Origin of the sequence: Pseudomonas sp. RIT-PI-q, from assembly GCF_001297125.1 — a bacterium.
GTDB lineage: Bacteria > Pseudomonadota > Gammaproteobacteria > Pseudomonadales > Pseudomonadaceae > Aquipseudomonas.
The window spans coordinates 1-230,121 of record NZ_LHPC01000025.1; the positions used below are offsets into that span (position 1 = coordinate 1).

Here is a 230,121-nt window from a genome sequence, read left to right on the forward strand (position 1 = left end):
TCGCGCGGCCGAGATGGCGGCCAATGAAGCCAACCTGAAACAGGTTGGCGAGCATTTGAGGAAGTTGCACAAGGCGTCGGGTGGATTGGAGCTGCCCTGATTGAAACACCGCAAAACCTTTAGCAGCTGGCGCAGCCTGCGTTCGGCTGCTGTAGGAGCGAGCTTGCTCGCGATGGTCGTCAACGATAACGATGCACACCTGACACACGGCGGCGTCATCGGGTTCATCGCGAGCAAGCTCGCTCCTACAGCAGCCGGACGCAGGCTTCGCCAGCTGCTACATGGGCCGGGTCAACCTGCAAAAATCAGCGAATCAATAAAGCACCCCTTCAAGCACTTCATACACGATCCCGGTTCCTACGGCGATCAGCACAATATCGCCTCCCGCGCGGCGCCATTCGTACCCTGGGTAATACGGCAGCCGACCCAAGGCGCGATTATCCAGGCGTTCGCCATAATAGCCGTGGGGCAGCGGCCGACCACGGACCAGATGAATCCCTGGAGGTGGCGGTGCACCGCGTACGAAATAGCCGTGATTATCGTGGATAGTCTGGCGCACCGGGCCGAAGTCACGTGGTGGAGGGCCGCCGCGGTGGTTGTCCGGCCCACGGTGATCCTCACCATGATCCTCACCATGATTGTCACCGTGATTATCGTAATGGCCGTGATCGTCACGCTGATCGGCACTCGCATTCAGCAACGGCGTGGCACTGAGTATCAGCACACCCAGGCTGGCAATCAGACGTTTCGGCATTTTCATCGCGTATTTCCTCACTTCTGTAGCAGCTGTCGAGCCCCAGCGAGGCTGCGTTCGGCTGCGAAGCAGTCGTCAGTCCAGACATCTCGGTTTACCTGAAACACCGCATTGGCTGATTTCACGACTGCTTCGCAATCGAACGCAGCCTCGCTGGGGCTCGACAGCTGCTACAAGGTCAGCAAAAAGGGCTTCAGAACGTAGTCCTGAAGCCCTCGGTCTTGCTGTTTAGTCTGTGCCGCGAGGCTCTAATTCCTCTGTATCAGGAACTTTACCTTTAACTGACGCGCGCCTTACGCACACCATCAGCCAGCGCCGAGCAAAGGCTCAACACGCCATCGATCGCCTGCTCTGGCGTCGAGGCATTGGCGATGTGATCGATCAGCGCCGACCCCACCACCACACCGTCGGCCAGACGAGCAATGGCAGCAGCTTGCTCCGGGGTGCGAATGCCGAAACCGATGCTGATCGGCAAGTCGGTGTGGCGACGCAGACGTGCGACCGCTTCCTCGACATGTTCCAGCGTAGCCGCGCCGGCACCGGTCACACCGGCAACAGACACGTAGTAAACGAAACCGGAGCTGCCGTTCAGCACGGTCGGCAGGCGCACATCATCGGTGGTCGGCGTGGTCAGACGGATAAAGTCCAGACCTGCTGCCTGCGCCGGATCGCACAGCTCACCATTATGCTCGGGCGGCAGATCAACCACGATCAGGCCATCCACACCGGCCTCTTTGGCGTCGGCAATGAAACGCGGCACGCCGTACATGTGAATCGGGTTGAAGTAGCCCATCAGCACCAGCGGTGTATCAGTGTTGCCTTCACGGAACTCGCGAACCATTTGCAGGGTTTTCGCCAGGTTCTGCTTGGCCCCCAAGGCGCGGATGTTCGCCAACTGGATTGCTGGGCCATCGGCCATCGGATCGGTGAAGGGCATGCCCAGCTCGATCACGTCGGCGCCAGCACCGGGCAAACCTTTGAGGATTGCCAGGGAAGTGTCATAGCTCGGGTCGCCGGCGGTGACGAAAGTCACCAGGGCGGCGCGGTTCTGTTCCTTGAGTTCGGCAAAACGCGTTTGCAGGCGGCTCATCAGTGTTTCTCCTGCTTGGATTGCTCTTGTTGAGACTGTTCCATGTGGTGCATCACGGTTTGCATGTCTTTGTCGCCACGGCCGGACAGGTTGACCACCATCAGGTGATCTTTCGGCAGGTTCGGTGCGCGTTTGAACACTTCCGCCAGGGCGTGGGCGCTTTCCAGTGCAGGAATAATCCCTTCCAGACGGCAGCATTTGTGGAACGCATCGAGGGCTTCGTCGTCAGTCACGGAGGTGTACTGGACGCGGCCGATGTCGTGCAACCAGGCGTGTTCCGGACCAATGCCTGGATAGTCGAGGCCGGCAGAGATCGAGTGGGCGTCGATGATCTGGCCATCGTCGTCCTGCAACAGGAAGGTGCGGTTGCCGTGCAATACGCCTGGAACGCCGCCGTTCAGGCTGGCCGCGTGTTTACCGGTTTCAATGCCGTAACCGGCCGCTTCAACACCGATGATCTCGACACTCTTGTCGTCAAGGAACGGATGGAACAGGCCCATGGCGTTGGAACCACCACCGATGCACGCCACCAGGCTGTCCGGCAGACGGCCTTCCTGGTCTTGCAGTTGAGTACGGGTTTCCTTGCCGATAACGGCCTGGAAGTCGCGAACCATCGCAGGATAAGGGTGCGGACCGGCGACAGTGCCGATCAGGTAGAAGGTGCTGTCGACGTTGGTCACCCAGTCGCGCAGGGCTTCGTTCATCGCATCTTTCAGGGTGCCGGTGCCGGCCACGACCGGGATCACTTCGGCGCCCAACAGCTTCATGCGGAACACGTTGGCTTGCTGGCGTTCAATGTCGGTGGTGCCCATGTAAATCACACAGTCGAGGCCAAAACGCGCAGCCACGGTGGCAGTCGCCACGCCGTGCATGCCGGCACCGGTCTCGGCGATGATGCGTTTCTTGCCCATGCGCCGCGCCAGCAGGATCTGGCCGATGCAGTTGTTGATCTTGTGCGCGCCGGTGTGGTTCAGCTCTTCACGCTTGAGGTAAATCTTCGCGCCGCCGCAGAATTCAGTCAGACGCTCTGCGTAATAAAGCGGGCTTGGACGACCGACGTAGTCGCGCTGGAAGTAGGCCAATTCTTCTTTGAATGCAGGATCTTCCTTGGCCGCTTCATATTCGCGGGCCAGATCGAGGATCAACGGCATCAGGGTTTCGGCGACGTAGCGGCCGCCGAACGCGCCAAACAGGCCGTTGGCGTCGGGGCCGTTGCGCAGATTAGTCTGGGTCATGGGTCGCTCCAGTTGAATGTGTGAAATGAAGCTGTTGAAAAGAGAGTGGGCTTAACTCTACCCCTGACGCTCCCGGCTGAAAACCGATAAGATCGCCACAACCTGTCAGGAAAACTCACAGATCCTATGAGCCACGACCTTCCGCCGCTGAACGCACTTCGCGCATTCGAAGCCACGGCTCGCCTGAACAGCGTCAGCCAGGCCGCCGAGCAACTGCACGTCACTCATGGCGCGGTTAGCCGACAGTTGAAAGTGCTCGAAGAACACCTCGGTGTCAGCCTGTTCGTCAAGGATGGTCGCGGCCTGAAACTCACAGATGCCGGTGTTCGTTTGCGTGATGCCAGTGGCGAGGCGTTCGAACGTCTGCGTACAGTCTGCGCCGAACTGACCCAAAGCACCGCCGACGCGCCGTTCGTGCTCGGCTGCTCGGGAAGCCTGCTGGCGCGCTGGTTTATCCCGCGCCTGGGACGCTTGAATGCTGATTTGCCTGATCTGCGCCTGCATCTGTCGGCGGGAGAAGGCGATCTCGATCCGCGTCGGCCAGGCTTGGATGCCTTGCTGGTATTTGCTGAGCCACCATGGCCGGCGGACATGCAGGTGTACGAATTGGCCAGCGAACGCATCGGCCCGGTCATGAGCCCACGCTATGCCGGTTACGAAAGGTTGCGAGACGCACCGGCGAACGCGCTGCTGAGCGAACCTTTACTGCACACCACATCGCGCCCTCAAGCCTGGCCGAGTTGGGCGCAGCAAAGCGGCCTCGATGCCAAGGCATTGAAGTTAGGTCAGGGTTTTGAGCATTTGTATTACTTGCTGGAGGCAGCCGTCGCCGGACTGGGGGTGGCAATTGCACCTGAGCCGCTGGTAGCCGAAGACTTGAAGGCCGGTCGCCTGGTTGCGCCATGGGGCTTCAGTGAAACCCCGGCGCAACTGGCATTATGGCTGCCCAAGCGCGCCGCGGACGGGCGCGCTCGGCAATTGGCGCAATGGCTTAAAAACGAGCTGCGCCAAACAGATTAATCACCGCGTTTGCACAGCAGATAAGCCGCGAGCAGACCCAACGCACCCACCGCAACACCGGCTGTAGTCCAAGGGTGCTCCTGGGCGTAGTCCCGAGTCGCGATCCCGGTTTCGCGGGTTTTGACTTTGACTTCTTCGTACGCATCGCTGAGCAAATGACGCGAGTGTTTCAGCGCACTCTCTGCGTTGGCTTTCAAGGCCTTGAGCGTTTTACGCGACTCGTCCGAGGCGTCGTCTTTCAGGTTTTCCAAAGACTTCAGCAGACTCTCGATCTCGGCTTCCATGCTTTGCAATGAGGCTTTACGTAAAGAGGTGTTGGCCATGGTGGCTCTCCTGCATTGATTGAGTTGCGTGTGTTGGTTGGGACTTCAGGGGTTCGAGAAAGTGCAGTAAATCTGAACTTCACTCGTGGATTGGCCGACAGAAGAAATACGAAAAATCACTGCTAGGCTGTATTTCACACCCTGAGGAGAACGCCATGACTGACCATCACACCTATAAAAAAGTCGAGCTGGTCGGCTCGTCCACCAGCAGCATTGAAGACGCGATCAATAACGCGCTGACCGAAGCCAGTAAAAGTCTGAAGTACATGGAATGGTTTGAAGTGACCGAAACCCGCGGCCACATCAAGGATGGCAAGGCTGCACATTTCCAGGTCACGCTCAAAGTCGGGTTCCGGATTGCCAGCAGCTGAGTTTGAGCTAGTCTTCTGAACTTGCGCGCCGGCCGAGTGCCACAGGGAATGGCACAGCGCTATACGAGTGCCTCCGGCTGATGGCTGGAAGCTCCCTTTGATACGACCAGGTAATGCGACCGATGAAGAAGTTTATTTTGGCGGTAGGTTTGTTGAGCCTTGCGGGTACAGCGTTGGCTGACGGCAAGTCGTGCGAAGAGTTGAAGGCCGAAATCGCCGCGAAACTGGACGCCAAGGGCGTTTCTGGTTATTCACTGGAAATCGTCGACAAAGGCGCTGCTGCCGGCGGGAAAATCGTCGGTAAATGTGAAAAAGGCACCAAAGAAATCGTCTACAAAAGGTAGTTGATTCCCTCTTGTTCATGAAAAAGCCGACGCGATTGCGTCGGCTTTTTTCTGCTCGCCGCTTGCGCGTCAGCCCTTCATCACCTGCGCCAACAGCTCGTAGGAATGTACGCGATCGGCATGTTCGTACAGGTCGCAGGTAAAAATCAGCTCATCCGCCTGGGTTTGCTCGATCAGCACGTCCAGTTTGGCGCGAATTTTCTGCGGGCTGCCAACCATCGCTAGCCCCAGGAAATCACCGACTGCTTCTTTCTCATGAGGCAACCACAAGCCATCCATGGTTTTCACCGGTGGACGTTGCACCAGGCTCTGGCCGCGCATCAGGGCGAGAATCCGTTGGTAGACCGACGTTGCCAGGTAGTCGGCCTGTTCGTCGGTGTCGGCGGCCACCAGCGGCACGCCGAGCATTACGTAGGGCTTATCCAGGACCGCTGAAGGCTTGAAGTGATTGCGGTAGACGCGAATCGCCTCATGCATGAGGCGCGGTGCGAAATGCGAGGCGAAGGCGTAGGGCAAACCGCGTTCGCCGGCCAGTTGTGCACTGAACAGGCTCGAGCCCAGCAGCCAGACCGGGACATTAGTGCCGGTGCCCGGCATTGCGATGATCCGCTGATCAGGCGTGCGTGGGCCGAGGTAGCGCATCAGTTCCGCCACGTCTTCGGGGAAGTCATCGGCGCTGCCCGAGCGTTCACGGCGTAGCGCGCGGGCTGTCATCTGATCAGAACCGGGTGCGCGCCCCAGACCCAGGTCAATCCGGCCCGGGTACAGACTTTCGAGCGTGCCGAACTGCTCGGCGATCACCAGCGGTGCGTGGTTGGGCAACATCACGCCACCCGAACCGACACGAATCGTCGAGGTGCCGCCGGCCAGGTAGCCGAGCAGTACCGAGGTTGCTGAACTGGCGATGCCATCCATATTGTGGTGTTCGGCCACCCAGAAGCGGTTGTAGCCGAATTTTTCGACGTGCTGCGCCAGGTCCAGGGAATTGCGCAGCGACTGGGCCGCGCTGCCATTTTCCCGCACGGGCACCAGATCGAGGGTAGAGAACTTGATATCGGACAGTCGTTTCATAAACCTGCTTCTCCCATTGAGTGCGCAGGTTTTTTCTTGCGAACGAAAACCTGCCGAATCCATAAGCGTGTTTCATGCAATGAGGGCATATACCCGAGTTTCAATAGCAGAGACAAAATTCCTACAGAATTTGCGGACCGATCAGATGAGGTGAACTTTGCGTCACCGTCTATCCTCAGAACCCTAGCAACCGAAAACCACGAGGCGCGACGTTTCGCGCCGGATCTTGAGGAGGCAGGCATGGCTATTACGAAAAAAGCATCGGCTCATTGGGAAGGTGATCTGAAAACCGGCATCGGCTCGATTTCCACGGAAACCGGTGTCCTCAGGGACGCGCCCTACGGCTTCAAGGCGCGTTTCGAAGGCGGCAAGGGCACCAACCCCGAAGAGCTGATCGGCGCGGCCCACGCGGGCTGCTTCTCCATGGCATTTTCGATGATTCTCGGCGATGCCGGCCTTAAGGCAGACAGCATCGATACCAATGCCGAAGTCACTCTGGACCAGGTGGACGGAGGTTTTTCGATCACAGCGGTGAAATTGATCCTCAAGGCGAAAATTCCCGGGGCGACCCAGGCGCAATTTGAGGAACTGAGCAACAAGGCCAAAGAAGGGTGCCCTGTATCCAAAGTGCTGAATGCGAAGATCAGTCTGGATGCGACGTTGGTTAGCTAAAATCGAAGTCGGAGCGAGAAGATCGCAGCCTTTGGCAGCTCCTACAGGTTCTCTCGACCCATGTAGGAGCTGGCGTAGCCTGCGATCTTTTTTGTGCTGAAACAAAACCCGACTGGCGAAACTGTGGTCGAATAAATGACAGCAGCAAAAACGCATTACGGTGCGCGCTGCCTCAAAGGAGCTTCAACCATGAAACGTTTTGCCTTGGCGGTTATCTGTTGTGCGCTGGCCACATCGGCCCTGGCGGCACCGAAATCCTGTGAAGAACTCAAGGCCGAGATCGAGGCCAAGATCCAGGCCAACAACGTCTCTTCCTACACCCTGGAGATCGTCACCAATGACGAAGTGCACGATCAGAACATGGTCGTTGGCTCGTGCGAAAACGGCACCAAGAAAATCATCTATCAGAAGAACGATCGCTGATTTGCCTCACATGAGGCAATAGGTGTCCCGATCTTCAGCGACAACTTCACGCTTGGCGTTATACAACCGGGCGCCGGGCGTAAACGCTATCGACTGGCCAACCAGCACATAACGCTGGCCAGCTTCGAAATTATCGTAATTGATGGTCAGGTAACACAGCCGTTCCGAGGGGCCGCTCATCAAGCCTGACCCCCCACTGGGTACTTCAAAGTCGAATCGAACGATCAGCTCATGGCTGCCGGGCGTGACCTGGAAAAAACGTCCGTCGCGCAATCGCTGCTTGTCCAGTCGCTCGGCCATCAGCAATTTATCGTTGGGGAATGGCGTGGAGAAGTCGACCCAGGCCATCTGCGGATTAACCGCCGGCAATGGGCTCTGGCAGCCGGCAACAACACTTGCAGCGAGCAACAGCATCAACCTGCTCATGATGAATGTCCCAAACAATTGGTCCATTGAGCATAACGCCGATCAGCTACGTTGACAGCCTGCCGGTGTGCCTTGGCCAATCACTTTTCGCTGCTGATCATAGAGCTTCACCCACGGCCGAAAGCCGATATTCCCCGCTTGCAGCTGATAGCGTTCGCCGGCGTTGAAGTCCTTGAATTTGACATTCATCTGACAGTCCCGCCACAGCGGCTCGGCGTCGGGGCCGATATTCGTCGGCTGGACCGGGAATTGATAACGAACCGTCAGCTCATGGCTGCCAGGCTGAACCTCGAAATAGCGCTTGTCGCTGGCGGCTTTGTTATCAACCTCCAACGCCAGCAAGGCCGTGTCTTCCTGCTTCGAATCCAGGTCGATCCATGCTTGAGCCGGATCGTGATGGGGTAGTCCGAATCCAGCACAGCCGGCCAGCGTCAGCAGGCCTCCTGTCAGCATCAACATGCGCATAGCGGAGCTCCAGTCAGGCGGGATAGTCTTGCGGGCAGACTTTCCAGGGAAGATTTTATTTTGATCAGGCCGCTTCCAAGCCTTGGGTTACTTGATCGCGTTTTTCGCGTTTTGTTTCCGGGTGTGATGTTTTTGTTGCTCAACGGTTGCGCCAGCGTCAGCTACTACGGCCAATTGGCCAGTGGTCAGCTGCAATTGCTGCGGGCACGAGAGCCTGTTTCCGACGTGATTGCCGATCCCGGCCGCGACCAACAACTGCGTGCGCACCTGGCTCAATCGCAAAAGGCCCGAACGTTCGCCAGCCAACAGTTGCATCTGCCGGACAACCAGAGCTATCGCCTGTATGCCGATATTAGCCGGCCGTTCGTGGTCTGGAATGTCTTCGCCACACCGGAATTTTCCCTGACGCCACAGAACCACTGTTTCCCCATCGCCGGATGCGTTGCCTATCGCGGTTATTACAGCCAGAGCGCAGCCCGCGGCGAGGCAGCACTGCAACGCCAGCAAGGTATGGACGTATCGATTGGCGGGGTCGAGGCTTATTCGACGCTCGGTTGGTTCAACGATCCGATCATCAGTTCGATGATGGGTTGGGGCGACGAGCGCTTGGCCACACTGATCTTCCATGAACTGGCCCATCAGCGGTTCTATGTGAAGGACGACACCGAATTCAACGAGTCTTTCGCCACCTTCGTCGAGCAGGAAGGTACTCGCCAATGGCGCGCCGTCCGTGGCCTGGCGCCGGAAAATGGTGCGCAGGAGCAGCACCGCGACCAGTTCATTCAGCTGGTTCTGGATACCCGCAAACGACTTGAACGGCTCTACGCCCTGCCGCTGCCGGCAGACCAGATGCGTCAACGTAAAGCCGCCGAGTTCGAGCGATTGCGAGGTGAGTACCGCCAGTTGCGCGATAGCCAATGGGCCGGGGACAAACGTTATGACGCCTGGATCAATGCACCGATGAACAATGCCCGGCTGCTGCCGTTTGGCCTCTATGATCAATGGGTGCCGGCGTTTGCCACGTTGTTCCGGCAAAAGAGTGGGGATTGGGTGAAGTTTTATGCGGCGGTCGAGAAACTGGGTGCGTTACCGGTTGGCGAGCGCAAGGCGGCTTTGAAGGCTTTGGCGGGGTCATAAAATTCAGTGGTTGGGCGGGCGTCTTCGCGGGCAAGCCTCGCTCCTACAGTAATGCCGGTTTCAGCCATGATCTGTAGGAGCGAGGCTTGCCCGCGAAGGCGTCATTGAACGTCACAACCAAATGGCGTCCCACAGCGGATAATCCCCTACCTTCTTCACCAATCCCGCTCGCAGTGGATTGGCGACGATGTATCGAGCAACGGCCTGCAGATCTTCTTCCTTGCGAATAGCGCGATCGTGATAACCATGTTGCCAAACTGGACCTTGGCGACCCATCGAACGATTAAGCGTCACCGCGATGCGGGATTTGGTTCGTGCCATCAATTTGGGCAGCTGACAACTCTGTAGCTCAATCAGCCAATGGAAATGGTCCGGCATCACGACCCAAGCCAGGGACGCCACAAACCCTTCTCGCTCAGCCGTTCTAAAAGCATCAACCACCAAACGCCCATTATCGAATTCGCGGAATAACGGCGCTCGGTTCAACAGCACCGCCGTCAGTAAGTAAATTTGTCCGGACTCCGAATATCGTCCTTTGCGCAACTGGTGAGCGTGTTTCAACTCCGCCAATGGGGATCCTCCTTGATCGTGGCCTAAGTCTTAAGGCTAGGACGATTAGAAGGGTTTTGAGTGAGAACAGTTGTTCAGGATGTGTTCGGGAGGCCGCCTTCGCGGGCAAGCCTCGCTCCTACAGTATTTGTGTGGAGGCATAAAATTTCACGATACACATCCTGTAGGAGCGAGGCTTGCCCGCGAATGAGTGTGATCAGCGCTGCAAAAACGCCTGATGCATCTCGTCCAGCGTCTCGAAGTGATAGGCCGGTGCTTCTGCGCTCAATTCTTCCCTGCTGCCAAAACCATAACCCACCGCCGCTGCATCCAGCCCATTGCTGCGTGCACCGATCAAGTCGTGTTTGCGGTCGCCGATCATTAGGGTGTTGGCCGGGTCCAGGCCTTCTTCGGCCATCAGGTGGGCAATCAGCTCGACTTTATTGGTTCGGGTTCCGTCCAGTTCGCTGCCGTAAATCACTTTGAAGTGTTTGGCGAAGTCGAAGTGTCGGGCGATTTCCCGGGCAAAAATCCATGGCTTGGAGGTCGCGATGTACAGCTGTCGCCCTTGTCCGCCAAGGGTTTCCAACAGCGGCGTGACGCCGTCGAAGACGCGGTTTTCGTACAGGCCGGTGACCTTGAAGCGTTCGCGGTAAAAGTTGACCGCCTCCCAGGCCTTGGCTTCGTCGAAGTCATAGAACTGCATGAACGCCTGCAACAACGGCGGGCCGATGAAGTGCTCAAGCTTGGTCAGGTCGGGCTCGTCGATACCCAACTTGCTCAAGGCGAACTGGATCGAACGGGTGATCCCTTCGCGCGGGTCGGTCAGGGTGCCATCGAGGTCGAACAAAACGGTTGGGTAATGCATGAAAATTCCTGAGCAATAGCGGGACGCTTTATTAGAGGCTTAGAGCTTGTCGTAGCCTTCGGCCAGATGCAGGTCCTTGAGTTTCACGTAGTTCGCCGCGCTGTAGGTGAAAAAGGCTTTTTCCTTGTCAGTCAGCGGCCGAATCTGTTTCACCGGGCTGCCCACATAAAGAAAACCGCTTTCCAGGCACTTGCCGGGGGGGACCAGGCTGCCGGCGCCAATGATCACTTCGTCCTCGACCACCGCGCCGTCCATGACGATGCTGCTCATGCCGATCAGAATCCGATTGCCCACCGAGCAGCCATGCAGCATGACTTTATGAGCGATGGTCACATCGTCTCCGATCAGCAACGGGAAGCCATCGGGATTGAACGGCCCGGCGTGGGTAATGTGCAACACGCAGCCGTCCTGCACGCTGGTGCGCGCACCGATACGGATGTGGTGCATGTCGCCGCGGATCACCGTCAGCGGCCAAACGGAGCTGTCTTCGCCGATTTCGACGTCGCCGATCACCACCGCCGAGCCGTCGACAAAAGCGCCTTTGCCGAGCAACGGCATGTGGTTCTGATACTTGCGAAGGGTCACGATAGGGTTTCTCTCTGTTGCTGATAGCTGCGGTGAGCGTCGATTGTAATTAAGATGGCTCCATGTTTCTTCCAGCCAAGGTGCCAACCGTGAGCGTGAACAACCCTCTTTTGCAGTCCTACGACCTGCCGCCGTTCTCGGCGATCCGTGCCGAACACGTGCAACCGGCCATTGACCAGATCCTGGCTGACAACCGCGCCGCCATTATCGAGATCCTCAAAACCCAAGGCAAACAACCAACCTGGGCCGGCCTGGTGCTGGCGATGGACGAACTCAATGACCGTCTGGGCGCGGCCTGGAGCCCGGTCAGCCACCTGAACGCCGTGTGCAACAGCGCCGAGCTGCGTGAAGCTTACGAGTCGTGCCTTCCAGCATTGAGCGCCTACTCCACCGAGCTGGGCCAGAACCGCGAGTTGTTCGAGGCCTTCGAAGCCCTGGCCAACAGCCCGCAAGCTGCCGGTTTCGACGTGGCGCAGAAAACTATCCTGGAACACTCCCTGCGTGACTTCCGTCTGTCGGGTATCGACCTGCCGGAAGCCGAACAAAAGCGTTACGCCGAAGTGCAGAGCAAATTGTCGGAGCTGGGCAGTCGCTTCTCCAACCAGCTGCTCGACGCGACTCAGGCCTGGACCAAGCATGTCACCGATGAAGCTACCCTGGCAGGCCTGACCGATTCGGCCAAGGCGCAAATGGCTGCCGCCGCGCAGGCCAAGGACCTCGACGGCTGGCTGATCACCCTCGAATTCCCGAGCTACTACGCGGTGATGACCTACGCCCAGGACCGCAGCCTGCGCGAAGAAGTTTACGCGGCCTACTGCACCCGTGCGTCGGATCAAGGCCCGAATGCCGGGCAGAACGATAACGGCCCGGTCATGGAAGAAATCCTCGACCTGCGTCAGGAGCTGGCCAAGCTGTTGGGTTTCGCCAGCTTCTCGGAGCTGAGTCTGGCGACCAAAATGGCCGAATCCAGCGATCAGGTCCTCAGTTTCCTACGCGATCTGGCCAAGCGCAGCAAACCGTTTGCCGCTCAGGATCTGCAACAGCTCAAAGCCTACGCCGCCGAACAAGGCTGCCCGGACCTGCAAAGCTGGGACAGCGGTTTCTACGGTGAAAAACTTCGCGAGCAGCGCTACAGCGTTGCCCAGGAAGCCCTTCGCGCCTACTTCCCGATCGACAAGGTATTGGGTGGCTTGTTTGCCATCGTTCAACGTCTGTACGGCATCGAGATCGCCGAGCTGAAAGGCTTCGACACCTGGCACCCGGACGTTCGCCTGTTCGAAATCAAGGAAAACGGCCAACACGTCGGGCGTTTCTTCTTCGACCTTTATGCTCGCGCCAACAAGCGTGGCGGTGCCTGGATGGACGGCGCACGTGATCGTCGTCGCACGGCAGAAGGCGTACTGCAAAGCCCGGTGGCCAATCTGGTGTGCAACTTCACCCCGGCCGACAGCGGCAAGCCTGCGCTGCTGACCCACGATGAAGTGACCACCCTGTTCCACGAATTCGGCCATGGCCTGCACCACCTGCTGACCCGTGTCGAACACGCTGGCGTGTCCGGTATCAACGGCGTGGCCTGGGACGCGGTCGAACTGCCAAGCCAGTTCATGGAAAACTGGTGCTGGGAGCCGGAAGGTCTGGCGCTGATCTCCGGTCACTACGAAAGCGGCGAACCGTTGCCCCAGGATCTGCTGGAAAAAATGCTCGCGGCGAAGAACTTCCAGTCCGGCCTGATGATGGTTCGCCAACTGGAATTCTCGCTGTTCGACTTCGAACTGCATGCCACCCACGGCGACGGCCGCAGCGTGCTGCAAGTGCTCGAAGGCGTGCGCGACGAGGTCTCGGTCATGCGTCCGCCGGCCTACAACCGCTTCCCGAACAGTTTCGCTCACATCTTCGCCGGTGGTTACGCGGCGGGTTACTACAGCTATAAGTGGGCTGAAGTGCTGTCGGCCGATGCGTTCTCGAAGTTCGAAGAAGAGGGCGTACTCAACGCCGACACCGGTCGCGCGTTCCGCGAAGCGATCCTGGCGCGCGGTGGTTCTCAGGAACCAATGGTGCTGTTCGTCGACTTCCGCGGACGTCCGCCGTCGATTGACGCACTCTTGCGCCACAGCGGCCTGAGTGAGGTCGCGGCAGCATGAGTGAGGGTCCTGTGATTACCAAAAGACGCTTTATCGCCGGTGCGGTGTGCCCGGCATGCAGCGAGCCGGACAAGTTGATGATGTGGAACGAAGACGAAGTCCCGCATCGCGAATGCGTGGCCTGCGGTTATTCCGACACGTTGAATGAACAAGGCCTGTCCGTGCCCAAGGAATTGGGCACGCGGGTTAACACGTCGGCGCTGAAGGTGCCGGATGCCAAGGTTCAGGCCGTGCAGTTTTTCCCGAACCCCAAGCTGAAGAAAAAGCCTGACGAGCAGCACTGATAGCTGCCCCCTCACTGTGCAATGCAGTGAGGGGCAACTTATTCAACGTGGGCCGACTTGAACCAGCTTTTCATCGAGCACGCGGCAAACGGGCTGGTACTGCAATCGCCGTTGGCCAGCGCCGTGCGAAGCTTGTCGACATCGGCCTGCATCATGTAACGAACACCGTCCTTGAAATGGGTACTGTCGCCAAAACCGCCCTGGGTCATTTCGCTCAGCGCATCCTCCTTGCTCCAACCCTGCACCACCACACGGTACATCGCCGCCATCAGGCCGGTGCGGTCCGAACCATGTTTGCAGTGCATCAGTACCGGGCCTTTGGCTTCGGCGGCTTGAATGGTGCGCAAGGCCTTGATTACATCCGCGTCATCCACGTGATTGGTGCGATAAGGCAGTTGAACCTGTGCGATATCTGGCGTGGATAACCAGCTTGAATCCGATTCGGGCAGGAAATTGATAACGGTGGCGACCTTGAGCTTTTGCAGTAATGACACGGCGCCCTGGTCTGGTAGTGCGCTTCGATAGAGCGTCGGCGACATTTGATAGAGGTTGTATTGCACCTCAACGGATTGAGCCCACTCCGCAGGACGGTGCAAAGTGGTGTCGTCAGCGTGGGCCAGGGTCAGGTTGAAACAGGCGACCAGCGATAGGCATATCGCAGGGATACAGCGCGGTAGTGACATGCTTGGGTGACCGTTCAGGGAGAGGCTGGATATTGGCACCCAGAATCACCCCTGAACGGTCAAAGCCCTGTGAGGGGGGTGTCAATGAAACGTGAAACGGTGCTGCCTGGCCTTCAGAAGGCTCGGACTTACAATTTTAGCTTGATGAACGATTTGAGCAGGTCGTCCAGCCCCTGGATGCGAACGATGCCGGTGTAGGGATCGATCCTTCGGACTATAAAACTTGCGCCATCGTCCACGGATAAAGCAGTCAAGGCATAGTCGAACTCCGACTCATCACCATCCTCCATATCCAGCACTTCAATTTGCACCCCGATTCTCTGAGGAGGAACGGGTCCAACAGGTTTATCTGGATCAAAGGTATCAACAAGGTCTTCTGGTTCAAGAGAAAGAAATGCTCCGTAGCCAACATCAACTACCGATTGACGATAAAAGGCGAGAGCGAGTTGAGTAATAGCGTCTACGTCCTTCTCATCAATGTTATTGTCTGGAATGACGTCTATATCAGACCAGGGGTCGTAGTCGAGTTTGTGTTCTTCAGTCCCGGCCGTTATATGCAACGCCATGGTGGTTATGTTGGTATAAAGCCCTGCACCTTGCTCTCGCACTAACCTTATAATTATTTTATTACTTTCAGGTGTTTCTACTCGCTGTAGAAAGACGCCTGTATCGCCTGGTGTCCACATAATACTTTCCCTGTATACCCAAGCTGCTGCGCATGAACCCCATGCGCAGCAGACCATTGGACCTATGACAGTCAGTCAGCCTGTTGAGGCCGACCGGCATTCATCAATTACGGATTGACAATATTTGCGTAAGCTTTGGCCAGTACCAGCAGCTTTGCCTTGTCGCTGTCGTCGATGTCGCCGTCACCGTCCACGTCTCGGGCATCGCCAATACTGAAAGATTGACCACCATCGTAAGACGAAGCAACGTAAATGGTGGAACTCAGCAGGCTCTCAGTGGGAGTGCCATTACCATCCAGACTTGATTCTTTCAAGGCAAACTGCATGGAGACCAAAACTTCATCCGGGTCGACTATGGTAGGCCCAAGTTTTTGTAAAAAGATGCCACGACGATTGAAATACGACATTAGTAAGTCCTTTTAAGTGTTATCCATATTTATGTTTACAGCGATTCGGACAATACAGACAAACATAACTTTTAGGCCATTATTCATATGTAACCCTCAATTGCAAAAACTTGGGAGACGCCCATCTTTACTTACCTGATTAATCTGTTAATTAGTCGTTGATATAAAAAGCGCCGAACGGCAGTAGCTCGCTGACGACCCTTGCGATACTGTATGCACATACAGCATCAAGGGTTCACCCCATGAACACGCCATTGCCCCCACGCGGTCGCGGCACCGCGACCAACCCGCACAACCGCTTCGCCCCCAGTCGCTCGGTGGCCGAGGACGACGGCTGGTATCAGGAAGCGCCGATGACCCAGGGCACCGAGGTGCGCATCGAGACCGCGAAAACCATCATCACCCGCAATAACTCGCCGGACCTGCCCTTCGATCGCTCGATCAATCCTTATCGCGGCTGCGAGCACGGCTGACTGTATTCAATGATACGTACCGATATGAGCTGTACGTGAAATCTAGCCCTCTGGTGAGCGTCTTAGGCGACAGAATGAAAGACGATTTGATTGACGACTCTGGGTTTGAGCTGGGCATGCCCTCTCACCTTGAGCTGCTGAAACACCAATGTGATTTGCTGGGTGCTGAGCTGGAAACGACACGCCGGGATTTACGCAGGGCTCACAAGACCATCGCCGGAATGATCGTCATGTACCGCGACAGCTCAACGGAGCTTGCAGCCTTGAAGGTTGAACACGAACGGCTGAAGTGGACGCTGACAGACCTGTACCGGCGAGAGAGTGGGAGGGAAACGGCACTGTTGGGCTATGCCTACGGCGACTACTCGAAACAGGAGAAACCTTGAGCCCCAGGTCGAACATGTGACGTGATGGCAGCCAGCTACTGCACCCGGTAAGCTCGCAACTCAAATCCACTATGGACGGACGATTATGAGCACAGACGGTTTAGACAACCCCACAACAGAGCTAAAGGCATTCATTACAGCGAACCTTGCTGACCACTGTGGGCTGGACATCCATGGCGTCTACGAAATAGACACGCTTGAAGGCTTCGACATCCGTGAAGCGTGTCGTAGCCATGGCCTAGAAATTGAAGAGGTCAAAGGGTTTGAGTCTGAGGATGAGGCGGATGCTGTTCGCTATCAGCAATCAGAAATACTGCATGCGGGGGTAACAATCCTCGTGAAAATCGGTGGACTTCTCAAGCCCGTGATTTTCATCAAGCGGGAGATGTCGAACTACGCCAGCTTGAACGAATATGTCCGGTACGGAATTACTCTGCACGAGCTGGGGCATGCTGACGACATGATCCGAGGCATCAACTACCAAGACGGCAAGTCGATTTCATTGGACAAGGCAGAGGCATACGCGGAAGTTTTCTGCTTACGTCGATTGAACGGGAACAAAGACCCAGTCTCGGAAATGACCCGAAATCTATTCGCTAAACGCCTGTGCAACATGAATGGCAAAGACCCACTCAAGAGGCGCGTCTACGAAGAGGCAATGACGATGATGTCTAGAGGGAAGGTTGCTACGTGGGCAAGCAAATCGATACCGGGCGTCGAACTGACATAGAAACTCATCGCCCGCTTTTTTTTCTGGCCTTGGCACAAATGGGCCGGGAGCCTCTTCCCACAGAATCCCACGCCCCGCCGCGAGAAGGAGTGCGACTCTTGAGGCGATTCGGTTTTCAGGCTGGAAAATAATGATGGGGCTCACCCGGCGTGACGTACTGCATCCAGCGAAGACGGGCACTGTCCACACCGGGTGAGCGAGGCGATTGTACGAGATTCTGTCGGTTCTACCGAATGCGATGAGCGAGCCTACCACTACTCAAATAGGAATCATTCTTGATCCTAAAATAAGTTGATCGCCCTTCAAGATCAGTCTGTGAGGCTCTACAACGCCACTTCAGACGACCTATAACCATGTTCTCTCTGGGTCAAAGGTGTGACGACTGGTCACTAGAATGCCCCTGTAGGACGTTACAGAACCTCTTCTTTCGAAGGGAACGTGAGGGCCAGGTTCTGCATGACTCGCTTCACCTGCATAGACGACCACGAACCGCCCCGGCTTGTGGTGATGCCCTTACCGTTCAGACAGTCAGCCACCTGTTGCAGTGTGCGACCGCCCTTGCGGATACACAGGTCTATCGGATCACGCACCGATTCTTGCCACGAATTCACACGCTGTTGAATAGCCTCACTGGCCTTAGCCCGGTTGGCATCAGTACGGCCTTTCTCCAGTGCATCAGTACGACGGGCGATCTTCTCCAGCGACTGCACATCACCTTCATTAGCACGCTTCTGGAGAGCTGCCAGAGCCTCCTTGGTACGGCTGGCAATGAACGACCGTTCCTGTTCTGCCAGTGCTGCAAACAAGTGGAGTTGGAACTTGTCGGCCTGTGGCATCGTTGCCACTTTGAAATCCATTGCCTCATCCAGCAGACGGGCGATGTGGTGAACGGAACGGGACAGGCGATCCAGCTTGGCGACTACCAACTTTGCACCAAGCTTCTTGCACAGGGCTAATGCCTTGGCACCTTCTGGACGATCCTCGATTGCCAGTTTGCCCGACACTACATCAACGAACTCACCAACGATGTTCCAGCCGTTCTGCTTGGCTGCACGGTCGATGTACTCACGCTGAGCTTCAAGACCCAAACCAGACTCGCCCTGCCCTTGGCTGGATACTCGGCAGTAGCTCACTACGTCGATGATGGTCATGTTCTCGCCCTCTGGAATCCGTCTGAGGGCCAGCATAACACTCTGTGAACGGTCGTTCTAGGTTTGTTATATGTGATTCCGTTGCCTTTTATTGCCTCAGTTTCAGGATGCCAGCGGTGATGGCGGATGCGTTCTTATCGAGGGTGGCCAGTGCTGTGATGGCGTTGTCATGAACTTCAGGTGAACCATTAGCCCTCACCCACGAGGCTACTTCCTCTATAGCGGCAGCTAGGGCGTGTTGGTTATGCAGTAACAAGGTCAGCACGTCGGCTGTGGCGATGTTGGCGTCTGTGTTGTTTGGCATGAGCATTCGTCCGTGATGTGGAAACCAGCAGCCTAGCCCACGGGGGCATTTGCCGACATCTGGCAGTTGACATGAACCCGAGGGCGTGGGCTGCTCGTGTCTTGCACGAATTCTACGATTACGGGGGAAATATGGCGTTTCGGTGCATAAACTCAGGGTTAAACACTCTCACAGGGTCCGACTACGCAACTTGTAACCACTGCCTATACGGAATGCGGGCTGTAGCCATGGGCACCAGTTAGCCCCAGGTCAATCGAGTGATGGGCCTAGAGGTTTTGGGAGGTTAAACGAGGTTATTCCGAGGTTTCCGTAAACACTGTCGGCGCCGGGTGCCATCATGGATAATGGCCGCACAACATGGACACGGGGCGACAAAATGCGTTGGATACTAGCAGTCACTGGAACACTACTCTCACTCACCGCAATTGCCGCCGACAAAGACCCTATCGCCACTCAAGTCATGAAAGATCAGTTCTTCTCATCGGCTGAATGCGGCAAGTATTTGGATGGTTTCGCAGCACAAGAACAAGACACCCTTAGCGAACTCGCCGATGTTTACGAGAAGTCTCAAGCTCTGGGCTTCGTTGCTGGTAGGGATACCCTGCTTGGTGATTTCCAAACACGGTTCATAGCCAGCAATCTGAGATTCAACTCCAGCCTTGTCGAGTTCAAAGAAAAATTGAAAGACAAACCCAACCTGTTGAGCAACTATGAATACAATGGGTTCTCTCGGCAAACCATTGACGACACGTCAAAAAAGTGGAAAGCAATACTCAATTCGAAGAAATCCAAACCGATACAAGCCAACATCAAAAAGTTTACATGGTGTCGTATTGCCGCAGTGGGAGCAGGAATGGGCGTGAATGCTCAGTTCCCCTCAGACTATGTCCAACGAGCCTCAGCCATTACGAATACCGCTGACATTGGATACTTCCGAGTTAAAGCCGAAAGTGGTGAATACGGAAAATCTGTAGGCACAGGCAACAAATACTCCGAGCCAAAAACATGGGCAGGCTCTCGATTTTTTATCGTCCACGCATCATTCAAGAACTTAGATACCGAATCCCGTCAACCATTTGAAGGCAGCCTGTTTATTAACTACAACGGCAAAGATTACGAGTTTGACTCGACAGAACCAATTATGCTGGAAGGCTATAACATGTGGTTCCGGAAGATTAATCCGTTGATTACGATGAAGACGAAACTCGTGTACCGAATCCCAGATGAAATATACGGGGATGTGTATTGGAGGCCAGGACGCAATCCAACCGATACTAAACTCTGGGTTGGGAACGTTGAAGCAGCTAAGTGATATGAGCTTCGCTCGCCTTTGTATGTCCACTTATAATGGCTACAAGCCACGCAATACAAGGGCTGCGGCAATAACGGTTAGAACAACCGTATCTTACCCGGCAAGTGAGTTTCCTTTATCACAGGCAACAGAAAGCCCCACCATTGCTGGTAGGGCTCATTGACTCAGTACGGTGCTGCGGTTGAGTAAGTGTGCCCGACGTTATCCGTTCGGATAGCCCACAGTGGAATGTTGATCGGCATGTAGTCGCCAATACGCTCAAATCCATCTGGAGTGTCATGTACGTTCACATCAACTTCTGGAAGGCGAGTGTTCCGTAGGATCAGAACATCTAGAACGTCTTGCACATCCGCTACATTACGACCGTGCAGCAGATCGAACAATGCCTGTTCTTCATCTTCTTGCACATCCCATGCTTCTCTGTGGCCTTTAGATTCATGAACGGCCAGGAGTTGGTCAGAGAGTTGTTTTAACTCTGGTCGATACGCTGCATGGCGGTCCAACTCAAGACGTAACACGCCAAAAGTTGAGTGAGCCGTTCTCTTGACTCCGAACTCACGCACCAACCTATGCTCCATCTCAGCACGGAGTTCTTTCAACTGTTTGCCCTTCATCGTTTCGATAGCACCGATGTGAACAGCGTGCTCTGGATTGGTCGCATCCAAGTTGTCACGAAGCCATGCAAGGTTCTTCTGACGGTCCGTAGGCTTGATACCTGCAAGTTTGACAGTGGCCGCCACAACACTCTCTCCCAAGTAAGCAATCAGCCGGTCAAGCACTGCACCCTCTGGTTCATCTTTATCAACAGCATGACGAGGATTAATGCTTGTTCGGCTGATGTACTTGCCTGAGCCGTAGTGCTTCACTCCGTGAGCCTTGTTCAACTCCGTAGGACTGATAACCAGATTCTCGGCATGTAACAGGCCCAGCGTGTTCTTTCCTTTAACAGCAGCAATATGGGAAAGTTGGAAGTGATCAACATCACCGTACTGATTCACGCGAAAGGCTTGTTTGTAGACTGCATGAAGTTCAGTCAGTGACTCGGGAGTGTGGCCGTGCAGAATCAAAAGTGTTCCCGCACGCTTACATTCTTTTGCAAGGTAGTAGAAGAACGCTGACCGACTGGCATCATTGACATTCTTAGACTTACGTTTAATTGCCTTGGCGGCCTTCTGACATTCAGGAGTGCAGAATGATTTTGTTGCACTGGTGGTCCTGAATCGTTCTTTACAGTGTCCACATGTAGGACGACGTTGTGACTTAACAGGTTTGGTTGGTGTTACTGGCTTCATGATTTGCTCCATCGCGGTTAGCAGGGGTTTTAGGATTTGTTAGTGTGTATGTGTGTCGGCAGCGACCAGAGCAGAAGACTTCAACTTTGATGGCGGCGAATACGTGATTGCAGTTACGGCATGTGCAAGTTTTCATCTGTTGTTATCCGTGAGTTGTAATGGCGACATCGCCATTAGGGTGAAAGACGCAGTACCGGTGATTGCCGTATGAATTGACTACCTGTTCAACGACAAGGCGTTTACGTGTACTGCCGATTAGTTCCATTGCTGCTGTAAGGGCTTCGCCCCGTGTGTGATATTCCATCGGTTTCAATGCAGGATTCTCCTGAGTGGGTTATATGTCCATGTAAAAACCTCTCTAGCCCTTACGGGCCGTGGCTTAGACGTGAATGCGGTTAGCACAATGCTATCCTACGGTGGTGTTACTTCTCTTCAAGTGCTTGACGTAGTTTCAAGTCAATTCGTTTATCGATGTATTCGTGTAAGGCCGCACGTTCATCACTACGCTCCACTTGCAGTTCGTTGTAGTACCGTAGAGCGACATCATCTGTGTACGCTGCTGCGTTGCGTTCTGCCATTGCGGCGTAATAGGCCGCTTGCTGGTTGTTCCGTGTGTAGATGTAACTGCCAAGACTTACGAAAGCGATGACTTGAATCACACATGCGACGATAACGCTTCTGATAATTGCGTTCATAAAACTCCTTGTTATTAGTGGAAAGCCTGTTTGCACAGGCTATTTGTTATTCTGTTTCTGTTCCAAAGTTAGCGTTAGCACGACTCCAAGTTTTGGTAATCTCATCCTCAAACACTGCTTTAGCTCCTTTGGCGATTTCTTCAGGAGTGGCGTCTGTCTTCGCAGTAATGTTTACAGTGACCGGGGCAGTAATGTTGTTCGTTGTAACATCCCTCTTAGAATCAAGAGAGCGTTGTGGTGGAACTGGATAACTAACCTCTGACTGAGCCTTGGCGTTTCGAAAGGCACTAGATGCGTCGAAGGTTTCAAATGCGTCGGGACGGAAACGTCTTAGTTGACCATCTGCCATATCACTCATATCAAGACTCTTGAACAAGTTATCCAACTTGAGCGAGATACTATTAAGACCGGACAAATCTTTCTCTGGCACTTTCAAATCCTTCGCCGGACCATCAACATCGAGCCCGAAGACTTTACGCCAGAAGTTGTCCACCGGATCTTCAACCTTTTTACCAGTGTTCGGCAGAGCATCAGTTAACGCTCTCGGATCAATCGCTGGCATGTCTGGTGTTAGTAGGTCAACCTTCTTACCTGCATCCGCTGATGTTTCATCTTTGCCCATCGTGAACCGCAAGAAGCTTGCAGCCATATTCATGAATGCTGTATCAAGTTGAGCCGTTGCCTCTTTCAAAGGTTTTAGGGCTTCTGTCAACTCTGTCTCTGCTTGAATCCGATTGTTAACACTAGCGATCAACTCAGGGTTAGAGTCGATGTCCTGTTGTTGTAGGAACTGTTTGTTAGTCAACCGTGTAGCGTTAGCGTCGATACTTGCAGACTGCTTGGCAATCGCTGGGGCGTTGTCTCTATTAAAGATTTCCAATCCTCTGTCGAAGTCTACAGCGAGCAAGTTGCCTTTCTTGGTACTTGCACGGAAGTCTTTCTCTAACTTGTCGTCCAGCTTGTGCTTGTTACGCTCAGCCCATGCACGACGGATTGGATCAACCAACAACGGCGCCGCTTCACTCAATGTGTTCAAGTCCTCACCATCAGACTTGCCCTTGCTGCGTACTTGTTGCAACTGCAACGCAGCTCTACGCTGTTCTTCTTGGTTCATGCCCGTCCCACGGAAGGCACTCTGTTGTGTCTCAAACATCTTTGTAGCGTCACTGATGCTCTTGCCACGGGACATCTGAGCTAACAGGAATGTACGGTAGCCCTTGGCTGCCTCGTTGCTCACTTCAGTTCCGTACCTCTCAGAGATACGAAGGAATTCGGATTTTGCAAACTTCTGGTTAGCCGGATTTTTGCCCGCTGACTGTTCAATGATGTTGGAGAACTGTTGATTATCGCTGACACGAGTTTGAACTTGGCCGAGGTGTTCACCCACTTTCTGGATAGCCGCTGTAGCTGCCCACAGTCCCGCCCCTACAGCCCCAAACCCTGCCAACATACCAACACCGCTCATACCTGATTCAACAGGCTTAGGACGATTCTGATTGGCTTGCCATACTTGTTGGCGAGCTTGTTGCCATTGGAATCGTTCCTGTTGTTGTTGGTGCTTCTCTGTTTGACGTTGACCACGTTCCTTGGCGGCTGTGCTAACTGATGTATGTCGCTCAATTGCACGCTGACCACGTTCCCTCAATTGTTGCAAAGCCACTTCGGCACGTTGCATAGAGGTCATTGATTGAAGCTGTTTATTCTGAAGAATGACTGTTCGCTGCTGGGCTTGGCCTAGGATTGTTTCAAGCTTGGCTTGTCTCAACTTCGCTGTTGTGAGTGCGTTCTCGTTCTTTGCAGCAATCCCGCTGGCTTTAAGTTGATCAGCTCTCGCCTTCTGCCGTTTACTCTCCAATATAGCTTGCTGCTGCTGGTCCCTGAGGCTCTGTGAGACGATATAGGCTTGTTCCTTGGTGTTTGCCATGGTCAACTTCTGAGAGGCCAGGTCCGCTGTCATAGTGGCCCTACGGGCACGCTGCAACAACACTTCCGCCTTCGACTCTCTATCTAGTGATGCCCGAACTTGTTTATCAAGTTTGTCTCTGTCGGCACTGTTAGTCTTGATGCCCAGCTTGAGATTCAGCCGCTTCTCTAGCTGCGTAGCCTCTTTAGATAGTTGCATCATCTTGCGGCGTGCTGCTTCCATGCCGCTGGTGAATCGAGCAAGCCCGCTCAGATCAACTTGGAAGTTGAGTAACCCCGTGAGTTTGGCGATGTTTTCACTGATCATCGGCTTGCACCGTAACTACGCCCTGACTGCACGTATCCGGCTAACTGAGTCTGCACAACCTCATGAAACAACTTACGGGCTGTTCCTCGGTACAACTGAGACTCCGTATAGCCACCTGTCTCTCTGTAGTCTGACAAAAAGCTATACGCAATCTCAGTTACAACAAGCGGGCCACTCACTAGGAATAGTAACCCGTCGTCAACTTTCACCCAAACGGATGTGTATCGAGAGACACTAGACATCAAACGCATACGCTCTCTGAGAGCCTTGTTGAGCTTGCGTGGACTGAAGTTGTCTGTAACTGATAGCAGGTATGCGCTTCGGTGCGAGTGTTCGTCTAAGCGGCTCAGGTGTTGCTGTAGAGTGTGTGTCATTGTGTCTCTCCATTTGGTAGTACCAGAACCCAGCTATTAGCGGGAATCCCGTTCATGGTTACTGGAAGTTGGAAGCTATGCGACATATGTTCGGGATGTTCCCGGTTGTATGCAGTGACAGCAGCCGTGATTTGTTTGTCCGTGTAATCTGCCGAAGACATAACTAATGAAATCCTCTTTTCGCCGCTAGCACTATCCACACACTTATTGAGTAGTGCACGAGCGTCTTCAATAACAGCGGCAACGACAAACTTGTCTAAAGGCTCGTGACGATTCGCTGTATCCAACCCCCAACTCTTGAACAGTTCCTCTCGTTTCTTCAGGATATCGTCTTGAGTGATGTTGTAAGATTGCAAGAGGGCTAGGTCTTCCTCACTCGGGCCATCGGCTTGTTTCTCTACCTCTACCGCTTTTGGCTGATTCGCCCATTCAAGCAACGCGTTTGTAGGGTCATATCTACGCATAAGAATCTCTGTGCATTTATCCAACATTACTTAGCTCCTTTCAATGCAGCACGCACTTCAACTTCCAACTCAGCTTCAAGTGCGACATCAGCGGCCTTAGCAGCCTCTTCACGCTCTCTCAAAACAGCAGCCTTACGCTTGGCGATAGTGTCAGCAATGATTGCCTCATTGGCTTTGTCTACTCTTGCACGCAACTCAGCCTCCGCTTCTTTCAGCACCTCTGGCAATTCAAGTTGAATCTCTGCGTCTGGCTTCTTCAAATATACAAAATGTTCAATCCCGTAACTTGTGGCCTCTGTTGCACATCGCTTGTATCCCTGTGCAACTTTCTCAAACACAAGATCAAGAAGTGCATTAACTCCTTTAGCGGTGAACTCTACTTGTGCACCACGGAACATGCGGCGTGGAAGGTTTCCGTGTCTATCCGGCTGGCCTTGAAAGTCTTCGGCAAATCCGCCTACTCGGTTCATATAGGCCAGTTCCGCTTCAGCTTTGCATTCAGCGACCATCTGTTTTGTCACTGTGGTCAATACGTTGTTGTTACTCATTTTAATTCTCCATAGATGTAGTGTTGCCCGATTCCCAGGCATAGTGATTCGCTGATTGAACTTGATCAGTCGATGCGATTAGTTATTGGTGTTGCGGTGTGTGATCTATCTAGCGGGGTTAGGCCAGTGCAGCTTCACTGCAAACAGCGGAACCTGTAACTCTTCACTGATAGCCTCGGGGCTCATGTGGTGCATGTGTCTGGCAATGTATGCCCTCAAATACTCCGCTGTGTCCCTCCGCTTTTGTTCATCCTTGAGCATGATCCAACCCCTCTAGTGATTCAAGAAAACCCAAAGACTTCAATAAAGCCTCGGCAGTCGTCAGGTCAGACATATCAATTGTCATCGCTGGATGTTTGATACGGCATTCAGCATATGCAGCGTCGGCCAATTGTTGGCGTTGACGCAGAGACTGATTATGCACTTCTACACTTCCCTCTCCGTCTTCTGGCACATACGCACCGACTAGACGGCATAGTTCTTCACGCACTAACTTAGCTACGACAGAACTGTGCACTGTGTTTTCGAGAACACGTACTGTCCTACCATCGTTAGACTCTTCAAGATAGCAAGTGACAAGGGCACGGACGATGCTTGCAAACTCTGCTCGCTCTTGAGCCGCTACGCCGTCCATATGTTTGTTGAAAACTGCTAATACATCGTAGTACATGCCCTGAAGGTCGATAACCGAGTGTTCACGGTTGGGGTCTTTGCGGTAGTTCAGGGTTACAGGCTGGCGTGTTTGGTAGCGTGCCATTCGTTGTTTGTGTGTGACGATAGCGTTCATGATTTCTGTTCCTCCGGTTGCGGTGGGTTAATTGTGTCGAGATTGATTAACTTGCGTCTCTTCTGCATATGGAATGCGGCGTTGCACGCTGGCGAGCAATACACAGCTCGCTGGGTCTTACTTGAGAATGACCTGTTGCAGTGTTTGCACAGGCGAATTACTACGGCCATAAGTCTCCTATGGGTGTCGGATATGTGAATTGGGAAGTTGTTAGTGGAACCGAACTCGACGCAAAAAGAATGGGTAAGAAGTGGTGGCCTCTTACCCATCTCAAGTACATCTATGTCTTCGGTTTCATGGTGATACGAATTTGTTGCCGCTGGGAAGCAATGAACCCTGACGTTTGCGGCTGTAACGGCGATGGTGAATCAGACCACCTACCGAGTTGTAGCCAACGTTACCCGGTGAAACGTGAGAACCCTGTAGGGCGGCTGTTCGGTCTGCTTGGAAACGCTGATAGCGAACTTCTTGACAGAGCGTTTTATTCCTCTGTCCTTATATGAGAAGTATAGCATGAAAGTGCGATTTGTCAACCCCTAGCACGTACTTTATTAGCAAGTCAACCAGCTTTCGCCATTATTTACGCGGGTTGCGTTAGTTTCGACTCTCGAATGTAGCCGCCCTTTATCCCGAGCCCGCTACATCGTTGGCTTCTTCTTCGGAATAACCTCTACCACGGACTCCCAGCCCACGCCCTTCAACTCGGCAAGTTCTTCAGCAGTGAACATCGGGGGTGACTTATGAGGCTTCTTAGGACCTGTACGCCCGGATATGCGGATGGTGCCTGTAACTGGCGCCTTCTTGAATCGTTTGTCCGCTGGGGCACTAATGCCCGCATGTAACGGCCTCACCTTCCCTTGGAACTGCTCGCGTACAAACGTATCGAGTGTCTTCGCTTGGAAGTCGATGAGCATTTTTTCGAAGATGGTGATCAGGTAACGATTAATCCTCGCCCGCTCCAATGCGGCTTCCTCGCTCCTGTCGTACAACATCCAATCCACACGATCACTGATATCGAATCCGACAATGCTGAATGCGTCCTCCATCTCGGCAAGCTTGGCCTCTGCGTCTACCAACTTCGCTCGCGCTACACGATCATCGCCCTTGGCCTTTGCTAGTATGCCGATATACGCCTCCTGCCGGTCTTGATCATCCTCGTCCATCACCCGCTGTTCAGTCTGTTTCGTGCGAACCGCGATCTTGTCGATCAGGGCTAGCAGTTCGTCACGCTCACGGGCCAGGGTTTTAAGGTCGTCGGAATGTTCCATGAAGTAGCTCTTCAGGTTGGTCCAGTGTTCGAATCGGAACAACAACCTACGCAGATGCTCGCCCCTAACGCTCTGGACACCCGGAACGATGCACGTGTGGCTCATCGAGTTGGTGCAGATGAAGTATTCCTTACCACCCTTCGCCATGAAGCGGACGCTGCCACCACACGCGGCACAGAACACCAGCCCTCTATAGATGTTGAGGTTTGACGCTGCCTGTCTCCCAGCGAACGGGCGACGTTTGCTAATCACTGCCTGCACTTCGGCAAACAGGTTACGGTCGATGATTACCGGATAGTAATCAGACAGCACCCTGTCGGATGGGAGATTCTTCCCGGCCTTCTCATCGAAGTTGGTGATTGTGTGTTCACCGATTAGGCGACGATTCTTCAACAAATACTGAAGCTGGTAGACCTTCCATTCGGAGCCGTATTGCTCGTTCACCCTACGGCATGTCTCAGACAGACCGTATTGCAGCGCCAGCTTGAACATTGCCCGTATTTGTTTAACGACTTCATCGACCTCTACGAACTTGCGTTCCTCGCCCACACGTTCAACCGTCAGCCACTGGGCCACCTTGTCAGTGACCACCTCCCCAGATTCCATACGCTTGTGGTTGTCCTTCCAACCCTTGCGAGAAAAATCGCTCTTACGCTGGGACTCGGCATTAGCACGGGACATATCCACGAGGATGGCCATCAATCCGCCAAGGTCGAGCGTACCCGGCGTGTAAATCTGTAGCCTGTCGGCAATACCGATCTTCAATCCGGCGCCAAGGATTTCAAAGAACAACGGGACGGCATCAGATAGACCCATTCGCGTCATCCGGTCGGCGTTCTCAAACAGCAGCAGACTTCCCGGTGGAATGTCGCCACCCTTGGCACGTTCGATCACCTCCCGAAGCTTGCCTTCGTGGGCGTTCTTTCCGCGAAAACTGCTCATGCCGGGGTCTGTCAGCTCTTCCGCCAGCGTATACCCGTAGTGCCGACAGAATGCCTCCTGCGCCTGACGCTGACGATCCTCTGTCGATTTCTCGCCTTGGACGACCGTCGACCACCTCATGTAGCTGTAAACCCGTGACATTTCACTCACCGCTGGCATTGGTACTTATTGCACAGTATAGCTGCATCTACTGTTACGCGCGGCCCAGCCACGCCTATTGGGATATGTCGCCGGGGCTGGATTTCGAAACCAAGCTGATCGCCAAAACCAACGCTGCCGATGTGCTGGAAGAACAGCTCTCCAAACGCGGCTACCAATGTGCACCGATCAACCTGGGTTCCAACACCGATCCTTATCAACCGATCGAACGCGAACACAAGATCACCCGGCAAACCCTCGAAGTGCTGCTGCGTTACCGCCATCCGGTGACCATCATTACCAAAGGCTCGCTGATTCTTCGCGATCTGGACCTGCTGGCCGAACTTGCCCGACAAAGGCTGGTGGCCGTAATGATCAGCCTGACCACCCTCGACGATGAACTCAAACGCATCCTCGAACCCCGCGCCGCTGCACCCAAGGCTCGTCTGCGGGCCATCCGGGTGATGCGCGAAGCGGGAATCCCGGTGGGGGTGCTCTGTTCACCGATGATTCCAATGATCAATGACAGCGAACTCGAAAGCCTGCTCACCGAGGCCCATGCAGCGGGTGCGCAGAGTGCCGCTTACATGATGCTGCGCCTGCCTCTGGAAGTGGCGCCGCTGTTCGAAGAATGGCTGGCTGCCCACTATCCTCAACGTGCCGCGCATGTGTTGAGCCTGATTCGCCAAAGCCGTGGCGGTGAGCTCTACGACAGTCGATTTGGCGCCCGGATGCGCGGCGAAGGGCCGTTCGCCGATCTGTTGGCACAACGTTTTGCCAAAACCATCAGGCGTCTGGGGCTCAACCGTCGGGAAGGCTTCAATCTGGATTGCGAAGCCTTCTGTCCGCCGGGTCGCCAAATGTCGTTGATTTGAGGACAATTGGCCTATGGTTGAGTAGTTGGAAAGGCGCTTGGCCATTAGGCTGGTCACGTTTTTTGTGACCTGGAACGCACGTTCTAGAGCGTTTCATTCAGTTTGAGTTAAGTTTCGACGGCTACCTTGTTCATCGAGTGACTGACGGGTCGAGATCTTCGACCTGGATGTTTTTTAAAACAGCCACTGGCTTCACACCGGACAAAACGGGAAAATTCCCTGACTCCGCCAAAGAGGATGAATCATGAGTGACAAGGATAAACAGCCGCTGGCTGCGTCGGCTTCAGCCCAACCGGAGGCGGAAACCGCCGATGCAGCGTTGCAGCATATCGTTGACGGCTTTTTGCATTTTCATCACGAGGTTTTTCCACAGCAGGAAGAACTCTTCAAAAAACTCGCCACGGCCCAGAGCCCCAGGGCGATGTTCATCGCCTGCGCCGATTCGCGCATCGTTCCTGAGCTGATCACCCAAAGCGCCCCCGGCGACCTGTTCGTAACCCGCAATGTCGGCAACGTCGTCCCGCCTTATGGGCAGATGAACGGCGGTGTTTCCACGGCCATCGAATACGCAGTCCTGGCCCTCGGCGTGCAGCACATCATCATTTGTGGGCACTCCGACTGCGGCGCGATGCGCGCGGTACTCAACCCGCAAAGCCTGGAAAAAATGCCCACGGTCAAAGCCTGGTTGCGTCATGCCGAAGTGGCGAAAACCATGGTCCAGGAAAACTGCCATTGCGCTGACGAAAACGAGAGCATGCACGTCCTCACCGAGGAAAATGTGATCGCTCAGTTGCAGCATTTGCGCACGCATCCGTCGGTAGCCTCGCGCATGGCCAATGGTCATCTGTTTATCCATGGTTGGATCTACAACATCGAAACCAGCGAAATCAGAGCTTACGACGCGGATCAGGGTTGTTTCCTGCCGCTCGATGGCAGCCATCCGATTCCGGTGGCGACGCCCAAAGCGCGCTTCTAAAACCTCCTAAATCCTTGTGTGGTTTAGCCGTGGCTGCTGATCAAGCAGCCTGGCTTTGCCATGCCTGAAGAAAACTTCGGGAGAATCCCTATGCGTGCTGCGCAACTCAAAGCTGTTCTGCCACGGGAGCTGTTGGCTTCGGTGGTTGTGTTTCTGGTCGCCCTGCCCTTGTGCATGGGCATTGCCATCGCCTCGGGGTTACCGCCGGCCAAAGGTTTGATCACCGGGATCATTGGTGGACTGGTCGTGGGCTGGCTTGCCGGTTCTCCACTGCAAGTCAGCGGCCCGGCGGCGGGCTTGGCAGTATTGGTGTTCGAACTGGTGCGCCAACACGGTATCGCCATGCTCGGACCAATCCTGTTGCTGGCGGGTTTTCTGCAATTGGTGGCCGGGCGCTTGAAGCTCGGTTGCTGGTTTCGGGTGACGGCGCCAGCGGTGGTCTATGGGATGCTTGCCGGGATTGGCGTGCTGATTGTGCTATCACAAGTGCATGTGATGCTCGACGCAGTGCCCAAGCCTTCCGGGCTGGATAACCTGTCAGCCTTCCCGGCCGCCGTTGCTCAGGCATTGCCGTCGTTTGGCTGGCAGGCCGGTCTGCTGGGCCTATCGACCATTGCCGTGATGTACCTGTGGGAAAAATTCCGTCCGCACTCCCTGCGTTTTGTTCCGGGCGCCTTGCTCGGTGTCGGTCTGGCAACGGCCGCCAGCCTGATACTCGCACTGCAAGTCAAACGCGTGGAGGTGCCGGCCAATCTGGCAGAAGCCATCGACTGGCTGAAACCGGCGGACTTGCTCAACCTGGCAGATCCCACGCTGCTGATTGCCGCGTTTGCCGTGGCCTTCATCGCCAGCGCCGAAACGCTGCTCTCGGCCGCAGCGGTGGACCGCATGCACAGTGGCCAGCGTTCGGACTTTGACCGGGAATTATCGGCACAAGGTGTTGGCAACATGCTTTGCGGTCTGCTCGGTGCGCTGCCCATGACTGGCGTGATCGTGCGCAGTTCGGCCAACGTCCAGGCTGGCGCCACCACGCGACTGTCGGCAATCTTCCATGGTTTGTGGCTGCTGGCGTTTGTGTTGTTGCTGTCCAGCGTGTTGCAAAGTATTCCGGTGGCGAGCCTGGCGGGCGTTCTGGTTTACACCGGCTTCAAACTGGTCGACCTGAAAGCTTTCCGTGGCCTGGGTCGTTATGGCCGGATGCCGATGTTCACGTACGCGGCGACCGCGTTGGCAATCATCTTCACCGACTTGTTGACTGGCGTGCTGATCGGTTTCGGGCTGACCCTGGCCAAACTTGCCTGGAAAGCCTCGCGACTGAAGATCAGCCTGATCGATCTGCCCAAGGACGGTGAAATGGAATTGCGGCTGATGGGTGCGGCAACCTTTCTCAAGGTGCCAGCGCTGACACAGGTGCTGGGCACGATTCCGGCAGGCTCGACGGTGCATGTGCCGCTCAATAACCTGAGCTACATCGATCATTCGTGCCTGGAGTTGCTGGAGGAATGGGGGCGGGCGAATGCGGCGAAGGGTTCGAAGCTGCTGATTGAGGCGCGGGGGTTGAAGCGTAGGCTGGAAGGACGTTTGCGTACGACTACCGGAGTAGGCGCAACCGGCTAAATCACCTGTAGGAGCGAGGCTTGCCCGCGAAGCTTTTGGCGTACTTGAAGACGCCTTCGCGGGCAAGCCTCGCTCCTACAGGTGGGTTGCAGCTTTATGCGGCGGGCTGATCCAGCTCCAGGCCAACACCCAAGCGGCGCGACATACATGGCCAGCGCTTCCACGCAGCGCCTGTATCCGGGCTGCTGAGTTTTTCGCGGTAGGCTTCCACCGACTCCAGCGCAAAGCTTTCGTCGTCGAGCATGCTGTCCACCGCGTGGTGCACCACTTCATCCAGTTGGTTGGCAAACTCCTCACCGATCAATTGGTGGGCAATGAGGTTGGCGACTGTCATGTCCAATGGGATCAGTGGCTGGCCAAAATGCTTGATGTACAGGTCATTGACCTCTTCGACAAACCGATGCGCCAGATAGGCTTCGTCCAGCAGGCTATCGAGCCCGATGTGCCCGGTCATGATGTCCGGCGGCTGGAGGAAGTACTGTTCGGCGATTTTCAGCACCGGTTTGATCGACTCGATACCCGCTTCCCTGGCAACTTCATTGGCTGCATCCAGCAGATCAGGCACTTCATCGATGTAGGCGGCGACAAAACGCGTCAACACGCCGTTGGCGTCTGCCTCCGGTAATTGGATCGACGGGTGCAGGTGAGGCAGTTTGCTTTCCAGATGACGAGTCAACAGGCCGGTCTCGGCCTCGTGTTGTTGGGCTTTTTGGATCTGCTCGCGCAATGCGGCGGTGTTCATGAAAACTCCAGGAAACAAAGGCAATGAAATAGGGAAGACATAACTTAGCTGGCTTATGAAAAAGGCTAAGACGCATTTGTCATAAATATTTCATCCTTGAGACATCGCCGTTATATCGGTTTGCCACCACGCGTCTGCATCCTTCTCCATTCGTGACCTTGAACGCAAGTCCCAGCTGTTTCAGATCATTTACGCCATCACATTGCGAGGTGGCAGTCGCTGTCTATACTCGGGTGGGAATGGAGTTAGCTGATGACGCCCGACTGCACACGCAGCAAGGCTCGGCAATTCAAGTTCGTAGTCTGAAAAAGCCGCTCCCTTGCCGCAGGTGAAAGCCGGCGGGATAACAAGAACGATAAGGGGAACCCGCAATGATGCGACATCCACACGTCTGGATGGGCCTCCTGTTGTGGTCAATTTTCAGCCCGGCACACGCTGCCTGGACTGTGAATATGGCGCCTGGAGCGACTGAAATCAGTCACGCAGTATTTGACCTGCACATGACCATTTTCTGGATCTGTGTAGTGATCGGCATCATCGTCTTCGGCGCCATGTTCTGGTCGATGATTCTCCACCGCCGCTCGACCGGGCAGGTGGCCGCAAAATTTCATGAAAGCACCACCGTCGAAATCCTCTGGACCATCGTGCCCTTCCTGATCCTGGTGGCCATGGCGGTTCCCGCTACCGCAACCCTGATCAAGATGTACGACGCCAGTGAGCCGGATATCGATATCCAGGTCACGGGCTATCAGTGGAAGTGGCACTACAAATACCTGGGCCAGGACGTCGAGTTCTTCAGCAACCTGACCACACCCGCCGATCAGATCCACAACAAGGAAACCAAGGGCGAACATTACTTGCTCGAGGTCGACAAGCCGCTGGTGCTGCCGATTGGCGCCAAGGTGCGCTTCCTCGTGACGTCCGCCGACGTTATCCACTCGTGGTGGGTGCCGGCCTTTGCGGTCAAGCGCGATGCGATTCCGGGGTTCGTCAACGAAGCCTGGACCCGTATCGATAAGCCGGGCATCTATCGTGGTCAGTGCGCCGAATTGTGCGGCAAGGACCACGGCTTCATGCCGATCGTGGTCGAGGTCAAGGAAAAGGCCGACTACGAAAAGTGGCTGGGCGAGCGCAAGGCTGAAGCCCTGCAACTCAAAGAGCTGACCAGCAAGGAATGGACCCTCGACGAGCTCAAGGAGCGCGGCGACAAGATTTATCACACCACGTGTGTGGCCTGTCACCAGGCCGAAGGTCAGGGCCTGCCGCCAATGTTCCCGGCACTCAAGGGCTCGAAAATCGCCACTGGGCCTAAAGAAGGTCACCTGAGCCTGGTCTTCCATGGCAAGCCCGGCACCGCGATGGCGGCGTTCGGCAAGCAGCTTTCGGAAGTCGATATCGCGGCGGTCGTGACCTACGAACGTAACGCCTGGGGCAACAACAAAGGCGACATGGTCACTCCAAAAGAAGTGCTGGAGCTGAAACAGGCGGAAAGCAAATGACCCGGTCTATTGCGCATCTAAGGAATCGGTCGGGGCAACGCGCCCCGGCCTGCCCAGCCCATCTGTTTGCAGGAGACAAGCCATGAGCGCCGTCATCGATGACCATGGTCATGCTACCGATCACGCCCACGGCCCCGCCAAAGGCCTGATGCGTTGGGTGCTGACCACCAACCACAAGGACATCGGCACGCTGTACCTGTGGTTCGCGTTTTCCATGTTCCTGCTGGGCGGCTCGTTCGCGATGGTGATTCGCGCCGAGCTGTTCCAGCCCGGTTTGCAAATCGTCGAACCGGCGTTCTTCAACCAGATGACCACCATGCACGGTCTGGTCATGGTGTTCGGTGCGGTGATGCCGGCCTTCGTCGGCCTCGCCAACTGGATGATCCCGTTGATGATCGGCGCGCCGGACATGGCCCTGCCGCGGATGAACAACTTCAGCTTCTGGCTGTTGCCAGCGGCGTTCATCCTGCTGGTGTCGACCCTGTTCACCCCCGGCGGCGGACCGAACTTCGGCTGGACGTTCTACGCCCCGCTGTCGACGACCTACGCACCGGAAAGCGTGACGTTCTTCATCTTCGCCATCCACTTGATGGGGATCAGTTCGATCATGGGGGCGATCAACGTGATCGCGACCATCCTCAACCTGCGCGCCCCCGGCATGACGCTGATGAAAATGCCGCTGTTCGTCTGGACCTGGCTGATCACCGCGTTCCTGCTGATTGCGGTGATGCCGGTACTGGCGGGCTGCGTGACGATGATGCTGATGGATATTCACTTCGGCACCAGTTTCTTCAGTGCCGCCGGTGGTGGTGACCCGGTCTTGTTCCAGCACGTGTTCTGGTTCTTCGGGCACCCCGAGGTGTACATCATGATCCTGCCGGCCTTCGGTGCCGTCAGCTCGATCATTCCAACCTTCTCGCGCAAGCCATTGTTCGGCTACACCTCGATGGTCTACGCCACGGCGAGCATCGCGTTCCTCTCGTTCATCGTCTGGGCGCACCACATGTTCGTGGTCGGCATTCCGCTGGTGGGCGAGTTGTTCTTCATGTACGCCACGCTGCTGATCGCGGTGCCGACCGGGGTGAAGGTGTTCAACTGGGCGAGCACCATGTGGCAGGGCTCGTTGACCTTCGAGACGCCGATGCTGTTTGCGGTAGCGTTCGTGATCCTGTTCTCCATCGGCGGTTTCTCCGGGCTGATGCTGGCCATCGCCCCGGCGGACTTCCAATACCAGGACACCTACTTCGTGGTCGCGCACTTCCACTACGTGCTGGTGCCGGGGGCGATCTTCGGGATCTTCGCCTCGGCCTACTACTGGATGCCGAAGTGGACCGGCCACATGTACGACGAAACCCTTGGCAAGCTGCACTTCTGGCTCTCGTTCATTGGCATGAACATGGCGTTCTTCCCGATGCACTTCGTGGGGCTGGCGGGTATGCCGCGACGGATTCCGGACTACAACCTGCAATTTGCCGACTTCAACATGGTCTCGTCGATCGGCGCGTTCATGTTCGGCACCACGCAAATCTTCTTCCTGTTCATCGTGATCAAGACCATCCGCGGCGGCCCGCCAGCACCGGCCAAACCGTGGGATGGGGCTGAAGGGCTGGAGTGGAGTATTCCGTCACCGGCGCCGTACCACACGTTCACCACGCCGCCGGAAGTGAAATGAACGCCGCCCTTGTAGGAGCCGGCTTGCTGGCGAAGAACGATAACGCGGTTTATCTGATAGACCGCGGCGCCTGCTTCGCCAGCAAGCCGGCTCCTACAAGGTTTGGCGTCGAGGTTGAAAATCATGGCTGATTCAATTTCGTTGAAAAAGCTGGTCACGCGTCTACTGATGGTGGTGGTGGCGATGTTTGTCTTCGGGTTTGCCCTGGTGCCGATCTACGACGTGATGTGCAAGGCGTTCGGCATCAACGGCAAGACCGCCGGGCAGTACGAGGGCGAGCAAACGGTCGACACGTCGCGGCAGGTGCGCGTGCAGTTTCTGTCGACCAATTCCGCCGACATGTCCTGGGATTTCTACCCAAAAGGCGATGAGCTGATCGCGAATCCGGGGGCGGTGAACGAGATGATTTTCATCGCCCACAACCCCACCGATCGGCCGATGAGCGCCCAGGCGGTTCCGAGCATCGCGCCGAGCAACGCGGCGGCGTATTTCCACAAGACCGAATGTTTCTGCTTTACCCAGCAAGTGCTGCAGCCCGGTGAGCGGATCGAGATGCCGGTACGTTTCATTGTTGACCGTGACATGCCCAAGGATGTGAAGCACCTGACGCTGTCCTACACGCTGTTCGATATCACCGCCCGACATCCACCGGTAGCCGTAAACACTGGCGGCTGAGCGTGCCCGATAAGGAGAACAATAAATGGCAACTCATGAACACTATTACGTACCGGCCCAGAGCAAATGGCCGATCATCGCCACGGTCGGCATGCTCACGACAGTGTTCGGCCTGGCCACCTGGTTCAATGACCTGAAAGCGGCGCGGCCGGAATCCCACGGCCCGCTGATCTTTTTCGTCGGTGGCCTGCTGCTGGCTTACATGCTGTTCGGCTGGTTCGGCACGGTGATCAAGGAAAGCCGCGGCGGGTTGTACAGCGCACAGATGGATCGCTCGTTCCGCTGGGGCATGAGCTGGTTCATCTTCTCGGAGGTGATGTTCTTCATCGCCTTCTTCGGCGCGCTGTTTTATGTGCGTCACATCTCCGGCCCGGCACTCGGCGGCGAAGGCCCCAAAGGCATCGCCCACATGCTCTGGCCGAACTTCCAGTTCGCCTGGCCACTGCTGCATACCCCTGACCCTAAACTCTTCCCGCCACCCAAGGAAGTCATCAGCCCCTGGGGCCTGCCGCTGCTCAATACCGTGCTTCTGGTGAGTTCCAGCGTCACCGTGACCATTGCCCACCACGCCTTGAAAAAAGGCCATCGCGGCGCATTGAAAATCTGGCTGGCGATCACCGTGCTGCTGGGTTGCGCGTTCCTCGGCTTCCAGGCCGAAGAGTACATGCACGCCTATCACGAACTGGGCCTGACCCTGGGTTCCGGCATCTACGGCGCGACCTTCTTCATGCTCACCGGTTTCCACGGCGCCCACGTGACCATCGGCACCATCATCCTGTTTGTGATGCTGATGCGGATCATGCGCGGGCACTTCGATAACGAGCACCAGTTCGGCTTTGAAGCGGCGAGTTGGTACTGGCACTTCGTGGACGTGGTGTGGATCGGGCTGTTCGTTTTCGTCTACGTGTTGTAGGAGCGAGCTTGCTCGCGAAGGTGTGTCAGACACGTCGGTTTCGGCTGATAGACCTTCGCCAGCAAGCTGGCTCCTACAGTTACCAAGGCGCACTCGACACCAACTGGCCGCTGAAAAAACCCCAGGCAATCAAGCCGACGGTGATGGCGGCCAGCGCAACACGAACACTCAAGGCAATGACGAGGCGGTTCGAGCTGCTGTCGTCCTTGACCAGAAAAAACAGGCCGCTGAACAGGCTGACAACCGTGGCAATCAGCATCAGGACGATGGCTGCTTTGAGCATGGTGAGACTCCGGGGGAAAGGCGATGCACTTGAGTATAGCTATCGCGACTAGCGACTTTCTGGCAATGCCATGAAGCGCTTTCGGCCGGGCCTCGTGCCGACACTGATGGTCGCGCTCTTGCTGCCGCTGCTGGTGTCACTCGGGTTCTGGCAATTGAGCCGGGGCGCGGAGAAAAGCGCGCTGCTGCAAAGCTACACCGAACGCCGTGCGGCCGAACCGATGGCCAGCACCGAGTTGCAACACACCGAGGATCCGGCCTTTCGCCGCGTTCGCCTGCATGGTCAATTCGATGCTGCGCACAGCCTGCTGCTGGATAACCGTCAACGCGACGGCAAGGTCGGCGTCGAGTTGCTGCAACCGTTTCAGGATCAGGCGACCGGGCTATGGCTGCTGGTCAATCGCGGCTGGCTGCCGTGGCCGGATCGGCGCACTCCTCCGCAATTCAGCACACCGACTCAGGCATTGAGTCTTGATGCCTGGGTCTACGTCTCCCCCGGCGCGACCTTCCAGTTGCATGCAGACCCAAGCACCACAACCTGGCCGCAGCTGGTGACCGCCGTCGAGCCGGCGAAGCTCTGGACGGCGCTTGATCGTGAAGGGTTTGCCTACGAATTACGCGCAGAAACCGGCCCCGCGTCCTACCAGGCCGATTGGCCAGTAGTCGCCATGGGGCCGGAAAAACACATCGCTTACGCCGTGCAGTGGTTCGCCATGTCGATCGCCCTGTTCGGCCTTTATCTCTATCTCGGCTGGCACAACGCAAAGGAGAAACACCATGGGAGCGGCCATGAATCCACCCAGCATGTCTGAGGCGAAAACACCGGCGAGTCGGCGCAAGGGACGCTTGCAGTTGCTGCTGATCCTGCTGGGGGTGATCGGTCCGATGATCCTCGCCACCGGCATGTACAAATTGCAGTTCTGGGTGCCGGACGGTCGCAGTTATCACGGCGAACTGATCGGCAACGGGCAGACGCGCGCCGACCTCGGCGTGCAGGCGCAAGAGGACCGTTGGCAGATGCTGGTGACGGCGCCCAAAGAGTGCTCGGTGGACTGCCAGCAATTGGTGTATCTGGCGCGACAAATCCAGATCGGCCTTGGTCGCGATGCTTCCCGCGCCAGCCACGCGTTAGCCGCCGCGCAACCGCTGAGCAGCGACTACGAAGCCAAGCTGACACGTGAGTACCCGCAGCTGCAACGCTACCCCATGGACCTGACCACCTTCAGCAAGACGACTGGCGACAATGCCGTGCCGCAGCTGTGGATCATCGACCCGCACGGCAATCTGGTGCTGCGCTACGACCCGACGGTCAAGGGCAAGGACCTGCTGAACGACCTGCGTCATCTGCTGAAACTGTCGAACATCGGATAAGGGCATCGTCATGGCCAAACCTGGATTTCGCCTCGCGCTGTTTGCCACCTTGCTGGCACTGATTGTGGTGTTGCTCGGCGCCTACACCCGCCTGACCCACGCCGGCCTCGGGTGCCCGGACTGGCCGGGTTGCTACGGCTTTATCAGCGTGCCGAAAAGCGAAGCCCAACTGGCCCATGCCGAACTGCACTTTCCCGATGCACCGGTGGAAGCCCACAAGGGCTGGAACGAGATGGTCCACCGTTACTTCGCCGGCACGCTGGGGATGTTGATCTCGGTGCTGGCCGGTCGCGCGTGGGTTCATCGCCGTCATCCGGGGCAACCGGTGAAGTTGCCGCTGTTTCTGCTGGCGGTGGTGTTCGCCCAAGCGGCATTTGGCATGTGGACAGTGACGCTCAAGCTCTGGCCGCAGGTCGTTACCGGGCATTTGCTCGGTGGGTTTGCGACGTTGAGTTTGTTGTTTTTACTGACACTGCGCCTGTCCGGCGTGCTGCCAGCGCTGACCGTGCCGAGACGCTTGCAGCACTGGGCGACGGCCGGGTTGCTGCTGGTGATCCTGCAAATCGCCCTCGGCGGCTGGGTCAGTTCCAATTACGCGGCGGTGGCGTGTATCGACTTCCCGACCTGTCATGGGCAATGGCTGCCGCAGGCTGATTTCGCCAACGGCTTTCACCTGACCCAACACATCGGCCCGAACTACCTCGGCGGGCAACTGGACAGCGATGCACGCACCGCGATTCACCTGACGCACCGTATCGGCGCCCTGCTGGTGACGCTTGTACTGCTGGGGCTGGCCTGGCAACTGAAAGTCGTCGGTATGACGCGTCTGGCCGGGTTGGTGCTGATCGCCCTTCCCGCACAAATCCCCCTGGGGACCAGCAACGTCCTTTTCCACCTGCCATTGCCCGTCGCGGTCGCCCATAACGCGGGCGGCGCAGCGCTGCTGCTGACGATGGTATTGGTCAATTACCACGCGCGAACCAGTCTGGTTCGGGTCAAGCAACAAACCCCTGCGCGCTGGCGGTTCAGCCCGCGCAAACATTCAGCCGGGCCCCTAACAATAAAAGGAGAGATGCCATGGCGACTCTGATCGGCGAACGTCACAGTCAGGCAATCTGGCGCGACTACCTGGAGCTGACCAAGCCAAAAGTGGTGGTGCTGATGCTGATCACCTCACTGGTGGGCATGTTCCTCGCGACCCGCGCCGGGGTGCCATGGACGGTGCTGGTGTTCGGCAACCTGGGGATAGCCCTGTGTGCCGGTGGTGCGGCGGCGGTCAACCATGTGGTGGACCGGCGGATCGATGCGGTGATGGCGCGCACGCACAAACGGCCCTTGGCCGAAGGCCGGGTGTCACCGGCCGCTGCGCTGACGTTTGCGCTGGTGCTGGCGGTACTCGGCCAAGCCTTTCTGCTGGCGTTCACCAATCCGCTGACCGCTTGGTTGACCCTCGCATCCTTGCTTGGTTACGCCGTGGTCTATACCGGTTTCCTCAAACGCGCGACGCCACAGAACATCGTCATCGGTGGCCTGGCCGGTGCCGCCCCGCCGCTGCTCGGCTGGACCGCGGCCACCGGTCACGTCAGCGCCGAACCGCTGTTGCTGGTGCTGATCATCTTCGCCTGGACCCCGCCACACTTCTGGGCTCTGGCGATTCACCGTAAAGAGGAATACGCCAAGGCCGACATTCCGATGCTGCCGGTGACCCATGGCGAGCACTACACCAAAGTCCATATCCTGCTTTATACCTTCGCGCTGCTGGCCGTCAGCCTGATGCCGTACGTGATCCACATGAGCGGCGTGCTCTACCTGGTTTGCGCACTGGGACTGGGCGCGAGGTTTCTGCAATGGGCCGTGGTGCTGTACCGTGGCACTCGGCCGCACGCGGCGATCAACACCTTCAAGTACTCTATCTACTACTTGTTCCTGCTGTTTATCGCGCTGCTCGTAGACCACTACCTACTGTTGAACCTATGACTCGAACTCAGAAAACCGTCTTCATCCTCGTCGCCCTGATCGCGCTGGTTCTGGGCCTGACCATCAACAAAGTGCTGTCCGGCAAGGGCCAGGGCGACCCGACCGCGTTGATCGACGCCGGCATCATCCTGTTGCCGCAAAGCCGTAATTTGCCGAACGTGACGATGACCGACCAGGACGGCAAACCGGTGGCGGTCAACGAGCTGAAAGATAAATGGTCGCTGCTGTTCTTCGGCTACACCTTCTGCCCGGACATCTGCCCGACCACCCTCGCCCAACTGCGCCAGATCAAGAGCGAATTGCCGCCCGAGGCTGTGGCCAAGTTGCAGATCATTCTGGTCAGCGTCGACCCTAATCGCGACACGCCGAAGCAGCTCAAGCAGTACCTGGGCTACTTTGACCCGCAGTTCCAGGGGCTGACGGCGTCCTCGGTGGAAGACATTCAGAAACTCGCCAACGCAGTGAGCATTCCGTTCATTCCGGCAGATACCAGCAAGCCGAACTACACCGTCGATCACAGCGGCAACCTGGCGGTAATCGGGCCGGATGGGACGCAGCGTGGGTTCATTCGGGCGCCGTTGAACAACGTGAAGTTGGTGGCGCAGTTGCCGGTAATGCTCAAACGCAAGTAAACGACACGTCCACTGTAGGAGCCAGGCTTGCCGGCGAAGGCGCCCGTGAGATCGCCTTCGCCGGCGAGCCTGGCGCCTACAGGGTCGGTATTTCGGAATAAAAAAGGGGACGCTCATGGCGTCCCCTTCTTCGTTACATCCGCAGATCAGAACGCCGGCACTACCGCGCCTTTGTACTTCTCGAGGATGAACGCTTTCACTTCCGGGCTGTGCAGGGCAGCAACCAGTTTCTGCATTGCAGCACTGTCTTTGTCGTCCGGACGGGCCACGAGGATGTTCACGTACGGCGAGTCGCTGCCTTCGATGACCAGCGCATCCTTGGCCGGATCGAGCTTGGCTTCCAGCGCGTAGTTGGTGTTGATCAGCGCCAGGTCGACCTGGGTCAGCACGCGCGGGATGGTCGCGGCTTCCAGTTCACGGAATTTCAGGTCCTTGGTGTTCTCGGTGATGTCCTTCACGGTCGACAGGATATTGTTCGAATCCTTCAACTTGATCAGGCCTGCCTTGGCCAGCAGCAACAGCGCACGGCCGCCGTTGGTGGCGTCGTTCGGGATCACCACGTTGGCGCCGCCTGGCAGTTCGGTCAGTGCTTTGTATTTGCTGGAGTAAGCGCCCAGCGGTTCCAGGTGTACGCCGGCAACGGCCACCAGGTTGGTGCCCTTGGCCTTGTTGAACTCATCGAGGTACGGCTGGTGCTGGAAGAAGTTCGCATCCAGGCGTTTTTCCGCAACCTGCACGTTCGGCTGGATGTAATCGGTGAAGACTTTGACCTTCAGGTCCACGCCCTCTTTGGCCAGTGCCGGTTTCACGAACTCCAGGATCTCCGCGTGCGGGACGGGGGTGGCGGCAACGGTCAGGGTTTCATCGGCTTGAGCGGAAAAGGCTGCAACAGCAGCCAATGCGACGAGTAATTTTTTCATTCAGCTAACTCCTTGTGCGGCGCCCGTTTGGCGCCTGCCAGCGAATGGCCGGCTCATGCATTTATTTACAAAAGCTTATTTACGCGAGAAGTGGACAACCAGCTTGTCGCCAACGGTTTGCAGCACTTGAACCAGCACCAGCAGCAACACCACGGTCACGACCATCACATCGGTCTGGAAACGCTGGTAACCGAAACGGATCGCCAGGTCGCCCAGACCGCCAGCGCCCACCACACCGGCCATTGCCGTGTAGGACACCAGCGTAATGGCTGTCACCGTAATCGCCGCGAAGATGCCCGGGCGGGCTTCCGGCAGCAAGGCGTTGGTGATGATCTGCCGCGTCGTCGCACCCATGGCCTGGGTCGCCTCGATGATGCCGCGATCGACTTCACGCAGAGCGGTTTCCACCAGTCGCGCGAAGAACGGCGTGGCGCCCACCACCAGCGGCGGGATCGCACCGGCGACACCGAGGGACGTGCCGGTGATCAACACAGTGAACGGGATCATCACGATCAGCAGGATGATGAATGGCAGCGAACGCAGAATGTTCACCACCAGCGACAGCATCGCGTAGACGCCTTTGGCTTCCAGCAACTGACGCGGGCTGCACAGGAACAACAGCACGCCCAGGGGCAAGCCGAGCAAAACCGTGAACAGCAACGAACCGCCGAGCATCAGCAAGGTGTCGCCAGTGGCCAGCCAGATTTCGAACCAGTCGATGTTGGCGAAGAAACTTGTCAGGGCTTCCATCAGCGCAGCACCTCCATGTGGACGTCAGCCGCGGTGAAGCGGGCGAACGCCGCGTCCATATCGCCGCCGGTAACGGCAAGGGTGAGTTGCCCGTAGGGAACGTCTTTAATGCGGTCGATACGCCCGGCCAGAATGCTGTAGTCCACACCCGTTTCGCGAGCGACGGTTCCCAGCAATGGCGCGTAGGTCGCTTCGCCCTGGAAGGTCAGACGCACGATGCGACCCGGCACGTGAGCGAAGTCATCGCGCTGTTCGCTTTCGTCAATCTGCTCGTCTTCTTGCACGAAGCGCTTGGTGGTCGGGTGCTTGGGATGCAGGAACACATCGGCCACCGAACCTTGCTCGACGATCACGCCAGCGTCCATCACCGCCACCTGGTCGCAGACCCGGCGAATCACATCCATTTCGTGGGTGATCAACACGATGGTCAACTTCAGCTCGCGATTGATCTCGGCCAGCAATTGCAGGACCGACGCAGTGGTCTGCGGGTCCAGGGCACTGGTGGCTTCGTCGCACAGCAGGATTTTCGGTTTGGTCGCCAGGGCGCGGGCGATGCCCACACGTTGTTTCTGACCGCCAGACAGTTGTGCCGGGTACTTCTTGGCGTGGTCGGACAAGCCAACCCTCGCCAGCAACTCGGCGACTCGCAGGTCGATGTCACTGCGAGACAATTCGCCAGCCAGGGTCAGCGGCAGCGCGACGTTGTCGGCCACGGTCTTGGACGCCAGCAGGTTGAAGTGCTGGAAAATCATCCCGACCTGCTGGCGGAAGCGCCGCAGGCTATTGGCGTCGAGCGCGGTGACTTCTTCGCCGTCGACGAAGATCTTGCCGCCACTGGAGTTTTCCAGGCGATTGATCAGACGCAACAGGGTACTTTTTCCCGCACCGGAATGACCGATCAGGCCGAAGACCTGACCATTCTCAATCGTCAGACTGGTCGGATGCAGGGCGGGGATATCCTTACCGGCGACGCGGTAGGTTTTGTGGACGTTTTGAAACTCGATCACGTAGCGAACCTTGTGGGGCGCGTTAGAAAAGGATCAGCGGTTAGCCGGGCGCGCATTTTAGCCTGTCCGTATAGAGGTTCTTAGCATTTATTTCGCATTCAACCTGCCATTTGGCAATAACGCGATCAAAGGTCAGAAAAAAGGAACGGCGCAAAACGTCACCAGTCACTAATTAGGCAACTCGAAAACGCCTCCGGTGCCGTGCCGGGGGATTGCTCAAGAGTCCTGGCTAAGGCAGGAATCGCAACGAGGAGTTAACGCCTGATGAGTACCAAAAAGCCTGCCGCACCCAAAAGCGCACTGGCCGGGACCGATACCCCGGACCGCGGCAACACCAATACCAAGCTCGACAGCCTGGAAAAATTTCGCTCCGACGCCACCGAACAGGCCCTGCGCACCAATCAGGGCGTGAAGGTGTCCGACAATCAGAACACCTTGAAGGTCGGTGCTCGTGGGCCGTCGTTGCTGGAAGATTTCATCATGCGTGAAAAGATCACGCATTTTGACCATGAGCGCATTCCCGAGCGCATCGTGCATGCCCGCGGCACCGGTGCTCATGGTTACTTTCAGACCTATGAAAACCATTCCGTACTGACCAAGGCAGGCTTCCTGCAAGACCCGGGAAAGAAAACTCCAGTATTCGTGCGCTTCTCCACGGTGCAGGGCCCTCGTGGGTCAGGCGATACCGTGCGGGACGTACGAGGTTTCGCCGTGAAGTTTTTCACCGACGAAGGCAACTTCGACCTGGTGGGCAACAACATGCCGGTGTTTTTCATTCAGGACGCGATCAAGTTTCCTGATTTCGTGCACGCGGTAAAACCGGAGCCACACAACGAGATTCCTACTGGCGGTTCAGCCCATGACACGTTCTGGGATTTTGTTTCGCTGGTTCCGGAGTCGGCGCACATGGTGATCTGGGCCATGTCCGACCGGGCGATCCCGAAAAGCCTGCGCAGCATGCAGGGCTTCGGTGTACACACCTTTCGCCTGATCAATGCCGAAGGAAAATCACGCTTTGTCAAATTCCACTGGCGCCCCACGGCCGGCACTTGCTCGCTGGTGTGGGATGAAGCGCAGAAGCTCGCCGGCAAGGACACCGACTACCACCGCCGCGATCTCTGGGAATCGATCGAGATGGGCGACTACCCGGAATGGGAATTGGGCGTCCAGGTCATCGAGGAGGAAAACGAACATAGCTTCGACTTCGACATCCTCGACCCGACCAAGCTGATCCCGGAAGAGCTCGTCCCCATCACCCCGCTGGGCAAAATGACCCTCAACCGCAATCCGGACAATTTCTTCGCCGAAACCGAGCAAGTCGCTTTCTGCCCTGGGCATATCGTGCCAGGAATCGATTTCTCCAACGATCCGCTGCTGCAAGGTCGGCTGTTTTCCTACACCGATACGCAAATCAGCCGACTCGGTGGACCGAACTTTCACGAGATTCCGATCAACCGTCCGGTGTCACCGTTCCACAACGGCCAACGGGATGCGCTGCACCGCACCACTATCGACAAGGGCCGCGCGTCCTACGAGCCAAATTCGATCGATGGCGGTTGGCCCAAAGAAACCCCGCCGGCTGCACAAGATGGCGGCTTCGAGACGTATCCGGAGCGTATCGACGCCAACAAGATCCGCCAGCGCAGTGAGTCGTTCAGCGACCACTTCTCCCAGGCGCGGCTGTTTTTCCACAGCATGAGCAAGCATGAGCAGGAACACATCATCTCCGCCTACAGCTTTGAGCTCGGCAAGGTTGAGCGCGAGTTTATTCGGGCGCGGCAGGTGAATGAGATTCTGGCGAATATTGATCTGGAACTGGCCAAGCGCGTGGCGCTGAACCTGGGGCTGCCAGCGCCGAAAGCCGGGACGGTCGAGGTGCCCAAAACCTCACTGGATCGTTCGCCAGCCCTGAGTCAGGCCACCCGGCTGCCGGGCAATATCAAACCCGGGAAGGTGGCGATACGGGCGGCCAACGGAGTCGATGGCGCAGCGATTGATGCAAGGAAGAAAGCGCGGGGGGGTGAAGGTGCGCACGCCAAGCTGCTAGGCCCGACTTCCGCCCCCGTGACGACCGCCGATGGCAAGGCGCTGCCGGTGGATGCGTCAATGGAAGGCTTGCCTTCGGTGGCGTTCGACGCGGTTTTCGTGCCCGGTGGCGCGGCTTCGATCAAGGCGTTGAGCACAGACGGTGTGGCGCTGCACTACTTGCTGGAGGCGTACAAACACTTGAAGGCGATCGCGCTGCATGGCGAGGCCAAGCAGTTGCTGGATGTGTTGAAGCTGGAGGCTGATGCGGGGTTGATCGTCGGGGCGGACGCCAAGTTGTTCAAGGCGTTTTTTGCCGCGATCGGGCAGCATCGGGTGTGGGACAGGGAGCCTAAGGCCAAGGCGATTCCGGCTTAAGGCAGTACGTCGTTAGTGAGGACGCCTTCGCGGGCAAGCCCGCTCCCACATTGAATGGGGGATACCACAAAATTGTGGTCAACCTCAAAACCCTGTGGGAGCGGGCTTGCCCGCGAAGCTTTTAAGGTTTGCGAGGACTCAAAACCATCTGCGCCGGAACATTGCGCAAAATCTGCTTTTCCAGATTCAACTCAAAATCCGAGTCGAGCTTCTTGACTCGCTTGGTCAGCAACGTGGCCAGCCAAGGGTAGTCCTCGGTCCGCGGTGCCTGAATGCTGACGTCACACTGGTAGTTCACCACATCGGCGGCGATGGCATCCATCTGGCGCCGAAGCTTGGCGATATCGGTGACGTTCAGTGCAACCGTGGTGCTTGGTGCCGACGGATCGATCACTTTCGCCTGCGCCTTGGCTTCGGCAGCCATGAGCGCGGCTTCAGCCTTGTCCAGCTCAGCCTTGCGCGCATTGACGATGGCGTTGTTAACCCCACCGGTCAGCGCCGGAGCCTTGGGCATCAACGCCCGGGCACGGCTCAGAGCGGTAGCCGCAGCGTTTACATCACCTTTTTGCAACACGATCTGACTGCGTTGCAGATAGGCTTCGGCCAATTGCCGCTGGTACTGCACCAACGTTGGATCGTTGGGCGATTGGGCCTGCAAGGCAGCCAGTTGATCCTCGGCGGTGGCCAGTTCACTGCTGGCGAGATTTTGCTCAAGCTGTGCAACGGCCGCGGCCCGCGCATCGGGGGTCTCGGTGGCCGCCGGTGGCGTGCTTTGGCAAGCGCCCAGCAGCAGGGAAAATGCGGCAAGGAGCAGATAACGGGAGGCGAACAGCTTCATTCCTGCGACTCTCTATTTGCGCAAAAAACGAGCAAGTCTACACCCCTCTACGGGGCAGGACAAAACTCAGCAGAAACAACGCGGCGGCCGCCACCACAATCGACGGGCCCGCCGGGGTGTCCTTGAACCACGACAGCGCCAGTCCGCCACACACCGCGAGCATACCCAGCAGGCTCGCGCCCAGTGCCATCTGCTCCGGTGACCGGGCGTGACGTTGTGCCGCAGCCGCCGGGATGATCAGCAGTGAAGTAATCAGCAATACACCGACGATTTTCATCGCAACGGCGATCACTACGGCGATCAGCAACATCAGGGTCAGGCGCAACGCCGCCACCGGCAGACCTTCTACCCTGGCCAACTCTTCATGCACGGTGATCGCCAGCAACGGCCGCCACAACGTCACCAGCAAGGCCAGTACGGCTGCGCTGCCACCGAGGATCCACGACAGATCGGTCGGGCTGATCGCCAACAAGTCACCGAACAGATACGCCATCAGATCGATCCGTACTTCGTGCATGAAGCTTAGTACCACCAGGCCCAAAGAGAGCGTGCTCGGTGCGAGAATTCCCAAAAGCGTATCGGACGCCAGCGGTTGACGCTGCTGCAAGGTCACCAGCAACACCGCCAGCAACAAGCAGCCGACGGTGACCGCCACCGTCGGGCTGACATCCAGCAGAAAGCCCAGCGCCACACCGAGCAACGCCGCGTGAGAGAGGGTGTCGCCGAAATAGGCCATGCGCCGCCAGACCACGAACGAACCCAACGGGCCCGCGACCAATGCCAGGGCCAGGCCTGCAAGCAGGGCATAAAGAAGAAAATCAGCCATGCTTGCAGCTATCTCCATGAACGTGAGGTTGAGCCGCCGAGGCCGCAGTGACCACGGAGCCATGCAAGTCGTGGGCGTGGTCGTGATGGTGGTGATAAATCGCCAGGCTTTGTGCGTTCTTTCCGAACAACTCGACGAAAGCCGGATCGCCGCTGACCTGCTCGGGATGCCCGGAGCAACAAACGTGACGGTTGAGGCAGACCACCTGGTCGGTGGTGCTCATCACCAGGTGCAGATCGTGAGAGACCATCAACACGCCGCAGCCGTGACGGTCGCGCAGACGCGTGATCAAGCTATAGAGCTCGGCTTGACCGGCCACGTCGACGCCTTGTACCGGCTCGTCGAGCACCAGCAATTCCGGCTCACGCAGCAGCGCCCGGGCCAGCAGTACACGCTGCATTTCGCCACCGGAAACGCTTTGCACCGGGCTGTCGATCACCTGTTCGGCGCCGACTTCCTTGAGTGCCGACAAGGCCATCGCACGGTCCACACCCGGCACCAGACGCAAGAAGCGCAGCACCGAAAGCGGCAGCGTCGGATCGACGTGAAGTTTTTGCGGCATGTAACCGACGCGCAGTTTCGGTTTGCGCCAAACGCTGCCGCTGTCCGGCTTCAACAGACCGAGCACCGCCCGCACGAGGGGGGTTTTGCCAGCGCCATTGGGGCCGATCAGGGTCACGATCTGCCCCGGTTCGACGCTCAGCTCGATGTTATCCAGCACGTTTTGCCCGGCAAATGTGACGGCAACCTGCTCGAGGCGGATCAGCGCGTTGCTCATCAAGCCCCCTGGCAACCGGAGCAGAGACCGACCACTTCAACGGTCTGCCCTTCGACGACAAAACCCACATCCTTGGCGCTGCCAATGATCGCGTCGCTGATGGATTTCTGTTCCAGCTCAATGGCGGCGTGGCATTCGCGGCAGATCAGGAACTGACCCTGGTGGGCGTGTTCCGGGTGATTACAACCGACAAAGGCGTTCAGCGAAGAGATGCGGTGCACCAGGCCGTTTTCCAGCAGGAAATCCAGCGCGCGGTACACGGTCGGCGGCGCAGCCCGGCGGCCGTCCTGTTCGCTGAGCACTGCCAGGATGTCGTAGGCACCCAGTGGCTTGTGGCTTTGCCACACCAGTTCCAGCACCCGCCGACGCAAGGCGGTCAGGCGCAAACCTTGACGCGCGCACAGGGTATCGGCCTCAGACAATGCGGTGTGTACGCAATGAGAGTGGTCGTGGGGACGGCTGGCAATCGGTGTTTTAGGCATGAGCGGCGACGAGTTTTGTGAGAGACGTTATTATGTTACCCGTTCTCGCCTCTTCGAGTGGTCATCGTGTCCCGACTTTTTTCTATCTTTGTCGCTTTTTTCGCAAGTTTTCTGTTGATCGGTCCAGCGCATGCCGACGTCAAAGTCCTTACCAGCATCAAGCCTCTACAGCTGATCGCGGCTGCGGTACAGGATGGCGTGGCGATCCCGGAAGTCCTGTTGCCGCCCGGTGCTTCGCCGCATAACTACGCCTTGCGCCCTTCCGACGTACGGAAGGTGCAGTCGGTCGATCTGCTGTACTGGATCGGCCCGGACATGGAAGGTTTCCTGCCTCGCGTGCTGAACGGTCGTACGCTGCCCAGCGTCGCCGTGCAGGATTTGCCTGGCCTGAAATTGCGTCGTTTTGCCGAAGATAGCCACTCGTATGCCGAAGAAGCCGACGAACATGATCACGATCATCGCCCTGGCAGCCTGGATGCACATTTGTGGTTGTCGCCGGTCAATGCTCGGGTGATCGCCACGAAAATGGCCGCTGATTTGAGCGCTGCCGATCCGGCCAATGCGGCCCGCTATCAAAGCAATCTCAAGGCGTTCGATGAACGTCTGGATGCGCTGGACCTGCGTTTGAAGAAACGCCTGGCCAGTGTTGAAGGCAAACCCTACTTCGTGTTCCACGAAGCCTTCGACTACTTCGAAGACGCCTACGGCCTCAAGCACACCGGCGTGTTCAGCGTTGCCGCCGAAGTGCAGCCCGGCGCCCAGCATGTCGCGGCGATGCGCGCGCGGTTGCAGGAAGTCGGCAAGACCTGCGTGTTCAGTGAGCCGCCGCTGCGTCCGCGCCTGGCAGAAACCCTGGTGGCCGGCCTGCCGGTGAAACTGGCGGAACTGGATGCGCTGGGCGGGTACACGCCAGCGACCGCTCAGGGCTATGAGCAGGTGCTGGAGAAATTGGGGAATGATTTGGCGGGGTGCCTGGAGTCGTTGTAACCGACACAAAACCTGTGGGAGCGAGCTTGCTCGCGAAGAGGCCAGCACATTCAACATCCAAGTTGACTGTTACGCCGCCTTCGCGAGCAAGCTCGCTCCTACAGGAATGCGCCATGCCTGTAGGAGCGAGGCTTGCCCGCGAAGCTTTTAGAGGGCGAACGGCAACGGCGTACCGACCTTCTGCCGCTGCGCCAAGCGCTGCTGAAACTCCATCGGATCGTGAATCAACACGTCCTGGCCGGCGAAAGACTCCGCCGCAATCAACCGTGACAACCAGAACCGCACGCACGCCACCCGAAGCATCGTCGGCCAGAGTTCGGCTTCGGCTGCGGTAAACGGGCGCAACGCCGCGTAGGCCCCGAGCAATGCCCGCGCACGCGGCCCATCGATCAAGCCTGCTTCGTCCGAACACCAGTCGTTCAAGGCAATCGCCACGTCGTAGAGCATCGGCCCCGAACACGCGTTGTAGAAGTCAATCAGCCCCGTCAGGTGCGTGCCTTCGAACATTGCATTATCGCGAAACAGATCGGCGTGGATGTTGGCTCGCGGCAGCGCCAGAATTTTCGTCTTCTGCTGTGTGATTTCGTCCAGCGCCCGTTGCAGCAGATCTTTCTGCTCGGCATTCAGGTGCGACAGCAACTGCGTACCCTCTTCCAGCATCCAGTCCAGGCCGCGATCGGTTTTGCGCTTGATCATGTTGGCCTGGGTCGCCAGGTGCAGATGACCGAGCAATTCGCCCACCTGGGCGCAATGCTGCGCGTTGGCCTCCTTGATGTGCTTGCCGGCCAGGCGCGGCTGCAACAGCGCAGGCTTGCCGGCCAGTTCCCGCAAGGCGACGCCGTCGGTGGTGCGCAGCGCATACGGCACCGGCAGATCGGCCTCGTGCAGGACGTCGAGCAGTTCGATGAAGAACGGCATTTCCTGAACCGGACCACGCTCGACCAGCGTCAGGACGAACTCGCCCTGCTCCAGGCTGATAAAGAAATTGGTGTTTTCGCTACCGGCGGCAATCCCCTGGAAATCAAGCAGGCGGCCGAGGCCATAAGGGGCGAGAAAAGCTTCCAGCTCGGGCCGAGCCAGGGGGGTGAACACAGACATGTTTAAACTGCCAGTACGGGCGCCGCTCTTGAGCCAGCGCCGATTGAATTTAAGAAACTACTTCCACTCGAAAATCTTCCACGACGGAATCAGCATATCCGGCTGATCCGAGCGGATGAAGTTTGCATCTGTCCCGTCCGCGCGCACCAGAAAGTACGGTGGTGCGCCTTTCGGCGTGACCTTGATCGCATACAGGAAACCGTTTTGGCGGTATTCCTGAATGACTTTGTCCCCTTCCGTGCGGATCGTGACTTCAGGCTCCGGAGTCGGCGCATCATCCGCCGCCATGACGGCGAACGGAACGGTTGCAAACATGCCAGCCAGCAGCAAGCGATTTAGTGTGCGCATGATAACCTTGTCCCTTTGTCGTCAACGGTCCCGCTATTCTAGCGCCGGGCCCGCCGAAAAGGTTGATCCTGCTCATGAGCCAAGCCCCCCTCGTCCTGGTGGACGGTTCTTCTTACCTGTACCGCGCATTTCACGCCCTGCCGCCGCTGACCACCTCCAAAGGCCTGCCGACCGGTGCGGTCAAAGGCGTGTTGAACATGCTCAAGAGTCTGCGCAAGCAGTACCCGGACAGTCCTTTCGCCGTGGTGTTCGACGCCAAGGGTGGGACTTTTCGCGATGACATGTACGCCGAATACAAGGCCAACCGTCCGAGCATGCCCGACGATATGCGCGTACAGATCGAGCCACTGCACCAGAGCGTGATCGCCCTGGGCTTTCCGCTCCTGTGCGTCGAAGGCGTCGAGGCCGATGACGTGATCGGCACCCTGGCCCGCAGCAGCGCGGCAGCCGACCGTCCGGTGGTGATCTCCACCGGCGATAAAGACATGGCGCAGTTGGTCGACGGCCACATTACCTTGGTCAATACCATGACCGGTAGTGCGCTGGACGTTGAGGGCGTGAAGGAGAAATTCGGCGTCGCTCCCGAGCAGATCATCGATTACCTGGCACTCATGGGCGATTCTTCCGACAACATTCCGGGCGTTCCGGGCATTGGTCCGAAAACCGCTTCTGGCCTGCTAGTGGGCGTGAACGGCGGCCTGACCGAGCTCTATGCACAACTCGACATCGTCCCGACCCTGCCGATCCGCGGCGCCAAGACCCTGCCCGCCAAGCTCGAAGAGCATAAGGAGATGGCGTTCCTCTCCTATCAGCTGGCAACCATCAAGATCGACGTGCCACTGGACATCGGCCTCGATGACTTGCAAATGGGCAAGCCCGATCACGACAAGCTTGCCGAGCTCTATACCCTGCTCGAATTCAAGAGCTGGTTTGAAGAGAACCAGCGCGACGCCAAGCGTTCCGGTCAGGAAGTCGTCGCACCCGTAGTTGAAGAAGCGGCCGTCGAGACTGAGCTCAAGTACACCACGATCCTCACCCAAGCCGATTTCGACCTGTGGCTGAAGAAGCTCAACGACGCCAAGCTGATCGCCTTCGATACCGAAACCACCGGCATCGATGCGCAGCAGGCGCAATTGGTGGGCCTGTCGTTCGCTGTACAAGCCAACGAAGCGGCCTACATCCCGCTGACCCATTCCTACATGGGCGTGCCGGACCAACTCGACCGCGACACCGTGCTGCGCGCGCTGAAACCGATTCTCGAAGACCCTAGCAAACTCAAGGTCGGCCAACACGCCAAGTTCGACATGAACATCCTGGCCAACTGCGCCATCGGTGGCGATCAAAGCTGCGGCATCACGGTGCAGGGCGTCGCCTTCGACACCATGCTCGAATCCTACGTGCTGGACTCCCCCGCGACCCGCCACGACATGGACAGCCTGGCGCTCAAATACCTGAATCACACCACCACCAGCTTCCAGGACATCGCCGGCAAAGGCGCCAAGCAGCTGACCTTTGACCAGATCTCTCTGGAACTGGCAGGGCCGTACGCCGCCGAAGACGCCGATGTCACCCTGCGTCTGCATCAGACGCTGCAAGAAAAACTCAACGCTATCCCGAGCCTGAGCAAGGTCCTGAGCGAAATCGAAATGCCGCTGGTGCCCGTGCTGGCGCGGATCGAACGTCAGGGCGCGCTGGTCGATGCCAACCTGCTGGGTATTCAGAGCGTTGAGCTGGGCGAGAAAATGGTCGCGCTTGAGCGTGAGGCATTTGCCATCGCGGGCGAGGAATTCAACCTGGGCTCGCCGAAGCAACGGGGCGTGATCCTGTACGAAAACCTCGGCCTGCCGATCCTCAGCAAACCGGCCAAGGGCCGGGCGTCCACCGCCGAAGCCGTGCTGGCGGAACTGGCCGAACAGGACTTCCCGCTGCCCAAAGTGCTGATGCAATACCGTTCGATGAGCAAGCTGAAAAGCACCTACACCGATCGTCTGCCCGAGCAGATCAACCCGCGCACCGGACGGATTCACACCTCTTATCACCAAGCCGTCGCGGCGACCGGGCGTTTGTCGTCTAGCGATCCTAACTTGCAGAACATTCCGATCCGTACTGCCGAAGGACGTCGGATTCGGCAGGCGTTCGTCGCGCCAAAAGGCTACAAACTGCTGGCGGCGGACTACTCGCAGATCGAATTGCGGATCATGGCTCGCCTGGCCAAGGACGAAGGTTTGTTGCACGCGTTCCGCAATGACCTGGACGTGCACAAAGCCACCGCCGCAGAAGTCTTCGGCGTTGAACTGGCGGATGTCACTACCGACCAACGGCGCAGCGCGAAGGCGATCAACTTCGGTTTGATCTACGGCATGAGCGCGTTTGGCCTGGCCAAGCAGATCGGCGTCGATCGCAAGCAATCCCAGGCATACATCGACCGTTATTTCGCGCGTTATCCAGGCGTGCTGGAATACATGGAGCGCACCCGCGCCCAGGCCGCCGAGCAAGGTTTCGTCGAAACCATCTTCGGTCGTCGCCTGTACCTGCCGGAAATCAACGCGAAAAACCCGGCCCTGCGTAAAGGTGCCGAGCGCACCGCGATCAACGCCCCGATGCAGGGCACCGCGGCGGACATCATCAAGAAAGCCATGGTGGCCGTGGATAACTGGCTGACAGCCTCAGGCCTGGACGCCAAAGTCATCCTGCAGGTGCACGATGAATTGGTTCTGGAGGTGCGCGAAGACCTGGTCGATCAGGTTCGCGATGAAATCCGCGTGCACATGAGCGACGCCGCGAAGCTGGATGTGCCGCTGCTGGTCGAGGTTGGCGTAGGCAATAACTGGGATGAGGCTCACTAAAGCCATCGGAAAAATGACGACCCCCTGTAGGAGCGAGCTTGCTCGTGAAGGACGAAAGGGCGCCACGTTGACACAGGCACCCCCGCGTTATCGTTAACGTCCATCGCGAGCAAGCTCGCTCCTACAGGGGTTTCGTGGCATCGCAGGGCCGTTATTTCGAAAAGTGCTTGGGCTTATTTCCAATGGATTTTGACCCACCCCGGAACTAAACCCGTGAACCGCCACTCAGAGTTACTGAATGGCTGGTGAAGCCCTTCGATGCTCCTATGTTGTGTTAAGTGTTGGCAGATAATCTGGACCCCGCCCTAGCGGTCCGGAACTTGAACCCCGGAACTTCCCCCTCCCCATAGAAGTCCGGGGTTTTTTTTGCCCGCGATTTATTGCTCGGCAACCTCGGCGCCCTTGTCCGCCAGTTGCATCCAGCCCGCCAGTACAGTGTAGGCGTCTTCCAGGCCCATGCGTTTTGGCGCCGAAAACAGCTGGATACTGATCGCATCACCCCAACCTTTGCGGATATCTGTCTGAACCTTGAGCAGGACGTTTTTCGCCGCGCCATAAGTCAGCTTGTCGGCTTTGGTCAGCAAAATATGCATCGGCATGCCGCTGGCTACGGCCCAGTCGAGCATCAGCAAGTCGAAGTCGGTCATTGGATGACGGATGTCCATCATCAAAATCAGACCTTTCAAACTCTCGCGACCGCCCAGATAGGCTTCCAGGTGACGCTGCCAGTGCAGCTTCAACGGGATAGGTACTTTCGCGTAACCGTAACCCGGCAGGTCGACCAGACGACGATCATCGTCTAGCTTGAAGAAGTTCAACAACTGCGTGCGACCCGGCGTTTTCGAGGTCCGCGCGAGGCTTGCGTGCGTCAGGGTGTTCAAAGCGCTGGATTTGCCGGCGTTGGAACGCCCGGCGAAAGCCACTTCAAAGCCTTCGTCGTCGGGACATTGATCGACTTTGGCAGCGCTGAGCATGAAGGTGGACTGTTGGCACAGACCGAGGATGGGATTCTTGAGTTGCATGGGATTTCCGATGTGGGCGGCGCCGGGAATGGACGCGGCGAGCAGTGTCGTTTCCGTTTCAGTGACGCCAGTATATAATGCCGCAGATTTTGTGTGCGCTTTGTCCCAGCGTAGGATGAAGTTCACGAGAGCGATTGACCTTGATTGCGCACTAGAACGCAGAACGCTCTCAACCCTGAAAAGGTCGTTTTATGACGAAATGGCTGCTAGCTGCCGGTGTCTTGATACCGCTTTACAGCGCTCAGGCTACACAGGATCCGGAAGCTGTGTACAACCGTGTTTGTGGTGCCTGTCATTCCGGCCAACTACCAATGGCCCCTCAAAAGGGCGATCAGGAAGCTTGGACGCCGAGGTTGGCGAAAGGTATGGGGACGCTGGTGCAACACGTGACCCAGGGTTTCAAGGCGATGCCGCCGCGTGGTTTGTGCATGGACTGCAGTGCCGAGGATTACCAAGCAATCATCCAGTGGATGAGCGAGTGATCCCGGTCCATAACTCTTTAACCCTTAGCCGTAGTTGGATTAGCTGATGAACAAATTGATCGTGAGTCTGCTGTTGACCGTGGGGATCTCCGGCATTGCCCATGCTGCAGGTGATGCGACTGCTGGTCAGGCGAAAGCCGCAGTATGTGGCGCCTGTCATGGCCCGGATGGCAACAGCATGGCGCCAAACTTTCCGAAACTGGCAGGTCAGGGCGAGCGTTATCTGAACAAGCAGTTGCACGACATCAAGTCCGGCAAACGTACGGTACTGGAAATGACCGGCCTGCTGACCAACCTGAGCGATCAGGACCTGGCCGATATCGCCGCTTACTTTGCCAGCCAAAAAGGCAGCGTTGGTGCCGCCGACCCGAAAGTCGTGGCTCGCGGTGAAGCACTGTTCCGTGGCGGCGACCTGGCCAAGGGCTTGCCATCCTGCACCGGCTGCCACTCGCCAAATGGCGCGGGCAACGCAGCCGCCGGCTTCCCGCACCTGGGTGGCCAACACGCTCAATACATCGCCAAGCAGCTGACCGACTTCCGCAAGGAAGAAGCCGGTCGCACCAACGATGGCGACACCAAGCCAATGCAGACCATCTCCAAAAAGCTCAGCGACGAAGATATCGCCGCAGTGTCCAGTTACATTCAGGGCCTGCACTAAGACCTGCGGATCGAGCGTTACGTTGGATGGACATCTCCAGCAACGTTAACGCTCTATTAATCCGTCGCAGCAAGTATAAAAAGGGTGGCTTAGGCCGCCCTTTTTTGTGGCCGCTGCCGTTACACTACAGAACTCAAGCCCGCCATGACCTGTCTGAAAACAGGTCGCGCGAGGCGACCCAAATTGTCCAGGAGTAAAGCATGCGTAATCTGATCATCAGCGCCGCACTCGTCGCTGCCAGCCTGTTCGGCATGACTGCACAAGCCGCTGAAGCACCCGCCGCACCTTATGTTGAACTGACCAACCCGGTTCCGGTTGCCGTGCCTGGCAAGATCGAAGTGGTTGAGCTGTTCTGGTACGGCTGCCCGCATTGCTATGCCTTTGAACCCGTGATCAACCCATGGGTTGAGAAACTCCCTTCCGACGTGAACTTCGTGCGTATTCCGGCCATGTTCGGCGGTCCATGGGACGCCCACGGCCAAATGTTCCTGACCCTTGAAGCCATGGGCGTCGAGAACAAGGTTCATGCTGCGGTGTTCAACGCCATTCAGAAAGAACACAAGAAGCTGGTCACGCCTGACGAAATGGCAGAGTTCCTGGCCACTCAGGGCGTAGACAAGGACAAGTTCCTGGCCACCTTCAACTCCTTCGCCATCAAGGGCAAAATCGTCCAGGCCAAAGAGCTGGCGAAGAAATACGAAATCTCCGGCGTGCCGACCATGATCGTCAACGGCAAGTATCGCTTCGACGTGGGCTCTGCCGGCGGTGCCGAGCAAGCCTTGCAACTGGCCGATAAACTGGTCGACAAAGAGCGAGCGGCGAACAAGGCTGCTGCCAACTAAGCGCGGGGCCTGCCATGCGCCGCTGGGGAACTGAACGCGTCGTTGGCCTGCATGATCCGCGGGTCAACGAACATCATCTGGAATCCACGGGCCTGCCCGCAGACAGCCGTCTGCGCTTGCTCAGTTTCAATATCCAGGTCGGCATCAGTACCGAGCGGTATCGGCACTACCTGACCCGGGGCTGGCAACATCTGTTGCCGCACACCGGGCGGGCCGACAATCTGCAAAAGATCGGCAATCTGCTGGGCGACTTCGATCTGGTTGCCTTGCAGGAGGCCGATGGCGGCAGCCTGCGATCAGGCTACGTCAATCAGGTGGAACACCTGGCCCAGCTCGGTGCGTTCCCTTACTGGTATCAACAACTCAATCGCAACCTCGGTCGCCTCGGTCAGCATAGCAATGGCGTGCTCAGCCGCCTGCGCCCGTGGGCGATTGAAGATCATCCACTGCCGGGGCCCAAGGGTCGCGGGGCGATTCTGGTGCGCTTCGGCGAAGGTCCGGAAGCGCTGGTGGTGGTCATGATGCACCTGGCACTCGGCGCACGTGTGCGCAGCATGCAGCTGGCTTACATCCGCGAGCTGATCGGCGGCTATAAACACCAGGTGCTGATGGGCGACATGAATACCCACGCCAGTGATTTGCTGCAAAACTCGCCGTTGCGTGACCTCGGCCTGCTCGCGCCGCAACTGGAAGCGACCTTCCCCAGCTGGCGCCCACAGCGTTGCCTGGACCATATTCTGCTGAGCCCGACCCTGACCCTTGAAAAGGTCCAGGTGCTGGCACAACCCATTTCCGATCACTTGCCGGTCGCGGTAGAGATTCGTCTGCCGGGTTCGCTCACGGCTGATGCATTCCCCGCGTTGAGTCCTGCCCCTCGCGGATCCCATGAATGAGCGACGAAGCACAGCGCTGGAAAGAGAAATACCTCAAAAGCATCGAACAACAGGAAAAGCTTGAGCGGCGATGGGATGCCCGGCTCGACCTGCTGCGCCGCGGCCTGGTACGCAGTTCCCTGGCGGCCGAGGGCACTGATCGCGCTGTTGACCAATGCATGAAGGAAATGCGCGAAGTCGTGCGCTCCGATGATATGGACGCGGGCTTGGCGAACCTGCTTCCGCGGCTGGAAAAAGCCGTGCTCGACTCCGAACAGCGCCGGGAAACCCGGGTCAATCAGATCAGCGCCGCACTGACCGCGCTGGTCTCACAGCTGCAAACATTACCGCTGCCACGAGAAGTCAGCCGGCCACTGAAAAACTTCGCCAAGCAACTCGATGGACGCGTCGGCCAGGCACGCGAGATTCCGCTGCTGCTCAGCGAACTGAGCGGTCTGCAAGGCAAAGCCCTGAGTCAGCTCGACAGCCCGACAGAACCCGGTCGCCCTGGTTTGCTGCAGCGGCTGTTCGGCAGTCGTGAAGCCGATGAAACGTCGTCACTGATTCCCGCCCCGGCTATGCAAGCGCTCGGTTTACAACCCGTCGAAACGGCTTCCGCACTGCGTGCCGAGACACCGCAGGTAACAATCGATCCTGTAACAGTGGCCGAGAAGCCTCAGGTGGTGTCGCCCGTCACGCAGGTGACGGCCACCCCCGAGCCACTGGCGATCGAAGCGCCGCTTGCTCCGGTAGTCGTTGCGTTTGTCCCGCCGGTACTCGAACCACAGCCAACCAGCACCCCGGCCGAAGAGGCTCAAGCAGCGTCGCCCTCTTTCGTTGAGCAAGCCATTCAGGCTGCAAGCAATCCCGACGAGCTGACCCCGGTGGTGCCGCTCGACAGCCTGCCGCCACCCCAGGCATTGGCAGCCGATATCGCGGAACAACCCGAGCACGATATTCTCTACGCCCTGCCGGATTCACCCGAGCCGTCCTACAGCTCGGTGGCCAAGCACATCGAAGACACGTTGTTGGGCCTGCTCGACGACCTGACGTTACCCGAGCGGCATCGTCCGCAAGCCGAAGCGATGCGCGATCGCCTGCAAAATGGTTTGAACTGGTACGAACTGCTGCCAATCCTCGACGATCTGGCAACCTTGATGCTGGCAATCACCGACAGCGGCCAGCACGAATTCGAAGCTTATCTGAAGCAACTCAACGAACGCCTCGAGTCGTTCCAGAGCAACCTGCAGGCCGCCAGCACAGGCCATGCTGACAACCGTTCTGCTGCGCGCGAGATGGACACGCAGATCCGCGAGCAGGTCGACGGTTTGCAAAGCAGCATGCAGGAAGCGGCGGACCTGGACGATCTCAAGCACGTACTGGAAAACCATCTTGAAGGCCTGCTCGGCACACTGGACCAACACCAGAAGCAGCGCGACGAGCGCGAACACGAAGTCGCTGCCCGCCTGCATGGCCTGGCGGAACGCGTCGCCCACATGGAGCAGGAAGCCCAGGGCTATCGCGAGCATCTCGAAGAGCAGCGCCAGAAAGCCTTGATCGACCCGCTGACAGGCCTGCCGAACCGGGCGGCCTGGAGCGAACGGCTGGATCACGAAGTCGGCCAATGGCAACAACACGGCAACACCCTGTTGCTGGCCATGCTCGATCTCGATCATTTCAAGCGCATCAACGATAACTACGGTCATCTGGCGGGTGACAAAGTGCTGAAAATCATCGCCAGCGTATTGCGCAAACGCCTGCGCGGGACGGATTTCATTGCCCGGTTTGGCGGTGAAGAATTTGTCCTGTTGATGCCCGCCACGGTGCCGGCGGCGGGTGCGAAGCTGCTGGAAAACCTGCGCGCGTCGATCCAGGCCTGTCCTTTTCACTTTAAGGGCGAACCGGTGACCATCACCCTTTCCATGGGGATGACGGCATTCAGGCCCGGCGAACATAGCGATGCAGTGCTGAAAAGAGCCGATCTGGCGCTATATCGCGCGAAACACGCTGGCCGCAACCGGGTGGAACTGGGCTAACGGACAATTGTTCCATTTTGTTTAAAAATGCGCGTTAGCCCTCCACGCGCAAGTCTGTACGTTACACTGTTGCATTACTGACTTGCGCGTATTGCCTCTGCCATGAAATACCTTGCTCTCATCGTGTCGCTGATTCTGTTGGCCGGTTGCGCCAGCGGCCCCCGGTTCGACACCAGCCATCCTTCTGCCAATCACGACAGCCGTGTTCAGTTTGTCGTGGTGCATTACACCTCCGCGTCGCTGGAGCGTTCGCTGCAATTGCTAACCCATGGCGAGGTCAGCGCCCACTACCTGATTGGCGACGACCAGCGCGCCACGATTTATAAACTGGTGGACGAGAACCTGCGGGCTTGGCACGCAGGGGAAAGCGAATGGCAAGGCCGGACGTGGTTGAATTCCAGTTCCATCGGGATCGAGATCGTCAATCCGGGCTTCAAAGAACTCCCGACCGGTGAGCGTTCGTGGTATCCCTACAGCGAAGCCCAGGTCCAGTCTTTGATTGTCCTGCTCAAGGACATCAGCAAGCGATACGCAATCAGCCCTCTCAACATCATCGGCCATAGCGACATCGCTCCGCTGCGCAAGCTCGATCCAGGACCGCTGTTTCCCTGGAAACGCCTGGCTGCCGAAGGTCTCGGGATCTGGCCCAACGAGCAGCTCGTGGCACGTCAGCAAGCACAGTTTGAAGCTCAACTGCCGAGCATCGGCTGGTTTCAGACACAGCTCGCCCGCCTGGGTTATCCCACGCCGCAAACCGGTGAACTGGATGTAGCGACACGCCATGTGCTGGGAGCCTTTCAGATGCATTTCCGCCCTTCCCGCTTCGATGGCATGCCGGATGCGCAAACTGCAGCGCTGCTTCAGGTGTTGAACCAGACAAAATAATGACGCCCGCCCGACGGTCAGCGCTTTTTCCCAATCAGCAGCTATAACTCATTGGTAATTATTCGGATATTGCATGATGGCTGCTGCTCGAGAGACATTACGTAGCTGGTTCTATCGCCCTTGGTTTTTGGCGATGCTGGCTGCTGCTCTGAGCGCTACATTGTTGATGGCCGGCAGTCTGTTCGTGGCCATACATCAAGTCGAGCAGAACGAAAGTCAGGAAATGAATGCCCAGGGTGAGCGTTTCCTCGCGCGCCTCGAGCAACTGTTCGGGCAGCTGCGTGAAAGCCTCGACGACCTGGAAGCCCAGCCGCTAAGAGGCTGCGATGACGACATGATCGCGACCTTGCAGCAGGTCAGTTTCAATTATCGCTTCGTGTACGAAGCGGCTTATATGGACGCCTCGAGAACCTGTTCCAATCGGCCCCGCCAGGAACTGTCACTGATACGACCGCCAGACATCAGGGGCCCCACCTACAGTTACTGGCTGAACACCACCACTGAACCCGATGAGAACCGCGCCGCATTAATGCTCGGGCGTGGCAATTTTCGCGTCGCGACTTCGCGCGGGCATTTGACCGACATGGTCGATTTGTCTCCGGGCAGTAGCTTGCTGGTTGTTGTCGACCGCGGTGCGCGGGCCATACCGGTACTGGGCGCCGAACAGACTTGGCCACCGACGGAAGCCTGGCCGCCAACCAGCCGCGATTCGCTGCAAATCACTCAGACCCGTTTGATTTACCGCATGCCGACCAACAATCCCGCCTATCAATTGGTGCTCATCTCCCCGCGCACCGGCATGCACATACCTGCCGTGTGGTGGTGGCTGTTGCCGGCGAGCCTGTTGCTGGGCGTCTGCGTGGGCTTTCTGGTGTTTCTGTTGGTGCGTCAACGACAGTCGCTGGACGCCGAACTGACTGGCGCCATTCGGCGAGGCGAGTTGCAGGTGTTGTATCAACCGATCTTCGATCTCGACAGCCGCAACTGCGTCGGTGCCGAAGCCCTGCTGCGCTGGCGAAGACCGGATGGCACGCTGACCAGCCCCGATCTGTTCATTCCAATGGCAGAGAACACCGGCCAGATCCGCCAGATGACCGACTTCGTACTCCAGCGCTTGCTTGAGCAACTGGGGCAGCTGCTGCGGGCGAACCCGCAGCTATATATTTCAGTGAACCTGGCAGCCTGCGACGTCATGGTGCCGCGAATCGGCCAGGTCATGGCGCGCCTGCTGACCTTGCACCGGGTCGCCGCCAAACAGATTGCCTTTGAGGTCACTGAACGGGGATTGATCGATGTCGAGGTCGCCCGGGAAAACCTGCAAGCCTTGCGGGATGTCGGGCATCAGGTGCTGATCGATGATTTTGGCACCGGTTATTGCAGCCTCGCCTACCTGCAAACCCTGCCGGTGGACTGCCTGAAAATCGACAAGGCCTTTATCGACGCACTGGGCCATGACGCGGCGAGCAGCGGTGTCGCCCCGCACATCATTCATATGGCCCAGGCTCTGCAACTCAAGGTGATTGCCGAGGGCATCGAATATGAAGCCCAAGCGGCGTTTCTGAGCAGTGAAGGCGTGAAATTCGGTCAGGGCTGGCTGTTCGCCCATGCGTTGAGCGCGGTGCAGTTCATCGAACTGATTACCCGCGGCCGCCGACTCTCCGCACGACGCCTGGATGACGAAGCCTGAAGTCGCAGCGTGTTAAACCGACAACGCCATATAGAACTGAGTCCCCTGCCCCGGCCGCGAATAGACGCCCATCCGCCCGCCGTGTAACTGCACGATTTCCTTGCACAGCGCCAGACCGAGACCCGCCCCACCCTTTTTGCGACCGACCTGGACAAAGGGCTCGAAGATCCGTCCCTGTTGGCCGTAGGCAATGCCTTCGCCGTTGTCTTCGACGCTGATGATCACCCGCTCACCATGGCGACGGGCTTGCAGACGTATCTGTCCATCGGTAGCGGTATGGCGCAACGCATTGTCGATCAGGTTATCGAGCACTCGGTCCAGTTGCGGCTGATCGGCCTGCAACCATGGCAATGGCCCCTGCACTTCCACCAGCAAGTCGATACCCTTCTCCACCGCAGAACCGGCAAAACGTGCCCGGGCCTGCTCCAGCAGCGCCTCAATGGAGCACGGTGCCAACGTGAGCTTCTGCAATCCGTTCTGGTAGCGGGAGAAATTCAGCAGGTCGTTGATCAACTGCATCAAACGCTGCATCTCTTCATTCACGGTGTCCAGCAAATCGGCTTCCCGCGAGTCCTCTGCAAAGTGCGCGCGCTCACGGAACAGGCCGAACGCCATGTGCATCCCGGTCACCGGCGTGCGCAACTCATGGGAGGCGCGCAACACAAACTCGCTGCGCACCCGTTCGAATGCACGTTGTTCAGTCACGTCATGCAGCACCATCACGGCGCCGAGAATATGACCCTGGGTATGGCTGACCGGCGTCAGGCTATACGTCAGCAACCGCGACTCGCCATCGACCTCAATGCTCAAGTCTTCCGGCGCCCGCTCCAGGGTGCCGCCGCGCAGCACCAATTGCAGTTGTTCATCGAGTTCAGGGCGCTCGAGGGCTGAGCCCAACCCCTGACCGAGGCGATCGTCGTCCCAGCCCAACTGACGCTGCGCCACCGGGTTGAGGTGTTCCAGATGGCCATCGTGGTCGATCATCAGCAAACCGTCGTCGATACTGTCGAGCACCGCCTGCAAACGCTGCTGGCCGGCGAGCAACTCATCGACGTTGGTGGCCTGATGCTGGCGCAGGGCCTCGGCCATGATGCCGAAACGCTTGGTCAGCTGGTTCATTTCCACTGCCGAAGAAATCGGCAAGGTCACTTCGAAATTGCCTTGGCCGATGTTGTCAGCCGCCTGAGCCAGGGCCTCGATCGGTGCGCCGAACCGACGGGCAATCGCATGGGCAGTCACGAAACCGATGATCAGCACCGCCAGCCCGACTAATCCGAGCAGGCCGGCAATCAACAGCGCCCGGTCCCGCGCCTGGCGCTGCGTTTCATTGATGTTATCCAACGCCCGTTTGTGTTCGGTGATCAACCCGTTGCGCAGCGCGTTGAATCGTTCGGTCAGTGCTTCGTTACCGCTGAGTACATGGGTCGGGTCGTGTGACAAATCCAGGGCCTGCAGAAAACTCAGGTAATCATCCTTGGCCTGTATGAACCCATACTGATTGCCCTCACCACCCCGTTCGTGCGCGATACCTTCATCAAGCAGTTGAAAGTAATGCTGCTTGGACGCTTCAAACGCCGCCGGATCGGGTTTTTCATTGAGCATGAGGATCAGTTGATCACCCAAGGTCTGGCGTAGCTTGAGCCCCAGGTCCAGCGTGACGAAGTTGTCGCGAATCAGCGCCTCCTGGTTGCCGGCCATCTGCATCACGCTGACGAGCCCGAGCAGCAGGCCCAGCAACGCAACGGTGATCAGTGCGGAAATACTCAGAAACAGCCGAGTACGCAACTTCATCGCCAATTTCATTGGATACGGCTCACAGGTTGTACTGCTTGCGTTTGCGGTACAACGTCGAGGCGTCGATGCCCAGGGTCTTGGCGGCCTGGTCCAGCGTATCGGCCGTCGCGAGGACCGCACCGATGTGGGCTTTTTCCAACTCATCCAGACTTAGTGCAGCGCCGATGCGCGGCGCGTTGTTGACCGGCGTCTCGGCCATGCCCAAGTGGCTGATCTCGACCCGTTCCTGTGGGCAAATAATGCTCGCCCGCTCCACCACGTTGCGCAGTTCGCGGATGTTCCCCGGCCATCGGTAACCCAGCAGCGCCTCTCGGGCCTCGTCGCTGAAACCCCGGGCCGGACGCGCGTATTCCTTGACGAAACGGGCCAAAAAGCGATCGGCCAGGTTCAGGATGTCCTCCCGGCGTTCGCGCAACGGCGGCAGGTGCAAGGTGATGACGTTCAAGCGATAGAGCAAGTCTTCACGGAATCGGCCGTCGCGGACCATGTCCTCGAGGTTCTGGTTAGTGGCTGCAAGGATGCGTACATCGGCGCGGCGAGTGACCGGGTCGCCCACCCGTTCGTATTCTTTATCCTGGATGAAACGCAGCAACTTAGGTTGCAAAACCAAGGGAAAATCGCCGATTTCGTCGAGAAACAGCGTGCCACCGTCGGCCTGGTTGACTCGGCCCAGCGTGCTTTCGCTAGCCCCGGTGAACGCGCCACGGCTATGGCCGAACAGCTCGCTTTCCATGAGTTCGGCCGTCAGGGACGGGCAGTTGATGGTGATGCAGGACTTCTTCGACCGCTTGCTCCAGCCGTGAATGGCCTGGGACAACTCGCCCTTACCCGTACCGGATTCGCCGAGAATCAAAATATTGGCATCGGTGTTGGCGACCTGGCGGGCGGTTTCGAGCACCACTTTCATCGCCGGGCTGTGGGAATCCAGGCCGTCCTTGGGCTTGCGCACCTCACCTTCCAACGCCTCCAGACGTGCCGACAATTGCCGCACTTCGAGTTGCTTGGCGGTGGCCAGGCGCAATTGATCGGGGCTGCAAGGCTTGACCAGATAATCGGCGGCACCCGCCTGGATCGCATCGACAGCGGTGTCGACGGCCGAGTGAGCCGTGACGATCACCACGCGCATCCACGGCGCCTGAATACGCATCTGCGCCAACACATCCAGGCCGTTGTCTTCGCCCAGACGCAAATCAAGGAAGCACAGGTCGAAGACCTGACGTTGCAGCAATGCATCGGCTTGCGCAGCGCTGTTGGCGGTAGCGACGCTATAGCCTTCGTCTTCTAGGCAATAACGGAAGGTTCGCAGGATGGCGGACTCATCGTCCACCAGCAGAATGCGGCCTTGATTCTCAGTGGCTGATTCCATTTTCCTACGCTCCTTAATGAATGATCTTCGGTTAGTCCCGGAAAAATCGGGCAAGTTGCATGGTTGATTCTGGTCGATTCCGACCACGTCAGGGTAGATATCTCTTCACCCTACGACTAATGACCTGATTTTGTTGGTTTTTTAACAATTAACCGTATTTCAGGCGGTTGCCCGCGTCCAGTTGAGACATCTGCGCCCTCTTCTCAATTCAAAAATATTGAAACTTCCTACGGATCCATCGTGCATTACGCACGACTTCAGAAGGGGCATCGTGCAGGATGCGTCCGGAACGATTTTCACTGCATTCATAACCTATTGATTTAAAACGTTTTTATGTCTGTAAAAAAGCTGGCATGCAGACTGCAATGATCTGGTTAATCCAGGGCAAAAGATCGACGCCCTAAACAGATCACCACAGTGTGGGAGGAGCTTCAGGATGAGTCGCCAACGTGCCGCCCAATTGCGTATCTCGCCACTGCATATCCAGCAAGGCCTGTTTGCTGTTCTGGCGCTATTGATCACCTTGATCGGCGGCCAGCAGTTTCAGAGCTGGAAGCAGAGCCAGCAGCAAGACGCGATCCGTGTGTCGATTCAGCACCCGACCCAAACCCACTTCAGCGCCGCCAGCAGCAACCAGGCTGACCTCGCCCCGATGCGCATGATGGACGTCGACCAGGCCCAGCCTGCGGATGAGATGCCCCGTCAGGAACGTTGGGTGTTCTAAGTAAACGAACTTGGCGCGTCTGCTGCGCCGGGAAAGGCACCACGAGCAACACCTCTAAATAGAAGCGTAAGGAGAATCACCATGTTGAGCTGGGCAATCACATTCTTGATCATTGCCATCATCGCCGCCGTACTGGGCTTCGGTGGTATCGCGGGCACCGCCACGGGTATCGCCAAGATTCTCTTTGTCGTGTTCCTGGTGATGTTCATTGCTTCGTTCTTCTTTGGCCGTCGCGGTCGAGGCTGAACATGAGCGTTTTAAAGACAGTGGCAGCCGCCCTGCTCCTGGGCGGTAGTGCCATGGCGATGGCGGCCAATGATGGCCAGACGCGGGTCAATGAGTTGTTGAACGCCGACCCGCAATACCGTGAAACGTGGCAAAGCGTGGTGAAGAAGGAAGAACGCCTGCCGGAATGGGTGATGAACCTCTCCGGCGACGCCGAGCAAATGAATGCCGTTGAAGAGGATGGCGACAAGTATCTGGTCGGGCCCCTGTGCGAAACACAGCAGACGTGCCTGAACAAACGCTTGATCGTAGCCTTCAGCTTCGACAAAGAGGATGCCTACGCCATGCTGGTCGAAGTGCCTGCGGGGCTGCCGGCCGACAAGTCGCCAACGCGACATGCCGACTACCGCTTCCTCGGAAAGCCGGACCAGGGCATGCAGGACATGTTGATGGAGCAACTGAAGAAAGATCCAAAGTGGTACTGAGCTCTTCCTTTGTAGGAGCGAGGTTGCTCGCGATGGACGTTAACGATGACGCGTGTGTTCTGAATAGCCGCGCCGCTCTTGAACCAATCGCGAGCAAGCTCGCTCCTACACCACATTGCGCTACCTGAGGAAGGTAGACGCATGACCAAGGGGTCGGGACGTTCTGCCTGTTTCAGGGGCGGAGTGACCTACGGGTACAGGGAGTGCCTGCGCAAGGGCCGGGTCAGGCTAAGCTGCGACGCAAGTTCGCCGGCCAATCATGGCTCGACGGACTTGCGAAGAGCTTCTTCCATGTAAAGCATCGTCCTTGAGCGTTCAGCTCACCTTCCCCGCATAACGTCGAATTATTCCCTGGAATGCATTTGCCAGTGATTTTTGGCGACCATCTATCGAGAAAGCTGCGGCAAAATGTAAGCGATAATTCGCGCTTAAACGTAGGATTTTTCTGTAGTTTTGGCCCTCATCCCTCCGCTCAAAAAACAACCAATCTCCTCTGAAATGGCCGGTTCACGGTACTTATAGCTGCCGAAATGTCGTATTCGAACCGGTTGGGACGCCAGTTTCATTTAAAAAAGCTCATGCCGATTCGGCATAGGGTAGGCGTTTACGGCATTAGACGTCGCTTCCTTGCATCGGAATAGTTGCGCCTTTTTTCGCCTGCCAGAGAGCCATAAATACCAGCTCCGGGGCTCCTTATACGGGGGCAGATGCATAGGCTTTTACGCCACGAGCGTTCCAGTTCTTGCATCTGCCTGAGTCAAACGCAAGTAAGGGTAAAGATATGAAGAAGGCAAAGCTTAGCCTCGCCTGGCAGATCCTCATCGGTCTGGTATTGGGGATTGCAATCGGTGCGCTGCTCAACCATTTCAGTGCCGAAAAAGCCTGGTGGATCAGTAACGTCCTGCAACCAGCAGGCGATATCTTTATCCGTCTGATCAAGATGATCGTGATCCCGATCGTGATCTCCTCCCTGATCGTCGGTATCGCGGGTGTCGGCGACGCGAAGAAGCTCGGACGCATCGGTCTGAAGACCATCATTTACTTCGAGATCGTCACCACCATCGCCATCGTGGTCGGTCTGGTGCTGGCCAACGTGTTCCATCCGGGCACCGGCATCGACATGAGCACCCTGGGTACTGTGGATATTTCCAAGTATCAGGCGACTGCCGCCGAGGTTCAGCATGAACACGCGTTCATCGAAACCATCCTCAACCTGATCCCGTCGAACATCTTCGCGGCGATGGCTCGCGGCGAAATGCTGCCGATCATCTTCTTCTCCGTGTTGTTCGGTCTCGGCTTGTCGAGCCTGCAAGCGGACCTGCGCGAGCCGCTGGTGAAGATGTTCCAGGGCGTGTCGGAAAGCATGTTCAAGGTCACCCACATGATCATGAACTACGCCCCGATCGGCGTTTTCGCACTGATCGCGGTAACCGTGGCCAACTTCGGTTTTGCCTCCCTCATCCCGCTGGCCAAACTGGTGATCCTGGTTTACGTCGCCATCGCCTTCTTCGCCTTCGTGGTGCTGGGCCTGATCGCTCGCCTGTTCGGCTTCTCGGTGATCAAGCTGATGCGCATCTTCAAGGATGAGCTGGTACTGGCCTACTCCACCGCCAGCTCCGAAACCGTGTTGCCACGCGTCATCGAGAAAATGGAAGCCTACGGCGCGCCAAAAGCGATTTGCAGTTTCGTGGTGCCGACCGGCTATTCGTTCAACCTCGACGGTTCGACGCTGTACCAAAGCATCGCAGCAATCTTCATTGCCCAGCTGTATGGCATCGACCTGTCCATCAGCCAGCAATTGCTGCTGGTACTGACCCTGATGGTCACCTCCAAAGGCATCGCCGGCGTACCGGGCGTGTCCTTCGTGGTGCTGCTGGCCACCCTGGGCAGCGTGGGTATTCCATTGGAAGGCCTGGCGTTCATCGCCGGTGTCGACCGCATCATGGACATGGCCCGTACCGCACTGAACGTGATTGGCAACGCCTTGGCCGTGTTGGTCATCTCCCGTTGGGAAGGCATGTACGACGACGCCAAGGGCCAGCGCTACTGGAACTCCCTGCCGCACTGGCGCAGCAAGGAAAAGCTGCCGGCTGGCGAGGTTTCCAGCAACTAACCCTGTAGGAGCCGGCTTGCTGGCGAACGTGACACCGCGGTTTATCAGGTGCACCGTGTAATCGTTCTTCGCTGGCAAGCCAGCTCCTACGGGCGAACGGGATGCCGCGGTTTATCAGACGCACCGTGTAATCGTTCTTCGCTGGCAAGCCAGCTCCTACAGTACGGAGTTAGTCGCAGCGACCCAAAACAAACCCCGGAGAAATCCGGGGTTTGTCGTTTCTGGCTACCCCGCTATCATTCGCCACATTCTTCGGGGGATTCAACTGATGCTCAATGGCCTGTGGCTAAGCTTCTTCATCGTGGCAGCCGTATCGGCGCTGGCGCAGTGGCTGATCGGTGGCAACGCCGGGATCTTCGCGGCGATGGTGGAAAGCATTTTCGCCATGGCCAAATTGTCGGTCGAGGTCATGGTCCTGCTGTTCGGCACCCTGACGCTTTGGCTGGGTTTTCTGCGAATTGCCGAGAAGGCCGGGATCGTCGAGTGGCTGGCCAAGGCGTTGGGGCCATTGTTTTTGCGTCTGATGCCCGGCGTTCCGGCGGGTCACCCGGCCATCGGCCTGATCACGCTCAACTTCGCCGCCAACGGCCTGGGCCTCGACAACGCCGCCACGCCGATCGGCCTCAAAGCCATGAAGGCGCTGCAAGAGCTCAACCCCAGCGACACCATCGCCAGCAACGCGCAGATCCTCTTCCTGGTGCTCAACGCCTCCTCCCTGACCCTGCTGCCGGTGACGATCTTCATGTACCGTGCCCAGCAAGGCGCGCCTGATCCAACCTTGGTGTTCCTGCCGATCCTGCTGGCCACCAGTTGCTCGACACTGGTGGGCTTGTTGTCGGTGGCGGTCATGCAGCGTCTGCGCCTGTGGGACCCGGTGGTGCTCGCTTACCTGATTCCCGGTGCCCTCGCCCTCGGTGGCTTCATGGCGCTGCTGGGAACGCTCTCGGCGACCGCTCTGGCCGGCCTGTCTTCGATCCTCGGTAACGTGACGCTGTTCGGGCTGATCATGCTGTTCCTGGTGGTCGGCGCGCTGCGCAAAGTGAAGGTGTACGAGGCATTCGTCGAAGGCGCCAAAGAAGGTTTCGACGTGGCCAAGAACCTGCTGCCGTATCTGGTGGCGATGCTCTGCGCGGTGGGCGTGCTGCGTGCATCCGGGGCGCTGGACTTGGGCCTGGACGGGATTCGGCAGCTGGTGGAGTGGGCCGGCTGGGACACCCGCTTCGTCGATGCGCTGCCGACGGCGATGGTCAAACCGTTCTCCGGCAGCGCCGCCCGGGCGATGCTGATCGAAACCATGAAAACCTCGGGCGTGGACAGCTTCCCGGCGCTGGTGGCGGCAACGATTCAGGGCAGTACCGAAACGACTTTCTATGTGTTGGCGGTTTATTTCGGCGCGGTAGGGATCCAGCGAGCACGGCATGCGGTGGGGTGTGCGTTGCTGGCGGAACTGGCCGGCGTACTGGGCGCGATCGGCGTCTGCTACTGGTTCTTCGGCTGAGTCTGTATTCCTGTGGGAGCGGGCTTGCCCGCGATAGCGATTTCTCATTCAACATAAATGTCGTCTGACACTACGCAATCGCGGGCAAGCCCGCTCCCACAGGAATCAACGTTGGGTTCAGGGTCTTGGGGGCGGGGCGACTTTCTGGCCTTGCTCGACCGCCCAGCTCACCACCTGCGCCGTTAACTGGTCACTTGCCTGGCCAAACCCGGCCACCACCGCCGGCACCTTCACATCACTCAGTGGCTGACGCACTTCAAAGCGGCGGCTGGCGAGGATTCGCTGGTCATAACCGCGCACCAGCAACGCATCCAGCCGCACCACCACGCCAGCGTTCGTGCCTTGGTACTCGGTCTGGAACGCTTGCAGGCTCCCGCCCAGTTCCAGGTCCGCCTGGAAATTACTGTCGTCGGTGCTCAGCAGCGTCACCCGACCATCACGCTGGAAACCATCCAGCAGGCGATTGCGCAGCAGCACCGGCGCCGGGTCGCTCCAGCGCGAGCCCTTGTAGCTGCTGATCACATCGCCCTGAGGAATGACGGCAATGTTCGAATTGTTCAACGCTTCGCTGGCCTGGGGTTTGTTCAGGCGCAACGACCAGCGCTGCGGTGTAGCGTGACTGGCCGACGGGCTGCTTTGCGCCGAGGGCAATCGATAGACATCGAACGGCTCGGACTTGGGCAAGATCGAGCACGCGCCGATCAGCGTGAAGCTGGCGAGGAGGGCGAGGCGGGTCAGCTTCATGGAGTGAATTCCTTGTTCTTGTCACTGCCCAGCAAATAACCGCTGGGGTTGGCCTCCAGACGCTGAGAAATGGCGCGCAGCGAGGTCAGGGTTTCACGCAGCTCACGCACCGCCGGCGCCAGGCCATTGAGGCCCTGCATGCCGCTGTTGAGCGAATCCTGATTGGTCGTGAGCAGTTTGTTGATGGTCGCGCTGCTTTGTTCCAGCGACTTCATCGCCTGCTCGGCACTGCCGAACACCTGCTTGCCCTGATCGCTGATCAGGCCGTTGGCATTGCGCATCAGCGCAGCGGTCTGTTCAAGGGTGGCCGTGGCCTGCTTGCCGACGGCACCCAGTTGCTGCATGGCCTGACGGATGTCGCCGCGCTGGTCGGCGATGGTGCCGGTGGTTTGCTCCAGGTGTTCAAGGGTCTTGCTGATGCGTTCGACGTTCTCCGAGGAAAACATCTGATTGGCGTTATGCATCAGCATGTTCACGCCCGCCACCAAGTCGCCACTGTCGTTCAGCAGACGGGCGATGGGCGAGGGCGATGCCACAATCATTGGCAGATTGCCGTCCTTGCCCTTGAGCTTCGGACTCTGCGGAGTGCCGCCGCTGAGCTGAATGATCGAGGTGCCGGTGATCCCGGTCAGCGCCAGTATCGCGTGGGTGTCTTCCTTGATCGGGGTATCACCACCCAGACGAATTCGCGCCAACACCCGGCGCGGGTCTTTCGGGTCCAGGCGCAGGGTCACCACGTCGCCGACCTTGATCCCGCTGTACTGCACGGCGCTGCCCTTGGACAGGCCGCTGACCGCCTCGTTGAAGACGATTTCGTAATCCTTGAACTCGGTGTCGACACTGGACTTGGCCAGCCACAGACCGAAGAGCAGGGCGCCCGCCACCACAATCACGGTGAACAGGCCGATCAATACATGATGGGCTCGGGTTTCCATGTCAGACCTCGTTGAGCTGTTGAGCGGCCGTCAGCGCCGCGCGGCCTCGTGGGCCATGGAAGTATTCGTGAATCCACGCGTCGTCGGTTTCCGACACCTTGTCGATGGCATCCGCTACCAATACTTTTTTCTGCGCCAGCACCGCCACCCGATCGGTGATGGTGTAGAGCGTGTCGAGGTCGTGGGTCACCAGAAACACGCTCAGGCCCAAGGCGTCACGCAGGGTCAGGATCAGTTGATCGAACGCTGCGGCGCCAATCGGATCGAGGCCGGCGGTGGGTTCGTCGAGAAACAGGATGTCCGGGTCCAGCGCCAGCGCCCGGGCCAGAGCGGCACGCTTGATCATGCCGCCGGACAGCGAAGCGGGGTACTTGTCCGCCGCCGACAGCGGCAACCCGGCCAGGGCCAGTTTCACCGCCGCCAGATGCTCGGCATCGTTGCGGCTCAGGCCGGCGTGCTCGATCAGGGGCAGTGCGACGTTCTCGGTGACCGTCAGCGAAGAGAACAGCGCGCCTTTCTGGAACAGCACGCCGAAACGCCGTTCGACCATCGAGCGCTCGTGTTCCGACAGCGTCGGCAGGTTTTTACCGAAGACCTTCACCAGCCCTTCGCTGGGCTGACGCAAGCCGACGATGCTACGCAGCAACACCGACTTGCCGCTGCCGGAACCGCCGACCACGGCGAGGATTTCGCCTTTGTACAAATCCAGGTCAAGGTTCTCGTGCACGCTCTGGCGACCAAAGCGATTGCACAGCCCTCGGACTTCGATCACCGCCTCGGAAGGCGCTCGGGGTAGACGACTCACCAGCCCATCTCCATGAAAAACAGCGCGGCTACGGCGTCGAGCACGATCACCACGAAAATCGACTGGACCACGCTCGACGTGGTGTGCGCGCCCACGGACTCGGCGCTGCCACTGACCTTGAAGCCTTCAAGGCAACCGATCGCGGCGATCAGGAACGCAAAGATCGGCGCTTTGACGATCCCCACCAGAAAGTGCTGAACGCCGATGTCCGATTGCAGCAGCGAGAGAAACATCGCCGGCGAGATATCCAGCGCCACGGCGCAGACCACGCCACCGCCGACAATCCCCGAGAGCATCGCCAGAAAGGTCAGCATCGGCAGCGCCACCAGCAGCGCCAGCACGCGCGGCACCACCAGCAGTTCCATCGGGTCGAGGCCCAAGGTGCGGATCGCGTCGATTTCCTCGTTGGCCTTCATCGAACCGATCTGCGCGGTGAACGCACTGGCGGTGCGGCCGGCCATCAGGATCGCGGTCAGCAATACGCCGAATTCGCGCAGGAAGGAGAACGCGACGAGGTCCACAGTGAAGATGCTCGCACCGAAACTCGCGAGCACTGTCGCGCCGAGGAACGCCACCACCGCGCCCACCAGGAAGGTCAGCAGGGCGACGATGGGCGCCGCGTCGAGGCCAGTCTGTTCGATGTGCGCCACCATCGGCGTGATGCGCCAGCGCTTGGGGCGAAACAGCCCACGGGCGATGGTTTCGAGGATCAGGCCGACGAAACCCAGCAGCTGCAGGGTGTCCTGCCAGACCGCATCGACTGCGCGGCCGATGCGGGTCAGCAGTTGAATGCCGACACTGATTTCCGGTTCCTTGATCGGTACGCAGAAATCGCTGAGCGAGCAGTAGACGGTCTGCAACAAGGCGCGGTCGGCAGAGGACAGGGTGCAATCGGGGTGTTCGGCGGAGCGCCCCAAACGCTCGGAACCGAGCAACTCCACCAGCAACGAGGCGCCGGCGGTGTCGAGTGCGCCGAGGCCGTTGAGATCAATGTGGGTGCTGTCGTTGTATTGACCGTGGAGCTTTTCGCTCAGGTGCTTGAGGTCGGCGTAGTGGGCAAGCGTCCAGTCACCCGTGACCCGCAGTTGAGCAGGGGAGTGAGAGGTGTCTAGCTGGGCATTGCCGGCCATTGTGCTGCTGGTCATAAGCTCCGTGCTTGTTCGGCTATTACGCAGCTCTACGTAATAGCACGAACCGGATTACTTTTCTTTGATCGGCGTGCTGTCCTTGACCTTGAAGCGCAACACACCGATGACCTGACCGTCTTCGGTGAGCACGCGAACCTGCCATTTGCCGGCGGGGTTGCCGGGGAAATTGGTTTTGTGGGTCCAGGCCCGGTAGCCTTCCTTGCGCCCGCCGTGGATGTCCAGCGGGATGCGGTCGACCTCTTTGCCGTTGAACTGCCACACGTGATAGATCCGCTCGTCCAGGCCGCGCGGGGCGTTGATCGCGGTGTAGGCGTACAGCCCGTCACCGCGAATCTGCTCGACGCTGACTTCATCCAGACTCTTGCCCGGCGTGCGGTCCTGCAGTTGAGTGCTGATCGCCACGTCGGTCATCCACAGCGTCGCCGGCGGCACCCACGAGCGCAGCACCCAGCCGAGGGCGCCGATGCCCAGGGTGATACTCAGGATCGCCAACGCGTTGCGCACGGTGCGGATCGGGAAAATCGACGCCAGGCTCGGGAACGACAGCAGCACGGCGATGCCCAGGGCCAGTTTGAAGCTCTGCGAGGTGGTCAGGTGCAGAATGACGGGCAGGGCGGTCAGCAGCGCGGCGAACAGCGTCAGCGTGTGCAGCGCCAGGAACGCCCAGCGCCGTGGCGCCAGCCATTTGTAGTAGAGCGGGTCGATGATGGAAATCAGTGCGGCAATGCCCAGCAGCCCGGTGAAGAACAGTTGGCCGCTGTTCCAGGTGGTGGTGATGAAAAAGAACGGCAGGACGAAGAACAGGCTTTCCTGGTGAATCATCTGCGTGGCGTAACGCAGCAGCGGCTGGGGAATTTCGCGCTTGAAGATTCTGGTGAACAGCTTGGTCAGGCTGTTTTCCAGCATCAGCCAGATCCAGCTGAGCACCATGATGATGGTGATCCAGGTCGCCAGGCCTTGCTGGCGATCCACCAGAATGAAACTGCCGACCCCTGAAATGAAACCACCGAGCGCAATGACCCCCGGATAGCGCTTCATCAATTCCAGGATGCGCTGGACGTACAGGGTCAGGGTAGGCATTCGGCGGTTCGCACTAGTCGTAGGAAAAATCCTCGACAGAGTACCGCTGGCAAAGCGGTGTGGCGAGGGATCCGTTTGCTGGTATACGAGGAACTGTAGGAGCTGGCTTGCCAGCGATGGTCGTTAACGATAACGCGTGTTTTATCGGATAAACGCGGCGTCCTTAAGACCTTCGCTGGCAAGCCAGCTCCTACGGGGATTGGTTAGCGTCTGCGATGCATGCGCCAGGCCAATAGCCCGAGCACAATCAGAGCGAACACCCCGGCAATCGCCCACAACAACTGGTCATCACTCATCAACGGCTTCTCGATCCGCAAATACCCCGGTTGCAGCAGCAGCTCGCGCATCGCTTTGTTGGCTTCCTCCAGCGTCACCCCTTGCAGTTCCTTGGCCGGGTCGGCGAAACGGCCGTCCTCGTAGTCGCCGATGGCACTCCAGTAATAATCGGCCAGCGCGCTGTTGCCTTGCACGGCCCAGGCCTGACGGGCGATAGCGGCCTGCTTGAGGCGGTTGAAGGTGTCGACATTGAGACCGTCCTTGAGCAACCCGGCCTTCAAGTCCTCCAGCACATTTTCGGCCTCGGCCACGTCATCGCGCTCAAGGTCCGCGTTCAGGCTCATGAAGCCGACCCCTCCAAATACCTCGCGCTCGGCCCAAGGACCGTAGGACAAACTATGAGCCAGCCGCAACTGGCGATAGAGCGCCCAGTCCAGATAATCCTTGAGCAGGTCGAAGGTTTCGTCGTGCTGGTCTTCCAGCACCGGCTCCGGCACCAGCCAGTGCAACTTGGCACCGCCGCCGACAAAACCATGGATCAGGCTTCGCTCATGGGCTGCACTGGCCTTGATTTCCGGCAGGGGCAGGTGCTCAGTGGGATCGATCGCCTGGAGCGCGCCATAGGCCTTCTCCAGATACGCCGGCAATACACGTTCCAGATCACCCACCACGATCAGCGTCATGTTGTTCGGCGCGTACCAGTCCTTGCGCACCTTCTCCAGTTGCTCCCGGGTCAGATGGTCGACTTGCGCACGTTCGGGGCATTTGAGGCCCAGTTCCACCGCCAGTTGATTACTGGCCGTATGGCCCAGGTCCTGGCGGTCCAGCCAGCGTTGCAGGTGCGAGTAATGACCACCGTCCTCGCGTTCGACCACTTGCTTGGCGGCGTTGATCGCGTTGTCGTCGAATCGGGTCTGGGTCAGCAGCGCCAGCAGCAGATCGAGAACCTTGCGCTGGTTTTTCGCCGGGGCTTCGATGACGAACGTGGTGTCGGCGTTGCTGGTGTAGGCGTTCCACTCACCGCCCAGGGCCTGCATGCGCTCTTCGAGGCCACCTTCGCCGCTGGCGTCGATGCCGCTGAACAGCAAGTGTTCGAGCAGGTGCGGCAGCTCCTTGTCGGCGCAGCTGAAATCATCCAGGCCGACGCCGACCACCAGACGAATCGCCACATGCCCGCGCTCGGTGCCGGGCTTGAGCAGCAATTGCAGACCGTTGGGCAGCGTGTAGCCCTCGACCTGAAAGCGATCCAGGGCAAACGAAGGCAAGGAACCCAGCAATAGACAGGCGAACAACAGACAACGCATAGCAAGCTTCCATACGACTGATTGAAGATCCGTGTCGTCCTTTAGGCCGCCATCGCGGGCAAGCCCGCTCCCACATGGATAGGGGCCGATCAATAATTTGTGGCAACCACGAAACCTGTGGGAGCGGGCTTGCCCGCGATGGCGGCTTTAAAACTGAATCATTGTTACTGACTGACCACTTTGCCAGACGTTCAAGGCGAATGTGTGATGTCAGCCAAATCGTCGACGGCCAGCGCGCCGGTGTCGGACGTTTCCAGCACCACATAAGCACTGCTGCAGAACAGCGAGTTCAGACGCTTCATATCGGCGATCAACTCCAGGTGCAACGAACTGGTCTCGATACTCTGCACGATCTTACGTTGCAATCGACTGACGTGAGCATGGGCCAGGCGGCGTTCCTGTGCGCGAAAGCGACGTTTCTCACGCAGCAACTGGCGGGCACTTTCCTTGTCGGCACTGAGGAACACCGACAACCCAAGGCGCAGGTTGGAGATCAACTGGCCTTGCAGCCCCGCCAATTCTTCCAGGCCGACCTGGGAAAACGACCGGCGTTGCGAGGTTTTCTGCTGCTGGACCTTGCGCAGCATGCGTTCGATCAAGTCGCTGGCCAGTTTGAGGTTGATCGCCAATTCGATGATTTCCGCCCAACGGCGGCTGTCCTGGTCACTGAGGTCTTCCCGGGGCATTTGTGCCAGATAGAGTTTGATCGCGCTGTAGAGCGCTTCGACATCATCGGTCAGGCGGCGTATTTCCTGGGTGACGGCAGTCTGTTTGCCGTGCAGCACGTCGAGCATGGCTTCGAGCATGTTGTCGATCAGGTCGCCCATGCGCAGGGTTTCCCGGGCCGCGTTAGCTAACGCCAGGCTGGGTGTGACCAGTGCCGTCGGATCAAGGTGACGGGGTTTGGCCATGCCGTTGATTTGCGGGCGCTCCGGCAACACCCATGCACAAAACCTGGCCATCGGCCCGACGCTCGGCAGCAATATCAGGCAGCGTGCGGTGTTGTAGAGCAGGTGGAAGCCGATGACCATTTCCTGAGGGCTGAAGTCCAGGCTGTCGATCCAGTGCACCAACGGATCGAGCACTGGAATGATCAGCAACAGACCGATCAACTTGTACAGCAGGCTGCCCAACGCCACCTGGCGGCCGGCGGCGTTCTGCATGCTGGTGCTGAGAAAGGCGAGAACTCCACTGCCAATGTTGGCGCCGATCACCAGGCCGATGGCCACGGGCAGACTGATCACGGCGGCGCCGGCCAGGGTCGCCGTCAGCAGGACGGCAGCCAGGCTGGAGTAGGAAACCATCGCGAACAGTGCACCGACCAGGGCATCGAGCAGGATATCGCCGGTCAGCGAAGCGAAAATCACCTTCACACCCTGAGCGTGAGTGATCGGTGCCGCGGATTCGACGATCAATTGCAGCGCCAGAATAATCAACCCCAGGCCGATACCGACGCGGCCCATCTGGCCCACTCGGGTCTGCTTGCGCGACAGGAAGAAAATCACCCCGAGAAAGATCAATAGCGGCGACAGCCACGACAGGTCAAAGGTCAGCACCCGCGCCATCAGCGCCGTACCGACATCCGCGCCGAGCATGGTTGCCAGGGCCGGAGTCAGCGCCATCAGGCCTTGACCGACAAAGGAAGTGACGAGCATGGCGGTGGCGGTGCTGCTCTGGACCATCGCCGTCACGACGATCCCGGAGATGAACGCCAGCCAGCGCCTGGACATGTTCCGGGCGATCACGTGGCGCAGGTTGGAACCGTAGACCCGCAAGATGCCGGTTCGGACGATGTGCGTGCCCCAAATCAGCAAGGCCACGGCAGATAGTAAATTGAGCAGGGTGAGCATGCAGGCCCCCTGTGGTGGTAGCGCCCCAAAGGGGCAAGTTGACGGTGCCGCGCGACGTTCTACGTTCTGTACTTTAGCTGTAGTTGGCTAACGGTCTGGACGCCAGCATCGCATAGCTAAAGAAGTGATTGAAACAAAACTGTCATGAAAACAGATTGATGCAGACAAAGAAAAAGGGCCAGGGCAAATAAACCTGTAGGAGCCGGCTTGCTGGCGAAGGCGGAAAAACAGTCGACACAGATGTCGCCTGATTTATCGCCTTCGCCAGCAAGCCGGCTCCTACAGGAATTGCCACCAGCCCTTTGGGTCAGCTTACTGGCCAGGAATATCCTTGCGCAGTTTCACCGGATCTTGCTGCTTCTTCTTTTTCGCAATCGCGGTGCGCATCTTGATGTTGATCGCTTCCACTGCCAACGAGAACGCCATGGCGAAGTAGACGTAGCCTTTTGGCACGTGGACGTCGAAGGACTCGGCAATCAGCACAGTACCGACGATCAACAGGAACGACAGCGCCAGCATCTTCAGCGACGGGTGCTTGTCGATGAACTCGCTGATGGTGCCCGAAGCCCACATCATCACCAGTACGGCAACGATGATCGCCGCGACCATGACCGGTACGTGGGACACCATGCCTACTGCGGTAATGACCGAGTCCAGCGAGAACACGATGTCGATGATCGCGATCTGAATGATGGTATAGAGGAAGTTGCCGCCCTTGCCGCTCGGCTCTTCGCTGGTTTCATCCTCGCCTTCCAGCGCGTGGTACATCTCTTGCGAGCTCTTCCACAGCAGAAACAGACCACCGAAGAACAGGATCAGGTCACGCCCGGAAATACCCTGGCCGAACACTTCGAACAGGTCCGCGGTGAGGCGCATGACCCAAGTGATCGACAGCAACAACAGAATCCGCGTGATCATCGCCAGCGCAAGGCCGAAAATCCGGGTGCGCGCCTGCATATGCTTGGGCATGCGGCTGACCAGGATCGAGATCATGATGATGTTGTCGATGCCCAGGACAATCTCCAGGGCGGTCAGGGTGAAGAAGGCAACCCAGATTTCAGGGTTGGTCAGCCATTCCATGTGTATTCCTTTGAGCAAGTGTTAAACCACGAAGGGCCCGGGCTTCAAACAGCAAAGCCTGGACCCGTCATGGTGAGTCTTTGGATTATAGAGTGCTGAACATCGGAAAAATCCCCATCAGCAACGCGGCGACCAGTATGCACATGCACACCAGCACTGCCCATTTCAGCGTGAAGCGCTGGTGATCACCGAAATCGATACCGGCCAGGGCCACCAACAAGTAGGTCGATGGTACAAGCGGGCTCAACAAGTGGACGGGCTGACCGACGATCGAGGCACGTGCCATTTCAACCGCGGTTATACCGTAGTGACTGGCCGCTTCGGCAAGTACCGGTAACACGCCGTAATAAAATGCATCGTTAGACATGAAGAAAGTGAACGGCATGCTCACCAGCGCCGTGATCACAGCCAGGTACGGGCCGAGGAAATCCGGGATGACCGCCAGCAGGCTTTTCGACATCGCGTCGACCATGCCGGTGCCCGACAGGATGCCGGTGAAGATACCTGCGGCAAAGATCAGCCCGACCACTGCCAGCACGCTGCCGGCGTGGGCCGCGACGCGATCCTTCTGCTGTTGCAGGCAAGGATAGTTGACGATCATCGCGATGCTGAATGCCACCATGAACAGCACCGGCAGCGGCAACAGACCGGCGATCAGGGTGCACATCAGCGCCAGGGTCAGCGCGCCGTTGAACCAGATCAGTTTCGGACGACGGGCATCCGGGAACTGCGAAACACTGATTTCGCTGTGATCGACTTCATCGCCCACCAGGTGCAGTTCACCCAGACGTGCACGCTCACGTTTACCGTAGAAGTAGGCAATCGCCAGGATCGCCACCACGCCGGCCAGCATCGCCGGAATCATCGGCACGAAAATATCGGACGGGTCCACATGCAGCGCACTGGCCGCCCGGGCAGTCGGACCACCCCACGGGGTCATGTTCATCACACCACCGGCGAGGATGATCAGGCCAGCCATGATCCGCGGGCTCATGCCGATGCGGCTGTAGAGCGGCAGCATGGCGGCCACGCAGATCATGTAAGTGGTCGCGCCGTCACCATCCAGGGAAACGACGAGCGCCAGTACGGCGGTGCCGACCGACACCTTCAACGGGTCGCCCTTGACCAGTTTGAGGATCTTGCGCACGGCCGGGTCGAACAGGCCGGAGTCGATCATCAGGGCAAAATACAGAATGGCGAACATCAGCATCACACCGGTCGGTGCGAGCTTGGTGATGCCTTCGAGCATCATCGGGCCGATTTTCGGGGCAAAACCGCCGAACAGGGCGAAAATGATCGGGATGATGATCAGTGCGATCAGCGCGGACAGGCGCTTGGTCATGATCAGGAACATGAACGTGATGACCATGGCAAAGCCAAGGAAAGTCAGCATGGGAATACTCCAGGCATAGCGCGGCTAGGGAATGGGCGAACCGGTTGGGTCAGCGCAGAACGGGAAGCGCGAGGCGTATGGGCGGAGTGGCGGCGAAGCGGCGGGGTGCAAAGGACATCAGGATCACCATTGTTGTTGTTAAATGGACCGGGCGAGCAATCGAACACTCGCTTTGGCCAACCGGTCTGTTGCCGGCAGTGAGGGCGATCCTAATCGGGGAAGCTTTCATTCAGCTTTCGTTGGTGAAAGCATTGACCGGATGTGCAACCGGTCGTCGGACCGGGGCAGGGAGGTAGACCGAGTTGACGCCTTCGCGAGCAAGCTCGCTCCCACAGTGGTTTTGCGTACGCCACAGATCCAGTGTGGGAGCGGCGGTGCGGCGATTCGACTTGCCCGCGAAGGCGCCGGAACATACGCATCAGGAGGAAACACAATGAGCGAAGTTCATACCGGCGGCTGTCATTGCGAACAGCTGCGCTATCAATTCAACAGCCCGTTGCACGACATCGCCCACTGTCATTGCTCGATTTGCCGGCGAGGCAGCGGCGGGATCGTCACGACCTGGATCACCATGCCGTTGTCGACCTGTCAATGGCTGAAAGGAACACCCGCGCAATACGAATCTTCAGCACCCTGCGTGCGCTATTTCTGCCCGAACTGTGGCGCACAGCTGGCGCTGATCACACGCCTCAGCCCCGAGACCATCGATGTGACCATCGCCACCCTCGATCACCCAGAACTGGCGCCGGCCGAACGCCACATCTGGATGGACAGCCGTTTACCCTGGCTGCACCTCGACGAGCACTTGCCGGGCGAAGCCGAAGAAAGCATCTGATCAGAAAATAGACAGATCCAGCGGCCGGATCGCGCCCATCCAGATCGCATGCTCGGTGTGATCGAGCAGATCGTCACCGGTGTCCGGGTGCAGGAACACCACCAGCCCCTTGCGATTGAGCGCCAGCCACGGTAGTACGTCGCCGATATGTTCGGGCCCAAAGGCCAGCTGGCAGCTCCAGTCAGGGTGCGGACCCACCGGGCGTTCGTGCACGCGGCCCATCTTCAGCGGGAACAATTGCGCCGCCTGCTCACACAAGGCTCGCGCCTGATCGATGGTGCTGGCGTTAAAATAAACGTGGGCGTGGTAGCCCTTGATCGCTTGCATCTGAAACCCTCTAAAACCCGGTCGAACCGTCACCGTTTCCCATTGGTCACACGCCATATACGCAGGAAAGAACGGAGCCAGCCATGAAAAATGCCGAAACCCCGGTGGTGAAAGTGGTGCTTTATGGTGCCATGAGTAGCCTGGGCAGTGCGCTGATGGCTGAATTGCTGCGGCGCCAACATGAAGTGATCGCGATTCTCGATGACCTGACAGCGCTGGCGCCGCGCCCGGGTTTGCGGGCCAAGACCGGTGACTTGTTCGATGCCGAACGCGTGAAGCAAAGCGTGGCGGGCAGTTCGGCGGTTATTTGCCTGCTGGACGCGCCCGGGTTGCCGTTCAACAGCGAGCATGTGGAAAAAACCATCGTGCCAGGCCCGGTCGAACAGGTGCTGGCCGTGGATGCGCTGATCGAGGGCATGCAGGCTGCGGGCATTGCCCGACTGTTTCTGGTGGGGGATTTCGAGTTGCTGGACGATCCGGAAATAGAGGACCAATTGCAGCGCCACGCCGCCGAGGAAATCCGCGAAGCCCTGCAAAGCAGCGCCTTGCATTGGACCTTGGTGAACGCGCCGCGCGGGGTGCCAGGGCTGACGATCGAACATTTCAGCCATGTCAGCAGCAGCCTGGAGTCGGGGCTGGCGGAACCGCTTGAGCGGCTGAATCGCGTTGCGGTGGGGATTGCCGATGAGCTGCGGTTGAACCTGCATGTGGGTGAGCATGTGAATTTTGTCGCGACCTCAGAACCGTAAAAGATCGCAGCCTCGTTGCACTCGACAGCTCCTACAGGTGGGTGCAATCCTCTGTAGGAGCTGTCGAGTGAAACGAGGCTGCGATCTCTTGATCTTGTGAATGTTCAAATCGCAATCGAAGGCAACGGCAACCCATTCAAAGACTGCGCACTGCTCGCCTGCTCGGCCATCAACCAATCGACAAACTGTTGAATCAACGCCCCACGCCGTTTGCGCTGGGGCAAGACCACGTAATAGCCCAATCTCGACATCACCGTTTCAGCAATCGGTCGATATAACAAACCTTGCGCCAACAAGTTATCCACAAGGTGCCGCCAACCGATTGCCACGCCTTGGCCGCCAATCGCCGCTTGAATCAACAAGGTGTAATTGTCGAAGCGCAATTGTCCCGGCGCGGGTGCAGAAGTTATCCCCAGTTCGCGAAACACGCCACTCCAGTCGAACCAGTTGCTGCTGTTTTCCCCGCGCAGGTGCAGCAACGGGAATTCCAGCAATGACTGGGCCGACAGGGGCAGCGGACGGTCCTTCAATAGCAGCGGGCTGCACACCGGAAACACTTCTTCGCTGAACAACCAATGGCTTTCGCCCTGCTTGAATCGGCCATCGCCGAACAGCACCGCCACATCGATATCGGTGCGCAGCATGTTGAGGCTGCGCTCGCTGGTGACCAGGCTGACATCGACTTGAGGATTGGCTGCGTGAAAACGATGCAGACGCGGCATCAGCCAATACGCGGCGAAGGCGAAATCAGTGGCGACCTGCAGCACTTCATGTTGATGCTGTGCACTGATCGCGCTTAACCCTGCGTCGATATTCTGCAAACCGAGCTGAACCTGCTCGAAAAGAATCGTCCCGGCCTCGGTCAATTCAATGCCGCGATAGATACGGTCAAACAGCCGTGTGCCCAGTTGTTCTTCCAACCGCTTGATTTGCTGGCTAATCGCCGGCTGTGTTGTGCCGAGTTCCACCGCAGCCGCCGTGAAGCTGCGCTGGCGGGCCGCCGCTTCGAAAGCACGAAGCAAATCCAGAGACAAATCGCCAAGGGCGTCATACATAAGCTGTGCTTATCCTAGTCATTGCCGCGCATGGGCTTTACCACAATCTGCATGGGCTACATGCTCGATCGCAGCACTCTCGCATAAATATTCACTATGGAATGCCGCGATCACATGAAGCGCAAGAATATTCTTTTCATCATGGCCGATCAGATGGCCGCGCCAATGTTGCCGTTCTACGGCCCTTCGCCCATCAAATTGCCTAATCTGAGCCGCCTCGCCGCCGAAGGCGTGGTGTTCGACGCCGCTTATTGCAACAGCCCACTGTGCGCGCCGTCGCGTTTCACCCTGGTCAGCGGTCAATTGCCGAGCAAGATCGGCGCCTACGACAACGCCGCCGATTTCCCCGCCGATGTTCCGACCTATGCCCACTACCTGCGTCGACTCGGCTACCGCACCGCGCTGTCGGGCAAGATGCACTTCTGTGGCCCCGATCAGTTGCACGGCTATGAAGAGCGCCTGACCAGCGACATTTACCCGGCCGATTACGGTTGGTCGGTGAACTGGGACGAGCCCGATGTGCGTCCGACCTGGTATCACAACATGTCGTCGGTGCTGCAAGCGGGGCCATGCGTGCGCACCAATCAGCTGGATTTCGATGAAGAGGTGGTGTTCAAGGCTCAGCAGTACCTGTTCGATCATATCCGCGAGGATGGCGATCAGCCGTTCTGCCTGACCGTTTCGATGACCCACCCACACGACCCGTACACGATTCCCAAGGCTTTTTGGGATATGTACGACGACGCTGACATCCCGCTGCCCGAAACGCCGGCCCAGGCCGATCTCGATCCGCATTCCCAGCGTTTACTGAAGGTTTACGACCTGTGGAATAAGCCGCTGCCTGTGGATAAGATCCGCGATGCGCGCCGCGCGTATTTCGGAGCGTGCAGCTATATCGACAGTAACGTCGGCAAACTCCTGCAAACACTCGAAGATACCGGGCTGATTGACGACACCATCATTGTCTTTTCCGGCGACCACGGCGACATGCTTGGCGAGCGCGGTCTCTGGTACAAAATGCACTGGTATGAGATGGCCGCCCGTGTGCCCCTGTTGATAAGTGCGCCAGGGCAATTCGGGGCTGGACGGGTCAGTGCCGCAGTCTCCACTGCCGACTTGCTGCCAACCTTCGTCGAATTGGCCGGCGGTTCACTGGAGCCGGGCTTGCCGCTGGACGGCCGGTCGCTGGTTTCGCACCTGCAAGGGCAGGGCGGTCACGATGAAGTGTTCGGTGAATACATGGCCGAAGGCACCATCAGTCCGCTGATGATGATCCGTCGCGGCGCCTACAAATTCATCTACAGCGAAGACGACCCTTGCCTACTCTTCGATGTACACAACGACCCGCGCGAACAGGAAGAACTCAGCCATTCGCCGCAACATCGCCAGCTTTTCGAGGACTTTCTCGCCGAATCGCGGGCCAAATGGGATATTCCGGCGATTCATCAACAGGTGCTCGCCAGCCAGCGGCGCCGACGTTTTGTCGCCGATGCACTGACCATCGGCAAGCTGAAGAGCTGGGATCACCAGCCTCTGGTGGACGCCAGTCAGCAGTACATGCGCAACCACATCGACCTCGACGATCTGGAGCGAAAAGCACGTTATCCACAACCCTGCCAAAACCAATAATGTTAAGGGGAAGTCCATGCAAAGGTTATCCACAGTACTGACGGTCGGGCTGCTCGCTCTGGGCAGTGCATCGGCGTATGCCGATCAGAGCTGCGAAACGGTGAAAATGGCCGACCCTGGCTGGAGCGACATCGCCGCGACCAATGCGATCACCGGGTTTCTGCTGGACGGCATGGGCTACAAGGCCAAAGTCGACACCCTGGCGGTGCCGATCACCTTTGGCGGGCTCAAGGATGGCCAGGTTGATGTGTTCCTGGGTAACTGGATGCCGGCGCAACAAGGCTTCTACGACAAGTTCGTGGCCACGGGCGATGTCACGCAACTGGCGAAAAACCTCGACGGCACCGAATTCACCCTGGCGGTCCCGGACTATGTCTGGGACGCGGGTGTACATGACTTTGCCGACCTGAACAAATACGCCGACAAGTTCGACAGGAAAATCTACGGCATCGGCTCCGGCGCCCCGGCGAACATTTCGCTGCAAGAGATCATCAAGAAGAACGATTTCGACATGGGCCAGTGGAAACTGGTCGAGTCCAGTGAGCAGGCAATGCTGGCCGAAGTGTCTCGTGCGGTGAAAAAACAGAAGTTCGTGACCTTCCTCGGCTGGACTCCGCACCCGATGAACGTGCAGCTGAAAATGCATTACCTGAAGGGCGGCGAGAAATACTTCGGTGATACCGGCAGCGTTCATACCCTGACCCGCAAAGGTTATGCACAGGCCTGCCCGAACGTTGGCAAGCTACTCACCAACCTGAGTTTCACCCAGGAAATGGAGAACAGCATCATGGCCGAGGTGGTGAACAAAAAGGTCAGCAATGCCGAGGCGGCCAAGGCGGGGATCAAAGCCAATCCGGCGGTCCTGGATAAATGGCTGGACGGCGTGAAGACCGTGGACGGCAAGGATGCGTTGGGGGCAGTCAAAGCCAAACTGTAACGTCCGAGGACGCCATCGCGGGCAAGCCCGCCCCCACAGGTTCAGGTGATCCATGTGGGAGCGGGCTTGCCCGCGATTCGATAGTCGCCCTTGCACAACCGTACCTGACCCACCACCCTGACGCTTTTGACGTCACTCACCGAGAGGACTCATGGCCTTCCCCAGCCGCCATTCACTCTTCCCGTTCCTCGCCTGGCTACCCCGGCAGACCCGCGCCAGCGTCGGTCGTGACCTGATCGTCGGCCTGAGTGGCGCGATTCTCGCGTTGCCGCAGTCCATTGCCTACGCCTTGATCGCCGGTCTCCCACCGGAATATGGCCTGTACGCTGCGATCATCCCGGTACTGATCGCCTGTCTCTGGGGTTCGTCGTGGCACCTGATCTGTGGTCCGACGGCGGCGATTTCCATCGTCCTGTACGCCAGTGTCAGTCCTCTGGCCGTTCCCGCGTCCGAGGACTATGTCACCCTGATCCTGTTGCTGACGCTGCTCGCCGGCATTTTCCAGTGGCTGCTGGGTTTGCTGCGTTTCGGCGCCCTGGTGAGTTTTGTCTCGCACTCAGTGGTGCTGGGATTCACCCTCGGCGCGGCGGTGGTGATTGCCATCGGCCAGTTGCCCAACCTGCTGGGCCTGGACCTGCCCAGCCAGGCCACCGCGCTGGACAGTTTTTTGATGGTGTTCAGGCATCTCGGCGCAGTGGATAAACCTTCGTTGTTACTGGGGCTGGCAACCGTCGTCGTGGGCGTAATCCTGAAATTCCTGCTGCCGCGCTGGCCGACGCTGTTGATGACCCTGGTCTTGAGCGGGCTGCTGGTCTGGTTCTGGCCCTCGATGTTCGGCCACGTGAAGCTGGTCAGCGCGTTTGTCGGGCGCTTGCCACCGTTCAGTCCATTGCCGCTGGATCTGGACCTGATCCTGCGTCTGCTGCCCAGCGCGGTAGCGGTCGGGATGCTCGGACTGGTGACGAGTCTATCGATTGCCCGCTCCTTATCGGCCCGTTCGCAGCAACTGCTCGACGCCAATCAGGAAGTCCGTGCCCAGGGATTATCGAACATGGTCGGTGCGTTTTTTTCCGGCTCCTTGTCAGCCGGTTCCTTCACCCGCTCGGGCCTGAGCTATGAAGCGGGTGCCTGCTCACCGATGGCCGGGGTTTTTTCGGCGTTGTGGGTAGGGCTGTTCGCCATTTTCGGTGCGAATTTGATCGCACACATTCCGATCCCGGCCATGGCCGGGAGCATTCTGTTGATTGCCTGGGGATTGGTCGACCATCGCGGTATTCGCGCGTTGTTGCGGGTCAGCCGCGCCGAATTCCTGGTCATGGCACTGACCTGTGTCGCCACGCTGTTGCTGGAATTGCAGACGGCGATCTATGCCGGTGTGCTGGCGTCGCTGTTCTTCTACCTCAAGCGTACCTCGCAACCACGGGTACAACATTGGCGCGATGGCGATGAAGACATTCTGCGGGTCGGCGGATCGATTTTTTTCGGTGCCAGCCATTACCTGCAAGTGCGCCTGCAACGGATGCACGGCGCCCGAGTGGTGATCGAGGCACAGCAGATCAACTTCATCGACTATTCGGGTGTGGAGATGCTGCACCAGGAAGCGCGACGGCTGCTGCGGCAGGACCGCAGCCTGACCCTGCGCGGGGCGAGGCCGCCGGTGGTGGAAGAGTTGCGGAAGCTGGAAGGGGCGGAGAAATGCCCGATCCGGTTTGAGGATTGATCCGACATCGATGTCGTTCGCCATCGCGGGCAAGCCCGCTCCCACAAGGATCACCGAAACCTGTGGGAGCAGGCTTGCCCGCGATGCTTTTAAAGGGCCAGTTGGCGGCGGAGTTCGGCCAGCACCGGCGCGGTATCCGGGCGCACACCACGCCACAGATAAAACGCCTCAGCCGCTTGCTCGGCCAACATCCCCAACCCGTCCATCGACACCGCCGCGCCATGCTCGCTGGCCCAGCGGCAGAACGAGGTCGGTTCCTTGCCGTACATCATGTCGTAGCACACCGTCTTGCCCGGCTCGATCAAGCTGCTGGCAATCGGCGGTACTTCGCCTGTCAGGCTCGCGGAGGTCGCGTTGATGATCAGGTCCACCGACTCCTGCAACCAGTCGAAACCACTGGCCGATACCGGGCCCAGGTCAGAAAACAATTCCGCCAGCAACTCGGCTTTTTCCACCGTGCGGTTGGCGATGATCACCGACGCCGGCTGTTCCGCCAGCAACGGCTCCAGCGCACCACGCACCGCGCCGCCGGCACCCAGCAACAGGATGCGTTTACCCTTGAGGCTGAAACCGGCGTTGACCGTCAGGTCCCGCACCAACCCGGCGCCATCGGTGTTGTCACCCAGCAGACTGCCATCGGCCTGTTTGCTCAGGGTGTTGACCGCACCGGCCCGCTGCGCCCGCGCCGTCAGGCTGTGCGCCAGGCGATAAGCCTCTTCCTTGAACGGCACGGTCACATTCGCCCCACGACCCTCAAGGAAAAAAGCCCGTGCAAAGTCGGAAAAGTCGTCAAGCGGCGCCAGCGAAGTGCTGTAGTCCAATGCCTGAGCGGTTTGCTCGGCGAACAGACGATGGATCAGCGGCGACTTGCTGTGGCCAATCGGGTTACCAAAAACAACATAACGATCCATCAACACCTCACCTGTAGGAGCTGCTGCAGGCTGCGATCTGAGCGCCAGCTCCATCAATGCAGAATTCAGACTTCAGCCAACCAATCGCGATCTTGCAGGAAGAACTCGGTCAGCCGTGCTTCTTCGCTGCCCGGCTCGGCTTTCCAGTCATAGCTCCAGCGTACTTGCGGCGGTAGCGACATGAGGATCGACTCGGTACGCCCGCCCGATTGCAGGCCGAACAGCGTGCCGCGGTCGTAGACCAGGATGAATTCGACGTAGCGGCCACGGCGGAATTCCTGGAATTCGCGCTGTTTGGCGGTGAACGCATCGTTTTTGCGGCGCTGCACGATCGGCAGGTAGGCATCAATGTAGGCGTCACCGATTGCACGCATAAACGCGAAACTGGTGTCGAAGTCCCACTCGTTCAAGTCATCGAAGAACAGGCCGCCGATGCCGCGCGGCTCGTGGCGATGCTTGATGTGGAAGTAGCTGTCGCACCAGGCCTTGTAACGCGAGTAGACGTCCGGGCCGAACGGCGCGCAGGCCTGTTCGGCGACGCGGTGCCAATGCACGCAGTCCTCGACGTTGCCGTAATAAGGGGTCAGGTCGAAGCCGCCGCCGAACCACCAGACCGGCTCTTCACCTTCTTTTTCAGCGATGAAAAAGCGCACGTTGGCGTGGGAAGTCGGTACATGCGGGTTGTGCGGGTGAATCACCAAGGACACGCCCAAGGCTTCGAAGCCACGCCCGGCCAGTTCTGGCCGATGGGCGCTGGCGGACGGTGGGAGACCGCTGCCGAACACGTGGGAAAAGTTGACGCCGCCCTTTTCGATGACCGTGCCGTTTTCAATCACGCGCGTGCGACCGCCACCGCCGGCAGGCCGGGTCCAGGCGTCTTCGACGAAGCGTGTGCCGCCGTCCTCGGCTTCCAGGGCAGCGCAAATGCGGTCTTGCAGGTCGAGCAGGGAGGCTTTTACGGCCTCGGTGCGGGTAGTCATGGCATCACCTTGAATCGGGCAAAGCTACGCGGGCTCCATTGAAGCGGGGGCCGGCGCAAATGGGCGCGTAGCATAACATCGCAGGTCGACCCTTCGCAGTTGACGAAGGTCAAGGTTAGGAGTTCGATAGGGCGCTTCGTCTTATGTCCCAAGAAACATGAACCAAGGAGTAGGCAGATGGCTAAGCGTATCCAGTTCCGCGCCCATGGCGGCCCCGAAGTGCTCGAGTATGTTGATTACCAACCCGCAGAGCCCGGCCCGCAGCAGGTACGTGTGACCAACAAGGCCATCGGCCTGAACTTCATCGACACCTATTTCCGTAGCGGCCTCTATCCGCTCCCGGCCCTGCCATCGGGCCTGGGTTCGGAAGGCGCGGGCGTGGTCGAGGCGGTGGGCAGTGAAGGCACCCGCTTCAAGGTCGGTGATCGCGGGGCGTATGGCAGCGGACCGCTGGGCGCCTACAGCGATGTTCACGTCTTGCCGGAGGCCAATCTGGTGCTTCTGCCGGACGCCATCAGCTTCGAACAAGCGGCCGGCGTGATGCTCAAGGGCCTGACCGTGCAGTACCTGCTGCGTCAGACTTATGAACTCAAGGGTGGCGAAACCATCCTGTTCCACGCCGCTGCGGGGGGTGTCGGTTCCCTGGCCTGCCAATGGGCCAAGGCCTTGGGCGTGAAGCTGATCGGCACCGTCAGCTCGCCGGAGAAAGCCGCGCTGGCCAAAGCCAACGGCGCGTGGGCGACCATCGACTACAGCCATGAAAACGTCGCACAACGCGTACTGGAATTGACTGACGGCAAAAAAGTCCCGGTGGTGTACGACGGCGTCGGCAAGGACACCTGGCTGACGTCGCTCGACAGCGTTTCGCCGCGTGGCTTGGTGGTGAGCTTTGGTAATGCATCAGGTGCGGTGGATGGAGTGAATCTGGGGATTCTTTCGGCGAAGGGTTCGCTGTACGTGACCCGGCCGACCCTGGCGACCTATGCCAACAACGCCGAGAACCTGCAGCGCATGGCGGATGAGCTGTTTGAGATGATCATCAGCGGCAAGGTGAAAGTGGATATCAGCCAGAAGTATCCATTGGCTGAAGCGGCGAAGGCGCAGACCGAGTTGTCGGCGCGGCGCACGACGGGTTCGACTGTTTTGTTGCCTTGAGGACGCCTTCGCGGGCAAGCCTCGCTCCTACAGGATCTCGGTTGTGTCGACTGACCTGTAGGAGCGAGGCTTGCCCGCGAAGAACGATGACGCGGTCTCAATCCTGGCGCAAAACCTTGCCAGTCGCCACGTCGCGAATCACGCTCGGATTCTTGCGCCCACCCAGACTCCCGCCCATCACCAAATCAAGCTGCCCTCGGAAATACTGCTCGATGCGAATCCGCGTACGCGCTGCCGGCCGGCCCTGCGGGTTGGCGGAAGTCGATACCAGAGGCCCGACCACCGCGCACAAATCCCGCACCTGCGGGTGATCGCTGACTCGCAATGCCACCGTCTCATGCACGCCAGTAATCCATTGCGGCAACATATTCTGGTGCGGCACCAGCCAGGTATTCGGCCCCGGCCAAGTGCTGGCCATACGGTCCATCCACAATTCGGGGAAGTCTTCGAAAAGGAAGTCGAACTGTCGAATGTTGTCGGCGACCAAAATCAGGCCCTTTTCCACAGACCGACCCTTGATCATCAGCAATCGATCCACCGCCTCTTCATCCCACGGGTCGCATCCCAGGCCCCAGACAGCTTCGGTTGGGTAGGCAATCACCGCGCCTGCGCGAATGGCTCGTGCGGCTTGTTGCACACGCCAACTGTTAACCATGAAAAACTCTCCGGAATAAGGCTCTGCGCAGTTTACCGATCTTCATTATAAAACCTAGCTCACCCGCGCAAACCAGCGCCCGTTTTCGCAGACCGCCCGGCCATCCATTTCCAGTTCGGTCAACGCTGCCAGTACCTTCGGCAAGGTCCAGCCGCTGCTGTCGGCCAGCGCTTCACTGGTGTGGGGTGCCGCGTGGAGCAGCAAAAGCAGCGGATGGCTCGGCATGGCCGACGTCGCCGCTGTGGATAACGGCAGCCGTTGCCACCCGCGCAAGGCCTCCAGGATGTGCTCGATGGTTTCCACCAATACCGCACCGTCGCGAATCAACTGATGACAACCACGGGCACCGGGATGATGAATCGACCCCGGAATCGCATACACCTCGCGCCCTTGCTCCGCCGCCAGCCTTGCCGTGATCAACGAACCGCTGGCGACACTGGCCTCGACCACCAGCACGCCGAGGGATAAACCGCTGATGATTCGATTGCGCCGTGGGAAGTTGCTGGCGCTAGGACCGGCATCCAACGGGAACTCCGAAAGCACCGCGCTACCCGAGGCAATCATCGCGTCAGCCAGGCGTCGATTGCGCTGTGGATAAAACTTTTCAAGTCCCGTGCCAAGTACACCCACCGTTCGCCCGCCACCGTCCAAAGCTGCCTGATGCGCGGCGGCATCGATGCCCAGGGCCAGGCCGCTGGTAATCACGAAACCGGCGCTGGCCAAACTGCGGGAAACCGCGGCTGCGGTGTCCATGCCTGGCCGGGAAGCGCGACGGCTCCCGACCATCGCCAATTGCGGTTTTTCCAGAATGTCTGGATCTCCCGCCACGAATAATAGCGGCGGTGCATCATTGATTTCTGCCAGCAGCGCCGGGTACTCGGGTTGGTCCCACATCAGTAAATGCTGGCCCGGACGCTCTAGCCAGGCCAATGCATGGCTCGCGCCATCGCGGATTTCACTGGATCGCCGAGCCTCTGAGCAAGCGAGCGGCAGGCCGAGCGAACGCCAGGCACTGGCCGGCGCACTGATGGCTTTGGACGCCGAGCCGAAGGCCTCGAGCAATTTCTTGAAACGCACCGGGCCGAGTTCCGGCAAGCGATGCAAACGTAAACGAGCTTCCAGTTCCGCTGGGGAAACCGGTGCAAATGCAGGCAGCGACATGGATCATCCTTGATCGTTATGAGCCCCGTTCAAACGGGAATAAGCTGTGGATAACTCTGTTGGTAACTTGTGGAGCAGGCTAAGGATTTCGCACCTTGTCCATCACCGCCAGGGACCGCGATGCGTTCAGCACCAAGCCGTAACTGAGTTTGTCGTAAGTACGGAACACCATCAGCAAACCCGCACGCTCATCGGGAATTTTCAGCGGTTGACCGGTGATTCGATCGCGCACGGTTTCACCCGTTTTCATCACCACCAACACGTTGCCCTCGGCCAGGCCATCGCGCTGGCCCTTGTTCAGCGTCACCACATCCATGGCGCCGATCTGGGTCACGCCGCGCGGCACGTCGATGATCAACCCATTGATCTGGCTTTTGGGTGCACTGGGCATGAAGGTCGAGTTGATCGAGCGCTCTTCACCGCTGAACAAACGGTCGCCGAGGCGCACTTCCTGGGTCGTGCGTTGCAATGCCAGGGTGGCAACGTCGCCTTCGGTGGCGACAATTTCACCGCCGCCGATGTCGTCGGCGTTGATCCCCAAGAACTCTTTGCTGTCGGGATCGGTGTAGACCTTGCCTTGGCGGAAGATGCCGTAGACCGGTTGATTCGGGTCGAAATGGCCGCGGGCGAAGATGCGGTCACCGGTGCCGCTGAGCACCCGTTCGGCATCGCCGGCGACGATGTAGGGCGCCTTGTCGAAATCCTCGACCTTATCGACGATGCGGTTACTCAGCAGAAAGCTGTTGATCGATTGCAGCGGAATGCTCGGGATCGCATCGGCCACCGGGCTGCTGCGAATACGCGGCGACAGCTTGATGGTGCCCCGGGAAGCCCCGCGATTGAGGGTCAGTCGCGGCTGGCCGTTGACGTAGACCAGCGACAGCAAATCGCCGGGGTAGATGAGGTTGGGGTTTTCGACCTGTGGATTGGCCTGCCAAAGCTCGGGCCATTTCCACGGCTCACGAAGGAATTTTCCGGAGATGTCCCAGAGTGTGTCACCCGTTACCACTGTGTATTGCTGTGGAAAACCTTCCTTGAGTTGCACTTGCCCATGCGCAAAACCGGCCGAGGCCAGAAGGAGCAAGGCGAGTAGTGATTTCCTCATGCGGTGAATCCCTTTATTATGTGCATTCGCGTAGAACGCCAGAGCCCTCGTGGCTCGCTCCCCGTTCATGACTGAAAAGGGAGCTACGTTTTACAACGGTAGCCGGCATCTTCTGACCCGCCAGGCCATCGACCCGACTTTACCTCACACGTGCAGCAATTAAGCTTATGGCCATTTTAGACATCCTCGAATTCCCCGACTCACGCCTGCGCACTATCGCCAAACCTGTGGCCGTAGTGGACGACGAAGTGCGTCAGTTGGTCGATGACATGTTTGAAACAATGTATGAAGCGCCAGGCATCGGCCTCGCCGCGACCCAGGTCAACGTGCACAAACGGATTGTCGTGATGGACCTCTCCGAAGACCGCAGCGAGCCCCGGGTGTTCATCAACCCCGAGTTCGAAACCCTGACCGACGAAATGGAGCAATACCAGGAAGGCTGCCTCTCGGTGCCAGGCTTCTACGAAAACGTCGACCGCCCGCAGAAGGTCAAGATCAAGGCCCTGGACCGCGACGGCCAGCCTTACGAACTGATCGCCGAAGGCCTGCTCGCGGTGTGCATCCAGCATGAATGCGACCACCTCAACGGCAAATTGTTCGTCGACTACCTGTCCAGTCTCAAACGCGACCGAATCAAAAAGAAACTGGAAAAGCTCCATCGCCAGAACGCTTGATGCCCCTCTTTCAAAGGCTTGCTGCGGCAAGCCTTTTTCTTTTGCGACTGCTTTGTAATAGAGAGCTTCCATGACTGAGCCACTGCGCATCGTCTTTGCCGGCACCCCGGAATTCGCCGCCGAACACCTCAAGGCCCTGCTCGACAGCCCTTTCGAGATCATCGCGGTCTACACCCAACCGGACCGTCCGGCAGGTCGCGGGCAAAAACTGATGCCGAGCCCGGTCAAGCAGTTGGCGTTGGAAAACAGTATCCCGGTGTTGCAGCCGCCGACCCTGCGCAACGAAGACGCTCAGGCTGAACTGGCTGCGTTGAAGCCCGATTTGCTGGTGGTGGTCGCCTACGGCCTGATCCTGCCGCAAGTGGTGCTGGATATTCCGCGCCTGGGCTGCATCAACAGCCACGCGTCCTTGTTGCCACGCTGGCGCGGTGCGGCGCCGATCCAGCGCGCCGTTGAAGCGGGCGATGCCGAAAGCGGCGTGACCGTGATGCGCATGGAGCTGGGCCTCGACACCGGGCCGATGCTGCTGAAAGTCACCACGCCGATCACCGCTGAAGACACCGGCGGCAGCCTCCACGACCGTCTGGCGGAAATGGGTCCACCGGCCGTTGTTCAAGCGATCGCCGGCCTCGCTGCCGGAACGCTGGAAGGCGAAGTGCAGGACGACAGCCTCGCCACGTATGCTCACAAATTGAACAAAGATGAAGCGCGCATCGACTGGAGCCGTCCGGCGGTTGAGCTGGAACGCCTGGTCCGCGCCTTCAATCCGTGGCCAATCACCCACAGCACGCTGAACGGCGAAACCCTGAAAGTGCTGGCCGCGAGCCTTGCCGAAGGGCAGGGCGCACCGGGGCAAATCCTCAGCGCCAGCAAGGACGGTTTGATCGTTGCCTGCGGCGAACAAGCCCTGTGCCTGACCCGTCTGCAATTGCCCGGTGGCAAGGCGCTGAACTTCAGCGACTTGTTCAACAGCCGTCGTGAGAAATTTGCCGTCGGCACCGTGCTCGGCCAAACGGCGGACGCTCAATGAATCCACGTCTGGCCGCCGCCAAGGCACTTGCTGCAGTTCTTAACGGAAAAGCCTCACTCAACAGTTCCCTGCCGACACAAATGGACAAGGTCGAAGACCGCGATCGCGGCTTCACCCAAGACTTGGCGTTCGGCACCGCTCGCTGGCAGCCGCGTTTGTCGGCGCTGGCGGCCAAGTTGCTGCAAAAGCCGTTCAAAGCGGCGGACGCCGATGTCGAAGCGCTGTTGCTGGTCGGTCTCTATCAACTGCTCTATACCCGCGTTCCCGCCCACGCTGCCATCGGCGAAACCGTGGGTTGCGCCGACAAGCTGAAAAAGCCTTGGGCCAAGGCCTTGCTCAACGCCGTGCTGCGCCGCGCCCAGCGCGAAAGCGAGGCGCTGTTGGCCGAACTGGAACACGACCCGGTGGTGCGCACCGCTCATCCGCGCTGGCTGCAAAAATCGCTGAAGGCGTTCTGGCCTGAGCAATGGGAAGCCATTTGCGCGGCGAACAACGCACATCCGCCGATGATTTTGCGGGTCAACCGTCGCCATCACACCCGCGATGCTTACCTCGGGTTGCTGAGCGACGCCGGTATCGCCGCCACACCGTGTGTTTACAGTCCGGACGGCATCATCCTCGACGCCGCCGCCGACGTGCACTGCCTGCCGGGTTTCGCCGAAGGCTGGATCAGCGTGCAGGACGAAGCGGCGCAATTGGCCGCTGACCTGCTCGATCTGGCACCCGGTCAACGCGTGCGGGATGCCTGCTGCGCCCCGGGCGGCAAGACCTGCCACATCCTTGAGGCCGAGCCGGCACTCGCCGGCGTGGTCGCGGTGGACCTGGAAGCCAAGCGCTTGGTGCGGGTGCGGGAAAACCTCGCACGCTTGGGCTTGAGCGCTGAACTGATCGCCGCCGATGGCCGCGACACCGCGACCTGGTGGGACGGCAAACCGTTCCAGCGCATTCTGCTCGACGCGCCGTGCTCGGCCACCGGCGTGATCCGCCGTCACCCGGACATCAAGCTGACCCGCCAACCCGACGACATCACCGCGCTGGCGGTGTTGCAGGGCGAACTGCTCGACGCGATGTGGATAACTTTGGACGTCGGCGGGATTCTGCTTTACGCCACCTGTTCCACACTGCCGACCGAGAACACCGAGGTCATCGAAGCCTTCCTCGCCCGCACACCGGGTGCCCGCGAACTGGACCTCGCCACGACGGCTGGCATCAAGCAGCCTCACGGCCGCCAATTGCTGGCCCAGGAAGGCGGCCACGACGGGTTCTACTACGCCAAGCTGATCAAGATCGCCGCCGCGCGCGGTTAAACGGATTCAATGGAGTGACTGGATGAAAATCATCATCCTCGGTGCGGGGCAGGTCGGCGGTTCGCTGGCAGAACACTTGGCCAGCGAGGCCAACGACATCACTGTGGTCGACACCGATGGCGAACGCCTGCGCGACCTCGGCGATCGGCTGGACATTCGCACCGTGCAGGGCCGCGCGTCGTTTCCGACCGTGCTGCGTCAGGCCGGGGCGGACGATGCCGACATGCTGGTGGCCGTGACCAACAGCGACGAGACCAACATGGTCGCCTGCCAGGTCGCCCACACGCTGTTCCATACCCCGACCAAGATCGCCCGGGTCCGCGAAGCCGCGTACCTGACACGCGGCGGGCTGTTCAACAACGAAGCGATCCCGGTAGATGTGCTGATCAGCCCCGAACAGGTGGTCACCAACTACATCAAGCGCCTGATCGAGCATCCGGGTGCCTTGCAGGTGATCGACTTCGCCGAAGGCAAAGCCCAATTGGTCGCGGTAAAAGCCTATTACGGCGGTCCATTGGTGGGCCAGCAGTTGCGTCAGTTGCGCGAACACATGCCGAATGTCGAAACCCGCGTCGCGGCGATTTTCCGACGTGACCGGCCGATCCTGCCCCAGGGCGACACGGTGATCGAGGCCGACGACGAAGTCTTTTTCATCGCCGCCAAGGCGAATATTCGTGCGGTCATGAGTGAAATGCGCCGTCTCGACGAAACCTACAAACGCATCGTCATCGCTGGCGGCGGGCAGATTGGCGAGCGACTGGCCGAGGCCATCGAAAGCCGTTACCAAGTGAAGATCATCGAGATGAACCCGGCGCGCTGCCGTCATCTCTCGGACAATCTCGACAGCACCGTGGTCCTGCAGGGCAGCGCATCGGACCGGGATCTGCTGCTGGAAGAGAACATCGCCGACGCCGACCTGTTCCTGGCCCTGACCAACGACGACGAAGCCAACATCATGTCCTCGCTACTGGCCAAGCGCCTGGGCGCGAAGAAGGTGATGACGATCATCAACAACCCGGCCTACGTCGATCTGATTCAGGGCGGCGATATCGACATCGCCATCAGCCCGCAATTGGCGACCATCGGCACCTTGTTGGCCCACGTGCGCCGTGGCGATATCGTCAGCGTGCACTCACTGCGCCGTGGCGCGGCGGAGGCCATCGAGGCGATTGCGCATGGTGATGCGAAGTCGAGCAAAGTTATCGGCAAGGCCATTGAGAACATCGGCCTGCCGCCGGGCACGACCATTGGCGCGATTATTCGCGACGAGGAAGTGATCATCGCGCATGACGACACGGTGATCGCGGCGGGCGACCATGTGATTCTGTTCCTTGTGGATAAAAAGCATATTCGCGATGTGGAGAAGCTGTTCCATGTGGGGTTGAGCTTTTTCTGATCTGAATTTTGCGTTGGCTGATCTGGCCTCTTCGCGGGCAAGCCTCGCTCCTACAGATTTTGGCCGTTCACATTTATGCGTACGGCACAGACCTGTAGGAGCGAGGCTTGCCCGCGAAGGCGATCGCAAAATTCTCACATAAATCAAAGGTGCCTACGATGATCGAATCCCTGGAAAAAATGCTCGCCAAGGGTGTGGATAACTCACTGCTGCGCTTCGGCCTCGGCAAGGGATATCTGGATCTGGGGGAAAACGCCAAGGCGGCCGAACATTTCCAGCGCTGTGTCGAGTTCGATCCGAAGTATTCGGCGGCCTGGAAGCTGTTGGGCAAGGCCTATCTGGCGCTGGCTGACTTTGCGGCTGCGCGTCAGGCGTGGGAGCAGGGACTGGAAGCCGCCCGTGCCCATGGTGACAAGCAGGCGGAGAAGGAGATGACGGTGTTTCTGAAGAAGCTCGAGCGTCAGGCGCACTGATCAGAGATAACGCAGGCCAATCCCCTCGGCATCCACCAACACCACTTCCATGCGCACGCGCGGCGCGCCTGTGGGTAAGTCCTGAACCTGACCATAAACCACCGCGCCCTTGGGCAACGCCGACAAGCGCGGATGCTTGACGTAGACGCCTGTGGTCGACAGGTTCCGCGTCTGGCCCAGGCACTCGCCGAAGCTTTCGTGGCTGATCTTGATGCGGAATGATTTGCGCTGTTCGGACATCTTCGTGCGCCCTTATATGAACCTGTTGTGGATAACGTCGTTCTGTAGGAGCGAGGCTTGCCCGCGAAGGCAATTTCCAATCCAACATCAATGTTGAATTTAATGGCCTCTTCGCGGGCAAGCCTCGCTCCTACAGGAGGTTCAGGTTATCCACAGATCGTGCCATTTATGTCAGTACCAGCGCTCTTCGCCGGGTGGACGCTTCTTGAAGCGCTTCATGCTCCACATGTACTGGCTCGGATACGCCCGCACATAGCGCTCGACCACCTGGCTCATGGCCGCGCAGGAGGTCTCGGTATCGGTGCTGTACATGGCCTCTGGCGCGGCTTCGAGGATCACTTTGTAGCCTGAACCGTCCGGCAGACGCAGGGCATGCAGGAACACACCGACCGCTTTGCCACCGGCCAACATGTTCGGCACAAACTTGCTGGTCAACGCCTGAGTGGCGAAGAACGGCACGAAAATCCCGGCGGATTCGGCCGGTTCCGGGTCAGCGGGAATGCCCACTGCACCACCTTTGCGCACTTCCTTGATGACACTGAGGATGCCTTCCTTGGTGGACGCGGCGACCTTGTTACCCAGTTGTACGCGCTGCTTGCGCAGCAAATCATCCACCGCCTTCAATTTCGGCGGACGATAGAAAATGATCGGTTTGCACTGGCTGCAATAGAAGTGGTTCAACACTTCCCAGTTGCCCAGGTGGCTGGTGATGCCAACGACACCTTTGCCGGAGGCGAGGGCGTCCTTCAGCACGTCGAGCCCTTCAACTTCGCGCACCAGGTCGATGGAACGCTGGGCCGGCCAGATCCAGGCGCAGGCGCTTTCGGTCAGGGACTTGCCGATGTCTTTCAGGCTCTGGCCCACCAGACGCTCACGTTCGGCCGGGTCCATGTCCGGGAAACACTTGGCAAGATTGATCCGCACCACGTCGCGTGAACGGTTGGGGGTTTTCCACATGAACCAGCCAATGGCCGTGCCCACCGCTTGCACTGCCCGCCACGGGAGCAGGGCAAACAACCGCAGAGCGCCTACCAGCAAGGCGCCTTTCAACTTATCCACAGGTCACTCCTGATCTTGTGCTGTGTGCGAGGCGGCCATTCTAACCGCCGTTCGCCAGCACCGCGTAGCGATCGCAATCCCGGGTGTGGTCCATGACCATGCCCGAGGCCTGCATCAGCGCGTAGCAAATGGTCGGACCGACGAAGGTAAAACCGGCCTTTTTCAAACCTTTGCTCATCTCCACGGCGACCGGCGTCACGGCCGGCACTTCAGTGCGATCCTTGAAGTGATTGATCACCGGCTTGCCGCCGACGAAGGACCAGAGAAACTCCACCGGGTCCTCCAGCGCCAGCCAGGCCTGGGCATTGCGCCGGGCGGCGTTGAGTTTGAGGCGATTGCGAATAATGCCCGGATCGAGCATCAATTCATCGATTTCCGCGTCGCTCATCTGCGCCACACGCTGCACGTCGAAGCCGAACATCACCTCGCGATAGCGCTCGCGTTTACGCAGCACGGTGATCCAGGAAAGGCCGGCCTGGAACCCTTCGAGCAAAAGCAACTCGAACAATCCCTGCGCATCGCGTAGCGGCGTGCCCCACTCCTGATCGTGATAAGCCATGTATAGCGGATCTTCGGAACACCAAAAGCAGCGTGGCATAAGGCTCCAGGGGGCGTGCGCAGGACCGAATCGGGTATACTCCCGCTCTTTAAATCGCAGCCCAAGAAACAGGTGAATTTCGTGAGCCAGCCTACGCCAGCCGTGCGTACCTTCCAAGACTTGATCCTCGCCCTCCAGCAATACTGGGCCGAGCAAGGTTGTGTGGTACTTCAGCCCTACGATATGGAAGTAGGCGCCGGCACTTTCCACACTGCTACATTCCTGCGTGCCATTGGCCCGGAAACCTGGAACGCCGCTTATGTGCAGCCCAGTCGTCGCCCGACTGACGGCCGCTACGGCGAAAACCCGAACCGTCTGCAGCACTATTACCAATTCCAGGTAGTTCTGAAGCCGAACCCGGACAACTTCCAGGAACTGTACCTGGGCTCCCTGAAGCATGTCGGCCTGGACCCGTTGGTTCACGACATTCGCTTCGTCGAAGACAACTGGGAGTCGCCAACCCTGGGCGCCTGGGGCCTGGGCTGGGAAGTCTGGCTCAACGGCATGGAAGTGACGCAGTTCACGTACTTCCAGCAAGCGGGCGGCATCGAGTGCTACCCGGTGACCGGCGAGATCACCTACGGTCTTGAGCGTCTGGCCATGTACCTGCAAGGCGTGGACTCGGTCTACGACCTGGTCTGGGCTGACGGCCCGATGGGCAAAGTCACCTACGGCGACGTGTTCCACCAGAACGAAGTGGAGCAGTCGACCTACAACTTCGAACACGCCAACGTCGAAAAGCTGTTCGAACTGTTCGATTTCTACGAAAGCGAAGCCAAGCGCCTGATCGAACTCGACCAGCCGCTGCCGTTGCCGAGCTATGAAATGGTGTTGAAGGCTTCCCATACCTTCAACCTGCTGGATGCGCGCCGGGCGATCTCGGTGACCGCGCGTCAGCAATACATTCTGCGCGTGCGCACCCTGGCGCGTTCCGTTGCGCAAGCCTACCTGCTGGCTCGCGCCAAGCTGGGCTTCCCGATGGCGACCCCGGACCTGCGTGATGAAGTGTTGGCTAAGCTGGAGGCTGCACAATGAGTGCTCTGGATTTTCTGGTTGAACTGGGCACTGAAGAACTGCCACCCAAAGCCCTGAACACCCTGGCCGAGGCGTTTCTTGCCGGTATCGACAAGGGCCTGCAAGCGGCTGGCCTGAACTACGAGACCAAAACCGTCTACGCCGCGCCGCGTCGTCTGGCCGTGCTGATCACCGATCTGGCCACTCAGCAGCCGGATCGCAGCATCAACCTCGACGGCCCGCCACGTCAGGCCGCATTCGATGCCGAAGGCAACCCGACTCAGGCGGCACTGGGCTTCGCCAAGAAGTGCGGCGTCGACCTGAGCGAAATCGATCAGAGCGGCCCGAAACTGCGCTACAGCCAGAGCATCGCCGGTAAACCGACCGCGAGCCTGCTGCCGACCATCGTCGAAGATTCCCTGAACGACTTGCCGATTCCAAAGCGCATGCGCTGGGGCGCTCGCAAGGAAGAATTCGTTCGCCCGACCCAGTGGCTGGTGATGCTGCTCGGTGACCAGGTCATCGATTGCACGATCCTCGCCCAGAAGGCCGGTCGCGATTCCCGTGGTCACCGCTTCCATCACCCGGAAAGCGTGCGCATCACTTCGCCGGCCAACTACCTGAGCGACCTGCGTGCCGCTTACGTTCTGGCCGACTCCAACGAGCGTCGCGAGCTGATCAGCAAGCGCACCGAAGAGTTGGCAACGATGCAGGAAGGTACGGCCATCGTGCCGCCAGCCTTGCTCGACGAAGTCACCGCGCTGGTTGAATGGCCGGTGCCGCTGGTGTGCTCGTTCGAAGAACGTTTCCTCGACGTGCCGCAAGAAGCCCTGATCACCACCATGCAGGACAACCAGAAGTACTTCTGCCTGCTGGATGCCGACGGCAAGTTGCTGCCACGTTTCATCACCGTGGCCAACATCGAAAGCAAAGACCCGCAGCAGATCATCGCCGGTAACGAGAAAGTGGTTCGCCCACGCCTTACCGACGCCGAGTTCTTCTTCAAGCAAGACAAGAAGCAGAAACTCGAAGACTTCAACCTGCGCCTGCAAAACGTGGTGTTCCAGGAAAAACTCGGCAGCGTCTGCGACAAGGCCGAACGCGTTTCCAAACTCGCTGCGTTCATCGCTCAGCGCATTGGCGGCAACGCAGCATGGGCTTCCCGTGCCGGCCTGTTGTCCAAGTGCGACCTGGCGACCGAGATGGTCGGTGAGTTCCCGGAGATGCAAGGTGTCGCCGGTTACTACTACGCCCTCAATGACGGCGAGCCGGAAGATGTCGCACTGGCGCTGAACGAGCAGTACATGCCGCGCGGTGCCGGCGCTGAACTGCCGACCACCCTGACCGGTGCGGCCGTGGCCATCGCCGACAAGCTCGACACCCTGGTCGGCATCTTCGGTATCGGCATGCTGCCCACCGGTAGCAAAGACCCGTATGCCCTGCGCCGTGCTGCACTCGGCGTGTTGCGCATCCTGATCGACAAGAAGCTCGACCTCGACCTGAACGACGCCGTGGCTTTCGCCGTGAATGCGTTCGGTAGCAAGGTCAAGGCTGCCGGCCTCAACGATTCGGTGCTGGAATTCATCTTCGACCGTCTGCGTGCCCGTTACGAAGACGAAGGTGTCGACGTCGGCACCTACCTGTCGGTTCGTGCCCTGAAACCGGGTTCGGCGCTGGACTTCGACCAGCGCGTGCAAGCGGTAGAGGCCTTCCGCAAATTGCCGGAAGCCGCTGCCCTGGCCGCCGTGAACAAGCGCGTTTCGAACTTGCTGAGCAAGGTCGAAGGCACTGTTCCTACGCTCGTTGAAGCGAAGTACTTCGACAACGCCAACGAATTCTCCCTGTACTCGGCGATCCAGCAGGCAGACCAGGCTGTACAGCCGATGGCTGCCGCGCGTCAGTACAGCGAATCGCTGGCACGTCTGGCTGCCTTGCGCGAGCCAGTAGATGCGTTCTTCGAGGCGGTGATGGTCAACGCGGAAGATGCCAAAGTCCGCGGCAACCGTTATGCCTTGCTGGCGCGTCTGCGTGGGCTGTTCCTCGGCGTCGCCGACATTTCGCTGCTGGGGTAAGACTGTTTGAAACTGCTGATTCTCGATCGGGACGGGGTGATCAATTACGACTCCGACGCTTATATCAAGTCGGTGGAGGAGTGGATTCCACTCCCCGGTTCGATCGCAGCCATCGCGCAGTTGAGCAAGGCCGGCTGGACGGTAGCGGTGGCTACCAACCAGTCGGGCATTGCTCGCGGCTATTACGACATCGCCACCCTGGACGCCATGCACGAGCGCTTGCGCTCGCTCGTGGCGGAGCAGGGCGGTGAGGTCGGGCTGATCGTCTATTGCCCGCACGGGCCGGACGATGGCTGCGATTGCCGCAAGCCAAAACCCGGGATGTTGAAAACCATCGCCGCGCATTACAACGTGTCGCTGACTAATCTATGGTTCGTCGGCGATACCCTTGGTGACCTGGAAGCCGCCAAAGCCGTCGATTCTCAGCCAGTTTTAGTAAAGACCGGGAAAGGCGAAAAGACTTTGGGCAAGACCCTACCGGTGGGCACCTTGATTTTTGACGATCTGGCGGCGATTGCCGCAGAACTTATCCACAATTAGAGTGCTTCGATTGTTCCTGGCCAAGGATTGATCGGGAGTGCGCTTTATATAGACGGGCAGAGCCCGCACGGTAAACGTCGCCATGTCGATACTGCAGGCCATCCGAACTTTCCTCTTTTATCTGTTGCTGGGCACCACTTCATTGCTCTGGTGCAGCCTGAGCTTTTTTATCGCGCCTTTTCTGCCGTTCAAGGCGCGTTATCGCTTCATCAACGTGTACTGGTGCCGTTGCGCCTTGTGGCTGAGCAAAGTCTTTCTGGGCATCAGCTATGAAGTGAAGGGCGCCGAGAACGTGCCGGACCAGCCCTGCGTGATTCAGTCGAACCACCAGAGCACCTGGGAAACATTCTTCCTTTCGGCATACTTCCAGCCGCTAAGCCAGGTGCTCAAGCGTGAACTGCTCTACGTACCGTTCTTCGGCTGGGCCATGGCCATGCTGCGACCGATCGCCATCGACCGCGACAACCCGAAGGCTGCGCTCAAGCATGTCGCCAAGAAGGGCGATGAACTGCTCAAGGATGGCGTTTGGGTGCTGATCTTCCCTGAAGGTACGCGCGTTCCCTACGGCACCATCGGCAAGTTCTCACGCGGTGGCACCGCGTTGGCGGTTAACGCCGCGCTTCCCGTGCTGCCGATTGCGCACAATGCTGGCAAGTTCTGGCCGAAAACCGGTTGGGCAAAGAAGCAGGGCGTCATCACCGTGATCATCGGCGCGCCGATGTATGCCGAAGGCAGCGGGCCGCGAGCCATTGCCGATCTGAACGACCGGGTTCAAGCCTGGAACGAGCAGATGCAGCGGGAAATGGGATCATTGCCGGCAGCCCCTGCGGCCCCCTCGGCCAGTGATCAGGTGGCTGTCTGAGATTCTGTGGATAACCTGTGTACCGTTTTGTCGAAAAGTAGCGATTTTTGTTTTTAAGTTTATGATTTATATACATATTTCCTAAACACATAAAACGCGGAAAATGGTGCATAAGTTTTTTTCGGGCGCAAAAAAACCGGCTGATATAGCCGGTTTTTTTATGCCTGTAATGCGGCTGTTTCAATCGCTGTACAAAGTGAATCGAGGTTGAAACACGACCAGCAAAATCAAAAGATCGCAGCCTTCGGCAGCTCCTACATCTTTTTCTTTCGACAATTAAAAAGGCCAACGCATGTGCGTTGGCCTTTTTTTGTTTGGTGGGTGACCGACCTGGAATCAGAAGTCCAGGTTGGAAACCGCCAAGGCGTTGCTTTCGATGAAGTCACGGCGAGGTTCGACCGCATCACCCATCAAGGTGTTGAAGATCTGGTCTGCGCCAATGGCGTCTTCGATGGTCACTTTGAGCATCCGGCGCTGAGCGGGGTCCATGGTGGTTTCCCACAGCTGATCCGGGTTCATTTCGCCCAGACCTTTGTATCGCTGGATGGTGTGACGCTTGGTGCTTTCAGCCATCAGCCATTCAAGGGCTTCCTTGAACTCGGTGACCGGCTTCTTGCGCTCGCCACGCTGGATGTACGCGCCGTCGTCGAGCAAGGTGCTCAGCTGAGCGCCCAGGGAGACAACGGTCTTGTAATCGTTGCTGCCGAAGAAGTCGCGGTTGAAGGTGACGTAGTTCGACAGGCCGTGAGAGATCAGTTCGACCTCTGGCAGCCAGACGTTACGTTCACGGTCTTCACGCAGGCTGGCTTTGTAGACCAGGCCAGACTTCTCGACAGTGCGCAGGCGAACTTCGTACTGAGCCATCCAATCCTGCATCGCTGCGTGATCGGACAGTTGCTCCAGGCTTACCGCCGGCAGGTAGATGAAGTGCTCGGTCAGCTCCTGTGGATACAGGCGCGACAGACGCTTGAGGGTCTTCATCACGAGACGGAAGTCATTCACCAGGCGCTCAAGGGCCGGTCCGGAAATACCCGGAGCGTCCTCGTTCAGGTGCAGGCTCGCGTCTTCCAGGGCCGACTGCGTCATGTACTCTTCCATGGCGTCGTCGTCTTTGATGTATTGCTCTTGCTTGCCTTTCTTGACCTTGTACAACGGCGGCTGGGCGATGTAGATGTAGCCGCGCTCGATCAGCTCCGGCAACTGACGGAAGAAGAACGTCAACAGCAGGGTGCGGATGTGCGAACCGTCGACGTCAGCATCGGTCATGATGATGATGTTGTGATAACGCAGCTTGGCGATGTTGTACTCGTCACGGCCAATGCCGCAGCCCAGCGCGGTGATCAAGGTGCCCACTTCTTGCGAAGAGATCATCTTGTCGAAGCGTGCTTTCTCGACGTTGAGGATCTTGCCCTTCAACGGCAGGATCGCCTGGGTCCGACGATTGCGTCCCTGCTTGGCGGAGCCGCCAGCAGAGTCACCTTCCACGAGGTACAGTTCGGACAGGGCAGGGTCTTTTTCCTGGCAGTCAGCCAGTTTGCCCGGCAGGCCGGCGATGTCCAGCGCGCCTTTGCGGCGAGTCATCTCACGGGCCTTACGCGCCGCTTCACGAGCACGCGCCGCGTCGATCATCTTGCCGACGACCAGTTTGGCTTCGTTAGGGTTTTCCAGCAAGAAGTCGGAGAAGTACTTGCCCATTTCCTGTTCGACGGCGGTCTTCACTTCGGAAGAAACCAGCTTGTCTTTGGTCTGGGAGCTGAACTTCGGATCCGGCACTTTCACCGAAATGATCGCAGTCAGGCCTTCACGGGCGTCATCACCGGTGGTGGCGACTTTGTGCTTCTTCGCCAGGCCTTCGGCTTCGATGTAGGTGTTCAGGTTACGCGTCAGTGCGGAACGGAAACCCACCAGGTGAGTACCGCCATCGCGCTGTGGAATGTTGTTGGTGAAGCACAACAGGTTCTCGTTGAAGCTGTCGTTCCACTGCAGGGCGATTTCCACGCCGATGCCGTCTTCACGCTGGATGTTAAAGTGGAACACCTGGTTGACCGGGGTCTTGTTGGTGTTCAGGTATTCAACGAACGCACGCAGGCCGCCTTCGTACTTGAACAGCTCTTCCTTGCCGCTGCGTTCGTCCTTGAGGACGATGCCGACACCAGAGTTGAGGAAAGACAGTTCACGAATCCGCTTGGCCAGGATGTCCCAGCTGAAGTGGATGTTCTTGAAGGTCAGGTCGGACGGTTTGAAGTGGATCTGAGTACCGGTGGATTCGCTTTCACCAACGATTTTCATCGGCTCTTTCGGAACACCGTGGATGTAGGTCTGTTCCCAGATCTTGCCGCTGCGGCGAACGGTCAGGACCAGCTCTTCCGACAGGGCGTTCACTACCGACACACCTACGCCGTGCAAGCCGCCGGATACTTTGTAGGAGTTGTCGTCGAACTTACCGCCGGCGTGCAGCACGGTCATGATGACCTCGGCTGCCGAAACGCCTTCTTCTTTGTGCACGTCTACCGGGATGCCACGACCGTTGTCGCGAACGGTGATGGATTCGTCCGGGTGGATGATGATGCTGATGTCGTCGCAGTGGCCGGCGAGAGCTTCGTCGATCGAGTTATCGACCACTTCGAACACCATGTGGTGGAGACCGCTGCCATCGTCGGTGTCACCAATGTACATACCGGGACGTTTGCGTACGGCATCCAGGCCTTTCAGCACTTTAATGCTCGTTGAGTCGTACGTATTTTCTTCGCTCAATGCCTTCACTCCCGATGGTCGTGGGTCTGGGTGATACGGCCCTGTTCCACGTGGAACAGAGCGACTGGCGTTTCCGTCTGCCAGCCTTCCCTCAATAATTCGTGATCTACACAGGTGATAAACACCTGGCAGCGTAAGTCTTCCAGCAAGCGGCAAAGCGCACGGCGGTGTTGCTCGTCCAGTTCGGACGGCAAGTCATCCACCAGATAAATACACTGACCGCGTCGGGCCTGGCTGACCAAGTGCCCTTGGGCAATCCGCAATGCACAAACCACCAACTTCTGCTGACCCCGGGACAAGATGTCCGCGGCGTTATGAGCGCCCAATCTAAGACGCAAATCAGCACGTTGTGGTCCGGCCTGGGTATGACCCATTTGCTGATCCCGCTGCAGGGACCCGGCGAGTACAGCACTCAGTTCGCGGTCCTTGTCCCAGCCTCGGTAATAGCTGAGCGTCAAGCCCTCGAGCTCAACCAGTTCGCTCAAGGTCTGTTCAAAGACTGGTTTCAAGGCTTTGATGTAAGCGCGGCGGTATTCATCAATTTCAGCGCTGGCCTGGCACAGTTCCCTGTCCCAAACCGCTTGCGAAACGGCGTCAAGTGTACCATGCCGCAGCCAAGAGTTTCTCTGGCGCAGGGCCTTCTGCAAGCGCTGCCAGGTCGACATGAATCGCGGTTCCACGTGGAACACGCCCCAGTCGAGAAACTGCCTGCGAATCTTGGGCGCCCCCTCCAACAGCCGGAAGCTGTCGGGGTTGATCAGCTGCAAAGGCAGAATTTCCGCTAGTTGCGCCGCGCTGCGGGCGTTCTGCCCGTCGATGCGGATCTGGAACTCGCCTTGGCGGTCTCTGGATATCCCCAGCGCGCTGTGCCCGCCCTCGGCCAATTCCACCTGACCAAACACCGTGCACGCTAACTGCTCGTACTGAATCACGGGTAATAGACGGGTGCTACGAAACGAACGGGCAAGCCCCAGCAGGTGAATGGCTTCCAGAACACTGGTTTTGCCGCTGCCGTTGGCGCCGTAAAGAATGTTGATTCGGGGGGAGGGGGAGAAGGTCACCGGGTGCAGATTGCGCACCGCGGTGACCGAGACGCGACTTAAGGACATCTAGGTTCTGCTGAGCATGATTACAGACGCATCGGCATAACGACGTAGGCCGAGTCGTCGTTGTCGGACTCTTGCACCAGCGCGCTGCTGTTGGAGTCGGACAGGATCAGGCGAACCTGCTCAGTGGTCATCACGCCCAGCACGTCGAGCAGATAGCTCACGTTGAAGCCGATTTCCAGAGAGCCACCGTTGTACTCAACGCCCACTTCTTCTTCCGCTTCTTCCTGCTCCGGGTTGTTCGCCTGGATCTTCAGTTGACCATTGGCCAATTGCAGACGAATACCACGGTACTTCTCGTTGGAGAGAATCGCGGTACGGCTGAAGGCTTCACGCAGTGCCTGACGATCGCCGAGTACCAGCTTGTCGCCGCCCTTCGGCAGAACGCGCTCGTAGTCAGGGAATTTACCGTCGACCAGTTTCGAGGTGAAGGTGAACTCGCCGGTGGTGGCGCGGATGTGGTGTTGACCCAGCACGATGCTGACGAGGCCGTCCGGCTCGGTCAGCAGACGTGCCAGTTCAAGGATACCCTTGCGCGGCACGATCACCTGGTGGCGGTCCGGCTGACCGATATCGGCTTGCATCGAGCACATGGCCAGACGGTGACCGTCGGTGGCCACGGCGCGGATGATGCCGGCAGAGACTTCCAGCAACATACCGTTCAGGTAGTAACGCACGTCCTGCTGGGCCATGGCGAAGCTGGTGCGTTCGATCAGACGACGCAGTTTGCTTTGCTCCAGGCTGCAAGTCAGCGAGCCTGGGCCTTCTTCCACCGTCGGGAAATCATTGGCCGGCAGGGTCGACAGGGTGAAGCGGCTACGGCCGGCCTTCACCACGAGCTTCTGCTCATCGACCTTGATGTCGATCAACGCGTCGTTCGGCAGGCTCTTGCAGATATCCATCAGCTTGCGCGCAGGCACGGTGATAGAACCTGGATCAGCGGGTTCTTCGAGTTGTACACGACCGACCAGTTCGACTTCCAGGTCAGTACCGGTCAGCGACAATTGCTGGCCTTCGACAACCAGCAGCACGTTGGAGAGCACCGGCAAGGTCTGTCGGCGTTCGACGACGCCTGCGACCAGTTGCAGGGGTTTCAACAGGGCTTCGCGTTGAATGGTGAAATGCATGGTCTAGTCCCTTGCCTTAATAAGCTGCGCTGGTGTTCATCAAGTGGTCAGTGTACGCAGCAGGTTCTTGTAGTCCTCGCGGATGTCCGCGTCGGATTCCTTAAGTTCGTTGATCTTGCGGCAGGCGTGCAGCACCGTCGTGTGATCGCGGCCGCCAAACACATCGCCGATTTCCGGCAGGCTGTGGTTAGTCAACTCTTTGGAGAGGGCCATTGCAACCTGACGCGGACGTGCGACCGAGCGTGAACGACGCTTGGACAGCAGGTCGGAGATCTTGATCTTGTAGTATTCGGCGACGGTGCGCTGAATGTTATCCACAGAGACCAGTTTGTCTTGCAGCGCCAACAAGTCTTTCAGGGATTCGCGAATCAACTCGATGGTGATGTCACGGCCCATGAAGTGCGAGTGAGCGATCACGCGTTTAAGCGCGCCTTCCAGCTCACGGACGTTGGAGCGAATACGCTGGGCAATGAAGAACGCCGCATCGTGGGGCAGATCGACTTTGGCCTGGTCGGCCTTTTTCATCAGGATCGCCACGCGGGTTTCCAGCTCAGGCGGCTCGACGGCAACCGTCAGACCCCAGCCGAAGCGGGATTTGAGGCGCTCTTCGAGGCCTTCAATTTCTTTCGGGTAGCGGTCACTCGTGAGAATGACCTGCTGGCCACCTTCAAGCAGGGCGTTGAAGGTATGGAAAAATTCTTCCTGGGAACGTTCCTTGCGGGCGAAGAACTGAATGTCATCGATGAGCAAAGCATCCACCGAACGGTAGAAGCGCTTGAACTCGTTGATGGCGTTCAGTTGCAGGGCCTTGACCATGTCGGCCACGAAACGCTCGGAATGCAGGTACACGACCTTGGCATTCGGGTTCTTCTTTAATAGGTGGTTACCCACAGCGTGCATCAAGTGGGTTTTACCCAAGCCGACGCCACCATAAAGGAAGAGCGGGTTGTAACCGTGCTTGGGGTTATCCGCCACCTGCCAGGCCGCAGCCCGGGCCAGTTGGTTGGACTTACCCTCAACGAAATTCTCGAACGTGAACGTTCGGTTCAGGTAGCTGGTGTGCTTGAGCGCACCCTCAACCTGCACGGTGCGCTGTTCGGCGCGAACCGGGGCCTGTTGCGAACTGGCGCCGGCCATGGGGTCGAAGCTGTCGCGGGACGGCTCTTCACTGACCTCGGCGACTTTTTGCGTTGCACGCTTGGTCGGCGCGGCTGTCGGGGCAGGCGCCGGAGCGCTGACAGGTGCTTGAGCAGCCTGAGCCTGGGACGCAGCGGCGGCCAACGGAGCATTCGGTGCCGCACGCGGTGCCGAACTGCGTTTGCTGCCTATTAATAAGGAAAGCGCCGGCGCCATGCCATTGCCATGCTCATCCAGCAGTTCGAGGACGCGGCCCAGGTACTTTTCGTTGACCCAGTCGAGAACAAAACGATTCGGTGCGTAGACACGCAACTCGTCGCCTTCGGCTTCGACCTGTAGTGGACGGATCCAAGTGTTGAATTGTTGGGCAGGCAGCTCATCGCGCAAAAGCTCCACGCACTGCTGCCAAAGTTCCACTGACACGGATATCCCCTAAGTTGAAAGCCGGTGAGGCAAAAACAAGCGGCCATTGTAACGGCCAGACGCCGACTTATCCACACGTAGGTTGTTCACCACCCAAGAAGAATCAACGCTTTATACGCAAAAAAGACGACCAATGGTCTGTGCATAAGCTCTGTGGATAACCGGGTCTAAGGTCGTTGTACAAGTGGGGGCGAAACTCGGTGGATAACTGGACTGTGGATAAGTAGCCCTTTCACACACAGGTTATCCGACAGCGCAGCACAGGCTGCCCCCTGTTTTCCACCGTAGTTGTCATTCTCTGTACATCACGACGTACAAGGGCTTAAGGCAGTTATCCACAGAAGACCGTGGCCCTAGCTTTTATAAGCTTTACAGAAAAGCTTTAAATACTTTCCTTCTTTATTTCTATATCTAGCGAAGGCTTGCGGACGAGAAAACCCCTGGAGATCTATTTATAAGGAAACGCTGGTTGGAAATTGACCTAGAGGCTTGCTTTCTCTAGAATCCCCGGTCTCTTAAAACGGGGGCCATTCCGGCCCGTTGTGGACGAACCAGGTAACACGACAATGAAACGTACTTTCCAACCAAGCACTATCAAACGCGCTCGTACCCACGGTTTCCGTGCTCGCATGGCTACCAAAAACGGTCGTGCCGTCCTGTCGCGTCGTCGCGCCAAAGGTCGTGCGCGTCTGGCAGTTTGATAATCCGGCACTGGAGGTGAGTCAGGACTTCAGTCGGGAAAAGCGTCTGCTTACCCCCCGGCATTTCAAGGCAGTCTTTGACTCCCCTACCGGCAAGGTTCCGGGGAAAAATCTCCTGCTCCTTGCGCGCAACAACGATCTTGATCACCCCCGTCTCGGGCTGGTTATCGGGAAAAAGAGCGTAAAGCTCTCCGTCGAGCGCAATCGCCTCAAACGTCTGATGCGCGAATCGTTTCGGCTGCACCAGGATTCACTGGTCGGTTGGGACATCGTTATCGTCGCGCGCAAAGGTTTGGGTGACGTAGAAAACCCCGAATTGATTCAGCATTTCGGCAAACTCTGGAAGCGTCTGGCACGTAGCACGCCAGTACCAGCAGTCAAAACCGAAACTGTAGGGGTAGACAGTCCCGATGCGTAAACTGGCACTCGTTCCGATCCAGTTTTATCGCTATGCCATTAGTCCCCTGATGGCCAGTCACTGTCGTTTCTACCCCAGTTGTTCCTGCTACGCGTATGAAGCCATAGAAAATCATGGCCTTCTGCGCGGTGGCTGGCTGGCCTTTCGTCGTTTAGGTCGCTGTCATCCGTGGAATCCCGGTGGTTATGACCCGGTTCCATCTATCCCTACCTCCCGTTCTTCTTCGATGGCCGAGTAATCATGGATATCAAACGCACGATCCTGATCGTCGCCCTGGCAATCGTGTCCTACGTTATGGTTCTTAAATGGAACCAGGACTATGGCCAGGCTGCCCTGCCGACTCAGAATGTTGCTTCCAGTACTTCCGCACCGGGCCTACCGGATACGGCGACTGGCAATAATGCTTCTGTCAGTGACGACATTCCACGCGCCGCAAGCGATACCAGTGCAACTGCACCTGCTGAAACACCAGTAGCTGCAAGCAAAGACCTCATCCAGATCAAAACGGATGTGCTCAACCTGGCCGTCGATCCACAAGGTGGCGATGTTGCCCAGTTGACACTGCCGCTGTATCCACGTCGCCAGGACCATCCGGACATTCCATTCCAGTTGTTCGATAACGGCAACGAGCGGACTTATCTGGCTCAAAGCGGTTTGATCGGCACCAACGGTCCGGACGCAAGTCCTGCCGGTCGTCCGGTTTACTCCTCGGAGAAGAAGATTTACCAACTGGCTGACGGTCAGGACCAATTGGTCGTAGACCTGAAGTTCAGCAAGGACGGCGTCAACTACATCAAGCGTTTCACCCTGAAACGTGGCCTGTATGACGTAACTGTTTCCTACTTGATCGACAACCAGAGCGCTCAGCCCTGGTCCGGTGCAATGTTCGCGCAGTTGAAGCGTGACGCCAGCTCCGATCCTTCTTCCAGCACTGCCACCGGCACCGCGACTTACCTGGGCGCCGCCCTGTGGACAAGTAACGAGCCGTACAAGAAAGTGTCGATGAAGGACATGGACAAGGCTCAGCTGAAAGAAACCGTCAACGGTGGTTGGGTTGCCTGGTTGCAACACTACTTCGTGACCGCGTGGATTCCGGCGAAGGGCGAAAACAACGTCGTCCAGACCCGTAAAGACAGCAAAGGCAACTACATCATCGGCTACACCGCACCGGCTATGACCGTTGCACCAGGTGCAAAAGCCGAAACCAGTGCCGTTCTGTACGCAGGGCCGAAAAGCCAGGCTGTGCTGAAAGAGTTGTCCCCAGGTCTGGAACTGACCGTCGACTACGGCATTCTGTGGTTCATTGCCCAGCCAATCTTCTGGCTGCTGCAACATATCCACGCGCTGGTCGGTAACTGGGGCTGGTCGATTATCTTCCTGACCATGCTGATCAAAGGGATCTTCTTCCCGCTGTCGGCTGCCAGCTACAAATCGATGGCCCGCATGCGTGCCGTGGCACCGAAACTGGCTGCGCTGAAAGAGCAACATGGCGACGACCGGCAGAAAATGTCGCAGTCCATGATGGAGCTGTACAAGAAGGAGAAGATCAATCCGCTGGGTGGTTGCTTGCCAATCCTCGTGCAGATGCCGGTTTTCCTTTCGCTGTATTGGGTTCTGCTGGAAAGCGTTGAAATGCGCCAAGCGCCGTTCATGCTGTGGATTACTGACCTGTCGATCAAGGATCCGTTCTTCATTCTGCCGATCATCATGGGTGCAACCATGTTCATCCAGCAGCAGTTGAACCCGACTCCACCGGATCCGATGCAGGCCAAGGTGATGAAGCTGATGCCAATCATCTTCACCTTCTTCTTCCTGTGGTTCCCGGCTGGTCTGGTGCTGTATTGGGTAGTGAACAACTGCCTGTCCATCGCCCAACAGTGGTACATCACGCGTAAAATCGAAGCGGCTACTAAAGCAGCTGCCTGATTTACACTGTGGATAACCACTCAAAACGCCCCCTAGTGGGGCGTTTTGCTATCTGTCACTTTTGTCTGGATACCGGTTTATGAGCGTTCCTCGTGAAACCATCGCCGCCGTCGCCACCGCTCAAGGTCGCGGCGGTGTGGGCATCGTCCGTATTTCCGGGCCGCTGGCGAGTGTTGCGGCCAAGGCCTTCAGCGGTCGTGAACTCAAACCACGGTTTGCCCACTACGGCCCGTTCCTCAGCGAAAACGACGAGGTGCTGGATCAGGGCATTGCCCTGTATTTCCCGGGCCCGAACTCGTTCACCGGTGAAGATGTGCTGGAACTCCAGGGTCACGGCGGCCCGATTGTCCTGGATATGCTGCTCAAGCGTTGCCTGGAACTGGGCTGTCGTCTGGCCCGGCCGGGTGAATTCAGTGAGCGTGCCTTCCTCAACGACAAACTCGACCTGGCCCAGGCCGAGGCCATCGCTGACTTGATCGAGGCAAGTTCTGCACAGGCTGCACGAAATGCCCTGCGTTCCTTGCAAGGCGCGTTTTCCGATCGTGTGCATAACCTCACCGAGCAATTGATTGGCTTGCGGATCTATGTCGAAGCAGCAATCGACTTTCCGGAAGAAGAAATCGACTTCCTTGCCGATGGCCATGTGCTGAGCATGCTCGACAAAGTCCGTGACGAGTTATCCACCGTATTGCGAGAAGCCGGGCAGGGTGCCTTGTTGCGTGACGGCATGACGGTGGTGATTGCCGGTCGCCCGAACGCTGGCAAGTCCAGCTTGCTCAACGCCCTGGCGGGTCGAGAAGCGGCGATCGTGACCGAAATTGCCGGCACGACCCGGGACATTCTCCGAGAACATATCCACATCGATGGCATGCCGTTGCATGTGGTCGACACGGCAGGTTTGCGCGATACCGATGATCACGTCGAGAAAATCGGCGTGGAACGGGCATTGAAAGCCATCGGCGAGGCAGATCGTGTGCTGCTGGTCGTCGACGCCACCGCCCCTGAAGCACTTGATCCGTTCGCCTTATGGCCGGAATTCCTCGAGATCCGCCCGGATCCGGCCAAAGTCACGCTGATCCGTAACAAGGCTGACCTCACCGGTGAAGCGATTGCCCTGGAAGTCAGCGAGGATGGCCACGTGACTATCAGCCTCAGCGCCAAGTCTGCAGGCGAGGGCCTGGAATTGCTGCGCGACCATCTCAAGGCCTGCATGGGCTATGAACAAACCTCGGAAAGCAGCTTCAGTGCTCGCAGGCGTCACCTTGAGGCATTGCGTTATGCCAGTGCTTCCCTCGAGCATGGCCGCGCGCAGCTGACGCTGGCAGGTGCCGGTGAGCTGTTGGCCGAAGATTTGCGCCAGGCTCAGCATGCTTTGGGTGAAATTACCGGTGCATTCAGCTCCGATGACCTGCTTGGACGGATTTTTTCCAGCTTCTGCATCGGTAAGTAGAATAGAAAAACGAGCCTTGTAGGAGCTGGCTTGCCAGCGAAGACGAGCTGTCTGACGAATCAATGTCGAATGTGACTGCCCCTTCGCTGGCGAGCCAGCTCCTACAGAAACAGATCGGCGTACAACCGCTGTCCCGAAGACAGGCCATTCGTGCCTGTCTGTTTTTTTCCTTTCCCCTGAATTTTCTTCCAGTGCCGAGCGGATTCTTTCTGCTTGAGCGAATTTTCCGTGCCCGGGATTTGTCCATTTAACGGATTTCTGTGGATTAAGCCCTGTGAATAACTGCCACTAAGGGCAGTTGATAACAGGGCCTCAAAACTGAAGATAACTGCCTCTGTGGATAACCACCCCTTTCATCCACAGGCTTAAAGCGGTTATCCAAGGGCCTCCTTGGCACATGATCACAGGGTTTTGAATCTCTGTACATATTGAATATAAAGGCTTGTAGAGATCTATCCACAGAAATGTGCCTCAGTAGAAATAAACATAAAAACAAAGATTTAATAAATTTCTCTCTTTTTAATTTCTATAACTGCGACTTCTCCACAGCTGGTTAAATTTTGTGCAAAGGGTTCTTTAGGAAGGGCGAAGTCCCTATACTTGCCGACCAGGTCCAAAAACCTGAGACCAACCTATTCCGAATTACCTAACTGAAGCAGGCACGAGGTGCGTGGTGGATTTCCCTTCCCGTTTTGAAGTGATCGTCATCGGCGGCGGTCATGCCGGTACCGAGGCAGCACTGGCGTCAGCACGTATGGGGGCAAAAACCCTGTTGCTGACGCATAACGTGGAAACCCTCGGCGCCATGAGCTGCAACCCCGCTATCGGCGGGATCGGCAAAAGCCATCTGGTCAAGGAAATCGACGCCCTCGGCGGCGCGATGGCCATGGCTACCGATAAGGGTGGTATTCAATTTCGCGTATTGAACAGCCGCAAAGGCCCGGCCGTGCGTGCTACCCGCGCTCAGGCAGATCGGGTTCTGTACAAGGCCGCTGTCCGCGAAATTCTCGAAAACCAGCCGAACCTGTGGATATTTCAACAGGCTGCCGACGACCTGATCGTCGAACAGGAACAAGTGCGCGGTGTTGTCACCCAAATGGGTCTGCGTTTCCTCGCCGATTCGGTGGTGTTGACCACTGGCACTTTCCTCGGTGGACTTATCCACATCGGGATGCAGAATTTTTCCGGTGGCCGTGCCGGTGATCCACCATCGATTGCCCTGGCGCACCGTTTGCGTGAATTGCCACTGCGTGTCGGTCGCCTGAAAACCGGTACGCCGCCGCGTATCGACGGCCGTTCTGTGGATTTCTCGGTGATGACCGAGCAAGCCGGCGATACGCCGATCCCGGTGATGTCGTTCATGGGTTCCAAAGAGCAGCATCCGAAGCAGGTCAGCTGCTGGATTACCCACACCAACGCCCGCACCCACGAAATCATTGCCGCTAACCTCGACCGTTCGCCGATGTATTCCGATGCCGGTGTGATCGAAGGGATCGGCCCGCGTTACTGCCCGTCGATCGAAGACAAGATCCATCGCTTTGCCGACAAGGAAAGCCATCAGGTCTTCATCGAACCGGAAGGCCTGACCACCAACGAGCTGTACCCGAACGGGATATCCACATCCCTGCCGTTCGACGTGCAATTGCAGATCGTGCAATCGATCCGCGGCATGGAAAACGCGCACATCGTTCGTCCGGGCTACGCGATCGAGTACGATTACTTCGACCCCCGTGACCTGAAGTACAGCCTGGAAACCAAAGTCATTGGCGGTCTGTTCTTCGCCGGGCAAATCAACGGCACCACCGGTTACGAAGAAGCCGGCGCCCAGGGTTTGCTGGCCGGAGCCAACGCCGCACTACGTGCACAGGGCAAAGACGCCTGGTGCCCGCGTCGCGATGAGGCGTACATCGGAGTGCTGGTCGACGACCTGATTACCCTGGGTACTCAGGAACCGTATCGGATGTTCACCTCCCGCGCCGAATACCGCCTGATCCTGCGCGAAGACAACGCCGACCTGCGCTTGACCGAAAAAGGTCGCGAACTGGGTCTGGTCGATGACGCGCGCTGGGCTGCGTTCTGCACCAAACGCGAAAGCATCACGCTCGAAGAGCAACGCCTGAAAAGTACCTGGGTTCGCCCGGGCACCGAGCAGGGCGATGCGATTTCCGAAAAGTTCGGTACGCCGCTGACCCACGAATACAACTTGCTCAACCTGCTGAGCCGTCCGGAAATCGACTACGCTGGTCTGATCGCCGTGACTGGTGGGGGAGCAGAAGATCCACAAGTCGCCGAGCAGGTCGAAATCAAGACCAAATACGCCGGTTACATCGATCGCCAGCAGGATGAAATCGCACGTCTGCGGGCCAGCGAAGACACCAAACTGCCTGTGGATATCGATTACACCAACATTTCCGGTCTCTCCAAAGAGATCCAGAGCAAGCTCGGCGCGACCCGTCCAGAGACCTTGGGTCAGGCGTCACGTATCCCGGGCGTTACTCCGGCAGCGATTTCGCTGTTGATGATTCATTTGAAAAAACGCGGCGCGGGCCGTCAGTTGGAGCAAAGCGCTTGAGTTCGTTGGTCACCTCGCAACATGCAGAAGAGTTATCCACAGGTGCTCGCCAGCTCGGTGTGACACTGACAGAAACCCAGCACGCGCAGCTGCTGGGTTATCTGGCCCTGTTGATAAAATGGAACAAGGCTTACAACCTGACCGCCGTGCGCGATCCGGACGAAATGGTCTCTCGCCACTTGCTCGATAGTCTGAGCGTAATGTCGTTCGTCGAAAACGGCCGCTGGCTGGACGTTGGAAGCGGCGGCGGCATGCCGGGTATTCCGTTGGCCATCCTGTTTCCAGAGTCGCAAGTGACCTGCCTGGACAGCAACGGCAAGAAAACCCGCTTCCTGACTCAGGTCAAACTCGAACTCAAACTGGATAACCTGCAAGTTATCCACAGTCGCGTCGAAGCCTTTCAGCCTGCACAGCCATTCCACGGGATCATTTCCCGGGCGTTCAGCAGCATGGAGAACTTCAGCAACTGGACTCGCCACCTCGGCGACACCGAAACACGCTGGCTGGCAATGAAGGGCGTTCATCCCGCCGATGAGCTGGTAGCATTGCCGGCAGACTTCCACCTCGATAGCGAACACGCCCTGGCCGTACCTGGTTGCCAAGGCCAACGCCATCTGCTGATACTGCGCCGCACGGCATGATTGGGAACACAAGCAAGAATGGCTAAGGTATTCGCGATAGCGAACCAAAAAGGTGGTGTGGGCAAAACCACCACCTGCATCAACCTCGCAGCTTCCCTGGTCGCTACCAAGCGTCGGGTGCTGTTGATCGATCTCGATCCACAGGGCAACGCCACCATGGGTAGTGGTGTGGATAAACACGGCCTGGAAAACTCGGTCTACGACCTGTTGATCGGTGAGTGCGATCTGGCCCAGGCCATGCACTACTCCGAGCACGGTGGTTACCAGCTGTTGCCGGCCAACCGCGACCTCACGGCGGCTGAAGTGGTTCTGCTGGAAATGCAGATGAAGGAAAGCCGTCTGCGCAGTGCCTTGGCGCCGATCCGTGAAAACTACGATTACATTTTGATCGACTGCCCGCCGTCGCTGTCGATGCTGACGCTGAATGCCCTGGTGGCTGCCGATGGGGTGATTATCCCCATGCAGTGCGAGTATTTCGCACTCGAAGGCTTGAGCGACCTTGTGGATAACATCAAGCGCATCGCCGAACTGCTCAACCCGAACCTCAAAGTCGAAGGTTTGTTGCGGACCATGTATGACCCGCGCCTGAGCCTGATGAACGACGTTTCGGCGCAGCTCAAGGAACACTTCGGCGAACAGCTGTACGACACGGTGATTCCGCGCAACATCCGCCTGGCCGAAGCGCCAAGCTATGGCATGCCGGCGTTGGCCTACGACAAGACATCGCGGGGCGCCATTGCCTATCTGGCATTGGCGGGCGAGATGGTTCGCCGTCAACGCAAAAACTCACGCACCGCCGCCGCTCAGGCAACTTAAGGAATCCCCATGGCCGTCAAGAAACGAGGTCTCGGACGTGGACTGGATGCACTGCTGAGTGGTCCGACTGTCAGCTCGCTGGAAGAACAAGCGGTGCAAGCCGATCAGCGTGAGCTGCAGCACCTGCCCCTGGACCTGATCCAGCGCGGCAAGTACCAGCCACGTCGGGACATGGATCCCCAGGCGCTGGAGGAGCTGGCGCAGTCGATCAAGGCCCAGGGCGTGATGCAGCCGATCGTGGTGCGTCCGATCGGCAGCGGTCGCTTCGAAATCATCGCTGGCGAACGTCGCTGGCGTGCCAGCCAGCAGGCTGGCCAGGAAACCATCCCGGCGATGGTGCGCGATGTCCCGGATGAAACCGCGATCGCCATGGCGCTGATCGAAAACATCCAGCGTGAAGACCTCAACCCGATCGAAGAAGCGGTGGCCTTGCAGCGTTTGCAGCAGGAATTCCAGCTGACTCAGCAACAAGTTGCCGAAGCGGTGGGGAAATCCCGGGTAACCGTGGCGAACCTGCTACGCTTGATCGCGTTGCCGGAAGTAATCAAGACCATGCTGTCCCACGGCGACCTGGAAATGGGTCATGCCCGGGCTTTGCTCGGTTTGCCGGAGAATCAACAGGTTGAAGGGGCGCGACACGTTGTCGCACGGGGGCTGACTGTACGCCAGACTGAAGCACTGGTTCGCCAGTGGTTGAGTGGTAAACAGGAACCTGCTGAACCGGTAAAGCCGGACCCGGATATCGCAAGGCTCGAACAGCGTCTGGCCGAGCGCCTAGGCTCTGCGGTGCAGATTCGCCACGGTAAAAAGGGGAAGGGGCAGTTGGTGATCGGCTATAACTCGCTCGATGAGCTTCAAGGTGTGCTCGCACACATCCGCTGAAACATTTCCTCATGTAGCGTGCAGTCGGAAATCACTACCTGACAGTTGAATAGGGGCAGAACCGCCCCTATACTCTGCGCGCATTTTGTCGGCACAAATTATGCCAAGTTATTGAATTCTGGCAGCCGATCATTGGGGAGCAAAAACGATGGAGAGCCGCACGCCAAACCGCTTGCCGTTCCATCGCCTGGCAGTTTTTCCGGTCCTACTGGCTCAATTTGTCGTTTTGGTACTGGCCGCTTTGGCGCTCTGGTACTGGCATGGAGTCGTTGCCGGATACTCAGGACTTTGCGGAGGCCTGATAGCCTTGCTGCCCAATGTTTATTTCGCTCACAGGGCATTTCGGTTTTCCGGCGCCCGAGCAGCTCAAGCCATCGTCCGGTCTTTTTATGCCGGCGAGGCGGGCAAACTGATTTTGACGGCAGTGCTCTTTGCATTGACGTTTGCAGGTGTGAAGCCATTGGCGCCGCTAGCTGTATTCGGCGTCTTCGTGTTGACCCAACTGGTCAGCTGGTTCGCGCCCCTGCTGATGAGAACAAGACTTTCGAGACCTTAGGGCGTTTGAGGCAACCATGGCAGAAACAACCGCTTCGGGCTATATCCAGCACCACTTACAGAACCTGACCTTCGGTCAGCATCCAACTGGCGGATGGGGTTTTGCCCACACCGCAGCAGAAGCCAAAGAAATGGGCTTCTGGGCTTTCCACGTCGATACCCTCGGCTGGTCGGTCGCGTTGGGTCTGATCTTCGTTCTTCTTTTCCGCATGGCGGCGAAGAAGGCGACTTCCGGTCAGCCTGGTGCTTTGCAGAACTTCGTTGAAGTATTGGTCGAATTCGTCGATGGCAGCGTGAAAGACAGCTTCCATGGCCGTAGCCCGGTGATTGCACCGCTGGCACTGACCATCTTCGTCTGGGTCTTCCTGATGAACGCCGTCGACCTGATTCCGGTTGACTGGATTCCTCAAGTGGCCATGTGGATCTCCGGCGACGCGCACATTCCGTTCCGCGCCGTATCGACCACTGACCCGAACGCTACCTTGGGCATGGCCCTGTCGGTATTTGCGTTGATCATTTTCTACAGCATCAAGGTCAAGGGCATCGGCGGCTTCATCGGCGAACTGACCCTGCACCCGTTCGGCAGCAAGAACATCTTCGTTCAAGCCCTGCTGATTCCGGTGAACTTCCTGCTGGAGTTCGTGACACTGATTGCCAAGCCAATCTCGTTGGCACTGCGTCTGTTCGGCAACATGTATGCCGGCGAACTGGTCTTCATTCTGATTGCTGTGATGTTCGGCAGCGGTCTGCTCTGGCTTAGCGGCCTGGGCATAGTTCTGCAGTGGGCGTGGGCTGTGTTCCACATCCTGATCATCACCCTGCAGGCGTTTATCTTCATGATGTTGACCATCGTTTACCTGTCGATGGCGCACGAAGAGAACCATTAAGACCAGTCTCGACTGGTCTGATGTCCCACTCGGTCAAACGGGTGGGTGCCCGAACAGGGCTATGAAACGATTTGTTTTACCGCTTTAAAATCTAAAAAACCTAAACCATACGACGTAAAAGTCGGGAGGAAAGATGGAAACTGTAGTTGGTCTAACCGCTATCGCTGTTGCACTGTTGATCGGCCTGGGCGCACTGGGTACCGCAATTGGTTTCGGCCTGTTGGGCGGCAAGTTCCTGGAAGGCGCCGCGCGTCAACCAGAAATGGTTCCAATGCTGCAAGTTAAAATGTTCATCGTTGCCGGTCTGCTCGACGCCGTAACCATGATCGGTGTTGGTATCGCTCTGTTCTTCACCTTCGCGAACCCATTCGTTGGTCAACTCGCTGGCTAATCACTCGAATCGTCGAGTGATTAGTGTGTTGTGCAACGAACGAGCGAGGTGTTGGCGTGAACATTAATGCAACCCTGATTGGCCAGTCCGTTGCGTTCTTAATTTTTGTACTTTTTTGCATGAAGTTCGTATGGCCTCCGGTCATCGCGGCTTTGCACGAACGTCAGAAGAAGATCGCGGATGGACTGGACGCTGCCGCCCGAGCAGCTCGCGACCTGGAGTTGGCCCAAGATAAAGCGGGTCAGCAACTGCGCGAAGCGAAAGCTCAGGCAGCCGAAATCATTGAGCAAGCCAAGAAACGCGGTAACCAGATCGTTGAAGAGGCTGTTGAAAAAGCCCGTATCGACGCTGACCGTGTGAAGGTTCAGGCTCAGGCCGAGATCGAGCAGGAACTGAACAGTGTCAAAGACGCGCTGCGTGCCCAACTGGGTGCACTGGCTGTCGGCGGCGCCGAGAAGATCCTGGGTGCCACAATCGATCAAAACGCGCACGCGGAGCTGGTAAACAAACTGGCTGCTGAAATTTAAGCGAGGGCGATCATGGCAGAATTGACCACGTTGGCCCGACCTTACGCTAAGGCAGCCTTCGAGCACGCCCAGGCCCACCAGCAACTGGCCTCTTGGTCAGCCATGCTCGGCCTGGCTGCAGCAGTGTCGCAAGACGACACTATGCAGCGCGTGCTCAAGGCCCCGCGACTGACGAGCGCAGACAAGGCCGCCACGTTTATTGACGTGTGCGGCGACAAGTTTGATGCCAAGGCACAGAACTTCATTCACGTCGTTGCCGAAAACGACCGTCTCCCGCTGTTGCCGGAGATATCCGCTCTGTTTGACCTGTACAAGGCCGAACAAGAGAAGTCGGTAGACGTTGAAGTGACCAGTGCTTTTGCATTGAACCAAGAACAGCAAGACAAACTCGCCAAGGTTCTCAGTGCACGACTCAACCGGGAAGTGCGCCTGCAAGTCGAGGAAGACAAATCCCTTATTGGGGGCATTGTCATCCGCGCCGGCGACCTGGTAATCGATGGCTCGGTTCGCGGCAAACTCGCGAGCCTTGCCGAAGCATTGAAATCTTGAGTTTGAAGGGGCAGCAGAGCAATGCAGCAACTCAATCCTTCCGAAATAAGTGAAATTATCAAGGGCCGCATCGACAAGCTCGATGTGACCTCCCAAGCCCGTAACGAAGGCACAGTCGTCAGCGTATCTGACGGTATCGTGCGGATTCACGGTCTGGCCGACGTAATGTACGGCGAGATGATCGAGTTTCCGGGCGGCGTCTTCGGTATGGCCCTCAACCTTGAGCAAGACTCTGTAGGCGCCGTTGTATTGGGCTCCTACCAGTCTCTGGCTGAAGGCATGAGCGCCAAGTGCACTGGCCGCATCCTCGAAGTTCCGGTTGGTAAGGAACTGCTGGGTCGCGTAGTCGACGCACTGGGTAACCCGGTTGACGGCAAAGGTCCGCTGAACAACACCGAGACCGATGCGGTCGAGAAAGTTGCTCCAGGCGTGATCTGGCGTAAGTCGGTAGACCAGCCTGTACAGACTGGCTACAAGGCTGTCGATGCCATGATCCCTGTCGGCCGTGGCCAGCGTGAGCTGATCATCGGTGACCGTCAGATCGGTAAAACCGCTCTGGCGATCGACGCGATCATCAACCAGAAAAACAGCGGTATTTTCTGCGTCTACGTAGCCATCGGTCAGAAACAATCGACCATCGCTAACGTGGTTCGCAAGCTGGAAGAGAACGGCGCGCTGGCTAACACCATCGTCGTCGCAGCGAGCGCTTCGGAATCTGCAGCACTGCAATTCCTGGCACCGTACTCCGGTTGCACCATGGGTGAATTCTTCCGCGACCGCGGTGAAGACGCGCTGATCGTTTATGACGATCTGTCCAAGCAAGCAGTGGCTTACCGCCAGATTTCCCTGCTGCTGCGCCGTCCACCAGGCCGTGAAGCTTACCCAGGCGACGTGTTCTATCTCCACTCCCGTCTGCTGGAGCGCGCATCCCGCGTTTCCGAAGAGTACGTAGAGAAGTTCACCAACGGCGCAGTGACCGGCAAAACCGGTTCCCTGACCGCACTGCCGATCATCGAAACCCAGGCTGGCGACGTTTCCGCGTTCGTTCCGACCAACGTGATTTCCATCACCGACGGTCAGATCTTCCTGGAATCGGCCATGTTCAACTCCGGGATCCGTCCTGCTGTGAACGCCGGTGTTTCGGTATCCCGTGTGGGTGGTGCCGCTCAGACCAAGATCATCAAGAAGCTCTCCGGTGGTATCCGTACCGCTCTGGCTCAGTACCGTGAACTGGCGGCATTCGCCCAGTTCGCTTCTGACCTGGACGAAGCGACCCGTAAGCAACTTGAGCATGGTCAGCGCGTTACCGAGCTGATGAAGCAGAAGCAATACGCACCAATGTCGATCGCTGACATGGCGCTGTCGCTGTATGCCGCTGAGCGTGGGTTCCTGACTGACGTTGAAATCGCCAAGATCGGCAGCTTCGAACAAGCGCTGATTGCTTTCTTCAACCGCGATCACGCCGATTTGATGGCGAAGATCAACGTGAAGGGTGACTTCAATGACGAAATCGATGCTGGCATGAAAGCCGGTATCGAGAAGTTCAAGGCCACCCAAACCTGGTAAGCCGCAGCGGGAGCCGCAAGGCTCCCGCTTGCTAACCTGATAGGTGTTACATGGCAGGCGCAAAAGAGATTCGCAGTAAGATTGCGAGCATCAAAAGCACGCAAAAGATTACCAGCGCCATGGAAAAAGTGGCGGTCAGCAAAAAGCGCAAGGCACAAAAGCGCATGTCGGCTAGCCGCCCTTATGCGGAGCGCATCCGCCAGGGTATTGGCCATCTGGCCAACGCCAACCCGGAATATCGCCACCCGTTCATGATCGACCGCGAAGTAAAGCGCGTCGGTTATGTCGTGGTGAGCAGTGACCGTGGTCTGTGTGGTGGCTTGAACACCAACCTGTTCAAGGCCCTGGTCAAGGACATGGCGGTAAACCGCGAAAACGGCGTCGAGATCGATCTGTGTGTTGTTGGTAGCAAGGGTGCGGCTTTCTTCCGCAACTTCGGCGGTAACGTCGTAGCAGCTATCAGCCACCTGGGTGAAGAGCCGTCGATCAATGACCTGATCGGCAGCGTCAAGGTGATGCTGGATGCCTACCTGGACGGCCGTATTGACCGCCTGTCCGTGGTGTCCAACAAGTTCATCAACACCATGACGCAACAGCCTACGGTGGAGCAGTTGATTCCACTGGTGGCAACCCCGGATCAAGAACTCAAGCACCACTGGGATTATCTGTACGAACCGGACGCCAAAGAGCTGCTTGACGGCTTGATGGTCCGTTACGTGGAGTCGCAGGTCTACCAGGCGGTGGTCGAGAACAACGCGGCTGAACAAGCTGCGCGGATGATCGCGATGAAGAACGCTACCGACAACGCCGGTGATTTGATCAGCGATTTGCAGCTGGTCTACAACAAGGCGCGTCAGGCTGCGATCACCCAAGAGATCTCGGAAATCGTCGGCGGCGCTGCCGCGGTTTAACGGTTCAAATATTCAGAGGATCCAGCTATGAGTAGCGGACGTATCGTTCAAATCATCGGCGCCGTTATCGACGTGGAATTTCCACGCGACAGCGTACCGAGCATCTACAACGCGCTGTTGGTACAAAGCGCGGCAGGGACCACCCTGGAAGTTCAGCAGCAGCTGGGCGACGGCGTGGTTCGTACCATTGCGATGGGTTCCACCGAAGGCTTGAAGCGCGGTCTGGAAGTCAAGGACTCTGGCGCAGCCATCTCCGTACCGGTCGGTAAAGCGACGCTGGGCCGGATCATGGACGTACTGGGCAACCCGATCGACGAAGCTGGCCCGATCGACACCGAAGAGCGCTGGGGCATTCACCGTCCTGCGCCAACCTTCGCTGAACAAGCGGGCGGCAACGACCTGCTGGAAACCGGCATCAAGGTTATCGACCTGGTTTGCCCGTTCGCCAAGGGTGGTAAAGTCGGTCTGTTCGGTGGTGCCGGTGTAGGCAAAACCGTAAACATGATGGAACTGATCCGTAACATCGCCATCGAGCACAGCGGTTATTCCGTGTTCGCCGGTGTGGGTGAGCGTACTCGTGAGGGTAACGACTTCTACCACGAGATGAAGGATTCCAACGTTCTGGACAAAGTGGCACTGGTTTACGGTCAGATGAACGAGCCGCCGGGTAACCGTCTGCGCGTAGCACTGACCGGCCTGACCATGGCCGAGAAGTTCCGTGACGAAGGTAACGACGTTCTGCTGTTCGTCGACAACATCTATCGTTACACCCTGGCCGGTACTGAAGTATCCGCACTGCTGGGCCGTATGCCTTCCGCAGTAGGTTACCAGCCGACCCTGGCCGAAGAGATGGGTACTCTGCAAGAGCGTATCACTTCGACCAAAAACGGTTCGATCACCTCGATCCAAGCGGTATACGTACCTGCGGATGACTTGACTGACCCGTCGCCAGCGACCACTTTCGCCCACTTGGACGCCACCGTCGTTCTGTCTCGTGACATCGCTTCCCTGGGTATCTACCCAGCGGTCGATCCACTCGACTCGACTTCGCGCCAGCTGGACCCGAACGTGATCGGCCAGGACCACTACGACACCGCTCGCGGCGTACAGTATGTTCTGCAACGTTACAAAGAACTGAAGGACATCATTGCGATCCTGGGTATGGACGAGCTGTCGGAAGCCGATAAGCAGTTGGTAAACCGTGCTCGTAAGATCCAGCGTTTCTTGTCGCAGCCGTTCTTCGTGGCTGAAGTCTTCACCGGTGCTTCGGGTAAATACGTTTCCCTGAAAGACACCATTGCTGGCTTCAAAGGCATCCTCAACGGTGACTACGACCACCTGCCAGAACAAGCGTTCTACATGGTCGGCGGCATCGAAGAAGCGATCGAGAAAGCCAAGAAACTGTAATCCCGGCGCCCGGCAACGGGCGCTAATTTAGGTTGAGGCAATCAGATGGCTATGACAGTCCATTGCGATATCGTCAGCGCGGAAGGGGAAATCTTTTCCGGCCTGGTCGAGATGGTGATTGCGCACGGTGCACTGGGTGATCTTGGTATCGCCCTGGGTCACGCGCCGCTGATCACAAATCTCAAGCCGGGTCCGATCCGCCTGGTCAAGCAGGGCGGGGAAGAGGAGGTGTTTTACATCTCCGGTGGTTTCCTCGAGGTTCAGCCGAACATGGTCAAGGTTCTTGCCGACACCGTGCAACGTGCTGCCGACCTGGATGAAGCCTCCGCTCAGGAAGCCGTTAAGGCTGCCGAGAAGGCCTTGCATGAACGTGGCGCCGAATTCGATTACGGTTCCGCTGCCGCACGTCTGGCCGAGGCTGCAGCTCAGCTGCGCACCGTCCAGCAGATCCGCAAGAAGTTTGGCCACTAATAGGCTACTACTTGTTGCGCGATTGATTAGAAAGGGTAGCCTCGGCTACCCTTTTTTCTTTTCCGACTTTCATAACATTGGTCGCAGTCGCTGACCATCCAGGATTGGTAGCCAGTCATGTCTCTTGAAATCGTTATTCTCGCTGCTGGCCAAGGCACACGTATGCGTTCGGCGTTGCCGAAAGTCCTGCACCCGATTGCCGGCAACTCGATGCTTGGCCATGTTATCCACAGCGCCCGGCAACTTGATCCACAGCGCATCCACGTGGTGATCGGCCACGGTGCCGATGCTGTGCGTGAGCGCCTGGCGGCGGATGATCTGAATTTCGTCCTGCAGGACAAACAACTGGGGACTGGCCACGCGGTTGCTCAAGCTGTGCCCTTCATCGAGTCTGACACCGTGCTGATTCTCTACGGTGATGTGCCGTTGATCGAAGTCGAGACCCTGCAGCGTCTACTCAAGCAGGTAGCGCCACAGCAACTTGGCCTGCTGACCGTCGAACTGGACGACCCGACCGGCTATGGCCGCATCGTCCGTGACGCCGACGGCAAGGTTACGTCCATCGTCGAACAGAAGGACGCCAACGAAGCCGAGCGTGCGATTACCGAAGGCAACACTGGAATCCTGGCGCTGCCGTTCGCGCAACTTGGCAGCTGGATGAGCCGTCTCTCCAACAACAATGCCCAGGGCGAGTATTACCTGACCGACGTGATCGCCATGGCGGTCAGCGATGGTTTGGTGGTGGCGACCGAGCAACCTCACGATGCCATGGAAGTGCAGGGTGCCAATGATCGCAAGCAGCTTGCCGAACTTGAGCGTCACTATCAGCTGCGCGCCGGTCGTCGTTTGATGGCTCAAGGCGTGACCCTGCGCGACCCGGCACGTTTCGATGTGCGCGGTGACGTCACCGTCGGCCGCGACGTGCTGATTGATATCAACGTCATCCTCGAAGGCAAGGTGGTCATCGAAGACGACGTGGTGATCGGTCCAAATTGCGTGATCAAGGACAGCACCTTGCGCAAGGGCGTGGTGATCAAGGCCAACAGTCATATTGAAGGCGCCATTCTCGGTGAAGGCAGCGATGCGGGTCCGTTCGCTCGTTTGCGTCCGGGGACGGTACTGGAGGCTCGTGCCCATGTGGGTAACTTTGTCGAATTGAAAAACGCGCACCTAGGCGAAGGTGCCAAGGCCGGTCATCTGACCTACCTGGGCGACGCCGAGGTCGGCGCCCGGACCAATATCGGCGCAGGCACCATCACCTGTAACTACGACGGCGCCAACAAGTGGAAAACCGTGTTGGGTGAAGATGTGTTCATCGGTTCCAACAACTCGTTGGTGGCGCCTGTGGATATCTCGGACGGTGCGACCACCGCGGCCGGTTCCACCATTACGCAAAATGTGGATAAAGCACAATTGGCTGTGGGCCGCGGGCGCCAGAAAAACATCGACGGCTGGAAACGCCCGGAAAAAATCAAGAAGCCCTAACTTATCCACAACCCCCTGTAGGAGCTGGCTTGCCAGCGAAGGCGTCCTGAAGAACGATGCACATTGAAGGACCCCTTCGCCGGCAAGCCGGCTCCTACACGGTTATCCACAGATCTTTTTTATCGCCCCACGCTTGACGAAGTTTCACTTATAGGTTTTGATTGCTTCCGTTATCTTTCGAATCGAAACTTACCAAGTCATGTCGAAGCGCAATACACCACAACGCCGTCACAATATCCTCACCTTGCTCACTGAGCAGGGTGAAGTCAGTGTGGATGAGCTGGCCAAGCGCTTCGAAACTTCGGAAGTTACGATCCGCAAGGATCTTGCTGCGCTTGAAAGCAATGGTCTGCTGCTGCGTCGTTATGGCGGAGCAATTACCATGCCTCAGGAACTGGTGGCCGATATCGGTCAGCCGGTTTCCAAATACAAACAGGCCATCGCCCGCGCCGCTGTGACGCGGATTCGCGAGCATGCGCGGATCATCATCGACAGCGGCAGTACCACGGCGTCGATGATTCCGGAACTGGGTCAACAACCGGGGCTGGTGGTGATGACCAACTCCCTGCATGTCGCCAACGCCTTGAGCGAACTCGAACATGAGCCGGTGCTGTTGATGACCGGCGGCACCTGGGACCCGCATTCCGAGTCCTTCCAGGGTCAGGTTGCCGAGCAGGTACTACGCTCTTACGACTTCGACCAGTTGTTCATCGGTGCCGATGGCATTGACCTGATTCGTGGCACGACCACCTTTAACGAATTGCTGGGACTGAGCCGGGTCATGGCTGAAGTCGCCCGCGAAGTGGTCGTGATGGTCGAGGCGGACAAGATTGGCCGCAAGATTCCCAACCTGGAACTGCCATGGAGCAGCGTCCATACCCTTATTACCGATGATCGCCTGCCGCTTGAGGCACGGGATCAGATTCAGGCCCGCGGTATCACTTTGATTTGCGCGGCTGTCAGTCAGGAGAAATAGCATGTGTGGAATTGTTGGCGCAGTTGCAGAACGTAATATCACTGCCATCCTGCTCGAAGGCCTGAAGCGCCTGGAATACCGTGGCTATGACAGCGCCGGTGTGGCGGTTTATACCAACGACGAAAAACTCGAGCGTATGCGCCGCCCGGGCAAGGTCAGTGAATTGGAACTGGCGTTGGCCGAAGAGCCGCTGGTCGGTCGTCTCGGCATCGCCCACACCCGCTGGGCAACGCACGGTGCGCCGTGCGAGCGCAACGCTCACCCGCATTTTTCCGGTGATCTGGCGGTGGTCCACAACGGCATCATCGAGAACCATGAAGCCCTGCGCGAACAGCTGAAAGCCTTGGGTTACGTATTCACTTCGGACACCGATACCGAAGTCATCGCGCATTTGCTGAACCACAAACTCAAGGATCTACGCGATCTGACCGTGGCCCTGAAGGCTACCGTTAAAGAGCTGCACGGTGCTTACGGTCTGGCGGTGATTAGCGCAGAGCAACCGGATCGTCTGGTTGCCGCCCGCAGTGGCAGCCCGCTGGTCATTGGCCTGGGTCTGGGTGAAAACTTCCTGGCTTCCGACCAATTGGCGCTGCGTCAGGTGACTGACCGCTTCGTGTACCTGGAAGAAGGCGATATCGCCGAAATTCGCCGCGACAGCGTGCAAATCTGGGACGTTAATGGCCAAACAGTCGAGCGCGAAGCGGTGCAATATCGCGACGGCGCCGAGGCTGCCGACAAAGGCGAATTCCGCCACTTCATGCTCAAGGAAATCCACGAGCAACCAGCCGTTGTTCAACGCACCCTTGAAGGTCGTCTGAGCCCGAACGGAGTGCTGGTGCAGGCCTTTGGCCCCCAGGCTGCCGAGCTGTTCGCTAAAGTGCGCAATGTGCAGATCGTCGCGTGCGGCACCAGCTACCACGCCGGTATGGTTGCCCGATACTGGCTCGAAGAACTGGCCGGCATCCCGTGCCAGGTCGAAGTCGCCAGCGAATTCCGCTACCGCAAGGTGGTGGTGCAGCCCGACACGCTGTTCGTGACCATCTCGCAGTCCGGCGAGACCGCCGACACCCTGGCCGCCCTGCGTAACGCCAAGGAACTGGGTTTCCTCGCCAGTCTTGCGATCTGCAACGTCGGTATCAGCTCGCTGGTGCGTGAATCCGACCTGACGCTGCTGACCCAGGCCGGTCGCGAAATCGGTGTCGCCTCGACCAAAGCATTTACCACTCAATTGGTTGGCCTGCTGTTGCTCACCCTGTCCTTGGGCCAGGTTCGCGGTTCGCTGGCCAAAGGTGTTGAAGCGACATTGGTTGAAGAGTTGCGCCGACTGCCCACTCGTCTGGGCGAAGCCTTGGCCATGGACAGCACTGTGGAGAAAATCGCCGAGCTGTTCGCCGAGAAAAACCACACGCTGTTCCTCGGTCGTGGCGCGCAATTCCCGGTCGCAATGGAAGGGGCGCTCAAGCTCAAGGAAATCTCCTACATCCACGCCGAAGCCTATCCGGCCGGCGAGCTGAAACACGGCCCGTTGGCGCTTGTGGATAACGACATGCCAGTGGTGACCGTGGCGCCGAACAACGAACTGCTGGAGAAGTTGAAATCCAACCTCCAGGAAGTCCGCGCCCGTGGCGGCGAGCTGATCGTCTTCGCAGACGAGCAGGCTGGCATGACCAATGGCGAAGGCACACACGTTGTGCACATGCCGCACATCCACGACATTCTGTCGCCGATCCTCTACACCATCCCGCTGCAGTTGCTCTCGTACTACGTTGCCGTGCTGAAAGGCACCGACGTTGACCAGCCGCGTAACCTGGCGAAGTCGGTGACTGTGGAATAAGTTATCCACAGGTGATCGAGCCATTAAAAATCGCAGCCTACGGTTGCGATTTTTTTTATCTGAATTGAGGACACGCCCATGGACCGCTTCCAGGAAATGCAGGTCTTCGTCGCCGTCGCCCAGGACCAGGGCTTTTCGGCGGCGGCGCGGCGTTTGGGCATGTCGGCGGCCAGTGTCACGCGTGCGGTGGCGGCCCTCGAGAAGCGTATCGGCACGCTGCTGCTGACGCGTACCACGCGCAGTGTGCATTTGAGCGAGGCGGGTCAGCGGTATCTCGAAGACTGTCGGCGGATTCTCTCTGAGGTGCAGGAAGCCGAGGATTCGGCGGCAGGCAGTCATGCCCATCCGCGTGGGCAACTGACCATCACCGCGCCGGTATTGTTCGGTGAACTGTTTGTCACGCCGGTGATGGTGAGTTATCTGACTCAATTTCCTGAAGTCTGCATCAATGGCCTGCTGGTCGATCGAGTGGTGAGCATGGTCGAGGAGGGCATTGATGTCGCTGTGCGCATCGGTGAGTTGCCCGACAGCAATCAGCATGCGATTCGGGTCGGTGAAGTGCGGCGAGTCATTTGCGGTTCGCCGGAGTTTCTGGCCAGGCAGGGTCGGCCTCGACATCCGCAAGATCTGGCGCAGGCTCCGATTATTGCGACGTCCGCCATCGGTCAGCTGAGGAGCTGGCCATTCCTTGAAGCGGGAGAGCCATTGAGCATCCGATCTGAACCACGGCTGGTGGTGACGGCGAATCAGGCGGCCATTACTGCGGCGTGTCTGGGTCTGGGGTACACCCGGGTCTTGTCTTATCAGGTAGCGAGCAAGGTCGTGACCGGCGAGCTGGAAATCGTCCTGGCTGACTTTGAATTGCCGCCCTTGCCCATCCATGTGGTGTATCAGGGCGGACGCAAGGCGCCGGCACGGATTCGCAGTTTTGTGGACTTTGCAGTAAAGGCACTGCGCGGACATCCGGACTTGCACGGCTGAAGGGCTATTGCGCGGGATGAAATAATAGATTGCGTTTGCTGGTTATTCTGTTGTTTCAGTCGTTAGTGGAAGATGGCTGCTATCGGTGCTGATCACTCCTGAACGGCGCCACCACCCAGCGGAGTCGATCATGCACGCCATCAAACTCTACAACTTCCCACGTTCCGGCCACGCTCACCGTGTGGAGTTGATGCTGTCCCTGCTGCAACTGCCGACCGAGCTGGTTTTTGTCGATCTGGCCAAGGGCGCGCACAAACAGCCTGACTACCTGGCGCTCAACCCGTTTGGTCAGGTGCCGGCCATCGATGATCAGGGCGTGGTGCTGGCCGATTCCAACGCGATTCTGGTCTATCTGGCGCAGAAATATGGCAATGGTCGCTGGCTGCCAGCCGATCCGGTCGGTGCGGCGAAAGTTCAGCGCTGGTTGTCGATCGCCGCCGGGCCGATTGCCTTTGGCCCTGCCAGAGCAAGACTGATTACCGTATTTGGCGCGTCGTACAACGCTGAAGAAGTGATCGCTTATTCCCACGGCTTGCTCAAGGTGATTGATCAGGAACTGGCGAAGTCGGCTTACCTGGCTGGCAGCGAACCGACCATTGCCGACGTCGCGGCGTACAGCTACATCGCCCATGCACCCGAGGGCAACGTGTCTCTGGACGACTACGCGAACATTCGTGCCTGGCTGGCGCGCATCGAAGCCCTGCCTGGTTTTGTCGGCATGCCGCGCACTGTCGCCGGCCTGCAAAAAACTGCCTGATGCTTACGGTCCGACACTGTCGGGCCGTTCACACTGCGCCGATGGTGCAGGGGAGAAGCCGTTATGGACCGTTCGCCTTGGCATGCTGGCGAGATACAGTTGCAGACTCACGTGGGTGTGGCTGAGCGAATGGAAGCGTTGGGGCGGCGGGTGGTTCGCAGCGAAATGCCGGACCAACACCGCACGTTCTATCAGCAATTGCCATTCATGCTGTACGGCGCGGTCGATGTCGACGGTAATCCCTGGGCCAGTATTCTTGAAGGGCCACCGGGTTTTGCTCACTCGCCCGAGCCGGGTCTATTGCAATTCCACAGCTTGCCGGGCGCCGACGATCCCGCGCAATTGACCGATGGCGCGGCAATCGGCCTGCTGGGAATCGAACTGCACACGCGACGGCGCAATCGCCTCAATGGGCGGGTCGGCTCAATGTCGGCGAACGGCTTCGGGGTGACGGTTGAACAGTCATACGGCAATTGCCCGCAGTACATTCAATTGCGGCAGTTTCGCTCGGTGCCGCTGGCGGATCCGTCGACCCGGATCGCGCAACACCTCAACGAGCTGGATGACGCGGCAAAAACCATGATCACGGGGGCCGATACCTTTTTCGTCGCCAGTTACGTGGACGTTGAAGGCCAACGTTCGGTGGACGTTTCTCACCGTGGCGGCCAGGCCGGTTTCGTACAAGTGGAAGGCAATCGCCTGACCATTCCGGATTTCGCCGGCAACCTGTTTTTCAACACCTTGGGCAATCTGCTGGTTAATCCACGGGCCGGTTTGCTGTTTATCGATTTTAATTCGGGCGAGCTGCTGCACCTCAGCGGTCGTACCGAAGTCATCCTTGAAGGCCCGCAGATCGAGGCGTTTCAAGGCGCCGAGCGTCTGTGGACGTTCCACGTGGAACACATGGTGCGTCGGCCCGCGGCCCTGGCTTTGCGTTGGCGCTTCGACGGCGTGTCCCCCACCAGTTTACTGACCGGCACTTGGGCTCAGGCCAATGCCCGCCTGCAGGCCCAGGCGTTGGGCGATAGTTGGCGGCCGCTGCGGGTGGTGCGAATCGAAGCGCAAAGCCACAACATCCGCTCGATCTACCTGGAGCCTGCTGACGGTGCCGGGATGCCGGTGTTCCAGGCCGGGCAGCATTTGCCTTTACGGTTCAACATCGATGGCGATGTACATATCCGCACGTACAGCCTGTCGAGTGCACCGTCCGATGATTTTTTCCGGATCAGTGTGAAGCGTGACGGGCGGGTGTCTTCGCACCTGCATGAACAGGTTCGGGTTGGCGATCTATTGGAGGCTCGCGCGCCTCAAGGACATTTCACTGTGGCGCCGCATGAACGGCGGCCGCTGGTGTTGCTGGCGGCCGGGGTGGGTATTACGCCGCTGCTGTCGATGCTGCGGGAGGTGGTTTATCAAGGCCTGCGTACTCGCCATATACGGCCGACCTGGTTTTTCCAGAGTTCGCGGACGTTGGCCGATCAGGTGTTTCGTCCTGAGCTGGATCGCTTGCTCGAAGGTGCCGGTGATTCGGTCAAGGTGCTGCGCCTGCTCAGTCAGCCGGAAGCCGAGGCGCGCGAGGGTGAAGATTTCGACCTGACCGGACGGATCGACACGGAATTGCTCCAGAGCATTCTTGAAGTGGAGGACTACGATCAGCTGGATTTTGTCCTCTGCGGCCCGGGGAGTTTTACCCAAGGTCTGTACGACGGCCTGCGGGACCTGGATACCCGCGAGGCCAGAATTCACGCCGCGGCCTTTGGCCCGTCAACGTGGCGTCGGCGGGCGGACCCCGACGCCATTGTCATCGAACAACCGCCGGCCGCTACGACGTCTGTGCCGGTGGTGTGCCAGCGCTCGGCCAAAGAGGCCCGTTGGCGACCCGATGGTGGCAGTTTGCTGGAGTTGGCGGAGAGCCGTGGTCTGCACCCGGAGTTCAGTTGCCGCGGCGGTTCCTGCGGAACCTGTAAAACCCGCTTGATCAGCGGCCAGGTGAATTATCCACAGCCCCCCGCGGAAGTGCCGGATGAGGGGCAAGTCCTGATATGTTGTGCGATTCCGGCACAAGGGTCGCAGCCCTTGGTGCTCGACCTGTAGGAGCGAGGCTCGCCCGCGAACCAGGCACCGCGGTTTCCAAGGTAGACCGCGTTATCGTTCTTCGCGGGCAAGCCTCGCTCCTACAAGGGATTTGGTTCGGCTTAAGGGGCTTTATGCGTTTTTTGGTTTGTCTGGCGGCAGTGGTGCTGCTTATTGGTTGCGAACGACAGGACGCGGCGCCGCTTGATCAGCAACTCTACATCTGGCAACGGCAATGGACGCCGGCCCATGAAGCCGCGCTCAAGGACAGTCGTGCGGACTTTTCGACCCTGAGGATACTGGCCTTGCAGGCGTTTCCGCAGGCGGGATGGAGCCGTGCGCGAATTGACCCTGCGCTGCTCAAGCAGGATGGCCGGCCGCTGATTGCGGTGATTCGTCTTGATGGTCAGCTCCAGTCGCTCGATCAGGACGAAGTCACCGTGCAGATCCAACAGGTGCTCAGCAATTGGCAGGGGCAGGGACTGGTTCTTTCCGGTGTGGAAATCGACCACGATGCGGGCAACGCTCGGCTACCGGCCTATCGGACATTTCTCACGCATCTGCGCACGGTTCTGCCAGCCTCAATGCCATTGAGCATCACCGCGTTACCTTCCTGGCTCGACAGCCCCGAGCTGTCAGCACTTTTGTCCACAGTCGACAGCAGCGTGTTGCAAGTGCACGCGGTAAGCGATCCGCGTCGTGGCTTGTTTGACCCGGATCAGGCCAAAAGATGGGCCAAGGCCTGGAGCCGTATTACTTCGAAACCTTTTTATCTGGCGCTACCAGCCTATGGCGTGGCGCTGTTGCCGGGGGACAGTGGCGCGCCGATCGTGGAAAGCGAAGTGCCTATCGAACGTGCCGGCCAGCGTCGCGAGTTGCTGGCCGATCCGCAGCAATTGAGCCACCTCGGCATCGAGCTGCGCAACGATCCACCGGCGCATCTGGCCGGCCTGATCTGGTTTCGCTTACCGCTGGCCAACGATCGCAGGGCCTGGAGCCTGACGACCTTGCGCGCCGTGGCTCGCGGCGATGCCCTCGACAGTAGCCTGGCGCTGAACGTCTCGGTGCAGGATGGCCTCGCTGACATCAGCCTGAGCAATCAAGGCAATCTCGACAGCGCCTGGCCCGAGCGTCTGACGTTGGCGGTGCAAGGCTGTGATGGCGCCGATGCGTTGGCCGGTTATGCGTTGCAACAGCGCCCGGATCTGCTTACCTTCACCCGCCTGCGCGACGGCCGCCTTCCGGCCGGCGGGCGCGCGCCATCGGTTGGGCACGCTGCGTACATATTGATCAAGGAGCTTCAAATGTTCACCCGTAACTGGCCCCGCCATTTGCTCTGCCTGAGCCTCAGCTTGCCGCTGGGGTCGGCGCTGGCCTGCGGGCCGGATTTCCCCACGCGCTTGCTGGACAACCGTGGACAATCGCTGGCGGAACTGCCGGAAGGTAACTTCAACTTCGAGATCAACCGCCTCGGGCACGCGATCGCCGGGCTGAAGAACGTCACAGACGCGACGAATAGTCCAAACCAGGGCTACGGCGATGAACCCAATTATGCCGATCAACGGGACCAGGCCGAACAGGCCGGTTTGACAGCTGAGCAGCAAGCGTTGGTGAAGCAGCTTCGCAGCCTGACCGATGCCCGTCAGGTCGAAGTGCAGGGTGCGAGCCTGCCCGCTGAACTCAAATTTTATCTGGCCGGCGCCGTGGCATTCGCTGCCGGTGATCATGGGTTGGCGGCCGAGTATTTCCAGAAGGTGCTGGCGTTGCCGGCCGATCAACGCGCATTACGTAGCACTTGGGCGGCTTACTCGTTGGGTCGAGCGTTGTTTGCCATGAGTGCAGAAGCGGATGCGGGCCCCGACCTTCTGGTTCAATCTCAAAAAGCTTTCGAGCAGACCCGTCAGCTGAGCATCGAAGGCTTCAGCGATCCATTGGAACTGGGTGTCGCCAGCCTCGGTGAAGAAGCGCGCGTGGTCCGCACGGCCGGGGACTGGAACAGCGCCATCGAACTCTACGTCACGCAAAACCTGCACGGCTCGGCGGTGGGCTACACCTCGCTCAAACTGTTGATGGCTGATCTGGTGGCGATGCCCGACGATCAGCTGGCTGCGCTGCTCAAGGGCAAACCAGTGCAGCAACTGGTAACCGCTTCTTTGATCAGCCGACTGGGATTGTCATTCGGTGATCAACCGCCGAACGAGCTGAAACTGATCAAACTGTTGCAAAGCAGCACGCGCGGTAGCCTCGACAACGCGGATCGTCTGGCGGCGATGAACTATCAACAGGGCGACTACGCGAGCGCCAAGGCCTTCCTCGAACACGCCGGTGATGGAGGGCTGGCGTGGTGGCTGCGGGCCAAACTGGCCGTGCGCGATGGCGATAAAAACGCCGCTGCCGCCGCCTATGCCAAAGCGGCCCAGGCCTTCCCGCAGAATGAATCCTGGGGCGAACGACGAACCCCGGACTTCGATTACGAAACCCTTCAGCCCAAGTGCCGGATTGAAGGCGAAAGTGCAATCCTCGCACTGCAACGCGGGGATTACCTGCAAGCGTTTGATCAGCTGTATCGCAGCAAAGGCATCTACTGGTTCGATGCGGCGACCGTCGCCGAACGGGTGCTGACCCTCGATGAACTCAAAGCTTACGTCGACACTCAGGTGCCGGCACCGCCGCCGCTAACCCAGCAGGATCGCGATAACTACGTGCCGTTGCCGGTGGCGGCGAGCCTGCGCAATCTGCTCGGCCGGCGCTTGCTGCGTGAAGAGCGATACGACGAAGCGCCAGCCTATTTCGATAACGCCGACTTGCAGGCCAGGGCCAGGTGGTACGGGCAAATGCGTCAGGAAGCCGAGTCCAAATGGTGGCCGACCACCCGCGCGTCCGCTTACTACCAAGCCGCCCTCACGGCCCGCTATGACGGGATGCAATTGTTGGGTTACGAGATGTCCCCGGATTACGCCACCCTCGGTGGCAATTACAGCCTGGAGGCACCGGAGCTCAAGGTCGGACCGCTGATGTCCGAGGGGGAAGTGCAGCGCCAGCAAGCCACGGTGGCGAAACCGGATGAGCGTTTCCATTACCGTTTTGTCGCCACGGCCCTGGCGAGCAAGGCCGCTGATCATCTGCCCCACAGCAGTCAGGCGTTTGCTGCGGTACTGTGCAAGGCTTCGTCGTGGGGGAGCAGCTTGCAGGAGCAAAGCGCGCTTTACCGTCGGTACGTCGAGGAAGGTCCGTATGTGGTGTGGGCTGGCGATTTTGGTCATCAATGCCAGGAGCCGGACTTCCGGAATGCCGACAAGCGCTACGTCACCCAGGTCACCGACGCCGCGCGCTCAACGCTACGGCCCTACAAAAAACCATTGCAGATCGGCGGTGTGGTAGCGGTGACGGCAGCGGCGCTGTTGCTGATCAATCGTCGTCGGCGCAAGACGCAGTAAGGCTCAAGTCTGTTGCACGAAGGTCAGCCGCACCGCGAAGCCGATCAACAGACTGCCGAACAGCCATTGCTGCAGGCGCTGGGCCGAAGGACTGCGTTGCAGCCAACGGCCTAGCGCGGCGCCGGCCAGTGCGTAAGCACTGTCGAACAACAAACCGACGCCGACCAGCACCACGCCCAGGGTCGCGAATTGCGCAAGCACCGGCCCGGCGTGAGGATCGATGAACTGCGGCAACAGCACTGAACAGAACAGCAGCGCCTTGGGGTTGAGCAGGTTAGTCAGCAAACCGCGCTGGATCGCTTCGCGCCACCGCGCTTTCCCGGTGGTTTGATTGGCGCCGTTCAGGTTCGGCAGCAGGGTCGTGCGCAGGCACTGGATGCCGATCCACAGCAGGTACGCGGCCCCGGCCAGGCGCACCACGTCGAAAGTCCAGGGAGCTGCCTTGAACAGTGCCGCCAACCCCAACGCCGCGAGCGCCACATGGCAACCACGGGCAATGCCCAAGCCCAATGCCGTCGCCAGTGCCGCGCCTTTGCCCTGACGGGCTCCGGTCTGCAACAGCAGGATCATGTCCGGTCCAGGTAACAGGTAAACCACCGCGAGCGCCATGAAAAACAGCCAGAGTCCTGCCACGTTGCACCCCATTCGTTGTCGATTCGGTACGGCCAGTCTAGGGCGATAGGGCAGGGCAGGTGGTTGCGTAGTTTGCTTCTAAAACGTTGTGGGTTGGCATAATCTGCCACTCAATAACGTGTAAGCCATCAGGATCTGCCAAACCATGAAACTGGACGCCTACGACCGCAAGATACTCGCCGCCCTGCAGCGCGACGGTCGCCTGAGCAATGTGCAACTGGCTGATGAGATTGGACTGTCCGCTTCTCCGTGTTTGCGTCGGGTACGGATGCTTGAAGAAGCCGGAGTGATTCGCGGCTACCAGGCCAATCTGGATCGCGACGAAGTGGGGCTTGGGCTGACGGTGTTTGTCGGGGTCAAAGTGGAACGCCATAACGACGAGCAGGCGGAATCCTTTCGCCTGGCCGTGACGGCGTTGCCCGAGGTGATTTCGGCATTCCTGGTGTCAGGGGATTCGGATTTTTTGCTGCAAGTGGTGGTGCCGGATTTGCGTGCGTATGAGCGATTTCTCACAGGGCGATTGTTGAAACTGCCAGGAGTGAGTGACATACGCAGCAACTTTGCGATTCACACGGTGAAGACGCCGGGGGCGTTGCCTTTAGAGCATTTGCCGGACTGACGAGCGAAAAGATCGCAGCCTTCGGCAGCTCCTACAAGGGTAATGTGAACACCTGTAGGAGCTGCCGAAGGCTGCGATCTTTTGATCTTTTCCGGACACGGAGCTACATCTGCGTCGCCATCCCCTCCACATTCATCGCCGCCTGGCGCAGGGCCTCGGAGCGGGTCGGGTGCGGGTGGCAGGTGAGGGCAATGTCCTCAGCGGAAGCGCTGAACTCCATGGCCACGCAATACTCGCCGATCATCTCACTGACACTCGGGCCCACCAGGTGCACGCCAAGAATTTCGTCGGTGCGTTCATCGGCCAGCACTTTGGCAAAGCCTTCAGTCTCGTGATTGATCTTCGCCCGGCTGTTGGCGGTGAAGGGAAATTTCCCGACCTTGTAGGCACGACCTTCCGCCTTCAACTGCTCTTCGGTCCTGCCGACGCTGGCCAGCTCGGGTCTGGTGTAGATGACATTGGGGATCAGGTCGTAATTGACCTCGCCAGCCTTGCCGACAATCTGTTCGACGCAGGCCATGGCTTCGTCTTCGGCCTTGTGCGCGAGCATCGGTCCCGAGGTCACGTCACCGATCACCCAGACCCCGGCAGCTTCGGTGCGATGACCCTTGTTGGCGAGCATGCCGCGTTTGTCCGTGGTGAGGCCGACGTTTTCCTGGCCAAGGCCTTCGGTGTAAGGCCGGCGTCCGATAGCGACCAACACGTAATCGGCTTCAATCAGCTCGGCGCTGCCACCGGCGGCGGGCTCAACATTGAGCTGAACGCCCGACGCAGACGTGGTGGCGCTGGTGACTTTTGAACTCAATTTGAAACTGATGCCTTGTTTGGCGAGAGCGCGTTGCAGGGTTTTGCCCGCCTCCGCATCCACGCCCGGGCAGATCCGGTCGAGGAATTCGACCACCGTGACCTGAGCGCCCAGTCGCCGCCACACCGAACCCAGCTCCAGGCCGATCACCCCGGCGCCGATGACCACCAGGTGCTTCGGCACTTCAGTCAGCGACAGTGCACCCGTGGAATCGAGGATACGTTTGTTATCGATATCCACGCCCGGCAGGGGAGTGGGTTCGGAGCCGGTGGCGATGATGATGTCCTTGGCGCTCAGTTCAGTTTTGCCGCCCTGGCTGTCGGTCACCGTGACTTTGCCGGGCCCGTCGATGTGGCCCCAGCCCTTGATCCAGTCGACTTTGTTTTTCCGAAACAGAAACTCGATGCCCTTGGTCAGCCCGGTAACGCTTTCATCCTTCTGCTTCATCATCTGGGCAAGGTTGAGGGTGGGTTTGACTTCAATCCCCAGGTTGACGAATTCCGCACCCATGGCCGCGTCGTAGAGTTCGGAGGCGTGCAACAGCGCTTTTGACGGCATGCACCCGACGTTCAAGCAGGTGCCGCCAAGGGTGGCGCGACCTTCGACACAAGCTGCTTTCAGGCCCAACTGGCCAGCGCGGATCGCTGCGTTATAGCCGCCAGGGCCTCCGCCCAGAATCACGACGTCATAGGTGCTCATGCTTGTACTCCTGGAGTGAACGGGGGATCGGGATGGGTAAAAGTAGCCCGTGATTAAAATTACGAACGTAATATGTGCGTTCCCGAGCATTTCGGTCAAGGCTTCAGGCAAGCGACAGGTTGAGCGTCTTTAGATAGAGCATTTAAGAACGGAAATTTCACGGCTTTCGTTATATCGTAACGATTCGCGCGATGAGCAACGATGAACACTGAGGTGGTATGCAAGTCGATCTCGATGTCGATGGGACGCAAGTGGCCGGGCTGCCGCGTTTTCAGCAGGCGGTTTTTCAAGGGCGACGATTACGTCAGTTCGCAATCGGCCTGGGCGCTCTCGCTGCGACCGGTTGGGTGCTGGCGTTTTTTGTCGGGCTGTTTGCACCGCAGTCGCTGTGGCCGGCGTTGCTGGTCAATCAGAGCGCCGGTTTGCTGGTACTGGTTGCCGGTCTGCAATCGGCCTGGTGGATAACCCGGTGGCGTGCACGCACCATGAGCCCAGTGGCGCAGGTGATTGTTGCTGAGGAAGTCGTTGCCCCAACGGGATGGTATGAACGGCTGCTGGATCGGCTGGGTCAGCGATGGCTGCGAATGCTGGTGCAGATCGGTGCGCCAACCCTGTGGCTTGGCGGCTTGTCGCTGTTGACGTTGTTCAGCATTGAACAAGTCTGGAATCTCGCTCTGCCGCCCGTTGCTCCAGGATTGTCCGCCAGTGTTGGCGCGGCTTTATCGCTGTTTTTGGCCTTCGGTTTACTGGTGCTGGAGCGTCAACTGGCCCAGGAAAACGTCGCCCAATGGCCCGAAGCGGGGCCGCTGGCGCAGCTGACACGGGTGGCGATCATTTGCCTGGTGTTGAGTGCTTTGTGCCTATTGTTCGGCAGCGAAACCTCGGTCTGGCCGGTGCGTCTGGCGGTACTGATCGGCTTGCTGCCGGGGCTGGTCGCCGTCGAGTTGCTGCTGCGCGCCGTGTTGTCATTGTTCAGTCCGCGGCGTGAACAACTTGAACCGTCGTTGCTGGCGCGAAGTTTTGTCGCCGACATGCTGCGCTGGCCGCCGCAACCTTTGTTGGCGTTGCAGCACGAACTGCACAACCGATTCGGTATCGACCTGCGGCAAATCTGGGCCTTCACTTACATGCGTCGGGCGTTGGTGCCAGTGCTCGCCGTGGTGGCGATCGTGGGCTGGTCGCTCACCGGCATCCATGAAATACCACTACAAGGGCGAGGCATCTACGAACGTTTCGGCAAACCGGTGGAAGTGTTCGGTCCCGGTTTGCATGCGGGTTTGCCGTGGCCGTTGGGCCGAGTGCTGAATGTCGAGAACGGTGTGGTTCACGAGTTGGCCACCAGTGTCGGCGAAACGGCGGCACCGTCCGTGGCTGAACCTGCCGACGGTCCGGCGCCTGCGATTGCCAATCGCTTGTGGGATGCTAGCCATGTGAACGATAAATCCCAGGTCATCGCCAGCAGCCGTGGCGACAAACAGAGCTTCCAGATCGTCAACATGGACGTGCGCTTCGTTTACCGCATCGGCCTGAACGATCAGGCGGCGTTGGCCGCGACGTACAACAGCGCCGACGTGCCGACGTTGATTCGCAGCACCGCCAGCCGGATTCTGGTCCACGACTTTGCTTCGCGAACCCTCGACGGTTTGCTCGGCGAGGACAGGGTAGGGCTGGCTGAAGAAATCGGTCAGGCGGTTCAGGCTGACTTGCAGAAACTCGACAGCGGCGTGGAAATTCTCGCCACGGTGGTCGAGGCGATTCACCCACCAGCCGGTGCGGCCAACGCCTATCACGGGGTGCAGGCTGCACAGATTGGTGCCCAGGCATTGATTTCCCGTGAGCGTGGGGCAGCGGCGGAAGCAACCAATCAGGCGCAATTACAGGCCAGCATCGCGCGCGATCAAGCAACGGCCAGTGCGCGAGAAATCAATGCCACCGCGCAAGCGGCGGACCTGAGATTCAGCGCCGAGCAAAAAGCCTACGCCAGTGCCGGCCAGGCCTTTGTGCTGGAGCAGTATTTCAGCCAACTTTCCCAGGGCCTGGCGAACGCCAAGCTATTGGTTCTCGATCATCGTCTGGGCGGCAGCAGCAACGCGCCGACCATCGACCTCCGTACGTTCACGCTGCCGGCTGACCCTGCGCCGTCGCGTAAAACCGCTCAGCCAGGAGCTGCCAATTGAGCCAGTCGCACACTCACGATCACGACGACCACACTGGCCACGATCATGGCCATGCCGGGCATCACCACGGACATCACCATCATGGTGATCCCCAGGAAGCGGGCCCATTCCCTTGGCGGCGCATGGGCTGGGCGGCGTTGCTAGTCGCGTTCGCCATCGCGGCAGCCAGCCTGGTGCAGGTGCGATCGGGGGAGGCCACGGTGATCACGCGCTTCGGTAATCCGTCGCGCGTGCTGCTCGAACCGGGGCTGGGTTGGCGCTGGCCGGCGCCGTTCGAGGCGGCTATCCCAGTGGATTTACGGTTGCGCACCACGTCCAGCGGTTTGCAGGATGTCGGCACGCGGGACGGGTTGCGCATCATCGTTCAGGCGTATGTGGCGTGGCAGGTACAGGGCGATCCGGACAACGTGCAACGTTTCATGCGTGCCGTGCAGAATCAGCCGGACGAAGCGGCGCGACAGATTCGCACCTTCGTCGGCTCGGCGCTGGAAACCACCGCCAGCAGTTTTGACCTGGTCAACCTGGTGAACACCGATGCCAATCAAGTGCACATCGCCGATTTCGAGGCGCAGCTGCGTCAGCAAATCGATCAGCAGTTGCTGACCACTTACGGTGTGCGAGTGCTGCAAGTGGGTATCGAACGTCTGACTTTGCCGTCGGTTACGCTCACCGCGACGGTCGATCGTATGCGCGCCGAGCGTGAAACAATTGCCACGGAACGTACCGCCATTGGCAAGCGCGAAGCGGCGCAAATCCGTTCCGCCGCCGAGCGTGATGCACGCATCGTGCAAGCTGACGCGACGGTAAAAGCGGCTGACATCGAAGCGCAATCCCGCGTCGAAGCCGCACAGATTTACGGCCGTGCGTACGCCGGTTCACCGCAGCTCTACAATTTACTGCGTTCACTCGACACTTTGGGCACCATCGTCACGCCTGGGACAAAACTGATTTTGCGCACCGATGCCGCACCGTTCCGCGTGTTGGTTGATGGTCCGCCGACGCTTGAAAACAAGTCCGGGTCGCAGCCATGAATTTGGTTCCACGTGGAACAAATGAGTTGAGCAGCCCCTGGATTCAGGCCGGGCGCTTGGCGTTTCTCGCGCTTTACGCGGTGACGGTATTGGCTGCGTTCGCCTGGGCGTTTTCCAATGTGCGGCAAATCGATCCGCAGAATCGCGCGGTGGTTTTGCACTTCGGCGCGCTGGATCGTATCCAGAATGCCGGACTGCTGTTGGCTTGGCCGCGTCCTTTTGAGCAAGTGGTTTTGTTGCCGGCAGCGGACCGGGTGATCGAGCGTCGGGTGGACAATCTGCTGCGCACGGACGCCGCGTTACAGGCCGATCGAGTAGCGAGTTTTGCCACGCCGATCAGCGACGCACTCGCGGGCTCGGGGTATCTGTTGACCGGTGACGCGGGCGTGGTGCAACTCGATGTGCGGGTTTTCTACAAGGTCACCGAACCGTATGCCTTCGTCCTTCAAGGCGAACATGTGCTGCCGGCCTTGGATCGGTTGGTCACCCGCAGCGCCGTCGCACTGACTGCCGCGCGCGATCTGGACACCATCCTGGTCGCACGCCCGGAGCTGATCGGCGCCGATAATAAAGCTGCCGAAAGACGTGAACGCCTGCGGGGTGATTTGGTGCAAGGCATCAATCAACGCTTGGCCGAACTGACGTCGACAGGGCAGGGGCTGGGGATCGAAGTGGCGCGCGTGGACGTGCAATCGAGTTTGCCCGGCCCGGCGGTCAATGCTTTTAATGCCGTTCTGACGGCCAGCCAACAAGCCGACAAAGCCGTGGCCAACGCTCGCACCGAAGCCGAGAAACTCACTCAGACCGCCAACGAGCAAGCCGACCGCGCACTGCAAGTGGCCCACGCCCAAGCGAGCGAACGCTTGGCCAAAGCCTCGGCCGACACCGCCACAGTGTTGAGCCTGGCCAAGGCGCAACAGCAGGGCACTGATCCGCAAATGCTGCTGCGCATTTACCGTGAACGGATGCCGAAGATTCTCGGTCAGGCCGGCTCGGTGACTACGGTCAACCCGAAAGACGATTCCCGCCTGATCATTCAGGGAGCTGCACAATGACCGCCCAAACTGCCGCCGCACCGAGCATGTTGTCCTCTGCTGAACAACGTAGCGCCGCACGCCAATTGACCTTGGCGATGCTCGCCCTTGGTCTTCTGGTGCTCGGCCTGATCTGGCGCTGGTTGTCGCCGGAGCAAAGCGGTGTCAGCCAATTGCTGCTCGGCTTTGCTTCTTTACTGGTGGCCGTGCCGGTGATGCGTTCGGCCTGGTATAGCCTGCGTTATCCGAGCTTGCACGGGATCACCGATCAATTGATCGCCCTGGCCATGCTCGGTGCCTGGGCGACAGGTGACCTGCTGACGGCGGCGTTACTGCCGATCATCATGATCTTCGGCCACGTGCTGGAAGAGCGCAGCGTCATCGGTTCTCAGGAAGCGATTCATGCACTCGGCAAACTGACTCGCAGCCATGCGCGCAAGGTTCAGGCGGACGGCTCCATCGTCGAAGTCGACAACGGCACACTCAAGGCCGGCGACCTCGTCGAAGTGCGCGCCGGTGATCGAGTGCCGGCGGACGGGCGGGTTTTGTCCGGTCAAGCCAGCCTGGACCCCGCTTCGCTTACCGGTGAATCCGTGCCGATGGAGGCGGGGGTCGGCATGCCTGTGTTCGGCGGGGCGATCAACCTTGACGGTCTGTTGCGCATCGAAGTGACCCGCACTGGCCATGAGTCAACCCTGGGTAAAGTCATCGCGCTGATGCAGAACGCCGAGCGTTCCAAGCCACCGATCACACGTTTGCTGGAACGCTACGCGGGTAGTTACATGGTGTTGGTTTTGTTGCTGGCCGCGGTGACCTGGTTTGTCACTAACGATGCGCAGGCGATGCTCGCGGTGTTGGTGGCGGCCTGTCCTTGTGCGTTGGTGCTGTCGGCACCGGCCACGGCAATTGCCGGTGTGGCGGTGGCGGCGCGTCACGGGATTTTGATTCGCAGCTCGGCGTTTCTTGAAGAGTTGGCGGACCTGACTTCGCTGGTGGTCGACAAGACCGGAACCCTGACCTTCGGCACCTTGCGCCTGCAATCCATCGACAGCCCGCTCGAAGATCGCAGCCACGTCCTCAAACTGGCCGCCAGCCTCGGCTCCGCCAGCAGTCATCCGGTCAGCCGTGCGCTCGCCGGTTTGGTCACCCAGGAGCATTTTCTGCTGCTCTCGGACATTCACGAGCGTCAGGGCTTGGGCGTGGTGGCGATGACCGAGCAAGGCGAGGCGGCGCTCGGTCGGCCGGAGCTGTTCGCCCAATTGGGTATCGCCACCTCCAGTGTTCCCGAACACGATGGCCCGATTGCCGGACTGGCACTCAACGGTGAATTCCTTGCGTGGTTATTGCTGGCCGACAGCGTCAAACCTGAAGCGCGTTTTGCCTTGAGCGAGTTGCGTGAACTCGGATTGGGACGTCAGTTGTTGCTCACCGGTGATCGGCAAAGCGTCGCTCACACATTGGCGCGTGATGTCGGGATCAGCGACGTTGAAGCGCAAGCGTTGCCCGAGGACAAACTCAATCGCGTGTTGAAAGAAATCGGTAATGGCTTCCGGCCTATGGTGGTAGGCGACGGGATCAACGATTCCCTGGCGCTCAAAGCAGGTGTGGTGGGCGTCGCCATGGGCGCGGGCGGGGCGGACATCGCACTGGCCTCGGCCGACATCGTGTTGATCGGCAGTGATCTGCGACGACTCGGTACGTGTGTGCGGTTGAGTCGTCAGTGCCGGCATACGTTGCAGGTCAATGTGATCATCGGCCTGGGCTGGACGCTGGCAATTGTCGCGTTCGCGGCCTTCGGCTGGCTCGGTGCGGCAGGGGCGATGATTGCGGCGTTGCTGCATAACCTGAGCACATTGCTGGTGTTGGGTAACGCCGGACGCCTGCTGCGTTTTCAGGAGCCGCTACTCAAGCTCAAGGACGACGTTGAGTAATCCAGACGAACGCTCTAAATCGCCTGATCGGGGTTATTTCAATTTTTTAGAACTGTGCGCCGAATTTGTAGTCATCTAGGGTGAGGACCATCACTTATGGGCTCACGACGGCTGGTTGGAGCGCCGCGAGTTATAGAAATCGGCTATTAAATCGATAGCCAGCTATATTTCTAAAGATGGTCTACCCTCACATCAGACGTCTGAAACAAGGGGGACTATCCATGCTCGCGCAACTTCCACCGGCCTTACAGAATCTGCAATTACCGCTTCGCTTGCGACTCTGGGATGGCCATGAATTCAATCTGGGGCCGACGCCCAGCGTCACGATTGTGGTCAAGGACCCACAAATGGTTACCCAGTTCACTCATCCAAGCCTGGACGCGCTAGGGGCAGCGTTTGTCGAAGGCAAACTGGAGCTCGAAGGTTCCATCAGCGACGTAATCCGCGTGTGCGATGAGTGGAGCCAGGCGTTGTTGAGCGAGGATGACGACAGTCAGCCTGTGCGCACTGTTCACGACAAGGAAACCGACGCCAAGGCGATTTCCTACCACTACGACCTTTCCAATGCGTTTTATCAACTGTGGCTCGACAGCGATATGGCGTATTCCTGCGCGTATTTCGAGACCGGTAGCGAAACGCTGGAGCAAGCCCAACAAGCCAAATTCCGCCACCTGTGCCGCAAGCTGCGGCTGCAACCCGGCGATTATCTGTTGGATGTCGGTTGCGGTTGGGGTGGGCTGGCGCGATACGCAGCCCGGGAGTTCGGCGCGAAAGTGTTCGGGATAACCCTGAGTAAAGAACAACTGGCCCTGGCCCGTGAGCGAGTGACTGAGGAAGGCCTCGACGATCTGGTTGAACTGCAACTGCTCGACTACCGCGATCTGCCGCAGGACGGGCGCTTCGATAAGGTGGTGAGCGTCGGCATGTTCGAACACGTCGGCCACGCCAATCTGGCCGAATACTGCAAAACCCTGTTCGGCGCGGTGAAGGAGGGCGGCTTGGTGATGAACCACGGAATCACCGCCAAACACACTGATGGCCGGCCGGTGGGACGTGGTGCCGGGGACTTTATCGAGAAGTACGTGTTCCCCAATGGCGAGCTGCCGCACCTGTCGATGATTTCTGCCGAGATCAGCGAAGCAGGGCTGGAGATCGTCGATGTCGAGAGTCTGCGCCTGCACTACGCGCGCACGCTGGATCACTGGAGCGAACGCCTCGAGGATAATCTGGAGGCCGCCTCCAGGCAGGTGCCGGAGCAGGCGTTGCGGATCTGGCGGCTGTACCTGGCGGGATGCGCTTATGCATTTGCCAAGGGCTGGATCAACCTGCACCAGATCCTTGCGGTGAAAACCCATCCCGATGGCAGCCACGAACTGCCATGGACCCGCGACGACATCTACAACCCTTAGAGTATCGGTGAAATAAGCCGGGCGATCCGCATGCCGACCTGTTGCAGGCGGTGGGTCTCCCGGCTTTCTTCTTTGGCGATTTCGTGGGCCTGGGCAAAGTCATCGTTGAGCATCTGTTCCACTTCGCCGGCAAACGCGCTGTCGACTGTCAGCAACATCACTTCGAAATTAAGCCGGAACGAACGGTTGTCCAGATTGGCGCTGCCGATGGCGCTGATTTCGCTGTCGATCAACACCACTTTCTGATGCAAAAAACCTGGCTCATAGCGGAACACCCGCACACCGGCGCGTACCGCTTCGAAGGCGTACAGGCTGGAGGCTGCGTAGACGATGCGGTGATCGGGCCGTGAAGGCAGCAGCAAACGCACATCGACACCGCGCAGTACCGCCAGCCGCAACGCCGCAAACACCGCTTCGTCGGGGATGAAATAGGGGCTGGTGATCCACACCCGTTCTGTCGCCGCATGGATGGCTTCAACGAAGAATAACGAACAGGTTTCGTAGGAGTCTGCCGGGCCGCTCGCCAGTAATTGGCAGAGCACACCGTCGTCCGGGTAGACGTCCGGCAAGATCAACGGTGGAAGCGAACGGGCGGCCCAGAACCAGTCTTCGGCGAAGGACTCCTGCATGCAGGCCACTACCGGTCCGCGTACTTGCACATGGGTATCGCGCCATGGCGCCAGTGGAGGTTTTTCGCCCATGTATTCGTCGCCGACGTTGTGCCCGCCAACGAAACCCAGCACACCGTCCACCACCACAATCTTGCGGTGGTTGCGGAAGTTGACTTGGAAGCGGTTGAGCCAGCCACTGCGAGTCGCGAAGGCTTTGACCTCTACGCCGGCATCGCGCAACGGTTGTACGTAACTGTGGGGCAGGGAGTGGCTGCCAATGCGGTCGTACAGCAAGTAGACCGCCACGCCTTCGGCGGCTTTCTTCAGCAATAGAGCTTGCAGGCGTTGGCCGAGGCGGTCGTCGTGAATGATGAAGAATTGAATCAGTACGGCTTCTTTGGCGTTGCTGATGGCTTCAAAAATCGCCTCGAAAGTGGCTTGGCCATTGATCAGCAAACGCACTTCGTTGTTCGCCAGGCACGGCATGCGCCCGAGTTTCGGCATGGCCCTCAAGGAGGCGTAAGCGTTGGAGGCGCGGGCGGTCAGTGCCTCTTCTACCCACGGGCGCCAGTTCAGCTCGGAGATGGCCTTGCGCATTTCTTCGTTGGCTGTTCGCCGGGCCTTGATGTAGCCATCGAAGGTGCTGCGGCCGAAGACCAGGTAGGGGATGAGCGTGAGGTAGGGAATGAACAACAACGACAGGGCCCAGGCGATCGAGCCCTGAGCGGTCCGAACGGTCAACACGGCATGAATGGCGGCAATCATGCCCAACGAGTGCAGCAGTGCGATCAGATAACCGAAAATGTGCGGTCCAAAATAATCCATGGGGCAGCCTTGCTCCTGAAGATTCAATGCTTAACAGACCATGTTCAGTGCAAAATGTCGCTATTTAATTGGCCCATGAACCGAAGCCCGTGGCTGACGTCTAACGGCCACTACTGATCAGGAGTTACTCGATGAACGTTCGTCTGCTGGGTTTGGCCGTGGCTTTTGGTTTAGCGCTTCCTGTGGCCGCTCAGGCACAGATGCTGCAGCCAGGCTTGTGGGAATTGACCTCAAGCAACATGAAAGTAGATGACCAGAACATGCCGGATCTGCAATTGATCCTCGGCCAGATACAGAGCCAGATTACCCCTGAACAGCGTGCGCAACTGGAGAAGCAGGGCATCACTATGGGCGGCAAAGGGATTCGGGCGTGCCTGACGCCAGAGCAGGTGAAGTCTGACAATATCCCGCTGACCGACCCGCAATCGGGTTGCAAACAGGAAATCACCGAGCGCACCGGCAATCAGTGGAAATTCCGTTTCAGCTGTCCGAAAGCGCAAGGTGCAGGCGTCGCCACCTTCCTTAGTGATCGTGAGTTCACCACCAAGGTCAACGGCACCTTCAACGCCACCGGCATCCAGCAGAAGGGTAGCCTCGATACGCGCGCTGTGTGGTTGGGGCAAGATTGCGGGACTGTGAAGCCAAGAGCCTAAAAGCATCGCAAGCAAGCCAACTCCCACATTGAATCGTCGTCGTACACAAAACCTGTGTCCACTAAAGATCTAATGTGGGAGCGAGCTTGCTAGCGAAGGCGTCCGCACAGACACATCATGCCAAGCTGACTCCATTCTTACGATCAAGGCTTGCTCAACGCCTCGTAAAGGGTGTTGAGGTTGTACTCAAACAACCCGGCGAAGGTGCTGGCAGGACCGCTGGCGGCGAGGGCATCGGAGTACAACGTACCGCCAATGTGCGCGCCGCTTTCGTCGGCAATCTGCTTGAGCAAACGGGCGTCCTTGATGTTCTCCATGAACACTGCTTTGACCTTGGCCTGGCGAATCTGAGTGATCAGCGCCGCAACTTCAGCAGCCGAAGGTTCGCGTTCGGTGGACAGACCCTGGGGTGCCATGAAGTCGATGCCGTAGGCCTGACCGAGGTAGCCGAAGGCGTCATGGGAGGTCACGATCTTGCGGTTGCCTGGTGGCAGCGAACCGAGCTTGACCTTGGCTTCGGCGAGGAGGGCGTAGATCTGCTTCAGGTAGGTCTGGCTGTTGCGTTGGTAGTCGGCTTTGTTCGCCGGGTCGGCGGCGATCAACGCCTTGGTGATGTTGCCGATGTACAACTCGGCGTTTGCCAGATTGTGCCAGGCGTGCGGGTCTGGAACGGTTTCGCCGTCCTCATCCAGCGAGCGTGGAATGACGCCGTGGCTCGCGCTGATCACCGGTGATTTGGTCTCGGTGCTGGTCACCAGTCGATCCAGCCACGGCTCGAAACCCAAACCGTTCTTGATGATGAGCTTGGCCTTCAGCAGGGCTTTAGCATCGTCCGGAGTCGGTTCGTAAGTGTGGGCATCGGCGTCCGGCCCGACCATGTTGGTGATCTGGATATGGTCGCCGCCGACCTGGTGGGTCATGTCGGCGAGGATGCTGAAGCTGGTGACCACCTGCAGTTTTTCTGCGGCAGACAGCGACATCGACAACATCAAACTGAACAGCACGAGTAAAACGCGCAACGGGTAACACCTCATTGGGATGTGAGCAAAGGCGGGCGGCGCAGCAAACCGTGGACTGGCCCGCACACCACAGACAGCAAATACAAACCGCCAGCCACCAGCACGATGGCCGGGCCGCTGGGCAGCGAGTAGTAGAACGACAGCAACAAGCCGAACCACACCGAGAGGCAGCCGAGCGCGGCGGCAATGGCCATCAATGCAGGCAAGCGGCGACTCCAGAAGCGTGAGGCGGCGGCCGGCAACATCATCAAACCGACCACCATCAACGCGCCGATGGCCTGGAAGCCGATCACCAGATTCAGTACCACAAGGGTCAGGAATACGCCGTGCGCCATGGGGCCGAGACGGCTGACGGTTTGCAGGAAGAGTGGGTCGAGGGTGTCCAGCAACAGCGGTTTGTAGATGAGTGCCATGGCGATCAGGCTGAACCCCGAAACCCAGAGCATGCCCGTCAGCGTCGGACCGTCGACGGCCAGCGCCGAGCCGAACAGCAGGTGAAGCAGGTCAAGGCGTTTGCCGGCGATGCCCAGGATCAGCACGCCACTGGCGAGGGATATCGGGTAGATCGCGGCGAGGCTGGCGTCTTCTCTAAGACCGGTTCGACGAGTGATCCATGCGGCGAGCCCGGCCATGCTGAGACCTGCACCGAGACCACCGACAGTCAGCGCGGGCAGGCTCAATCCAGCGAACCAGAAACCCAAAGCGGCGCCGGGCAGGATGCCGTGAGCCACTGCATCTCCGATCAGACTCATGCGCCGCAGGATCAGAAACACACCCAGTGGTGCCGTGCTGCACGCCAACAACAATCCACCAAGTAGCGCTCGGCGCATGAATACGAACTCATGGAACGGTTGCCAAAGTTGAGCGGCGGCGATCATCAGGCCACCTGCGTTTGCGGTTGTTGATGAATCAGATCAATGCTCGGCCCGAGGGTACAACCACTGCTTTTGATCAGCAGGGTGTGTGGAATGTATTGGCGAACGGCAGCCAGGTCATGGCACACGACAAGCAGGGTTCGGCCTTCGGCATGCCAGGTGTGGATGTGTTTCCACAGCAGGGCCTGACCGAGTTCGTCAAGGGCGGCGTGGGGTTCGTCGAGTAACAGCAAGGGTGCTTGGGCAAGACTCAAGCGGGCGAGCAGGGCGCGTTGCAGTTCGCCGCCGGAGAGCGCCATCAGTGGGCGCTGTTCCAGGCCACTCAGGCACCAGTCTTCCAGAACTGCAGTGAGGCGTTCGCGGCGTATCTCTGGCGATTGCTTGCTGCCCCAGAAACCGGCGGCCACCAATTCTTGGAGGCTGATGGGGAATTGCCGGTCGAGGTGTTGCTGCTGCGGTAGAAACGAGAGACCGCCCTTGCGTGGAACATCCAGTACGACGTTTCCCGACAATGGCTTTTGCAAGCCGGCGATGACTTTCAACAGGCTGCTTTTACCGGAGCCGTTAGCGCCGACGACAGCAGTCAGGCTTCCTTTGGGTAGATCGAACTCCACGGCAGGTGTCAGCGGTTGGCCCGGCGCACCCCAGCGCAATGCTTGGCAACGGATCATACGGCCTCCCAGTTCCAGCGACTTTCGGCGACGGCGTCATGGGCGTGGAGGCTCTCGGCGTGGATGACTTCTATGTGGAAGGCGCCGATGCCAGGGGAGCGTTTCAGGGCGAGGTTCAAGCGTCGCGCGGCGTCTTCGCAGAACATCAGATTCTGCCCGTTGGCCAGGGCGAAGGCTTGTTCGTCGGCGCGTTTTACAGCGGTTTGAACGGCGGTGCCGAGGGCTGCTTCGGCGTCGTTGATGATCGTGATTAGGGGCAGGTCATCCAGATAGTCTTCCAGGCGAAGACTCAATTTCGCGGTGCTGCGTTGGCTGTGGGGCGTTGCGACGATGCCTTTTGTCGAACCGAGCCAAGCCAAAACATCGGCGTGTTGCAGTGGTTGGTTGGCGAAGTCATCGATGAATTGCTGCTGAATCAGCTGCCGGGAAAGTGCGGCTGAGCACGGGCAAGTCGAGGAATAAGGAATGTCTATTTTTAGTTCCACGTGGAACATCGCGTTTTTCAGACGTGCTTCGATGCTCACTGGATAAGTCTTCCAGCCGGCCAACGGACTAATCAGCGCCGGTCTTTTAAGCAGTAAATCGGCGTGAATTTTTAAGTAAGCACTGTTGGAAAGCCCGTCATGTGAGTCGAGGAAATTCTGCAAGACTCGCCGCAACAAAGCTGGTGTCAGGCTTTCCAGTTCAAGCATTTCCAGCGCCAGGTAGAGCCGCGACATATGAATGCCGCGCGCCTCTCCATCATCGAGGCTAACGCCCGCATCGGCCTTCGCACTCAGTCGTTGGCCATCGAATAAAACAGGAAGAGCAATGCCGCACATGCCCACCCACTCCAGTGGCAGGGCTTGGCGTGAGGCCTGCGCGGCGATATCCGGCAGAGTCAGCGCATTCATGAGCAGGTCCATCGTGGGAGTTGATTTTGCATGTTATGTTATTACATTAAAATCAACCATGCCTTTTTCATGAACGAGCTTTCATCATGCTTTGCAGCAGAGGAAAAAGTCCCAGGCCTAGCAGCCGCTGATTCGGCTACAGGTGAACTTGCCGCTACTGCCGCCGGAGCTGGAAAACCGGTTGATCGTGGTCCAGCCAACGCGACGGTTGTAACCGACCCACGCTTCGCCATCGGAAGCGAGGCCGGTGAAGAACGTGAGTTGTCCGTAGCGACTATTGGTCTGCGCCCAGTAGCGTTTTCCGGCCGCTTCGAAGCCCCGCAGATAAATGGTATTGCCAGCGGTGTTGACGCTGTAGGCATTGCCATCTGCATCCACGCAGGCCAACAGATTGGCGCTACGGGTGCATCTGGCCAGGCTCGGGATTTGCGCCCACGCGCCCAAAGCGACCAGCAGTGGAAAGCTCATCAGCGCTAATTTCAGGGCAATACGCATTGGATTTCTCACGGTAGGAACGGCTCCAGCATCCTGCCCTTTATCATCGTGAGCAAGAGGAGAGTGGCTTGTTTGCATTGTTATACTATAACATTAAAACAAGCCCGGCCCTTTGATCGGGCATCCTTATGAGGAACACCTGATGCCCAATCGTCTCCCCGTGACCGTCCTGTCGGGATTTCTCGGCGCCGGTAAAAGCACGCTGCTCAACTATGTGCTGCGCAACCGCGACAACCTGCGAGTCGCTGTGATCGTCAATGATATGAGTGAAATCAACATCGATGGCAGCGAAGTCCAGCGGGATGTCAGCTTGAATCGTGCCGAAGAAAAACTCGTGGAAATGAGCAACGGCTGTATTTGCTGCACCTTGCGCGAAGATTTACTGGAAGAGGTCAGCAAACTCGCCAGGGACGGTCGTTTTGATTACTTATTGATCGAATCCACCGGCATTTCCGAACCGCTGCCCGTCGCGGAAACCTTTACCTTCCGCGACGAAGACGGGCAGAGCCTGGCGGACATAGCCCGGCTCGACACCATGGTCACTGTCGTCGACGGCATGAACTTCCTGCTCGACTACCAGGCCGCCGAGAGTCTCGCCTCCCGCGGTGAAACATTGGGTGAGGAGGACGAACGCTCGATCACTGACCTGCTGATCGAGCAAGTCGAATTCGCCGACGTGATCCTGGTCAGCAAGATCGACTTGATCAGCAGCAGCGAACGCCAGGAGCTGATTGCAATCCTCAAGCGGCTCAACGCTCAGGCGGAAATCATCCCGATGGTCATGGGCGAAATCACACTGGAAAAGATCCTCAATACCGGCCGCTTCGACTTCGACAAAGCTGCTCAGGCACCGGGATGGTTGCAGGAGTTACGTGGCGAGCATGTAGCGGAAACCGAAGCGTATGGCATCGCTTCCAGCGCTTACCGAGCACGCCGCCCGTTTCATCCGCAGCGCTTTTTCAGCTTCATCGAACGCCCGTGGGTGAACGGCAAACTGCTGCGCTCCAAAGGGTTCTTCTGGCTGGCGAGCAAGCCCATGGACGCCGGTAGCTGGTCCCAGGCCGGCGGCTTGATGCGCCACGGATTCGCCGGGCGCTGGTGGCGTTTCGTGCCGAAAACACAGTGGCCGCAAGACGAAGAAAGCACCAGTGGGATCATGGAAAACTGGACGGCCACGACCGGCGATTGCCGCCAGGAGCTGGTGTTCATCGGCCAAAACATCGACTTCGCTCAACTCACTGCTGAGCTCGACGATTGCCTGCTGACCGATGCTGAAATGGCGCTGGGTGTCGAGAGCTGGCGACTGCTGCCAGACCCGTTCGGCCCTTGGCATGAAGAGGCCGCCTGATGCTCACACCAAACCCTGTGAGAGCGGGCTTGCCCGCGAAGGCATCCTCGCGACCCCGACATCAACACCATGGCTCAACCCCCGAGGCGCTGGCCAAGATCCTCGAAGACGACACAAACCTGGCCGTCTGGAACCGCCAACTCCCGGTACACATCGCTGATTTCGGCAGCCTGCTGCTGTCCCTGAATGAACCGTTAGCCGAAGCGCTGTCGCTGGACATGCAAAGCGACGAAGCCGAACCCAATCTCCACGGATTGGCCTCTGGATTCAGCGACCTTGAAGGCTACGAAGGCTTCATCGCCGACGTCTCCTGGCTGGTCAGCGCCTTCGCCTGCCTGCTGGGCGCCCAGCGTATCGGCCTACGCCTGCGGGTACTGGACAAGGCCATGTGCCCGCGCTTCCACGTCGATCATGTACCGGTGCGCTTGATCACCACATACGCCGGAATCGGCAGCGAGTGGCTGAAGGAGGGAACGATGGAGCGTCGGCAATTGGGCAAAGCAGACGCCGAACCCCGGGACGACTCGCTGATCCAGCAGATTGCCAGCGGCGACGTAGCGCTGCTCAAAGGTGAGAAATGGCACGGCAACGAAGGGTTTGGCCTGATCCACCGCTCACCACACCTCGGGCCGCGTGAGCGCCGTTTAATCCTCACCCTCGATTGGCTCAGCTAGGCTCAAGGCTTGAGCCAGGTGCCCTGGCTCTGGGCTTCACAAAACGGCTGCAGATACGCCGCATCGGTGGCCACGCCGTAATAGTGAATATCCTGACGGTAAGGCATATTGGCGACTTGGGCGTTGCTGCACACGCCGAACGCGCCGCTTGGGCATTGGTCGACGTACTGCACCTCGACTGTCTGGCCCGGAAGGTTTGGCTGACAGAAGCCTTCGGCGAAGAGTTTTTCAGGGATGTTGCGGTTCTGCTGGCACACTTTTACGTCAATTCGCGCACCCGTACTATGTACTACACACGCTTGAGCCAATGCTTCGCCGGAGCAGAGCGCCAGGAGCAACGAAAATCCCATCAACCGCATTCTTTACCTCCTCAGAAATCATCGACCATGTTGCAGAACATCCCCACTCACGTTATTGCGGGTCCATTGGGCGCCGGCAAGACCAGCCTGATCAAGAACCTGCTGATGCAGCGTCCGGTCGGCGAGCGCTGGGCGGTGCTGATCAACGAATTCGGGCAGATCGGCCTCGACGCTGCGCTGCTGACCCAGGACGCCGATGGTATCGCACTGGGTGAAGTGGCCGGGGGCTGCTTGTGTTGCGTCAACGGTGCGCCGTTTCAGATCGGCCTCGGACGGTTGCTGCGCAAGGCGCGGCCGGATCGACTGTTCATCGAGCCCTCGGGGTTGGGACATCCGGCGCAGTTGCTGAGGCAGTTGGGTGAAGCGCCGTGGGTCGGCGTACTGGCGGTACAGCCCTGCGTGTTGGTGCTGGGTGCCCAAGCCCTGGCTGTCGGCAAAGCGCTGCCCGAGTCGCAACAGGACGCGTTGAATAGTGCGGGGTTGTTACTGCTGAACAAGGCGGAAGGTCTCGACGACAATGATCGCCAGCGAATCGCCGCGCAGTTGCCTGCTCGTCCTCTGTATTGGACGCAGCAAGCTCGTATGCCATTGAGCGAATTACCGGGGCTTGGGGTTCAGGCGGTGGCGGGTGTGGATAACTTCATTGCGCCTAAAGGGTTGGCGCAGATGTCGGCCATCTGGACTGATCCTGCACTACCGATTTGCTTGAGCCAGGAGCAGGAGGGTGGTTGGAGCATTGGCTGGCGTTGGCATCCGAGCCAGGCATTCGATACCGCACTGATCGGGCGATGGCTTGAAAGTCTTGCATGGCGGCGGGCGAAGCTGGTTATCCACAGCGTCGAGGGTTGGGTTTCGGCCAATGCGGTGGATAACTCGGTGTTGAATTGGCAGGCGAGTGAGTGGCGGCGGGATTCGCGGATCGAGCTGATCTTTAGTGAGCCGCAGAATGTTGAATTGCTGCAGAAAAGCTTGGCGGGTTGCCGGAATCAAGAGAATTAGTGAGTTATTGGGTGGTTTTTGAGGGCCTCTTCGCGGGCAAGCCCGCTCCCACACTGGATCTCCTGTGAACACAAAGTTTGTGTACGACGAAGATCGAATGTGGGAGCGGGCTTGCCCGCGAAGGGTTTTAACTGGCTGACATCAAACTTACGGGCGCCACTTGGTGTGCTCCTGTCGCCACTGGCTCAGCTCAATCACCTCGGCGCGGGGCCTGGCCACGTCGACCACTGGCGGAGTGTCGTCGAATGGCATCGGGTAGGGCGCCAGTTCGATCTGTGCGCTGTGGGCGCCGAATTGGGTGATGGTGCCGGTGTGGCGGGTTTCGCCGGTTACGGTAAATTCAAAGTTATACACGCGTGCCAGGCGTCGCCGGCCGCTGGCGTCCTTGATGAACGCGATTTTTTTCAACGCCACGTTGCCATCCAGCAACTCGATGCCAAGCTTGCTGCAATGCTGCTTGACCCGCTCCAGCGCGCGCTCACGCAAGCCGTGGTTGTGCCATAGCCACGCGCCGCCCGTGGCGAACAGCATCAGCACGAAGATATTTCCGAGGGTCAGCATCAACAGGTTGCTCCAACAAGATAGTGTCAGCTTAACTGCGTCGCCGGTCTGTCGTACAGGCTGCGTTTAGTCGCATACTGCGCGGCTCGAATTTCATTCGTTTTACGGAAAACTCACCGCATGAAACGTACGCCCCATCTGCTCGCCATCCAGTCCCACGTGGTGTTCGGTCACGCTGGCAACAGCGCCGCGGTTTTCCCGATGCAGCGGGTCGGGGTGAATGTCTGGCCGCTCAACACCGTGCAGTTCTCCAACCACACCCAATACGGGCAGTGGGCTGGTGAGGTGCTGGCGCCGCACCAGATTCCCGAGTTGGTCGAAGGCATCGCTGCAATTGGCGAGCTGGGCAACTGCGATGCGATATTGTCCGGCTACCTCGGCAGCGCAGCGCAGGGGCGGGCGATTCTGACGGGCGTGGCGCGGATCAAGTCGATGAATCCCAAGGCGCTCTATCTGTGCGACCCGGTGATGGGCCATCCGGAGAAAGGTTGCAGCGTACCTGCGGAAGTCAGCGATTTCCTGTTGCAGGAAGCGGCTGCCGTGGCGGACTTCATGTGTCCGAACCAGTTGGAACTGGACAGCTTTTCCGGGCGCAAGCCGCAATCGCTGTTCGACTGCCTGGCCATGGCGCGAGCGCTGCTGACGCGCGGTCCGAAGGCGGTGCTGGTCAAGCATCTGGACTATCCCGGCAAACCGTCGGACGTATTCGAGATGTTGCTGGTGACGGCCGAAGAAAGCTGGCATCTGCGCCGTCCGCTGTTGGCGTTTCCGCGCCAGCCGGTCGGTGTCGGTGACCTGACCTCCGGGCTGTTTCTGGCACGTGTACTGTTGGGCGACAGCTGGGTGGCGGCCTTCGAATTCGCCGCGTCGGCGGTGCATGAAGTGCTGCTGGAAACCCAAGCGTGTTCCAGCTATGAGCTGGAACTGGTGCGGGCCCAGGACCGGATTGCCCATCCACGGGTGCGGTTCGAGGCGACGGCGATCAGTTTGTAATCAGGTCGCAGCGAAAAGATCGCAGCCTGCGGCAGCTCCTACAAGGGTACGCATTCCCCTGTAGGAGCTGCCGCAGGCTGCGATCTTTTGCTTTAAGCGTCGCCCTTGATTTCCTGATAGCGCTTTTCCAGTTCCTGGCGAATCTGCCGACGCTGCTGGGCCTGCATGAAACGACGCTTGTCTTCGCTGTTCTGCGGTTGCAGCGGGGGCACTGCGGCGGGTTTGCGGTCGTCATCCACCGCGACCATGGTGAAGAAGCAACTGTTGGTGTGGCGCACCGAGCGCTCGCGAATGTTCTCGGTCACCACCTTGATGCCCACCTCCATGGAGGTGTTGCCGGTGTAGTTGACCGAGGCCAGGAAGGTCACCAGTTCGCCGACATGAATCGGCTCGCGAAAAATCACCTGATCCACCGACAGGGTCACCACGTAGCGGCCGGCATAACGGCTGGCGCAGGCGTAGGCCACTTCGTCGAGGTACTTGAGCAACGTGCCGCCGTGGACATTGCCAGAGAAATTGGCCATGTCGGGGGTCATCAATACCGTCATCGACAGCTGGGCGTTTCCGGGTTCCATAGCGTTCTCACGGTTCAAGGCAGGATGTGGGGGACGCACCTCTGCGGGTGCCTGGTCGGTTTTTTCAAACCTCAGTTATCGGGACGCCGGGCGGATGATCGCCGTCACGCCGGATCGATCTGTTTCCATATATTGCACCGCCTTTCTGCCGGAAGTCGCGGTGTTACCCTTCAAAAGCCCACCTCAAGGGCAATTCCTACGCGGAAAGCGGATTTTTTACTCTCCTCGATCAGACCTTTCCCGCGTCTGGCGAATGAGCATTGTCACCCCAAGGAGCCCACACCATGCATGCCATCAGTTTTATTCAGGACCTGGCAGTAATCATGTTGGTCGCTGGTGTGGTGACCGTGCTGTTTCATCGCTTCAAACAGCCGGTGGTTCTGGGGTACATCGTCGCCGGCTTCATCATCGGCCCGCACACGCCGCCGTTCGGCCTGATCCACGACGAAGAAACGATCAAGACCCTCGCCGAGCTCGGGGTGATTTTCCTGATGTTCTGCCTGGGCCTGGAATTCAGCTTGCGCAAGCTGTTCAAGGTCGGTGCTACAGCGTTCATCGCGGCGTTCCTGGAAATCGTGCTGATGATCTGGATCGGCTACGAAATCGGCCGCTGGTTCGACTGGAACACCATGGACTCGCTGTTCCTCGGCGCGATCCTGGCGATTTCCTCGACCACCATCATCGTCAAGGCACTCAACGACCTGAAGATGAAGAACGAGCGCTTTGCCCAGCTGATCTTCGGCGTGCTGATCGTCGAGGACATCCTCGGTATCGGCATCATCGCCTTGCTGTCGAGTATTGCGGTCAGCGGCACCGTGAGTTCCGGCGAAGTGTTTTCGACGGTCGGCAAGCTCTCGCTGTTCATGATCGTCGCACTGGTCATCGGCATTCTGCTGGTGCCTCGGCTGTTGGCCTATGTGGCCAAATTCGAAAGCAACGAGATGCTTTTGATCACCGTGCTGGGCCTGTGTTTCGGCTTCTGCCTGCTGGTGGTGAAACTCGAATACAGCATGGTCCTCGGCGCGTTCCTGATTGGCGCGATCATGGCTGAGTCCCGGCAATTGCTGAAGATAGAGCGATTGATCGAACCGGTTCGCGACCTATTCAGTGCGATCTTCTTCGTCGCTATCGGGCTGATGCTTGATCCGCTGATCCTGCTGCAATACGCCTGGCCGATCGCGGTGATTACCGTGGCCGTAGTGCTCGGCAAGATGTTGTCCTGCGGGCTCGGTGCCTTTATCGCCGGTAATGACGGACGCACCTCACTGCGGGTCGGGATGGGCCTTTCACAGATTGGCGAGTTTTCTTTCATCATCGCGGCGCTAGGCATGACGCTCCAGGTCACCAGCAACTTCCTCTATCCGGTGGCCGTGGCCGTCTCCGTGATCACCACGCTGCTGACGCCCTATCTGATCCGCGCCGCTGACCCGCTATCGATCAAGCTTGCAGCAGTGATGCCGCAACGGTTGGGGCGTGTGTTCGGGATGTATGGCGAATGGCTGCGCAGCATTCAGCCTCAAGGCGAGGGTGCACTGCTGGCGTCGATGATTCGGCGGATTCTGTTGCAGGTAGGGGTCAATCTGGCGCTGGTGATTGCGATCTTTTTTTCGGGCGCGTACTTCGCCGAGCGCATGTCCACTTACTTGCAGGGCTGGATCAGCGACCCGAGCTGGCAGAAAGCGTTGATCTGGGGTGGGGCGCTGCTGTTGTCGCTGCCGTTCCTGATCGCCGCCTATCGCAAGCTCAAGGCGCTTTCGATGCTGCTGGCGGAGATGGGCGTGAGGCCGGAGATGGCCGGCCGCCACACGCAGCGAGTGCGCCGGGTGATCGCTGAAGTGATCCCGATTCTTTCGCTGTTGGTGATCTTCCTGCTATTGGCTGCCTTGTCGGCCAGTATTCTACCGACCAACAAGTTGCTGGTGCTGATCGTCGTGGTCGCGGCCGCCGTGGCGGCGCTGCTTTGGCGCTGGTTCATCCGCGTGCACACGCGGATGCAGGTGGCCCTGCTGGAAACCCTGGACAACCACAAGGATTCGGCAGGCCACTGATATCGCACCTGTAGCAGCTGCCGAAGGCTGCGATCGGCTGCGCAGCAGTCGCAAAATCAGCCACTGAGGTGTTTCAGGTCAATCGAGTCCGCAGTGTTTACGACTGCTGCGCAGCCGAACGCAGGCTGCGCCAGCTGCTACAAAGTCGGGGGATACGATAAATCAGCTTTCCAGCCAGACGTCCCGCGCCCAGTGCCATACCGATTCCCAGGTTTCTTCAGCAATCAGTTCTTCTTCGGCCAGCCACAGCACCACGGTGCCATCCTCTTCGACCAGGTAGTAGTTATCACCGTCCTGGCAGATCGGAATCATGCTGCGATCAACGCCAGCATCCCAAGCGTTGGCGGCAACATCTGGCAGGTAAGTGTGGGATTGCGGGTCGGTGACAGTCACCGGCTCCAGGCTGCCGTAGACCACATCGCTGACGGTCAGCAAAAATTCCCTGAAGACAAACGGGATGTCGATGAACAGTTGTTCCTCGATTTCCACCAGTTGGTCTTCGTCAGGCAGCTCCAAGGGGACCGGTACCGGTTCGTTGGCTTCACGCAGTTGTTCGATGATTTCTTCCACGTCCGGGATCCTCTTGCTTGATGGCGCGGTTTAGATGGGGCGGTTTATACAGTAGCTCGCTATAGATGCAACCGCGAAATAGAAAACCCCGGCCGAGGCCGGGGTTTTTATTACAACGTACTTAACGCAGAGGTGATCAGCCGTTCTGGCGGATACCGGCGACCAGCCAAGGCTGGTTCTCGCCTTGTGGGCGTTCCATGTTCCAGCTTTCGCTGAACACTTCGCCCTGGTCGAAACGCGAGGTTTTCGACACGCCGGTGAAGGTCAGGGTGGCGATGGTCTTGTCGGCGCGATCATCCACACCGTCCAGTTGAACATTGAGGTTATCAATGTAGGTGGACTGGAAACCTTCGCCCAGATCGGCACGTTCGCGCTTGAGGAACTCCAGCATTTGCGGGGTCACGAACTCGGCGATCTTGTCCATTTCGTTGGCGTCCCAGTGTTGCTGCAGGGACTGGAAGTGGTTGCGGGCCGCTTCAATGAAGTTCTTTTCATTGAACCAGGCCGGAGCATTGATCACCGGACGAGCGGCAGCCGGGGCTGCAGAACCGCCGAAGATCGAACCCATGGCTGCTGGCTTCTGCTCAAACACTTCACGCTGCATTGGCGCGCCGGCTGGAGCCAGGTGCTCCTGCTGCTTGCGACGACGAGCGGCGATGAAACGGAAGACCAGGAAGGCGATGACCGCCATGATCAGGATGTCGAAGATCTGCATGCCCTGGAAGCCGCCGCCCATGAACATGGAGGCCAGCAGGCCACCGGCAGCGATACCGGCCAGAGGACCGAGCCAGCGCGAAGCACCGCCGGCCTTGGCCGCAGCGCCAGCGGCACCGGCAGCACCAGCGGTCGCAGCAGCGCCGCCCATGCCTGGAGAAGAAGGAGCCATTTGGCTGGTCTGGTGGGTCGGCGCGGCGCCGACACTTTTGCCGCCACCAAAGCGCTTGGCGTTGGCGTCGAGGCTCATCGTCAGGCCGATGCACAACGCCATGGCGATGCTAAGAAAACGTTTCATAAAGGGAATTCCCATTTGTGGATGGCACGCGCGCCATGTTGCACAGATGAAGTGATACTGGCTAGCGGCAGAGTGTTTCGGGCTTTTGCCTGACAGGTTGCGTTCAGCTTCAGTCAGCGCAATAAGGCCTGTTAACTTTGGTCTGTAGGATGAATGGATAAGTTCTGCAGGAGGGTTGCCTAGCGGCGCAGCGTCAGCATGACCACGCCGGCTGTAATCAGGCCGATCCCGCCCCATTGGCGCAGGTCGAGCCTCTCTCCCAGCAGGATCACGCCCAGCACCGCCACAAGCACCACGCTGAGCTTGTCGACTGGGGCGACGAGCGAGGCCGGGCCGAGTTTCAGCGCCCGGAAATAGCAAATCCACGATGCGCCAGTGGCAAGACCAGACAACAGCAGGAACCAATAGCTCTTGGCGGAGATAGATCCTAATGACTGATATTGGCCCGTGGCGTACAAAATCAAGGCCAGGCTGACCAAAACCACCACGGTGCGCAGCAGGGTGGCGAAGTCGGAATTGACGTTTTCGACGCCAACTTTCGCAAAGATCGCGGTCATCGCGGCGAACACTGCCGACATCAAGGCCCAGAATGTCCAGGAAGAAAAGAAGCCTGAGCCCATGATTTGTTTCCTTTCAGACCAGTCAACGCCTAACCCTGTAGGAGCGAGCTTGCTCGCGAAGAGGCCATATCAGTCGAAATCAGCGTTGACTGACACACCGCTTTCGCGAGCAAGCTCGCTCCTACAGTAGAACTCTGGCGGTGTTAAATCGCTTCCAGCTTGGCGTAGCCCAACATCAGCCACTTACTGCCTTCGCTGAAGTTCACCTGCACCCGTGCCTGAGCCCCGGCGCCTTCGAAGTTCAGGATCACGCCGTCGCCAAACACCGAATGCCGCACGGCCTGGCCGAGGCTGAACCCGGTGTCAGGAATCTCGCTGCCACCAAACAGGCTGCTGGAGCTCTGCTGCTGGCCGCCGCCAAACGGACGGCTGACGCTGTTGGACAAACGCACTTCCTGGATCAGGCCTTTCGGCACTTCACGTACGAAACGCGACACCTTGTTGTAGGTTTCGCTGCCGTACAAGCGTCGGGTTTCAGCATAGGTCATCACCAGGTTTTGCATGGCGCGGGTGATGCCGACGTAGGCCAGACGACGCTCTTCCTCCAGACGGCCGGGCTCTTCCAGGCTCATCTTGTGCGGGAACAGGCCTTCTTCCATGCCCACCAGGAACACGTACGGGAACTCCAGGCCCTTGGCGCTGTGCAGTGTCATCAGCTGAATGCTGTCTTCGTGCTCGTCGGCCTGAGTGTCCCCGGCCTCCAGCGACGCATGACCGAGGAACGCTGCCAGCGGCGTCAGGTCCTCGTCTTCTTCAGCGTTTTCGAAGTTGCGCGCGGCGCTGACCAATTCCTCAAGGTTTTCTACCCGTGCCTGGCCTTTCTCGCCTTTTTCCGCTTCGTGATAGGCAATCAGCCCGGACTGCTCGATGACGGTCTGGGTCATCAGGTGCAGCGGCATGTCCATGCACTTGGCGGCGAGGTTCTCGATCAACTCGATAAACGCCCCGAGCGCCCCGGCGGCACGGCCGGTCAGGCCTTTATTGGCGACCAGCAGACGCATCGCTTCCCACATCGACACATCGCTATGGCGCGCGTGATCGCGAATCGCTTCGACGGTTTTTTCACCGATGCCCCGGGCCGGAACGTTGATCACCCGCTCCAGCGCCGCATCATTGCCACGACCTTCCAGCAAACGCAGGTAGGCCATCGCATTCTTGATTTCCGCTCGCTCGAAGAAGCGCTGACCACCATAGATGCGGTACGGAATACGCTCGCGCAGCAATGCTTCTTCCAAAACGCGCGATTGGGCGTTGGAACGGTACAGAATCGCGATATCGCTGCGTGCCAAGCCGGTTTTCAGCGCGCTTTCGATGGTTTCGACAACGTAGCGAGCTTCGTCGTGCTCGTTGAACGCGGCGTACAGGTTGATCGCTTCGCCTTCGCCACCCTCGGTCCACAACTCTTTGCCCATGCGCCCGGTGTTGTTGGCGATCAAGGCGTTGGCAGCCTTGAGGATCCCGGCGGTGGAGCGATAGTTTTGCTCCAGACGAATGGTCTCGGCGTCCGGGAAGTCGTCGGAATACTGATAGATGTTTTCGATTTTCGCGCCACGCCAGCCGTAGATCGACTGATCGTCGTCGCCGACCACCATCAGGCTGTCGCCGCCCTTGGCCAGCAAACGCAACCAGGCGTACTGCACGGCGTTGGTGTCCTGGAACTCGTCCACCAGAATGTGCCGGAAGCGCTTTTGATAATGCGCCAGCAAGCCCGGGTGATCGCGCCACAGGTCGAGCGCGCGCAGCAGCAGCTCGGAGAAGTCGATGACGCCAGCGCGCAGGCACGCGGCCTCATAGGCTTCATAGATGTTGCGCATGGTCGCCAGGAACAGGTCGCCGCTGGCTTGAATGTGTTTTGGACGCAGACCTTCGTCTTTCTGCCCGTTGATGAACCACTGGGCCTGACGGGCCGGCCAGCGTTGCTCGTCCAGGCCCAGCTCGCGGATCACCCGCTTGACCAGCCGTTGCTGGTCGTCGCTGTCGAGGATCTGGAAAGTCTGGCTCAGGCCGGCTTCCTGCCAGTGCGCCCGCAGCAAGCGGTGCGCCAGGCCGTGGAAGGTGCCGACCCACATGCCGGCCGGGTTGATACCCATCAGCTGCTCGATGCGATGACGCATCTCGGCAGCGGCCTTGTTGGTGAAGGTTACCGACAGGATCGAGTGGGGCGAGGCGTTCTCGACCTGGATCAACCAGGCGATACGGTGCACCAGCACTCGGGTTTTACCGGAACCAGCACCGGCCAGGACCAACTGACGACCCACGGAGGCAGCTACGGCCTGGCGTTGGGCATCGTTGAGGGAGTTCAGCAGAAGGGAGAGATCATCGCGCATCGGGGCATTCTAGGGGGCGGCGCCACACCGGGCAAACCCCGTATCGCTTTAGCCGATGAAAGATCGGTGGAGGACGACCGGTCGGTCACTGGCTGCAAGCATTGACGGGGCTCGCTTGGCAGCTTTTACACAGGCGCGGGCAGTCGAGACTTTCGTCTATTTTATGATCTGGAGCAGTTTGGTCCGGGCACTTGCTTGTGTATGCTCCGTCGACGTTTCGGGCTCATGCTCATCATTATAAGAACAAGAACATTGCCTATGACCCTCAGCTCCGACCTGTCGGGCCCCACTGTGGAGCCCCGGGTTATCCGTAAACAGTACGCCATGGAAATGGCGGTCGAACGCACGCGCCTGCTTTACCAGGGCTCGCTATTGCCCACGCTGTTCATGTTGATCAATGGTCTGGTCTGCGCCGGGTTGCTCTGGAGTCCGCAGCGCTACTTCCTGGTCAGCGTCTGGCTGGTGTGGTTGTTGTCGCTGGTGGCGCTGCGGGTGATTCAGGTAGCGGCCTTCGACTCGGCGATTCCCAACCGGCAGGCCCATCCGATCTGGCGTCGTATGTTTTTGCTCGGCTCAGGCCTCACCGGCTTGACCCTGGCCGGTGCCGGCATTGCGCTGGTCCCTGCGGATAACTTCATGCAGCAAGCCTGGGTGTTCGGCCTGATTGGTGCCGCGGCCCTCTCGGCCAGCGTTGCCTACGCCGTCAGCCTGCCAGCCTTCCTGTCCTTTACCTTGCCCTGTCTGTTGCCGGCCATCGGCTATCTATTTTGGGGCGGCGATGAGCAGGGGCAGGGTTGGGGCTGGTTCGGCCTGATTCTGCTGGGTGCGTTGAGCGTCGTCGCCTGGCAGGTCAACCGGTTGATCGATAGCGGGCTGTTGCGGCGCTTTCAGAATCAGGCGCTGATCGAGCATTTACAGCAGGCGCAAAGCTGCAGCGACCAGCTCAATCAAAAGCTGGCCAAGGAAATCGACCAACGCCGTCGTGCCGAAGACGAACTGCGGGAGATTCAGATCGACCTGGAAAGCCGTGTCGCCCAGCGCAGCCTGGAACTGGACGCCGCCAACCAGGCCCTGAGCAAGAGCGAGGCGCGTCTGGCGCTGGCGTTGAAGGCCAGTGAACTGGGCTTGTGGGACTGGAACCTGCAAACCGATGAAGTCCATCACACCCAGCTTCAAGAGCTGTTCGGCCTGGAGCCTGACTACGTGACGGCGATGCTGCGTCACCTCAAACCGCGTCTGCACCCGGACGACTTGCCGGCACTGAAGCGTGCGCTGGTCGAGCATTTGAAGGGCCGCACCGAGGATTACCAGATCGAATACCGCGTGCGCCATGGCGACGGTCATTGGGTCTGGATCGAGGACCGGGGGCGGGCGGTTGAGCGCAGCGAAAATGGCCGGGTGATCCGCATGGTCGGCACCCGCCGCGACATCAGTATCAGCAAAGGCCTGGAAGAGCAGCGGCAACTGGCGGCAACCGTTTTCGAGGCGGCCAGCGAAGGTATCGTGATTTTTGACCCCCATTACGCGCTGATCGCGGTCAATCAAGCTTTCAGCCGGGTCACCGGCTATGACATCGAAGACATGCTCGGGCGTAACGTGGTCGAATTACCGTGCAGTCGCGATGCTCGCCGGCATTACGGGGCGATTCATCAGGCGCTGGAACAGCACGGCAGCTGGCAGGGCGAACTGGTGGAAACCCGCAAGAATGGCGAGTTGTATCCTCAATTCTTGCAACTGAATACGGTGCGCGATGCTCGGGGAAACGTCAGCCATATCGTGGGTTTCTTCGCCGATCTATCGGCTCGTCGTGAATCCGAAGAGCGCATGCGTTACCTGACCCATTACGACGAACTGACCGGCCTGGCCAACCGTTCGCTGTTCCGCGAACGGTTAAACGAGGCTCATCAGCGCGTGCGCCAGGGCGTCCACCGCAGCCTCGCGTTGCTGCATATCAATCTGGATCGCTTCAAGCTGCTCAACGACAGCCTTGGCCATGAAATCGCCGATCAGTTATTGCAGAAAATGGCCCGGCGGCTGGTCAACGCACTGCCTGAGGCGGACACCATTGCACGTTTGTCCGGCGATGAGTTCGCGGTGTTGTTCAATGCTTACGGCAACCTTTCAAGCCTGGCGCGGGTGGCAACACGCTTGTCGACCAAGCTGCGCTTGCCAGTGACCGTCGATGGCCATGAACTGGTGGTCAGCGCGTCCATGGGCATCAGCCTGTTGCCGGACAACGCGCGGGAGATTTCTGCATTGGTCAGCCAGTCGAACATGGCCATGCAGCATGCCAAACATCTGGGCGGCAATAATTTCCAGTTCTACACCGACAGCCTGCAGGCCAGCACGCTGGAGCGCTTGCAACTGGAAAACCAGCTGCGCAAAGCCATCGAAGAAAAGCAGCTGAAGGTGTTTTACCAGCCGAAACTCTGCCTTGCCACGGGCCGGCTGAATGCCGCCGAAGCGCTGGTGCGCTGGGATCACCCAACCATGGGCCAGGTCCCGCCGGGGGATTTCATCGGGCTGGCCGAGGAAACCGGGCTGATTGGTCCCATTGGTGAGTTCGTATTGCGCCAGGCCTGCTGGCAAGCCTGCGAATGGCAGCGCCAGGGGCTTGCGCCGATTCGGGTGTCGGTCAATCTGTCGGTGCATCAACTGCGTCAGGGCAAATTGGTCAGTCTGGTTCGTCAGGTGCTGGAAGAAACCGGTCTGGCGCCGCACTACCTCGAGCTGGAACTCACTGAAAGCCAGTTGCTGGACAGCGTCGAGCACATCATCGCGACCTTCCAGCAGTTGCGCGATCTGGGGGTAAAACTGGCGATCGATGATTTTGGCACCGGCTATTCGTCCCTGAGCTACCTCAAGCGCATTCCGGTGGATTACGTGAAGATTGATCAGGCGTTTATTCGCGGTCTGGGCGAGGGTAGTGTGGATACGGCGATCACCCGGGCGATCATTGCCATGGCTCACGGCCTGTCGTTGAAAGTGGTAGCTGAAGGGGTGGAGCGGCCGGAGCAGCTTGAGTTTCTCAAGGGTGAACACTGTGATGAGGTGCAGGGATATTTGATCAGCCGGCCGATCGAGGCGGACGGGTTGGCAGCTCTGCTACGGGAGCAAGGCGCAGACTAGCGCGGGGGAAACTTCCCGTCAGGCACCTTGATGGTCTGACGGGACATCTTTAAGCGCTGTGCTGTTAGTGGGTAATCAGCACTTTATCAATATGATGCAGCAACTTCCCTTCGTAGAAGATGCTGACGCCGGTGACATTGGAGTCACCCAATACTTTATATTCAACAACTTTATCAGTTTCGACTTGCAGCGAAATCTCATTGGAATTTTCAAGTTTCAATTCCAGTCGCAGATCAAAGGATTTGTCTTGAATGGCCGTCATTTCCAGTTTCGGCGTAACGCCTGTGTGCGCAACGGTTACGGTGCCAAAGGTGCGGAAAGAAGCGGCGCCTGGCATGCGGTCAATTTGTGCGGTCCAATCTTTGGTTTTAATGCTCATAGTGTATAACTCCATTAATTAAGTGATGTTGCTTCCTGCCCGAGCAATATACCCAACTAAGTTCATTTGTGGTGGGTATATGCAGTTGGTATTTGTAAGGTTGTATGTTTTATGTTGTTGATTGCGTGGCAACTAACAAGAGAAACTCAACGTGGTTCGACTAGTTGCCGCCATTACCCTGGAGGGCATGGATCGGTGGCTCGCCTGGTCACTGACGATGAGCGCTACATCGAGCGCGCGCACCTGAAGTCGAGGGATATGGTTACGCATTGAGCAGGCAAAAAGCCGATTCATGTAGTATAACTACAAGCTTGCTACATCCCCGGCGCCTGCCAATAACAAAGAGTCCAGCCCCTTGAATCTGCTGCAACACATCGCCCAGTCACGCCACCTGTTACGCAAGTCGGAGCTCAAGGTCGCCGACCACGTGCTGCTTGACCCCGCGGCGGTGATGCACAGCTCCATGGCCGACCTGGCCCACAGCGTAGGTATCAGTGAGCCGACCATCGTGCGGTTTTGCCGCGCCATTGGTTGTTCCGGTTTCCAGGACTTGAAGTTGAAGCTGGCGCAGAGCCTTGCGGCTGGCGCGAGTTTCGGGCAGTTCGCGATCCATGAAGACGATTCGGTGGCTGACTACAGCCTGAAAATCTTCGACACCACGCTGCATACATTGATGGAGGTTCGCGAGAAGCTCGATCCGGTGGAGTTGCAGCGGGCGGTGTCGCTCATGTCTCAGGCCCAGCGGGTCGAGTTCTATGGTTTTGGCGCATCGGGCGCGGTAGCGGCGGATGCCCAGCACAAGTTCTTCCGTTTGCTGCTGACCGCTGCGGCGTATTCCGACCCGCACATGCAGGCGATGTCGGCGGTGACCCTGAAGCCAACTGACGTGGCGATCTGTATTTCCCAGTCGGGGCGTTCCAAGGATTTGTTGATCACCGCGAATCTGGTGCGCGAAAGCGGCGCTTCGCTGATCACGTTGTGCCCGAGCCAGACGCCCTTGGCGGAGCTGTCGACCGTCAACCTGGCGATCGATGTGCACGAAGACACTGAAATCTACACGCCGCTAACCTCGCGTATCGCCCACCTGGTGGTGATCGACGTGTTGGCGATGGGCGTGGCCATGGCGCGTGGGCCGAGCCTGGTCAATCACCTCAAGAGCGTCAAACGCAGCCTTCGCAGTTTGCGCTTGTCGCCCAAATCGGTGAAAGCGCTGGACGACTGACGTCGTCGTAAGGTCGTTCCGACCTTAATCGCGAGCAGGCTCGCTCCCACAAGGATCGGCGGTGTTGCGCAAAAGGCGTAAACACCACCAAACCCTGTGGGAGCGGGCTTGCCCGCGAAGGCATCCTCAAAAACACCCCCTGTCATCTGCCAATATTCACATCGCTGTAACCCACCCGCCGCCAAACCGTCATCCCCAACGTTCATCGTGTAACTCCCGTACTCGCCTTGGGAGACTCGAAATGGCCCAGCCCTACGAAGAACGCAACAGCGCTGTCAAAACCCGTCGCCAGCAAGAAGACCAGCGCCGCATGGAATTTCGCCGCGCTATCGAAGATCGCTGTGAACGCCGTCAGCTTCTGGCCGAGATTGGCGATTTTCCTGATGTAGAGCTCAACTACTGGCAGGCCGCGCCGGCAACTTCGCGTCGAAACGTTCAACCAGCGCGCTGATCTGCACCCGTTCGCTACGAATAAACGCAAGGAATGCGTGAGCCACCGGTGACAGGCGTTTAGCCTTGGCCTGCACCAGGCACCAGCTGCGGTATAGCGGCAGCTCTTCGACAGGCAACTCGATCAATCCGCCTGTCGCCAACTCAAGGTTCAGGGCGTGACGCGTCAACAGCGCCACGCCCAGACCCGCCAGCACACATTCACGCTGAGCTTCGGCAGACGAGACCTCCTGGGTCTGGTTGAAGTGCACGCGCTTCTCCTTGAAATATTCTTCGCACGCCAGCCGCGTCCCGGAGCCGAGTTCGCGCATCAGCAGTGTGTAGGGTTCCAGATCCTGCAAGCGCAGCGGACCCATGTGGCACAGCGGATGATCCGGTGGTGCCACGGCAACGATCGGGTTGTTGAGGAACGGCAAGAACTCCAGCCCCATGTCCTGCGGCACCATGGACATGATCACCAGGTCATCACGGTTGTCCGACAGGCGTCGAATCACCTGCCCGCGATTGACCACCGTCAGTTGCAGGTTCACTTCCGGGTGCTGGCGCTTGAACGCGGCAAACAGGTGCGGCACGAAATACTTGGCGCTGGATTCCACCGCCAGTTTCAGCTGACCCTGCAACGACCCCTGCATGTCCGAGAGCTGCATATCGAGGTTTTCCAGGCGCCCGAAAATGTCCCGGCTGGCGCGCTGGAGTGCTTCGGCCGCTTCGGTCATGTAGAGTTTTTTGCCGACGTAATCGAACAAAGGCTGACCAATCAGCTCCTCAAGTTGACGGATCTGTAGGCTGACAGCCGGTTGTGTGAGAGACATTTCGTCAGCCGCACGGCTGTAGGAGCGCAAATCACAGACTTCGTTGAAAATCTGCAATTGACGCAATGTCATACGCATCAATGACTTACGCATTATCTAGACGCTCTCGCCGCAGGCTGAAGCATCAACTATAAGTCTTTACTTATGTCTGACCCAATAATTAATCATTTTTGTTAATCCCTTGTGGGGGCTAGTGTGGTGCTGCGACCAAATTGAAACATTTGGTCACGCGTCGACCTGGTCTAGCAGGTCGTGAGTACCACCGGCTCAAGGGAACCTCCAAGTGATAAAAAAGATCCTGATCGCCAACCGTGGTGAGATTGCCGTACGAATCGTGCGTGCCTGCGCCGAGATGGGCATTCGCTCGGTCGCGATCTATTCCGACGCCGACCGCCATGCCTTGCATGTGAAGCGTGCGGACGAGGCCCACAGCATCGGTGCCGAGCCACTGGCCGGATACCTGAACGCGCGCAAACTGGTGAATCTGGCGGTGGAAACCGGCTGTGATGCCTTGCATCCCGGCTACGGCTTCCTCTCGGAAAACGCTGAGTTGGCGGACATCTGCGCCGAGCGCGGGATCAAGTTCATCGGTCCATCGGCTGAAGTGATTCGCCGCATGGGCGACAAGACTGAAGCCCGTCGCAGCATGATCAAGGCGGGCGTACCAGTCACCCCGGGAACCGAAGGCAACGTCGCGGACATCGCCGAAGCCCTGGTTGAAGGCGACCGCATCGGTTATCCGGTGATGCTCAAGGCCACCTCCGGTGGTGGCGGCCGTGGTATCCGTCGCTGCGACAGCCGGGAAGAACTTGAACAAGCGTTCCCTCGGGTCATTTCCGAAGCCACCAAGGCGTTCGGTTCCGCGGAAGTGTTCCTGGAAAAGTGCATCGTCAATCCGAAACACATCGAAGCGCAGATTCTTGGCGACAGCTTCGGCAACGTGGTGCACCTGTTCGAGCGTGATTGCTCGATCCAGCGTCGCAACCAGAAGCTGATCGAAATCGCCCCGAGCCCGCAACTGACTCCGGAACAGCGCGCCTACATCGGCGACCTGTCGGTGCGTGCGGCCAAGGCTGTGGGTTACGAGAATGCCGGCACTGTGGAGTTCCTGCTCGCCGAGGGCGAGGTGTACTTCATGGAGATGAACACCCGGGTGCAGGTGGAACACACCATCACCGAAGAAATCACCGGCATCGACATTGTGCGTGAGCAGATCCGCATCGCGTCCGGCCTGCCGCTTTCGGTAAAACAGGAAGACATCCAGCACCGCGGTTTCGCGCTGCAATTCCGGATCAACGCCGAAGACCCGAAAAACAATTTCCTGCCGAGCTTCGGCAAGATCACCCGGTACTACGCCCCCGGCGGCCCCGGTGTGCGCACCGACACGGCGATCTACACCGGCTACACCATTCCGCCGTTCTACGACTCCATGTGCCTGAAACTGGTGGTGTGGGCGCTGACCTGGGAAGAGGCGATGGACCGTGGCTTGCGCGCCCTCGACGACATGCGTCTGCAAGGGGTCAAGACCACCGCCGCGTACTACCAGGAAATCCTGCGCAACCCGGAATTCCGTAGCGGCCAGTTCAACACCAGCTTCGTTGAAAGCCACCCTGAACTGACCAACTACTCGATCAAGCGCAAACCCGAAGAGCTGGCCCTGGCCATCGCCGCCGCCATCGCCGCCCACGCAGGCCTGTGAGGAATAGAACAATGAGCAAGAAGATCCATGTAACCGACACCATCCTGCGCGACGCCCACCAATCGCTGCTCGCCACCCGCATGCGCACCGAAGACATGCTGCCGATCTGCGACAAGCTCGACAAAGTCGGCTACTGGTCGCTGGAATGCTGGGGCGGCGCGACCTTCGACGCCTGCGTACGCTTCCTTAAAGAAGACCCGTGGGAGCGTCTGCGCCAACTGCGCGCTGCGCTGCCTAACACGCGCCTGCAAATGCTCCTGCGTGGCCAGAACCTGCTGGGCTACCGCCATTACAGCGATGACGTGGTCAGGGCCTTCGTCGCCAAGGCTGCGGTTAATGGCATCGACGTGTTCCGCATTTTCGACGCGATGAACGATGTGCGTAACCTGCGTGTGGCTATCGAAGCGGTCAAAGCTGCCGGCAAACACGCCCAGGGCACTATCGCGTACACCACCAGCCCGGTGCACACCATCGAGGCCTTCGTCGCCCAAGCCAAGCAAATGGAAGCCATGGGTTGCGACTCGGTGGCGATCAAGGACATGGCCGGCTTGCTGACCCCGTATGCCACCGGCGAACTGGTCAAGGCATTGAAGTCCGAGCAATCGTTGCCGGTGTTCATTCACTCGCACGATACCGCTGGCCTGGCCGCCATGTGCCAACTCAAGGCCATCGAAAACGGTGCCGACCATATCGACACCGCGATCTCCAGTTTCGCCTGGGGCACCAGCCACCCGGGCACCGAGTCGATGGTCGCCGCCCTTAAAGGCAGCGAGTTCGACACTGGCCTGAACCTGGAATTGCTGCAAGAGATCGGCCTGTACTTCTATGCCGTGCGCAAGAAGTACCACCAGTTCGAAAGCGAATTCACCGCCGTCGACACCCGCGTTCAGGTCAACCAAGTACCGGGCGGGATGATTTCCAACCTGGCCAACCAGTTGAAAGAGCAGGGCGCCCTGAATCGCATGAGTGAAGTGCTGGCAGAGATTCCGCGCGTTCGTGAAGACCTCGGCTTCCCGCCGCTGGTGACCCCGACCTCGCAGATCGTCGGCACCCAGGCGTTCTTCAACGTCCTGGCAGGCGAGCGCTACAAGACCATCACCAATGAAGTGAAGCTTTACCTGCAAGGCGGCTACGGCAAGGCGCCGGGCACCGTGAACGAGAAACTGCGTCGCCAGGCGATCGGCAGCGAAGACGTGATCGACGTGCGTCCAGCCGATCTGCTCAAGCCTGAAATGACGAAGCTGCGTGCCGAAATCGGCGCCGTGGCCAAGTCCGAAGAAGACGTGCTGACCTACGCCATGTTCCCGGACATCGGCCGCAAGTTCCTCGAAGAACGTGCTGCGGGCACCCTGACACCTGAAGTGCTGTTGCCGATTCCTGAAGCCGGTGGCGTGACCTCGGCCGGTGGCGAAGGCGTGCCGACCGAGTTCGTCATCGACGTCCACGGCGAAACCTACCGCGTCGACATCACCGGTGTTGGCGTCAAGGCTGAAGGCAAGCGCCACTTCTACCTGTCCATCGACGGCATGCCGGAAGAAGTGGTGTTCGAACCGCTCAACGAATTCGTCAGCGGCGGCAGCAGCAAGCGCAAGCAAGCCACTGCACCGGGCCATGTCAGCACCACCATGCCGGGCAACATCGTCGACGTGCTGGTCAAGGAAGGCGACACCGTCAAGGCTGGCCAGGCTGTGCTGATTACTGAAGCCATGAAGATGGAAACCGAAGTCCAGGCCGCCATTGCCGGCAAAGTCACTGCCATTCACGTGGCCAAGGGCGACCGGGTGAATCCGGGCGAAATCCTGATCGAGATCGAAGGCTGAGTTAACAGCCGGGATCACACCGTTTTAAACCTCGGGGGGGCATGTGCTCCCCTTTTTTTTGTGCGCCGATCAAATCGTTCCCTGTAGGAGCTGTCGAGTGAAACGAGGCTGCGATCTTTTGATTCTGTTTTTTAAAAGCAAGATCAAAAGATCGCAGCCTCGTTTCACTCGACAGCTCCTACAGGATTTGTGTTGAGTCAGTGGAAGATCAGAACGCCATCCGCCACTGCCCCATCACGCCGTAGCTGCGGCTGTCGCTGCCGGCTTCGCCGGTAAGGCCAACCCCCACGCTGTGATTTGCCGAGAGCCCAAGGTCCAGACCGGCATCCACCAGCAGGCTGTTGCGATCCAGTTCCGCTCCGTAAACGGTGTAGTTGTTGCCACCAGTGACCAACCGTTGGCGGGTGTGGGTGTAGAGCTCGCCGTAAGTGTGTTTCCAGCCAGCACTTAATCTCGGTGTCAGCCGCATACCGTTATCCAGGGTCTCGACCTTCGCCAGGCGCAAACCAAACGTACTGTTCATGTTGCTTTGGGCCTGCTCATGAACCTTCAACGCCGCGGCCCCACCTTTTTCGGTGTAGCCGTCGCGCTGATAGCGTTGGTAACCGAGGCTGGCGAACGGTTCGAAGCTGACGTTGTAGCGGCCAAGGTTGTAACCCACCTCCGCGAAGGCTTGTTGGGTGTTGGCATCGTAGCTGCCTTTTGGGCGATCACTGAAACCGCTGAAGGCGACCCGGCGTGCGGTGCTTCCATCGTGGCTGCCGTAAGTCGCGCCAAGCCGAAGTGACATCGGACCGTTCTGCCTCAATGCGTAAGCGCCGAGATGCCAGCTATCGAGATTGCCATCGAGTTCGCGGCTATCCAATTGCGTACGAGAGCTACCGCCCATGACCCCCAGGCGCCATTCCTCGTCGATGCTCCAATCCGCACCCAGCAGCAGTCCCTTGGTCGAATGTTGCAAGGGCTCAATGTCGCGATCCAGTTTCCCGCCGTGACCCAGTGCTTGCAGCCAGACCCTGCCATTGTCTTCGCTGCCGGCAGCCAGGCGTGGTGCGTTGTTGCGTTTGCTCTGATTGGCTGTGCCCAATTGGCGCATGGCCGAAAGCATGCTGCCGCTGACTGGATCGACACTGCTCAAGGTCGCTTTGGCCAGGTTGGCGTTGCTGGAGCCGGCCAGTTGTTCGAGGGCGTATGAGGCCGTTTCTTTGTTGGAGGCGAGCAGGGTGGTGATGGCAGCGTTCGATACTGGTTTTTGGGTTGTAGCGGAAGCGCTTGCGGCAGTCGAAGGCTGCGACGCTGCGGGCGGTGTGTCAGTGCTGGTGGTTGGCGTCGCTGCGGCGACGACAGTGTTTTCACTGTCCGAGGGTATTTGAACTTCCGGACTATTTTGGAGTGGCTCGATGACGCTTTTGCCGAACTCCCGTCCGTTGTCAGTATCGGCAAGACTCTCGATAGGCACTTCATTACGAGCATAGGTCAGGCCGACATTCTTTTCGTTGTGCTGCAGGGTTGGTGTCATGAAAGCCAGGTCACTAATGACCGTGCCGAATTGGCCTTCAATCTTGTTGGCTTCAATGATTGTGTACTGGCTGCTCTGCGGAAATTCGCCCTCTGTCGTGACGACTTTGAGAGTCGTGCTATCGAGTTTGGCTGTGCCATCGACCTTGATGGTTTCGCTGGAACCGTCGGGGTTGACCTCATAGGACAAGACCGCTGTTTTGGACAGGCTCATGTCGCCTTTCACCGTCGGTGCGCCTTGCAATCGGTTGACCGTCATGTGGCCTTGAACGTGGAGGGCCCCCACGCTGCCGTTGCCACTGAACGCCGCTTTTTCGAAGACGTCGACGCGGCCATCGATATCGCCCTTATTGTTCAGAGTGCCCTGAACCCACGCATCGCCGGCGATACGTCCTGCATTGGCAAGGGTCGCTTTCGGACGAACCAGGGCACCCGTACTGAAGTCTCCTTCACCGGTCTTTGTCCAGGAACCCTGCTTGACGTCGAGTCGCTGGAATTGGCGGGTGTCACCGAGGCTGCCACCTTTTGCGGCATCGAGTTGTACGGCGTTCTCACCGCTGCCGCCATCCAGCAGTCCGGTGATACTCCCGCGAGTCCCAATCGTGATCAAATCATTGCGATCATCCAGTTGCAGGGTGCTGCCGTCCGTTGCTTTCTTGATCGTTTGGGAGAGGGTGTCGGTAGCGTTCAGGAAGCGATCAAAGTCGGCGATCGCCGCCGACGTTTTAGCCGTGGGAAAATCCATCTCGGCCGTGGTCTGCTGAGCAATCGCAAAATCAGCGCAACCCAAGGCAAGCGCAATCGCCAAGGCGAGGTGCTGTGGTCGGTAAGTGTGTTGAGTGGGCATCGGAGTCTGGCCTCTTTTGACAGGAGACCAAACTCTAAAAGGCAGCCACAAATACCGATGTCAGGCGCGTCCGCAGGTGCTGCGGCTGATGTCGGCGTTTGGCGCGGAAAAAAGGCAACCGCTTAAAGGCGGCTGACTTTATCGGAGAGAGAAGACGATTTTTCTTACAAAAAATCGAGACCAGCGTCTCTATCGCTCTGTCAGAAACTCATCTGCCATTGCCCGATCACCCCATGATTGCGGCTGTTGCTGCCGATCTCGCCGCTATAGCCAACCCCGACGCTATGCCGCGCCGAGATGCCAACATCCAGCCCGGCTTCCAGCACCAGGCTGTCACGGTCCAGTGAGCTGCCATCGACACTAAACGCCGTGCCACCGACCACGAAGGCCTGGCGAGTCGAGTTACTGACGTCGCCATAGGTGTGTTTCCAGCCGGCCGTCATGCGCGGGGTCAGGCTCATGCCGTTGTCCAGGCTGCTCAGGTGCGCAAGGCGCAGGCCGAAAGTGGTGCTGAAATTATCCTGAGTTTGGCCGTCGACCTGCAGGGCTGCGGTGCCGCCTTTTTCCTGATAGCTGTCGCGGTGATAGCGCTGGTAGCCGAGGTTGGCGAACGGCTCTGCGCTGAGGCGGCCGCTGCCCATGGCGTAGCCGAGTTCGGCGAACGCCTGTTGGCTGTCGGCGTCGTAATCGCCTTTGGGCCGGTCGCTGAAACCGTTGAAGGCCACGGTGCGTTTGCTTTCACCCTGATGACCGCTGTACGCCGCGCCGAGGCGCACGGCCAACGGGCCGTTTTGGCGCAGGGCATAGACGCCGGCGTGCCAGCTCTCGACATTGCCATCGACGCCGGTAGCATCCAGATCGGTCTTCGAATAACCGCCGAGCACGCCCAGGCGCCATTGCGGATCGAGTGACCAGTCGACGCCCAGCACCGTGCCTTTGCTGCGCTGTTCCAGGCCGCTGCTGCCGTGTTCGCCGTCGAGCTTGCCGTAGCCGCCGATGGCCTGCAACCAGAGGCGGCCCTGGGCGTTTGGATCGTTGAGATTACGTGCTGCGTTGGGTACGCCGTTAGCGGCGAGGACCGGCGTGTCCCGTTGCTCGAGGCCCACCAGCAATGCGGACCCACTGCCCATCTGTTGCATCGCCGACAGCATGCTACCGCCGATCTGGTTGCTGACACCCAGGGTCGCGCTGGTCAGGTCGGCGTTGCTGGCGCCGCTGAGCTGCTCGATGGCCGCGCCCGCCGTGGCGCTAGTGGTATTGAGCAGGGCGTTGTACAGCGCATTGTTTTGGCCTATGGAGGCCAGGCTGTTGGCGGCGCTGCTGCCGTTGCCGGTGACGGCGAATTCGTTGAAGGCGACATCGTTGCGGGTGTACGTCAGGTCGACCTGGGTGGGCGTGTAGGCCAGGGTCGGCGTGATGAACGCGTAGTCGCTGGTGACCTTGCCGAAGGTGCCGTTGACGCTCGCCGCCTGCAACACGGTGTAGTGGCTTTGCCACGGATAAGTGCCTTCGCTTGGGTTCACCGCCAGCGTCGCGCCGTTGAGGTTGGCCGTGCCGCCTACCTGAATCGGCGCGCTGCTGCCATCGGCGTTGACGCCATAGGCCAAGGTCGAACCGTTGCCCATGGTCAAGTCGCGGGTGATGATCGCGGTGCCGAGTCTGGTGTTGGTCTGCAAGGTGCCATTGACCAGCAGATTGCCCACCGAACCACCGCCGGCATACACGCCACCCGCGTCGACTGTCAGGCTGCCAGCGATACCGCCCTGGTTGATCAGCGTCGCGCCATTGCGCACGGCGCCGCCGTCACTGAAATCGCCGCTGCCGGTCAGCGTCCAGGCGCCTTGCTTGACCTCCAGCCATTCAAAGTGGCGACTGGCGCCGAAGCTGCCGCCCGCCACGTCATCCATCACCACGCGGTCGACTCCGCTGCCGCCGTCGACCACGCCGACAAAGCGACTGCCGTTACGCAGGGTCAGGCTGTCGTTGCCACCGCCCAAGTCCAACGCCAGGCCGTCGCTGCCGCTGATGGTCCCGCCGTTGATCACGCTGTCGGCAAACTCGCCGACGAACTTCACGCCAAACCCATCGAGGCCTTGAATGCCCCCGAAGTTTCCCAGGGTCGTCGCGGCCACGCCGGAACCGCCGCTGCCGTCGTCGACCAATATGGCGCTGTTGGCGCCGCTGATCAGCGCGTCTTTGGCGTTCAGCACGTAGCCGCCACCGAGCGCGATACCTTCGCTGCCATTGGCGAAGCCGTTCTTATCGACGCCACCTGCACCGATGCCTTGGATGGTGCCGTAGTTTTCGATGTGGGCGAACTTGTCGATGTCCACGCCATCGCCGTCACCGTTGGGCTGCAACCCGGAATAGGCACCGGTGATGGTGCCGTGGTTGATTACGGTGCCATCGCCATCGGAGCCGAAACCCGAGCCGTTGCGCCCGGTGATTTGCCCGTAGTTGGTCAGTGTCGCGCCCAGGTCGGTGGTGATGCCGTGGCGGCCACCGGAGATCGTGCCGTAGTTGGTCACGGTCACGCCGGTTGCCGAATCGATATCGATGCCATCGAACTTCTCGTCAGCGTTGTGGGCATCGCCCGTGGAGATCTCGCCATAGTTGGTGATGGTCGCGTTGGCGCCGGTCTTCATGCCATCGCTGGCATCCCCGCGAATCAACCCGCCCGCGCGATTGATAATGGTGGTCGTGACCCCGGCGCTGCGCAGCGCATCGAGGTCCAGGCCCTGGCCAGTGGTGGAGCGGATGATGCCGCTGTTATCGATCAACAGACTGCCGCTGGCGAAATTGCTGTCGATGCGCAGGGCGTCGTTGAACCCGAGAATCTGCCCGCCGGCCCGGTTGTAAATGCTGTAGTTGCGCGCCTGGGTTAGGTCGCCGCTGCTGTCGATGGCCCGCCCACCGGTGGAAATGATCTTCCCCGCGTTATCGATCTTCACACCGACGCCGGCGGTAGCGTCCTTGAGGCTGACCGTCTTGCCGGCGTTGGTAATGCTGCCAGGCGCCGAAATCGTCAACGTGTCCGCACCGCCGAGGGTTTGCGCGATGGTGGTCGCGGTGTCGATCTGCACGTTTTTGTACGGCGCAGCACTGACGCCAGTGCTGATCAACAGGGCGATGCTGAGCGCCAGACGCTGGGGCGAGAAGGGCATGGGGTGGACGTCCGTGTTGTTATAAGCGGGGCGTCCTGTATAGCGAAGGGTTTTTACAGAATGATGTCTGCGCAAATGCATTCTTTTGCATTTTGACCGGATAAACACACATTTATATGCAATTTAATGCGTTTTTTGGGCAGCGTTCAGATTCGTGAATGCATTATTTTGCACATCGTTTTGCTTGGTTTAAATGGAGGAAACGGTATGACGATGTCTGTACTGGAGCGGATGATTCTGCTTGATAGCATTCTTGATGACCTCGCAAACGACACTCTTAGCATCCATCAAGCGATCCGTCGGCTGCGAGTCGAGGTGACGGGCCTGAGCCAGAGTCAGTTCGCAAGGATGTGCAAAATTTCGGTTCGGACACTCGTGCATATGGAGCATGGAGAAGGGAACCAGACTCTGAAATCGCTGAATAAAGTTTTCAGGTTGTTTGGAATGAGAATGGGAGTTTTGAGGATTCGGCGCGACTGATACTGCACCGACTACTCAAGGGGCCGAAGTTGTTGGTATGAAGGCTTCAAGGTTGGTTACATTTTGCAGACGTCACCTCATTCCGAGCGTCACGTAGGACACCTCCGAGATGAGAAAACCGGGTTGTACTTCGTTTTAGAGCTCGCCTATAGTTCGCCCGGCGCCGACGAATCGGTGACTGATCTTAGCCGGTCAAAATAAAGAAGACCTCCCGACACTAACCGGAGTCAGACCATGGCTAAGTATCATCCCTTGCAAGGCAGTTTCAGCGCTGGCGACACGCTGTACATTGACACCGAAGCCCGCGCTGCCGATCTTCTTGAAACCGCCGTCCACCGAATAAAAGCCGCGCGCAATCTACTCAATAGCGTCGCCTGCCTGTGCGTCAAAGAAGCCGAGGGACACGACCTTGAGCATTTCGTCAGTGCAGCGCACATCCTGATCCAGGATGGGTGTGATGCGTTGGATGCGTTGGATGCGTTGGGTTGGAAGCTCGATAAATCCATACGTTAACGAACCCTGAAAAGCATCGCGGGCAAGCCCGCTCCCACAGTTTCTGAGGCGAACTCGGCATTTGTGTTCGCTGAAAATCCTGTGGGAGCGGGCTTGCCCGCGAAGGCGTCCTTCCAGGCGCTGAAGATCAGCCGCGGCACTCCGCCAACGTTTTCACTTGCCCCGAATCCGTCTGGTTCTCATCGCTCAACCACTTCTCAAACCCAGCCCCAACCACCGGCCATTCCGAATCCAGAATCGAATACCACGCCGTATCGCGGTTCTGCCCCTTGACCACCATGTGCTGGCGAAACACCCCTTCAAAACTGAAGCCCAGCCGCTCGGCTGCATACTTGGAGCGCGCGTTGCCGTTGTTGCACTTCCATTCCAGGCGTCGGTAACCCAGGGCAAACGATTCCTTGGCCAGCAAATAAACCGCCTCGGTACTTTTCGGCGAACGCTGCATCGGTGCGCCGAAGGTGACGTGGCCAATCTCGATGCGGCCCTGGGCCGGGACGATCGACATCAGGCTGAGGATGCCTTGCACGTCGCCGCTGGCACGGTCGATGACGCTGAAGAAGTACGGGTCGCTGTTGGCGGCGTGGTTGTTCAGCCAATCGTTGAAGGCGCTGCGCTCGGGGAAGGGCCCGTAAGGCAAATAGTCCCAAAGCTTGGGATCGGAACCGGGGCCTTGCAGGGCTTTCCACAAGCCGTCGGCGTGGCGTGCCGGGTCGAGTTTTTCCAGGCGGATGAAACGTCCTTCGATCGTTTCAACCGACGGTGCCGGGACGCCTTTCCAATCGGCGAGTGAAGTCGACATGCTGTTCTCCTTGAACCTTAAATGGCTTTGCGAAACTGGATGAAACCGGGGCGTTCGGCGATGCGCTCGTAGAGCTGGATCGCCGTGGCGTTGCTTTCGTGAGTCAGCCAGTGGACCTTGCAGCAACCGTCTTCTTTGGCGGTGGTGTAGACGAATTCGATCAGCTTGCGGCCGACGCCGGTGCCACGGGTTTCGGGCGTCACCAGCAAGTCTTGCAGGTAGCAGGAGTTTTCGATGCTCCAGTTCGAACGATGGTAGATGAAATGCACCAGGCCCAACGCTTTGCCGTCGGCCCAGGCGAGGGCGGCGTGCGTTGGTTCGCTCGGGTCGAGCATACGCTGCCAGGTGCTTTGGGTGACGGCGTCCGGCAGTTCGGTGTTGTAGAAGCGCAAATAGGCCTGCCACAACGGCAGCCACGCGGCGTGGTCATCGGCGCTGACCTGGCGAATCTCGATCTGACTCATGTTCATTCCTTAAGCATCAAGTGGGCGAGGGCCTGGTCGTGCGCATCCGGGCTGGCGGCGAGCCCCTCACGCACACCGGCGATGTCTGTGGCATTGCGGTTCTGGCTGAGCTTGCGTTTGCCTTCCAGGCGCTGGATCGGCAAGGCAAAACCGACGATAGCCTTGAGCATGCCATCGATGTAGTCGGCGGGTGCGTCAGCGACTTTCCACGGCAGGGCGCGACCGGCTTCATGGCGATCGGTCAAGGCGCTGACCAGCGTGAGCAGGCGATCGGCATCGGTGAACACTTCGGCGCTGCCGTAGGCGTGCACGGCGACGTAGTTCCAGGTCGGCACGTGTTTACCGTGCTCGGCTTTGCTGGGGTAAAACCCCGGGCTGACGTAAGCATCGGCGCCGGCAAAAATCACCAGCGCTTCAGCGCCATTCTGCAGTTCTTTCCACTGCGGATTGGCCTTGGCGAAGTGGCCGTAGAGGGTGCCATTCGGCCCTTCTTCAGTGTTCAGCAGCAACGGCAGATGACTGGCTTGCAGGCCTTGTTCGCCATGGGTGACCAGCAGGGCGAGGCGGGTGCCGGGTATCTGTTGCTGCAGTTCGTGCAAATCTTTGATGGCAAAGTAGCTTGGCGTATACATGGAAATATCCCTTGGCGAATGTCTGCATCCTAGGCAGGCTATTGGTCTGTTGTAAGAGCCATTAACGACCAATTTCATAGGTCCATTGCCATGACCAGCGAACCGCTGTCCCTGTCGTTCAACCCGGCGGGTATCGAACTCGATCGCCGCCAGGGCCTGAGTCGTCAGCTGTACCAGGCGTTACGCGTGCGGGTGCTGGACGGACGACTGGCCAGCGGCACGCGGTTACCTGCCAGTCGGGATCTGGCGGCGGCGTTGGCTATTTCACGCAACAGCGTGGTCCGTGCCTATGACCAGCTCTATGCCGAAGGCTTCATCGAGGGGCGGGTCGGCGACGGGACCTATGTCGCGCAATTGCCGCAACGTGCGTTGCCGGTAAAAAAACTATCCACAAAAGTATCCACAGGGTTGTCAACAGGGTTACCCACAGCCTTATCCACAAATTGGCTGGATTTACCTGTTGTTTCATCCAGTAAAGTTATCCACAGCGGTGCGTTGGCGCGGGTTGAAAAGAACCATTTGCCGACGCCACCGAGTGGTCCGCCTCGGGCATTTCGGGTCGGTGTTCCAGCGTTCGACCTGTTTCCTTTCGAGGTTTGGGCCAAGCTGAATGCGGCGTTCTGGCGCAAACCGGATTTGCAGCAGCTGTGTTACGGCGACCCGGCGGGTGACGCTCGCTTACGCGGATTGATTGCCGCGTACTTGCGCAGTTCGCGGGGCATGCAATGCACGGCTGAGCAAATAGTGATCACCAGTGGCGCGCAGCAGGGGATTAGCCTTTGTGCACAGCTGCTGGTGGAGCCGGGCGACGGCGTGGCGATTGAAAATCCGGGGTATCGGGCCGCCGGCCATGCGTTCGCCGTGGCCGGGGCGCGATTGCACGGGGTGGCGGTGGACAGTGAAGGCATCGACTGCACCGAATTGGCGGGGCTCGGCGATTGTCGTCTGGCTTACGTGACGCCGTCGCACCAGTACCCGACGGGCGTGGTCATGAGCCTGGCGCGGCGCCTGGAGTTGCTGGCCTGGGCCGAACGCAGCGAAGGCTGGATCGTCGAGGACGATTACGACGGCGAGTACCGTTACAGCGGCGCACCGCTGGCGCCGTTGGCGGCACTCGATCGTCATGGTCGGGTTCTGTACGTCGGGACATTTGGCAAAGTCGCGTTTCCGGCATTGCGCCTCGGTTATCTGGTGCTGCCACCGGGATTGGTGGACGCGTTCGCACAACGCCGCGCGGTCGACGTGCGCCATTCTGAAGTGAGTACCCAGGCGGTGATGGCCGAGTTCATCGCCACCGGGCATTTTCAGCGCCATATCCGGCGCATGCGCCGTGCCGCGTTGAGTCGGCGCAATTGTTTGTTGGCCCATTGGCCGGCGAACATCGAGGGCGTAGGCAGCTTGCCAAGTGTCGCAGCCGGTTTGCACCTGACGGTCTCGGTGAGCAGCGTTGCCCGGGAGCGGGAGCTGATCGAGAAGGCCGAAAGCGTCGGCGTCGAAGTCAATGGCTTAAGCAGCTACTGGTTGCCCGACTCGCAGACGCCGCTGGATCAGCGCGCCGGGCTGGTGCTGGGATTTGCTGCCGTGCCAGAGCCGGCGATCGAAGGGGCTCTGGCACGATTGCGTAAAGTCTGGTGTGACTGATCAAGGCGCTATGTTCGGCTCGGGTGCCAGAAACAGATCCCGCACCGCCGGATCAGTGATCCTGCGCAGTGCATTGTCTACCGCGTCGAAGGTGCTCAGTTCCTGACGTGTCGTGGCCGGCAGTTCCTGCAAATACGCATCGGCCAACTTCAGGTGCGCGGCCGTGGATTTATCGCCAGCGTCGGTCAGATGGTCGTAATGAAAGTGCGCGACCCACACCACCTTGTTCTGGCGTGTCTTGTCGAGAATCCGGTATTCCTGAAAGTAGTCCTTACGCTGTTGGGTCTTGATGCGACCGCGCACATCTTTGACGATCTCGACCTGGTCGTTATCGCTCAGCCATTTCAGGTAAGTCTCCCTCGGTTTTCGTCCCATCAGCATGGCGCCGTAGACACTGATGCCTTCACGCCGGGCTCTCGCGGCGCCTTCGCGTAACTCTGAGGTCAGGCTCGCCACTGGAAACTCAGCGCCCCTGCGGGTCAATACCGCCTCAACTTCTTCGGCGGCCTGTTCGAGGCGGGTGGCCTGTTGATCGAACAGGTCTTTCATGTCCGCTGGAATGCGCGAAGGGCGCTGGGCGTCGGTGCGAGTGCGTTGGATAAATGCATCGAGTTCGCTATTCAGGTCGAGCCCGTTAGCGACGATGCTGGAGTCGTCCGACGTCGTCGGTTGCACGGGGCGCCTGTTGACCATTTTGACGATGGGCACGGCGTCTCTGACCTCCGTTTCGGTCGACGGCGTCTTTTCCACTTTCACAACCCGTGGCCGGGATTTGCTCACCTTGCCGATGGCGCGTGAAGTGGAGGGCACCGGCTCGAGTCTCGCCATCGCGGCGACCGGTGTTTCTTCAGTTTCCGGCAGCAACTTGAGCAGTCGGCTGCGCGCCAGTTGATGAAATTTGCCCACCAGCGCCTGAACTCGCTTGAACCGGACTGGCTCCAGCTGATCGGGCGAATTGATCGACAGATCCTGCAGACGTCGTTCGGCGTCTGCCAAACGATCCACCAGAGCGGTGAGCTGCTCGATATTCAGTGCCGGGTTGTTGGCAGGTCGTTTGGTCCGCTGCTCGATCAGTGTGTGACCTGCGTCGGCTGCATTGTCGAAACTCTCTACGACACGTTGGCGTATCTGACCCACGTCGCTGCCGGGCACCTCACGCAGGCAGAGCTCGGTCGACATGCCGATTTCATTGGCTTCAAAGTCATAGTGAGAGAATGACGGCAGTAACCTTCGCAGGTCGTCGGCGACTTTACGCGTGGTCCCGGTATGGCTCATTAACCGGTCCAGTGAGGCCTGCAGCCGACCGAGACGGTCGATCATTGCATCGCTCACGGCGATGGCCTTTTGTGCGGCCGCCATTTGCACGGCACGCGTCCTTGTTTCCGCAGGTTCCGACTGGCTGAATTGAGGCGCAACGATCTTTGCGTATTCGCGTAACTTCATGCGCATCCAGCCGCTCAGGTAGCGATGCTGTTCGACGGTCAAGCGCATCAGTTGAGATTGATAAAACACGCCTGCGCCGCCGGCTTCGCGCCATTTTTCCAGATTGTCCAGCGCCTGACCGTAGCCATTGGCAAGCTCATCGGATTTTGCAATGTAAGTGGCGATGGCTTCCTCGGACATCGTGGTTAACGGGTCAGTGCTATCCAGGGGTTTCAAGGCTTCGTCCAGGCTGGCTTTTCGAGTGGTTTCCAGTTCAATAAACCGATGCAATGCCGCCCACGCGTCGTCCTTTTTCCTGGCCTTCTCACGCCGCAGGGCTTCGATCCTGCCGGTCGGCCCACCACCACGTAAGCGCAGCTTTAAATCCCAGTGCCAGCGATGTTCGCCGTCGTCGTACTTCACACCGAAACCGGACCGCGAGGGATCATTCGGGTCCACGATGAAGACCGGTTCGTCCACTTCGGCGCTGACCTGAAACCAGCGCTCACCGACCTTGGCGTACAGCTTTCCCTCGAGTTCGTGGAGGTGATTGGCGTTGGGGCTAGCGCCCTCTGGCAGATTCGGGGCGGGTACTTGGAATCGATTGATCTGCTGGGAAAATTGCGCCCCCGCATTGATACGGCCCAGTGTCGCGGGTGCCAGGGTCGAGAGATGAGTCGTGGGCAGTTCGGCGCTTAATGGCGTTGTTTCATGGGTGACGATCGGAGCCTTTGTAGGCGGTGGAGCAATGAATGGCGGCTCTTCCTTGAGCAGGCCTTTCGCCACAGCGCTTTCGTGGAAGGGACTAGACAGCCAGATGCGCCGTGTCGCGACCCTTTGGGTCAGCAGGATGCCCAGGGTCAGCAACACATCGCCGATCGAGGACCATTGCACGGCGGTGTTACCACGTTCATTGGCGTCCAGGGCTTGTTGAATCTGATTGATGCTTTGCCAGACCCAGCCCGCGGTGCCCGCCGAGCCGCTGAGGAAGTTCGCCGCCACACTGAACATGGCCCAGCCGCTGTCCGCCAGCAACGTCCAGCGACGCTCGGCATTGGACGTGGATTGGCGGTCGGCGAGCTCGGCCATGGCCTGGCTGTTGTGCGTGAACAGGGTCGCGAGAATGTCGCCGTCCAGCGGCGTGTTCGCCAACTCGATGGACGCGCTCAGGTCGAGGTGGATAAAGGGCTCGAAGGCCAGTTCGGTAATGGTCCAGGGCGAAGGGATGCCGCTGGAAAATACATACTGGGCATAGTCGAAACTCAACGCCCGGTCGGGCAGCCAGGCCAGTATCGAATCACGCAGTTCGCCCGGCTGATAAAACGCGTACAGCATGTTTTGCTCGGAAGGGAACTGGCGCAGCGGTTGATCCAGCAGCGGTTGATAGAGCAGACACGGGCCGTGTTGGCCCTCGCGCGGGCCGATGATGTACGTGTTGGCGACGGTGTCTGGTGTGTTGCCAAGTCGGTAGCGAGGCATGAATGCCAGTGGACGGATTTGCACTGGCCATTCGCGGGTGGGTGATTTTTTTTCGATCGATTCCATCAGCTGGCGCACCCGACGGTAACCCTGCTCATCGACATCGCCCCGACGCTGGAGTTTGCACTCCAGCGCCAGCAGCGGCAGGAGAATCGGCAGCTGACGACAGTATCGGATCTTGTGGCGCCGGGCCTGCACCGGGTCGTCGATGAGTGTGCGCTTGATCAGCTGCGGATAGATTTCACCGACGTTCACTTGGTTGGCCATGCGCAACAGGAACGAGACGGTTATCCAGTCTGGCGCGGCTGTGCCGTCGGCATAGGCGACCGTCGCGCTGTAGGGGCGGGTGTTTTGCAGGGCGAATTCGGCGAGGGTCTCGACGCTGCGGTTGTGCGGGTCGGGCAGGGTGAAACTGCCGGCTTCGAAACTGTGGGTAATGGTGATCCGGATGTCATCCAGTCGCAGCGTCGTCGCGTCTTCGCCGGGCCTGTCCGTGATAATCGCAGCGCAGATTTTCTGCTGGGCGTAAGCATGGATGAGGGGGATTTCGCTGACGTTGAAGACGTCACTGTTGGCTTCACCCCTGAGGCTTCCCAAATCCGTCAGGTAGCTGCTGTAGGTCTGGATATCGTCAAGTGAGCTCGCCAATAGCCACTCGGGGATCGCGCTATCCAGCTGTTCGACGCGCGCCTTGTCGGCGACGGTGAGCGTGGCGCTTGCCGCCTGCCTGGAAATCAATCCGCCCAGGGGCGAGCGACTGGCCGGGCCGAGCGCATCGATGGAGTCGAGCTGGCAACCTACCAAGGCCCAGACCAGGGCGTCGAAAATGTTACCCTCGGGTTCGTAGAGCCGCCACTTCAGGCTCTGGCCGCTCAGATCGATGTCGATCCGTGCGGGGAGGACGGCCCCCAGTTGCGCCATCGAACTAAATGTTTCGTAGCCATTGGAGAGGGTGTACATCACGATCAACTCGCGGCTGCCCAGTGTCGCGGTCAAAACCAGTGCACCGGACAGCATCAGGTGTCGGGTTCTATTGGCTTCTGCCAATTCAAAGGCAAGATCGAGGTCCAGCAGGCAGGCGCGAATGTTCGTCAGACCGCTGTCGGAGGTCGGGCGTAATGCCTTGTCGGGGTGTTGCGAAATCAGTCGCGCCAGGGTGCATTCATGCGCGTCCCAGCCATTCACGGACTGGACGTTCAGGGCGTCTTTCAGGGTGTCGGAGAGGACTTGCCAGCGCGGTTGTTTTTCCGTGGTTTCGTTCCAGTAATCCAGCTGGCTCTGTTCGAATCCCTTGAACAGCATCGGCGCGTGCTCGTTCAGCAGGGTGGTGATGGCGTCCATGCTGATGGGCAGATGGATCGGTTCGGGGGAGCGGGGCGTGAGGGTCAGAAAGTGTTCGCCTTCGATGTAGTTGGCGAACTCCTGGGTGAAGGCCTGACGCGCCAACGCGTGGGTCAGCGATTCGAAATGGCTGCTGTGGGTGATGAGTTCTTCACCTTGTTGGCGCCATATTGGGGACATCAGCATGGCGTTGTCGGGGTCGATCTGCTGATCGGGGAAGGTCTTTTTCAGGGCCTGGCGTAAAAGCTGAGCAGCGGCGTCGTGCAGGGTTGGACCGTCACTGGTCAGTTCTACCAGGCGGCTTTTGTTCAGCAACAAGGGTGCGGTGGGCGTTGGGATTGTTTCGCTCATGAGTTCGGAACCGGTTGGGGATGGGCGTGGCGGCAGTTGCCGTCCGTGATCCAAAGTACCCAGGCGCCGGTGGGCTCAGGTGGTAGATATGTATAGGTCTGGAAAAATTGGGCGGGGCATATCCGTTTCTGCGGTAACGGCGGCTACCGCGGCATCCTTGCCGCGGTGCCCCCTGTGCAACACCTGAAAAACACTGCCCCCTGTAGGAGCGAGCTCGCTCGCGATGGACCCACAGGCACCGCGTTTATCCTGTTAAAACGCGCCATCATTGACGTTCTTCGCGAGCAAGCTCGCTCCTACAGGCTCAGGAGAAAAACAGCGCAGTGGCCTGTGCACGGCTGATACCGCTACGGTGGATCTCGATCAACTCCTGATTGCTACCGCTTTCGCGCCAGTCAAAAGCACCGCCAAGCCTGCGTTGATGGACGGTTTTCAGATGCGCAGCCGTGAATGACTCCCGCGGATCGTTAGCGTTGTCATAGTGAAAATGCGCATACCACAGGACCTTTCTGGAGGGCTTGTCGAGAATTTCATACTCCGTCAAATAGTCCTTGCGCGGGCCTTTGAGCCGGCGGCGTTCGGTGGCTCTTCCAATCGTCACCTCACCTTTGCCGACCAGCCACTCTACCCGCGCTGCTGTCGGGGCCTGCTGTTTGGTCATGTCGATTCGGGTCGCGCGGCCCTTGGCATAAAGCGCAGTCGCTTCATTGTCGAGTTGCTGGCGCAGGGTTGTAGCCGATGCGCTCTTGCTCTCCGTGTGGTTACCGACGGTCAGGGCCTGATCGATCCTGGCCATGGCCTCACGCAGGCGATTGGCGTGCAGGTAGTAGATCTCCTCGATTTCCGTGGGATTACGTTGCGCCCGACGGATGTGTGCCTGAGTGCGCTGATTGAACGCCGGCAACTCATCGAGCAGCGCCTGGCCGGCAGTGAGGCTTTTCGGCAGATCGGGTTTTGCCTTGGGCGGGGCGGGCGGTTTTGCCGGGACCCTTTCAAGCCAGACCCCCGGCGATTTTTCGTGAAAGGTCGCGATCACCTTGCCCGTCAGCGGCGCCACCACGTCGACCAGATCGCCTTCCTGCCCGCCATCACTGCGGCGTGGCTGACCGACAAGCGTGCCCTTGTAACGGGTCTTGATGATTTTCCTGGCGGGCGTAGCCGGCGCTTTTGGGGGGCCGGCGACCGGCTCTACGAGGCGTTGGTCGCGCAGCAGAGTCGACAGCTGTTGCACAGCGACCTGGTGGAATTCGGCCACGCGCTGGCGCACCTGCTCAAGACGTTCGCTGTTCAGGTACTGCGCAAACTCCGCGACAAGATCGAGGAATCGCTGGTCGATCACGTCGAACTGTTCCACCAGATTGTTCAGCGCCTCGACGCGTTCACCCAGCTGATTCAGGCTTTCATCCGCGCTCAGGTCCAACGCGCTCTGAATGTTCAGCGAGGCATCCTCGATCAGGCTTTCCAGCGCCTCCCGCGCCTGTTCACGGAACTCTCCAGGCTCAGCCTTCAGACACAGTTCCTGGCCCAGGGTGATTTGCAGCAGCTTCAAATCCTGCAGCGAGAACGGTGGAAGTTTGGCCTGGTATTGACGGCTGACCTCGGCGGCTTCCCGACCCAGCAGGCTGAGCTCCGCAAAGCGGGTTTGCGCGAACTCGATTTTGTCGATGATGCCCTGGGTCAAATCGGTCATTTTTTCAAAAGCCCCGGCGTGGTCAGTGGCAACCTCGTTGTCCATCTTGTCGAGCAACTCCAGGGTGATCCGCAGACTCTCGCGAAATTCCGGGTAACGCTCGTCCACCCAGGACTGCATCAAGAACAGCTGCAAGGAAATCCGGTCGAGCATCGCGATGCGATAATTGGGCACCGCTTCGAGGAGGTTCAGCGCCTTCAGGTCTTCGAGGTGGCCGCTGTACTCCTGCACCTGTAGTTCGAGGGTGTCGAGAAATTGCTGGCGTGCGCTGGCAGCCGTCTCCGACGTGGCTTCCAACATGGCGCGCCGCACGTTGACCAGTTGCAGGCGCTTGCCTTGCAGTCCGGCATCGAACGTCGCGATGTCTTGCTTCTTTTGGCGCAACAGCGCTTCGTTCTGCTGTTGCAATTGCTTGCGCCGACTTTTCAGGCCGCCACCGCGCAGACGCAAGCGCAGATCGACAAACCATTCGCCACGGGCACCATTGATCAGCAATGGCCCGTATCGCGGCGGTTGTTGGCGTGAGTCGATGATCTGCACGTCGTCATTGTCGTTGAGCTCAACCTCGAACCAGCGCGTGCCAACCCGGGCATACCATTTATTCCCGACACCACTCAGGTGTTGGTGCGGACCCTCGGCGTGCGACAGGACGAGTCCTGCAGGTTCGCTGACTTTCAGGCTGTCGAGCACGTCGCCCAGCCCCGGTCGCGATCGCTCCAGTACGCCGAAGTCGTGCAACGACAGTTGATGGCTGCGCGGCAGTTCATGTTCGGCGATGTCCGGTAAACGGGTTGCGCCGATACTGGCTGGCTCGGTGATTTGCGTGGTCGATAGCGGCTTCTCGGTGGCAATGGCGGGCAACGTCCTTTGCGGTTTTATACGCACCGCCGCTCGGTGGGCGAGCACCATGGCGAGCGTCAACAAGATGTCTGTCAGTGGCGTCCAGGGTTGTTGCTGTTGCTCCTCGGCGTCTGCCACTTCTTGCAGGTCATCCATGATCTGCCAGATCCACGCCGCCGTACCCACGCTGCGTCCCAGAAACGGCAGTGCCACGTTGAACAGCGCCCAACCGCCGCGTTTGAGGGACGCCCAACGTGCCTCGGCGTTGGACACCGATTGGCGATTCGCCTGGGTGATCAATGCCTCGGCATTGGCGTTGAACAAGGTGGGCAGCAGGTCATTTTCAATCGCGCGGCTGCCCAGTGATACCAGGCCGGTCGAGTCCGGAGACAGTGAGGGGTCGACCAGCAATTGCGGCACGGTCCATACCGAAGGCAGTGCACCGGGAAACACGTATTGCGAGTAGTTGAAGCGCACACCGTCCGGCAACCAGGCGAGTATCGACTGGCGCAATGTCCTTGAGTGTTTGATGGCGTACAACAGGTTGGCTGGCGAAGGGTATTGCAGCAATGGCGGATCGAGCAGTGGCCTATAGAGCAGGCACGGACCCGCGTCCGCAGTGCGTGGGCCGATCACGAACATGTTGACCACTTCGTCGGCAACACCGGTGGTGTGATTGCCGGTGATGAACGCGAGCGGGCGAATCACGATGTCCTGCTCATCGACCTGTCGGGCCACGGGCTCAGCTGCCAGCGCCGCCACCACATAACGATAGCCCTGCTCATCGATACCGGCCTCGCCACGGATCTTCTGTTGCAAAGCCAGCAACGGCAATTCGATGGGCAGTTGGCGGCAGTAGAGCTGTTGCAGGCGTGAGGCTTGTTGACGGTCGTCGACCAGCCGGTTTTGCAGCAGCGCCGGATAGGTTTCACCGATATTGACTGCGGTCACCAGGTTCTCCAGGTACGCCGGGGTCATCCATTGCGGCACCGCCGTGTTATCCCGATACCGAACCGACTTATTCCCCAGTGGCAGCGCCACCAGGTTTTGCAACGCCAGTTCGACCAGGGAAAGGGTCTGGGTGGCTTCATGCTCGGGCGGCACGAACGTGCCCCAGACCACCACGCTGGCGACAGTGATTTCAACCTCTTGCAGGTTGAAGCCATGTGCCGGCGCCTGGCTGATTTTCTTTTGCAGCTCCTCCAGCGTGAATGCCTTGATGCCGGGAATTTCGCCTTGAAAGGTTTTTCCGGCGTTTTGCTGCTGCACCGCGACCAGGTCCAGTAAATGACGGCTGTAACGGCTCTGGTCGGCGGGCGCGGCGTTTTCCAGCCACTGCGGCAACGAATGTTCCATGTGCGTGTATTGGGCTGTTGGGCTCCCGGCCAGTGGCTGCTGCCTGTTGGTCGCAGCGAGTCGCGAAAGGAAAATCGAGTCGTCCGGGCGCTGAAAGTAATCGATGGCGCCTATCGCCTGAGCTTCCAGCGCAATCAGCGTGCACGCCTGATGATCGAAGAAGTTGCCCTCGGGTTCGAACAGGCGCCAGCGCACGTTGATCGCCGTTATCGCGCCTTCCACTGACCAGCGCAGCGACCGGCCGAGCTCATCGAATGAATCAAAATGCTGATAACCGTCGGTGATCGAGTGCGTGAGAATCAGCGTGCGCTGACCGAGTGTGCCAATCAATACCGCCGTGTCGAGGATGTTCAGGTGTTTACGAGCGGCGCCGTCACCGATGTCGAGGTCGATCAGGCAGGCGCGCGTCTTGTAGGGGTCGGAGAGCAATCGCTGCGCCTTGTCCGGAGCATTGAACACGGCGTGCGCCATGGCCCGCTGGTCTGCGTCCCAGCCGTTGTGGTCGCTGACGTTCCAGAGCTGCTGCAAGGTTTGCGAGAGTTGGTGCCAACGCGGTTGTGAGGCGTTGGTGGAATCGTTCCAGTAGTCGATCTGCTGTTCCTGGTAAGCGGTGAACAGCAACGGGGCGAGCTGGTTGAGGCGGGCACCGATCGCCTCGATCTCTACCGGGAGCTGGGTTGGCGGTTCGACGCCGGGTTGTTCGGTGAGGAAGTGTTCGCCATCGATGTAGGCCACCGTGGCGCCGGACAACGCGAGACGAACCAGCACATCGGTGAGGGGTTCGAACTCGCAGGGACCGGCCTCGATGTTTTTGTCGTTGATCACCCAGGTCGGTGTCGCGATCACGGTCAGGGACGGGTTGATGTCCAGTCGTGGGTACAGCGATGCGAGGACGGGGCGCAAGGCATTGGAGGCAACTTCGGTGAGCGACGGGCCGGTGATCAGTTGAGTGAGTACATCAACTGAGCTGGGCGTGGAGGTTTCGGGCATGGCCATATCCTTGGCTGACGTTTGAGAGAATCAGTGCAAGGTAGTGCTCAGGCCGTGGCGATTGGCGGTAGATAAATAGTGCAGGCAAAAAAAGACCCGCGAGTGCGCGGGTCTTCGGTTTCAGTCGTTGTTTCAGGTTCCGGATTTGATTTTGGTCCAGGCCCGGGTCCGCGCCCGTTCGGCATCACGCGGCAACGGTTGCAGCGTATAAAGCGTGGCCATGGCCGTGTCGGTCGGGTACAGGTTCGGGTTGTTGCGGATCGCCGGGTCGACCATTTCCGTGGCGTCCTTGTTCGGGTTCGGGTAGCCGACGAAATCGCTGACCGGCGCGATCACCTGTGGCTGCAGCAAGTAGTTGATGAAGGTGTAGGCGTCTTCCGGGTTTTTTGCGCCTTTGGGGATCGAGAGCATGTCGAACCAGATCGGTGCGCCTTCTTTCGGCAGGCGCATGTCGACGATCACGCCGTTCTTGGCTTCCTTGGCGCGGTTGGCGGCCTGGGAGAAGCTGCCGGAATAACCGACCGCGACGCAGATGTCACCGTTGGCAATGTCAGCCATGTACTTGGAGGAATGGAAGTAGGTGACGTACGGACGAATCTTCATCAACAGCGCTTCGGCCTTGTCGTAGTCCGCAGGCTTTTTGCTGTTGGGGTCGAGGCCGAGGTGTTGCAGGGCCAGCGGCAGAATCTCCGACGGCGAGTCGAGCAGCGCCACGCCGCACTGCTTGAGCTTGCTGATGTTCTCTTCCTTGAAGATCAGGTCCCAGCTATCGACTGGCGCATCGGCGCCCAGTGCGGCTTTGACCTTGTCCGGGTTGAAGCCGATCAGGATGGTGCCGTACATGTACGGCACGGCGAATTTGTTGCCGGGGTCGTTGGCTTCGATCAGCTTCATCAGCTTCGGATCGAGGTGGTTCCAGTTCGGCAGTTTGCTGCGGTCCAACGGCTGGAACACGCCGGCCTCGATCTGTTTGGCCAGGAACACGTTGGACGGCACCACCACGTCGTAACCGGAGTTGCCGGTCAGCAGCTTCGCTTCCAGTGCTTCGTTGGTGTCGAAAATGTCGTAGACCAGTTTGGTCTGGGTGTTCTGGGTCTTGAAGTCTTCCAGGGCTTTGGGGGTGATGTAGTCGAACCAGTTGTAGACGCGCAACGTTCGCTCTTCAGCGTGAGCGGCACCACTGAGCACCGTGGCGCACAGTGCTGGAGCGATAAAACGCTTGAGTCTGTTCATTGTTCTAATTCCTCATTGGGCGCTTTCAAAACCTTCGAGAACGTTCACGGCATTGATGCCGATTTCTTCTACCGCGTAGCCGCCTTCCATCACGAACAGCGTCGGTTTGTCGAGGCCCGCGATGCGTGCGCCCATGGCCAGGTAATCCGGGCTGTCGAGCTTGAACTGGGAGATCGGATCGTCCTTGAACGTGTCGACGCCCAAGGACACGACGACGATGTCTGCGCCGTAGTTTTCGATCTCTTTGCAGGCCTGTTCCAGCGCGGCGCTCCAGCTGTCCCAGCCGCTGCCGGCGGGCAGAGGGTAGTTGAAGTTGAAGCCTTCGCCCGCGCCTTCGCCGAGCTCATCTTCGTAGCCGAGGAAGAACGGGAACTCGGCTTCCGGGTGGCCGTGGATCGAGGTGAACAGCACGTCGCTGCGCTCGTAGAAAATCGATTGGGTGCCGTTGCCGTGGTGGTAATCGACGTCGAGGATCGCGACCTTTTTGTGGCCCTGATCGAGGAACGCCTGAGCGGCGATGGCCGCGTTGTTGAGGTAGCAATAACCGCCCATCAAATCGCTGGCGGCATGGTGTCCCGGTGGTCGGCACAAGGCGAAGGCACTGCGCGCGCCGCGCTGGATCACCGCTTGTGCGGTCAACGCCACTTGCGCCGCGCTGTACGCCGCTTGCCACGTGCCGGCGGTGATTGGTGCGCCGCCGTCGAAGCTGTAATAGCCGAGCTGGCCGTGCAGGCTGGTGGGCATGATTCGGCGCAGGGTGCGGGCGGGCCAGGTGTAGGGCAGCAAGTCGCCGTCGGTGTTGAATTCGGTCCAGCGCGCCCAGGCGCCTTTGAAGAAATCGAGGTAGTCGCGGCTATGGATACGCGCGATCGGATCAAGGCCGAAATCCTGTGGCGCTTCGACCGGACCGAGGTCGCGGTACTGCACGCGTTGCAGAACATGGTCGGCACGCGAAGGCATTTCGAAGCAGGGCATCAGTTGCCCGTCCATCAATTCACAACGGCCGTGGTGCAGGTGATGATCGTCCGAGTAGATCGTCAGCATTTCTTGTTCTCCGCAGGCTGATTCGGTTGAACACAGTCTTGCGGCGGACGGGGTTTGGGAGAACGGCAGGAAAGGCCAAAAGGGGATAGATATGGCCAAAATAGTTGACCGAAATTCGCCCCTTATTGGCGCAGGTATGCCCTCTGGCGGGGCGTGGAATGCCGACCTTGTGGGAGCGGGCTTGCCCGCGAAAGCGGCGTTCCGGCCAATGGAGATGTGCCGAATGTACTGGCGCCTTCGCGGGCAAGCCCGCTCCCACAGGGATTGTCAGTGGGGGCGGAACTGGCTGGGTGCCACGCCACTCCAGCGCACAAACGCATGGCGGAAACTCGCGGTCTCGCTAAACCCCAACGCTTCGGCAATCTGGTGGATCGGCAGTTGATCCTCGCACAGCAGGTGTTTGGCCTGCTCGAAGCGCAACTCATCGAGCAATTCCTGATAGCTGCAGCCAAGGTCCTTGAGGTGTCGGCGTAACGTCCGCGCCGAACAGTTCATCTGCTCGGCCAAGCCTTCCAGGCCAGGCGCCGCGTTCAGCTGCGCGCTGAGCAGGTGGCGAATCCGCCCCAGCCACGCCTGGCGCCCGGTGAATTCCGTGTTTTGCTTGCGGCAGCGTTCGGCCATGGCTTGATGGGTGATGACATCGGCCAATGGCAACGGTTGATCAAGCCAGCGCTTGTCGAACGCAAACGCGTTGTCCCGCGCGTCGAAGTGCAGCGGGCCATTGAAGTGTTCGGCGTAAGTCGCTTCATAATCGGGGGCGGCATGTTCGAAGCGTGCGGCCAGCAACGGTAGCGGATGGCCGAGGAGGTCGTCGCAGATGACTTTCAGCGACACCAGGCAGAACTCGGCGTTGAATACCGCCAGCGCCGGGTTCTCCCGGTAATCGGCGGCGACGAACCAGATGCGCTCGTCATCTTCTTCCAGGCTCAGCTCAAAAAGTGTTCCCAGCAGCGCCGGATAACGAATCGCCAGGCGTAACGCGTCACCGAAGGTGGCACTGGTGAGCAGCGCATACCCGAGCATGCCGTAGGACGAAACGTGCATCCGCCGGCCTAGTTCCAGGCCGATATCGCGCTTGAGGGCGACGGCGTTGGCGCAGACCTGCATTTCCTGATTGGTGGTGATGCGTGTGTCCGCCCGGCTCAGATCCGCCGCGCTGATGCCGCTGCCAGCCAATAACTCTTCACTTGAAAGCCCTTCGGCCTTGAAGACATTGAGCACCAGCGAAACTGCATTCAGCGTGGTGAGATGGGAGTGGAGCATGGGGAGTTTCCAGCCATGGGATGCTGGAACAGCAGCAAGTTACATGCCGCGTGGAGATCTTCTGTAGGAGCGAGGCTTGCCCGCGAAGGCGTCCTTGCTAACGCTAAAAGCTTCGCGGGCAAGCCTCGCTCCTACAGGGTCGGTGTGGTGTCAGCTGAGTTCGCCGCAGAGGTTGAGTTCTACCAGGCGCCGCACTTCAGCGGTTTCGAGCCCGGCGCCCAGCAGCGCGTGCAGCTTGCCGAACGCTGCCTCACGCGTCATGCCGCCACCGGACAACACGCCGACGCCACGCAAACGGCTGCCAGCCTCATACACATCCAGCTCAACGCCACCTTCATGGCATTGCGTAACCGCGACCACCACCACACCGTTGTCCCGCGCACGGCCAAGGCTGGCGAGGAATTCAGGGTTGTCGCTCGGCCCGGTGCCGCTGCCGTAGCACTCGAGCACCAAACCTTGAATGCCGCTGTCGAGCAGGCCATCCAGAATCCTGGCGTCGATGCCTGGGAACAGCGGAAGCACCGCGACCTTCGCCAGTTGCTTGCCCTGGTTGTAATTCAACTGCGCCGGCAACGAAGCCGCTTTCACGCCGCCACCCTGACGCTCCAGTCGCTTGAACGGATGGCGCCCAAAACTGCGCACTTTCGCGCATCGGGTCGGGTCCAGCCGTTCGCCGTGGAAGTACAAGTGCACGCCCGGTGCCAGGCCTTGGCCCAGCGCAACCAGCGCGCCGCTGAGGTTTTCCCAGGCATCGCTGTCGGTCACGCCGGCCGGCAGCATGGAGCCTGTGAACACCACGCGGGCATGCAGGCCGAGCAGTTGAAAGCTCATGGCCGCCGCGCTGTAGGCCAGGGTGTCGGTGCCGTGCAGGATCAGCACGCTGTCGCAGCCTTGGACATCTACCGCGTCGACCACGGCTTCGCGCAGTTGCTGCCAATAAGTCGGGGTCATGTTGGCGCTGTCGATCAGCGGCGACATCTCGCGAAAGCGCCACTGCGGGACCACGAGGTCAGGTTGGCTGTGCAGATACTCGCGCATCCGCAATTCGAAGCCGGACGCCGGGGCCAGGCCATGGGCGCTGGCTTGCATGCCGATGGTGCCACCGGTGTAGAGCACCATGACGTGCTGGGCGGCAGGAAAGGAATTGGGAACCATGGGGAAGTCTCCGCAAGAGATGACAGGTGGGAGCGAGCCTGCTCGCGATAGCGGTATGTTAGACACTAATGTGTCATCTGACAGTCCGTCATCGCCAGCAGGCTGGCTCCCACAGGTTGTGCACCCGTCGTTTACCGATCAGCGTTGCGCTGCGGGTACGCCTTGCGGCTCAGCTTCAGCCTTGGGGGCGGCGGCTGGCGGGTTGGCTGGCCAGGCTTTCAAGTCCAGGTCCAGGTCCGGGAATTTGCTCGAATCGAACACCGGCGTCTTGATCCCGGCAGCACGCTGGTCATCGTAGTCACGCAGGATGCGCATGCCGACCTTGAACAGCAGGAACAGCGCGATCAGGTTCACGAACGCCAGCAGGGTCATGGTGATGTCGGCGAAGGCGAACACGGTGCCGAGGTTTTCGATCGCACCCCAGAAGATCAACACCAGGACCAGCGCGCGGTAGCCGATCAGCGCCTTGCGGTTTTCACCGATCAAAAAGCGCAGGTTGCTCTCGCCCAGGTAGTAGTTGTAGAGGATCGAGGTGAACACGAACAACGCCAGCGCCACGGAAATGAACATGCGGCCCCAGTCACCGACCACCGCGGCCAGGGAGTTTTGGGTCAGGGCAATGCCGTCGCCTTCGAAGCCCGGGGTGTAGAAGCCCGAGAGCAAAATCAGCAACGCGGTGCAGGTGCAGATCACGAAGGTGTCGAGGAACACGCTGAACGCCTGCACCACACCTTGTGCCACCGGGTGCTCGACCGACGCGACCGCTGCTACGTTAGGCGCACTGCCCAAACCCGCTTCGTTGGCGAACACGCCACGCTTCACGCCCATGACGATGGCACTGCCGATCAAGCCACCGAACGCCTGGTCCAGACCAAACGCGCTTTTGACGATGGTCATCAGCATGGCCGGAACGTGGTCGAATTGCAGCACGATCACGTAGATCGTCACGCCGATGTACACCAGGGTTTTCACCGGCACCAACAGGTCGGCGACCTTGGCGATGCGCTTGATCCCGCCGATGAACACCAGGCCGAGCAACACCGCCAGGGCCAGGCCGGTCCAGGTGGTGTCGAGGCCGAACGCGTTGTTCAGCGAGTGAGTTACGGCGTGGGATTGCAGGCCGTTGAAGGCGAACCCGAAGGTCACCAGCAACAGGAACGCCATGATCATGCCCAACCAGCGTTTTTGCAGGCCGTGCTGGATGTAATAGGACGGGCCGCCACGGAACGTGCCATCGGAGTCAGTGCGCTTGTAGAGTTGGCCGAGGGAGCATTCAAAGAAGCTGCTGGACATGCCGACCAGTGCGGTCACCCACATCCAGAACACGGCGCCTGGGCCACCGAGTGTCACGGCAATACCGACACCGGCGATGTTGCCTGCACCCACGCGGCCGGCGAGGCTGAGCATCAGGGCCTGGAATGAACTGAGTTGACCGGCGCTGCTTTTGAGGCTGTCGCGGAACACCGCGAACATGTGGAAGAAGTGACGCAATTGAACGAAACGCGAGCGGATCGTGAAGTAGCTACCGAGCCCGACAATGAGCACGATCAGTACTTTCCCTGAGAGGAAGTCGTTAATGACTTCGAGCATGGAGTATTCCTCGCTGTTTTTTGTGTAGGCAAATGTTGGCCGGAGAGAAACATCGCGTTACACCGGTTTGCGCGCGGCACAACAGGTGAGGCGAAGATTCGTCCCGGTTTCATATCGCGGGTTTGTTATTAGTTCGGGTTTCGCATGGGTTTGGGCCTCGTTACCGACGACCGCTTACGCGAAGAGGGGCGGCACTATACCTATGAGTGTGCCGTCCGTCTGCACGGTTGTGGTGCACGCGCCGAAACGAGGGGTTTTTGGGTTGTTGTTCAGGGCCTCTTCGCTGGCAAGCCAGCTCCTACGGTGGTTGGTGGGCGTCCACACATGCTGCGTTCCCCTGTAGGCGCTGGCTTGCCAGCGAAGAGGCCAGCACGAACACACCAAAATCGGCTTAAAAAAAAGGGCCTGGGGAATAAATCCCCAAGCCCTCAAAAGGTGAGAGGTGTCTAGTCCCTCGACCTGGTGAGCGGTGCTACACGTAACGCGTCGGATCAGGCTTTAAGCGGAACCAGACGCGGAGCAATCATGTTTTCCGGGCGCAGGATGTCGGCGAGCATGGCGTCGTCGAGCAAGCCTTCTTCGCGCACCAGTTCCAGCACGCCGCGGCCGCTTTCAAGGGCGATACGGGCGATGCGGGTGGCGTTTTCATAGCCGATGTACGGGTTCAGCGCGGTGACCAGGCCGATCGAGTGTTCGACCAGTTCGCGGCAGCGCTCTTCGTTGGCGGTGATACCGACGATGCAGTGTTCGCGCAGCATGTCCATGGCGCGTTGCAACAGGCGGATCGAGTCGAAGATCTTGAACGCGATCAGCGGCTCCATCACGTTCAATTGCAGCTGGCCGCCTTCGGCCGCGATGGTCAGCGCCAGGTCGTTACCGATGATCTGGAACGCCACCTGGTTGACCGCTTCCGGGATAACCGGGTTGACCTTGCCGGGCATGATCGAGCTGCCTGGCTGACGCGCTGGCAGGTTGATTTCGTTGATGCCGGTGCGTGGGCCGCTGGACAGCAAACGCAGGTCGTTGCAGATCTTCGACAGCTTGACCGCAGTGCGCTTGAGCATGCCGGAGAACAGCACGAAGGCGCCCATGTCGGAGGTGGCTTCGATCAGGTCGGCCGCTGGAACCAGTGGTTGACCGCTGATCAGTGCCAGGCGCTGAACGGCCAGGTGCTGGTAGCGCGGGTCGGCGTTGATGCCGGTGCCGATCGCGGTGCCGCCCAGGTTCACTTCGGTCAGCAGCTCAGGCGCCAGGGTCTTCAGGCGTGCCAGGTCTTCACCCAGCGTGGTGGCGAAGGCGCGGAATTCCTGGCCCAGGGTCATCGGCACGGCGTCTTGCAGCTGGGTACGGCCCATCTTCAGGACGTGGCTGAATTCTTCACCTTTGGCGGCGAACGACTGGATCAGGCTGTCGAGGCTGGCCAGCAGGGCGTCGTGACCCAACAGCAGACCCAGGCGGATCGCCGTCGGGTAAGCGTCGTTGGTCGACTGCGCCATGTTCACGTCGTTGTTCGGGTGCAGGTATTGGTATTCGCCCTTCTGGTGACCCATGGCCTCCAGCGCGATGTTGGCGATGACTTCGTTGGCATTCATGTTGGTTGAAGTGCCAGCGCCGCCTTGAATCATGTCAACCACGAACTCTTCGTGGAAATCGCCGCGGATCAGACGTGCACAGGCTTCGCTGATGGCAGCGTGCTTGGCTTCGCTCAGGTGACCCAGCTCGCGGTTGGCGTCAGCGGCGGCCTGTTTGACCATGGCCAGACCGACAACCAGCTTCGGGTAATGCGAAATCGGAACGCCGGAGAGACGGAAGTTGTTCACCGCTCGCAGGGTCTGGATGCCGTAATACGCTTGAGCAGGTACTTCTAGTACGCCAAGCAGGTCTTTTTCTGTGCGGAAAGATGCAGCGGAGGACATGATAGAAATCATCTCGATATGGACCCGGTCTGTGCCGGAACACTGCAAATGCTAGGCTTGTGGAGAATTTAGAGCCAATGCTGTTAAACACTAGCCTATGCACATTCGGCATAATGCCCGTGTGACGCCGCGTTGGCGGCGAGCGTGTGACCTAAATTGGTGCGTGTCCGGGAGGACGTGATGAATCTGGAAAGTAAATGGCTCGAGGACTTCAGCGCCCTGGCCGCCACCCGCAGCTTCTCCCAGGCTGCGGAACGACGCTTCGTGACTCAGCCGGCGTTCAGCCGGCGGATCCGCAGCCTGGAAGCCGCATTGGGGCTGCAATTGGTCAATCGTTCGCGCACGCCAATCGAGCTGACGGCGGCGGGGCAATTGTTTCTGGTCACCGCGCGGACGGTTGTTGAGCAGCTCGGTGAAGTGCTGCGCCATCTTCATCATCTGGAAGGCGGGCAGGGCGAGGTGATGCAGGTCGCCGCCGCTCACTCGCTGGCCCTGGGTTTCTTCCCGCGCTGGATCGCGCAGTTGCGCAACGAAGGCTTGAACATCGCCACCCGACTGGTCGCGACTAACGTTGGCGATGCGGTGCATGCGCTGCGTGAAGGCGGCTGCGACCTGATGCTGGCGTTCTACGACCCGGACGCAGCGATGCAGATGGACCCCGAGATTTTCCCCTCGCTGCACCTGGGCCAGACCGAGATGCTGCCGGTCTGCGCCGCCGATGCCGATGGCAAGCCGCTGTTCGATCTGGAAGGCGAAGCCAGCGTGCCGCTGTTGGCCTACAGCGCCGGGGCGTTCCTCGGGCGTTCGGTGAACATGCTTCTGCGCCAACGGGCGCTGCGTTTCACCACCATCTACGAAACTGCCATGGCCGACAGCCTGAAAAGCATGGCGCTGGAAGGGCTGGGGATTGCCTGGGTGCCGCAGTTGAGCGTGCGTGCCGAACTGGCGCGCGGTGAACTGGTGGTCTGCGGTGGCCCGCAATGGCATGTGCCGCTGGAGATTCGCCTGTACCGCTGCGCGCTGGTGCGCAAGGCCAACGTGCGGTTGCTTTGGCGCAAACTCGAAGGTGGCGCGGCTCATGGTACAACCGGTTCCTGAGATTGCTGAAGATCAAATGTGGGAGCTGGCTTGCCTGCGATAGCGGAGTGTCAGGCAACATCAATGTTCGCTGGACCGACGCCATCGCAGGCAAGCCAGCTCCCACAGGAGATTTGTGTGTAGTTGACTGACTCTGAGGTCAATAAAACCGGCACTTTGCGCCATAGGACAGATGGTCGTAACGGGGGCTGTTTATCTGCCACATTGCGGTATACTGCGCGGCCTTCGGCCGGTTCGCCCGGCCATAATTCGTACAATCAAGCCACGCATTTTGCGTGGCTTGTTGTTTTTTGACGCGCCTGCGGGCGCCCAGAGAGAAGAGGCACGACGATGAGTGCACTGGTTGGCGTGATCATGGGCTCCAAGTCCGATTGGTCCACCCTTAGCCACACCGCCGATATGCTGGAAAAGCTCGGCATTCCTTACGAGGTGAAAGTGGTCTCTGCCCACCGCACCCCGGACCTGCTGTTCCAGTACGCTGAAGAAGCCGAGGCGCGTGGCATCGAGGTGATCATCGCCGGTGCCGGTGGCGCGGCCCATTTGCCAGGCATGTGTGCGGCCAAAACCCACCTGCCGGTGCTGGGCGTACCGGTACAGTCTTCGATGCTTTCGGGCGTCGATTCGCTGCTATCTATAGTGCAGATGCCGGCGGGCATTCCGGTTGCGACCCTGGCCATCGGCAAGGCCGGCGCGATCAATGCTGCCCTGCTCTCGGCGAGCATCCTGGGCGCCAAGCACCCGCAGTTCCACGCGGTGCTGAAAACTTTCCGTGCTGAGCAGACAGACAGCGTCCTGGAAAATCCAGACCCACGCATCGCCTGAGGTTGTTGACGATGAAGATCGGTGTAATCGGTGGCGGCCAGTTGGGTCGCATGTTGGCGCTGGCGGGCACTCCGCTGGGCATGAACTTCGCTTTCCTGGACCCGGCGCCGGATGCTTGCGCAGCCGCGCTGGGCGAACACCTGCGGGCCGATTACGGCGATCAGGACCACCTGCGTCAGCTGGCCGATGAAGTCGATCTGGTGACCTTCGAGTTCGAAAGCGTCCCGGCCGAAACCGTGGCGTTCCTCTCGCAATTCGTCCCGGTCTACCCGAGTGCCGAAGCCCTGCGCATCGCTCGCGATCGCTGGTTCGAGAAGAGCATGTTCAAGGACCTGGGGATTCCCACCCCGGCGTTCGCCGACATCCAGTCGCAAGCCGATCTGGATGCTGCCGTGGCTTCCATCGGGCTGCCGGCCGTGCTGAAAACCCGCACCCTGGGTTACGACGGCAAGGGCCAGAAAGTCCTGCGCACTGCTGAAGACGTGGTCGGCACCTTCGCGGAACTGGGTAGCGTGGCTTGCCTGCTGGAAGGCTTCGTGCCGTTCACCGGCGAAGTTTCGCTGATTGCCGTGCGTGCTCGCGACGGCGAAACCAGGTTCTATCCGCTGGTTCACAACACCCACGACAGCGGCATCCTCAAGCTGTCCGTGGCCAGCACCGACCACCCGTTGCAAGCCTTGGCAGAAGACTATTCCAGCCGTGTGCTCAAGCAGCTGAATTATGTGGGCGTGATGGCGTTCGAGTTCTTTGAAGTCGACGGTGGCCTCAAGGCCAACGAAATCGCCCCGCGCGTGCACAACTCCGGTCACTGGACCACCGAAGGCGCCGAGTGCAGCCAGTTCGAAAACCACCTGCGGGCCGTTGCCGGTCTGCCGCTGGGTTCGACTGCCAAGGTCGGCGAAAGCGCGATGCTGAACTTCATCGGCAAAGTGCCGGAGACCGAGAAAGTCCTGGCCATTGCCGATTGCCATCTGCATCACTATGGCAAGGCGTTCAAGGTCGGCCGCAAGGTCGGTCACGCCAACCTGCGTTGCGCAGACCGCGAGACACTGGCCGCGCAGATCCTCAAGGTCGAAGCGCTTATCGCCGAATAAACAGTTTCATGTGGCAGCGGCGGAACCATTCAAGGGCCGCCGTTCTCTCATGGCAGTATGCGAAAGTCTGACTAGTCTTTCGCATAGCCACTTAACCAGAGGGAAATGCCATGGGAATTATCGGAACCATCTTTATCGGCTTGATCGTCGGCCTGCTGGCTCGGGTCCTGAAACCGGGCGATGACAGCATGGGCTGGATCATGACCATCCTGCTCGGTATCGGCGGTTCGCTGGCGGCTACCTACGGCGGCCAGGCCCTGGGCATCTACCAGGCCGGTCAAGGCGCAGGCTTCATCGGTGCGCTGGTCGGCGCGGTGGTGTTGCTGGTGATCTACGGCTTGATCAGAAAGAACTGATTCAAAGCGACAAAGCCCTCTCTGCCAAACGTGCGGGGAGGGCTAGAATGCTCGGCGACTTATCGTCTTTCCTTACCGAGCACCTCAATGCGCCGTCTTCTGTTGACCTTTCTTTTACTGGGTACGGGCCTTGCCCATGCCGGCGAACTGCCGGAAACCGACTGGCTCGAGCTGATGCCCAAGTCGGACCAGAAAGCCCTCGAGGCCATGCCCGAAATCGACCACAACTCCCCCGAAGGCAATGGCACCTTTACCGAAAAGGGTGGCATGAAGCAGAGCAAAGGCTTGCCTGCGGTGATGTACTCGACCAAAACCGTACCGTCGATGAACGACAAGAACATCCGCATCGGCGGTTATCCGGTGCCGCTGGAATCCGACGCCAAGGGCCGCAGCACATTGTTCTTCCTCGTGCCTTATCCGGGCGCCTGCATTCACGTGCCACCGCCGCCGCCTAACCAGTTGGTGCTGGTGCGTTATCCGAAAGGCTTGAAGCTGGATGATATCTACACGCCGCTGTGGGTGACCGGCAAGCTGAAGATCGAGAAGGTCAACAACGACCTGGCCGATGCGGCGTATGCGCTGGATGCGGCGAAAGTGCGGGTGGTGAAAGAGTCCGATCTGTAGCTGGCTGGCAAAGATCAAATGTGGGAGCGGGCTTGCCCGCGATGAGGCCATAACATCCGGTGTCTATATTGGATGTGAAGCAGCCATCGCGGGCAAGCCCGCTCCCACAGTGGTTTATGGTGTTGCTTATAGAGGTGCGCTACCGATGCTCACGCCAAGGGTATGGCTGGCACCCGGCGCCAATGTCACCACGTCATCCATCACATTCGCCGTTTCGATGCACAGCATGCGCTGCCAGCCGTCGTCGGCCATGTCGCTGAACACTGCGGCGCGGTCAATCCACGGGTTCCAGATCACTGCCGAACGCGAACCGCTGCTGGTCAGCTCGACGCGCCGTTCCCAAGCCGGGTCGACAATGCTCAGCGTCGCCGGGGTATCGAGGTAGATGCGGTCGGTTTCGCCGGTAAAGCGCAGATCGCCGGCCTGGGTGACGGTGTTCCAGTCGTCCAGCGTCTCGATATAGCGCAAGCCATCCAGCCCCTCGACATGCACGTTGCGCACATCGCTGACGGCGAAATAGCTGTGCAGCGCCTGGCTGATGGTGACGTTGTCCGGGCCTCGGTTGTGGCTGGTCAGGCTGATGTGCAGTTGCTCATCCAGACGAATGCTCAGCTTCAAATCCACCTGATGCGGCCAGCCTGGCAAGCCGCCTTCGGGGTAGGGCAGCACAAATGCCACTTTCAGGCTTTCGCCCTCGGCTTCGATACCTACCAGCTCCCAGTCCATTGCCCGTACCAGTCCGTGAGCGGTCGGCGGTTCGTTGCTGACGCGCATCGCTTGAACGCTCTGCGGGTTGCGCGAAAAATTGCCAAACCACGGCCAGCACACGGGCACACCCGCGCGGATGCTTTTGCCGGTCTTGAACACGGCCTCGTCGTTGAGCCAGATCAGCGGCGGTTGGCCGGCCAATTGATAACTGAGGATGTGCGCGCCTTGCTGGGCGACCAGCAATTCGGCCTGGCCGTGGCGAATACGCCAGCAGTTCAGTTCATCCAGTTTTACGGCTTCAACGTTGGGCGTGCTCATGGGACAGCTCTCGATCGGGAACAATGACTGCAATGGACCGCGAAACGGACGCAGTGTTTAACGCGCGCGTGGCGGAACCGAGCGAGTGCGACCGCTGCCGTCGATGGCGACGAACACAAACACCGCTTCAGTCACTTTGCGCCATTCGCTGGACAGCGGATCGTCGCTCCAGACCTCGACCATCATCTGGATCGAGCTGCGCCCGATTTCCAGCGCCTGGGTATAGAAGGAGAGCTGGGCGCCCACCGCAACCGGAACCAGGAACGCCATGCGGTCAATCGCAACAGTCGCCACGCGACCCCCCGCGACCTTGCTGGCCATGGCGGTGCCGGCCAAATCCATCTGCGCTACCAGCCAACCGCCGAAAATATCGCCAAAACCGTTGGTTTCGCGGGGAAGGGCGGTGATTTGCAGGGCCAGGTCGCCTTGCGGGATTGGATCTTCTTGTTCGAGCTCTATCATGCCGGGGGTGCCTCTGACCCGTGACTCTTCATTGGTACTTCAAGGTGAATAGCCGTCTCAAAGAAAAACGATTCAGCCCCGAACATACTACGTTCGTCACGTTTTTCGTAAGGCGCCTAAAGGGAAACTCTGCGAAATCGACTGGTAGCGCCAGCAACGTCTTCGCACAGCAACCCTTGCAAGCTGTCGCAAGATAGCGAGTATATCGGTCGGTAGACCCCGAGACGACCGTCCGGTTCTCATTTTGACCGTCAAATACGCACCTCTATGTGCTTTTTCGAACAATTTGCTATCGTGCCGGACCTGCCCAAGCCTCCGCCAGCGTTGTTGGGGTTGCAGATCCGACTATAAGAGAAGCCCTTGCCATGACCACAGCGCCCTCGAGCATCGCGCAGCCATCACAGTCCGCACGACCGCTGACCCGCAACGACTACAAGACTTTATCGCTGTCTGCCCTCGGCGGCGCGCTGGAGTTCTACGACTTCATCATCTTCGTGTTCTTCGCCACGGTGGTGGGCAAGCTGTTCTTTCCGGCCGACATGCCCGAGTGGCTACGCCTGATGCAGACCTTCGGCATCTTCGCCGCCGGCTACCTGGCGCGGCCGCTGGGCGGCATCGTGATGGCGCATTTCGGCGACCTGCTGGGGCGCAAGAAGATGTTCACCCTTAGCATTTTCATGATGGCCGTGCCGACCCTGATCATGGGCCTGCTGCCGACTTACGCGCAGATAGGCATGTGGGCGCCGATCCTGTTGCTGCTGATGCGGGTGATTCAGGGCGCGGCGATTGGCGGTGAAGTGCCGGGGGCGTGGGTCTTCGTTTCCGAACACGTGCCGCAACGACACATCGGCTACGCCTGCGGCACCCTGACCTGCGGCCTGACGGCCGGTATTTTGCTGGGCTCGTTGGTCGCCACCGCGATCAACAGCATTTACACCCCGGTGGAAGTCGCGGATTACGCTTGGCGGATCCCGTTCCTGCTGGGCGGCGTGTTCGGGTTGTTCTCGGTGTACCTGCGTCGCTGGTTGCACGAAACCCCGGTGTTCGCCGAGCTGCAATTGCGCAAAGCGCTGGCTGAAGAGGTGCCGCTGCGTGCGGTATTGCGTGACCATCGCGGGGCGATCCTGATTTCCATGTTGCTGACCTGGCTGCTGTCCGCCGGCATCATCGTGGTCATCCTGATGACTCCGACTGTGTTGCAGACGGTTTATCACTTCTCGCCAACCACTGCGTTGCAGGCCAACAGCCTGGCGATCGTGTTCCTCAGCGTGGGCTGCGTCATCTCTGGTGCGCTGGCTGACCGCTTCGGCGCTGGCCGGGTGTTCGTGTTTGGCAGCGCCGCGCTGCTGATCAGCTCGTGGACCTTCTACCACAGCCTGTTCAACCACCCGCAATGGCTGTTCCCGATGTACGCCCTGACCGGCTTCCTGGTCGGCACCATCGGCGCCGTGCCATACGTCATGGTCAAAGCCTTCCCGGCGGTGGTGCGCTTCAGCGGCCTGTCGTTCTCCTACAACCTGGCCTACGCCATCTTCGGCGGCCTGACGCCGATGGTCGTGACGCTGCTGCTCAAGGAAAGCCCGATGGGGCCGGCCTACTACGTAGCGATTATTTGTGGCGTGGGGATTCTGGTGGGCGCTTATCTTTGGAAGAAGGGGCGCTAAGCCGACTTTTCTTATCGTCTGCGCTGACGCCTTCGCGGGCAAGCCTCGCTCCTACGGATCCAGTTGACCTGTAGGAGCGAGGCTTGCCCGCGAAGAACGATGACGCGAAATATCCTGCAAAAAAGCCGAATGCTGGCCTTTCATCCAATTGTCATATTTCAGCCATAGAGTGTTCACACGGCCTGCTGATACTTGGCCCCGACTTAACACACCCTATCTGCTAGGAGTAAGGCATGAAACTGAAGCGTTTGATGGCGGCAATGACTTTTGTCGCTGCTGGCGTTGCGACTGCCAACGCGGTTGCCGCTGTTGACCCTGCGATCCCGAGCTACACCAAGACCACTGGTGTATCGGGCAACCTGTCCAGCGTCGGCTCCGATACCCTGGCCAACCTCATGACCCTGTGGGCTGAGAACTACAAAAAAGAATACCCGAACGTCAACATCCAGATTCAGGCCGCTGGCTCCGCCACTGCGCCACCTGCGCTGACTGAAGGCACCGCTAACCTGGGCCCGATGAGCCGCAAGATGAAGGACACCGAACTGGCTGCCTTCGAGCAGAAGTACGGCTACAAGCCAACCGCAATCCCGGTTGCCGTGGACGCCCTGGCTGTATTCGTACACAAAGACAACCCGATCCAGCACCTGACCATGGAACAAGTCGACGCGATCTTCTCGTCTACTCGTCTGTGCGGCGCTAAAACCGACGTCAAGACCTGGGGCGACCTGGGTGTGACCGGCGACCTGGCCAACAAGCCGGTTCAACTGTTCGGCCGTAACTCGGTATCCGGCACTTATGGCTACTTCAAAGAAGAAGCCCTGTGCAAAGGCGACTACAAGCCAAACGTCAACGAACAACCAGGCTCGGCTTCGGTCGTGCAGTCGATCAGCTCCTCGCTGAACGGCGTTGGTTACTCGGGCATCGGCTACAAGACCGCTAGCGTGAAGACCGTGGCACTGGCCAAGAAAGGCAGCACTGACTTCATCGAAGACACCGAAGAAAACGCCCTGAACGGCAAATACCCGCTGTCGCGTTTCCTCTACGTCTACGTCAACAAAGCCCCGAACAAGCCTCTGGCCCCGCTGGAAGCCGAGTTCGTGAAACTGGTTCTGTCCAAGCAGGGCCAGGAAGTTGTGGTGAAAGACGGCTACATCCCACTGCCAGCCAAGGTTGCTGCAAAAGCACTGGCTGACCTGGGTCTCGCGGAAGGCGGCGCTGAAGTCGCAAAAAAGTAACACCCTAGGCCCGGGGCTCGCCCCGGACCTGTGTAGGAGCGAAGCTTGCTCGCGAAAGCGGTGGGTCAGCCAACAGTGATGTTGAATGTGCCGACGCCTTCGCGGGCAAGCCTCGCTCCTACAAATGCCGGTCAATACCGGCCCCCCAAATTTCCGGTCCACTGCCAGTTTCCGCTGGCGGCGGATTTGTTGCGTCACTGCATTGTCATCTTTCTGTCATACAGGATCGCTAGGGTGTGCGCATGAATGATCTGGCCAATTCCACCATGACTACTAATCCCCCCAAGCGAATTGATTTCAATACGCCTGAGTTGCAACGCAAGCGCCGTATTCGCGCGCTTAAAGATCGCCTGACCCGCTGGTACGTCCTTGTGGGCGGCCTTGCCGTTCTCGGCGCGATCACGCTGATCTTTTTCTTCCTTGCCTACGTCGTCGCGCCGCTGTTCCAGGGTGCGAGCCTGACCGCCAAGGACGCCATCACACCAGCCTGGATGCAAGACGCCGGCAAGCCGTTGCTGATCTCCCTGGAAGAACAGAACCAGGTGGCCATGCGGGTTTCCGACAAGGGCCAGGCGCTGTTCTTTGATATCGACAGTGGCGCCGAACTCAAGCGCGTCGATTTGCCGATCCCGGCCGGCACGACCGTGACCGCCATCGCCGAAGACCAACCGGGCCATCCATTGGTCGCGGTGGGCTTGTCCAACGGTCAGGCGCTGGTGTTCCGTCACACGTATAAAGTCAGCTACCCGGACGGCAAGAAGACTATCTCGCCGGCTGTCGAATACCCGTACGGTCAAGCGCCGATCGCGTTGAATGAGGCGGGCGGGGCGCTGGAGCACGTCAGCCTTAACGCCACAGACACCACCCTGATGCTGGTCGGCGCCACCGGTTCGCAACTCAATGTGCTTTCGCTGTCCAGCGAAGAAAACATGATGACCGGCGAAGTGACCACCGAGCAGAAGCGCATCGATCTGCCGCAGATGAACGAGCCGGTGAAGAACATCTTCGTCGACCCGCGTCAGCAGTGGCTGTACGTGATTAACGGTCGTGCCCAGGCCGACGTGTTCAGCCTGCGCGACAAGAGCCTCAACGGTCGCTACAAACTGCTTGAAGACGGCGAAGCGCAAATCACCGCCAGTACCCAACTGGTGGGCGGTATCTCGCTGATCCTCGGCGACTCCAAGGGTGGCCTGGCCCAGTGGTTCATGGCTCGCGATCCGGATGGCGAACTGCGCCTGAAGCAGATCCGTACCTTCCAGATGGGCACCACGCCAATTGTTGAAATCACCGCTGAAGAACGCCGCAAGGGCTTCGTTGCCCTCGACGCTTCCGGCAAGCTTGGCGTGTTCCACAGCACCGCCCACCGCACGTTGCTGGTGGATCAGGTTTCCGAAGGCCAAGGCGTATTCGGTCTGTCGCCACGGGCTAACCGCGTGATCGTCGAAGCCGACGGCAAGCTGCACCCACTGCTGCTGGACAACCCGCACCCGGAAGTTTCCTGGAGCGCGTTGTGGAGCAAAGTCTGGTACGAGAACTACGACGAGCCTAAATACGTCTGGCAATCGACCGCCGCCAACACCGATTTCGAACCCAAGCTGAGCTTGTCCCCGCTGACGTTCGGTACGCTGAAAGCTGCGTTCTACGCCATGCTGCTGGCCGCGCCACTGGCCGTTGCCGCTGCGATCTACACCGCTTACTTCATGGCTCCGGGTATGCGCCGCAAGGTCAAACCGGTGATCGAGTTGATGGAAGCGATGCCGACGGTGATCCTCGGTTTCTTCGCCGGCCTGTTCCTCGCACCGTATGTCGAAGGGCATCTACCGGGCATCTTCAGCCTGCTGATGCTCCTGCCGATCGGCATCCTGGTGGCCGGTTTCATCTTCAGCCGCCTGCCTGAATCGATCCGCCTGAAAGTGCCGGACGGCTGGGAAAGCGCGATCCTGATCCCGGTGATCCTGTTCGTCGGCTGGCTCTCGCTGTACATGAGCCCGTACATGGAAACCTGGTTCTTCGGCGGCGACATGCGCATGTGGATCTCCCACGATCTGGGCATTACCTACGACCAGCGCAACGCACTGGTGGTCGGTCTGGCCATGGGTTTCGCGGTGATCCCGAACATCTACTCCATCGCCGAAGACGCCGTGTTCAGCGTGCCTCGCGGCCTGACCCTCGGCTCCCTGGCCCTCGGTGCTACGCCGTGGCAGACCATGACTCGCGTGGTGATCCTCACCGCCAGCCCGGGCATCTTCTCGGCGCTGATGATCGGCATGGGCCGTGCGGTCGGTGAAACGATGATCGTGCTGATGGCCACCGGTAACACCCCGGTCATGGAAATGAACCTGTTCGAAGGCCTGCGCACACTGGCCGCCAACGTCGCGGTGGAAATGCCGGAGTCGGAAGTCGGCGGCAGCCACTACCGCGTGCTGTTCCTCTCGGCGCTGGTGCTGCTGTTGTTCACCTTCGTCATGAACACCCTCGCGGAACTGATTCGTCAGCGTCTGCGCAAGAAATACTCGTCGCTTTAAGAAAGGTAGAAGTCTGTGAAACAGAACTCCCTGAATGGATGGTTCAAGAGCGGCGCCCCCGGCGTCTGGATCAGCGGTGGCGCGGTGTCCATCGCGGTCATCATGACCATTGGCCTGCTGGCAGTGATTGCCGTGCGTGGCCTGGGTCATTTTTGGCCGGCGGACCTGATACACGCCAGCTACGACGTACCGGGCCAGGCTAATCACCTGGTCATCGGCGAAGTGGTACAGAAAGAAGAAGTGCCGCGCGAGCGCCTGAAAAGCGCTGGCTTGCCGGTGCCCGATCAGGGCCCGGAGTTCATGACCCGCGAGCTGATCAAAGTCGGCAACCGTGACCTGAACGGCAACGACTTCACCTGGATCGTCGGCGAGTGGCTGACCAACCAGAAGACGCCGCCAGAGCTGATGACCATTGAGCGTCGCGAGAGGGGCAATTTCTACGGCTACCTGGTCAACGTCAAACAGGACGGCAAGGTCATCGCTGAAGGCGAGGCCGCGTGGCCAGAGCTGCAGGCGCGCGTGGATCGCGTCAACAAGCTCGCGGCACAGCTCAAGTCCCTGGAGAAATCCGACATCGGCGCGATCAACGCCGGCCTGGAACGCATCCGTCTGCACAGTCGCAAACTGGAACTGGCAGGCCAACTGGACGCCACCGCACAAGCGGACATGGAATCCGAGCGCGCCGAACTGAACGCCCGTTATCAGGACATCGAAGCACGCCTGAGCGATTTGCACGCGCAGTTCAACCGCGACAGCCTCACCGCTCGCGATGCCAACGGCAAAGAGCTCGAAATCGGCATCGGCAAAGTGGTTCACGCCTACCAGCCGAATGCGATGGGCACCTTTACCAAAGTCGGCTTCTACTTCAGCAAGATGTGGGAGTTCCTCAGCGACGACCCGCGTGAAGCGAACACCGAAGGCGGGATCTTCCCGGCGATCTTCGGCACCGTGATGATGACGCTGATCATGGCCATGATCGTTACCCCGTTCGGCGTATTGGCGGCCGTCTACTTGCGCGAATATGCCAAGCAGAACGTGTTGACCCGGATTATCCGCATCGCCGTGAACAACCTGGCGGGCGTTCCGGCGATCGTTTACGGGGTGTTCGGCCTGGGCTTCTTCGTTTATGTGTTGGGTGGCTCGGTCGACCGGTTGTTCTTCCCTGAAGCACTGCCGGCGCCGACCTTCGGTACGCCGGGCCTGCTATGGGCTTCCCTGACCCTGGCGCTGCTGGCGGTGCCGGTGGTGATCGTGGCGACCGAAGAAGGCCTGGCGCGGATTCCTCGCACCGTGCGTGAAGGCTCGTTGGCCCTCGGCGCGACCAAGGCTGAAACCTTGTGGAAAATCGTGCTGCCAATGGCCAGCCCGGCGATGATGACCGGGATGATCCTCGCCGTGGCTCGCGCCGCCGGTGAAGTGGCACCGCTGATGCTGGTGGGCGTGGTGAAACTGGCGCCGTCGCTGCCGGTGGATGGCAACTACCCGTACTTGCACCTGGACCAGAAGATCATGCACTTGGGCTTCCACATCTATGACGTCGGCTTCCAGAGCCCGAACGTCGAAGCCGCGCGGCCGCTGGTGTACGCCACGGCGCTGCTGCTGGTGCTGGTGATCGCCACGTTGAACCTGTCGGCGGTGTGGATTCGTAACCACCTGCGCGAAAAATACAAAGCACTGGACAGTTAAATTTGCAGGTCGGCGCGGCCCCTTGTGGGAGCTGGCTTGCCTGCGATGGCACCACCGCGGTGTTCCTGAAAGACCGCGTCGTCTGCATCGCAGGCAAGCCAGCTCCCACAGGGACCGGCGTCCGATAGAGATTTTGAGTAAGCCGCTGGCTACGAGGCCAGCGGTTCAAAGAACCGAATTTGTTAGCACAGGGAGCCTCCCATGCAGCACGAAGCACACACCCACGGCATCAACATGTCGGCTCTGGGTCGCGACAAACAGAGCTTGAGCCTCGAGCAGGAAACCGTCGCCATCGAAGTGCCGGGCCTGAGCCTGTTCTACGGCGAGAAACAAGCGCTGTACGACGTCAGCATGAACATTCCGAAACAGCGCGTGACCGCCTTCATCGGCCCGTCCGGCTGCGGCAAGTCCACGCTGCTGCGTACGTTCAACCGCATGAACGACCTGGTGGATGGCTGCCGCGTAGAAGGTGAAATCAACCTGTACGGCAACAACATCTACCGCAAGGGCGAAGACGTGGCCGAGCTGCGTCGTCGCGTCGGCATGGTGTTCCAGAAGCCGAACCCGTTCCCCAAAACCATCTACGAGAACGTGGTCTACGGCCTGCGCATCCAGGGCATCAACAAGAAGCGCATCCTCGACGAAGCCGTCGAGTGGGCGTTGAAGGGCGCAGCGCTGTGGGACGAGGTCAAAGACCGTCTGCATGAATCGGCACTCGGCCTGTCCGGTGGTCAACAGCAACGTCTGGTGATTGCTCGCACCATCGCCGTGGAGCCAGAAGTGTTGCTGCTCGACGAGCCGTGCTCGGCACTCGACCCGATCTCGACACTGAAAGTCGAAGAGCTGATCTACGAATTGAAATCGAAGTTCACCATCGTCATCGTGACCCACAACATGCAACAGGCCGCTCGGGTTTCCGACTACACGGCGTTCATGTACATGGGCAAACTGGTGGAATTCGGCGACACCGACACCCTGTTCACCAATCCGGCGAAGAAGCAGACCGAAGACTACATCACCGGTCGCTACGGCTAGGAGCTGTGGTTGCTGATTGAACTGACGCTGCGGTCCACCGCACCTTACCGGACGCTCCAAGGACGCCAACATGATTAGTAAAGAAGGCCTTACCCATCACATCTCTGCGCAGTTCAACGCTGAGCTCGAGGAAGTGCGCAGCCACCTCCTGGCCATGGGCGGGCTGGTTGAAAAGCAAGTCAACGATGCGGTCACCGCGCTGATCGAGGCCGATTCCGGCCTGGCCCAGCAGGTTCGCGAAATCGACGACCAGATCAATCAGATGGAACGCAACATCGACGAAGAATGCCTGCGCATTCTGGCCCGTCGTCAGCCGGCGGCCTCTGACTTGCGCCTGATCATCAGCATCTCCAAGTCGGTGATCGACCTGGAGCGCATCGGCGATGAGTCCACCAAGATCGCCCGCCGCGCCATTCAATTGTGCGAAGAAGGCGAAGCCCCGCGCGGTTACGTCGAGGTGCGCCACATCGGCGACCAGGTGCGCAACATGGTACGCGACGCACTGGACGCCTTTGCCCGTTTCGACGCCGACCTGGCGTTGTCGGTGGCGCAGTACGACAAGATCATCGACCGCGAATACAAGACCGCCCTGCGGGAACTGGCGACCTACATGATGGAAGACCCACGCTCTATCTCGCGGGTCTTGAGCATCATTTGGGTGCTGCGTTCCCTGGAGCGGATCGGCGACCACGCGCGCAACATCTCGGAGCTGGTGATTTACCTGGTGCGCGGCACCGACGTACGTCACCTGGGCCTCAAGCGCATGAAAGAAGAAGTTGAAGGCACAAGTGGCGAAAGCGCTAATGTTCCGGGCAAAGTTGACGATAAGTAAGATTGCCTGAGAAAAGCGCCCGGCCTTTTGGCCGGGCGTTTTTGTTTGCGGTTTATAAAGTCGACAGCAGCACCCGCGAACGTAAAGTCCCGGCGTGACTGAAGGTTTTTGGCAATGTGCCATCAGCAAGACGGTATGCTTGCCGGGATTTTTTAAAGGGGTGATGGATGAGTAAGGTCAGTGTGTTGGTCGTGGACGATGCGTCGTTCATCCGTGACCTGGTGAAGAAGTGCCTGCGCAACTACTTCCCGGGGATCCGGATCGAAGACGCGGTCAATGGCAAGAAGGCTCAGTCGTTGCTGGCGCGGGAAGCGTTCGACCTGGTGCTGTGCGACTGGGAAATGCCGGAAATGTCCGGGCTGGAACTGCTGACCTGGTGCCGCGAGCAGGACAACCTCAAGACCATGCCGTTCGTGATGGTGACCAGCCGTGGCGACAAGGAGAACGTCGTGCAAGCGATCCAGGCCGGGGTTTCCGGCTACGTCAGCAAACCGTTCACCAACGAGCAACTGCTGACCAAGGTCAAGCAGGCGCTGAACAAGGTAGGCAAGCTCGACACCTTGATGAACAGTGCGCCGACCAAGATGAACTCGGCGTTCGGTAACGACTCCCTGAACGCATTGACGGGTGGCAAGGCTGCCGCAGTCGCGCCCGCTCCAGCCCCGGCTGCCGCACCGTCCCGTGGCTTGCTCAACAGCCCGCCGGTCAAGGCGCCTGCAGCCTCCGTGGGGGCTGCAGGCGGTCGTGGCCAAGGCCAGCTGCGCCTGCCGAACGGCATTCAGCAATGCGTGATCAAGGCCTTGAGCCTCAAGGAAGCGCTGCTGGTGGTAAAACGCACCGACAGCCTGCCGCAAGTGCTCGACAGCGCCGTGCTTGACCTGGAGCAGGGCGACAATGCTGAAGTCGCCCGCCTTAACGGTTACCTGCACGCCATCGTCGCCCACGAGCAGAAGCCTGACAGCGAATGGCTGCAACTGACCTTCCGGTTCGTCGATCAGGATGCGCAGAAGCTCGACTACATCTCCCGCCTGATCGCCCGCGGCACGGCGCAGAAGCACTTCGTCCCAGGCGCTTGATCTTCGTCGCCTGACAGTCCGTCTTCGCGGGCAAGCCTCGCTCCTACAGGTTCACCACCGACCTGTAGGAGCGAGGCTTGCCCGCGAAGGGGCCCTCGAAATCACCACACATCTGTTGACCCGCCCATTTTGAAACATCTGCCGACTACTCGGGTCCATTGCAGCTGCTAGGCTCCTTCCCAGGCCTTACTCGACAGACTCTTTGCCCATGCTCGCGCGCCTGCTGTTTTTCTGTGGTCTTGTCATGGCCTCCACCTCGGCTGTGGCCATGACGATCTACAAGTCCATCGACGCCAATGGCGTGGTCTCCTACAGTGACCGCCCCACGCAGGGCTCCCAGGTGTTCGTTTTTCGTGATCGCATGGTCGAGCACCTTGAGCGTCAGGTGTACGTCGATATCAAGAAGCAGAAGGGCATGGACAGCGTGTACGTGCGCAATGACCTGTACGCGCCCGTCGAGATCGAGTTGAGTTTCGCCGGCTTGAAGAACGTCAGTGGCGCGCCGAGCCGACCGATTCGCCGGGTGATGCCGGCCCGCAGCAACATTCGTCTGGCGCTGCTCACGGCCACCCAGGCAGGAAGGCCGCTTGTGTACGCCCCCAAGTTTGAATATTCCCTGGGCGACCCCTCAGGCGCCGCCATGGCCTATCGATACCCGTTGCCCTGGCGTGGTGGGCCGTTTCGCTTGAGCCAGGGTGCCAATGGCCAATACAGCCACTTCGGCCCTAAAAACCGGTATGCCATGGACATTGCCATGCCCGAGGGCACGCCGATCATCGCTGCGCGTGGCGGGGTGGTGGTGAAAACCGAGAATGCCCAGACCGGGCGCGGCACCGATCCGTCGGGCAACTTCGTGCGGGTATTGCACGATGACGGGACCATGGGCGTGTACCTGCACCTCAAGCAAGGTTCGGTGAGCGTTCGCGAGGGGCAGCGGGTGGCGGTGGGCAGTGCGTTGGCGCTGTCGGGCAATACCGGCAACAGCAGCGGGCCGCACCTGCATTTTGTGGTGCAGCGCAATACCGGGTTGGGGCTGGTGTCGATTCCGTACCAGTTCAATCAACCGGTGGGGGCATTGCCCAACTTTGCGCTGGGCAAACAATGATGTGTTGTCTGTTCTGACGCCATCGCGGGCAAGCCCGCTCCCACAGGTTATGCACTGACCTTGTGGGAGCGGGCTTGCCCGCGATGGGAGCGACGCCGACTTGGATTAACCGATCAATCGAGCATCAACACCTTGGCCAGAATGATCTTCGGCCCTTTCATCTTCTTGATGATGATCCGCAAACCTTCGACTTCCAGCACTTCTTCCTCTTCCGGCACCCGTTTCAGGGTTTCGTAGACCAGCCCGGCGAGGGTTTCGGCCTCGACGTGGTCGAGGTCGATGCCCAACAGGCGTTCAACCTTGAACAGCGGCGTATCACCCCGCACCAGCAGCTTGCCCGGCTGGTACGCGAGGATCCCGCGCTCAGCCTTGCGGTGTTCGTCCTGAATATCGCCGACCAGCACTTCCAGCACGTCTTCCATAGTCAGGTAGCCGATGATGTTGCCGTCGGCTTCTTCGACCAGCGCGAAGTGCGAGCCGCCCTTGCGGAACTGTTCCAGCAATTGCGACAGCGGCAGGTGGCGCGACACGCGTTCCAGCGGGCGGGTCAGTTCGGCAAGGTTGAACGACTCGGGAATGTGGTCCAGGGCCGCCAGTTCCAGCAGCAGGTCCTTGATGTGCAGCAGGCCGACGAACTCCTGACGATCGCTGTCGTACACCGGATAGCGGCTGAACTTGTGACGACGGAACATCGCCAGGATTTCCTTCAGCGGCGCATTGAACTCCAGCGTCACCAGGTCTTCCCGGGAGTTGGCCCAGTCGACCACTTCCAGCTCGCCCATTTCCACCGCCGAGGCCAATACACGCATGCCTTGGTCGCTCGGGTCCTGGCCACGGCTGGAGTGCAGGATCAGTTTCAGTTCTTCACGGCTGTAATGGTGCTCGTGATGAGGGCCGGGTTCACCTTGGCCGGCAATGCGCAGAATGGTGTTGGCGCTGGCGTTGAGCAGGTAAATGGCCGGGTACATGGCCCAGTAGAACAGGTACAGCGGCACGGCCGTCCAGAGCGACAGCAGCTCGGGTTTGCGGATGGCCCAGGATTTCGGGGCCAGCTCACCGACCACGATGTGCAGGTACGAGATGACGAAGAACGCGGCGAAGAACGACACGCCTTTGATCACTTCGGCCGACTGCACGCCGACGGCTTCGAGGATCGGCTCGAGGATGTGCGCGAACGCCGGTTCACCGACCCAGCCAAGACCCAGCGAGGCGAGGGTGATACCCAATTGACACGCCGACAGGTAAGCATCGAGCTGACTGTGCACGGTGCGCAGGATGTGCCCGCGCCAGCCGTTTTTATCAGCGATGGCCTCGACCCGGGTCGAACGCAATTTGACCATGGCGAATTCCGCCGCAACGAAAAAACCGTTGAGCAAAACCAGGATCAGAGCAAAAAGAATCATGCCGAAATCGGCGAAGAGTGTCGCGAGGGTCAAGCCAGGGGATGGGTCCATGATGGAGTTTTGCGGTTTCCGTGTATTCAAAAAAGAGGGAAATGCGGTGCCTGAAGGGCAGGCACAAGTCAGCCAATGTAGCGGCTGACTGGATGATTGCCTAGTGTCGCGTGCTGGCCGGTATCAGTCGGCAGCGCTGATAACCCGGGATTTGGTGACCTGGGCCGGCGCAAAATGGCAGGTAAACGTGCTGCCGTGGCCCGGCACACTGCTGATTTCCATCCGTGCTCTATGACGCAGCAGCACGTGTTTGACGATCGCCAGCCCCAGGCCGGTGCCGCCGGTGTTGGAATTGCGGCTGGAGTCGACGCGGTAGAAGCGTTCGGTCAGGCGCGGCAAGTGTTTGCTGTCGATGCCGATCCCGGAATCCTGCACGCTCAGGTGTGCGCCTTGCTCATCGCCCCACCAGCGAATGCGGATGTTGCCTTCGGCCGGGGTGTATTTCACCGCGTTGAACACCAGGTTGGAGAACGCGCTGCGCAATTCGGCTTCGCTGCCCTTGAGCAGAATCGTCGGATCGGCTTCCAGGGTGATCTTCTGATTGCGCTGGGCCGACAACTGCTGCGCGTCGCTCTTGATCGATTGCAGCAAGCCGTCGATGGCCACCGGCTGGTTGTCCGACGGGTAGTCGGTGGCTTCCAGTTTGGCCAATAGCAGCAAGTCATTGAGCAAGGTCTGCATGCGCCCGCCTTGCTGCTGCATTTGCTGCAGGGCACGGGTCCAGCGCGGGTTCACTTCCTCGACGTTGTCGAGCAGGGTTTCCAGGTAACCACAGATCACTGTCAGCGGCGTACGCAGTTCATGGGACACGTTGGCGATGAAGTCTTTGCGCATCTGTTCCAGCTGATGGATACGCGTGACGTCGCGCACCAGCATCAAATGTTCGTTGTTGCCGTAGCGGGTGATGTACAGCTGAATGCGCAGGCGATCGTTGATCGGCGAAGGGATTTCCAGCGGCTCGGCGTAGCTGTCCTGCTCGAAGTATTCCTTGAAGCGCGGATGGCGCACCAGGTTGGTCACCGGCTGGCCGCTGTCTTGCGGCGTCTTCAGGCCGAGCAGGGTTTCGGCGGCGCGGTTCCACCATTCGAGGTTGCCGTCGCTGTCGAGCATGATCACAGCGTCTTTGAGCGCGGCGGTGGATTCCTGGACCCGGTCGATCACCGCTTGCAGGCGCCCGCGTACGCGTTGATCGCGGCGTTGCAGGTGGTAGATGCTGTCGAACACTTCGCCCCACAGGCCATAGCCATCGGGCGGTGCTTCATCAGGTTTATGCAGGCGCAGCCATTCGTGCATGCGCAGCAGTTGCTTGAGGGTCCAAGCCAGGTAAAGGCCCAGGCCGGCAGCCAGGCTCCAGCCGTAATAGCCGGTGATCAGGCCGATCACGAAGCAGCCGGTCACCAGCAACAGCATGTGGCGAATCAGGGTGCCATGCCAGTTTTGGTTCACTTGAACACGCGTCCTTGTCAGCTTCTCGGGCGGGAATAGTCCGGGTCAGGCTTTGGTAGAAAAGCGATAGCCGGTGCCGCGCACGGTTTGTACCAGATTTTCGTAGGCGTCGCCGAGGGCTTTGCGCAGGCGACGGATGTGCACGTCGACGGTACGCTCTTCGACATAGACGTTGCCACCCCAGACCTGGTCCAGCAACTGGCCACGGGTGTAGGCGCGTTCCTGGTGGGTCATGAAAAATTGCAGCAGGCGGTATTCGGTCGGGCCCATCTCGGCGGGTTTGCCGTCGATGGTCACGCGGTGGCTGATCGGGTCCAGCAGCAGGCCGCCGACTTCGATTGGCGCTTCGCCATCGGAAGGGCCGGCACGGCGCAGTACGGCCTTGAGGCGCGCCACCAGCTCGCGCGGGGAAAAAGGTTTGGTGATGTAGTCGTCGGCGCCGACTTCCAGGCCCTGGATCTTGTTGTCCTCTTCACCTTTTGCAGTGAGCATGATGATCGGGATGTCCCCGGTCAGCTCATCGCGCTTGAGGCGGCGGGCCAATTCGATGCCGGAGGTGCCGGGCAGCATCCAGTCGAGCAGGATCAGGTCGGGCTTGCGGTCGACGATGATGGCGTGGGCCTGCTGGGAGTTCTCCGCCTCCAGGCAGTCATAGCCGGCCATTTCCAACGCAACGGCGATCATTTCGCGAATGGGCGCTTCGTCGTCGACGATCAGAATGCTCCTGCCAACCATGCCTTTAATCCTCTTGTCATTTAACTGTCTTGCGCCGCATTAGATAACGGAATTATTGCAGTCGTGTGACAGTATTTTAGTCGCCCGGCGATTGTCATGATCCTGAACTAAGCTCTAAGTCCGAATCCTGACAACCGCAAAAGGAAGGTTTCCATGAAGCAATACCCGCATTCCTTCAAAGCTCTGCTGTTGGCTGCTGCCCTGGCGTTGCCAACAATGGCCTTCGCTGCCGAGCCGGTCATGATGAAAGACGGCGTGATGGCCGACCATAAAGGCATGACCCTGTACACCTTCGACAAGGACACTGGCGGCAAGTCGGTGTGCACCGGTGAGTGTGCAGAGCACTGGCCGCCGTTCAAGGCGGAGGCGGGCGCCAAGGCCGAGGGTAAATGGACAGTCGTCAAACGTGACGATGGCACGATGCAATGGGCCTACGACGGCAAGCCGCTGTATTACTTCGTCAAGGACAAGAAGCCAGGCGACAAGGAAGGCGACAAGATGAAAGACGTGTGGCACGTCATCACCAACTCCGGGCCGAAAATGTAAGCGATTTCCTTAACCGTAAACCTCGCTCCTTCCTTGTAGGAGCGAGGCTTGCCCGCGAAGGCGCCAGCCGTCTCAACGCATTCCATAATCAAAAACAATCCCCAGGAAAATCGCCAACCCGGCCCAGTGATTGTGCAAAAACGCCTTGAAGCAGCGCATCCGGTCCTTGCCGCGGGTGTACCAGAACTCCCACACAAAACAGCCCGCCGCCGTCAACAAGCCGAGGTGGAACCAGCCGCCGAGCTCGAATTTCGACCCGGCCAGCAACAGGCAACCCAGCGCCATCCCTTGCAGGGTCAGGATGATCACCCGGTCCGCGTCGCCAAACAGAATCGCCGTGGATTTCACGCCGATCTTCAAATCGTCGTCGCGATCAGTCATCGCGTAATACGTGTCGTAGCCCACTGTCCACAGCAGGTTAGCGATCCACAGTAACCACGCCGCCGCCGGCAATTCACCGGTTTCGGCGGTGAACGCCATCGGCATGCCCCAGGAAAACGCCGCGCCCAGCACCACTTGCGGGTAATAGGTGTAGCGCTTCATGAACGGGTAACTGAAAGCCAGCGCCAAGCCACCGAACGACAGCCAGACCGTCTTCGCATTGGTACACAGCACCAGCAGGAAACTCACGCCCATCAGCAGCGCGAAGAACACCAATGCTTCCTTGGAGCTGATCTTGCCGCTCACCAAGGGCCGCTGCTCGGTGCGTTTTACGTAACCGTCGACCTTGCGGTCCGCCCAATCATTGATCACGCAGCCGCCGGCGCGGGTCAGGACCACGCCGAGGACGAAAATCACGACGTTGGCCAGGGACGGCGAACCTTTACCGGCAATCCACAGCGCCCACAGCGTCGGCCACAGCAACAGATAGATGCCGATCGGCTTGTCCATGCGGGTCAGCTGAATGAAATCCCAGGCCCGAGGATTCAAGCGATTCAGGGACTTGAGCAGGCTCTGGTACATCAGCAGTTCTCCGGATGGGCACGGGTGGCGAGCCACAAGGTCGGCAAGAAAACTTCAGCCCCCAGCACGCTCAAGGCACCGCGGTCGAAGCGCGAACGGCGGCCCCACAGCTCGGGTGCTCGTGATTCCGTCGGCAGCCATTCCTGAGGATAGTGACAAACCTCGATGGCGCGGCGCTGAAACGCCTGATCGCAAAACAGCAACTCGCCCAGCGAGCGGCTGCCCAATTCGTCCATGTGCAAACCGTCACCCTGCAAGGCGCTACGCGCGGCGACGCTGCGGGCAAACACCCACGCCTCGCCATGACCGCGCAGATACACCTCGCGCACCCAGCCTTCGCTGCCCTCGGCAAGGTCCAGCGCGGCACATTCATCGGCGCGCAACGGCTGCCAGCCTTCGAACAGCGGCGTGACGCTGAAACCGTCATTCGACAAACGGATCAGCCGTCGCGTCAGCGAGCCTTCGTCGAACAACCAGTCGAGGGTAGACGCGTCGGGGAGGGGAGCGAGCAGGCTTCGGGAGAGCCAGTGCGGGGCCGTGCGGGGGAGAGTTGAGTGCGGCACAGTGAGTCATTATTGGCAGCAAATGAGGCGGCGAGCTTACCATGTCAGCTAATAATTTTGAGTGATATGGCCGCCCGTTGCGTCGAACAGGCTTGCATCTGCCCGGCCCCATCAGTACAAAACGCCCTGAGCCGGACGGCAACGCTTTATCCATCGACCGTTCGCGCCAGTAAAAGCCTGAAACCTGAGGATGTACCTGAATGAAAAAGTGGCAATGTGTGGTCTGCGGCCTGATCTATAACGAAGCCGACGGCTGGCCGGACGACGGCATTGCGCCTGGCACCCTGTGGCAGGACGTACCGGAAGACTGGCTATGCCCGGACTGCGGCGTGGGCAAGATGGATTTCGAAATGATTGAAATCAACTAAGACATTTAGAG

209 protein-coding genes and 3 pseudogenes are annotated in these 230,121 nt (G+C 58.9%); 116 read left to right on the top strand and 96 right to left on the bottom strand.

All coding sequences use genetic code 11. The annotated features are described in order from the left end of the window. Window positions 1–313: 313 nt before the first annotated feature. The 3 genes from AEQ67_RS09685 to trpB form a co-directional block, all read right to left on the bottom strand. Window positions 314–760, bottom strand: a complete 447-nt coding sequence (locus AEQ67_RS09685) for an anti-virulence regulator CigR family protein (RefSeq protein WP_059403664.1) — start codon at window positions 758–760, stop codon at window positions 314–316. Between the two features lie 271 nt (window positions 761–1,031). Then, complete coding sequence (gene trpA, locus AEQ67_RS09690; protein WP_059403665.1) at window positions 1,032–1,844, bottom strand: tryptophan synthase subunit alpha; 813 nt, start codon at window positions 1,842–1,844, stop codon at window positions 1,032–1,034. Then, a complete protein-coding gene (gene trpB, locus AEQ67_RS09695; RefSeq protein ID WP_059403666.1) occupies window positions 1,844–3,079 on the bottom strand; it encodes a tryptophan synthase subunit beta in 1,236 nt (411 codons plus the stop codon). The genes trpA and trpB overlap by 1 nt, the downstream gene beginning before the upstream one ends. Before the next feature lie 126 nt (window positions 3,080–3,205). On the opposite strand from trpB, the gene AEQ67_RS09700 reads away from it, so the two are divergent. After that, entirely contained in the window at window positions 3,206–4,099 is an 894-nt protein-coding gene (locus AEQ67_RS09700) for a LysR family transcriptional regulator (protein WP_059403667.1), read from the top strand. On the opposite strand, the gene AEQ67_RS09705 is transcribed toward AEQ67_RS09700, so the two are convergent. Further along, a complete protein-coding gene (locus tag AEQ67_RS09705) occupies window positions 4,096–4,422 on the bottom strand; it encodes a DUF883 family protein (RefSeq protein WP_008027738.1) in 327 nt (108 codons plus the stop codon). The genes AEQ67_RS09700 and AEQ67_RS09705 overlap by 4 nt on opposite strands. 155 nt (window positions 4,423–4,577) lie before the next feature. On the opposite strand from AEQ67_RS09705, the gene AEQ67_RS09710 reads away from it, so the two are divergent. Both AEQ67_RS09710 and AEQ67_RS09715 read left to right on the top strand, forming a co-directional pair. Further along, a complete protein-coding gene (locus AEQ67_RS09710) occupies window positions 4,578–4,793 on the top strand; it encodes a dodecin (RefSeq protein WP_047535914.1) in 216 nt (71 codons plus the stop codon). Between the two features lie 122 nt (window positions 4,794–4,915). Further along, the gene (locus tag AEQ67_RS09715) at window positions 4,916–5,137 is read left to right on the top strand and encodes a DUF1161 domain-containing protein (RefSeq protein WP_059403668.1); all 222 of its coding nucleotides are present in this window, start codon (window positions 4,916–4,918) and stop codon (window positions 5,135–5,137) included. Between the two features lie 69 nt (window positions 5,138–5,206). On the opposite strand, the gene AEQ67_RS09720 is transcribed toward AEQ67_RS09715, so the two are convergent. Continuing rightward, window positions 5,207–6,208: an LLM class flavin-dependent oxidoreductase gene (locus AEQ67_RS09720; RefSeq protein WP_059403669.1), complete on the bottom strand. Its 1,002-nt coding sequence runs from the start codon at window positions 6,206–6,208 to the stop codon at window positions 5,207–5,209. A 240-nt stretch (window positions 6,209–6,448) separates the two neighbouring features. Between AEQ67_RS09720 and AEQ67_RS09725 the strand changes: the two genes are divergently transcribed. Then, window positions 6,449–6,880: an OsmC family protein gene (locus AEQ67_RS09725; RefSeq protein WP_059403670.1), complete on the top strand. Its 432-nt coding sequence runs from the start codon at window positions 6,449–6,451 to the stop codon at window positions 6,878–6,880. Window positions 6,881–7,069: 189 nt separating this feature from the next. Then, a complete protein-coding gene (locus tag AEQ67_RS09730) occupies window positions 7,070–7,303 on the top strand; it encodes a DUF1161 domain-containing protein (protein WP_059403671.1) in 234 nt (77 codons plus the stop codon). A 6-nt stretch (window positions 7,304–7,309) separates the two neighbouring features. On the opposite strand, the gene AEQ67_RS09735 is transcribed toward AEQ67_RS09730, so the two are convergent. Then, a complete protein-coding gene (locus AEQ67_RS09735) occupies window positions 7,310–7,729 on the bottom strand; it encodes a PA0061/PA0062 family lipoprotein (RefSeq protein WP_059403949.1) in 420 nt (139 codons plus the stop codon). 42 nt (window positions 7,730–7,771) lie between these two features. Then, window positions 7,772–8,194, bottom strand: coding sequence for a PA0061/PA0062 family lipoprotein (locus tag AEQ67_RS09740; protein ID WP_059403672.1), 423 nt, complete (start codon window positions 8,192–8,194; stop codon window positions 7,772–7,774). Window positions 8,195–8,254: 60 nt separating this feature from the next. Here AEQ67_RS09740 and AEQ67_RS09745 point away from each other — a divergent pair, with 60 nt between their 5' ends. Next, window positions 8,255–9,331, top strand: coding sequence for an aminopeptidase (locus tag AEQ67_RS09745; protein WP_059403673.1), 1,077 nt, complete (start codon window positions 8,255–8,257; stop codon window positions 9,329–9,331). A gap of 111 nt (window positions 9,332–9,442) precedes the next feature. Here the strand turns inward: AEQ67_RS09745 and AEQ67_RS09750 are convergent, their stop codons facing one another. The 3 genes from AEQ67_RS09750 to AEQ67_RS09760 form a co-directional block, all read right to left on the bottom strand. After that, window positions 9,443–9,901 (bottom strand): REP-associated tyrosine transposase, encoded by a 459-nt coding sequence (locus tag AEQ67_RS09750; RefSeq protein ID WP_059403674.1) that lies wholly within the window; start codon window positions 9,899–9,901, stop codon window positions 9,443–9,445. Between the two features lie 196 nt (window positions 9,902–10,097). Further along, window positions 10,098–10,748 carry an HAD family hydrolase gene (locus AEQ67_RS09755; protein WP_059403675.1) on the bottom strand — a complete coding sequence of 217 codons (651 nt, stop codon included), beginning with the start codon at window positions 10,746–10,748 and terminating at the stop codon, window positions 10,098–10,100. Window positions 10,749–10,787: 39 nt separating this feature from the next. Next, window positions 10,788–11,333 carry a gamma carbonic anhydrase family protein gene (locus tag AEQ67_RS09760; RefSeq protein WP_059403676.1) on the bottom strand — a complete coding sequence of 182 codons (546 nt, stop codon included), beginning with the start codon at window positions 11,331–11,333 and terminating at the stop codon, window positions 10,788–10,790. A 62-nt stretch (window positions 11,334–11,395) separates the two neighbouring features. Here AEQ67_RS09760 and prlC point away from each other — a divergent pair, with 62 nt between their 5' ends. Both prlC and AEQ67_RS09770 read left to right on the top strand, forming a co-directional pair. Then, window positions 11,396–13,474, top strand: coding sequence for an oligopeptidase A (prlC, locus tag AEQ67_RS09765; RefSeq protein ID WP_177333640.1), 2,079 nt, complete (start codon window positions 11,396–11,398; stop codon window positions 13,472–13,474). Then, window positions 13,471–13,758 carry a YheV family putative zinc ribbon protein gene (locus AEQ67_RS09770; protein ID WP_059403677.1) on the top strand — a complete coding sequence of 96 codons (288 nt, stop codon included), beginning with the start codon at window positions 13,471–13,473 and terminating at the stop codon, window positions 13,756–13,758. The genes prlC and AEQ67_RS09770 overlap by 4 nt, the downstream gene beginning before the upstream one ends. Before the next feature lie 38 nt (window positions 13,759–13,796). On the opposite strand, the gene AEQ67_RS09775 is transcribed toward AEQ67_RS09770, so the two are convergent. From AEQ67_RS09775 to AEQ67_RS09785, 3 genes are all read right to left on the bottom strand, one after another. Continuing rightward, window positions 13,797–14,441, bottom strand: a complete 645-nt coding sequence (locus AEQ67_RS09775; RefSeq protein ID WP_059403678.1) for a dual specificity protein phosphatase family protein — start codon at window positions 14,439–14,441, stop codon at window positions 13,797–13,799. 128 nt (window positions 14,442–14,569) lie between these two features. Next, the gene (locus AEQ67_RS09780) at window positions 14,570–15,127 is read right to left on the bottom strand and encodes a hypothetical protein (protein ID WP_059403679.1); all 558 of its coding nucleotides are present in this window, start codon (window positions 15,125–15,127) and stop codon (window positions 14,570–14,572) included. Window positions 15,128–15,234: 107 nt separating this feature from the next. Then, on the bottom strand, window positions 15,235–15,534 hold the full coding sequence (locus AEQ67_RS09785; RefSeq protein ID WP_059403680.1) for a hypothetical protein: 300 nt from the start codon (window positions 15,532–15,534) through the stop codon (window positions 15,235–15,237). A 242-nt stretch (window positions 15,535–15,776) separates the two neighbouring features. Between AEQ67_RS09785 and AEQ67_RS09790 the strand changes: the two are divergent. From AEQ67_RS09790 to AEQ67_RS09800, 3 genes and pseudogenes are all read left to right on the top strand, one after another. Beyond that, window positions 15,777–16,004: pseudogene (locus tag AEQ67_RS09790) on the top strand (PA0069 family radical SAM protein); the annotation flags it as partial. A 77-nt stretch (window positions 16,005–16,081) separates the two neighbouring features. After that, window positions 16,082–16,393: a hypothetical protein gene (locus AEQ67_RS09795; protein ID WP_059403682.1), complete on the top strand. Its 312-nt coding sequence runs from the start codon at window positions 16,082–16,084 to the stop codon at window positions 16,391–16,393. An 85-nt stretch (window positions 16,394–16,478) separates the two neighbouring features. Then, the gene (locus tag AEQ67_RS09800; protein WP_059403683.1) at window positions 16,479–17,123 is read left to right on the top strand and encodes a hypothetical protein; all 645 of its coding nucleotides are present in this window, start codon (window positions 16,479–16,481) and stop codon (window positions 17,121–17,123) included. A gap of 410 nt (window positions 17,124–17,533) precedes the next feature. Here AEQ67_RS09800 and AEQ67_RS09805 read toward each other — a convergent pair whose 3' ends face one another. Further along, the gene (locus AEQ67_RS09805; protein WP_330219460.1) at window positions 17,534–18,274 is read right to left on the bottom strand and encodes a recombinase family protein; all 741 of its coding nucleotides are present in this window, start codon (window positions 18,272–18,274) and stop codon (window positions 17,534–17,536) included. Between the two features lie 88 nt (window positions 18,275–18,362). Continuing rightward, window positions 18,363–18,578 (bottom strand): hypothetical protein, encoded by a 216-nt coding sequence (locus tag AEQ67_RS09810; protein WP_059403684.1) that lies wholly within the window; start codon window positions 18,576–18,578, stop codon window positions 18,363–18,365. 337 nt (window positions 18,579–18,915) lie between these two features. Between AEQ67_RS09810 and AEQ67_RS09815 the strand changes: the two genes are divergently transcribed. Beyond that, window positions 18,916–19,890: a hypothetical protein gene (locus AEQ67_RS09815; protein WP_152974822.1), complete on the top strand. Its 975-nt coding sequence runs from the start codon at window positions 18,916–18,918 to the stop codon at window positions 19,888–19,890. 164 nt (window positions 19,891–20,054) lie between these two features. On the opposite strand, the gene AEQ67_RS09820 is transcribed toward AEQ67_RS09815, so the two are convergent. The 7 genes from AEQ67_RS09820 to AEQ67_RS09855 all read right to left on the bottom strand — a co-directional run bounded on the left by AEQ67_RS09820 (window position 20,055) and on the right by AEQ67_RS09855 (window position 28,631). Then, entirely contained in the window at window positions 20,055–21,182 is a 1,128-nt protein-coding gene (locus tag AEQ67_RS09820; RefSeq protein WP_152974823.1) for a hypothetical protein, read from the bottom strand. A 422-nt stretch (window positions 21,183–21,604) separates the two neighbouring features. Next, entirely contained in the window at window positions 21,605–21,877 is a 273-nt protein-coding gene (locus AEQ67_RS09825; RefSeq protein WP_059403687.1) for a hypothetical protein, read from the bottom strand. Window positions 21,878–21,923: 46 nt separating this feature from the next. Further along, the gene (locus tag AEQ67_RS09830) at window positions 21,924–24,107 is read right to left on the bottom strand and encodes a tape measure protein (protein WP_059403688.1); all 2,184 of its coding nucleotides are present in this window, start codon (window positions 24,105–24,107) and stop codon (window positions 21,924–21,926) included. A gap of 370 nt (window positions 24,108–24,477) precedes the next feature. Then, complete coding sequence (locus AEQ67_RS09840) at window positions 24,478–24,972, bottom strand: hypothetical protein (protein ID WP_059403690.1); 495 nt, start codon at window positions 24,970–24,972, stop codon at window positions 24,478–24,480. Continuing rightward, on the bottom strand, window positions 24,972–25,493 hold the full coding sequence (locus AEQ67_RS09845) for a hypothetical protein (RefSeq protein WP_059403691.1): 522 nt from the start codon (window positions 25,491–25,493) through the stop codon (window positions 24,972–24,974). Before AEQ67_RS09845 ends, AEQ67_RS09840 begins: the two co-directional genes overlap by 1 nt. 247 nt (window positions 25,494–25,740) lie before the next feature. Then, window positions 25,741–26,280, bottom strand: coding sequence for a hypothetical protein (locus tag AEQ67_RS09850; protein ID WP_059403692.1), 540 nt, complete (start codon window positions 26,278–26,280; stop codon window positions 25,741–25,743). A 638-nt stretch (window positions 26,281–26,918) separates the two neighbouring features. Further along, on the bottom strand, window positions 26,919–28,631 hold the full coding sequence (locus tag AEQ67_RS09855; RefSeq protein ID WP_059403693.1) for a recombinase family protein: 1,713 nt from the start codon (window positions 28,629–28,631) through the stop codon (window positions 26,919–26,921). Between the two features lie 32 nt (window positions 28,632–28,663). Between AEQ67_RS09855 and AEQ67_RS09860 the strand changes: the two are divergent. The 3 genes and pseudogenes from AEQ67_RS09860 to AEQ67_RS09870 all read left to right on the top strand — a co-directional run. Then, window positions 28,664–29,503: pseudogene (locus AEQ67_RS09860) on the top strand (PA0069 family radical SAM protein); the annotation flags it as partial. A gap of 244 nt (window positions 29,504–29,747) precedes the next feature. Beyond that, window positions 29,748–30,479: a carbonic anhydrase gene (locus tag AEQ67_RS09865; RefSeq protein ID WP_059403694.1), complete on the top strand. Its 732-nt coding sequence runs from the start codon at window positions 29,748–29,750 to the stop codon at window positions 30,477–30,479. Between the two features lie 90 nt (window positions 30,480–30,569). Continuing rightward, window positions 30,570–32,096 carry a SulP family inorganic anion transporter gene (locus AEQ67_RS09870; protein WP_059403695.1) on the top strand — a complete coding sequence of 509 codons (1,527 nt, stop codon included), beginning with the start codon at window positions 30,570–30,572 and terminating at the stop codon, window positions 32,094–32,096. Between the two features lie 94 nt (window positions 32,097–32,190). On the opposite strand, the gene AEQ67_RS09875 is transcribed toward AEQ67_RS09870, so the two are convergent. Then, a complete protein-coding gene (locus AEQ67_RS09875) occupies window positions 32,191–32,838 on the bottom strand; it encodes a hypothetical protein (RefSeq protein WP_059403696.1) in 648 nt (215 codons plus the stop codon). Between the two features lie 371 nt (window positions 32,839–33,209). On the opposite strand from AEQ67_RS09875, the gene coxB reads away from it, so the two are divergent. From coxB to AEQ67_RS09895, 5 genes are all read left to right on the top strand, one after another. Beyond that, window positions 33,210–34,337: a cytochrome c oxidase subunit II gene (coxB, locus tag AEQ67_RS09880; protein ID WP_059403697.1), complete on the top strand. Its 1,128-nt coding sequence runs from the start codon at window positions 33,210–33,212 to the stop codon at window positions 34,335–34,337. Between the two features lie 82 nt (window positions 34,338–34,419). Further along, window positions 34,420–36,009 (top strand): cytochrome c oxidase subunit I, encoded by a 1,590-nt coding sequence (gene ctaD, locus AEQ67_RS09885; RefSeq protein WP_059403698.1) that lies wholly within the window; start codon window positions 34,420–34,422, stop codon window positions 36,007–36,009. Continuing rightward, a complete protein-coding gene (locus AEQ67_RS36480) occupies window positions 36,006–36,140 on the top strand; it encodes a hypothetical protein (RefSeq protein ID WP_269084719.1) in 135 nt (44 codons plus the stop codon). Before ctaD ends, AEQ67_RS36480 begins: the two co-directional genes overlap by 4 nt. After that, entirely contained in the window at window positions 36,133–36,684 is a 552-nt protein-coding gene (locus AEQ67_RS09890) for a cytochrome c oxidase assembly protein (RefSeq protein WP_059403699.1), read from the top strand. Before AEQ67_RS36480 ends, AEQ67_RS09890 begins: the two co-directional genes overlap by 8 nt. A 25-nt stretch (window positions 36,685–36,709) precedes the next feature. Further along, complete coding sequence (locus AEQ67_RS09895; protein ID WP_059403700.1) at window positions 36,710–37,597, top strand: cytochrome c oxidase subunit 3; 888 nt, start codon at window positions 36,710–36,712, stop codon at window positions 37,595–37,597. 79 nt (window positions 37,598–37,676) lie between these two features. Here the strand turns inward: AEQ67_RS09895 and AEQ67_RS09900 are convergent, their stop codons facing one another. Continuing rightward, complete coding sequence (locus AEQ67_RS09900) at window positions 37,677–37,880, bottom strand: twin transmembrane helix small protein (RefSeq protein WP_010465658.1); 204 nt, start codon at window positions 37,878–37,880, stop codon at window positions 37,677–37,679. 70 nt (window positions 37,881–37,950) lie between these two features. Between AEQ67_RS09900 and AEQ67_RS09905 the strand changes: the two genes are divergently transcribed. From AEQ67_RS09905 to AEQ67_RS09925, 5 genes are read left to right on the top strand one after another with little or no spacing between them, the layout of a single operon-like run. Further along, complete coding sequence (locus AEQ67_RS09905; protein ID WP_059403952.1) at window positions 37,951–38,691, top strand: SURF1 family protein; 741 nt, start codon at window positions 37,951–37,953, stop codon at window positions 38,689–38,691. Beyond that, entirely contained in the window at window positions 38,657–39,250 is a 594-nt protein-coding gene (locus AEQ67_RS09910; protein WP_059403701.1) for a hypothetical protein, read from the top strand. The genes AEQ67_RS09905 and AEQ67_RS09910 overlap by 35 nt, the downstream gene beginning before the upstream one ends. A gap of 10 nt (window positions 39,251–39,260) precedes the next feature. Further along, window positions 39,261–40,340, top strand: a complete 1,080-nt coding sequence (locus tag AEQ67_RS09915) for a COX15/CtaA family protein (protein WP_059403702.1) — start codon at window positions 39,261–39,263, stop codon at window positions 40,338–40,340. Further along, window positions 40,328–41,227, top strand: a complete 900-nt coding sequence (gene cyoE, locus AEQ67_RS09920) for a heme o synthase (protein WP_059403703.1) — start codon at window positions 40,328–40,330, stop codon at window positions 41,225–41,227. Before AEQ67_RS09915 ends, cyoE begins: the two co-directional genes overlap by 13 nt. After that, on the top strand, window positions 41,224–41,859 hold the full coding sequence (locus AEQ67_RS09925; protein ID WP_059403704.1) for an SCO family protein: 636 nt from the start codon (window positions 41,224–41,226) through the stop codon (window positions 41,857–41,859). Before cyoE ends, AEQ67_RS09925 begins: the two co-directional genes overlap by 4 nt. A gap of 146 nt (window positions 41,860–42,005) precedes the next feature. On the opposite strand, the gene AEQ67_RS09930 is transcribed toward AEQ67_RS09925, so the two are convergent. From AEQ67_RS09930 to AEQ67_RS09940, 3 genes are all read right to left on the bottom strand, one after another. Continuing rightward, a complete protein-coding gene (locus AEQ67_RS09930; protein ID WP_059403705.1) occupies window positions 42,006–42,779 on the bottom strand; it encodes a MetQ/NlpA family ABC transporter substrate-binding protein in 774 nt (257 codons plus the stop codon). 75 nt (window positions 42,780–42,854) lie between these two features. Next, complete coding sequence (locus AEQ67_RS09935) at window positions 42,855–43,529, bottom strand: methionine ABC transporter permease (RefSeq protein WP_008002212.1); 675 nt, start codon at window positions 43,527–43,529, stop codon at window positions 42,855–42,857. Further along, entirely contained in the window at window positions 43,529–44,536 is a 1,008-nt protein-coding gene (locus AEQ67_RS09940; protein WP_059403706.1) for a methionine ABC transporter ATP-binding protein, read from the bottom strand. Before AEQ67_RS09940 ends, AEQ67_RS09935 begins: the two co-directional genes overlap by 1 nt. Before the next feature lie 264 nt (window positions 44,537–44,800). On the opposite strand from AEQ67_RS09940, the gene katE reads away from it, so the two are divergent. Further along, window positions 44,801–46,939 carry a catalase HPII gene (gene katE, locus AEQ67_RS09945; RefSeq protein WP_059403707.1) on the top strand — a complete coding sequence of 713 codons (2,139 nt, stop codon included), beginning with the start codon at window positions 44,801–44,803 and terminating at the stop codon, window positions 46,937–46,939. A 121-nt stretch (window positions 46,940–47,060) separates the two neighbouring features. Here the strand turns inward: katE and AEQ67_RS09950 are convergent, their stop codons facing one another. Genes AEQ67_RS09950 through zur form a run of 4 tightly spaced genes read right to left on the bottom strand, consistent with a single transcriptional unit; the run spans window position 47,061 to window position 49,863 of the window. After that, the gene (locus AEQ67_RS09950; RefSeq protein WP_059403708.1) at window positions 47,061–47,777 is read right to left on the bottom strand and encodes a PA5502 family lipoprotein; all 717 of its coding nucleotides are present in this window, start codon (window positions 47,775–47,777) and stop codon (window positions 47,061–47,063) included. A 37-nt stretch (window positions 47,778–47,814) separates the two neighbouring features. Continuing rightward, window positions 47,815–48,603 (bottom strand): zinc ABC transporter permease subunit ZnuB, encoded by a 789-nt coding sequence (gene znuB, locus AEQ67_RS09955; protein ID WP_059403709.1) that lies wholly within the window; start codon window positions 48,601–48,603, stop codon window positions 47,815–47,817. Beyond that, window positions 48,596–49,381, bottom strand: a complete 786-nt coding sequence (gene znuC, locus AEQ67_RS09960; protein ID WP_059403710.1) for a zinc ABC transporter ATP-binding protein ZnuC — start codon at window positions 49,379–49,381, stop codon at window positions 48,596–48,598. Before znuC ends, znuB begins: the two co-directional genes overlap by 8 nt. After that, the gene (gene zur / locus AEQ67_RS09965; protein ID WP_059403711.1) at window positions 49,381–49,863 is read right to left on the bottom strand and encodes a zinc uptake transcriptional repressor Zur; all 483 of its coding nucleotides are present in this window, start codon (window positions 49,861–49,863) and stop codon (window positions 49,381–49,383) included. Before zur ends, znuC begins: the two co-directional genes overlap by 1 nt. 66 nt (window positions 49,864–49,929) lie before the next feature. On the opposite strand from zur, the gene AEQ67_RS09970 reads away from it, so the two are divergent. After that, window positions 49,930–50,850 (top strand): zinc ABC transporter substrate-binding protein ZnuA, encoded by a 921-nt coding sequence (locus AEQ67_RS09970; protein WP_059403712.1) that lies wholly within the window; start codon window positions 49,930–49,932, stop codon window positions 50,848–50,850. Between the two features lie 147 nt (window positions 50,851–50,997). Here the strand turns inward: AEQ67_RS09970 and AEQ67_RS09975 are convergent, their stop codons facing one another. Both AEQ67_RS09975 and AEQ67_RS09980 read right to left on the bottom strand, forming a co-directional pair. Further along, window positions 50,998–51,948 (bottom strand): homoserine kinase, encoded by a 951-nt coding sequence (locus AEQ67_RS09975; RefSeq protein ID WP_059403713.1) that lies wholly within the window; start codon window positions 51,946–51,948, stop codon window positions 50,998–51,000. A 57-nt stretch (window positions 51,949–52,005) separates the two neighbouring features. Beyond that, on the bottom strand, window positions 52,006–52,296 hold the full coding sequence (locus tag AEQ67_RS09980; RefSeq protein WP_059403714.1) for a DUF2782 domain-containing protein: 291 nt from the start codon (window positions 52,294–52,296) through the stop codon (window positions 52,006–52,008). Between the two features lie 74 nt (window positions 52,297–52,370). On the opposite strand from AEQ67_RS09980, the gene polA reads away from it, so the two are divergent. Next, the gene (polA, locus tag AEQ67_RS09985; RefSeq protein ID WP_059403715.1) at window positions 52,371–55,142 is read left to right on the top strand and encodes a DNA polymerase I; all 2,772 of its coding nucleotides are present in this window, start codon (window positions 52,371–52,373) and stop codon (window positions 55,140–55,142) included. Between the two features lie 377 nt (window positions 55,143–55,519). Here polA and yihA read toward each other — a convergent pair whose 3' ends face one another. Next, window positions 55,520–56,164 (bottom strand): ribosome biogenesis GTP-binding protein YihA/YsxC, encoded by a 645-nt coding sequence (gene yihA, locus AEQ67_RS09990; RefSeq protein WP_059403716.1) that lies wholly within the window; start codon window positions 56,162–56,164, stop codon window positions 55,520–55,522. Window positions 56,165–56,355: 191 nt separating this feature from the next. Between yihA and AEQ67_RS09995 the strand changes: the two genes are divergently transcribed. From AEQ67_RS09995 to AEQ67_RS10025, 7 genes are all read left to right on the top strand, one after another. Next, the gene (locus tag AEQ67_RS09995) at window positions 56,356–56,646 is read left to right on the top strand and encodes a c-type cytochrome (RefSeq protein WP_059403717.1); all 291 of its coding nucleotides are present in this window, start codon (window positions 56,356–56,358) and stop codon (window positions 56,644–56,646) included. Window positions 56,647–56,692: 46 nt separating this feature from the next. After that, window positions 56,693–57,304: a c-type cytochrome gene (locus AEQ67_RS10000; RefSeq protein WP_059403718.1), complete on the top strand. Its 612-nt coding sequence runs from the start codon at window positions 56,693–56,695 to the stop codon at window positions 57,302–57,304. Window positions 57,305–57,504: 200 nt separating this feature from the next. Next, a complete protein-coding gene (locus tag AEQ67_RS10005) occupies window positions 57,505–58,146 on the top strand; it encodes a thiol:disulfide interchange protein DsbA/DsbL (protein ID WP_059403719.1) in 642 nt (213 codons plus the stop codon). 14 nt (window positions 58,147–58,160) lie between these two features. Then, window positions 58,161–59,039: an endonuclease/exonuclease/phosphatase family protein gene (locus AEQ67_RS10010; RefSeq protein ID WP_059403720.1), complete on the top strand. Its 879-nt coding sequence runs from the start codon at window positions 58,161–58,163 to the stop codon at window positions 59,037–59,039. Next, window positions 59,036–61,054: a diguanylate cyclase gene (locus AEQ67_RS10015; protein WP_059403721.1), complete on the top strand. Its 2,019-nt coding sequence runs from the start codon at window positions 59,036–59,038 to the stop codon at window positions 61,052–61,054. The genes AEQ67_RS10010 and AEQ67_RS10015 overlap by 4 nt, the downstream gene beginning before the upstream one ends. A gap of 102 nt (window positions 61,055–61,156) precedes the next feature. Then, complete coding sequence (locus AEQ67_RS10020) at window positions 61,157–61,939, top strand: N-acetylmuramoyl-L-alanine amidase (RefSeq protein ID WP_059403722.1); 783 nt, start codon at window positions 61,157–61,159, stop codon at window positions 61,937–61,939. A 76-nt stretch (window positions 61,940–62,015) separates the two neighbouring features. Then, window positions 62,016–63,626 carry an EAL domain-containing protein gene (locus AEQ67_RS10025; RefSeq protein ID WP_059403953.1) on the top strand — a complete coding sequence of 537 codons (1,611 nt, stop codon included), beginning with the start codon at window positions 62,016–62,018 and terminating at the stop codon, window positions 63,624–63,626. 12 nt (window positions 63,627–63,638) lie between these two features. On the opposite strand, the gene AEQ67_RS10030 is transcribed toward AEQ67_RS10025, so the two are convergent. Together AEQ67_RS10030 and algB are read right to left on the bottom strand one after the other, a co-directional pair. Beyond that, window positions 63,639–65,429, bottom strand: a complete 1,791-nt coding sequence (locus AEQ67_RS10030; RefSeq protein ID WP_059403723.1) for an ATP-binding protein — start codon at window positions 65,427–65,429, stop codon at window positions 63,639–63,641. A 10-nt stretch (window positions 65,430–65,439) separates the two neighbouring features. Then, complete coding sequence (gene algB / locus AEQ67_RS10035) at window positions 65,440–66,786, bottom strand: sigma-54-dependent response regulator transcription factor AlgB (RefSeq protein WP_059403724.1); 1,347 nt, start codon at window positions 66,784–66,786, stop codon at window positions 65,440–65,442. A 436-nt stretch (window positions 66,787–67,222) separates the two neighbouring features. On the opposite strand from algB, the gene AEQ67_RS10040 reads away from it, so the two are divergent. The 5 genes from AEQ67_RS10040 to AEQ67_RS10055 all read left to right on the top strand — a co-directional run bounded on the left by AEQ67_RS10040 (window position 67,223) and on the right by AEQ67_RS10055 (window position 71,831). Beyond that, the gene (locus AEQ67_RS10040; RefSeq protein ID WP_059403725.1) at window positions 67,223–67,510 is read left to right on the top strand and encodes a hypothetical protein; all 288 of its coding nucleotides are present in this window, start codon (window positions 67,223–67,225) and stop codon (window positions 67,508–67,510) included. A gap of 81 nt (window positions 67,511–67,591) precedes the next feature. Then, window positions 67,592–67,756, top strand: coding sequence for a DUF1328 domain-containing protein (locus tag AEQ67_RS33665; protein WP_003177151.1), 165 nt, complete (start codon window positions 67,592–67,594; stop codon window positions 67,754–67,756). Between the two features lie 2 nt (window positions 67,757–67,758). Continuing rightward, window positions 67,759–68,220: an inhibitor of vertebrate lysozyme family protein gene (locus tag AEQ67_RS10045; RefSeq protein WP_059403726.1), complete on the top strand. Its 462-nt coding sequence runs from the start codon at window positions 67,759–67,761 to the stop codon at window positions 68,218–68,220. A gap of 781 nt (window positions 68,221–69,001) precedes the next feature. Beyond that, window positions 69,002–70,333, top strand: a complete 1,332-nt coding sequence (gene gltP, locus AEQ67_RS10050; protein ID WP_059403727.1) for a glutamate/aspartate:proton symporter GltP — start codon at window positions 69,002–69,004, stop codon at window positions 70,331–70,333. Between the two features lie 268 nt (window positions 70,334–70,601). Beyond that, the gene (locus tag AEQ67_RS10055) at window positions 70,602–71,831 is read left to right on the top strand and encodes a nucleoside recognition domain-containing protein (protein ID WP_059403728.1); all 1,230 of its coding nucleotides are present in this window, start codon (window positions 70,602–70,604) and stop codon (window positions 71,829–71,831) included. A gap of 117 nt (window positions 71,832–71,948) precedes the next feature. Here the strand turns inward: AEQ67_RS10055 and AEQ67_RS10060 are convergent, their stop codons facing one another. From AEQ67_RS10060 to AEQ67_RS10100, 9 genes are all read right to left on the bottom strand, one after another. Further along, the gene (locus tag AEQ67_RS10060; RefSeq protein ID WP_059403729.1) at window positions 71,949–72,575 is read right to left on the bottom strand and encodes an ABC-type transport auxiliary lipoprotein family protein; all 627 of its coding nucleotides are present in this window, start codon (window positions 72,573–72,575) and stop codon (window positions 71,949–71,951) included. Continuing rightward, complete coding sequence (locus AEQ67_RS10065) at window positions 72,572–73,510, bottom strand: MlaD family protein (RefSeq protein WP_059403730.1); 939 nt, start codon at window positions 73,508–73,510, stop codon at window positions 72,572–72,574. The genes AEQ67_RS10060 and AEQ67_RS10065 overlap by 4 nt, the downstream gene beginning before the upstream one ends. 1 nt (window position 73,511) lies before the next feature. Next, window positions 73,512–74,315: an ABC transporter ATP-binding protein gene (locus tag AEQ67_RS10070; protein ID WP_059403731.1), complete on the bottom strand. Its 804-nt coding sequence runs from the start codon at window positions 74,313–74,315 to the stop codon at window positions 73,512–73,514. Further along, window positions 74,312–75,460, bottom strand: coding sequence for an ABC transporter permease (locus tag AEQ67_RS10075; RefSeq protein WP_059403732.1), 1,149 nt, complete (start codon window positions 75,458–75,460; stop codon window positions 74,312–74,314). The genes AEQ67_RS10070 and AEQ67_RS10075 overlap by 4 nt, the downstream gene beginning before the upstream one ends. 54 nt (window positions 75,461–75,514) lie before the next feature. Beyond that, on the bottom strand, window positions 75,515–76,543 hold the full coding sequence (locus AEQ67_RS10080) for a DUF5924 family protein (protein ID WP_059403733.1): 1,029 nt from the start codon (window positions 76,541–76,543) through the stop codon (window positions 75,515–75,517). Between the two features lie 203 nt (window positions 76,544–76,746). Next, window positions 76,747–78,123 carry a M16 family metallopeptidase gene (locus AEQ67_RS10085; protein ID WP_059403734.1) on the bottom strand — a complete coding sequence of 459 codons (1,377 nt, stop codon included), beginning with the start codon at window positions 78,121–78,123 and terminating at the stop codon, window positions 76,747–76,749. A 191-nt stretch (window positions 78,124–78,314) separates the two neighbouring features. After that, window positions 78,315–79,973, bottom strand: coding sequence for a Na/Pi cotransporter family protein (locus tag AEQ67_RS10090; RefSeq protein ID WP_059403735.1), 1,659 nt, complete (start codon window positions 79,971–79,973; stop codon window positions 78,315–78,317). 312 nt (window positions 79,974–80,285) lie between these two features. Next, entirely contained in the window at window positions 80,286–81,053 is a 768-nt protein-coding gene (locus tag AEQ67_RS10095; RefSeq protein WP_059403736.1) for a TerC family protein, read from the bottom strand. An 85-nt stretch (window positions 81,054–81,138) separates the two neighbouring features. Then, window positions 81,139–82,446, bottom strand: coding sequence for a CitMHS family transporter (locus AEQ67_RS10100; protein WP_059403737.1), 1,308 nt, complete (start codon window positions 82,444–82,446; stop codon window positions 81,139–81,141). A 433-nt stretch (window positions 82,447–82,879) separates the two neighbouring features. On the opposite strand from AEQ67_RS10100, the gene AEQ67_RS10105 reads away from it, so the two are divergent. Further along, a complete protein-coding gene (locus AEQ67_RS10105) occupies window positions 82,880–83,281 on the top strand; it encodes a GFA family protein (protein ID WP_059403738.1) in 402 nt (133 codons plus the stop codon). On the opposite strand, the gene AEQ67_RS10110 is transcribed toward AEQ67_RS10105, so the two are convergent. After that, entirely contained in the window at window positions 83,282–83,608 is a 327-nt protein-coding gene (locus AEQ67_RS10110; protein WP_059403739.1) for a DOPA 4,5-dioxygenase family protein, read from the bottom strand. A gap of 83 nt (window positions 83,609–83,691) precedes the next feature. Between AEQ67_RS10110 and AEQ67_RS10115 the strand changes: the two genes are divergently transcribed. Continuing rightward, entirely contained in the window at window positions 83,692–84,357 is a 666-nt protein-coding gene (locus AEQ67_RS10115; RefSeq protein WP_059403740.1) for an NAD(P)-dependent oxidoreductase, read from the top strand. 104 nt (window positions 84,358–84,461) lie between these two features. On the opposite strand, the gene AEQ67_RS10120 is transcribed toward AEQ67_RS10115, so the two are convergent. Beyond that, window positions 84,462–85,412 (bottom strand): choline sulfate utilization transcriptional regulator, encoded by a 951-nt coding sequence (locus tag AEQ67_RS10120; RefSeq protein WP_059403741.1) that lies wholly within the window; start codon window positions 85,410–85,412, stop codon window positions 84,462–84,464. Between the two features lie 114 nt (window positions 85,413–85,526). Between AEQ67_RS10120 and betC the strand changes: the two genes are divergently transcribed. From betC to AEQ67_RS10135, 3 genes are all read left to right on the top strand, one after another. After that, window positions 85,527–87,041 carry a choline-sulfatase gene (betC, locus tag AEQ67_RS10125; RefSeq protein WP_059403742.1) on the top strand — a complete coding sequence of 505 codons (1,515 nt, stop codon included), beginning with the start codon at window positions 85,527–85,529 and terminating at the stop codon, window positions 87,039–87,041. A gap of 16 nt (window positions 87,042–87,057) precedes the next feature. Next, complete coding sequence (gene choX, locus AEQ67_RS10130; RefSeq protein ID WP_059403743.1) at window positions 87,058–87,978, top strand: choline ABC transporter substrate-binding protein; 921 nt, start codon at window positions 87,058–87,060, stop codon at window positions 87,976–87,978. 151 nt (window positions 87,979–88,129) lie between these two features. Next, window positions 88,130–89,698 carry a SulP family inorganic anion transporter gene (locus AEQ67_RS10135; protein ID WP_059403744.1) on the top strand — a complete coding sequence of 523 codons (1,569 nt, stop codon included), beginning with the start codon at window positions 88,130–88,132 and terminating at the stop codon, window positions 89,696–89,698. A gap of 89 nt (window positions 89,699–89,787) precedes the next feature. On the opposite strand, the gene aroE is transcribed toward AEQ67_RS10135, so the two are convergent. Both aroE and hemF read right to left on the bottom strand, forming a co-directional pair. Continuing rightward, window positions 89,788–90,609 carry a shikimate dehydrogenase gene (gene aroE / locus AEQ67_RS10140; RefSeq protein ID WP_059403745.1) on the bottom strand — a complete coding sequence of 274 codons (822 nt, stop codon included), beginning with the start codon at window positions 90,607–90,609 and terminating at the stop codon, window positions 89,788–89,790. A gap of 65 nt (window positions 90,610–90,674) precedes the next feature. Further along, window positions 90,675–91,589: an oxygen-dependent coproporphyrinogen oxidase gene (gene hemF, locus AEQ67_RS10145; RefSeq protein ID WP_059403746.1), complete on the bottom strand. Its 915-nt coding sequence runs from the start codon at window positions 91,587–91,589 to the stop codon at window positions 90,675–90,677. A 177-nt stretch (window positions 91,590–91,766) separates the two neighbouring features. On the opposite strand from hemF, the gene AEQ67_RS10150 reads away from it, so the two are divergent. Next, a complete protein-coding gene (locus AEQ67_RS10150; protein WP_059403747.1) occupies window positions 91,767–92,744 on the top strand; it encodes an NADPH:quinone reductase in 978 nt (325 codons plus the stop codon). Window positions 92,745–92,841: 97 nt separating this feature from the next. Here AEQ67_RS10150 and AEQ67_RS10155 read toward each other — a convergent pair whose 3' ends face one another. From AEQ67_RS10155 to AEQ67_RS10165, 3 genes are all read right to left on the bottom strand, one after another. Then, a complete protein-coding gene (locus tag AEQ67_RS10155) occupies window positions 92,842–93,399 on the bottom strand; it encodes an L-threonylcarbamoyladenylate synthase (protein ID WP_059403748.1) in 558 nt (185 codons plus the stop codon). A gap of 54 nt (window positions 93,400–93,453) precedes the next feature. Then, on the bottom strand, window positions 93,454–94,560 hold the full coding sequence (dprA, locus tag AEQ67_RS10160) for a DNA-processing protein DprA (RefSeq protein ID WP_059403749.1): 1,107 nt from the start codon (window positions 94,558–94,560) through the stop codon (window positions 93,454–93,456). Between the two features lie 79 nt (window positions 94,561–94,639). Further along, complete coding sequence (locus tag AEQ67_RS10165) at window positions 94,640–95,665, bottom strand: LysM peptidoglycan-binding domain-containing protein (RefSeq protein ID WP_059403750.1); 1,026 nt, start codon at window positions 95,663–95,665, stop codon at window positions 94,640–94,642. Between the two features lie 167 nt (window positions 95,666–95,832). On the opposite strand from AEQ67_RS10165, the gene def reads away from it, so the two are divergent. From def to AEQ67_RS10190, 5 genes are all read left to right on the top strand, one after another. Further along, entirely contained in the window at window positions 95,833–96,339 is a 507-nt protein-coding gene (def, locus tag AEQ67_RS10170; protein WP_027926190.1) for a peptide deformylase, read from the top strand. Between the two features lie 70 nt (window positions 96,340–96,409). After that, a complete protein-coding gene (gene fmt / locus AEQ67_RS10175; protein ID WP_059403751.1) occupies window positions 96,410–97,369 on the top strand; it encodes a methionyl-tRNA formyltransferase in 960 nt (319 codons plus the stop codon). Further along, window positions 97,366–98,676: a 16S rRNA (cytosine(967)-C(5))-methyltransferase RsmB gene (gene rsmB, locus AEQ67_RS10180; RefSeq protein WP_059403752.1), complete on the top strand. Its 1,311-nt coding sequence runs from the start codon at window positions 97,366–97,368 to the stop codon at window positions 98,674–98,676. Before fmt ends, rsmB begins: the two co-directional genes overlap by 4 nt. A gap of 22 nt (window positions 98,677–98,698) precedes the next feature. Then, window positions 98,699–100,072: a Trk system potassium transporter TrkA gene (trkA, locus tag AEQ67_RS10185; RefSeq protein WP_059403753.1), complete on the top strand. Its 1,374-nt coding sequence runs from the start codon at window positions 98,699–98,701 to the stop codon at window positions 100,070–100,072. Window positions 100,073–100,230: 158 nt separating this feature from the next. Beyond that, a complete protein-coding gene (locus tag AEQ67_RS10190; RefSeq protein WP_059403754.1) occupies window positions 100,231–100,545 on the top strand; it encodes a tetratricopeptide repeat protein in 315 nt (104 codons plus the stop codon). On the opposite strand, the gene AEQ67_RS10195 is transcribed toward AEQ67_RS10190, so the two are convergent. The 3 genes from AEQ67_RS10195 to tag all read right to left on the bottom strand — a co-directional run bounded on the left by AEQ67_RS10195 (window position 100,546) and on the right by tag (window position 102,442). Then, complete coding sequence (locus AEQ67_RS10195; protein WP_059403755.1) at window positions 100,546–100,785, bottom strand: PilZ domain-containing protein; 240 nt, start codon at window positions 100,783–100,785, stop codon at window positions 100,546–100,548. Between the two features lie 171 nt (window positions 100,786–100,956). Next, window positions 100,957–101,844 carry a lysophospholipid acyltransferase gene (locus tag AEQ67_RS10200; protein ID WP_059403756.1) on the bottom strand — a complete coding sequence of 296 codons (888 nt, stop codon included), beginning with the start codon at window positions 101,842–101,844 and terminating at the stop codon, window positions 100,957–100,959. A 40-nt stretch (window positions 101,845–101,884) separates the two neighbouring features. Beyond that, window positions 101,885–102,442: a DNA-3-methyladenine glycosylase I gene (gene tag / locus AEQ67_RS10205; RefSeq protein WP_059403757.1), complete on the bottom strand. Its 558-nt coding sequence runs from the start codon at window positions 102,440–102,442 to the stop codon at window positions 101,885–101,887. 81 nt (window positions 102,443–102,523) lie between these two features. Here tag and glyQ point away from each other — a divergent pair, with 81 nt between their 5' ends. The 4 genes from glyQ to AEQ67_RS10225 all read left to right on the top strand — a co-directional run bounded on the left by glyQ (window position 102,524) and on the right by AEQ67_RS10225 (window position 106,930). Further along, window positions 102,524–103,477, top strand: a complete 954-nt coding sequence (gene glyQ, locus AEQ67_RS10210) for a glycine--tRNA ligase subunit alpha (protein WP_008155694.1) — start codon at window positions 102,524–102,526, stop codon at window positions 103,475–103,477. Next, a complete protein-coding gene (glyS, locus tag AEQ67_RS10215) occupies window positions 103,474–105,528 on the top strand; it encodes a glycine--tRNA ligase subunit beta (RefSeq protein ID WP_059403758.1) in 2,055 nt (684 codons plus the stop codon). Before glyQ ends, glyS begins: the two co-directional genes overlap by 4 nt. Window positions 105,529–105,534: 6 nt before the next feature. Next, window positions 105,535–106,068: a D-glycero-beta-D-manno-heptose 1,7-bisphosphate 7-phosphatase gene (gmhB, locus tag AEQ67_RS10220; protein WP_059403759.1), complete on the top strand. Its 534-nt coding sequence runs from the start codon at window positions 105,535–105,537 to the stop codon at window positions 106,066–106,068. A gap of 82 nt (window positions 106,069–106,150) precedes the next feature. After that, window positions 106,151–106,930: a lysophospholipid acyltransferase family protein gene (locus AEQ67_RS10225; RefSeq protein WP_059403760.1), complete on the top strand. Its 780-nt coding sequence runs from the start codon at window positions 106,151–106,153 to the stop codon at window positions 106,928–106,930. A 336-nt stretch (window positions 106,931–107,266) separates the two neighbouring features. Here the strand turns inward: AEQ67_RS10225 and gyrB are convergent, their stop codons facing one another. From gyrB to dnaA, 4 genes are read right to left on the bottom strand one after another with little or no spacing between them, the layout of a single operon-like run. Then, window positions 107,267–109,684 carry a DNA topoisomerase (ATP-hydrolyzing) subunit B gene (gene gyrB / locus AEQ67_RS10230; protein WP_059403954.1) on the bottom strand — a complete coding sequence of 806 codons (2,418 nt, stop codon included), beginning with the start codon at window positions 109,682–109,684 and terminating at the stop codon, window positions 107,267–107,269. A 5-nt stretch (window positions 109,685–109,689) separates the two neighbouring features. Next, window positions 109,690–110,793, bottom strand: coding sequence for a DNA replication/repair protein RecF (recF, locus tag AEQ67_RS10235; RefSeq protein WP_008064628.1), 1,104 nt, complete (start codon window positions 110,791–110,793; stop codon window positions 109,690–109,692). A gap of 20 nt (window positions 110,794–110,813) precedes the next feature. Then, window positions 110,814–111,917 carry a DNA polymerase III subunit beta gene (gene dnaN, locus AEQ67_RS10240; RefSeq protein WP_059403761.1) on the bottom strand — a complete coding sequence of 368 codons (1,104 nt, stop codon included), beginning with the start codon at window positions 111,915–111,917 and terminating at the stop codon, window positions 110,814–110,816. Window positions 111,918–111,956: 39 nt separating this feature from the next. Then, window positions 111,957–113,477 (bottom strand): chromosomal replication initiator protein DnaA, encoded by a 1,521-nt coding sequence (dnaA, locus tag AEQ67_RS10245; RefSeq protein ID WP_059403762.1) that lies wholly within the window; start codon window positions 113,475–113,477, stop codon window positions 111,957–111,959. A gap of 566 nt (window positions 113,478–114,043) precedes the next feature. Between dnaA and rpmH the strand changes: the two genes are divergently transcribed. The 26 genes and pseudogenes from rpmH to AEQ67_RS10360 all read left to right on the top strand — a co-directional run bounded on the left by rpmH (window position 114,044) and on the right by AEQ67_RS10360 (window position 141,690). After that, a complete protein-coding gene (gene rpmH / locus AEQ67_RS33670) occupies window positions 114,044–114,178 on the top strand; it encodes a 50S ribosomal protein L34 (protein WP_003213577.1) in 135 nt (44 codons plus the stop codon). A gap of 16 nt (window positions 114,179–114,194) precedes the next feature. Next, window positions 114,195–114,596, top strand: coding sequence for a ribonuclease P protein component (gene rnpA / locus AEQ67_RS10250; RefSeq protein WP_027926203.1), 402 nt, complete (start codon window positions 114,195–114,197; stop codon window positions 114,594–114,596). After that, a complete protein-coding gene (yidD, locus tag AEQ67_RS33675; protein ID WP_074872215.1) occupies window positions 114,589–114,834 on the top strand; it encodes a membrane protein insertion efficiency factor YidD in 246 nt (81 codons plus the stop codon). Before rnpA ends, yidD begins: the two co-directional genes overlap by 8 nt. A 2-nt stretch (window positions 114,835–114,836) precedes the next feature. Beyond that, a complete protein-coding gene (gene yidC, locus AEQ67_RS10255; RefSeq protein ID WP_059403763.1) occupies window positions 114,837–116,522 on the top strand; it encodes a membrane protein insertase YidC in 1,686 nt (561 codons plus the stop codon). Window positions 116,523–116,601: 79 nt separating this feature from the next. After that, entirely contained in the window at window positions 116,602–117,972 is a 1,371-nt protein-coding gene (gene mnmE, locus AEQ67_RS10260; RefSeq protein ID WP_059403764.1) for a tRNA uridine-5-carboxymethylaminomethyl(34) synthesis GTPase MnmE, read from the top strand. A gap of 673 nt (window positions 117,973–118,645) precedes the next feature. Next, a complete protein-coding gene (gene mnmG, locus AEQ67_RS10265) occupies window positions 118,646–120,544 on the top strand; it encodes a tRNA uridine-5-carboxymethylaminomethyl(34) synthesis enzyme MnmG (RefSeq protein WP_059403765.1) in 1,899 nt (632 codons plus the stop codon). Continuing rightward, window positions 120,541–121,185 carry a 16S rRNA (guanine(527)-N(7))-methyltransferase RsmG gene (rsmG, locus tag AEQ67_RS10270; RefSeq protein ID WP_059403766.1) on the top strand — a complete coding sequence of 215 codons (645 nt, stop codon included), beginning with the start codon at window positions 120,541–120,543 and terminating at the stop codon, window positions 121,183–121,185. Before mnmG ends, rsmG begins: the two co-directional genes overlap by 4 nt. A gap of 18 nt (window positions 121,186–121,203) precedes the next feature. After that, entirely contained in the window at window positions 121,204–122,001 is a 798-nt protein-coding gene (locus AEQ67_RS10275) for a ParA family protein (protein ID WP_027926208.1), read from the top strand. 9 nt (window positions 122,002–122,010) lie between these two features. After that, entirely contained in the window at window positions 122,011–122,883 is an 873-nt protein-coding gene (locus AEQ67_RS10280) for a ParB/RepB/Spo0J family partition protein (RefSeq protein ID WP_008027541.1), read from the top strand. A 148-nt stretch (window positions 122,884–123,031) separates the two neighbouring features. After that, window positions 123,032–123,439, top strand: a complete 408-nt coding sequence (locus tag AEQ67_RS10285) for a F0F1 ATP synthase subunit I (protein ID WP_007948092.1) — start codon at window positions 123,032–123,034, stop codon at window positions 123,437–123,439. Between the two features lie 16 nt (window positions 123,440–123,455). Beyond that, window positions 123,456–124,325 carry a F0F1 ATP synthase subunit A gene (gene atpB, locus AEQ67_RS10290; protein ID WP_059403767.1) on the top strand — a complete coding sequence of 290 codons (870 nt, stop codon included), beginning with the start codon at window positions 123,456–123,458 and terminating at the stop codon, window positions 124,323–124,325. A gap of 133 nt (window positions 124,326–124,458) precedes the next feature. Then, the gene (atpE, locus tag AEQ67_RS10295; protein ID WP_002555987.1) at window positions 124,459–124,716 is read left to right on the top strand and encodes a F0F1 ATP synthase subunit C; all 258 of its coding nucleotides are present in this window, start codon (window positions 124,459–124,461) and stop codon (window positions 124,714–124,716) included. 56 nt (window positions 124,717–124,772) lie between these two features. Continuing rightward, a complete protein-coding gene (locus AEQ67_RS10300) occupies window positions 124,773–125,243 on the top strand; it encodes a F0F1 ATP synthase subunit B (RefSeq protein WP_007903028.1) in 471 nt (156 codons plus the stop codon). Window positions 125,244–125,255: 12 nt separating this feature from the next. After that, complete coding sequence (locus AEQ67_RS10305; RefSeq protein WP_059403768.1) at window positions 125,256–125,792, top strand: F0F1 ATP synthase subunit delta; 537 nt, start codon at window positions 125,256–125,258, stop codon at window positions 125,790–125,792. A gap of 21 nt (window positions 125,793–125,813) precedes the next feature. Then, entirely contained in the window at window positions 125,814–127,358 is a 1,545-nt protein-coding gene (gene atpA / locus AEQ67_RS10310; protein WP_008155713.1) for a F0F1 ATP synthase subunit alpha, read from the top strand. 50 nt (window positions 127,359–127,408) lie between these two features. Continuing rightward, window positions 127,409–128,269 (top strand): F0F1 ATP synthase subunit gamma, encoded by an 861-nt coding sequence (atpG, locus tag AEQ67_RS10315; protein ID WP_059403769.1) that lies wholly within the window; start codon window positions 127,409–127,411, stop codon window positions 128,267–128,269. 27 nt (window positions 128,270–128,296) lie between these two features. After that, window positions 128,297–129,676, top strand: coding sequence for a F0F1 ATP synthase subunit beta (gene atpD / locus AEQ67_RS10320; RefSeq protein ID WP_033059678.1), 1,380 nt, complete (start codon window positions 128,297–128,299; stop codon window positions 129,674–129,676). Between the two features lie 45 nt (window positions 129,677–129,721). After that, entirely contained in the window at window positions 129,722–130,147 is a 426-nt protein-coding gene (locus tag AEQ67_RS10325; RefSeq protein WP_059403770.1) for a F0F1 ATP synthase subunit epsilon, read from the top strand. A gap of 117 nt (window positions 130,148–130,264) precedes the next feature. Next, window positions 130,265–131,632: a bifunctional UDP-N-acetylglucosamine diphosphorylase/glucosamine-1-phosphate N-acetyltransferase GlmU gene (glmU, locus tag AEQ67_RS10330; RefSeq protein ID WP_059403771.1), complete on the top strand. Its 1,368-nt coding sequence runs from the start codon at window positions 130,265–130,267 to the stop codon at window positions 131,630–131,632. Window positions 131,633–131,831: 199 nt separating this feature from the next. Continuing rightward, window positions 131,832–132,608 carry a DeoR/GlpR family DNA-binding transcription regulator gene (locus AEQ67_RS10335; RefSeq protein ID WP_059403772.1) on the top strand — a complete coding sequence of 259 codons (777 nt, stop codon included), beginning with the start codon at window positions 131,832–131,834 and terminating at the stop codon, window positions 132,606–132,608. Window position 132,609: 1 nt separating this feature from the next. Beyond that, window positions 132,610–134,442, top strand: a complete 1,833-nt coding sequence (gene glmS / locus AEQ67_RS10340; protein ID WP_059403773.1) for a glutamine--fructose-6-phosphate transaminase (isomerizing) — start codon at window positions 132,610–132,612, stop codon at window positions 134,440–134,442. A gap of 78 nt (window positions 134,443–134,520) precedes the next feature. Next, the gene (locus tag AEQ67_RS10345) at window positions 134,521–135,423 is read left to right on the top strand and encodes a LysR family transcriptional regulator (protein ID WP_059403774.1); all 903 of its coding nucleotides are present in this window, start codon (window positions 134,521–134,523) and stop codon (window positions 135,421–135,423) included. Between the two features lie 130 nt (window positions 135,424–135,553). Then, window positions 135,554–136,180 carry a glutathione S-transferase family protein gene (locus tag AEQ67_RS10350; RefSeq protein WP_059403775.1) on the top strand — a complete coding sequence of 209 codons (627 nt, stop codon included), beginning with the start codon at window positions 135,554–135,556 and terminating at the stop codon, window positions 136,178–136,180. A 63-nt stretch (window positions 136,181–136,243) separates the two neighbouring features. Further along, window positions 136,244–138,274 carry a 2Fe-2S iron-sulfur cluster-binding protein gene (locus tag AEQ67_RS10355; RefSeq protein ID WP_059403776.1) on the top strand — a complete coding sequence of 677 codons (2,031 nt, stop codon included), beginning with the start codon at window positions 136,244–136,246 and terminating at the stop codon, window positions 138,272–138,274. Between the two features lie 113 nt (window positions 138,275–138,387). After that, window positions 138,388–139,571: pseudogene (locus AEQ67_RS33680) on the top strand (DUF3142 domain-containing protein). Continuing rightward, window positions 139,558–141,690: a hypothetical protein gene (locus tag AEQ67_RS10360; protein ID WP_059403955.1), complete on the top strand. Its 2,133-nt coding sequence runs from the start codon at window positions 139,558–139,560 to the stop codon at window positions 141,688–141,690. The pseudogene AEQ67_RS33680 and the gene AEQ67_RS10360 overlap by 14 nt, the downstream one beginning before the upstream one ends. A 3-nt stretch (window positions 141,691–141,693) precedes the next feature. On the opposite strand, the gene AEQ67_RS10365 is transcribed toward AEQ67_RS10360, so the two are convergent. Next, a complete protein-coding gene (locus AEQ67_RS10365; RefSeq protein WP_152974824.1) occupies window positions 141,694–142,323 on the bottom strand; it encodes a LysE family translocator in 630 nt (209 codons plus the stop codon). A gap of 145 nt (window positions 142,324–142,468) precedes the next feature. Here AEQ67_RS10365 and AEQ67_RS10370 point away from each other — a divergent pair, with 145 nt between their 5' ends. Continuing rightward, entirely contained in the window at window positions 142,469–142,942 is a 474-nt protein-coding gene (locus tag AEQ67_RS10370; protein WP_059403778.1) for an Lrp/AsnC family transcriptional regulator, read from the top strand. A 103-nt stretch (window positions 142,943–143,045) separates the two neighbouring features. Here the strand turns inward: AEQ67_RS10370 and lpdA are convergent, their stop codons facing one another. Continuing rightward, on the bottom strand, window positions 143,046–144,446 hold the full coding sequence (gene lpdA, locus AEQ67_RS10375; protein ID WP_059403779.1) for a dihydrolipoyl dehydrogenase: 1,401 nt from the start codon (window positions 144,444–144,446) through the stop codon (window positions 143,046–143,048). Window positions 144,447–144,664: 218 nt separating this feature from the next. Between lpdA and hflK (AEQ67_RS10380) the strand changes: the two genes are divergently transcribed. The 5 genes from hflK (AEQ67_RS10380) (at window position 144,665) to cfaB (ending at window position 152,028) form a co-directional block, all read left to right on the top strand. Then, the gene (hflK, locus tag AEQ67_RS10380; RefSeq protein ID WP_059403780.1) at window positions 144,665–146,623 is read left to right on the top strand and encodes a protease modulator HflK; all 1,959 of its coding nucleotides are present in this window, start codon (window positions 144,665–144,667) and stop codon (window positions 146,621–146,623) included. Then, window positions 146,620–147,654: a protease modulator HflC gene (gene hflC, locus AEQ67_RS10385; RefSeq protein WP_059403781.1), complete on the top strand. Its 1,035-nt coding sequence runs from the start codon at window positions 146,620–146,622 to the stop codon at window positions 147,652–147,654. Before hflK (AEQ67_RS10380) ends, hflC begins: the two co-directional genes overlap by 4 nt. Continuing rightward, a complete protein-coding gene (gene hflK, locus AEQ67_RS10390; protein WP_059403782.1) occupies window positions 147,651–148,709 on the top strand; it encodes a protease modulator HflK in 1,059 nt (352 codons plus the stop codon). The genes hflC and hflK (AEQ67_RS10390) overlap by 4 nt, the downstream gene beginning before the upstream one ends. Further along, window positions 148,706–150,619 carry a cation-translocating P-type ATPase gene (locus tag AEQ67_RS10395; RefSeq protein ID WP_059403783.1) on the top strand — a complete coding sequence of 638 codons (1,914 nt, stop codon included), beginning with the start codon at window positions 148,706–148,708 and terminating at the stop codon, window positions 150,617–150,619. Before hflK (AEQ67_RS10390) ends, AEQ67_RS10395 begins: the two co-directional genes overlap by 4 nt. Before the next feature lie 221 nt (window positions 150,620–150,840). Continuing rightward, window positions 150,841–152,028, top strand: a complete 1,188-nt coding sequence (gene cfaB, locus AEQ67_RS10400; protein ID WP_059403784.1) for a C17 cyclopropane fatty acid synthase CfaB — start codon at window positions 150,841–150,843, stop codon at window positions 152,026–152,028. Here cfaB and cls read toward each other — a convergent pair. After that, the gene (gene cls / locus AEQ67_RS10405; RefSeq protein WP_059403785.1) at window positions 152,025–153,464 is read right to left on the bottom strand and encodes a cardiolipin synthase; all 1,440 of its coding nucleotides are present in this window, start codon (window positions 153,462–153,464) and stop codon (window positions 152,025–152,027) included. The two genes, cfaB and cls, sit on opposite strands and share 4 nt — an antisense overlap. A 131-nt stretch (window positions 153,465–153,595) precedes the next feature. Here cls and AEQ67_RS10410 point away from each other — a divergent pair, with 131 nt between their 5' ends. After that, window positions 153,596–154,117, top strand: a complete 522-nt coding sequence (locus AEQ67_RS10410; RefSeq protein ID WP_059403786.1) for a DUF3617 domain-containing protein — start codon at window positions 153,596–153,598, stop codon at window positions 154,115–154,117. Window positions 154,118–154,260: 143 nt separating this feature from the next. Here the strand turns inward: AEQ67_RS10410 and AEQ67_RS10415 are convergent, their stop codons facing one another. The 5 genes from AEQ67_RS10415 to AEQ67_RS10435 form a co-directional block, all read right to left on the bottom strand. Further along, window positions 154,261–155,136, bottom strand: coding sequence for a metal ABC transporter substrate-binding protein (locus tag AEQ67_RS10415; RefSeq protein WP_059403787.1), 876 nt, complete (start codon window positions 155,134–155,136; stop codon window positions 154,261–154,263). 11 nt (window positions 155,137–155,147) lie between these two features. Further along, the gene (locus AEQ67_RS10420; RefSeq protein WP_059403788.1) at window positions 155,148–156,014 is read right to left on the bottom strand and encodes a metal ABC transporter permease; all 867 of its coding nucleotides are present in this window, start codon (window positions 156,012–156,014) and stop codon (window positions 155,148–155,150) included. After that, the gene (locus tag AEQ67_RS10425) at window positions 156,014–156,682 is read right to left on the bottom strand and encodes a metal ABC transporter ATP-binding protein (protein WP_059403789.1); all 669 of its coding nucleotides are present in this window, start codon (window positions 156,680–156,682) and stop codon (window positions 156,014–156,016) included. Before AEQ67_RS10425 ends, AEQ67_RS10420 begins: the two co-directional genes overlap by 1 nt. After that, window positions 156,679–157,575, bottom strand: a complete 897-nt coding sequence (folE2, locus tag AEQ67_RS10430; RefSeq protein WP_059403790.1) for a GTP cyclohydrolase FolE2 — start codon at window positions 157,573–157,575, stop codon at window positions 156,679–156,681. The genes AEQ67_RS10425 and folE2 overlap by 4 nt, the downstream gene beginning before the upstream one ends. A gap of 117 nt (window positions 157,576–157,692) precedes the next feature. Continuing rightward, window positions 157,693–158,070 carry a hypothetical protein gene (locus AEQ67_RS10435; protein ID WP_059403791.1) on the bottom strand — a complete coding sequence of 126 codons (378 nt, stop codon included), beginning with the start codon at window positions 158,068–158,070 and terminating at the stop codon, window positions 157,693–157,695. 142 nt (window positions 158,071–158,212) lie between these two features. Here AEQ67_RS10435 and zigA point away from each other — a divergent pair, with 142 nt between their 5' ends. Together zigA and AEQ67_RS10445 are read left to right on the top strand one after the other, a co-directional pair. Beyond that, window positions 158,213–159,418 (top strand): zinc metallochaperone GTPase ZigA, encoded by a 1,206-nt coding sequence (gene zigA, locus AEQ67_RS10440; RefSeq protein WP_059403792.1) that lies wholly within the window; start codon window positions 158,213–158,215, stop codon window positions 159,416–159,418. Next, window positions 159,418–160,092 (top strand): DUF1826 domain-containing protein, encoded by a 675-nt coding sequence (locus tag AEQ67_RS10445; protein WP_059403793.1) that lies wholly within the window; start codon window positions 159,418–159,420, stop codon window positions 160,090–160,092. The genes zigA and AEQ67_RS10445 overlap by 1 nt, the downstream gene beginning before the upstream one ends. Window positions 160,093–160,094: 2 nt before the next feature. Here the strand turns inward: AEQ67_RS10445 and AEQ67_RS10450 are convergent, their stop codons facing one another. Beyond that, window positions 160,095–160,451, bottom strand: a complete 357-nt coding sequence (locus tag AEQ67_RS10450; RefSeq protein WP_059403794.1) for a hypothetical protein — start codon at window positions 160,449–160,451, stop codon at window positions 160,095–160,097. 27 nt (window positions 160,452–160,478) lie between these two features. Here AEQ67_RS10450 and AEQ67_RS10455 point away from each other — a divergent pair, with 27 nt between their 5' ends. After that, window positions 160,479–161,450: a CobW family GTP-binding protein gene (locus AEQ67_RS10455; protein WP_059403795.1), complete on the top strand. Its 972-nt coding sequence runs from the start codon at window positions 160,479–160,481 to the stop codon at window positions 161,448–161,450. A gap of 147 nt (window positions 161,451–161,597) precedes the next feature. On the opposite strand, the gene AEQ67_RS10460 is transcribed toward AEQ67_RS10455, so the two are convergent. Beyond that, window positions 161,598–162,011, bottom strand: a complete 414-nt coding sequence (locus AEQ67_RS10460) for a DUF3301 domain-containing protein (protein WP_059403796.1) — start codon at window positions 162,009–162,011, stop codon at window positions 161,598–161,600. A 120-nt stretch (window positions 162,012–162,131) separates the two neighbouring features. Here AEQ67_RS10460 and pdxY point away from each other — a divergent pair, with 120 nt between their 5' ends. Continuing rightward, window positions 162,132–163,004: a pyridoxal kinase PdxY gene (pdxY, locus tag AEQ67_RS10465; protein ID WP_059403797.1), complete on the top strand. Its 873-nt coding sequence runs from the start codon at window positions 162,132–162,134 to the stop codon at window positions 163,002–163,004. Between the two features lie 92 nt (window positions 163,005–163,096). On the opposite strand, the gene AEQ67_RS10470 is transcribed toward pdxY, so the two are convergent. Further along, the gene (locus tag AEQ67_RS10470) at window positions 163,097–163,579 is read right to left on the bottom strand and encodes an acyl-CoA thioesterase (protein WP_010465381.1); all 483 of its coding nucleotides are present in this window, start codon (window positions 163,577–163,579) and stop codon (window positions 163,097–163,099) included. Window positions 163,580–163,863: 284 nt separating this feature from the next. Between AEQ67_RS10470 and AEQ67_RS10475 the strand changes: the two genes are divergently transcribed. Then, entirely contained in the window at window positions 163,864–165,627 is a 1,764-nt protein-coding gene (locus AEQ67_RS10475; protein ID WP_059403798.1) for a cation:proton antiporter, read from the top strand. 162 nt (window positions 165,628–165,789) lie between these two features. Here AEQ67_RS10475 and AEQ67_RS10480 read toward each other — a convergent pair whose 3' ends face one another. From AEQ67_RS10480 to uvrD, 4 genes are all read right to left on the bottom strand, one after another. Continuing rightward, window positions 165,790–166,197 carry an SMI1/KNR4 family protein gene (locus tag AEQ67_RS10480; protein ID WP_008156656.1) on the bottom strand — a complete coding sequence of 136 codons (408 nt, stop codon included), beginning with the start codon at window positions 166,195–166,197 and terminating at the stop codon, window positions 165,790–165,792. A 136-nt stretch (window positions 166,198–166,333) separates the two neighbouring features. Next, the gene (locus AEQ67_RS10485; protein WP_059403799.1) at window positions 166,334–167,209 is read right to left on the bottom strand and encodes a Tim44 domain-containing protein; all 876 of its coding nucleotides are present in this window, start codon (window positions 167,207–167,209) and stop codon (window positions 166,334–166,336) included. A 179-nt stretch (window positions 167,210–167,388) separates the two neighbouring features. Next, a complete protein-coding gene (locus AEQ67_RS10490; RefSeq protein WP_059403800.1) occupies window positions 167,389–167,829 on the bottom strand; it encodes an EamA family transporter in 441 nt (146 codons plus the stop codon). 143 nt (window positions 167,830–167,972) lie between these two features. After that, the gene (gene uvrD / locus AEQ67_RS10495; protein ID WP_059403801.1) at window positions 167,973–170,156 is read right to left on the bottom strand and encodes a DNA helicase II; all 2,184 of its coding nucleotides are present in this window, start codon (window positions 170,154–170,156) and stop codon (window positions 167,973–167,975) included. A gap of 258 nt (window positions 170,157–170,414) precedes the next feature. On the opposite strand from uvrD, the gene AEQ67_RS10500 reads away from it, so the two are divergent. Continuing rightward, on the top strand, window positions 170,415–173,285 hold the full coding sequence (locus tag AEQ67_RS10500; RefSeq protein ID WP_059403802.1) for an EAL domain-containing protein: 2,871 nt from the start codon (window positions 170,415–170,417) through the stop codon (window positions 173,283–173,285). Between the two features lie 64 nt (window positions 173,286–173,349). Here AEQ67_RS10500 and AEQ67_RS10505 read toward each other — a convergent pair whose 3' ends face one another. Then, window positions 173,350–173,664, bottom strand: a complete 315-nt coding sequence (locus AEQ67_RS10505; protein WP_059403803.1) for a hypothetical protein — start codon at window positions 173,662–173,664, stop codon at window positions 173,350–173,352. A 355-nt stretch (window positions 173,665–174,019) separates the two neighbouring features. On the opposite strand from AEQ67_RS10505, the gene hexR reads away from it, so the two are divergent. Together hexR and AEQ67_RS10515 are read left to right on the top strand one after the other, a co-directional pair. Further along, entirely contained in the window at window positions 174,020–174,886 is an 867-nt protein-coding gene (gene hexR / locus AEQ67_RS10510; protein WP_008027445.1) for a transcriptional regulator HexR, read from the top strand. 241 nt (window positions 174,887–175,127) lie between these two features. Further along, window positions 175,128–175,337 carry a PA3496 family putative envelope integrity protein gene (locus AEQ67_RS10515; RefSeq protein WP_059403804.1) on the top strand — a complete coding sequence of 70 codons (210 nt, stop codon included), beginning with the start codon at window positions 175,128–175,130 and terminating at the stop codon, window positions 175,335–175,337. Here the strand turns inward: AEQ67_RS10515 and AEQ67_RS10520 are convergent. Next, window positions 175,279–176,241, bottom strand: a complete 963-nt coding sequence (locus AEQ67_RS10520; protein ID WP_059403805.1) for a LysR family transcriptional regulator — start codon at window positions 176,239–176,241, stop codon at window positions 175,279–175,281. The two genes, AEQ67_RS10515 and AEQ67_RS10520, sit on opposite strands and share 59 nt — an antisense overlap. Window positions 176,242–176,431: 190 nt before the next feature. On the opposite strand from AEQ67_RS10520, the gene AEQ67_RS10525 reads away from it, so the two are divergent. Both AEQ67_RS10525 and oadA read left to right on the top strand, forming a co-directional pair. After that, window positions 176,432–177,847: an acetyl-CoA carboxylase biotin carboxylase subunit gene (locus AEQ67_RS10525; RefSeq protein WP_046030798.1), complete on the top strand. Its 1,416-nt coding sequence runs from the start codon at window positions 176,432–176,434 to the stop codon at window positions 177,845–177,847. Between the two features lie 11 nt (window positions 177,848–177,858). Next, window positions 177,859–179,667 carry a sodium-extruding oxaloacetate decarboxylase subunit alpha gene (gene oadA / locus AEQ67_RS10530; RefSeq protein WP_059403806.1) on the top strand — a complete coding sequence of 603 codons (1,809 nt, stop codon included), beginning with the start codon at window positions 177,859–177,861 and terminating at the stop codon, window positions 179,665–179,667. Window positions 179,668–179,875: 208 nt separating this feature from the next. On the opposite strand, the gene AEQ67_RS10535 is transcribed toward oadA, so the two are convergent. Beyond that, window positions 179,876–182,032: an autotransporter outer membrane beta-barrel domain-containing protein gene (locus AEQ67_RS10535; protein WP_059403807.1), complete on the bottom strand. Its 2,157-nt coding sequence runs from the start codon at window positions 182,030–182,032 to the stop codon at window positions 179,876–179,878. Between the two features lie 200 nt (window positions 182,033–182,232). After that, window positions 182,233–185,196: an autotransporter outer membrane beta-barrel domain-containing protein gene (locus AEQ67_RS10540; RefSeq protein ID WP_059403808.1), complete on the bottom strand. Its 2,964-nt coding sequence runs from the start codon at window positions 185,194–185,196 to the stop codon at window positions 182,233–182,235. A gap of 207 nt (window positions 185,197–185,403) precedes the next feature. On the opposite strand from AEQ67_RS10540, the gene AEQ67_RS10545 reads away from it, so the two are divergent. Both AEQ67_RS10545 and AEQ67_RS10550 read left to right on the top strand, forming a co-directional pair. Beyond that, window positions 185,404–185,676: a helix-turn-helix domain-containing protein gene (locus AEQ67_RS10545; RefSeq protein ID WP_059403809.1), complete on the top strand. Its 273-nt coding sequence runs from the start codon at window positions 185,404–185,406 to the stop codon at window positions 185,674–185,676. A gap of 234 nt (window positions 185,677–185,910) precedes the next feature. Continuing rightward, window positions 185,911–186,189, top strand: a complete 279-nt coding sequence (locus AEQ67_RS10550; protein ID WP_059403810.1) for a hypothetical protein — start codon at window positions 185,911–185,913, stop codon at window positions 186,187–186,189. A gap of 127 nt (window positions 186,190–186,316) precedes the next feature. Here the strand turns inward: AEQ67_RS10550 and AEQ67_RS10555 are convergent, their stop codons facing one another. Genes AEQ67_RS10555 through AEQ67_RS10565 form a run of 3 tightly spaced genes read right to left on the bottom strand, consistent with a single transcriptional unit; the run spans window position 186,317 to window position 188,084 of the window. Further along, entirely contained in the window at window positions 186,317–186,988 is a 672-nt protein-coding gene (locus AEQ67_RS10555; RefSeq protein WP_059403811.1) for a GNAT family N-acetyltransferase, read from the bottom strand. A gap of 17 nt (window positions 186,989–187,005) precedes the next feature. After that, window positions 187,006–187,452 carry a GNAT family N-acetyltransferase gene (locus AEQ67_RS10560; RefSeq protein WP_059403812.1) on the bottom strand — a complete coding sequence of 149 codons (447 nt, stop codon included), beginning with the start codon at window positions 187,450–187,452 and terminating at the stop codon, window positions 187,006–187,008. A 2-nt stretch (window positions 187,453–187,454) separates the two neighbouring features. Next, window positions 187,455–188,084 (bottom strand): FMN-binding negative transcriptional regulator, encoded by a 630-nt coding sequence (locus tag AEQ67_RS10565; protein WP_059403813.1) that lies wholly within the window; start codon window positions 188,082–188,084, stop codon window positions 187,455–187,457. Between the two features lie 90 nt (window positions 188,085–188,174). Between AEQ67_RS10565 and pdxR the strand changes: the two genes are divergently transcribed. Continuing rightward, on the top strand, window positions 188,175–189,725 hold the full coding sequence (pdxR, locus tag AEQ67_RS10570; RefSeq protein WP_059403814.1) for a MocR-like pyridoxine biosynthesis transcription factor PdxR: 1,551 nt from the start codon (window positions 188,175–188,177) through the stop codon (window positions 189,723–189,725). Here pdxR and AEQ67_RS10575 read toward each other — a convergent pair whose 3' ends face one another. The 8 genes from AEQ67_RS10575 to aspA form a co-directional block, all read right to left on the bottom strand. Continuing rightward, window positions 189,726–194,318 (bottom strand): dermonecrotic toxin domain-containing protein, encoded by a 4,593-nt coding sequence (locus tag AEQ67_RS10575; RefSeq protein ID WP_059403815.1) that lies wholly within the window; start codon window positions 194,316–194,318, stop codon window positions 189,726–189,728. A gap of 304 nt (window positions 194,319–194,622) precedes the next feature. Next, a complete protein-coding gene (locus AEQ67_RS10580; RefSeq protein ID WP_059403816.1) occupies window positions 194,623–199,194 on the bottom strand; it encodes a dermonecrotic toxin domain-containing protein in 4,572 nt (1,523 codons plus the stop codon). 132 nt (window positions 199,195–199,326) lie between these two features. Next, window positions 199,327–200,427 carry a polyamine ABC transporter substrate-binding protein gene (locus AEQ67_RS10585; protein WP_059403817.1) on the bottom strand — a complete coding sequence of 367 codons (1,101 nt, stop codon included), beginning with the start codon at window positions 200,425–200,427 and terminating at the stop codon, window positions 199,327–199,329. A gap of 12 nt (window positions 200,428–200,439) precedes the next feature. After that, window positions 200,440–201,471, bottom strand: a complete 1,032-nt coding sequence (locus tag AEQ67_RS10590; RefSeq protein WP_059403818.1) for a histone deacetylase family protein — start codon at window positions 201,469–201,471, stop codon at window positions 200,440–200,442. 267 nt (window positions 201,472–201,738) lie between these two features. Further along, on the bottom strand, window positions 201,739–202,734 hold the full coding sequence (locus AEQ67_RS10595) for an AraC family transcriptional regulator (RefSeq protein ID WP_059403819.1): 996 nt from the start codon (window positions 202,732–202,734) through the stop codon (window positions 201,739–201,741). 150 nt (window positions 202,735–202,884) lie between these two features. Continuing rightward, window positions 202,885–203,889: an asparaginase gene (locus tag AEQ67_RS10600; RefSeq protein ID WP_059403820.1), complete on the bottom strand. Its 1,005-nt coding sequence runs from the start codon at window positions 203,887–203,889 to the stop codon at window positions 202,885–202,887. A 138-nt stretch (window positions 203,890–204,027) separates the two neighbouring features. Beyond that, window positions 204,028–205,479: an alanine/glycine:cation symporter family protein gene (locus AEQ67_RS10605; RefSeq protein ID WP_059403821.1), complete on the bottom strand. Its 1,452-nt coding sequence runs from the start codon at window positions 205,477–205,479 to the stop codon at window positions 204,028–204,030. Between the two features lie 491 nt (window positions 205,480–205,970). After that, complete coding sequence (gene aspA / locus AEQ67_RS10610) at window positions 205,971–207,395, bottom strand: aspartate ammonia-lyase (RefSeq protein ID WP_059403822.1); 1,425 nt, start codon at window positions 207,393–207,395, stop codon at window positions 205,971–205,973. Between the two features lie 180 nt (window positions 207,396–207,575). Between aspA and AEQ67_RS10615 the strand changes: the two genes are divergently transcribed. From AEQ67_RS10615 to AEQ67_RS10635, 5 genes are all read left to right on the top strand, one after another. Beyond that, window positions 207,576–208,493, top strand: coding sequence for a LysR substrate-binding domain-containing protein (locus AEQ67_RS10615; RefSeq protein WP_059403823.1), 918 nt, complete (start codon window positions 207,576–207,578; stop codon window positions 208,491–208,493). A gap of 330 nt (window positions 208,494–208,823) precedes the next feature. After that, window positions 208,824–209,315, top strand: coding sequence for a 5-(carboxyamino)imidazole ribonucleotide mutase (purE, locus tag AEQ67_RS10620; protein WP_017341565.1), 492 nt, complete (start codon window positions 208,824–208,826; stop codon window positions 209,313–209,315). An 11-nt stretch (window positions 209,316–209,326) separates the two neighbouring features. Beyond that, window positions 209,327–210,409 (top strand): 5-(carboxyamino)imidazole ribonucleotide synthase, encoded by a 1,083-nt coding sequence (locus AEQ67_RS10625; protein WP_059403824.1) that lies wholly within the window; start codon window positions 209,327–209,329, stop codon window positions 210,407–210,409. Between the two features lie 110 nt (window positions 210,410–210,519). Continuing rightward, window positions 210,520–210,765 carry a GlsB/YeaQ/YmgE family stress response membrane protein gene (locus AEQ67_RS10630; RefSeq protein ID WP_059403825.1) on the top strand — a complete coding sequence of 82 codons (246 nt, stop codon included), beginning with the start codon at window positions 210,520–210,522 and terminating at the stop codon, window positions 210,763–210,765. 87 nt (window positions 210,766–210,852) lie between these two features. Further along, window positions 210,853–211,389 carry a DUF3299 domain-containing protein gene (locus tag AEQ67_RS10635; protein ID WP_059403826.1) on the top strand — a complete coding sequence of 179 codons (537 nt, stop codon included), beginning with the start codon at window positions 210,853–210,855 and terminating at the stop codon, window positions 211,387–211,389. Window positions 211,390–211,515: 126 nt separating this feature from the next. Here AEQ67_RS10635 and AEQ67_RS10640 read toward each other — a convergent pair whose 3' ends face one another. Further along, entirely contained in the window at window positions 211,516–212,415 is a 900-nt protein-coding gene (locus AEQ67_RS10640; RefSeq protein WP_059403827.1) for a D-hexose-6-phosphate mutarotase, read from the bottom strand. Between the two features lie 57 nt (window positions 212,416–212,472). Continuing rightward, window positions 212,473–212,877: an acyl-CoA thioesterase gene (locus AEQ67_RS10645; RefSeq protein ID WP_007896491.1), complete on the bottom strand. Its 405-nt coding sequence runs from the start codon at window positions 212,875–212,877 to the stop codon at window positions 212,473–212,475. Window positions 212,878–213,242: 365 nt separating this feature from the next. Here AEQ67_RS10645 and AEQ67_RS10650 point away from each other — a divergent pair, with 365 nt between their 5' ends. The 8 genes from AEQ67_RS10650 (at window position 213,243) to AEQ67_RS10685 (ending at window position 224,035) form a co-directional block, all read left to right on the top strand. Next, window positions 213,243–214,541 (top strand): MFS transporter, encoded by a 1,299-nt coding sequence (locus AEQ67_RS10650; RefSeq protein ID WP_059403828.1) that lies wholly within the window; start codon window positions 213,243–213,245, stop codon window positions 214,539–214,541. Window positions 214,542–214,774: 233 nt separating this feature from the next. Next, window positions 214,775–215,776, top strand: coding sequence for a phosphate ABC transporter substrate-binding protein PstS family protein (locus AEQ67_RS10655; protein ID WP_059403829.1), 1,002 nt, complete (start codon window positions 214,775–214,777; stop codon window positions 215,774–215,776). Between the two features lie 242 nt (window positions 215,777–216,018). Beyond that, the gene (locus AEQ67_RS10660; RefSeq protein WP_059403830.1) at window positions 216,019–218,301 is read left to right on the top strand and encodes an ABC transporter permease subunit; all 2,283 of its coding nucleotides are present in this window, start codon (window positions 216,019–216,021) and stop codon (window positions 218,299–218,301) included. A 15-nt stretch (window positions 218,302–218,316) separates the two neighbouring features. Beyond that, window positions 218,317–219,987 (top strand): phosphate ABC transporter permease PstA, encoded by a 1,671-nt coding sequence (gene pstA / locus AEQ67_RS10665; protein WP_059403831.1) that lies wholly within the window; start codon window positions 218,317–218,319, stop codon window positions 219,985–219,987. A gap of 201 nt (window positions 219,988–220,188) precedes the next feature. Continuing rightward, the gene (gene pstB / locus AEQ67_RS10670) at window positions 220,189–221,022 is read left to right on the top strand and encodes a phosphate ABC transporter ATP-binding protein PstB (RefSeq protein WP_059403832.1); all 834 of its coding nucleotides are present in this window, start codon (window positions 220,189–220,191) and stop codon (window positions 221,020–221,022) included. 70 nt (window positions 221,023–221,092) lie between these two features. Next, on the top strand, window positions 221,093–221,854 hold the full coding sequence (phoU, locus tag AEQ67_RS10675; RefSeq protein ID WP_059403833.1) for a phosphate signaling complex protein PhoU: 762 nt from the start codon (window positions 221,093–221,095) through the stop codon (window positions 221,852–221,854). Window positions 221,855–222,021: 167 nt separating this feature from the next. Beyond that, the gene (locus tag AEQ67_RS10680) at window positions 222,022–222,930 is read left to right on the top strand and encodes a response regulator (RefSeq protein ID WP_059403834.1); all 909 of its coding nucleotides are present in this window, start codon (window positions 222,022–222,024) and stop codon (window positions 222,928–222,930) included. Window positions 222,931–223,138: 208 nt separating this feature from the next. Continuing rightward, on the top strand, window positions 223,139–224,035 hold the full coding sequence (locus AEQ67_RS10685; RefSeq protein WP_059403835.1) for a peptidoglycan DD-metalloendopeptidase family protein: 897 nt from the start codon (window positions 223,139–223,141) through the stop codon (window positions 224,033–224,035). A 113-nt stretch (window positions 224,036–224,148) separates the two neighbouring features. On the opposite strand, the gene AEQ67_RS10690 is transcribed toward AEQ67_RS10685, so the two are convergent. The 3 genes from AEQ67_RS10690 to phoB all read right to left on the bottom strand — a co-directional run bounded on the left by AEQ67_RS10690 (window position 224,149) and on the right by phoB (window position 227,670). Next, window positions 224,149–225,489: a hemolysin family protein gene (locus AEQ67_RS10690; RefSeq protein WP_059403836.1), complete on the bottom strand. Its 1,341-nt coding sequence runs from the start codon at window positions 225,487–225,489 to the stop codon at window positions 224,149–224,151. A gap of 123 nt (window positions 225,490–225,612) precedes the next feature. Next, entirely contained in the window at window positions 225,613–226,935 is a 1,323-nt protein-coding gene (phoR, locus tag AEQ67_RS10695) for a phosphate regulon sensor histidine kinase PhoR (protein ID WP_059403837.1), read from the bottom strand. A gap of 45 nt (window positions 226,936–226,980) precedes the next feature. Further along, window positions 226,981–227,670 (bottom strand): phosphate regulon transcriptional regulator PhoB, encoded by a 690-nt coding sequence (phoB, locus tag AEQ67_RS10700; RefSeq protein ID WP_059403838.1) that lies wholly within the window; start codon window positions 227,668–227,670, stop codon window positions 226,981–226,983. A gap of 153 nt (window positions 227,671–227,823) precedes the next feature. Between phoB and AEQ67_RS10705 the strand changes: the two genes are divergently transcribed. Continuing rightward, window positions 227,824–228,216: a COG4315 family predicted lipoprotein gene (locus AEQ67_RS10705; RefSeq protein WP_059403839.1), complete on the top strand. Its 393-nt coding sequence runs from the start codon at window positions 227,824–227,826 to the stop codon at window positions 228,214–228,216. A 72-nt stretch (window positions 228,217–228,288) separates the two neighbouring features. On the opposite strand, the gene ubiA is transcribed toward AEQ67_RS10705, so the two are convergent. Both ubiA and AEQ67_RS10715 read right to left on the bottom strand, forming a co-directional pair. After that, window positions 228,289–229,179, bottom strand: coding sequence for a 4-hydroxybenzoate octaprenyltransferase (ubiA, locus tag AEQ67_RS10710; protein WP_059403840.1), 891 nt, complete (start codon window positions 229,177–229,179; stop codon window positions 228,289–228,291). Then, a complete protein-coding gene (locus tag AEQ67_RS10715) occupies window positions 229,179–229,742 on the bottom strand; it encodes a chorismate--pyruvate lyase family protein (RefSeq protein WP_059403841.1) in 564 nt (187 codons plus the stop codon). Before AEQ67_RS10715 ends, ubiA begins: the two co-directional genes overlap by 1 nt. A 200-nt stretch (window positions 229,743–229,942) precedes the next feature. Between AEQ67_RS10715 and AEQ67_RS10720 the strand changes: the two genes are divergently transcribed. Then, window positions 229,943–230,110: a rubredoxin gene (locus AEQ67_RS10720; protein ID WP_007954349.1), complete on the top strand. Its 168-nt coding sequence runs from the start codon at window positions 229,943–229,945 to the stop codon at window positions 230,108–230,110. The last annotated feature ends 11 nt before the right edge of the window (window positions 230,111–230,121 follow it).

Coding starts and splice junctions, on each gene's coding strand:
- rpmH (WP_003213577.1), top strand. CDS start 114,044: ATGAAACGTACTTTCCAACCAAGCACTATCAAACGCGCTCGTACCCAC.
- AEQ67_RS09740 (WP_059403672.1), bottom strand. CDS start 8,194: ATGCGCATGTTGATGCTGACAGGAGGCCTGCTGACGCTGGCCGGCTGT.
- AEQ67_RS10455 (WP_059403795.1), top strand. CDS start 160,479: ATGTTGCAGAACATCCCCACTCACGTTATTGCGGGTCCATTGGGCGCC.
- AEQ67_RS09755 (WP_059403675.1), bottom strand. CDS start 10,748: ATGCATTACCCAACCGTTTTGTTCGACCTCGATGGCACCCTGACCGAC.
- AEQ67_RS10420 (WP_059403788.1), bottom strand. CDS start 156,014: ATGATCGCCGCCGCTCAACTTTGGCAACCGTTCCATGAGTTCGTATTC.
- AEQ67_RS10425 (WP_059403789.1), bottom strand. CDS start 156,682: ATGATCCGTTGCCAAGCATTGCGCTGGGGTGCGCCGGGCCAACCGCTG.
- AEQ67_RS09890 (WP_059403699.1), top strand. CDS start 36,133: ATGGCTGATTCAATTTCGTTGAAAAAGCTGGTCACGCGTCTACTGATG.
- lpdA (WP_059403779.1), bottom strand. CDS start 144,446: ATGAGCACCTATGACGTCGTGATTCTGGGCGGAGGCCCTGGCGGCTAT.
- AEQ67_RS10615 (WP_059403823.1), top strand. CDS start 207,576: ATGAATCTGGAAAGTAAATGGCTCGAGGACTTCAGCGCCCTGGCCGCC.
- AEQ67_RS10110 (WP_059403739.1), bottom strand. CDS start 83,608: ATGCAAGCGATCAAGGGCTACCACGCCCACGTTTATTTTAACGCCAGC.
- aspA (WP_059403822.1), bottom strand. CDS start 207,395: ATGTCCTCCGCTGCATCTTTCCGCACAGAAAAAGACCTGCTTGGCGTA.
- fmt (WP_059403751.1), top strand. CDS start 96,410: ATGACTGAGCCACTGCGCATCGTCTTTGCCGGCACCCCGGAATTCGCC.
- AEQ67_RS10360 (WP_059403955.1), top strand. CDS start 139,558: ATGTTCACCCGTAACTGGCCCCGCCATTTGCTCTGCCTGAGCCTCAGC.
- hflK (WP_059403782.1), top strand. CDS start 147,651: ATGAATTTGGTTCCACGTGGAACAAATGAGTTGAGCAGCCCCTGGATT.
- AEQ67_RS10335 (WP_059403772.1), top strand. CDS start 131,832: ATGTCGAAGCGCAATACACCACAACGCCGTCACAATATCCTCACCTTG.
- AEQ67_RS10060 (WP_059403729.1), bottom strand. CDS start 72,575: ATGAAGCTGACCCGCCTCGCCCTCCTCGCCAGCTTCACGCTGATCGGC.
- def (WP_027926190.1), top strand. CDS start 95,833: ATGGCCATTTTAGACATCCTCGAATTCCCCGACTCACGCCTGCGCACT.
- AEQ67_RS10000 (WP_059403718.1), top strand. CDS start 56,693: ATGAACAAATTGATCGTGAGTCTGCTGTTGACCGTGGGGATCTCCGGC.
- AEQ67_RS09950 (WP_059403708.1), bottom strand. CDS start 47,777: ATGAAGCTGTTCGCCTCCCGTTATCTGCTCCTTGCCGCATTTTCCCTG.
- AEQ67_RS10370 (WP_059403778.1), top strand. CDS start 142,469: ATGAAACTGGACGCCTACGACCGCAAGATACTCGCCGCCCTGCAGCGC.
- AEQ67_RS10395 (WP_059403783.1), top strand. CDS start 148,706: ATGACCGCCCAAACTGCCGCCGCACCGAGCATGTTGTCCTCTGCTGAA.
- AEQ67_RS10075 (WP_059403732.1), bottom strand. CDS start 75,460: ATGACCAGCAGCACAATGGCCGGCAATGCCCAGCTAGACACCTCTCAC.
- AEQ67_RS10305 (WP_059403768.1), top strand. CDS start 125,256: ATGGCAGAATTGACCACGTTGGCCCGACCTTACGCTAAGGCAGCCTTC.
- ubiA (WP_059403840.1), bottom strand. CDS start 229,179: ATGTACCAGAGCCTGCTCAAGTCCCTGAATCGCTTGAATCCTCGGGCC.
- AEQ67_RS33665 (WP_003177151.1), top strand. CDS start 67,592: ATGTTGAGCTGGGCAATCACATTCTTGATCATTGCCATCATCGCCGCC.
- AEQ67_RS09925 (WP_059403704.1), top strand. CDS start 41,224: ATGACTCGAACTCAGAAAACCGTCTTCATCCTCGTCGCCCTGATCGCG.
- trpA (WP_059403665.1), bottom strand. CDS start 1,844: ATGAGCCGCCTGCAAACGCGTTTTGCCGAACTCAAGGAACAGAACCGC.
- folE2 (WP_059403790.1), bottom strand. CDS start 157,575: ATGAATGCGCTGACTCTGCCGGATATCGCCGCGCAGGCCTCACGCCAA.
- AEQ67_RS09915 (WP_059403702.1), top strand. CDS start 39,261: ATGGCCAAACCTGGATTTCGCCTCGCGCTGTTTGCCACCTTGCTGGCA.
- AEQ67_RS10600 (WP_059403820.1), bottom strand. CDS start 203,889: ATGGTTCCCAATTCCTTTCCTGCCGCCCAGCACGTCATGGTGCTCTAC.
- AEQ67_RS10580 (WP_059403816.1), bottom strand. CDS start 199,194: ATGCCCGAAACCTCCACGCCCAGCTCAGTTGATGTACTCACTCAACTG.
- atpD (WP_033059678.1), top strand. CDS start 128,297: ATGAGTAGCGGACGTATCGTTCAAATCATCGGCGCCGTTATCGACGTG.
- AEQ67_RS10520 (WP_059403805.1), bottom strand. CDS start 176,241: ATGCGTAAGTCATTGATGCGTATGACATTGCGTCAATTGCAGATTTTC.
- AEQ67_RS10085 (WP_059403734.1), bottom strand. CDS start 78,123: ATGCGTTGTCTGTTGTTCGCCTGTCTATTGCTGGGTTCCTTGCCTTCG.
- AEQ67_RS10020 (WP_059403722.1), top strand. CDS start 61,157: ATGAAATACCTTGCTCTCATCGTGTCGCTGATTCTGTTGGCCGGTTGC.
- tag (WP_059403757.1), bottom strand. CDS start 102,442: ATGCCACGCTGCTTTTGGTGTTCCGAAGATCCGCTATACATGGCTTAT.
- znuC (WP_059403710.1), bottom strand. CDS start 49,381: ATGAGCAACGCGCTGATCCGCCTCGAGCAGGTTGCCGTCACATTTGCC.
- AEQ67_RS09975 (WP_059403713.1), bottom strand. CDS start 51,948: ATGTCTGTGTTCACCCCCCTGGCTCGGCCCGAGCTGGAAGCTTTTCTC.
- AEQ67_RS09875 (WP_059403696.1), bottom strand. CDS start 32,838: ATGAACACCGCCGCATTGCGCGAGCAGATCCAAAAAGCCCAACAACAC.
- dnaN (WP_059403761.1), bottom strand. CDS start 111,917: ATGCATTTCACCATTCAACGCGAAGCCCTGTTGAAACCCCTGCAACTG.
- AEQ67_RS10515 (WP_059403804.1), top strand. CDS start 175,128: ATGGCCCAGCCCTACGAAGAACGCAACAGCGCTGTCAAAACCCGTCGC.
- yidD (WP_074872215.1), top strand. CDS start 114,589: ATGCGTAAACTGGCACTCGTTCCGATCCAGTTTTATCGCTATGCCATT.
- AEQ67_RS10345 (WP_059403774.1), top strand. CDS start 134,521: ATGGACCGCTTCCAGGAAATGCAGGTCTTCGTCGCCGTCGCCCAGGAC.
- yihA (WP_059403716.1), bottom strand. CDS start 56,164: ATGCAACTCAAGAATCCCATCCTCGGTCTGTGCCAACAGTCCACCTTC.
- AEQ67_RS09820 (WP_152974823.1), bottom strand. CDS start 21,182: ATGAAGCCAGTAACACCAACCAAACCTGTTAAGTCACAACGTCGTCCT.
- AEQ67_RS10490 (WP_059403800.1), bottom strand. CDS start 167,829: ATGGGCTCAGGCTTCTTTTCTTCCTGGACATTCTGGGCCTTGATGTCG.
- AEQ67_RS10685 (WP_059403835.1), top strand. CDS start 223,139: ATGCTCGCGCGCCTGCTGTTTTTCTGTGGTCTTGTCATGGCCTCCACC.
- AEQ67_RS10010 (WP_059403720.1), top strand. CDS start 58,161: ATGCGCCGCTGGGGAACTGAACGCGTCGTTGGCCTGCATGATCCGCGG.
- AEQ67_RS09685 (WP_059403664.1), bottom strand. CDS start 760: ATGAAAATGCCGAAACGTCTGATTGCCAGCCTGGGTGTGCTGATACTC.
- AEQ67_RS10120 (WP_059403741.1), bottom strand. CDS start 85,412: ATGTATGACGCCCTTGGCGATTTGTCTCTGGATTTGCTTCGTGCTTTC.
- AEQ67_RS09980 (WP_059403714.1), bottom strand. CDS start 52,296: ATGCGCACACTAAATCGCTTGCTGCTGGCTGGCATGTTTGCAACCGTT.
- aroE (WP_059403745.1), bottom strand. CDS start 90,609: ATGGATCGTTATGTTGTTTTTGGTAACCCGATTGGCCACAGCAAGTCG.
- AEQ67_RS10065 (WP_059403730.1), bottom strand. CDS start 73,510: ATGGAAACCCGAGCCCATCATGTATTGATCGGCCTGTTCACCGTGATT.
- AEQ67_RS10355 (WP_059403776.1), top strand. CDS start 136,244: ATGGACCGTTCGCCTTGGCATGCTGGCGAGATACAGTTGCAGACTCAC.
- AEQ67_RS10535 (WP_059403807.1), bottom strand. CDS start 182,032: ATGCCCACTCAACACACTTACCGACCACAGCACCTCGCCTTGGCGATT.
- hemF (WP_059403746.1), bottom strand. CDS start 91,589: ATGACTACCCGCACCGAGGCCGTAAAAGCCTCCCTGCTCGACCTGCAA.
- AEQ67_RS09830 (WP_059403688.1), bottom strand. CDS start 24,107: ATGATCAGTGAAAACATCGCCAAACTCACGGGGTTACTCAACTTCCAA.
- AEQ67_RS10015 (WP_059403721.1), top strand. CDS start 59,036: ATGAGCGACGAAGCACAGCGCTGGAAAGAGAAATACCTCAAAAGCATC.
- AEQ67_RS09775 (WP_059403678.1), bottom strand. CDS start 14,441: ATGTCACTACCGCGCTGTATCCCTGCGATATGCCTATCGCTGGTCGCC.
- AEQ67_RS10505 (WP_059403803.1), bottom strand. CDS start 173,664: ATGAGCATTAAAACCAAAGATTGGACCGCACAAATTGACCGCATGCCA.
- AEQ67_RS10005 (WP_059403719.1), top strand. CDS start 57,505: ATGCGTAATCTGATCATCAGCGCCGCACTCGTCGCTGCCAGCCTGTTC.
- AEQ67_RS09900 (WP_010465658.1), bottom strand. CDS start 37,880: ATGCTCAAAGCAGCCATCGTCCTGATGCTGATTGCCACGGTTGTCAGC.
- cls (WP_059403785.1), bottom strand. CDS start 153,464: ATGGATTATTTTGGACCGCACATTTTCGGTTATCTGATCGCACTGCTG.
- purE (WP_017341565.1), top strand. CDS start 208,824: ATGAGTGCACTGGTTGGCGTGATCATGGGCTCCAAGTCCGATTGGTCC.
- AEQ67_RS10445 (WP_059403793.1), top strand. CDS start 159,418: ATGCTCACACCAAACCCTGTGAGAGCGGGCTTGCCCGCGAAGGCATCC.
- AEQ67_RS10640 (WP_059403827.1), bottom strand. CDS start 212,415: ATGAGCACGCCCAACGTTGAAGCCGTAAAACTGGATGAACTGAACTGC.
- phoB (WP_059403838.1), bottom strand. CDS start 227,670: ATGGTTGGCAGGAGCATTCTGATCGTCGACGACGAAGCGCCCATTCGC.
- AEQ67_RS10470 (WP_010465381.1), bottom strand. CDS start 163,579: ATGGAACCCGGAAACGCCCAGCTGTCGATGACGGTATTGATGACCCCC.
- AEQ67_RS10155 (WP_059403748.1), bottom strand. CDS start 93,399: ATGGTTAACAGTTGGCGTGTGCAACAAGCCGCACGAGCCATTCGCGCA.
- AEQ67_RS09850 (WP_059403692.1), bottom strand. CDS start 26,280: ATGAACGCTATCGTCACACACAAACAACGAATGGCACGCTACCAAACA.
- AEQ67_RS09840 (WP_059403690.1), bottom strand. CDS start 24,972: ATGTTGGATAAATGCACAGAGATTCTTATGCGTAGATATGACCCTACA.
- prlC (WP_177333640.1), top strand. CDS start 11,396: ATGTTTCTTCCAGCCAAGGTGCCAACCGTGAGCGTGAACAACCCTCTT.
- AEQ67_RS09785 (WP_059403680.1), bottom strand. CDS start 15,534: ATGTCGTATTTCAATCGTCGTGGCATCTTTTTACAAAAACTTGGGCCT.
- AEQ67_RS10590 (WP_059403818.1), bottom strand. CDS start 201,471: ATGCTGACGATCTACTCGGACGATCATCACCTGCACCACGGCCGTTGT.
- AEQ67_RS10650 (WP_059403828.1), top strand. CDS start 213,243: ATGACCACAGCGCCCTCGAGCATCGCGCAGCCATCACAGTCCGCACGA.
- AEQ67_RS09795 (WP_059403682.1), top strand. CDS start 16,082: ATGAAAGACGATTTGATTGACGACTCTGGGTTTGAGCTGGGCATGCCC.
- hflK (WP_059403780.1), top strand. CDS start 144,665: ATGCAAGTCGATCTCGATGTCGATGGGACGCAAGTGGCCGGGCTGCCG.
- phoU (WP_059403833.1), top strand. CDS start 221,093: ATGATTAGTAAAGAAGGCCTTACCCATCACATCTCTGCGCAGTTCAAC.
- AEQ67_RS10605 (WP_059403821.1), bottom strand. CDS start 205,479: ATGCTCGAAGTCATTAACGACTTCCTCTCAGGGAAAGTACTGATCGTG.
- atpB (WP_059403767.1), top strand. CDS start 123,456: ATGGCAGAAACAACCGCTTCGGGCTATATCCAGCACCACTTACAGAAC.
- AEQ67_RS10135 (WP_059403744.1), top strand. CDS start 88,130: ATGGCCTTCCCCAGCCGCCATTCACTCTTCCCGTTCCTCGCCTGGCTA.
- atpG (WP_059403769.1), top strand. CDS start 127,409: ATGGCAGGCGCAAAAGAGATTCGCAGTAAGATTGCGAGCATCAAAAGC.
- cyoE (WP_059403703.1), top strand. CDS start 40,328: ATGGCGACTCTGATCGGCGAACGTCACAGTCAGGCAATCTGGCGCGAC.
- AEQ67_RS10460 (WP_059403796.1), bottom strand. CDS start 162,011: ATGCTGACCCTCGGAAATATCTTCGTGCTGATGCTGTTCGCCACGGGC.
- recF (WP_008064628.1), bottom strand. CDS start 110,793: ATGTCCTTAAGTCGCGTCTCGGTCACCGCGGTGCGCAATCTGCACCCG.
- AEQ67_RS10190 (WP_059403754.1), top strand. CDS start 100,231: ATGATCGAATCCCTGGAAAAAATGCTCGCCAAGGGTGTGGATAACTCA.
- AEQ67_RS10485 (WP_059403799.1), bottom strand. CDS start 167,209: ATGAAACGTTTTCTTAGCATCGCCATGGCGTTGTGCATCGGCCTGACG.
- AEQ67_RS10350 (WP_059403775.1), top strand. CDS start 135,554: ATGCACGCCATCAAACTCTACAACTTCCCACGTTCCGGCCACGCTCAC.
- betC (WP_059403742.1), top strand. CDS start 85,527: ATGAAGCGCAAGAATATTCTTTTCATCATGGCCGATCAGATGGCCGCG.
- AEQ67_RS10585 (WP_059403817.1), bottom strand. CDS start 200,427: ATGAACAGACTCAAGCGTTTTATCGCTCCAGCACTGTGCGCCACGGTG.
- AEQ67_RS09720 (WP_059403669.1), bottom strand. CDS start 6,208: ATGAAACGACTGTCCGATATCAAGTTCTCTACCCTCGATCTGGTGCCC.
- AEQ67_RS09770 (WP_059403677.1), top strand. CDS start 13,471: ATGAGTGAGGGTCCTGTGATTACCAAAAGACGCTTTATCGCCGGTGCG.
- AEQ67_RS10475 (WP_059403798.1), top strand. CDS start 163,864: ATGCATGCCATCAGTTTTATTCAGGACCTGGCAGTAATCATGTTGGTC.
- AEQ67_RS09845 (WP_059403691.1), bottom strand. CDS start 25,493: ATGAGTAACAACAACGTATTGACCACAGTGACAAAACAGATGGTCGCT.
- oadA (WP_059403806.1), top strand. CDS start 177,859: ATGAGCAAGAAGATCCATGTAACCGACACCATCCTGCGCGACGCCCAC.
- AEQ67_RS10720 (WP_007954349.1), top strand. CDS start 229,943: ATGAAAAAGTGGCAATGTGTGGTCTGCGGCCTGATCTATAACGAAGCC.
- AEQ67_RS09710 (WP_047535914.1), top strand. CDS start 4,578: ATGACTGACCATCACACCTATAAAAAAGTCGAGCTGGTCGGCTCGTCC.
- AEQ67_RS09825 (WP_059403687.1), bottom strand. CDS start 21,877: ATGAACGCAATTATCAGAAGCGTTATCGTCGCATGTGTGATTCAAGTC.
- AEQ67_RS09725 (WP_059403670.1), top strand. CDS start 6,449: ATGGCTATTACGAAAAAAGCATCGGCTCATTGGGAAGGTGATCTGAAA.
- AEQ67_RS09815 (WP_152974822.1), top strand. CDS start 18,916: ATGGATAATGGCCGCACAACATGGACACGGGGCGACAAAATGCGTTGG.
- AEQ67_RS10545 (WP_059403809.1), top strand. CDS start 185,404: ATGACGATGTCTGTACTGGAGCGGATGATTCTGCTTGATAGCATTCTT.
- AEQ67_RS10030 (WP_059403723.1), bottom strand. CDS start 65,429: ATGAAATTGGCGATGAAGTTGCGTACTCGGCTGTTTCTGAGTATTTCC.
- AEQ67_RS10095 (WP_059403736.1), bottom strand. CDS start 81,053: ATGGAATGGCTGACCAACCCTGAAATCTGGGTTGCCTTCTTCACCCTG.
- AEQ67_RS09910 (WP_059403701.1), top strand. CDS start 38,657: ATGGGAGCGGCCATGAATCCACCCAGCATGTCTGAGGCGAAAACACCG.
- AEQ67_RS09905 (WP_059403952.1), top strand. CDS start 37,951: ATGAAGCGCTTTCGGCCGGGCCTCGTGCCGACACTGATGGTCGCGCTC.
- AEQ67_RS10575 (WP_059403815.1), bottom strand. CDS start 194,318: ATGAGCGAAACAATCCCAACGCCCACCGCACCCTTGTTGCTGAACAAA.
- AEQ67_RS10165 (WP_059403750.1), bottom strand. CDS start 95,665: ATGAGGAAATCACTACTCGCCTTGCTCCTTCTGGCCTCGGCCGGTTTT.
- AEQ67_RS10325 (WP_059403770.1), top strand. CDS start 129,722: ATGGCTATGACAGTCCATTGCGATATCGTCAGCGCGGAAGGGGAAATC.
- AEQ67_RS10560 (WP_059403812.1), bottom strand. CDS start 187,452: ATGAGTCAGATCGAGATTCGCCAGGTCAGCGCCGATGACCACGCCGCG.
- AEQ67_RS10625 (WP_059403824.1), top strand. CDS start 209,327: ATGAAGATCGGTGTAATCGGTGGCGGCCAGTTGGGTCGCATGTTGGCG.
- glmU (WP_059403771.1), top strand. CDS start 130,265: ATGTCTCTTGAAATCGTTATTCTCGCTGCTGGCCAAGGCACACGTATG.
- choX (WP_059403743.1), top strand. CDS start 87,058: ATGCAAAGGTTATCCACAGTACTGACGGTCGGGCTGCTCGCTCTGGGC.
- atpA (WP_008155713.1), top strand. CDS start 125,814: ATGCAGCAACTCAATCCTTCCGAAATAAGTGAAATTATCAAGGGCCGC.
- AEQ67_RS10100 (WP_059403737.1), bottom strand. CDS start 82,446: ATGCTGACTTTCCTTGGCTTTGCCATGGTCATCACGTTCATGTTCCTG.
- coxB (WP_059403697.1), top strand. CDS start 33,210: ATGATGCGACATCCACACGTCTGGATGGGCCTCCTGTTGTGGTCAATT.
- AEQ67_RS36480 (WP_269084719.1), top strand. CDS start 36,006: ATGAACGCCGCCCTTGTAGGAGCCGGCTTGCTGGCGAAGAACGATAAC.
- trkA (WP_059403753.1), top strand. CDS start 98,699: ATGAAAATCATCATCCTCGGTGCGGGGCAGGTCGGCGGTTCGCTGGCA.
- AEQ67_RS10705 (WP_059403839.1), top strand. CDS start 227,824: ATGAAGCAATACCCGCATTCCTTCAAAGCTCTGCTGTTGGCTGCTGCC.
- AEQ67_RS10435 (WP_059403791.1), bottom strand. CDS start 158,070: ATGCGTATTGCCCTGAAATTAGCGCTGATGAGCTTTCCACTGCTGGTC.
- pdxR (WP_059403814.1), top strand. CDS start 188,175: ATGACCAGCGAACCGCTGTCCCTGTCGTTCAACCCGGCGGGTATCGAA.
- zigA (WP_059403792.1), top strand. CDS start 158,213: ATGCCCAATCGTCTCCCCGTGACCGTCCTGTCGGGATTTCTCGGCGCC.
- AEQ67_RS10690 (WP_059403836.1), bottom strand. CDS start 225,489: ATGGACCCATCCCCTGGCTTGACCCTCGCGACACTCTTCGCCGATTTC.
- AEQ67_RS09800 (WP_059403683.1), top strand. CDS start 16,479: ATGAGCACAGACGGTTTAGACAACCCCACAACAGAGCTAAAGGCATTC.
- AEQ67_RS10655 (WP_059403829.1), top strand. CDS start 214,775: ATGAAACTGAAGCGTTTGATGGCGGCAATGACTTTTGTCGCTGCTGGC.
- polA (WP_059403715.1), top strand. CDS start 52,371: ATGAGCCAAGCCCCCCTCGTCCTGGTGGACGGTTCTTCTTACCTGTAC.
- AEQ67_RS09995 (WP_059403717.1), top strand. CDS start 56,356: ATGACGAAATGGCTGCTAGCTGCCGGTGTCTTGATACCGCTTTACAGC.
- AEQ67_RS10225 (WP_059403760.1), top strand. CDS start 106,151: ATGTCGATACTGCAGGCCATCCGAACTTTCCTCTTTTATCTGTTGCTG.
- AEQ67_RS10555 (WP_059403811.1), bottom strand. CDS start 186,988: ATGTCGACTTCACTCGCCGATTGGAAAGGCGTCCCGGCACCGTCGGTT.
- AEQ67_RS09705 (WP_008027738.1), bottom strand. CDS start 4,422: ATGGCCAACACCTCTTTACGTAAAGCCTCATTGCAAAGCATGGAAGCC.
- pstB (WP_059403832.1), top strand. CDS start 220,189: ATGCAGCACGAAGCACACACCCACGGCATCAACATGTCGGCTCTGGGT.
- AEQ67_RS09780 (WP_059403679.1), bottom strand. CDS start 15,127: ATGTGGACACCAGGCGATACAGGCGTCTTTCTACAGCGAGTAGAAACA.
- AEQ67_RS10450 (WP_059403794.1), bottom strand. CDS start 160,451: ATGCGGTTGATGGGATTTTCGTTGCTCCTGGCGCTCTGCTCCGGCGAA.
- AEQ67_RS09730 (WP_059403671.1), top strand. CDS start 7,070: ATGAAACGTTTTGCCTTGGCGGTTATCTGTTGTGCGCTGGCCACATCG.
- AEQ67_RS09810 (WP_059403684.1), bottom strand. CDS start 18,578: ATGCCAAACAACACAGACGCCAACATCGCCACAGCCGACGTGCTGACC.
- AEQ67_RS10660 (WP_059403830.1), top strand. CDS start 216,019: ATGAATGATCTGGCCAATTCCACCATGACTACTAATCCCCCCAAGCGA.
- AEQ67_RS10150 (WP_059403747.1), top strand. CDS start 91,767: ATGGCTAAGCGTATCCAGTTCCGCGCCCATGGCGGCCCCGAAGTGCTC.
- AEQ67_RS10645 (WP_007896491.1), bottom strand. CDS start 212,877: ATGATAGAGCTCGAACAAGAAGATCCAATCCCGCAAGGCGACCTGGCC.
- glmS (WP_059403773.1), top strand. CDS start 132,610: ATGTGTGGAATTGTTGGCGCAGTTGCAGAACGTAATATCACTGCCATC.
- AEQ67_RS10045 (WP_059403726.1), top strand. CDS start 67,759: ATGAGCGTTTTAAAGACAGTGGCAGCCGCCCTGCTCCTGGGCGGTAGT.
- zur (WP_059403711.1), bottom strand. CDS start 49,863: ATGCCTAAAACACCGATTGCCAGCCGTCCCCACGACCACTCTCATTGC.
- AEQ67_RS10115 (WP_059403740.1), top strand. CDS start 83,692: ATGAAAAATGCCGAAACCCCGGTGGTGAAAGTGGTGCTTTATGGTGCC.
- uvrD (WP_059403801.1), bottom strand. CDS start 170,156: ATGCGCGATGATCTCTCCCTTCTGCTGAACTCCCTCAACGATGCCCAA.
- algB (WP_059403724.1), bottom strand. CDS start 66,786: ATGGAATCAGCCACTGAGAATCAAGGCCGCATTCTGCTGGTGGACGAT.
- cfaB (WP_059403784.1), top strand. CDS start 150,841: ATGCTCGCGCAACTTCCACCGGCCTTACAGAATCTGCAATTACCGCTT.
- AEQ67_RS10540 (WP_059403808.1), bottom strand. CDS start 185,196: ATGCCCTTCTCGCCCCAGCGTCTGGCGCTCAGCATCGCCCTGTTGATC.
- AEQ67_RS10040 (WP_059403725.1), top strand. CDS start 67,223: ATGAGTCGCCAACGTGCCGCCCAATTGCGTATCTCGCCACTGCATATC.
- glyS (WP_059403758.1), top strand. CDS start 103,474: ATGAGTGCTCTGGATTTTCTGGTTGAACTGGGCACTGAAGAACTGCCA.
- AEQ67_RS09935 (WP_008002212.1), bottom strand. CDS start 43,529: ATGGAAGCCCTGACAAGTTTCTTCGCCAACATCGACTGGTTCGAAATC.
- AEQ67_RS09735 (WP_059403949.1), bottom strand. CDS start 7,729: ATGAGCAGGTTGATGCTGTTGCTCGCTGCAAGTGTTGTTGCCGGCTGC.
- AEQ67_RS09865 (WP_059403694.1), top strand. CDS start 29,748: ATGAGTGACAAGGATAAACAGCCGCTGGCTGCGTCGGCTTCAGCCCAA.
- AEQ67_RS10635 (WP_059403826.1), top strand. CDS start 210,853: ATGCGCCGTCTTCTGTTGACCTTTCTTTTACTGGGTACGGGCCTTGCC.
- katE (WP_059403707.1), top strand. CDS start 44,801: ATGAGTACCAAAAAGCCTGCCGCACCCAAAAGCGCACTGGCCGGGACC.
- dprA (WP_059403749.1), bottom strand. CDS start 94,560: ATGTCGCTGCCTGCATTTGCACCGGTTTCCCCAGCGGAACTGGAAGCT.
- mnmE (WP_059403764.1), top strand. CDS start 116,602: ATGAGCGTTCCTCGTGAAACCATCGCCGCCGTCGCCACCGCTCAAGGT.
- AEQ67_RS10280 (WP_008027541.1), top strand. CDS start 122,011: ATGGCCGTCAAGAAACGAGGTCTCGGACGTGGACTGGATGCACTGCTG.
- AEQ67_RS09700 (WP_059403667.1), top strand. CDS start 3,206: ATGAGCCACGACCTTCCGCCGCTGAACGCACTTCGCGCATTCGAAGCC.
- atpE (WP_002555987.1), top strand. CDS start 124,459: ATGGAAACTGTAGTTGGTCTAACCGCTATCGCTGTTGCACTGTTGATC.
- trpB (WP_059403666.1), bottom strand. CDS start 3,079: ATGACCCAGACTAATCTGCGCAACGGCCCCGACGCCAACGGCCTGTTT.
- pdxY (WP_059403797.1), top strand. CDS start 162,132: ATGAAACGTACGCCCCATCTGCTCGCCATCCAGTCCCACGTGGTGTTC.
- AEQ67_RS10025 (WP_059403953.1), top strand. CDS start 62,016: ATGGCTGCTGCTCGAGAGACATTACGTAGCTGGTTCTATCGCCCTTGG.
- AEQ67_RS09715 (WP_059403668.1), top strand. CDS start 4,916: ATGAAGAAGTTTATTTTGGCGGTAGGTTTGTTGAGCCTTGCGGGTACA.
- AEQ67_RS09895 (WP_059403700.1), top strand. CDS start 36,710: ATGGCAACTCATGAACACTATTACGTACCGGCCCAGAGCAAATGGCCG.
- AEQ67_RS10105 (WP_059403738.1), top strand. CDS start 82,880: ATGAGCGAAGTTCATACCGGCGGCTGTCATTGCGAACAGCTGCGCTAT.
- AEQ67_RS10090 (WP_059403735.1), bottom strand. CDS start 79,973: ATGCTCACCCTGCTCAATTTACTATCTGCCGTGGCCTTGCTGATTTGG.
- AEQ67_RS10680 (WP_059403834.1), top strand. CDS start 222,022: ATGAGTAAGGTCAGTGTGTTGGTCGTGGACGATGCGTCGTTCATCCGT.
- AEQ67_RS10565 (WP_059403813.1), bottom strand. CDS start 188,084: ATGTATACGCCAAGCTACTTTGCCATCAAAGATTTGCACGAACTGCAG.
- AEQ67_RS10595 (WP_059403819.1), bottom strand. CDS start 202,734: ATGCTCCACTCCCATCTCACCACGCTGAATGCAGTTTCGCTGGTGCTC.
- gltP (WP_059403727.1), top strand. CDS start 69,002: ATGAAGAAGGCAAAGCTTAGCCTCGCCTGGCAGATCCTCATCGGTCTG.
- AEQ67_RS10195 (WP_059403755.1), bottom strand. CDS start 100,785: ATGTCCGAACAGCGCAAATCATTCCGCATCAAGATCAGCCACGAAAGC.
- AEQ67_RS09930 (WP_059403705.1), bottom strand. CDS start 42,779: ATGAAAAAATTACTCGTCGCATTGGCTGCTGTTGCAGCCTTTTCCGCT.
- AEQ67_RS09870 (WP_059403695.1), top strand. CDS start 30,570: ATGCGTGCTGCGCAACTCAAAGCTGTTCTGCCACGGGAGCTGTTGGCT.
- AEQ67_RS10550 (WP_059403810.1), top strand. CDS start 185,911: ATGGCTAAGTATCATCCCTTGCAAGGCAGTTTCAGCGCTGGCGACACG.
- AEQ67_RS10285 (WP_007948092.1), top strand. CDS start 123,032: ATGGAGAGCCGCACGCCAAACCGCTTGCCGTTCCATCGCCTGGCAGTT.
- AEQ67_RS10055 (WP_059403728.1), top strand. CDS start 70,602: ATGCTCAATGGCCTGTGGCTAAGCTTCTTCATCGTGGCAGCCGTATCG.
- AEQ67_RS09855 (WP_059403693.1), bottom strand. CDS start 28,631: ATGTCACGGGTTTACAGCTACATGAGGTGGTCGACGGTCGTCCAAGGC.
- AEQ67_RS10630 (WP_059403825.1), top strand. CDS start 210,520: ATGGGAATTATCGGAACCATCTTTATCGGCTTGATCGTCGGCCTGCTG.
- ctaD (WP_059403698.1), top strand. CDS start 34,420: ATGAGCGCCGTCATCGATGACCATGGTCATGCTACCGATCACGCCCAC.
- AEQ67_RS10275 (WP_027926208.1), top strand. CDS start 121,204: ATGGCTAAGGTATTCGCGATAGCGAACCAAAAAGGTGGTGTGGGCAAA.
- AEQ67_RS10410 (WP_059403786.1), top strand. CDS start 153,596: ATGAACGTTCGTCTGCTGGGTTTGGCCGTGGCTTTTGGTTTAGCGCTT.
- yidC (WP_059403763.1), top strand. CDS start 114,837: ATGGATATCAAACGCACGATCCTGATCGTCGCCCTGGCAATCGTGTCC.
- rsmB (WP_059403752.1), top strand. CDS start 97,366: ATGAATCCACGTCTGGCCGCCGCCAAGGCACTTGCTGCAGTTCTTAAC.
- AEQ67_RS10080 (WP_059403733.1), bottom strand. CDS start 76,543: ATGCCTACCCTGACCCTGTACGTCCAGCGCATCCTGGAATTGATGAAG.
- AEQ67_RS09805 (WP_330219460.1), bottom strand. CDS start 18,274: ATGACCATCATCGACGTAGTGAGCTACTGCCGAGTATCCAGCCAAGGG.
- AEQ67_RS10500 (WP_059403802.1), top strand. CDS start 170,415: ATGACCCTCAGCTCCGACCTGTCGGGCCCCACTGTGGAGCCCCGGGTT.
- znuB (WP_059403709.1), bottom strand. CDS start 48,603: ATGGCTGATTTTCTTCTTTATGCCCTGCTTGCAGGCCTGGCCCTGGCA.